Origin of the sequence: Phaeobacter sp. JH204B (assembly GCF_048055755.1) — a bacterium.
Lineage (GTDB): Bacteria > Pseudomonadota > Alphaproteobacteria > Rhodobacterales > Rhodobacteraceae > Phaeobacter > Phaeobacter bryozoorum.
In genome coordinates, this window is record NZ_JAYMXF010000017.1 from 1 (window position 1) to 226985 (window position 226985).

Sequence of the window (226985 nt, forward strand, 5' to 3'; positions counted from 1 at the left end):
GAGATGACGGCCAGCGTGAAATCCGCCGCCGAAGGTGCCCGCAGTGTCGAAAGCATCATGCAGGAAGCCAAACAGGAGGCCGAAACAAGTGGCACCGTGGTGCAGAGCGCCGTCTCCGCAATGACCGAGATCGAGCAGTCCTCGACCCATATTTCGCAGATCATCGGCGTGATTGACGACATCGCCTTCCAGACCAACCTCCTGGCGCTGAACGCCGGTGTCGAGGCCGCGCGGGCCGGCGAGGCGGGCAAGGGCTTTGCCGTGGTCGCCAGCGAGGTGCGCGCCCTGGCGCAGCGGTCCTCGGATGCGGCGATGGAGATCAAGACGCTGATCGGCGACAGCACCAAGCAGGTGGAGCGGGGCGTTGATCTGGTGGGCAAAACCGGCGACGCGCTGCAAAGCATCGTGGAGCGGGTCGGGCATATCTCGAAACTGGTTTCGGGCATCGCAACCGGTGCCAGCGAACAGTCGACCGGTCTGCATGAGATCAACACCGGCGTGACCCAGCTTGACCAGGTCACCCAGCAGAACGCCGCCATGGTCGAAGAGGCCACTGCCGCCGGGCATATGCTCAATGCCGATGCCACCAAGCTGGCCCAGCTGGTCGCCCATTTCCGGGTCGCGGCGGGCGCAGCTCAATCCCGCGGCAATACAGCCCCCATGCCAAAATCGACTGAAGGCCAGACCGGAGCGATGCAGAAGCCGCCAACCATGGCGTTTGACGAAGCTCCTGACGAGGCGCCCTCTGCCCCCAGCGCCCATGGCGACGACTGGGATCTGGAGGCGGTCACACCGCAACCGGCACCGGCAGCTGCCAGCACCAATGGCAACGCGGCCAGGGACATCTGGCAGGATTTCTGATCCTGCGGAAGGCGCCCGGACCGTAGTTGGACCGGGCGCCCCTACATCTGAAACACTTCGGCCCTTGTCCGAACGCAACAAGCGGAATGAGCATTGTCACAGAGCCTATTGATCATCACCACGGACCGGCGTTTTGCGCAGACCATACAACACCACATGGAGGCCACCTATCCTGGCCTCCAAGTGCTCTTGGCCAATAATCTGATGATGGCCTATAATCAGGCGGAAGCCGGGCAACCCACATTCGCCTTTGTCGAAGATGGGTTCACCAAACTGCCCGAATTCGAAATGATGCTGGCCCTGTTCTCTGCGCTGGATATCCGTTGGGTATCTGTGATGGACAGCCAGACATCGACGCCGGCGCGCAGCTCATCCCCCCTGCTCGATGTGGGTGCCGGGATCTTCGAACTCACAAAATCCGACAATCCGCGTGATTTTGCCCGCTACTTCGACATGATGGTCAAGGCCCCGCGACGTGATCAGGCCTCTCCCATGCAAAAGGGCACTGCCGCTGCCGCAGGCCCCGGCAGCGACAAGATCATCCTCATCGGTTCATCCACCGGCGGTGTCGAAGCCCTGCGCAGCGTATTGGTCGGATTTCCGCTAAACTGTCCGCCAACATTGATTGTTCAGCACACCGGCAAGAATTTTGGGCGCGGGCTGGTCTCGCTTCTGGATCGCATCTGTCCGGCAAAGGTGCTGTCTGCGGATGACAATATGAACTTGTCGCCCGGCCATGTATATGTGGCCGCAGGGCAGCCCCGCCACATGGGGCTCACCCCTCGCAAACCCTATCGCACACGCTTCAAGGAAGGCCCGCCGATTTCGGGTCACATGCCGTCCGTTGATGCGCTTTTTATGTCCGCAGTCCCGATGGCAAAGAGCGTTGTTGCGACAATCTTAACCGGTATGGGCCAAGATGGGGCGCAAGGGCTGCTTGAACTGCGCAAAGCTGGGGCGAAAACCTTTGCTCAGGACGAAAAAAGCAGCGTCGTCTACGGGATGCCACGTGTCGCCTGGGAAATGGGCGCCGCGCAGCAACAGGTCTCGCTTGCGCGAATGGCCGGAACATTGATTCAGGCTTGCAAGACCTGACAGATAACTGGGAAGGAAATCACCTTGAGCGTATTTGCTAACTCCACCACGGTGACCGTCCTACAGGGCGAGTATCGCGTATCGACATCACCAACCGTGGTCTTCTCTACCGTGCTTGGGTCCTGTATCGCGGCATGTATCTACGATGACCAAGTGGGCGTCGGCGGCATGAACCATTTCCTGCTGGCCTCCTCGACGGCCAGCGATAGCGTCAATGCCCGCTATGGGATCCACGCGATGGAACTGCTGATCAACGGCATCATGAAAAAGGGCGCTCGCCGCGAAAACCTGAAGGCAAAGGTCTTTGGCGGCGCCAAGATGTCGGCCAACCTCTCCGATATCGGGGCCTCAAATGCGGATTTTGTCCAGCGCTTTCTGAGGGATGAGGGCATCGCTGTTGTCTCCTCCAGCGTCGGTGGAACCTCGGCACGACGGGTCCGCTTCCACGCTGTTTCGGGTGCTGCACAGCAGACACAGGTGAAGGATGATCGGCGTCTGGGCGAACAGGAACGGGTCGCGGCACGTCCGGCACCGGCTGCCAAGCCTGCGGCAGAAGTTGGCGCAGTGACGCTGTTCTAAGGCAGAAAGGGACGGGCAACACGCCTGTGTCCCGTGTCCGCAATCGCCAGAAATTTCAGGAAGGGTCCGCTAGTTTCGGGCCCTTCTTTTTGGTCACGGGTTGAGGCTTTACCAACCCTCTTGCGCCTTGCAGCCTGCCCGGATGAGCCGCTATGATCCAATGTGTCATCCGACGACAGGATCTACCGTGCAACACAACCAGCAGTTCACCCTGCCCAAGGGTCTGGGATCGTGGATAATTCGGTGCGTTGCTTGCCTTGCCCTTGCCCTCACCTTCGTGCTGCCCCGGGCAGCATTGGCCGATCGGTTGACCATCTTTGGCGCAGCCAGTCTCAAAACCGCGTTGGAGCAGATATCGCAGGTCTATGAGGAGCAAACCGGCATCGCCGTTGATCTGTCCCTGGCCGGGTCCTCCCTTCTGGCCCGGCAGCTGCAATATGGTGCACCGGCGGATGTCTTCATTTCTGCCAACGCAGCCTGGATGGACTGGGCCCAGAGCCAAGACCTGATTGCTGCGGATACCCGGTTCGATCTGCTCGGCAACTCTCTGCTCCTGATTGCACCCGCCGCCGCACAACAAAAGAGTGACGCGCTGTCATTGAACGACGGGTCAGGGCTTCTGGAACAGGTCCAGGATCGCCCGCTGGCGATGGCGTTGGTTGATGCGGTGCCAGCAGGCATCTACGGCAAATCCGCGTTGCAGCACCTCGGGCTCTGGGATCAATTGCACCCACATATTGCCCAGACAGACAATGTTCGGGCAGCCCTGGCGCTTGTCCGCCGTGGAGCGGCCGGGCTTGGCATCGTCTACGGCTCCGACATTATCGGAGTGAGCGACGTTACCGTCATTGACCGGTTCCCCGCAGACAGCCACGGGCCGATAGTCTACCCTGCCGCGGCAACCCACAATGGGCAGAAGGCCATGGATTTCCTCACCTTCTTAAGCAGCCCGATTGCGAAAGACATCTTTGTCGGGCAAGGTTTCACCGTTCTAGTGGAGTGATCCTTCGACATGCAGTGGCTTGGTCCCGAGGAATGGCAGGCGGTCGCCCTGTCCTTGAAAGTGTCGTTCTGGGCAACCCTGCTGTCGCTTCCTCTGGGGCTGATGGTGGCGCTGGCGCTGGCGCGCGGGCAGTTTCGGGGCAAGGCCCTGCTGAACGGGGTGGTCCATCTGCCCCTGATCCTGCCACCGGTGGTGACCGGCTACATTCTGTTGATTATGTTCAGTGGCCCCAGCCCGGTCGGCACGGCCTTGAATGCGGTCGGGATCACATTTGCCTTTCGCTGGACCGGCGCTGCGCTCGCCGCCGCGATCATGGGGTTCCCGCTGATGGTGCGCGCCATGCGCCTGTCGCTGGAGGCCGTAGATCCAAGATTGGAACAGGCCGCTGCAACGCTTGGCGCATCGCGGTTCTGGGTTTTCGTGACCATCACTCTGCCCCTGATCCTGCCCGGCGTGCTTGCGGGTGCTGTGCTTGGCTTTGCCAAGGCGATGGGCGAGTTTGGAGCAACAATCACCTTCGTCTCCAACATCCCCGGCCAGACGCGGACCATTCCCTCGGCGATCTACGCCTTCCTGCAGGTTCCTGGCGGTGAAAATGCCGCGCTGCGTCTGGTGATCGTCTCCGTTGTCATCGCCATGGCAGCTTTGCTAGCCTCAGAATGGCTGGCGCGACGGGTGGCAAAACGTGTGCGGGGCGCCACATGCTAGAGGTCAAGCTCACCCATCAACTGGGGCAACTTGCCGTTGATGTCGATTTTGCAGCGCCGGCCGGGGTGACCGTCCTGTTTGGCCGCTCAGGCGCCGGGAAAACCACCGTCACAAACGCGGTCGCAGGTCTTTTGAAACCGGCCACTGGCAAGATCCGCGTAAAGGATCGCATTGTTCTGGACACCGGTGCCGACATCAACATCCCGCCTCATCGGCGCCGCATCGGTTATATCTTTCAGGATGCCCGGCTCTTCCCGCATATGACGGTGGCAAAAAACCTCTCTTACGGTCAACGGTTTATCGGCAAGAACCGTAAGGCAGCGCCATTTGACACCGTGGTCGACATGCTAGGGCTGGGCGGGCTGCTGAAACGCCACCCGACACATCTCTCCGGGGGCGAGAAACAGCGCGTGGCCATTGGCCGTGCATTGCTGGCCGCACCGGACATGATACTGGCGGATGAGCCTCTTGCCGCGTTGGACGAGGCGCGAAAGGCAGAGATCCTGCCCTATCTTGAGCGGCTGCGCGACGAATTCTCGGTGCCGATACTCTATGTGACTCATTCCGTTGCCGAGGTTGCCCGCCTGGCAACGACAGTGGTCGCCCTGCAGGATGGAAAATGCAGTCGCGTTGGTCCTGCCGATGTTGTCCTCGCTGACCCGGCCATCATGCCGACCGGCGTGCGCGGCGCGGGCGCTATCCTTCAGGCCGTCGTTGAGCAGCATCATCCAGATGGGCTGAGCCAACTGAATGCCGGTGGCATTGCGCTGTTCCTGCCGCAGGTGCCACATCCGCCGGGTCAAACCGTGCGTGTGCGAATATCGGCACACGAGGTGATCCTCTCGCGTGAGCGCCCCATCGGCCTGTCTGCGCTGAACATTCTTCCGGGCCGGATCACCGCCCTGCGCAGCGGCGGGGGACCGGGTATTATGATATCATTGCAGACGCCCGCCGGCGCCCTGTTGGCGCGGGTCACCCGACGATCTGCCGCTGCGCTGAACCTCGCGGTTGGGACACAGTGCCATGCTATCGTTAAATCCGTGTCCGTTGCACCCGAGGACGTGGGCGGTGCGCACATGGGCAAACATATGCCGCATGAAATCTCACGGTAAACCGTGTGCGCTCTGCTGATTTCTCTCGGCAGAGGCCAGTCGCTGCGGTATGCCCGAAGGGTGACAGGCCATCAGCAAACGGTGTCCGACACCCGTCACGCCAAGGAGGGAGGCGCAAATGCAACACCAGACAATCGAGACGACGTCTCCCGAGGTTGAAGGCCGTCGGTCATGACGCACGAGCCGGGTCGCAGCCTCTGGCAGGAAACCACCCGCGAGGGGCTCTCGGCCCCCGCTTTGACCGGCGAGGTTTCGGCCGATCTCGTTGTCATCGGCGGCGGCTACACCGGCTGCTCCGCCGCTTTGCGCGCGGCAGAGATGGGTGCTGATGTCTGCCTGCTGGAGGCCGATAGCTTTGGCGCAGGCGGATCCGGGCGGAATGTCGGTCTGGTCAACGCCGGTCTCTGGCTGCCGCCAGAAGAGATCAACGCCGCACTGGGAACTGTGGCTGGCGCGCGGCTTTCGGAGCTGCTGGCAGCAGCGCCCGCAGCTGTCTTTGATCTGATCAAGACCCATCAGATCGACTGTGAACCGGTCCATAATGGAACATTGCATTGCGCCCATGCGCCCTCTGGGTTGAAGGATCTGCACAATCGCCACCGACAGCTGGCTGCGATTGGCGCTCCGGTCAGATTGCTGTCGCGCAGCGAAGCAATTGCTCGGGTCGGCAGCAACGCGGTCCATGGCGCGTTGTTCGACCCCCGTGCCGGCACGATTCAACCGCTGGCCTATGCCATCGGATTGGCCCGCGCCGCGATGGCCCAGGGGGCCCGTCTGCACGCCCAGTCTCCGGTCGTGACTCTTGACCGTCACGCCACTGGCTGGCTCGTCGCGACGCCCGGTGGCACGGTGCGCGCCAGACATCTGATCATGGCGACCAATGCCTATCCGCAACCCATCGCGGGCTACGCAGCACCGGCGTCTATTCCGGTCAGCTATTTTCAGGCGGCAACAGCGCCGCTGCCCGATGATTTGGCCAACGAGATCCTACCGCAGGGCGAAGGCTGCTGGGACACGGGTTTGATCATGTCTTCCTGGCGCCGCGACCGTGCGGGGAGGCTGATCATCGGCGGCATGGGGGAACTCTCACACCCAGCCGGCCGTGTGCACAGCAACTGGTTGCGGCGCAAACTGGCGCGCATGTTCCCTGCTCTTGCAGACTACCCGCTCGAGACGCAATGGGCAGGCAAAATCGCCATGACAACGGAGCACATCCCCAAGATTATAGATCTTGGTCAAGGGTTTGCCTGTTTTGGATATTCGGGCCGGGGCATCGGTCCCGGCACGCTCTTTGGCAGACGCATGGCAGACGCGCTGATTGGTGAAGACCCATCCCAGCTGCCAGTCCCATTGAGCCACCATCACCGGTTGCCCTTCGCAGGTTTGCGTGGCGCCTATTACGAAACAGGGGCCACGCTGATCCATCTGTTGGCCGAACGCTCGGGCTCAAGATCGCCAGCTGCTGATCAATAGCAGCTGGCGATGGCCGCCCCGACAGATGTCAGAAGCTTCGGATAGAAATCCGGGCCAAGATCCAGCGTTACACCCAGTGGATCAACAACAGCTGTGCGCGCCTTCGTACCGTCCAGAACCGTCGCAACCAGGCCCGGGTTAAACTGCGGCTCTGACAGCACACATTGCACTTTCATCTCTTGGACCGTCGCGCGAATCTCCGCGATCCGCGCCGGGCTTGGATCAGAGGCATCGCTGAGCGAGATCGCACCGGCGGCCTGAACACCGAACCCGGTTTCAAAATACTGATAAGCATCGTGAAAAACCACAAACGGCTTGCCCGCAACCGGGGTCAGTTTGGCGGAGATTTCAGCGGTCGCCGCCGCAATTTCAGCCTGCCCCTCTGCGGCGTTCCGCAGGTATAGCGCTTCATTGTCGGGATCGGCGTCAGCCAGGGCCTCGGCGATGACCTGCAACCAGGCGCTGCCGTTCTCCGCCATCAACCAGGCATGCGGATCCAGGCTTCCCGGCTCGTGCCTGTGGCTGTGATCGTCGTGCCCCTCCTCATCGTGATGGGCATCATTGTGGTCATCCCCATGCCCCTCATGATGGTCATCGGAGTGTTCTTCTGCGTGCTCATCGTGATCACCGCGCCCGAACTGAACTGTGTCACGCACCGTCAGCTGCCGCGTTGTGTCAGCCTCAAGCAGGGAAATAACCGTGGCGTCAGAGGCCAGCGTCGCGATAGGCCCCTCCAACCATGGGGTCAGCCTCGGGCCAACCCAGAACACCAGATTCGCCTGATCCAATGCCCGCGCTTCGGAGGGGCGCATCGCGTGGCTATGCGGCGAAGCGCCGGGCGGCACCACAAGCTCAGGGGCACCAACCCCCTGCATCACCCGCGAGACGAGGCCATGGACTGGCGTGATATCAGCCGCGACCGTCGGAACCTCGGCGAGAGCTGTCGTCGCTGTGGTACAGACAGTTGCGGCAATTGCAAGATAGCGGAGATGTCCCATGATGACCTCATGTAATTGTATAACATTACGGCGGTTGATAAACGTCATAACATAACATATCAACCCCGAAAGAGAGACCGCCCAACGGAGCCTCAGATGGACCCCATCGGATTTCATGCGCACGACCACAGCCATTGCATAAACGACGGTATCGCCGTTGCAGATGCCCATTGCCGTGCACATGGCCTGCAATTCACCCCGGTACGCCGCCGCGTGCTGGAAATCCTGCTCCAGGCCCATCGCGCCATGGGCGCCTATGATCTGCTCGACATCCTGCGCGACGAAGGGCTTGGATCACAGCCACCAATCGCCTATCGCGCCTTGGATTTTCTGGTGAAGAACGGCTTTGTGCACAAGATCGAACGACTCAACGCCTTTGTGGCCTGTAGCCATCCCGGCGACGATCACGCGCCGGTCTTCATGATTTGCCGCACCTGCAACGCGGTTGCCGAAGCCCCCTCGCAAACCACCAACGGTCGTCTGGGAACTGCCGCCCGCGAGGCAGGATTCCTGATCGAACGGACGGTGATGGAGGCCGAGGGCCTGTGCCCCAAATGCCAGCAGGACGACGCGCAATGACACTGGTCAATCTGGACGGCGTCACCGTACGCCACAATGCCAACCCCGTGCTGCACAACGTCGACTTTGCCATTAACCCCGGAGAGATTGTCACGATCGTTGGCCCCAATGGTTCCGGCAAATCGACCTTTTTGCGCACCATCATCGGCGCGCTGAGTCCCACCCGCGGCACCGTGTCAAAGGCACCGGGACTTAGGATCGGCTATGTGCCGCAAAAACTGCATATCGACCCGACGCTCCCGCTGACAGTGCGCCGCTTCCTGAGCCTGCCCAGCCCCGTGACCGACGCCGCAGCACGAACAGCGCTGGAGCAAGCGGGCGCCGGGCAGCTGATGAAACGCCAGATGACCGGTCTTTCGGGAGGTCAGTTCCAGCGAGTTCTGCTGGCGCGCGCCCTGCTGTGCGATCCACAGCTGTTGATCCTTGATGAGGCCACGCAGGGGCTGGACCAGCCCGGATCAGCCGCCTTCTACCAGCAGATTGAACAGCTGCGCCGCGATCTGGGCTGCGCCATTCTGATGGTCAGTCACGAATTACACGTGGTTATGGCCGCATCGGACCGGGTGATCTGCCTCAACGGTCATATCTGTTGCGAAGGCGCGCCTGCGCATGTCGCCTCCGCCCCGGAATACCGGGCGCTGTTCGGCACCGGCACACAGGGCGCTCTGGCGCTATACCGGCACGAACACAATCATTCCCATGATCACAGCTGCGGTCATGATCACGCGCATGACCCGCAACCTGCAACGCCCGATCTGGTGAGACAACAGTCATGACAATCTTCGACAGCTTTCTGATCCGCGCCGCTTTTGCAGGCGTCGGTGTTGCCCTTGCGGCGGCCCCTTTGGGCTGTTTCGTGGTCTGGCGACGGATGGCGTATTTTGGTGATGCCACGGCCCACGCGTCCATCCTCGGCATCGCAATTGCGCTCAGCTTCGACACGTCGATTTTTGTCGGCGTCCTTGCCATGGCACTGATCATGGCGACGGTTGTCTCAACCCTCAGCGGTCGGGGCTATGCCGTTGACACGCTGCTCGGGGTGCTCGCTCATTCATCGCTGGCATTTGGTCTTGTGGCCGTCTCTTTCCTGCATGGTGTACGGCTGGATCTGATGGCCTATCTCTTCGGCGATATCCTTGCGGTCAATGGTCAGGATCTCATGATCATCTGGGGCGGCGCAATCCTTGTTGTGGCCCTGTTGTGGTGGCGTTGGTCCGCCTTGCTGACCGCGACCTTGAACCCGGATCTGGCCTACGCCGCAGGCATTGATCCGCGCCGCGAACAACTGGTGCTGACCCTGGCGCTGGCGGTTGTGGTCGCCGTAGCGATCAAGGTTGTCGGCGTTCTGCTGATTGCAGCCATGCTGATCATCCCGGCCGCCACCGCGCGCCCGTTTGCCGCGACACCGGAACGCATGACGGTGATTGCAGCCATCACGGGCGCGATCTCGGCGTTGGGCGGATTGCAACTGGCGTTCATGTTCGACACGCCCACCGGGCCGACAATTGTCTGCCTCGCCGCGAGCCTGTTTGCCCTGTCGAGCCTCAAACAGCTCTTCAGCCGAGCCTGAGGCAACACCGCAGCACCAGGAATATGCGCCAGGAAACCCTCATCAGCAAACACCGCAGGCCGGATCAGCAATCGGTCGCCGTCAACCAGGGGGTTATTGCCTGATCGCGGCGGTTCTGTCGGCTGGCGCCCGGTGCCATCAGGTGGCGTCAGGTTCCGGTCTTCAGCAACGGGCCGCATTCCACCCATTTGCTTACCGCTCCAAGCAGGGCCTTCTTATTGATCGGTTTGCTCAGGAAGTCATCCATGCCTGCGGCAAGGCATTCCTCGCGGTGGGACTGCAGGGCATTTGCCGTCAACGCGACGACCGGACAGCGGCGCATCCCCTGCTCCCGTTCGAGCTGACGGATTTCAGCCGTCGCATCTATCCCGTCTTTGACCGGCATCATCATATCCATCAGCACGATATCCGGCTGGTGTTCCGCAAACATGGTCACCGCCTCCTCACCATTCGCGGCGATCAAGACTTCGATGGGAGCCGCCTTCAACATGCGTGATACGACGAGCTGGTTGGTTCGATTGTCCTCCGCCAGCAGCAGTTTCACCTGCGGTATGGCCTCCATATCATCCGCGACCGGTGGCTGAACCGTGTCCTGAGGCGCATCGGCGGGTATCTCGAGCACCCGGCTCATAACCGACTGGAGCTGCGCCGCGCGCAGTGGCTTCAGCGCAACTTCGCAGCGACCCAGATGTTCCCGTGCTGCCCGGTCCAGCGTATTTTCAACCGAGGACAGGATAACGATCGGCAGATCGCGATATTCCGGGATATCTCGGATCCGCTCTGCCAGCTCTTTCCCATCCATCCCCGGCATCTGGAAATCTTGCAGAATGACGTCGAAACGCACACCGTCGTGGCGTGCATCCAGCAGAATCTCCAGCGCCTGATGGGCCGATCCGGCGGCGATGCTTTTCACCCCCCAGGTCGCCAACCGCTCAGTCAGAATAATCCTGTTGAGTTCCAGATCATCAACAACCAGTGCCCGCAGCCCCTTGAAATCCCGCTCATCCTGAGCAGGCTTCGGCTGGTTGGGCCGGATCCGCAGTGGCAGCTCAATGGTGAACACCGAGCCCTTGCCCAGTTCCGACCGCACAGAGATCCGACCGCCCATCAGCGCAAGCAAGCGCGTGGATATCGCAAGGCCCAGTCCGGTGCCCTCATAATTGCGGGTCGCGGCTCCGTCGGCCTGCTCAAAGGCATTGAAAATCAGGTCCAGCCGGTCCTCCGGTATGCCGGTGCCGGTATCGGTGACCGAAATACGCAGATCCGTGTAGCCATCCTCAGACTCGCCTGAGACCTCGATATACACATAGCCGCTGCCGGTGAACTTCACCGCGTTACCCGCCACATTGGTCAGGATCTGGCGGATACGACCAACGTCGCCGTCGTAACATTCCGGCAGGTTCGGATCATAGCGAAGTGTCACCTCGACATTCTTCTCTGCGGCTTTGGGCGACAACAGTGTCACGACGTCCTCAATTGCGGTCTGCAAGTTGAAGGGCGCGCGGTCCAGCTCCATCTTGCCCGCCTCGATCTTCGAAAAATTCAGAATGTCGTTGATGATCGTCAGCAGCGCCGAGCCAGACTTGGCAATCGTCTCGGCATACATGGTCTGGTCTTCGTCCAGATCCGTCTCCAGGATCAGTTCCGCCATGCCGATGACGCCATTCATCGGAGTGCGGATTTCATGGGACATATTGGCCAGAAATTCGGATTTGGCCCGGTTGGCGATATCAGCCGATTTCCGCGCCTCATCCAATGCGTACTCACGCTCGTCCCGCTCTTCAAAGGTATCCTCAAGCACACCGACGGAGAAATCCAAGGCCCGAAACTCGCGCGAGGCAAACCAGGGCAGCCGGGCCTGCCGGTTCGACAAGCCGGCGATCGCATCCGACATGCGCTGGTGAATGATCTGCAATGGGCGCAATGCCAGCACGCTCACCAGTATCAGCACCAGAATGGACAGCACTGCCACGGCCACCACCGTCCACATGATGGTCTGGCTGACCTTGTGCTGAACCATTGCCTGCCCCTCACGGGTAGACCAGTGAACAACCATATTGCCAAAATCGAACCCGTCGAGCGTGATCGGGCGGTCATACATCACAAAGTCATCCGGCCCCACCTGATCCGTACGGCCCGCCTCCGCGATCGGAGTACCCGCGCTATCCTGGATCTGGATCTTCAGGAGTTTGGGATTGCGGGTAATCGCCTCGGTCAATCCGGTTTCCAGCACCGGCACATCTTCGACGATGATCGATTCAAGCATCAGCCCGCTCAGCAACGAGATGGTCAGCTCAGCCTGCTCTTTCAATTGGTCCTGCAGGTTGCGGGTCTCGTAGCGACGCGCAACATCGCCGATCGCCACCGCCACCAACAGGGCAGCCAGCGACAATGACAAGACGATCTGAAAGAGTATGCCCGTACGTTTCATAGGAGACCTCGGTGACGACGCTAAAATGCCTGGCTCTGCTCCATCGCATCGCGGATCAGGTCGTAGTCGGAGTCGGCCCCCTGAAGAAAGCCGTTTTTGGACACTCGGCGCACGATCTCTTCATTTTCTGACGACAGCATGATCTCCCGCATGGCCAGCAGCACCTCCTCCGAGAGGGTCGAGGATGCAAGCCAGGGTTTTGTCACATTATCAAAGCTCGCCAAGATCCGAATCGGCACCCCTTTGGCGATCAGTTTCTTGTAGGTGCTCTCTTTCAGGGCACCTGCCGTGAATTTTCCGGCGCCAACTGCCTCCCCCACCAGATCGTGGCGGCCGAGGTACTCATAGGTATGCAGATCACCGCTGTCGATCCCGGCCTCAAGCAGCTGGCTTTGGGCGAGGTAGCGCCCGATCGTCGACAACTCATCCCCGAAGGCAAAGCTGAGCCCCGCAAGATCCGACAGTTGAGTGATGGTGCTGTCGCGATGCACGACGATCACACCCTTAAAACGCTTGCGCCCCTTCTTGGATTCCATGGCAACGATCCTGATGTCGGGGTTCTGTTTCATCACATGCACATAAGAGGCCGGACCGAAACGCGCGAAATCCACCTCGCCATTGGCGAGCTGGTCGATACCCTCTTGATATTCCTTGGCAACTGTCATCCGAATGACAACTTTTTCGCCCAGCACCTCGCCCAGACGGTTCGACAGGAACGTCAGGAAGGGGCGGTATTTCTTAACCGTTACCGTCGGTTTATCCGCGGCATAGGTCCCAAACGTCAGGGTAATTTCGGCGCGTGCTGTCATCGGCGCCAGCAGCGCCATCAGACAGACACAGAATACCAACCACAGGCGGCCCATGCCGGCTGGCTTATTATGATGTTTCGAAGCGGTTTGCATCATCGTCTCCAGTCTGAATCCAGGCGCTGCCCGATCGGTGGTCTCGCGCATCTGTTTACCCTGAATAGTGAGAAAATTTGGTTAAGTGGCCCTGAAATAGTATAAATAATTTTACGGCTCGCCTCAGAGCGTGGCATGAATATTAACGTTTCAGTAACGATTTCAGCGCTCTTTTATAAAATTCATCATAAATTTGAAGATCGGGCAGAAGCCCGGCAGGACCTCCCGTGATCAAAAACCACATAATTTCCCGCAGACCCGTTCCCCGCCTATTGCTTGCGGCCGCCCTTCTTTCCGGCTTCGCCCCCGCTGCTGCCTGGGCCATTCCCTCACCGGAACTGGTGATCGGATCGGTATCATCCCTGTCGCAGGTGCTGGCCGTGGCGATCGCGATGATGTCGGGTCTCGGCGCGGTGGTTGCGGCGAAGCTTGGTCTGAAGCCGAAGAGCACTGCGGTGGCAACACGTTATCCGGTCCGATTGATCACCGGTCTGGTGCTGGCGGCGCTGACACTGGCCCTTATGAATTACTGGCAGTTTAGCAGCCAGCGGGCGGCGGAGCAGGCGCGCCTGCAGGCAACCCTCATGCGGCCGGCGCAGTTTGACGGAACCAAGATCAAGGACGCGGCGCTGAAAGAGACAAGTTTTGCGCGCCAGTCAGATCATCCGCTTGCGATGTCGACAGCCGACGCCGCCGCCGCGTTGGAGGATGGCAACACATTGTTCTACGACATCCGCGAAACCGGCGAAAACGCCATGGGCACCCTGCCCGGCGCGACCCATATCCGTTTTCCGGACTTCGTCGAGAGCCAGCCGGTCAAACCCGGCCAGAAGGTCGTGCTGTTCTGCCATAACGGCAACCGCAGCTCGGAAACCTGTGCCAAGCTGGCGGCGATGGGCATCGACTGCAGCTTCATCGCCGGCGGAATCGAGAAATGGATTGTCGAAGGGCGCGCGTTCTCTGACAAGGACGTGAAATCCCTCTCTGACCTGCGTGCCATTCCGGAATATCCCGGTCGTGATGTGCTGCTCAGCACTGCGGATTTCACCGAGTTGATGAACACCGAGGACCTGCAGATCGTCGATACCCGCTACCCCGGGGATTTTGAGGCGGGCCACCTTCCCGGCGCGGTGAACATTCCGATCCGCAAGATGACAACCGCCGATCTGATGCAGCGCATCAGTGAACTTGATCCGACCAAACCAACGCTGGCGGCCTGCTACGACCGTCGCAGCTGTTTCATGAGCCAGGTTTTGGGGCTGGAGCTGTCGCAGAAAGGGTTCAATTTCCGTGGCCGCTACACCCTGCCATGGGAGTATTTTGTAGCCCCCAAGCCGAAGCCTCATGTGCAGGCCTGGCTTGCCGATCAGCAAAGCGGCCTCTGGGACAAGGCGATCTCGGCGCTGGCCGCCGCGCTGCTCTGGGTGCATGAGCGCAGCCATATCCTGCTGGGTCTGCTCGCCCTCTCCCTGATCACCCGGATCATGATCCTGCCAGTGGCGTTGAAATCTGAACGCGACCAGATCACCACCAGTGAGACCGCCGATGAGATGAAGGCGCTGAAGGAAAAACTGGCCCATGACCCGGTGCGCAAGGCGCGCGCGGTGCAGGCATTCTACAAGGACAAGGGCCTGACGCCGATGAAGAACCTCACCGCGCTGCTGTTCCTGCCGGTGATGATGCTGGGCGTCTCCGCCGCGCAAGAGGCCAGCGCCAGCCTTCAGACCCCGTTCCTGTGGATGGCGGATCTCGGAGCGCCCGATCCTCTGTTCATCATGCCGGTGCTGTTCTGCGCCCTCGCCGCCATCTATCTGCTGTGGGCCGTGGCCAAGACCAAGCGCCAGAAAACCCTGTGGATGGTGCTGGGCATGCCCGCGCTCTTTGCCATGGTGTTCAGCCTCTCGGGCGCCGCCAATGCCTATCTCTGCTTCAGCCTGACGCTCTTGCTGATGCAGCGCGCCTATGTCACCGGCATGCACCGCAAACTGGCTGAGGCGCTGTCGCTGCGCGCCCACAAGCGCCGCCTCGCCAAACTGCCGCGCGGTGTGATCCCAATGGGCTACACCGAGGAGCTGGAGCACGCCGGCAATAAGGCGCTGCGCCTGTCCATTCTCAAAAACGCAGGGCTACCGGTGCCGGGCGGCGTGGTCTTGCGCTCCGATGCAATTCACGATTATCGCGAGATGCCCGACGCCCGAAAAGACGCATTTGCCGCATATGTTTATCGGCTGGCTGGCGGCAAGCCGGTCGCCGTGCGCTCCTCGGCCAGCAACGAAGATGGCGCTGACCAGAGTTTTGCTGGAGTGTTCGAATCCGTGCTGGACGTCACCGCGGAGACCATGCGCGCCGCCTTGGATGAAGTTGTGACCAGCTTCTCGTCCGAGCGCGCCGCCAGCTATTCGGGCGAGGGCGACAGCACCGATCAGGGCAACATCGTAGTGCAGGAAATGGTGCAGGCAGACTACGCCGGCGTTCTCTTCACCCAGGATCCGATGGCCCCCGGCATGTGCATGATCGAATGGGTCGAAGGCTGCGGCGAGGATCTGGTCTCTGGCCGCGTCACCCCGACGTCTTTACGCTTTGGCCGCTATTCGGGCTTGCCTGCGGCGGAAGATCAGGACCAGACGCTGGACATGGCGCCGCTGCTGGCGCTTGGCCGCCAGATCGAGGAGACCTTTGGCTGCCCGCAGGATGTGGAATGGGCCTATGCAAACGGCCAGTTCCAGATCGTGCAAAGCCGCGACATCACCACCCTGTCGCTTGGAACCGAAGCTGAGCGGATCCGGCTTCAGGAATGGCGCGATCTGCTGGACCATTACGCCGGGGTGGATCCGGACAAGCCGCTGCTGGAACAGGATGAGATGTCCGAAGTGCTGCCGCGCCCGACCCCGCTGTCTTTCTCGCTGATGGGCAGCCTCTGGGCGCCGGGCGGCAGCGTCGATCTGGCCTGCCGCGCCTTGAGCGTCCCCTATAACCTGCCGGAAGGCCGGGCGGGTCATCTGGTGAACCTCTTTGGCAAGACCTACGTCGATGTCGGCCTAAAAGAGCAGATGACGCTGAAACTGACCGCCGCCAAGGCCAAGCAGCTGCGCAGGCAGGCCCGCCCGATGATCACCCACATGCGCGAGGAGGTGCTGCCCCAGCTCACCGATCAGCTGGCGTTCTGGCAGGCTGTGGACTACACCGCCCTGCCCCGCCAGAAACAGCTTGAGGCGATTGCGACCCTGCGCGATCTCTTTGTCACCGACATCTATGTCGAGGCGGAGAAGGTGAATATTGTCGCTGGCTTTACCATGGGCGAAGCCAGCGCCGCCGCCGCAGGCGATCCGGCCCTGCGCGCCCACCTGATGCACGCCGAACTGCCCCACGCCCCGTCCAGCCTGCTGGCCTCCTGTATCGGTGCCAATGCAGAAACCCATGCGCAGTTGCTGATGGGGCATCGCTCGATCTTTGATTACGAACTGTCGGCACCCCGCTATAGCGAAGCGCCCGGCCTGCTGGCCTCCCTGCTCGACAGTTCGGTTGAGCCGATCAGCGGCACCGTGGCCACTCCGGCAAACCTGCCGGAAGATCTGCGCGACACGCTAGAGCTTGCGATCGCCTATCAGGACCTCAAGGAACAGGCCAAACACGAGGCACTGCGGGTTCTGGCGGAGCTGCGCCGGGCGTTGCTGGCCCTGGGGATCGACACCGAGCTGGAGGATCTGATCTTCTACCTGACCATGGAAGAGATCATGACCGGCGACTGGACCCGACCTGAGCTGCTGAAAGACCGCGCCGCCAGCCGCAAACACGTCGAAGATCTGCGCAAGGCCTCGGCGCCAACCGATGTCAGCCTCACCCTGCGTGACTGCGAGCTGCTCTCGCTCGGCGTGCAGGCGGGGTCCGCTGATGGGCATCTGGGCGGCACCTGTGTCGCCGGCAGCGGCACCGTGGAGGCCCGCGTGTTCTGGGTTGAAGACGAAACCGCCATCGGCCCGGAGGTCTTTGACGGGTTTCAGGACGGCGACATCCTGGCATGTCGCATGATCAACCCGGCCTGGCTTCCTTATGTCCAGCGCTCCGGCGCTGTCCTCAGCGAGGTGGGCGGCTGGCTTAGCCATATGGCGATTGTCGCGCGGGAAAAGAACATCCTGATGCTGGTGGCCTGCAAAGGGCTCGACCAGCTGTCCCATGGTGAGCTGATCATGGTTGGCGAGGACGGCTCGATCACCCCGAGCGAGACGCCGGATCTGCAACAGGTCTCGGCCTGATCCACCATCCGTTTTTGCCCCTGCCTGACCCTTCCGGTCTCAAAGGCAGGGGAAGAACATATGTTCCATCTTGCATCTTTTCGCGCAAACGGTCTGAACTGGGGCCATGGACCCGCATCTTGATCCCCGACAGACCCATCGCCTGCTCGACCAGCTGAAGACCGAAATCGACAGCCTGCCCCCCGCCCTCTCGGCGGCGGCGAAATACATCATCGACACCCCCGGCGACTTTGGTCTTGATCCGATCCGTGTCTCGGCGACCAAGGCAGGGGTCAGCGCGAATTCTCTGGTGCGACTGGCCGCACATCTTGGATTCGACAGTTTCGAGGCGTTGCGCGCCCCCTTTCGGGCCGCGCTGACAACCGAGCGTGAGGGCGGATTGGGCCTTGGCTGGCTCGATCGGCTGGAACAGGCCCCCGAAACCACCCGCCACGGTCGCATCGCCCGCAATGAGGTGAACATCGTCGCCCGCTCGCTGCGCCTGATGACCCCCGGGCGCACTGCGGCCATCGTTGCGGCGCTGACCTCGGCGCGACGATGCTATGTTACTGCAACCCGCGCCAGTTACGCATTGGCCTATTACTTCCACTACGTCGGACGAATGGCCTTGCCGGGGCTTGATCTGGTGCCGCGCCACATGAGCACCGCCGTGGACGAGCTGATGGATATCGGCGCCGGGGACTGTCTGATTGCCATGACCTTCGCGCCATATTCATCGGAGACGCTGCAGGCGCTGAGACAGGCGCGCAACAAAGGCGCGACGCTGATCCTCATCTCAGATAGCGAGGTAATCGCGCCCGGATTGCAGCCCGACCACCTGCTGCTGGTGGCCGACAATACGCTGCATCCTTTTGGTGGCTATGGCGGCGCGATGGCAGTGCTTGATTGTCTGCTGACCCATCTGGTCGATGCCGGAGGAGAGGCGGCGCGGGACAGGTTCCGCACCTACGAGACCCTGCGGGAAGACACCGGCGCCTATTGGCGCGGCGGCAAATTGCCAAAGGTCCCGAAGTAGCCCGCTTCAGAGCCTGATCGGCCGGTCAGAGCCGCAGGTCGGACTGGTCCGGCGTCAGCACATACTTCAGATCGTACAGCAGCGCATGGTCCCGACCCAAGGCCCGGATCTGCGCGGCCCCCATATCGCGGAATTCCTGATGGGCCACCGCCAGAACCAAACCGTCATAGGCCCCTGGCTGCGGAGTTGTCACCAGATTGACGCCGTATTCCTGCCGCGCCTCATCTGGATCGGCATGGGGGTCATGCACATCCACCGTCAGACCGTATTCCTCAAGGCAGCGCACCACGTCGATTACCCGTGTATTGCGCAGATCGGGGCAGTTTTCCTTGAAGGTCAACCCCATCACAAGGACCCGCGCATCGGCAATGGCCATCTTGCGTTTCAGCATGGATTTGACCATCTGGCTCGCCACATAGGCTCCCATGCCGTCATTCAGCCGCCGCCCTGCCAACAGGATCTCGGGGTGATAGCCCAGCTGCTCTGCCTTGTGGGTCAGGTAATAGGGGTCGACCCCGATACAATGGCCCCCGACCAGACCCGGACGAAAGTTAAGGAAGTTCCACTTGGTTCCGGCAGCACGCAGCACTGCTTCGGTATCAATATCCATGCGGTTGAAAATCTTGGCCAGCTCATTGATCAGAGCGATGTTGATATCGCGCTGGCTGTTCTCGATCACCTTGGCCGCTTCGGCGACGCGGATGCTCTCGGCCTGATGGGTGCCCGCCGTCACGATCTCACGGTAGAGCGCATCGACACGCGCCGCAATTTCAGGCGTTGAGCCGGAGGTCACCTTGACGATATCCGGCAGACGCCGCGTCTTATCGCCGGGATTGATCCGCTCGGGGCTGTAGCCTGCAAAGAAATCGCGATTGAATGTCAGCCCGGACACGCGCTCCAGAACCGGGACGCAGTCCTCCTCGGTGGCGCCGGGATAGACCGTGGATTCATAGATCACCAGATCGCCGGGTTTGAGCACGCCACCAACCGTTTCTGACGCCCGCAGCAATGGCGTCAGATCCGGGCGACGGCTGTTGTCGATCGGTGTTGGAACGGTGACGATAAAGATCGTGCAATCGGCAATCTCTGCCGGGTCGCTGGTCAATGTCAGATGCGACGCAGCCGCCAGCGCCTCGGCGCTGATCTCGCGGGTATTGTCCTGCCCTGAGCGCAGCGCCGCAATCCGGTCGTCGCTGATGTCAAAGCCCACTACCGGGCGCGATCGGCCAAATTCCACCGCCAGCGGCAGACCGACATAGCCAAGCCCGATCACGCAAATCCGTTCTGTCCCGCTCATACCGCCGCCTCAATGGTCTCTGTCTGCCCGATTGCCTTTCATAAGGGGCGGCGGCGCCAGGTTTCAACCTCATGTGGCCAGATCCCTCCCGAAACCGGGAGAGATCCACCCTTTGGGCCAGTTCAGAAGCGCAGCGACAGGCAGGACATGCCGCCATCCAGCTTGGCGCACTCGGTATTGCTGATCTGAACAACCTCATAGCCTTCGCGATCCAGCATCTCGGCGGTGCGCGGGAAACCTGCCGCCATGATCACCAGATTGTTGTAGCGGATGGCATTGGCCGCAGCCTCTTCGCCCTCGGCGACATGCAGCACGCGGTAGCCTTCAAAACAGCCCGATGCGTCCAGCCGTTTGGTGGCAAGGATGGTCTCACCGTCCATCAGCGAACAGTCGGTCTTGAAATGCAGCACGCCCTCTGGCGTGAAAACCTCGCGCAGGCTGTGGCCCCAGTCAGACACGATCTCTGCCAGTTCCGCCACGCCGGCCGCATCGGTCCGCGCTGAACGACCGACAAGGATTTCGCGGTCCGTCACAAGAATGTCGCCGCCTTCGATAAAGCCGGGGCCGTTGATTTCGCGCAGCTCGCCGTAGCATTGCCGCAGGGTCGGTGCCATCTCGGCCACCTCCCCCAGACGCGACGGCGCGCCGGGGCGCATCAGAACCGCGCCCTTGGGCAGGCAGAGGGCGGTGTCCTCGACAAACACCGCATCGGGAAAGGCCTCAAGCGGAGGCAGCTCGATCACCTCGGCGCCCGTGCTTTTCAGTGCGGCAACATAATCGGCATGAGCGGCCAGCATCCGGTCCAGATCGGGCGTACCGATATCCTCGGCCCGCAGGCCGTCGGTGATACTGGACGCGGGACGGCGGGTTATGGCGCGGGAGAATTCATATGTTGGGTTTGTCATGTCTCAGTCCTTTGTAGCCTGTGTCGGCACGTATTTGGGCGTGATGATCTCAATGATGCTGGGGCCTGCCTGCGCGGCGCGGTCTTTGATGGCCGCGGCAACCTCTTGCGGATCGGCGGAAACCGCCCGATGCAAGATCCCGAAGGACCGCGCCGCCGCAGCGAAATCCGGCGGTGTCGGATCACAGCCCACCACAGCCACGCCCACCTCCTGCATCGAGCGGGCAATTTCCTGATAGCCGTGGTTGTTCCAGACGACGAACGTGATCGGCAAGGCTTCATCCACGGCTGTCATGATCTCGGGCAGGGAAAACTGCGCGCCACCATCGCCGACGATGCAGATAACCGGCGTCTGCGGTGCCGCAACGGCGGCGCCGATCGCGGCTGGAATGGCATAACCAAGCGCACCATAGCCGGTGGCCGCATTGAACCAGCCCCCTGGGCGGTCATGATCGTAGTAGAGATTGCCCGCATAGATCGGTTGCGCAGAATCGCCAACGATGATTGCCCCCGGAACTGCTGCGCGCAGCGCATTCAGCACCTCAACCTGCGCGCGGTAACCCTCGCCGATTTCCTCCCAGGCTGCCGCGCGGGTCAGACCCGCCTGTGTGAGGCCCCAGTCGCCGGAGGGGCTGGCAACTGACGGCAGATCGGCGAGAACCGCAGAAAGAACATCCGCCACATCCGCATGGATCGCCAGCTTAGCCGGGTGTCGGGCCAGCTGCTCAGCGCAGAGATCAACCCGGATCAACCCCGGCATCTGTGGCATCACTCCGGTGGCATACATATCGTAATCGGTCGGCCCCAGCTCGGTTCCCAGCGCCAGCACCATATCCGCCGTCTCGATCAGCCCCCGCACCGAGGCGAGGCTGGGGCTTGCGGGCACCGACAGCGGATGGTCAAACAGCACCCCACGCGCATTAACGGTCTGGATCACCGGCGCGCCCAGAAGCTGCGCCAGCTGGCGCAACTGATCGGCGCAGAACCGCGCGCCTCCGCCTGCCAGGATCACCGGGCGCTTTGCTGTCGACAGGCGCTGCGTGATTGCGGCCAGATCCGCGGCGGACGGCCCTGCCCTGTTCACATCAGTTGCCGACGACTGGCCGGTTTGGACCGCCGCCGCCCCTGCAACATCCAGCGGAACCTGCAGATGGGTCGGTCCCGGGCGTGACAACGCGCTGCCGTCAACCGGTGCAAAAACCTGATCGAGCGCCCGCGCCAGACCCTCCGGCGCCGCCACATGCTCCGACCACAGCGCAACCAGCTGCGCCAGCGCATGTTGATCCGGCAGCTCGTGCAGATGGCCCAGCCCCTGACCGAGAGAGCCGCTTGCGTTGACCCCGGATATCACCAGCATCGGCACCGAATCCGCCCGCGCCTGCGCCATCGGCGTCAGCGTATTGGTCAGCCCCGGTCCGGTGATCACAAAGGCCACACCCGGTCGGCCGGAAACCCGCGCATAGCCATCGGCCATGAACCCGGCCCCCTGCTCGTGACGCGGTGTGATATGGCGCAGGTCTGAGTGCGCCAGCCCACGGTAAAGCTCTACCGTATGCACACCGGGAATGCCGAAAACATGGCGCACGCCCCGTGTTGCCAGCGCCTCAACCAGCGCTTCGCCGACAGTGTGCGGTGCCGCGTCTTGGGCGGACCTGCTCATGCCACCTCCGCCGATCGCTGGCTGGCATGATCGACGATCCGCGTCAGCGCGCGGTCAAAGGCCTCATCCTCAATCGTCAACGCCACCCGGACCCAGCTCCGCAGACTGTCACCAAATGAGGATCCCGGCATCACCGCAACCCCACCCCGTCTGAGCAGATCCTGCGCATAGGCATCGCCATCCATACCGGTGGCCGAGACGTCAATCATCGCAAACATTCCGGCCTGCGGGCTGTGAACCTGCAATGCCGTGTCGCGGTGCAGCCGCTCTGCCAGTTTCGCCGCACGTATGGCAAATCGCCTGCGCATCCCCGCCGCCACCGGTGATCCGTCGCGCACGGCCTGCTCGGTCATATCCGCGATGAAGGGCTGGTTACCAAACAGCATTGTTTCCGACAGCGGCAGCAAGCCGTCGCAGAAGGCTTTACTGGCAATGCACCAGCCACTGCGGAATCCGGGTGCGGCATGGGATTTGGAAATCGAGGAGACAACAATCACCCGCTCCGAGAAGGCCGCCCGCGCCAGCGGCGAGACAAACTCCGCCGCTTCAAACACCAGCTGTTCGTAGACCTCATCAGAGATGATCCAGAGATCATGCGCCTCGGCCAGTCGTCCAATCGCATCAAGGTCCTCAACAGTCAGAATTGACCCGGTCGGATTATGCGGTGTCGTCAGCAGGATGGCGCGACTGCGCGGCGTGATTTTCTCGGCGATATCATCGGCCTGCATCCGAAAGCCATGCTCGGCCCGAAGCGTTACGGGCACCATATCTGCACCGCTTGCCCGGATTACTCCTTCGTAGGTGGCATACATCGGATCGCCGACCAGAACCTCGTCCCCGTGCTGGGCCACACCCATCAGAACCGCATAAAGCGCGGTCTGCGTGCCGGGAAAACACAGGACGTTATCCGGCCCTATAGGCCGCCCCGTGCTGGCGCTATAACGCGCAGCAAGCGCCTGGCGCAGGTTCGCTTCACCACGACCGTCCGAATAACCGGTCCGGCCAGACACCATCGCAGTGCTGGCGGTACGCATCAGCACATCCGGGGGCGGCACGTCAGGTTCGCCGATGGTCATTTCGATGATATCGGCCCCCGCGGCGATCATCTCCCGCGCGGTCAGATGCACAGCCCATTTGGCCCCGCCAAGCCCCGCAAGCCGCTTGGTCACATCGGTCATTCTCATGGCTCTTCCGCCTTATGCTGCAAATTCAGTCCCAGAATTGCGCTGACGGATTCCAATCCGATGGCAGGCAATTCCCCCTCGTCGAAGGCCTCCGGCAAGGCACCGCCCTCCATCCATAGCCCGTCGATCACCGCGTTGCAGGCCACCGCAAGATGATGCAGCCGCGCCGTATCCACCGGCCGCCCTGCCTCGTTCAGCGCGGCGGCGATCAGCTCGCCCAGCTTGTCGCGGAAATAATCATAGGTGCGCTGGTGGATCTGCCGCATGTCGGGATCCTGCTGCACCTTGTTCAAAAACCCAGCCCAAAGCGCCACGGCGGTCGGCTCTACAACGGGCGGGCGCAGCGATGACTCGACGAACCCCGCCAGACGCGACCGGGCATCGCCTTCGATCCCGGCGATCGGCGCATAGGTGAGATCGCTGATGGTGACCATGTGGTGTTCATAGGCCGCGGTCATCAGCTCTTCCTTGGAGGAGAAATAGTGTCGGATCAGCCCCTGGGTCACATTCGCGCGCTCGGCTATGTCGCGCACGGTGGCACCACGCACGCCTTTTTCGGCCACCAGCTCCAGCGTTGCGGCAATCAGCGCGTCCTTGCGCTCCTCTGCGGTCGCACGCTTAAACTTCCGGCGTTCACCTGACACGGGCTCTCCAATGGCTGAATGGTTGCTGGGATGCAGTAATTATACACTTGCATAATTACGCCAAGTCAGCCTTACTACAAGCCGAAATATGAGGACAATAGAAAATGCCCGATCCGGCTGCCGCTGGCCCTGCCCCGCATTCAACAGCCCCAATCCCCGCGTCGGATGCCGGTGCCGCGAACATCCGGGCCACGGAACGGACCGAGGCGATCCGGGTGAGCGACCTGCACAAATCCTTTGGGTCTCTGGAGGTCTTGAAGGGTGTCTCCCTGACCGCCCGACAGGGCGATGTGGTGGCGATTATCGGTGGCAGCGGGTCCGGCAAATCCACCATGCTGCGCTGTATCAATTTTCTGGAAACACCCAATTCCGGCGAAATCGTCATCGCGGGCGAAACCATCGCCATGCGCCCCGATGGAAGCCCCGCCGACCGCCGCCAGATCGAACGTATCCGCACCCGGCTGGCGATGGTCTTTCAGCAATTCAACCTGTGGACCCATCGCACCCTGCTGGAAAACGTGATCGAAGTGCCGGTTCATGTGCTGAAAGTGCCCCGGTCGCAGGCCATCACCCGCGCCCATGAGCTGCTCGCCCGCGTCGGGCTTGGTGACAAGGCGGATGCCTTTCCCGCTTTTCTGTCCGGCGGCCAGCAGCAGCGCGCCGCCATCGCCCGCGCCCTTGCCGTGGATCCCAGCGTGATGCTGTTTGACGAGCCGACATCCGCATTGGACCCCGAATTGGTGGGCGAAGTGCTGACGGTCATCCGCGATCTGGCGGCCGAAGGGCGCACCATGCTGCTGGTCACCCATGAGATGAAGTTCGCCCGCGAGGTTGCCAGCCATGTTGTCTATCTCTTTGAGGGCCGCATCGAAGAGCAGGGCCCGCCGGCCGAAGTCTTCGGCAATCCAAAGTCGGAGCGGCTCAAACAGTTCCTCAGCTCAGTCGGATGATTTCGCCATTCGAACAAACAAATAACAAAACAGGGAGACAGTCATGTCCATGAAATCAAACCTCAAACGCACAGCTCTTGCTGCGACTCTGCTGGCGGCTACCGGGGCAATCGCCCAGGCCGAACCGGTGAAGATCGGTGTCGCCGCAGAACCCTATCCGCCTTTTGCCTCGCTGGATTCATCCGGCCAGTGGGTGGGCTGGGAAATCGACATTATCAATGCCGTCTGCGCTGCCGCCGAACTGGACTGCGTGATCACGCCGGTTGCCTGGGATGGCATCATACCCTCCCTCACCGGCCAGCAGATCGACGCCATCATGGCCTCCATGTCGATCACCGAAGAGCGGTTGAAAACAATTGATTTCTCCGACCCCTACTACAACACCCCGGCGGTGATTGTCGCCGACAAATCCATGGACATCGAGCCGACCCCGGACTCGCTGGCGGGCAAGGTGATTGGCATTCAGGCCTCTACAATTCACCAGACCTATGCGCAGGAATACTTCAAAGATTCCGAACTGCGCGTCTACCAGACCCAGGACGAGGCCAATCAGGATCTGTTTGCCGGCCGTATCGACGCCACCCAGGCCGATAGCATCGCCATGGCCGATTTTGTCGGCTCGGACGCGGGCAGCTGCTGTGAGATCAAGGGCGCGGTGGCCAATGACGAGGCGATCCTCGGCAAAGGCGTCGGCGCGGGCGTGCGCAAAGGCGACGCCGATGTTCTGGCAGCCCTGAACAAAGGGATCGCCGCTATCCTGGCCGATGGCACCCATGCCGATATCACCTCGAAGTATTTCACGACCAGCATCTACTCCGAGTAAGGACATAACGTGACCGGACTCCTCGACCTGTTTGGTCTGGCCGAGAGCGCGCAGCTGTTGTCGCTCTCGCCGCCGGGATGGGGGGGCAACCTGTTACGGGGCCTCGCCAATTCGCTTCAGATCGCTTTTGGCGCATTTGGCATGGGGCTAATTATCGGGCTTTTCGGGGCCTATGGAAAACTCTATGGCGGGCCGATCCTGCGGGATCTGCTCGCCATTTACACCACCGTGATCCGCGCCGTTCCCGAACTGGTGCTGATCCTGATCCTCTATTATGTCGGCACCGATCTGATCAACAGGCTGGCCGCCGGCCTCGGCTATGGCCGGGTCGAAATCAGCGGCGTTGTGGCAGGCATCTGGGTGCTTGGCATTGTGCAGGGTGCCTATGCGACCGAAGTCCTGCGCGGCGCCATCAAGGCGGTACCGCCGGGCCAGATTGAGGCCGCCCGGTCATATGGCATGCCTGCTTTCATGACCATGCGCCGGGTTACCATCCCGGCCATGATGAGTTTTGCAACGCCAGGGCTGGCCAACCTGTGGCTGATCGCGACCAAGGACACCGCCCTGCTGGCCATCGTTGGCTTTGCCGAGCTGACCTTGGAAACCCGGCAGGCCGCCAGCAGTACGCGGGCTTATTTCACTTTCTTCCTCGCGGCTGGGGCGCTTTACCTGATGGTAACCCTCTGCTCTGGCGTGATTTTCAACTGGATTGAACGTTGGGCCAGACGTGGGCAGCCCTCCCTGCGGGAGACCCGCCAATGAGTGTGCTGAAACCTCTGATGCAGCCTCACCGGCTTGTCCTCATGGCGCTATTCGCAGGCCTGATTGTCTGGTGCGCAGTTTCCCTGCGCTGGGACTGGATTCCAGCCTATGCGCCGCTCGCGCTCCAAGGGCTCTGGACGACGATCTGGATCCTGGTGGTAACCAGTATCCTCGGATTTGCGCTGGCGGTACCGCTTGGCCTCGCCCAGGCGGTTGGCCCCTGGTATCTGTCGGTTCCCGCACGGGCTTTTTGCACCGTCATTCGCGGCACGCCGCTGCTGTTGCAGATATGGCTGCTCTATTATGGGCTGGGATCGCTGTTCCCGCAGTTCCCGTGGATCCGGTCCAGCGAGCTGTGGCCCTATCTGCGGCAAGCCTGGCCATATGCGGTGCTGGCCCTGACCCTGTCTTATGCAGGCTATGAGGGCGAGGTGATGCGCGGGGCCTTCTCAGGCGTTGCCAAGGGCCAGCTGGAGGCCGCCAAGGCCTACGGTATGCCACGCGGCACCATGTTCCGCCGGATCTGGCTGCCCCAGGCGGTGCGCAACGTCCTGCCAACGCTTGGGGGCGAAACCATCCTTCAGCTGAAGGCGACACCGTTGGTGGCCACGATCACGGTTCTGGACATCTACGCGGTTTCCTCGCGGGTGCGGTCTGACACGTTTATCGTCTATGAGCCGCTGCTGCTACTGGCGCTTGTCTACATGGTGATTGCCGGGCTGATCACCCTCGCCTTCAAACGCTTTGAGGACCGGATCCCGCAGCGGCAATAATCACCCGCCCAGCAAGATCAAAGAGCCCCCAGGTGCCGCGCATGGGGGCTTTCCCATGTGCCTGCCGGTCCGGTTCACAGGCATCTAGGACAGGATGGTCAGCTGCTCCACATCCCCGTCGATATCGTGACAGGCCGCCAGCAGCCGCTCCTGCAGATGTGAGGTGACGTAATTTCCGTGAAACCGGCTTGGCGCGCGTAGGATCAGACGGCCCCCTGCCCTGCTCTCCCGCGTCAGCGCCTGGATCCAGGCAGCGTAAATGGCCGGGTCCTCCTGATGCAGGACCGCCTTCGCGAGGCTCCACTCGCTGCCGTCGCTGATATCAGGTGCGGGCGCGGTTGTGCCGGTCATCAGCGGCACCACGTTTTTCTCCGGCTCATCGCTGCCACGCATCCGGTGATCGAAATCTGGTCCGACGGCGGCCCAGCAGCTGCGGGTGTCGTCTAGGATCCGCTCCAGATCAAAACCGTATTCCGTTACCCGCCCCCGCGCGCCCTGCCGTTTCACCACCAACCAGCCGAGTGCGCGCAGCTTGGCCATCTCGCGTTTCACCGTGCGTTCGTCGACGGACCACATGCGGGCAATCTCGCGCTGGCCGACTGCCAGCTCATTGCGTTGCCAGTTGTAGCGCGCGGTCATCAGCGTCATGAACCGCAGAACCAGTCGCTGCGGCCCCTTCTCCAGAGACAGGGCATAGGTCCCCATTGCGGTGAGGATATCGTATTTCAGTGCCGCGGCCTGACGCCCGACGGGTTTGCTGGCAAGCATGGCTGCCCTCTTGTCTCCATCCGATGGTGGATGGCTGCCTCTGTCGTCTCATGTTTTCCACGAGATCCTGTTGGGTTCATTGTCGGACCGGGTGGCCCGTGGGTTGCGCTGCGTCGCAACTCTGGGTCCTTTTGATCCGAACTCAACGTTCTTTGGTTGGTTTATCTGATTTGCGTCCAGCGATACGATTCTGTCAAGAGCGCTGTTGCCCGAGGGGCTGTTCCAATTCCATTTTTGAATCAAAAATAGGTATTCATGGTATTGGGTGACAGGTAGGCTGTCCCCTATTGATCGAAAAATGTCCCCCAATATGCAGGGGCAGCTCTGGGCGCGTCCCCCTATATCAGGGTCGAATATCCAGAAACCCCGTCAGCGGCGCAGGAGCCCGACCGAATCGCAATCGCCCGATAAACAAAGGGTATTGCCGCCTATTCCTGTCGACGTCCCCACGGGGACAGGACGCTTATTCCTACGATAATAGGTTTTGCGTTTTTTGCAAATTCGGCGTAAACGAGTTTCTAGGTAGAAAAAGCGTCCGCTTGGTGAATAAGGCCGCACTACAGAGATCGAGGAGCAGAGATGTTTACCCATCAAGACCTGGCGAATATGCAGGCACAATCCCTGAAAATGCAGAGTTGGATCCGGCAGCAGACCTTCTCTCCCAAGATGGAAAAGACGCTGAGGCGCTTCTCCAGCTGGGAGGTGGCCGAGCTGATCTTCAAGGTGAACCAGTCCACCCTGCGTGGACGGCTGGCGGCCGATCCCAGCCTGCCGCAGGGCCATGTCGAGGAAGACGGGCGTCAGCGTTGGTATTCGCTTGAGGAAATCAATGAGCTGCGCCGTCGGCTGAAGGTGAACCGCAAATCGCTGATGCCGGAGCGACCGGCGGGCAAGCGGGCCTTGCGGGTGGCCATTTCCAACTTCAAAGGGGGTGCCGGCAAATCGACCGTAGCGCTGCATTTTGCCCATGCCGCCGCCTTGGACGGTTATCGTGTGCTCTGTGTTGACTTTGATCCGCAGGCCACCCTGTCCCATTCGATGGGGCTGAGCGATGTGACCGAAGATTATACGGTCTGGGGCATCATGGCGCGGGACCTCGTACGTGAGACCGAACGGATGAACGCCAGTGCGCGCGGCGCCGAGTCCGGGGCCGCCCTGCCCGAGCGGCGCCTGCCAGAAGCGATCACCGGCATGGGCTTGCAGGATCTTCGGATCAGCGATTTTGTAAAGCCGACGAGCTGGCCCACGATTGATGTGATCCCCAGCTGCGCCAATGCCGCCTTTGTCGAATTTGCATCGGCGCAGTATCGCCACCTCAATCCGGAATGGTCCTTCTTTGCAGCGGTGTCGCGTTATCTCGATCAGCTGCCGTCGGACGATTACGACATGATGATCTTCGACTGCCCGCCGGCCATTGGCTATCAGTCTATGAATGCGGTCTTCGCCGCCGATATGCTCTATATCCCGTCAGGTCCCGGATATTGGGAGTATGACTCCACCACCTCGTTCATCGGCCAGCTCTCCGAGGCGCTTGAGGATCTCTCGGCGTTCAACGGGGTTGTCCCTGCGGGGACGTTCAGCCTGCCGAAGGTGTTTCAGGAGGTCCGGTTCCTGCTCACCCGCTATGAATCCGGCAATGACCTGCACCGCGCCATGCGCGATGCCTTCGTCAAGGTCTTTGGCGACCGGATGACGGAACACCCGATTGAGATGACCCGAGCGGTGGAACAATCCGGGCGCTTCCTCAGCTCGATTTACGAAATCGACTACCGGGATATGACGCGCGAGACCTGGCGACGGGCGCGCGCGTCTTTTGACCAGGCCTATATGGAGTTCAAGGGCAACGCCCTGACCGCATGGGCCCAGCTGGAGGATGAGGCATGAGCAAGCGCAGAATGTTCGACATCGATTTTCCGTCGGATCCCACCCCCGCCACGCCCGAGGCAGCCTCCCCTGCCCCGGTTGACCCGCACCCCGGCGCCCCTGAGCTTGAGACGAAGTCGGCGTTCCGTTCAGGCGAGGCGCGCCGTGGCCCGATGGCCACCGCCATCAGCGAAAACGCCGAAGCGCTGCGGACACGGGCGGAGGTCGAGCAGAATATCCGGGCAGAGAACGATCGCCTGGCGCATGAATTTGTCCGGCTGAAGACGCTTGGTCTGGTGGTCGATCGGATCCCGCTGGATCTGATTTCGACCAGCAAGCTGATCCGCGATCGCGCCGTCAACCGGGATCCTGAGCTGGAGGAGTTGAAGGAGTCGATCCGCGATCTTGGTCTGTCCAACCCGATCCGGGTGGAAGAGGACGGCGAGGGGTATCAGCTGGTACAGGGCTTCCGGCGACTGTCGGCCTATCGCGCGCTTTACGAGGAAACGGGAGAGGAACAGTTCCGCCTGATCCCGGCCGGACTGGTGGCGCGGGGCGAGACGCTACAGGGTCTGTACCGGCGAATGGTGGATGAAAACCTGGTGCGCCGGGATATTTCCTTTGCCGAAATGGCGCAGCTCGCGCTCTCCTATTCGCAGGATCCAGAGACGGATTCAGACTCTGTAGAAGACTCTGTTGCGCTGCTTTATGCCTCAGCCGGGCGTCAGAAGCGCAGCTACATTCGCCACTTTGCAGAGCTGCTGGAGCTGATTGGAGAAGAGCTGTCCTATGCCGAGGCGATCCCCCGTGCATTAGGGCTGGATCTGAAGAAGCACCTGCTGGAGAACCCGGCCACGCTTGAGCCGCTGCGGCAACGCCTAAGGGAGCGGAGTTTTTCGAGCGCTGAGGAAGAGCTGGCCGTGTTGCGGCAGGCGCTCAAGGCCCCTGCATCGGATGTTAGGGAGGCCAGCACCAGCCAGCGCGCCGGCATGGCCAAGACCACGCTGCGCTGTTCTGTCCCTGCGGGGACGGTGCGGTGTCTGGCGCGGGACGGGCGGATTGAAATGGCGATGGAGCGTGATTTCTCGGCGGTTGACCAGCGTCGGCTTGAGGCCGCGATCACGGCTTTCTTTGATGCTCTGGACGGGGATCAGACCTAGCGCTGAGCTGGCCGACACGACGGTATCAATGAGGCTGTCCCTGCGGGGGCGGCCTTTTTTTGAGCCAGGCTTCAGATGGGTGGATTGTCATTGATCATGCTCGCCGCGCTGCTGAACGGAGCAGAGCATTATCATTGTCCCTGCGGGGACACCCGCCACGCCGCAAGTGCTGGTGAGATGACGCTCGTTGGCGCATCGGGGGATGTGCTGTCCGGTGACTTCTTGGCTGTCGCTCCGGTGGCTCTTGCGTGCTGCGCAATTCGACTAAAAAGCAACCCTCTAAAACTGGTCTTGAGTTTGCGTTAAACTGTCTGAATGGGGCATTAATGGGCGATAATTAAGGCACAATCCTGCCATCGTTCGCCCCGACAACCAAACCAAAGGCATGGCCGTTTTCCGCGGCACCAAGGTTTGGAGTGATCGACATGGCATCAACAGACAGCGCGCAGGCAGAAAAGACACCGGCGCTGGACCTGCGGGTCCCCGGCGAGATGCGTGACAGCGACGACTGGCTGGTGTCGACATGGAATGCCGGTCAATCGCGCGACACCACGTGGTCACAGGATAATGTCCAGATCAACAGTGACGGCGCGGTTGAGCTGCATCTGACGTCGGATAATGGCGTTGGAGAGCGGCTTTTCACCGGTGGTGAAATCCAGTCCGAAGCGGCCCATGAGACCGGCATCTGGAGTTGGACTGCACAGGCGCCGCAGATGCAGGATGGCACGGTCTTTGGGATGTTCCTCTATCAGGAGGACTATCGGAACGATCGCTGGCTGGAGTTCGATTTTGAATTCGTTGGCGCCAATACCCGTCAGGTTCAATTGAGCATCCATATGGAGGCGGAGGATGGCAACCGCGTGCGGCTGGCCGATGGCCCCGCGGGGCCGCTGGTCGTTGATCTTGGGTTCGATGCCGCCGAGGGGCTGCATACCTATGAAATCGAATTGACCGGCACCAGCGCGATTTTCCGCGTAGATGGAGAGGTGCGCGCCGATCTCAGCGGGGCTGATATGCCGGGTGGGCTTTGGTACTCCGGGGCGGTCAAGAGCTTTGCTGACCTTTGGGCGGTGTCCGACAATCAAACGGCTTGGGCCGGAATACCTGACCCGGATGCGCCGCCGCTGGTCGCGGTGATTGCGGATGTGTCCCTGCCGGGACAGGAAGATCCCGCCGAGCCGGAGTTCGACAGCGAACAGCGTGGCACGGAGCAGGCAGAGGATCTGTTCGGCGGCGCTGGTGCAGATCTGATCCACGGTGGCGATGGTGCGGATCAGCTGGTGGGCAATCGTGGTTCGGATCACCTCTATGGTGAAAAGGGGCGGGACATTCTGCGCGGCAAGGACGGAGATGATTTCCTGTTTGGTGGTCGCGGCCGGGATCGTCTGGCGGGCGGCGGCGGTGACGATCAGCTTGACGGTGGGATCGGTCGTGATCAGCTGCGCGGCGGGGGCGGCGCGGATGTTTTTATCTTCCGCCAGGGCGGGACGCCGGACCGGGTCAATGATTTCTCCCTGTCCCAAGGGGACGTTCTGGATCTGACGCGGTTCAATCTGGATGGTGCGGATCAGCTGCGCTGGCTTGATGGTGAGCGTGGGCGTGGTACGCGCGATCTGTTGCAGGCCGAGGGCGAAGATGGCTGGGTGAATGTTGCGGTGATCGATGACCGGGTGGATGCGCTGACACTGGATCTGCTGATAGCTCAGGATGCGATCCTGCTCTAGACATATGTGTACATTAGTGGGCTACCTTGTTACCGCAGCCCAGCTCTCCCAAGGCAGGCTGTCACGGCCCAGCAGGGCGGGAAGTTGGCGCAGATCCTCCGCGAAACAGCTGCGCAGGTCTGCGATATCGCTGTCGCGCAGGGGCGGCACCACATCACGCATGTTCTGGCTGTTGGCACGCAGCACTGCGGAAACCGGCCCGGTGGATTTTAGCCGGGCCAGGCTATCCTCCAGCCCGGCTTTGCGCAGTTGATCACCACCTGCACGAAGCAGGCTGCGAAGAGCAGGGAGCCGGGCGCGGTCGCTTTCGTTTCGTCGCTCAAGCAGCACCGGAGAGCTGTGGCTATCGTCGAGCCCGGCAAAACGATAGACCGTCTGGGCAGCCGCGACCGGATCGGCGCTGATTTCCTCTGCCAGCAGTACCAGCACGCGATCATGGCCGAGGGTGTCGAGCCAGCGCCCCAGATGGCGGCTGTAGAGCCCCTGTTCCAGATAGGCCGGATTGTTCGCCAGCCCGTCGTGAAAGGGCAGGGGAGGAATATGGCCCTTGATCACCTCATGCAGGTGGTTGGAATAGGCGCGGGTGACCGGATCGCGCAGCAGGCAGATCACCTTGATGTTCGGATCAAAGGCATTCAGCCGGTCGGGGCAGCGCGGGTCATAGAAATATGAGGGCGATGCCTCAAATCTCACCGTCTTGTCCGCGCCATGGCTGAAATGGCTGCGATACCATTGATAGCCGCGATCGAAATAGGCACTGAAGAAATCCAGTTCCTTGGGATCCGATACGGCGGCATCAGGATGGGCACCGAGGGCCGCGTGAATGAAGGTGGAGGCGCATTTCTGTGCGCCAATACCCACCAGCGTTGGACCAGCCTGTGCCGCGCTGTTACCGGATGGCGCAAGGGGGGGCGTGGTCATGGCGGGTCTTTCCTGTCGGCGTGGCGATTGCGGCGGTACTGAGCGCCAGTCTTAGCACCTCGGATCGGCTGTGCCACGGGAAATGACCCCGTGCATTCCGTCAAACGCCGCTGCCCGGCATCTGGCCTCACCCTGCGGGGACATGCTAGATATGCCGGCAGAAGAGTGGGCAGCATCATGCAGGAACCGGCAGGGCAGGGGCGGATGATTTCGATCATCATGGCCAATCATCAGGGCGCGCCATATTTGCCGGACGCGCTGCGGTCGGTGGCGTCGCAGACCCATGCCGACTGGGAGTTGATCGTGGCCGACGACGGGTCCAGTGACGGATCGGTGGATATCCTGCGAGAGGTTGCACGCCAGGACCCCCGCGTGCGGGTGCTGCTGCATGAAACACCCAGCGGTCCTGCTGCCGCCCGCAATCGGGCGCTGGCGGCGGCCCGTGGCGATTGGCTGGCAATCTGCGATTCCGATGACATAATGCACCCGGACCGGTTGCGGCGCCTGCTGGCCGCGGCAGAGGCGCTGGATGCGGATGCGGTTGCGGATGACATGGTGCATTTCGCGACGGAGCCGCTGGCTGGTCCGCGCAGCGTTCTTGGCAGTGATGCGCCGGAGGTGCCGCGACAGATCGGGCCTGCGGATATGCTGCGGGTGCCGGAACCGGGCACGTCTGGTGCGCAGCTGGGCTATCTGAAGCCCCTGATCCGCCGTCAGGCGCTGGCGGCCTTGCGTTATGATGAGGCGCTGACGATCGGCGAGGATCAGGATTTCTATCTGCGATTGCTGTTGCAAGGAACGCGTATGTGGCTGCTGCCGGAGGCGCTTTATCTTTACCGCCGACATCCGCATTCCCTGTCACATCGATCGACCCGACGGCAGATTCTTGCGGCGCTTGCTGCGATGGAGGCGTTGCCGGGTCAATTGAGTGCATCACAACATATTGAATTAAAACATATTATAGAAGAGAGGCGGCAAGTGCTACAAGACCGTCTGGCCTTTGAGACGCTGGCAGAGACGCTGAAACAGCGGCGGTTTGGGGCGGCGCTGCGCCAGATCCTGCGGCATCCTGCGCTGGGGGTTCGACTGGTGCAGATCGCCTGGGCGAAGATGCGCAGTATTGGCAGAGGGCAGGGCGGCGGCCAAGCTGGACAGGCCGGTGAGGCTGCGGCGGAGCGGGTCCATCTGATCGGCCCTGCCGATGGGCTGCCGCCGCAGGGAGAGGGACAACATGTCGTTGTCCCGGACCCCGGCGCCGATGGTGGCCATAGCAGTCTATGGGCGGATCTGTGTTATCGGGCCTCGCGCCGTGTGCTGACTGTGACCTATGGCGACGAGGCCGGGCTATCGGCGGCCTGGCGGATCCCGGCCGCCGCGCATATCAAAGCGCGCGGGGCTGTGGTCTCTGATCTGATGCCGCCGCAAGGCCGCCGGGATGGCTGAGCCGCGCCCGCAGATCTCGGTGATTATGGCCACCCGCAATGCCGCCGCTCATCTGCCGCTGGCGATCCGGGCGGTACTGGCACAGACCATGGCGGATCTGGAGCTGATCATCATTGATGACGCCTCCGACGATGACAGCTGGGCGGTGATCCGTGCGGCTGCGGCCAAGGATCCGCGCATACGGGCGCAACGGCGGCCGCGCTGCGGCGGCCCGGCTCGGGCACGTAATGATGCGCTCGGCCTTGCACGCGGGGACTGGGTGGCGATCTGCGACAGTGACGACAGCCAGCATCCCCGGCGATTGGAGTTGATGCAGGCAGCGGCGCGGGATCTGGGGGCCGATGTGGTCGCTGATGACCTGATCCTGTTTTCAGAGCGCCCGATGGTGCGGGGAGAAACCATTCTGGGTGGTCATGCGCCGCAACACGCCCGCGCGCTGACGTTGAAGGATCTGGTTCTGAGCGGGGTTGACCCGCAGGGCATCAGTCACATCGGATACCTTAAGCCATTGATCAGAAATCAGCTTCTTCGCGATCTGCGTTACGACCCCGCGCTGCGGATCGGCGAGGATCATGACCTTTATCTGCGTCTTCTGCTGGCGGGTGCGACGATGTGGGTGCTGCCGATGGCGGCCTATCTCTATCGTCGGCACCCGGCGTCGGTTTCGTATCGCAACGTGCCCGAGGATCTGGCGGCACAGATCCATGCGCTGGATGGTCTGGTTGCGCAGGACAGGCGCGAGGAGCTGGCGCTCCACGCGGGCATTCGTCGGCAGGCACTTCTGCGGCGTCAGGCACAGCTGGAACTGGCGCGGGAGGTTCGCAGCGGTCAGCTGGGCCGCGCCGCCTGGCGCGCCGCAATGTGCCGCGATCATTGGCCATGGGTGTTATCCGTCCTGCGCAACCGGCTGGAGCTGAAGCTGGTGGCCGGGATCTCGCGCCTGTGGTGTCGTCCGCAGCGCTGGCGACTGGGCCGTGACGGCAGGGCAGGGGGGAGGAGCCTTCCGACAGACAGCGCAGGCGAACTGGACCTCAGCGCCGCGGCGGCGCCGATCTGGGCGCGCCTGTGCTGCGCCGCCTCGCGCAGGCGCATTGATGCGGAGGTGAGTGATGCCCTGGGCAGGTCTGCCCTGTGGATGGTGCCGACGGTTCGACCCCCAGGGGAGCAGAGCTGCGGTGTTGCCGCAGAGACGCGGGCGGGCGCCGCGGCTGGGCGCGCGGCTGGATTGGCGGAGGGGGAGCAGGTAGCGAGGGATAATGGTGGGCGTTTGAGGCGGCATATGGGACGACATGACACTCACGGTTGAACCACCGCAAGACATCGGGCAGCCGAAGCTGTCTGTGCTGCGGCGCGGAGCTGGTCGCTGGTGGTTGACCCGTGGCCATCTGCGCATGGGTTATCTGATCCTAGCGGCCATGTCGGGCACCGGGGTGGTCTATCGGCTTGGGTTCCAGTCGCCCGGCTGGATGGCGCTCTATGTGCTGACGATCCTGTGGTATCTGCGGGACTGGCGCCAGAGCGCTGCCATTCTCTGGCAGGCGTGGCCGGTGCTGATGCCCTGCGTGATTGCAATGGCCTCCACCCTGTGGAGCATCAACCCGCCGGTCACCGCCTATCGTAGTTTCCAGCTGACGATGACAACGCTGATTGCCGTGCGTATCGCCTCTGCCATTCCGGCGCATCATACGATGATTGTTGTCAGCCTGACCTCGGCGGTCGGCGTGGCGCTGTCATATCTGAATTCCGTCGTGACCTTCCTTGCTCCGGCCTTTCATCCAAACGGGGCGCTGAAGGGTATCTATATGCACAAGAACTCCCTCGCCAAGGCGACGGTGAATGCAGCGCATGGGCTGGTGACGCTGGGGTTCTACTGGCGGCTTTCGATCCTGGGTATTCTGGCGGCGGCGCTGATGATCCCGGTGCTGGGCATGGCCCAATCGGCGGGTGCCTATGTGACCTTTGCCATTCTGGCGATCTATGTGCCGGTGCTTTGGATCCGTCGCTGGGGCGGGACAGCGCGGCGGGTGGCGCTGCTGTTTTCGCTGATGGTGCTGTTCCTGGTGCCGCTCGCGATCTATATCTCAGGCATTGACGCTTTGGGGCTGCTGCTGGAGCGGCTGGGCAAGGACAGCACCTTGACCGGGCGCACGGTGATCTGGGCCTTTGGTCTGGAAGAAATCGCCAAAGCGCCGATTGGCGGCGTTGGGTTTGGGGCGTATTGGTCGGTGCCATCTTACGCACGGCTTTATATTGAGGCCTATGTCGATGAGGGACTCTATTGGTTTCATAACAGCTATATCGAACTGATGGTGGGCAATGGGCTCCTTGGGGCGGTGACGTTCTTTGGCCTGCTGATCGCCGTCGTGCTGCGCTGTTTTCGCTGGTATTTGCAGGATGGTAGCGTGACCTCGGGGTATTATCTCTTCTATGTGCTGATCAATCTGGTCGCGGCGCTGTCGGATAACGTGATCTACAACGAGCATTCGATCCGGCACATGCTGATCGCGATGGCCTGGATCTATGCCGGCCGAGCGCTGGGGCGCTGGCGGGATGTGCCACCCCGGATCTGAGTGTACTTTTGGGGTCTAGCCTGCGTTCTGGTTCTCATCCGGCGCCGGATCGAGCGGTAGCCCCATTGCGGCCTCCAGTGCGGGGTCAAGCTGGCTGAGGATCCAGGTGCGGTCTTCCGGCGTGATCAGGTGGCCGGGGGTCTTGGGTTTTACATCACGGTCGGACCATGACCAGCCATAGTGTCCCTGCGGGACCTGCAAGCGCCTGTTCGGGGGCACCGGGCTTTCGTCTGCGATGCGCGCAATGATGTCTTCGGGGCGCCGGCTGATGGCAGCATGGGTGGTGTATATCACCCGTGCACCGCGCCGGGGCAGGGTCAGCAGCGCCTCTGCCTTGGCGCGACGCAACGCCAGCAGATTGGCAAAGGGCGCGCCGGTGATCGGATGCAGATCCTGGTTCAGCGGCTGACCTTTGCATGGGCTGGTCTTTGGCAGGTCAAACCACGCCGGTACGTCGATCTCGCTGCGCCATTCGGCGCGGATAAACTGCGAAAACGGCAGATCACGCAGCGCTGGCAGGCTGTGCCAGGGCTTGCCATACATGCTTTCGAGCCATTGGAACGGATCGCGAAAGATCACGATATAGAGCACATCCGCCGGCAGCGCGATGAGGTTCGGGAAGGCATGTTTCCACATGTCATAGCGCGGGCGTGCAGCGGCGAAGTTCTGCTGGATCAGCTGGTCGAGAAAATTGGTCCCGGAACAGCGCTCACCCAGCACCTGATAATTCAGCACAGGTCGACCGAGGCAGCGGCGACCTGCTATCCTGGCCTTGCGCAAAAGGGGGGACAGCTGCATCGGCTCTCTCAGCTGTGGTAATAGCGGTCGCGCGACCGTCTGGTTGCCCCGTAGAGCGGCTGAGCGGTGCCTTTGACCTTGGTCAGCACAATGCCGTCGGGACTGCGCCCGCCCTGTTCCAGCTGTCGTAGGGCATTGGTAAAGACCGATTGCCGGGTGGTGTTCCATTGCGCCAGCAGGATCAGAAGGTCCGCATGCAGGCCGATGATCCGCGCATCGGGCACAACGGAGATGGGCGGGGTGTCAAAAATGATGATGTCCCAGTGATTGCGCGCCACCGATACAAGCTCGGTCAGCCCGCCCTGGCTGAGCAGATCCGCAGCACTGCCGGTTACGGTGCCGGCAGGCAGGATATCGGCCTGCCCCAGCGCACCGGGCAGCACCGCCGCTGCCAGATCACATTGCCCGGTGAGGACATCAAAGAGCCCCGGCTTGCTGTTGCCACTGGCCAGCGGGTCAGACAGGGAATGGCGGCGCAGGTCGCCGTCGATCAGCAGGACCGATTTACCGATCTGCGCCATATTATGTGCCATGGCCGCCGACAGCGTCGACTTGCCATCGCCGCTTTCGGCGGAGGTAAAGACAACCACCTGCGGCGGGACATCTCCCCGAGCCATCAGCAGCGTGGTGCGCAGATTGCGAACAGCCTCGCCATCGCGGGTCTGCGGGCCAAGCGCGCCGGCCTGTTCGGGCCGGATTTTCTGCGAAAATTGGTCCAGCACCGCAATCACAGGCACGGACGTCAGGCCTGCGATCTGCGCTGGGGAATGCAGGCGCGCCCGGGAGAGCTGCAACACGACAACGAGAACAGTGCCGAGAAACCCTCCAAGGAAGACCGACAGGATAAGGATCCGGCCCTTGTTGGGCAGGGCAGGCTGGTCCGGGGGGAAGGCGCGCGAGATCACCCGGCTGTCGGCGCGTTGCAGGCCGATCTGCATGGAGGTTTCGCGCAGCCGGTTCTGGAAGTTTTCAAACAGCAGACGGCTGGCTTCGGCGTCGCGTTCGGCCTGCACAACTTCGGTCAGCGCATCGCTCTGGGTGGCGATGGTGATCTCCAGATCGGCCATCGAGCGGCGGATTGCCTGTTCCTTGGCTTCGGCTTCGCGCAGATCACGAGCGACTTGCGCCAGAACCGCGCGCCAGCCAGCCAGCGGATCATCAGCGCGCGCCAGAAGCGCGCTATAGCCGTAGCGGCGGGCAGCGGCGCGCTGCTCCTCGGCTGTTTGCAGGCTGCTCAGTTCGGATTGTTTGGCCCGTTGCGCGGCGACATCCTCGGCCCGCTCGGTCAGCGCGCTGCGCAGGGAAATCAGGCGGTTCTCCAGCCCGATCAACTGTGCGGGGCTGGTCACATCGGCCTGCGCCCGGATGTCGGCAACCCGCCGTTCGTTTGCTTCCAGCTGGCCGCGCAGCTCGGTCACCCGGTCCGCCAGCCAGCCGGTGGCCTGTTCGGTGACGTTCAGCTTCACCGCCACCTGATTTTCGATATAGGTGTCGGCGAAGGCATTGGCGATGTCAGCCGCCTTGAAGGGGTTCTCGCTTAGCACCCAGATCGAGAAAATATAGGTGTCCGGTATGTTCACCACCCGCATGTTGGCAAGCAGCGTCTGGATCACCTTTTCGCGGACAAAGGCGGGATCTGGCGGAATGGTCGTGTTATAGACGGGCATCCCGAGGAGTCCCTTGATCAGATCTTTCAGCGTCTGGACAGGATTGAGGCCGGGATCGCGCAGCATCATATTGAATTCCGGGTCGGAAACAAGATTCAGCCGGTCGACGACCTGACCCGCCAGTTCCCGACCGCCAAGGATGTGAACCTCGGTTCGGATCACCTCATCCGTGGCGGAAAGGCTACTGACCACGCTTTCGATATCGACCACTTTTTCGTCGCGGGTATCCAGCACCAGCTGTACCTCGGCACCGTAGAGCGGAGTGGCGGCGAGATAGGCCCGCCAGACGCCCAGAAACAGACCGAGCATGACACAGGCAGCGATGACCCAGCGGCCGCGCCAGATGATTGCAAAAATGGCGCCGAGATCGAGCACCTCCTGGCCGTCATCCGCGGCAAAGGACGTCTTAGGCGTGGACACGTTGGTTGACCCCATCGTTATTGGTTTGCCCACGGCCCGCCCTGCGCTGCGCGACGCCGCAGGGGTGGCAAGTAGGTGGCAGTGCCAAGTTCATCAGACTGCGCGCAAAAATCAATCTGTCGCAACATAATCGGATCCTTTAGACAGGTCCATAACACGGAATGGAACAAAGACCATGGGCATGAGCGGTCAGAGAGGCAGGGAGGGCGCCAGCGCTGCACCCGGGGGCATTGATGTGCGGGTGCTGGTGGTGATCCCGACCCTGAATGAAGCGGCTGCGATCCGTCCCTGTCTCGAAAGCCTGCTGCGCGACCCGCTGCTGCGCGATCCAGATCGGTCTGCGCTGGTGGTGGCGGATGGGGGCAGCGATGATGAAACGGTGGCCATCGTCGAGAGCTTGGCCGAGACAGCGCCGATCAAGATACATGTGCTGCATAATTCGGACCGGATTCAGTCCGCAGGCATCAATCGGGCGGTTGCTGAATTTGGCGGCGGCTTTGATGTGCTGCTGCGCTGTGATGCCCATGCGATCTATCCGGCGGATTATGCAACCGCCCTGTGCGCGGCGCTGCGGGAGAACGATGATCGTGCGGCGGTCGTGGTGGCGATGCAGTCCGAAGGTCGCAGTGAATTCGGCAAGGCGGCGGCCTGGGTCGTGGATACGCCCTTCGGGTCGGGTGGTGCGGCACATCGGGGAGGTCGGACCTCGGGCTATGTGGATCACGGGCATCACGCGCTGATGGATCTGCACTGGTTCCGCCGGGTTGGCGGTTATGATGCGAGTTTCAGCCACAATGAGGATGCTGAGCTGGATTGGCGGTTGCAGGCGGCCGGAGGGCGTATCTGGCTGGCCGGTGATGTGCGGCTTGGCTATGTGATGCGCAGCACGCCTGTCGCGCTATGGCGGCAATATCAGAACTATGGCGCAGGCCGTGCGGCAACATTGATCAAACACCGAATGCGGCCACGGCTGCGGCAGATGGTGCCGGTTGCCAATCTCCTCCTATGTGGACTGGCACTGGTCGCGGCACCCTTCTGGCCCTTGGCTCTGATCTGGCCGCTGGTTTACCTGACTGTGGTGATTGTGGTGACGGGCATCGCCTGTTTGCGACTGGGGGGTGCCGGGATCTGGTCCGGGGTGGCTCTGGTGCTGATGCACATGGGCTGGGCGCTTGGTCTGGTGCGGGCGATGGCGCGGCATTCTGTTCAATCGGTCCTGGCGGGTGCCGCGGGGCGCAGGATGAAGCGATGAGCGAACGGATTTCGATATTACTCTGCACCTATCGGCGCCGCAGCGTGGTCGACACATTGGAGAGCCTGGCAGCTTTGCGCGCACCTCAGGGCTATACGATAGATATCATCGTGGCGGACAATGATACCTCGCCGTCGGCGGACCACTGGGTGCGCGGCTGCGCGACCTCCTGGCCGGTCAGCTATGTCCACGCGCCGTCACGCAATATCTCTCTGGCCCGCAACGCCTGTCTGGCCATGGCGCGCAAGCGGCGGTCGGATTGGGTTGCCTTTGTCGATGATGATGAGGTGGTTCCGCCCGACTGGATCGAACAGCTGATACGCCGCGCCATGGAGACCGGCGCGGATGTGATTTCAGGGCCGGCCATCGCACGTTACCCGCAGCAGGCGCCGCAATGGATGGTTGATCAGGACTGGCACAGCAACTGGCCGGAACTGCGCGCCGACAATGGCGGTGGGGTGCAGTTACAGACCGCCCATAGCTGCAATGCGCTGATGCGGTTTGCCGGTCGCCCCTGGGAGGGGCTGGAGTTTGATCTCTCCCGCGGCACGAGCGGCGGCGAGGATACCGCCTATTTCTTTGCGCTCTCACATCTGGGCGCGCAGTTTGCGATCTCGGCCGATGCGGCCGTCTTTGAGGTGGTTGCGTCGGATCGGTTGCATCTGGGCTGGTTGGCAAAACGGCGGTTCCGCATGGGGCAGAGCTATGCGGCCAGCGCATCGGGGCTGCTGGCACGGACAAAACTGGCTGGGGCGGCGTTGGCCAAGGTTGCCTATTGTGTCGTTGCGACCCTGCCTGTCCTGCCTGTCGAGCCGCGCCGGAATTTCTGGCTGTTGCGGGGGCTGCTGCACCTAGGCGTGCTGGCGGGATGTTTTGCCCTGCCACAGCCGCAGATCTACGGCGGAGCAAAGGATCAAGAGCCGCCGCCGCAGCGGATCCGTGGCTGACATATGGCGCAGTTGCTCTGTTTTGCCTCCGATCTGACTGACGTGGCCCAGCTGAGACGGCTGGAGTCTTTTCAGGCGCTTGGGCATGAGGTGATCTCGGTGTCCTCGCGCAAGGGGCCGTTGCCGCAGGTGAGCTGGCAAAACATTGATCTGGGCGAGATTGGTCAACACGGGCTGTTACGCCGGGGGCGTCTGGCGCTCTTCACTGCGTTGCGTGACCCACGGCTGCGGCCATTGGTGCAGCAGGCTGATCTACTGGTGGCGCGCAATCTCGATATGCTGGCGCTGGCCGCCGCGCTGCGGCGGCGGAGCGGCAGCGCGGCGCCGCTTGCCTATGAGGTGCTGGATATCCATTCGCTGTTCGAGGGCAGCGGCCTGAAACCCCGGATCGCCCGCTGGGTCGAGCGGCGGCTGATCGCGGCGGCGGAGGTGCTGTGGCTGTCCTCGCCCGGTTTCCACGAAGGGTATTTCGTGCCGGTACAGGGTTTTGTTGGCCCCTGGTATCTGGTGGAGAACAAGATGGTCGTGCCGGACCGCATGTCACGACCCGTCGCGGGAGGTTTTCATGGCGCGGCATCCGGGCCGTTGCGGCTGGGTTGGATCGGCGCCATACGCTGCCGACCGAGCTTTGAGCTGCTGCTGAGGGTGGCGCAGCAAATGGGGGCGGCGATCGAGGTGCATGTTCACGGCAAGATCCACGACCATGTCTTGCCTGATTTTCATGACCGGATCGCGGGACACGGCAATGTCACCTTTCACGGGGCCTACGCCTACCCGGAGGGTCTGGCTGCCTGCTACGGCGGCTGCGATGTGGTCTGGGCGCAGGATTTGTGGCAGGCGGGTGAGGCCCGCGCCGGTGGCAATTCGGATCTGCTGCTGCCGAACCGCATTTATGAGGCCGGCTGGCACGGCTGTCCGGTGATCGCCGTGGCGACGACGCAGACCGGCCGCAAGATTGAGGAGACAGGGCAGGGCTGGACCCTGCGCCGTGCTGATGCCGCCGAGCTGGTCGGGCTGTTGCAGCAGCTGACGCCGGACCGGATCGCCGCCTGTCGCAATCGGATCGCGGCGCTGCCCGAGACGATGTTCCGTCAGACCGCCGATGATGTGACGGCGTTGCTGGCTTCAGCCGGGATCGGCGTTCCGGGCCAAAGGCGTGAGACCGGGCCGAAGAGATGAGGCCGCGTCAAAGAGCGGCTCGTAGAGTGACATAAAACGTTCACCGCCGCGCTGGAGAGACAGGTTCTCCAATACGTAATCGCGGGGGCGATAGTTTGGCAGCGCCGTCCAGAAGCGATCAAACTGTTCTTCCATATTGTCGATCTGGAACCGCATCCCGCAGCGGTCATCGAAATAGGGCACCGAACTGGGGATGACGTCACCCTGTGCCAGGATCCGCTGTGAGGGGTCGACCAGCACCCCCTCATCCCAGGCAAAGACTGGCAGGTTCGCCGACATGGCTTCCTGATAGGCCAGCCCTTGGGTTTCATGTTCGGTGCAGAAAAGTACCGCACGGCTGCGGCCCACCAGATCGCGGTACTGCGCGGGCGTATGATGCCCGTAGTCCAGTTCGCGCCAGCTGAGCCCGCGCGCGGTCAGCATGTCACGCAGGGGCTGGAGCAGATCGCATTCGCGGGCGGTTTCGCGATGCCAGCGGACCTTGTTGTAGAAGAGCAGATCAATGCTTTTGCTGTGACCCGACATATCGGGCCAGGCATCGGTGTCGATGCCCACGAACATCGGTGCGAATTGTGCGCGTGTCTCTGCCGGATTGAGCTGGATCGGCCAGGCTGACGGGTAGGTCACGACTTTCAGGTTCACCTGTTCGCGAAGCGCTGCAAGGTCGCTGCTGTCCGGCACGCGTCCGGGACCGTAAATGGCAGGGTTGCGCAGTCCAAAACGGGCCAGCGGCGGCAGATATCCACTCAGGCCGATCGGGTGATCTGGATGTCCGCGGGCAAAGTCGAAGTCATTTATCACCACATCGTGACCGAGACGCCGAAGGCTTTTGGCAAGATTCGTGAAGGCGACGTAGAAGCCGGTTCGCGGTTGTGCACCTTTCATCAGGCGATAGCCATAGCGCAGGCGCTCACGCAGCTGCGACAGGATTTGGCCGTGTGGGACATCGTAGGCTTTCAGATCATAGCCATCAAAGAACAAAGGGATTTTCACGATGGCAGGTCCTGGGCGCTGACCGGAAATAAGGTGCTGTCACCCTAACAGTCGCGCGGGAAGAGGTCGATGGTCTGGGCGCTTTGGTCTGTGGTTTCGACCGATTGATAAAATGCTTTGCATATTTTGCGCAGGGTTATTTTCGCCCGGAGGGCCTTTGTTAACGGGTTCAGGGCAAGCTGCGCCGGTGTTTTGAAAGGTGGAGTATACGATGTCGCTAAGAAAACTAACAACCGCAGCGGTACTGGCCATGGCCCTGCCGACGCTTGGACTTGCTCAGCAGGGCGTGTCAGAGACTGAAGTTCGATTTGCACAGGTCGCCGCACTTGATGGTCCGGCTTCGGCGCTGGGGCAGGGGATGCAGCTTGGCCTGCAAGCCGCGTTTGCCGAGGCGAATGCTGCGGGTGGTGTTCACGGACGCAGCATCGTTCTGGACAGCATGGATGACAGCTATGAACCTGACCGATCGGCCACGCTGGTCAAACAGGTGATTGCTGATGATCAGCATATTGGCCTGATCGGCGCTGTTGGCACCCCGACCGCATCGGCAACGCAGCCGATCGCGACCGAGGCTGGCATGCCGTTTATCGGCCCCTTCACCGGTGCTGGTTTCCTGCGCGATGCAAGCCACGGGAACATCTTCAACGTCCGTGCCACATATGCGGCGGAAACCGAAGCCTGGATTGCCCATCTGGTGGATGAGCTGAACATGAGCTCCATCGCGCTGCTCTATCAGGATGATGGTTTTGGTCGCGTAGGCCTGGCTGGTGTTACCGCGGCACTGGAAAAACGCGGCATGACCCTCGCCGCCGAGGGCACGTATACCCGCAATACCACCGCTGTGAAGAAGGCGCTTCTGACCATCCGCAAGGCCGAACCGGATGCGGTTGTGATGGTTGGCGCTTATAAGCCGGTTGCCGAATTCATCAAGCTGGCGCGCAAGCTGAAGTTCAATCCGACCTTCGTGAATATTTCCTTTGTGGGGTCCGACGCGCTGGCGAAGGAACTGGGCGAGGCCGGTGAAGGTGTGATTATCAGCCAGGTTGTGCCGTTCCCATGGGACACTTCGCTGCCAGTCGTGGCGCAGTACCAATCCGCACTGAAGGCGGTGGATGCCGCAGCCGAGCCGGGTTTCGTGACACTTGAAGGGTATCTGACAGGTCGTCTGGCCATCCGCGCTCTGGAAGAGGCAGGTGCCGAGCTGACCCGTGAAAGCTATCTCGCGGCCTTCGCCGGGCTGAGTGAGGTGGATCTGGGCGGAGTCACCATGCGCTTTGGTCCGGATGACAACCAGGGCATGGATGACGTCTTCCTGACCCATATCGCCAAGGATGGCAGCTTCCAGCCTGTCGTGGCAGGCGGCGAATCCTGAAAAAGCGCCAGATTGAGGCATGTCTGATGCCTCAATCACCCGGCCTCTGCCGGATTTCTGTGCAAAACCGAGTGGTTTTAATGGACTCATGGGGCGAATAATGACGAAGCAGACACGTAAACGCGCGACACGGCGGTGGAATCCGTTGTCCAGTATTCGCGCCAAGATGTTTCTTATCCTACTGGCGATGGCGGGTACTTCGGGGGCCATCGGCTATGCGGTGACGCGGGCGTTTGAACAGGTGGCCGGAGATGTACATGTCCTGTCCGGGGAAAAGCTTCCTGAACTGGAACTGAGCGGTCAGATGACCGCTGCTGCGGCCCGAACCAAGGACGCGATGGTTGCGGTGATGCTGGCTGATACGCTGAATGCGCTCGACTTTGCCAAGAGCGATGTGACAACGGCGGTTCGCGCTCTTGATAGCGCGGTGGAACAGCTGCCCGAAGTGCTCCGTGATGAATTCAAACCAGATCTGGTTATGGTAGAGGAGGCGCTGGATGCCTCCATTGACGCCCGTACCATTGCTTTCAAGAATGCTGCGGCAGTGATCGCGATGACGGCCGAGCTGCAGGAAATGAGCAGCGCCATGCAGGTCACGCTCGCCGAGATGGCAAAGGAGGCCTATTCGAACCTCACCAAAGGCGGTGAGCAGACGATGTCTGCAGTCGATGCGACTTTGACCGATCTGGTCGAGGTGAAATTTGCCACCCTGCAGTCGCTGTTGCAGGCGCGTGCGGAAATCAACCTGATTTCCGGTATCGCCCTTGCCATCGGCGATACCAAGGACCGTGCCATGCAGTCGATCCTGACCGATCTGGCCAAGGCATCGGATGGCCGTCTGAACGAGGTGATCAACACGCTGGAGGTCGAGGCGCCTGGTGTCGTACCGATCTTTGCCATCCGTGATGCTGCTGCGGTGCTGCAGAAGGCGGTTTCGCGCGCGGGTGCTCAGTCCAGCGCCCTGCGTCAGGAGGTGCTGAGTGCGCGCCTGTCCAGCGATACCGAACTGGCCACTGCCGTCGATGACATGGTGTTTGAGGTGACATTGGCGGCTGACGATGCCAGCACCGACAGCAAGAAGGCAATTCAGGGTCTGCTTGCGAATGAGGTCGGTTTTCTCAACACATTGCTTGAGATCAATACCTGGATCAGCAATTTCCAGGTCGCAGCATTGGATGTCGTGACCGCGCAGGGTCTGGTGCAGACCCGCGCTGCTGCCGAACCGATGGAGCGAGCCGCTGCCGCTCTTGCAGACTACAAGACGTTTGACGAAGGACGGCTGGCCGCGCAGCTCGACGAGATCATCACGCTGGCGGCACCCGATCAGGGGCTGGCGGTTTTCCGAATTGCCTCGCTCACGGCGGATGCGGATGCGACCAAAGCGGCCAATGCAACCGCCAATGCGGTGCTTCAGATCGCGAGCCGTGCCTCGCTTCTTGGCTCCGGCAGCCGGGGTGAAATTGCCTATATGGCCACCGACATTGCAGCGACCGTAGACGAGGCTCGCGCCAATATCGAACGGATGCTGATGGTGGCGGGCGGGCTCCTGATGGTGGCGCTGCTGCTGACCCATTTCCTGGTCCAACGACCGCTCAACGCGATCAGCCGGACCACCGAGCGGCTCGCCGATGGTGATCTGAGCCCGATCAAGGGATTTGAGCGCACCAGCGACGAGATCTACCGCATTGCACAGGCATTGACCGTGTTCCGTGACGGGTTGGTGGAGAAAGAGGAACTGTCCAAGGCCACCGAGGAGGAGCGCGCGATCCATCAGGCGCAGCAGACCGCTGCCGTTACGGCGATCGGTCAGGGTTTGGCCCGGCTTGCACAGGGCGACCTTTCGGCGCGGATCAACGAAGAACTGACCGAGGGCTACGCCCAGTTGCAGGCGGATTTCAATCAGACGGTTGAGACCTTGAGCAGAACCGTGATGGATATGGTGGATGTTGCCTCTTCCATTCGCAATGGCGCCGATGAGATCAGCCAGGCCTCCGATGATCTGTCGCGGCGGACCGAAAGCCAGGCGGCGACGCTGGAGGAGACTGCCGCTGCCCTGGATGAGCTGACAGCCAGTGTGAAATCCGCAGCTGAGGGCGCGCGTTCGGTTGAGACCACCACCCAGGCCGCAAAGAGCGAAGCGATCGAGAATGGCAGCGTTGTCAGCAGCGCGGTCTCTGCGATGACGGAAATCGAGGAGAGCTCCAAACATATCGCGCAGATCATCAGCGTGATTGATGACATTGCGTTCCAGACCAATCTTCTGGCTTTGAACGCCGGTGTCGAAGCGGCGCGCGCTGGCGAAGCGGGTCGTGGGTTTGCGGTTGTTGCCTCCGAAGTGCGTGGCCTGTCGCAGCGCACATCCGAGGCGGCGCGGGAAATCAAGACATTGATCAGCGAGAGCTCAAAGAAGGTCGACTACGGTGTCGAACTCGTCGGCAAGGCTGGCACTGCGCTGAGCGGCATCGTGGCACAGGTCGGGCAGATCTCGCAGCAGGTCTCCGATATCGCCGATGGCGCGACGGCTCAGTCTACCGGGCTGCATGAGATCAATATCGGCATGTCGCAGCTGGATCAGGTGACCCAGCAGAATGCGGCGATGGTGGAGCAATCCACCGCCGCCAGCCATATGCTGCGCGGGGATGCGACCAAGCTGGCGGAGCTGGTGGCGATTTTCACCGTAGCAGGAGACGGGTCCGAGACCCCGGAGGCGGTGGTCGATGCCGCTGAGCAACACACCTCCGGTGACGGCTGGGAGGAGCAGGACATGTGGGCTGATGAGCCGGAAGATTGGCAGAACACCGGCTAAGCCTATCCTGATTTAGGTGTCGATTCATCTGTGACCGCAGCCGCCTTTGCGCCGCTGCGGTCGCGGTTTTTGGGGGGACGTTTCTCGGAGCCGCTAAAGACCCGTGTCAGGATCGCGAAGAGAGCGCCGTCGCATCCGGCCTGTATTCTGGCAGCACGCGCTACAGGGCGTAGAGATCGGATCCGCAAAGCCAATAAGACTCATCGCCTAGCGGCGCGGATGGAGATCATCACCAATCGCGGCATGTCGGTGCTGTCGCCCATGGCCATGCTTGGCCAGATGCGGGTGATCGTCGGGCAGTTCAGGGTGATCATGCGCCACCATATCGGCATTTCCGTGCCACAGCTTCGCAGCGAGCAAGAGACCGACGGCGGCAATCAGCCCGAGCACCATAAAGGTCGTGTTGAAACCGGCGCGGGCGCCGATCTGCCCTGCCAGCGGATAGGTCACCAGCCAGCAAGCATGGCTGAGGGCAAACTGTGCGGCGAAGAGCGCCGGGCGATCTTCTGCATTTGCCGAGCGTCGCAGCAACCGCCCCGTTGGCGTCAGGGCCAGGCTGAAGCCAAAGCCAAGTATCATCCAAAGAACAACTAGAAGCAGGAAGCTGTTGGCCAATGGGCCGAGAAAGAGCCCGAAGGTGAGGATGGCGCCGCCTGCTAGCATCGGCGGACGGTCCGGCATATGGTCCAGCATCCGTGGCAGCAGCAGCGCGGCCAGCATCGACCCGCCGCCAAAGGCCGCAAGGGCAATGGCCACCTCGGGTTCCTGCAGGCCGAAGCTGCCTTTCACCAACACAACCGTGTTGACGATGACCATCGAGGAGGCCGCCGCAACGACAAGGTTCAGTGCCAGCAGGCCCCGCAGTCGCGGCGTCGCAAGATAGAGCCGTATGCCACGCGTCGTGCGGGCCCAGATCGTGCGCGGCTTGCCAGGCTGGGGTGATGGGACCGGCACGGAGAGCACCAATAGGGCAGAGGTCAGAAAACCGATGACCGTGCCTGCAAACAACATCGGGAAACTGACCACGGTCAGCAGCGCAGCCGCAAGTGCCGGCGACAGCAGGCTTTCCAAATCATAGGCAAGCCGCGACAGCGAGAGCGCGCGCGTATATTCTGCCTCATCCGGCAGCACATCGGGAATGGTCGCCTGAAACGTCGGCGTGAAGCCCGCAGAGGCGGCCTGCATCAGGAAAATGAGGCAATAGATCTGCCAGATCTCGGTGACAAAGGGCAGCGCGAGCGCCACACCGGCGCGGATCAGGTCGAGCGAGACCAGCATGGTGCGCCGGGGCAGCCTATCGGCAAGGGCGGCCGCGATGGGAGCGAGGCCGACATAGGCCACCATCTTGATCGCGAGGGCCGTGCCGAGAACAACGCCGGCGTCCTCCCCTGCGATCTGCCATGCCAGCAGGCCAAGCGCGACCGTCGCCAGCCCGGTGCCGAGCAGCGCAATGACCTGAGCGGCCAGCAGGTGACGATAGGTCCGATTTGCAAGAACAGTGAGCATTCCGACCTATTCATATATGTTGACTGGAGTTACCGCGCAGCGCAGCCGCCAGATCTCTCGTGATCAGGGCGCGGGATTGCCTGGTTTGGCTGGCCTGTCGGCGTGGTCTGTTTCCCGCTGACCCTAGCCCGCCGCAGGCGGTGTGGCAATCGCGGCGGCGACACGTTCGGCAGTTAGATGCGCCTGGGTTTGCAGCCAGTCGACAAGCGTGCTCACCTCAGGCCGATGGCTGTTTCGATCCGAGGGCAGCACCAGATAATGGCCATGCTGGGTCGACAGGGCAATATCGCTGGCGCGGCGCAATGTGCCGCGCTCAAGATACGGCTGGGCAAAGACATCAGCAACCAAAGCAACGCCCAGACCACGGTTGGCCAGTTCAAGTGCAATCAGCGATTGGTCGACCTTGTAGGCTGGTTCGGGGACTGTAACGCCGGGGGCGTGCAGCGCAAAGAAATGGCGCCAGGTGTCGACAACGCCGGTCATTTCGATCAGTGGCAATCTGTCCAATTCGGGGCAGGGGGAAGTGCCTAGCAGGCTGGGTGTGGCCACTGCAATGACCGTGTTCTGGAGCAGCGGCAAGACGGGGCCATCGCGCCAGCTGCCATCGCCATAGCGAATGTCGACATCTATCGACTCGCCCTGCGACAGCTCACTCCATGATGACGACAACACCCGAAGCCGACTGGCGGGATATTGTTTTCTGTAGTCGCCCAGCAATGGCATCAGCCACAGGAGGTTCAGAGACGTGAGACAGCGCAGGGTCACCTCCTGCTCGGTCCCTTTGCCAAAGAGATTGCAGGTGGTCGCGTCAATATCGGCAAAAGCCTTGGCCACCACGGGCAGATAGGCATGTCCCAGCCGTGTGAGGCTGAGCAGCTTGTGGTCGCGGCGGAACAGCTTGTGGCCCAGCTGCGCCTCAAGCCCGCGAACCTGATAGCTGACCGCAGAAGGTGTGAGGCCCAGCTCCTTCGCCGCCAGTGTGAAGCTGCCGTGCCGCGCACTGGCATCAAAGGCACGGAGCCAATTCATCGGAGGAAGATCGTTGTACATAGGCGCAGAATACCCATGCTGCGAATTTTTTTAAGGTAGCGACGAACTATTTTTCGTTTCCGCTTTGCGATCAGCTTTGTCACGATCTGACGATAAAGACTTTGCGGACGGTCAGGCAGTGACGCGATTTGACTACATTATTATTGGCGCAGGGTCTGCGGGATGTGTGCTGGCGGAGCGGCTGAGCCGCTGCGGCCGCCATAAGGTGCTTGTCCTTGAGGCTGGCGGGCGTGGGCGCTCCCCCTGGATTGCGCTGCCTCTGGGCTACGGCAAGACGTTTTTTGATCCTGCGGTGAACTGGAAATATGAAAGCGAACCCGAGGCGACGCTCGCGGGGCGGCGCGGCTACTGGCCGCGTGGCAAGGGGGTTGGTGGTTCGGGCGCAATCAATGCTCTGGTCTATGCCCGCGGGGTGCCGCAGGATTTTGACGATTGGGAGGCCGCGGGCGCGACGGGCTGGAACTGGGAGACCGTGCATCAGTCCTTTGAGGCGATGGAAACCCAAGTGGCGCCCGATGGGCGGCGGCAGGGAAGCGGTGCGCTGCATGTGCAGGATGTATCGGACCAGATACACCCGGCGAACCGGCATTTCTTTGCCGCGGCGGCTGAACTGGACCTGCCGAGTACCGGCAATATCAACGATCCCGGTGGCGAAGGCGCGGCGGTCTATCGGATCAACACAAGCGGTGGTCGCCGGATGCATTCGGCGCGGGCATTTCTGGCACCCGCGCTAAAGCGGATGAATGTGACCTTGATGACCGGTGCGCTTGTGGAACGGATCATTTTTGACGGTCGTCGTGCCGTTTCGGTACAGCTGCGGCGGCGCGGCAGATTGATGACTATATCGGCCGGGCGTGAGATCATTCTGTCCGCCGGGGCTGTTGCCTCGCCCTGTCTGCTGCAGCAATCGGGGATCGGTCCTGCGGATCTGCTGAGCAGGCACGGGATCGAGGTGGTTCAGGAGCAGGCCCATGTTGGTGGCAATTTGCAGGACCATCTGGGGATCAACTATTATTTTCGCGCCACAGAGCCGACCCTTAACAATGTGTTGTCGCCCTTGACCGGAAAGCTCCACGCCGCCCTGCAGTATGCGATACGCCGCAGGGGCCCGCTGGCGCTGTCGGTGAACCAATGCGGCGGGTTTTTCCGCAGCGCGCCGCATCTGGGCCGCCCTGACCAGCAGCTCTATTTCAATCCGGTGACCTATACCACTACGCCTGACGGCAAGCGTGAGGTGATCCAGCCGGATCCGTTTGCCGGGTTCATTATCGGCTTTCAACCCGCCCGTCCGACCAGCAGGGGCCGGATCGACATTCGCAGCGCCGACCCAACTGCCCCTCCGCTGATTCAGCCCGGCTCTCTCGCGACTGAGGAAGACCGCGCGCAGGTTATCGCAGGGGGGCTGCTCTGCCAGAGGTTGGCAGGCACATCGGCATTGACCCGGCTGATCGAGGCTCCAATGGGGCCTGATCTGCGGCAGATGACAGATGCCGACATCCTGTCGGATTTCCGCGAACGCTGTGGCACGGTGTTTCATCCGGTCGGGACCTGCCGTATGGGGGCGGATGCAAGCACCGCCGTTGTCTGCCCCAAGCTGAAGCTGCACGGGTTTGACGGGCTGCGGGTCGTGGATGCCTCGGTCTTTCCCAATATCACCTCGGGCAATACCAATGCTCCGACTATGATGCTGGCCCATCGGGCGGCTGATCTTATTCTGGAGGCCGGATGAATACGCCCTATTCAGCCTCGGGTGCGGTGCCGCTGCAGGATGATCGCGGACAACAGGACATCGGGCCGCGCATTTGCCGGATCGAGACATTCTGCACGCCCTTGGTGGGGTTTGTCCGGGTTACCTCGGAGGATGGCCAGCAGGGTTGGGGGCAGGTTTCGACCTATAACAGCGATCTGACCTGCGAGATCCTTCATCGGCAGGTGGCGCCCTGGGCCTTGGGCCGGGGTATGGATGCGCTTGAGGCGGTGATCACCGAGATCCCGCTGCGCGAGCATAAATATCCGGGCACCTATCTGCGGCGTGCGATGGCGGGCTTTGATACGGCGGTGTGGGATTGGCGCGGCCGGGTGGCCGAAAAACCAGTGGCGGTGTTGCTGGGCGGCTCGCCGGGTCCGGTTCGGGCCTATGCCTCTTCGATGCGGCGCGATATCACACCACTGGACGAGGCGGACCGGCTCAAAACCCTGCGTGACAGCCACGGGTTTGACGCATTCAAGGTGCGGGTCGGCGCCGAATGCGGCGAAGACCGGGATGAATGGCCGGGGCGGACGGAGACGATCATTCCGACGATCCGGGCAGCATTGGGAGATCAGGTCTCCCTGCTGGTTGATGGCAATTCCGGGTTTTCCCCGAAACGCGCCATTGAGGTAGGCCAGCACCTGCAGGACCATGGGTATGAGCATTTCGAGGAACCCTGCCCCTATTGGATGCTGGAGCAGACGGCGGAGGTGACCCGCACGCTGGATCTGGATGTGGCGGGCGGTGAGCAGGATTGGGATTTGCAGGTCTGGCGTCGTATGATCGAGATGCGCGCGGTTGATATCATCCAGCCGGATATTCTGTATCTGGGCGGGATGACGCGAAGTATGCAGGTTGCGCAGCTGGGTGCGGCGGCGGGGCTGCCCTGCACGCCGCATTGCGCGAACCTGTCTCTGGTCACCCTGTTCACGATGCATATGCTCCGCGCCGTCGATCTGCCCGGGCGCTATCTGGAATTCTCTATCGAGGGCGATGACTATTATCCCTGGCAGCGGGATCTGTTTGTCACTGATCCATTCCGCATCGACAACGGTCAGGCGACGGTCACTGATCAGCCCGGCTGGGGCATCGAGATCAACCCGGAGTGGCTGTCAAAGTCGACATATAACTGTAGCGAGATTTAGATGTGCCCTGTGCGCTTCTGACGGCCGGTTGGTTCGGCGTCAGGGCGCTACCGAGCTGGCGCGCGAGTGGGGGTGTCGAGAAATTGACAAAAATACTCGTCTTTGCGGTTGCAGAGTGACCCGTGTCGCCCCATTTGTGGGCCAAGATGCCCGGTAACGCATAAGGTTCGATATGCCCAAGACTCCCAGCCCCTGCATTGATGTCTGCAAATTCAAGCGTGAGGGACATTGCATCGGCTGTTCGATGACCAAGGCCCAGAAGTCGCTGTTCAAAGCGTTGAAGAAAGACAGCCACAGGCGCGCGTTTGTCAGGATGCTGACCGCGCAGCAGGGCCAGCTGGGAAAATACACGCATTGGGACCTTGCCTACCGCAAGAAACTGGCAAAACGAAAAATCGCGGCAGAGGAGATCCTCTGACCGCGATTATGTGGCTTTGCCAGTCTGGGTTGTTCACCCACGGCCGTTGTCGTGTCAGCCCGCCAGATGCGAGCGCAGGAACCAGGCAAATTTTTCATGGGTCTGGCCGCGCGCAATGCACAGATCCTCGGTCAGCGTATCACCATGGTCGGCGGCTAGCGCACCGCAGCCTGCAAGGGTCGCGGCGAGGGTTTCCTGCGCTTCCATCATGATCCGGATCATTTCCTGATCGGTCGCATGGCCGTCGTGTTCGGCAACTTTGGAGCGTTTCAGCATCCCGGCCAATGTGCCCTCGGCATGGGCATCCAGTGCACGTACGCGCTCGGCAAGGTCGTCCTGCCCCAGAAAGTGATCTTCGTAGATCTTCTGGAACAGATCATGCAGCGGGCCGAATGCCATGCCCTTGACGTTCCAGTGGAAATTCTGGGCCAACATCGTGGTGACAGCGGTTTCTGCCACGGATTGGTTCAGAGCATCGGCGATTGCGGTTTTGGCATCGGTCGAGAGTGCAGCAGCGGTCTGTGTCATCATGTTCCCCATTGTTCCATAAAATAGCTGGCTGGCAGGAAGCTGGCTTGCTGTGACACACAACATAGCCATCCCGGTGCATATGGCAAGAGTTTTTAGAACGATTCTAAAGCTTAGGAAATTGCTCGGAAATACGGCCCAGAAGAAATCCGATGTAGCGCCGCCGCGCCGGGTCGATTTGCGACCGCAGCAAGAAACCGAGGCTGTCATAATCCTTTGCTGATACACAGGACAGGCAGCGCATCACCCAAGCTTCGTCGAAGGAGACCTCTGCCGTGCCGGGCCGAAACCATTTGATTCGACGTGGCATTGCCTCTGGCAGGCATTTCACAAAAGTATCGACATAGGTGCGTCTGGCATCCTCTCCATCGACACAGAGCAGCGCGCAGGCTTCGAACAGATCGGTCCGCGCAGCGGCGCGGCAGCCCATCGCCGCAAGACGCAACGTATTGAGTGCATTATATTCCTGCTCATCGAGCAGGGGGATACTGCGCAACCGGTCAGGGGTCGTCACCTGCGGCAGGGACAAGGTCTGCACTGGCATCATGGGTGATGAATCCGTCTATCTAGAGGGGCACTTGGGCGCCCCGGCTAATTCCTGACTAAATATATTGGTTTTATGGGCGCTCACAAGAGATGAACAGGCGCGCTAGCAAAATTCGCGCTGTATGCCCTGCGGCGTGCGGTATTAGCTGCGGTTCTCCGCAACCAGCGCCAGCAGCTCTTCTTTGGTGCGGGAAATATGTCGGGTCAGGGCGTCGCAGGCGGCCTCGACATTGCGGGCCTGCGCCAGCGCGAGGAGGTCGCGATGCTCGGCCTTGGCGGGTTCGCGCTGTTTCATCACGCTGAGATGCATGCGCACAAACCGGTCGGAATGAAGGCTGAGCCCCTGTAGCATTTCATTGGTCAGCTTACGTCCGGCAGCAGCATAGAGCGCAGAGTGGTAGCGGTGGTTCAATGCGCCCCAGGTTGCCACGTCATCAGCATCATAGGAGGCGTCCATTTCATCCAGGATCTGGCTGCATCTTGCGAAGTCAGTGCTGGTCATCGCAGGGATCGAGCGACGGAACAGATCGACCTCGACCAGGATGCGCAGATCAAAAATCTCCGCGATTTCGCGCAGGGAATGTTTGGTGACTGTTGCCCCGCGGTTATTCGCAAAAAGGACCAGCCCCTCGGCATCGAGCCGCTTCAGAGCTTCGCGCACCGGCATCCGCGAGACATCGTATTCCTCTGCCAGTGCCTCTTGGCGGATCGGTTCACCTTCGGCAAGTTCACCACTTAGGATACGCTCGCGCAAATCGGCGGCGATCACGTCGGGGAGGGTGCTGCGGGAGATGGCGCGCTTGGCTGCCATGGGAGCCTCATGGGTCGGGGTTACGTAGGTGCCAATCTGGCGGTTGTTGTTCGGGTGTGCCCTGCCGGGAAGCGCGGATCAAGGGGCAGGGCATCACGCCCCCCAGGTGTCGCTCAGCCTGTAGCCACCGGGCCAGGGGTCATCGGGGTCCAGCATGTGCTGGTGTATTCCCGTGATCCAGCCACGACCATTGATTTCCGGAATGATGGCGGGCTGGCCTCCGACGGTTGTCTGGTCGGCGATCCGGCCCTTGAAACTGGAGCCAATGATCGACACTGCCTCAAACTCCTCATCTGCGGTCATTTCCCCTTTGGCCAGCATCAGGGCCATTCGGGCCGATACTGCGGTTCCGGTGGGTGAACGATCCACCTTGCCGGGCTGGATGGCCACGGCAGAGCGACTGCGCCACCCGATGTTGGTGCGCTCCAGCGGGCCGCAAAATGCACAGAAGGAAATATGCGACCAGTCGGGATTGTCTGGATGGCTGAAACCCAGCTGCTCATTTGCCGCATCCAGAATGCAGGTTCCGATCTGTGCCAGGGCCTTGGCCTCTGCGTCGCAGATGGTCAGATCCAGATCGGCGGCCTGTACGACCACAAAACTATCGCCGCCATAGGCCGTATCCACACGGAGCGTACCGATCCCCGGGACATCCAAGGCAACGTCAATTGCCCCTGCAAAACTGGGAACATTGCGGACAAATATCCTCTCAGCTTTGCCATTTCTGCATTCGGCGCGCACCTTGACCAGCCCCCCTGGCGCTTCCAGCGTCAGATGCGTTTCCGGTTCCTGCATGGGCAGAATGCCCCCATCCAGCAGCACGGTCGCAACGCAGATCGAATTCGATCCGGACATAGGCGGCGTATATTCCGGTTCCATAATGATAAACCCCATGTCGGCGTCGGGATGTTTGGGAGGCACCAGCAGATTGACGTGCCGGAATACGCCGCCGCGGGGTTCATTGAGGACAAAGTTGCGCAGGGTCTGGTCCTGCGCGATGAATGTGCGCTGATCCCAGAGTGTGGCGCCCGGCGGCGGTGCCACGCCGCCGACGATGACATCACCCACTTCGCCCTCGGCATGGGCGGAAATGACATGTACGGTCCTGGTGCTGCGCATCTCGGTCTCCTACGGTTCCGGCGGGCTTGGGGCGGGCTGAAAGGCGGTCACGGCAATCGATCGCCTGTTTCTGATGTAGCACTACAATAAATTTTAGTATATGTTTTCCTGAAGCCCACATCACAGATCATGACCAAACAGGTTCGGCTGGTTGGATGGGTCACTTTGGTCAGCGCGGTGTCGGGCTGCCGGAATTTCAGGATACGGATATGGACGCCTCAGAGACGCGCAAGACAGAGACCATAAAGGCAGGCGCCAGCAAGAAAACGCGCAAGAAGGACAATTCCGAGCAGCTTGGACACGCGATCCGCCGCCGCCGCAAGGCGATGGGGATGACCATGGTGCAGGTTGCCGAGGACACTGAACTGACGCCCGGGTTCATTTCTCAGGTTGAGCGGGGCATCAGCACGCCCTCGCTGTCCTCGCTGTTGTCCATCGCTGCCGCCCTGCAAACCAGCGTCGAGCAGCTGTTGAGTGTTGAGGAAGAGTTTAGAGAGTATATTCATAAGGATAACCGGCAGACCTACGCTCTGGGAACCAACGGGAGATTGTATGAGAAGCTGGGGCCGGGGTTTTCCGGCGCGCTCTGCTACCCGTCGATCATTCACCGCCCACCTGGTCATGTCTCGGAGAAGATGTGCCACGAGGGCGAGGTGTTCTGCTACCTGATCTCGGGGCAGCTTGAATATCATCTGGGGGATTCGGTGCATATCATGTCGCCGGGGGATACGGTTCACCATGACTGCTCGAAGCCGCATTATTCGATCGTTTTGAGTGACGAAGAGGCGGTTGAACTTTGGGTGAGCACCATGCCGATGAAGAGCTCTGCCCGCTGAAGGATCAGGCGCAAATGCGCATATCTCTACCCTCCGGCCTTGGGGCTGATGCGGCAAGTTCGGCGTCCATCTGCAGTTGAGCTACCGGAGATTTCTACCGCAATCAGAACTTTTGCTAAAAATAATTTTAGTAATTTTAAAACCCACGCTATGCTTCTCCACATGAGACGGAGAATCGATCTGGGAGGATCTCACAAATGACAAGAAAACTGGTGGCGGCCGCAGCTGCCCTGACCACGGCACTGACCGTACCGGCGCTGGCGCAGGATCGCGGCGGCGTGCTGAACTTTGCCCGTTACGACGGATCGACCTTGATCGACCCGATCTATGCGGATCGCAATCCGGATATCTGGATGGTTGGCAGCCTGTTCGACACGTTGCTGCGCCCCAGCGACGATGGAAATTCGGTCGTTCCTGGCCTCGCCGAGACATATAATGTCTCTGAAGATGGCACCACGGTGACCCTGACATTGCGCGACGGGATCAAATTCTCCGATGGCACACCGCTGACCGGAGAGGACGTGGTGTTTTCGCTGGATCGTGCTCGCAATGCTGATCTGAGCCCGTGGGCGGGTCTCCTCGGTACATTGGATACAGTTGCCAATAATGGAAACGAGATCACCCTGACCCTCTCGGCACCGGATCCGACGATCCTGTCGATGCTGGCAACCTTTACCACCGGCATCGTGTCCAAAGCCGCGTTCGAGGCCGCCGAAGGCGCAACGGATCAGGAGAAGTCAGCCGCCATCTTTGCAGCAAAGAGTGCGGGCGTGGGCACTGGCCCCTTCTATCTCTGCGGGTTTGAGCAGGGCACATCGATGGATTTCTGCGCCAATGAGCACTACTGGCGCAGTGGCTCGGACGGCAAACCGCTGCCCTATCTGGACGGTGTGCATTTCGAGATTATCCCCGATGATGCCACCCGTATCCTGAAGCTGCAGGCCGGTGAGATGGATGCGGCGGAATTCATCCCGTTCTCGCGTGTGGCCGAGCTGGAGGCGGATCCGAACATCGATATGAATCTGTTCCCCTCGACCCGGATTATCTATTCACCGATCAATACCCGCCCGACGCGGGCAGATGGATCGCCCAATCCGCTGGCGGACGAGCGGGTGCGTCAGGCGCTTAATTATGCCACCAATAAACAGGCCCTGATCGGGTTGGTGCTGCAGGGGGCCGGCAAGCCCATGACCTCGCCTCTGATGGCGGCGGCGACCCAGCTGGCGACATCAACTGATCCGCTTTATGGCTATGATCTGGACAAGGCAAAGGCCTTGATTGCCGAGGCCGGTCTTGAGCCCGGAACCGAGATCACCTTTACGACGCTGGCCGGATCGGCGGATGACAGCACCATTTTTGCAGCGCTTCAGCAGATGTGGGCGCCTTTGGGCATCGAGCTTAAGGTGGAGCAGGTCGACAATGCCACCCGTGGCGCGAAGAACCGGTCGGGTGAATTTGACATCCATACCTATGGGTGGGTCAATGATGTGAATGACCCAAGTCAGGTCACTGGTTGGCTCGGTTACTTCCCCACTGCGAAGGCCGTTGGCACAGGTTGGGAGAACGAGAAGTTCAACAGCCTGTTTGAGGCCTCGGCAACGGAAATGGATTCGGGTGCGCGTGCTGGTCAATATGCCGAGATGCAGTCGATCTATGCCGAGGCGGCGCCGCTGCTGTTCATGTACGAGACCCCGTTTGCGGTGGCCCTGTCAAAGAAGGTCAGCGGCTACGTGCAGACACCGCTGGGCAACAACCTCTTTGAGGAAGCGTCGATCAGCCGCTGATCAGTTTCGCCCTGCAATGTAAAAGCACCGTCAGCCCTGGGGCTGGCGGTGCAGACGAACGGATGCCGGAATGGCCACTATTCAATATATTCTCAAGCGCCTGTTGCTGATGGCCGTGACCTTTTTTCTGGTCATGATCATCATCTTTCTTCTGGTGCGCCTATTACCCGGAGACCCGGCAATCGCCATCGCGGGGGACCGCGCGTCGGATGCTGATCTGGCCGCTATTCGCGAACGGCTGGGACTGAATCAGCCGCTGGTGGTCCAGTTCTGGCAGTTCCTGTCCAATACCGTGCAGGGGGATCTGGGGCGCTCGATCCTGATGCGAGCGCCGGTGATAGATGTGATCGCCAGCCGCCTGCCGACGACCCTGTTTCTTACGGTTTATGCCGTGGCATTGTCGGTGCTGATCGCGGGGCCGCTGGCCTTTGTTGCGGCACTGAACCGGGGGCGCTGGCCCGATGCGGTGATCCGCACCGTCTTTCAGGTCGGCCTGTCCATGCCGGTGTTTTATATCGGATTGATCTTGCTGACATTTCTAGCCGCGCAGCTGCGCTGGTTCCCGGTGGGGGGCTATGGCGACAGTTTTTCCGAGCGGCTCTACCATCTGTTTTTGCCATCGGTGGCAGTGGCGCTTTATACCTCTGCGATCATCATGCGGAATCTGCGGTCGGCCATCGTTGAGGTGGTGGATGCGGAATATGTTGAATTTGCCCGTGCCAAGGGACTGTCGGCCTGGCAGATCCTGGGGCGGCATGTGTTGCGCAATGCGCTGATTTCCACAGTCACGCTGCTTGGCCTGTCCATCGGCAACCTGATGAGCGGAACCCTGGTCACCGAAACGGTGTTTGCGGTGCCGGGCGTTGGCCGGTTGATGCTGGAGGCAATCTTTGCCCGTGATTATCCGCTGATCCAGGGGCTGACCCTGACATTTGCAGTGCTGGTGTCGATCGTGTTCCTGATGACCGATCTGATCCAGAGCGCCCTAGACCCGAGGATGCGTCTGACATGACCGATGCCACAGTTCTGTCGCCCGAGGCGACGCGACCGCAGCAGAGCCGGTGGAAGATCGCGCTGCGCAAACCGGGGTTCATGATCGGTGTCGCGATTATCGCAGCCTCGACGCTGCTGGCCATCGCGCCGGGCCTCTTCGCCCCATATGATCCCAATTTCATCGATTATAACGCGGTGCGGCAGCCGCCGAGCTGGGCGCATCCTTTCGGCACCGATATGCTGGGGCGCGACAGCCTCAGCCGGGTGATCTCTGCCTATTCTGTGAATATGCAGATGGCCGTTCTGGCCACGGTCTTTGCCATGCTGATCGGGGTCACGGTTGGTGCGTTGGTGGGCTATTATCGCGGCATTGCCGATATGATCTTTGGCCGGGTGGTGGATGCCGTCATCACCTTCCCGTTTCTGGTCCTGGTGATCGCGGTTGTTGCGGTGCTGGGGCCGGGGCTTGTCAATATGTATATCGCCATCACGGCGGTGGGCTGGGTCTACTACGCCCGGCTGATGCGCGCCGAGGTGATCACCCAGATGGGCAATGACTATGCGGCGGCCGGAATTGTCATGGGATATTCTGACCGGCGCGTGATCTTTCGCCACCTGCTGCCCAATGCGATCACCCCGGTGATTGTCTACTGGATGACCGATATGTCGCTGGCCATTCTTCTGGGGTCATCGCTGGGATACCTCGGTCTGGGGGCGCAGCCACCGCAGGCTGAATGGGGTGTCCTGATTGCCGAAGGGCGCAATTTCATCACGACGGCCTGGTGGCTCAGTCTGATGCCGGGCATCGCCATCGTGCTGACCGGGATCGGGTTCTCGCTGATCGGCGACGGGCTGGCCGATCTGTTGCGGCCTCGCGGTTAAGGGGAAAGAGAGTATGAGCATGAAAGAGACCCAGCCGATACTTGAGGTCCGTAACCTCTGTACGACGTTTCGACGCGGCGGTGTGATGCTGCCTGCGGTACGCGATGTCAGCTTTGATGTGCGACAGGGTGAGGTTCTGGGGCTTGTCGGCGAAAGCGGCTCGGGGAAGAGCGTCACGCTCAGGTCGATCCTGGGGCTGACCCGTCGCCATGGAGAGGTCACAGGCGAGGTGCGCTGGCAGGGGCGGGATATTTCCCGCCTGTCGGATCGGCAGCTGCGCCAGGTGCGCGGCGGTGAGGTTGCAATGATCTTTCAGGAGCCGATGACGTCGCTCAACCCGCTATTGACCGTGGGCCTGCAGCTGACCGAGACACTGAAGGCACATACCGATCTGCCGCGTGCGGCGCGTCGGGACCGGGCGGTCGAGATGCTGGATCATGTCGGTATCCCGGCGGCTGCCTCTCGGTTGCAGGATTATCCGCATCAGTTTTCGGGCGGGATGCGGCAGCGGGTGATGATTGCCATTGCGCTGGCGGCGCAGCCGAAGCTTTTGTTGGCGGATGAACCGACCACAGCGCTGGATGTCACCATTCAGGCGCAGATCCTTGATTTGATCCTGCGCCTGTCTGAAGAGATGAACATGGGCGTGATCCTCGTTACTCATGATCTGGGGGTCGTTGCGCAGACCTGCGAGAATGTTGCGGTGATGTATGCTGGGCGGATCGTCGAGCAGGGGGCGGTGCGGCAGGTGCTGCGCACGCCGCGCCATCCCTATACGGCCGGATTGATGCAGTCGGTGCCACAGGATGTGCCGCCACGGACGCCGCTTTACTCTGTGCCGGGTACGCCACCTAGTCTGGAGATGCTGCCCCGAGGCTGCGCCTATGCGCCCCGTTGCGACGCACGGACTGAGGCCTGCCTGAATGCGCGCCCGCAGTTGGAGGCGATCAGTGCCGGGCGTCGCGCGGCCTGTTTCAATCCGGTTCCCGCGGTCCAGGGAGAGGTGGCATGACTGATCCGGTGATGGAGATCGACAATCTCAGCCTGACGTTTCATCTGCCGCGCAGCCTGATTGATGTGATGCGCAAGCAACCCGGTCGCGCCGTACGCGCGCTGAACGGCGTCAGCCTGGCGCTGAGGAAGGGAGAAACCCTAGGTGTTGTCGGAGAATCGGGGTGCGGAAAATCGACATTGGCGCGCTGCATCGTCCGGCTTTACGAGCCGCAGGGTGGCAGCATTCGCCACCATGGGCAGGATATATTCGCCGACGGCGCGCGCAGCGACCGCAGCTATAACCGGCGCGTGCAGATGATGTTCCAGGATCCCTATTCGTCGCTCAACCCGCGTATGACCTGCGGTCAGATCCTGAGCGAAGCCTTGCAGGTCCATAAGATGCGCCCCTCCGACGAGATCCCGACACGAGTCGCGGAGCTGCTGGATTTGGTGCGGCTGCCCGCAGATGCGGCGCAGAAACTGCCGCATGAGTTCTCCGGTGGCCAGCGTCAGCGGATTGCCATTGCCCGTGCGCTGGCGGTGGAGCCTGAGGTGCTGATCGCCGATGAGCTGGTATCGGCGCTGGATGTCTCGGTTCAGGCGCAGGTGGTGAATCTTCTGCTGGAGCTGCAGGAGCAGCTGGATCTGACCATCCTGTTTGTCGCCCATGATTTGCGGCTGGTGCGCCATGTCTCCCACCGTGTCGCAGTGATCTATCTCGGCCGCATCGTGGAAATCGGCGACAGCGAGCGCCTGTTTGCCAATCCGGCGCATCCGTATTCACAGGCGTTGCTGAGTGCGGCCCCGTCGCTTGATCCCGATGACAAAGGGGATGCGATCCGGTTGGAGGGAGAGCTGCCGTCGCCGCTGAACGTGCCGCCAGGGTGCCCGTTCCATGTGCGCTGCGCCCACGCTTCGGAAATTTGCAGGCGGGATGTCCCGCACCTGCGTCCTCTTGGCGACCGTGGCGAGGTCGCCTGCCATCTTGCGGAAGAGATCAATCAAAATGGATGACATGTTGAGCGGCTCCCCTGCCGCCGCCCGCATTGCCGATCTGCGCCGCGAGCTGCGTGCCCGCGATCTGGATGCCTTCATTCTGCCCCGGTTCGACGCGCATCAGGGGGAATATGTGGCTCCCCATGACGAACGCCTTGCCTATGTCACAGGTTTTACCGGATCGGCCGGGATGGCCATCATCACGGCTGAGACCGTCGCCGTGTTTGTGGATGGCCGCTACACCGTGCAGGTCGCAAATGAATGCTCAGGACCGCTGTTTTCGCGGCTTCACATTTTTGAACAGCCACCGGAACACTGGCTGGGCGCGGTTGCGCAGGCAGGCTGGCAGATCGGGTTCGACCCGATGCACCTGCCACCCGGCTGGTTCGATCGGTTTGCCGCATCCGCTGTGCAGGCCAGTGCGACGATGTTGCCGCAAGGCGACAATCCGGTGGATGCGATCTGGTCGGACCAGCCGCCAGCGCCGACCGGGCGGATCAGCGTTTTTCCGATGCAATGGGCCGGGCGGAGCAGTGCCGAGAAATGTGCGGATCTTGCAGCATATCTGAGCGAGCAGGACGCCGCATGTCTGGTTGAGACACAACCTGACAATATTGCCTGGCTGCTGAACGTGCGTGGGGATGACGTGGCCTTCAACCCGATGCCGCAGTCCTTTCTCATTGCCGAGAGAAACGGGACGGTCACTTGGTTCGTTGATCCGGCCAAGCTGGATGATGAGGTCAAGGATCACCTGCCGGACATCGTGACCGCCCAGCCAGTCTCGCAGTTTCTGGGCGCTCTTCAAAACCGATGCAACGCCGGAGAACGGATCCTGTTTGATCCGGATTTTTCGCCGGTTGCGGTGCGTCATACTATTGCCGACGCCGGGGCGACTGCGGCTGCGGTGGCCAGTATATTGACCCGGACCAAATCCGTTAAGAATCCGGTCGAAATCGCCGGTCTGCATGATTGCCATCTGGAAGACGGGGTGGCCTGGGTCGAGTTCTCGGCCTGGTTGGCGCAGACGGTGCCTGCTCGCGCGGCGGCTGGTGAGCCGGTGACCGAGCGTGAGGCGGAAGCACAGATCCTGTCCTGCCGACAGGCGCGTCCGGGTTTTCTGACCGAGAGCTTTCAGACGATCTCAGCCGCGGCAGGCAATGCTGCAATGTGCCACTACGCGGCCACCAACGGGCGTAATGCTCCGATAATGCCACAGAATCCCTATCTGCTGGACAGCGGCGGCCAGTATGACACCGGGACCACCGATGCCACGCGCAGCTATGCCTTCGGGATGCGCCCCGACGGCTATGACCAGGCGTATACGGCGGTGTTTCGCGCGTTCCATGCGCTGGCCACGCTGCGGTTTCCCCGGGGTACGCAGGGCCATCATATAGATGCGATCTGTCGGCGACCGCTCTGGGACCTCGGCTTGGATTACGACCATGGCACCGGTCATGGCATCGGACATCGGCTCTCGGTGCACGAGCACCCGCAACGCATCGGCAAGCCCTATAATCCGGTGGATCTGGTGCCTGGCATGGTTGTGTCGATCGAGCCGGGCTATTACGAGGCCGGGCGTTTTGGCATCCGGATTGAGAACATCTTTGAGGTTATTGAAGAAAGTGATGGGTTCCTCAGCTTTCGCAATATGACGCTTGCACCAATACAAACCGACATGCTGATCCCGGCAGATCTGAGTGAGGACGAACGCTGTTGGCTGAATACGTATCATCAGGATGTGCTGCAGCGGTTATCGCCCTTGGTCAGCGATGCAGCGGGCCGGTGGTTGTCGGCGGCGACGGCCCCGATCTAGAGATCTGTCTCTCGCTTTGCTGCGCGGCGGCCAGTCCTCGTTCGGGGCTGGCCTAAAATATATCTTCAATCTAATTGAAAACTGCCGGGTAAACCGGTTGGGGGACTGCCCCCGGCGCGGTGGGTCAACACTTTGTTCAGGCGAATATGCGAGAGGTTGTGCAAGACGAGCCTTCCAAGTGGAGATATGAATGCCAGCTCTGTTCAACACAATATCAGGCAAGCTACTTGCCGCGACCACGGTTGCAATTACCGGGCTGATGCTCTGCTTCAGCGTATTTACGGCCCTCAATGAATCTGCACAGGTCAGGGAGCGGGTATTGGAGGGCGCGTCGCAGCGTGCCTCGGATATCGCGCAAAGCCTGTCGTCTCAACTGGTCGAAGCGACCTCAGCTGCGGCGGCACTAGGCGGCGCGCTATCCGGATATATCGAAGATGGCGAGGCAACCACCGCCGATCTGATCAAGATCATGGAAGGCGTCCCCGGCCGCTATGATCTTGTATTCTCTTCCTGGATGTCAGCGATTCCGGACGGCGCCACCGAAGATTTCATTACCGGTGAAGAGGGGCGAAATGCCGATGGTATCTTTGCCGCCTACTGGACCAAAGCGGAGTCCGGCGGGCTGAATTTCGAGACGTTCAACGTTGATCCCAATGACACATCCGAGTGGTATCGCCTGCCGATCGACAGTGGCGAGAGTGTCATCACCGAACCTTATCTCTCAAATGAAAACCGCCTGCTGACATCGGTGTCGGTGCCTGTGAATGCACAGGGCCAGATCGTCGGTGTTGCCGGTGTCGATATCGTGCTCGATAATCTCGGTGATTTTGTCCGGGGGCTGTCGGTTTATGAAGGCGGCAGTGTGATGCTGCTGGGCCAGGGCGGCAAATGGTTGTCACATCCTGACCCGGAAATGCTGATTCAGGCCTTTGAAGGGGACGAGGTGGCAGATTTCCAGGCCGCTGTCGAAACCGGAGAGGTGCAGATTGTTTCGGATCGCGCTGATGGGTCGACACGCCTGTTCTTTCCTTTCACCGCTTACGGCATGAACAAGACCTGGGTTGTCGTCTTGGATGTGCCACGCCATGTCTTCGTCAACCCGGTAAAGGCAAGCATCTACGAACAGCTGATCGCCAATGTTCTCTTGCTGGCGCTGACGCTGGCCACCATCTTCTTCTCGGTGCGCTCGCTTGTCCGGCGTCCCCTGGGGCGAATGCTTGGGGTCATGAAGGATCTTACCGCCGGGAAGGTGCATCAACCCGTTGATATTCCAAAGCGTAAGGATGAGATCGGGGCGATGGCCCTGTCCATCGAGACCCTGCGCCAGGGTTTGGCATCCAAGGAGGAGCTGGAAGCAAATCAGCTGCGCGATCAGCAGCAGCAGCAGGCGGTTGTTCAGGCCCTTGCCCAGAATTTGCAACAGCTGGCTTCCGGGCGGCTGGATGTCAAAATCCACGATGAAATGCCCAGCCAGTATGAGGGGCTGCGCCAGGACTTCAACAATACTGTTGAACAGTTGAGCAAGCTGATCACCTCGGTCAATGACTCGGCACGTTCGATCGATACCGGATTGACGGAGATTTCCTCGGCAACCAACGATCTGTCGCAGCGCACAGAACAATCCGCGCTTCAGCTGGAAGAGACTGCGGCGTCGCTGAGCGAACTCACGCAGAACGTCCAGCATGTCGCCAGCGGCGCGCGCGAAACTGAGGCATTGGTCACATCCGTGAATCAGAGTGCAACAAACAGCTCCGCGGTTGCCCGGGAGACGGTTGATGCGATGGATTCGATTGCCGCCACCTCTGAGCAGATCACCCGGATCACCGGCATGATTGACGATATCGCGTTTCAGACAAACCTGCTTGCCCTGAACGCCGGTGTTGAAGCCGCGCGGGCTGGCGAAGCGGGTCGCGGGTTCTCGGTTGTTGCCGCCGAAGTCCGTAGTCTTGCGCTGCGTTCGTCTGAATCGGCGCTAGAAATCAAGAAGCTGATTACCGCCTCCGCAGCGCAGGTGGCCCATGGCGTGGATCTGGTCGGCAGGACCAATTCCTCTCTGGAGACCATTATGAATGCCATTGGCAGCATTTCGGAACATGTTGGCGATATTGCCAAACAGGCCGACGAGCAATCCAGGGGCATTTCGGAGTTGAATGGCGCGATGAGCACACTGGAAGCTGCCCAGCAGCAGAATGCCGCCATGTGCGAGGAGACCGCCGCCGCCTGCAGTTCGCTGGACCATGAGACAACCAATCTGTCGCGGCTGGTCACAGCCTTTCAGACTGGAGATGCTGGCCGCCAGCCCGTGCAGAGCGCGCAGCACCACAGTTATACGGCTGCGGCCTAGGGCGCTGACTTAGACTGCTCTGGAGGCGCGGGCGTCACTGGGTGTCCAAGCGGGGCCGGCGAGTCCGAGAGTAGCTCCACCAAATGCTTGAGAGCCGCCACTCCTTTGAGTGGTGGCTCTCGTCTTTGATGTCTGCTGTTGCTGCCTGTGATGGCCCCGTGTCGGATCTTTGGGTCATTCCTGAGCTGGATGGTTTGCAGTCCGGCAGCGTTTCCGTGATCTGAGTTTCCCGCAATCAGCGAGGTCGCAAGGATGACACGCTAACGCCAACTCTGGTTGATTGAAGTGGTTTGTTGCGGGGCGGCGCAAAGCAGGTTTGACGATCCAGATCCCTATCATGCCGGGTTGTGGTGCAGCACCCGATTGAGATCATTCAGTCTGGAGCATCCATTGTCCGCTGCCCATCAGCGTGCGAACGACCAGCGGATGTTTGATCCTGACGGGGCGACGATCCTGAGCTGGCTCGCGGTCTGTTGGCACCCCTGCGGTGGGAGCGGTGCCAACCGGAAGCCTGTCAAAGCAGATGGGCGGGTGTTGCTTCAATACCGCGCGGCTCTTTCAGCGGTTTCCATGGTTCTGGGCGGCAAGGCAGCCTCTGCTTCCTGAGTGTCCGATGCTGCACCGTATCGCCTTTGACCATGGTACCGGCTTTTGTCCGCTGCGCGCACCGAACGGCCTAGCTCCTCGAAACCTCGACATGGCGTCATGAGATGGCTGGCGTCGGCTGGAAAGGTGCTGCGGATCATAGTTTGGCTGCGAAGGCCGGTAGGCCTGCGACTTGAGATGCGGGTGCAAATCAGAATGCTGACGGCAGCCGCCGGTGGAAACGTCTACTGGTGAGCGCCAGGTTCAACCGGATCGCGATCTCTTCTGTTGCGGATCTTTCCCAGGATTTGCTGCAAGCGGTCGCCGCCCACGAGGAGGATCATGATCAGATAGGTGGGGATTGCGACCGCAAGTTGAGCCATAAGCTGTGGGGTGCCATACATCGGCGGCCCCAACTCACGTAGCGCGAAGAGCCCAATGGACATCATTGAGACAGAAATCAGCGCGGGGCGCAGTGCATCGAAGATATAGGTTGTCGCCGAGATTTCGAGGGTTTTCAGAGTTTTGCGCGTGGCGACCGGCCAGAGCAAGAAGGAAATGCCAACCAATGCGGACATGATCCTGTTCAGACCCTCCGGGGCCAGCAGCAGGATCGCTGCAAATCCAGACAGGCTGACGACACATTCAAATCCGAACCACCAACGTGCATGACCGGAGAACCTGAGCAAAGAGGCCTGCATGACGCCGATACTCATCATCAGGCTGAGCATTGCAAAACACTGGAGCGGGTAGATCGCAGCGAGCCATTTGCTGCCAAAGACGAAGGGTATCGCCGTCGGGGCCACAATGATGAAGCCGATGAACAGCGGCAAGGCGGCGGTTGCAGCGGCGAAGCTGCTGAGGATAAACGCTTCCCGCCGTTGTTCTTTTTCAGTTTGCAGACTGGCAAATAGGACCCTTGTGACAGGCAAGAGTGTGCCAATGGTAAGCTCCTGCAGGATTTCACACATTCTGCGGGCGAAAAAGAAGATGCCGAGCACTGCTGGGCCGGCGACGATCCCGAGCAGGATCTGGTTGATCTTGGTCGGTTCGATCATCCGGCCACCCATCGTCAACAGGGTAAAGCCGCGCAGATCCGTCAAAGCGGCCCTCGAGAGCTGTAGCCCAGGGCGCCAGCCAGCGGCCCAGTAGGAGACGACGCAGCCGACAATCGCGGTAATGACCTGTGCCCAGACCAGTGCCCAGATGGCATACCCCTGCAACACGAGCAGCAGGCAACCTGCCGCGCCCAGCCCATTTGCAAGGGTTGTCCGCAACGCAATATGACGAAACTCCATCCGCCGGTTCACCAGTGCTGCGGGAACATTTCCAAGTGATACAAACAGGATACGGAGCGACAGCACTGGCAATATGATCGCAAGTGCCTCGAGTTTGGTCCAGGACGCGATCATCGGCGCACAGAGAACCAGGATCGCAATAGTGGCAAGTGCGATCACCATCGTCAGCCAGAATGCGCTGTCCAGATGGCTCTGCCTCAGGTTGCTGCGTTGAATGATGGCGTCTCCAAGCGGCAGCGGCACCAATGTCATGACCCAGATGACGATCGAGGTGGCCAGAGCCACGGCGCCAAAATCGGCGGGCTCCAGCAATAGAGAGGTCACCAGGAACACAACCACGGTCAAGCCGTTGCTGACCATGATGTTGACGAAGGACCAGAACACGCCAATCAGCGCCAGGCGGCCGCGGCCCTGCGATATATGGCTGAGTGTCGAAGCATCGGTATTGCTGTCGTGCATTCTGTTGGTCCCGCTTTTGCAGTTAGGGAGCATAATCTGCCGCGGCTGTCACCCTTGGTGCAGACTCTGATCCCTATCGCCGTTGGCTGAACGTTACCGCAGAGGGCTTAATGGCCCGTTTACCGTCCGGTGCGCGCAATGACTGAGCGGCCGGTCAGCAGGATCAGTTTGATATCAAAGCCGAATGTCCGCCGCTTCAGGTAATCAACGTCAAAGGAGACCCGATCTGCATAGCTGACATCGTTGCGACCTGATACCTGCCACAGCCCGGTGATTCCCGGTCTTTGGCTCAGATATGCAGAAGCGGCTGGACCATATCTGTGCAGTTCGCAGCGCACGATCGGGCGCGGCCCGACAAAGCTCATATCACCGCGCAGCACGTTCCAGATCTGTGGCAGCTCATCGAGACTGCTGCGGCGGAGGAACAGGCCAAAGCCCGTGACCCGTGGATCGCGGCTGAGCTTGCGGTCGCGGGCCCATTCGCTGGCCGCTTGGGCGTCCGACTTGAGATGCTCGGCCAGAATATCCTCCGCGCCGTGGATCATGGTACGGATTTTCCAGCAGGTGAAGGGTATTCCGTCCTTGCCGATACGAGTATGACCGAAGAACCCTGGCCCGCCATCGCGTCGGCTGATGAGCCAGAGGAGCGCGATAACCGGGGCGAGGGCGGGCAGAAGAGCCAGCGCAAGTGACATATCAAGAAGGCGCTTTCCGATCCTTGCATAAATATCGAAGCGCGGTTCTGCCGCCTGACCGCCGCCTGATGGCGCGCGCAGGTGGTCAAAATTCGTAATGTCGCTCATGCCTTACCCCGATTTTCAGCCTCGCGGTGTCGACATTTATGTCGACAGGGTCGCTGGCCGATTTTCTGGCTGCGATCTCGTCCGCCTTTCCTAAGATTTGATTCAAATTCGTGGCAAGATTTTGTCGTAAACAAAGTCATGCTGGGGCGTTCTAAAGATGGGGTATGCAGATCGGCAGCCAGGCTGAACAAGCGTTCCCGAGCTGGTGATGCGGCCGAACAGTTGAATTGACAGCCGCCGTTCGGCGTATTAATTTGATCGGTGAAATAAATATCATCACCAGGACTTCCGGGGTTCTGCACCCAAAGGACGCCCCTGTATGCCATCATCCAGCCAGCCTCGCTCCAGAGCCTTACAGCAGCACTCGCATCTGCGGGACGATGCTGACGAGAGATTGCGTTGGCTCGATCTGGAGAATGATCATCTGCGGCTAAGGGTGATGAACCTTGGCGCTATAACGGCCTGGCTGGATCTGCGCGATGGTGAAACCTGGCAACCCATGGTGCTGGGATATGCCGATATGACGGCCTATCTGGGGGATCCGTATTATCTGGGTGCCATTGTTGGCCGGGTGGCCAATCGGATTGGCGGGGCGGGTTTCCACCTCGCGGGTCGCGAGGTTTCTCTTAATGCCAATGAAGGGAGCAACCAGCTTCACGGCGGCGCGCAGGGGCTTGGACGGGTGTTCTGGGATATGCGGCGGCTGGGGGCCGGGGCGGTTGAATTGCGCCACTTCTCCGCGGATGGTGAAAACGGCTATCCGGGCGGTGCCGATATCCGGCTTAGGATTGCCGTGTCCGGCACAACGGTCAGCTATGACATGACAGCTTCGGTGGACCAACTCACCCCGATTAGCTTGGCGCAGCACAACTATTATACGCTTGGTATCAAGGGCGATATCTGGGGGCACCGCCTGCACAGCAGCGCCGAGAGCTATCTGCCGCTGCGCCGGGATGGGGTGCCTACGGGCGAAATTGCACCAACTAGCGGTACCAGATTTGACTATCGCGCTGGCCGGAGCTTTGCCGCGCTGGATCCAGAGCGGCTTGGCACGGATATCCATGTGAATTTCCCCCCGAACGCTTCGGGTGATATGCGCGAGGTGGCCCAGCTTGGCGCCTCCAATGGTGTTGTCATGCGGGTTTTCTCGGATCAACCGGGTGCGCAGATTTACACGGCGAGCCATCTGAACAGTTCCTGCGCCGCGCGGGATGGACAGGGGTTGGCACCATTTTCTGCCGTCTGTATCGAGCCGCAGGGTTTGCCGGATGCGGTAAATCAGCCCCATTTCCCGAGTGTTCTGGTGGACCCCGGTCATCCGTATCGCCAGAAGTTGCTGCTGAAATTTTCCGTAGCGGAGAGGGAGCAAGATGGCTGAATACCGGCGTCGATATCGCCTGTGTGGCGCGATTGCGATCTGCATAACGAACGCGACCTTCGCCTGTGCTGGTAGCGCTGAGGAACAGTCCATGAATTTGGATCTGGGGCCGCGGCCTAGCTTTACCCCGCAGATACAGGCAGAGGTCGAGCTGGGCCAACTGCTGTTTTATGATCCCATTCTATCGGGCAACCGCAACATCAGCTGCGCTAGCTGCCATCATCCACGGTTTGGCACAGGTGACGGCGTCTCCCTGTCGCTGGGCGAGGGCGCAACCACGCTTGGCCCTGAGCGGCGCGCGGATCCGGACAACCGTCCTGAACAGCGTATTCCACGTAACGCGCCCGCGCTCTGGAATCTTGGCGCTGATGATATGGATGTGATGTTCCACGACGGCCGACTGGAGGCTGACCCCGCATATGGGTCGGGTATCCGCACGCCGCTGGAAGGTGACATGGTCGCAGGATTCGATTCCGCGCTGGCCGCACAGGCGATGTTTCCGGTGCTTTCGGCAGATGAGATGGCCGGCCACTACGGCGAAAATGATGTCTCGCGCGCGGTACGTCTGGGTCAGCTGAGCCATCCCGGTGGGGCATGGGATATCATCGCGGGCCGGGTCGCAGAGATCCCCGAATATCGGCAGCGTTTCGATGAGGTCCTGGGAGCGGCAGAACCCATCCGCTTTACCGATATCGGCAATATGCTGGCGGCGTTTATCCGGTTTGAATGGCGGGCTGATGACAGCCCGTTTGATCGTGCTCAGCTGTATGGAGAGGCCTTGCCCACCACAGCAGCAAGGGGGCAGGAGCTTTTCTACGGGGGCGCCGGATGCAGCCAGTGCCATACAGGCTGGTTGCAGACGGACAATAGGTTTCATGCAATCGCGATGCCGCAGCTTGGTCCGGGCAAGGCCGCCCGATTTGAAACCCACGCCCGCGACGAGGGGCGGTTGCGGGTGACAGGAAACCCGGATGACGCTTACCGCTTTCGCACCCCGTCGCTGCGCAATGTCGCGCTGACAGCGCCCTATGGGCATAACGGCGCCTATGCCACTTTGGAGGCTGTTGTGCGTCACCATCTGGATCCCGTCGCGGCGCTGATGTCTTATGATCGCAGCCAGGCGGTCTTGCCCGGTCTTGATGGGGTGTCGGATTGGGCCGTCATGGATGATCCGGTCGAGCTGGAGCGTATCGCGGCGGCGAATGATCTGGATCCGATTGCGCTAAGTGACGGGGATATTGCCGATCTCGTGGCCTTTCTGGAAGCGCTGACCGACAGCGCCGCAGCCAAGGGGCGGCTTGGGGTGCCGGATAGCGTTCCATCGGGCCTGCCGGTGGAACGCTGATCTACCGGTCCAGGAGTTTATTGTGTTCGGGTAAGATGCTGGTTGGGCGTGATTTCTTGCCAGATTGTGGTTTCCCCATCCGGCCAGATAATGCGCAACCGCAGATCATCGCTCTCTCCCAGACCGAAGTGCAGATCCCCGGCCGAGCCGCCCGCATGGCCGCCGCCGACAGTGACCTCGCGGGTGTGTATCCTTATGCCTGTGTCCAGCTCGACGAAGGCACCAATTGCCTGCGTGTTCGGGGCAGTGCCCTTGAGTGACAGGCTCAGCCAGTTTCCGGATGGGCTGGTGGTGTTCTGGTAGAGTTCCATTGGCGCGCGCCGGTTGATCACGGCAAGGTCAAGCTGCCCATCGAGATTGAGATCGCGCAGCACGGCGCCGCGAGAACGTTCCATGCTGGCAATACCCGCAGCGGTGGCCATGTCGGCAAAACGCCCATCTGCCCCTTGGATCAACAGGGTATTCGGGTCGCGCATGGCGGCATCGGGCATCTGTTCGACATTTCCCTTGGTGACAAAGATATCGTCATGCCCATCGTTGTTCACATCGCCAAAATCCGCGTGCCACCCGGTGGATGGTCGCCCGTCACCGCCGCTGGTTGGGCGGTGGGCGGTGGTGCCGTAATCATAAGTCACATCGCGGTAGGCGGGGCCGGTGCCGCTTGGATCAAACAGCTGTAGTTTCTGATCTCCCATCGAGGTGAGGTAGACATCGGAAAACCCGTCACCGTTCAGATCGCGAGACGCTATCCCCATCCCCCAGAGGTGAAAGGGCAGCCAGCCGTCGTCCTGTTGGTAGAGCCTTGGCGGCGTGGTCATTTTCCACATCTGCTCCTGCCCACCCCGGACATAGTAATGTCGGTCGTTGCTGATCCGAAGATCGGCCCGACCGCGGGCGCTTCCCCCAACGCTTCGGTGCCAATTGGTGAACAGCATGGACAGCGCGCAGTACCCTGGCTGGAGCCGGATGGCCGGGCCGTAGCGGTCACCATCGGGCCGATACAGCAGTGTGTCGTCACAGGCCTCAAACGGACCCTCGGGGTCGCTTCGGTCGACATAGGTGCCAAAGGCAAGCGTCGGCAGCTGAGCGCCCGGCTCCCAGGTGGCCGAAAACGCGGTGGTCCAGTGGTCACCACTGGTAAACCCCAGACCATCGAAGGGTTCGAACTGACAGTTTCCGGTTCCACGCAGCAGCTGATCCGCGCCAAGGCGCAGCAGGGCAAGATCGAGAATACCGTCACCATCAATGTCGAGCGGGTAGACGCCGGTGACACCTGTCTGTGCGAGGGCGGCCGGTGTAGCGGTTGCAAACCGCAGCGTGGCGCCTGGTGCCTCGCTCTGGTTGATCATCAGCTGAACCGGGTTGCTGCCGCCCGCCGCCACCAGATCAGGGAATTTATCGTCGTTGCAATCCAGCGAGGCGAGCCCCCCACCCACGAAATGCTCCCAACCGCCATCATAGACATGTGCGGGAACTGGTTGGGAGCGGAACACCGGAGGCTCGGGGATGTCCGCCAGCGCGATCTGCGGCAGGAGCCAGATCGGCGCGAGGATATATGAGAGTTTATCCCGCATGGCTGGCAACTTCGCGGATGGTCAGTGCGGAGACTTCTTCAATCGCATAGGCGGCGGCCCCTTTTGCCCACATCTTGTTGCCCCAGCCATGGACGCGCACTTCGGGCAGGGGGCCGTCCACCTGAACCACCCAGCGGCGCATTTCCTCCACCACTTTGTCGGAGGACAGGTAGCCAAAGGCCAGCTGCGCACCCGCCAAAACGATCATCTGCGGGTCGAATATATTGACGATATTGGCCAGTCCCATGGCAAACATGCGCCCGGCGCGGTCAAGGATGGATTGCGCCATGGTGTCGCCGTCACCGACGGCAGCATAAAGCGAGGCGAGATCCTTGTGCCGTTCGACGCCACTGGTGATATTCGCCTCGCGCAGCAGGGCGTAGTCGCCGACGTAAGCTTCCAGACAGCCGCGCTGGCCGCATTGGCACAGCGCGCCTTCGAGCTGCACCTTGATATGGCCAAATTCTGCGCCGCAGCCCCGCGCGCCGCGATATATCTGATTGTCGATGACGATGCCCATGCCGACACCATGTTCGACGGTCACCACGACAAAGTTGCTGCGGGTGTCACCTTCACCGAAGAGATGCTCAGCCTTGGCGACCAGATTGGCGTCGTTGTCGATAAACACCGGCATGCTCAGATAGCTGCCAAGAAGGCTGCCAAGATCGATATTCCGCACGTTGAGCGACGATGACCAGTAGATGAAATTGCGCTCGGCATCCATAACGCCGGCCATGCCAATGCCAACTCCGGAGATGTGCGCGCGGGTGAACCCGCCCTTGGCGCAGCTCTGGTCCAGGGCTTCGACAATTTTCTCGCACAGGGCCTCTGGCGACATCTGACCGCCACGCAGGGGCATTTCGTGGCTGACCAGCTCTGTGCCTTCGAAATCGGTGATCAGGGTCGTGATGGCGTGATGCGACAATTTCAGCCCGGCGATTCGATGGGCGCTGCCGCAGATTTTGAGGGCGACCCGTGGGCGGCCGCGTTTGGCACCGCGCGCTGTATCCGGGCTGACTTCCTCGATCAGCCCTGCGGCCAGCAGTTCGGCGGTGATCGCCGTGACGGTGGCGGGGCTGATGCGGGTGGCCTGAGCGATATCGATTCGTGCGATTTGCCCTGCGGCCCGGATGGTATCGAATACCTGAAGGCGACTGCTTTCACGCAGTTCGCCGGAATGTGAAAGCCTGTCCGATTTAACCACCGTATTTCCCCCTTATTATCAGGCGACTTATCGCAGGAAAGCGCCGCCCGACAAGATATCTGGCCTCATGATACATTATTTAATTTGAGTTTCAAAAAAAATAATGTTAGGGATATCAGGACGGGCATGTGGCGTGGGGGAACCCGATTGCCGCAGCAGCCCGCAACGACCCGAGGGAGGAAAACAATGAAATTCTTGAGTGGAGTCTCCGCACTTGCCTTTGCCGCCACCGCGAGCATGGCCCTTGCCGAAGATGTGACCGTTGGCGTCAGCTGGTCGAACTTCCAGGAAGAGCGCTGGAAAACCGACGAAGCGGCGATCAAGGCTGCGCTGGAAGCGAAAGGTGCGACCTATGTATCGGCAGATGCACAGTCGTCGTCGGCCAAGCAGCTTGCGGACATTGAAAGCCTGATTGCACAGGGCGTGGATGCGCTGATCGTTCTGGCCCAGGACGCTCAGGCGATTGGCCCGGCTGTTCAGGCGGCGGCGGACGAAGGTATCCCCGTTGTTGCCTATGATCGCCTGATTGAAGACAGCCGTGCCTTCTATCTCACTTTCGACAATGTCGAAGTGGGGCGGATGCAGGCCCGGGCCGTGCTTGAGGCCCAGCCGAGCGGCAACTATGTGATGATCAAGGGCTCGCCCACCGATCCCAACGCGGATTTCCTGCGCGGTGGCCAGCAAGAGGTCATTCAGGCGGCAATCGATAGCGGCGATATCAAGATCGTTGGCGAAGCCTATACCGATGGCTGGCTGCCGGCCAACGCTCAGCGCAATATGGAACAGATCCTGACCGCAAATGACAACAAGGTCGATGCCGTTGTTGCCTCCAATGACGGCACCGCCGGTGGTGTTGTCGCCGCGCTGACCGCGCAGGGCATGGAAGGTATCGCGGTGTCCGGTCAGGATGGCGACCACGCTGCGCTGAACCGTGTTGCCAAAGGCACGCAGACCGTTTCCGTCTGGAAAGACGCTCGTGATCTGGGCAAGGCCGCCGCTGAAATCGCGGTGGAAATGGCCGAAGGCGCTGCCATGGGTGATGTCGCGGGCGGTGCCGCCTGGACGTCCCCAGCGGGCACCGAGCTGACGGCGCGGTTCCTGGAGCCGATCCCGGTGACCGCTGACAACCTGTCGGTTGTTGTCGATGCCGGCTGGATCACCAAGGAGGCGCTGTGCCAGGGTGTGACCAACGGTCCTGCGCCCTGCAACTAAGCAGCTGCTGAGAGTTTCTCGGCTACTTCTTTCTAAACCGGCGCGCGCCCTCAGAGGGTCCCGATTGGATCGGGCGCGCGTCCCCCTTTCACTACCGCTGATCACTGGAGTTCGGATATGACCGAAACCACGTCTCAGCCGATCCCCGAACAAAACAAGCGTGGCCTGTTCCAGCAATTGGAACTGGACGTCCGCCTATTGGGAATGATCGGTGCCTTTGTCATCTTGTGCATTGGATTCAACATCCTGACGGATGGACGTTTCTTGACGCCGCGCAATATTTTCAACCTCACCATCCAGACGGTCTCTGTGGCGATCATGGCCACGGGCATGGTCTTTGTGATCGTGACACGCCACATCGACCTGAGCGTCGGTGCGTTGCTGGCGACCTGCTCGGCCGTGATGGCTGTCGTGCAGACCGATGTGCTACCGGATATGCTGGGGCTTGGACTCAACCACCCGGCAACCTGGATCATAACCGTGGTGGTTGGCCTGACGATCGGCACCCTGATTGGGGCTTTTCAGGGATGGATGGTAGGTTTCCTGACCATTCCCGCCTTTATCGTGACCCTGGGTGGTTTTCTGGTCTGGCGTAACGTTGCCTGGTATCTGACCGACGGGCAGACCATTGGCCCGCTTGACAGCAGGTTCCTAATCTTCGGGGGCACCTCGGGCACGCTGGGCACTACGCTCAGCTGGGCCGTCGGAATCGTAGCCACGGCTCTGGCGTTGGTTGCCCTGTGGAACAGCCGCCGCGGCAAACAGGGCCATGGTTTCCCGGTGAAACCCGCCTGGGCGGAAGCGGTGATCGCAGGTGCGATTGCGGCGTCGATCCTTGGCTTTGTGGCCGTGCTGAATGCCTATCAGATCCCGGCGCGCCGTCTGGCGCGAATGATGGAAGCAGAAGGCGAAACCATGCCTGAGGGGCTGGTTGTCGGTTATGGCTTGCCAATCTCGGTGCTGATCCTGATTGCAACTGCCGTGATTATGACGATTATCGCCCGCCGCACCCGGTTTGGCCGCTATATCTTTGCCACCGGTGGCAACCCGGATGCCGCCGAGCTGTCCGGCATCAACACCCGTCTGCTGACGGTCAAGATCTTTGCCCTGATGGGATTTCTCTGTGCGCTTTCAGCGGTTGTGGCCTCGGCCCGTCTTGCCAATCACTCCAATGATATCGGGACTCTGGATGAGTTGCGCGTTATTGCGGCGGCCGTGATTGGCGGCACTGCACTGTCCGGTGGGTTTGGCACGATTTATGGCGCCATCCTCGGGGCGTTGATTATGCAGAGCCTGCAGTCGGGGATGGCCATGGTCGGTGTCGACGCACCGTTCCAGAACATCGTCGTGGGCACCGTGCTGGTCGCAGCCGTCTGGATCGATATTCTTTACCGCAAACGCGTGGGGGCCCGGATATGAGCACTGCAAAAGAGTTGCGCGCCGCAGGCGCCACGCCGCTGGTCGAGATGAAAGATATTTCGATCTCCTTTGGCGGGATCAAGGCTGTGGATCACGTCAGCGTTGATCTCTATCCCGGCGAAGTTGTTGGATTGCTCGGCCATAATGGTGCCGGGAAATCCACCTTGATCAAAGTGCTGTCGGGTGCCTACCAGATGGATTCCGGCGAAATCCGGGTCAATGGCGATAAGGTTGAGATCACCAATCCGCGTGATGCGCGGTCGCATAACATCGAGACGATCTATCAGACATTGGCGCTGGCGGATAATCTGGATGCGGCCTCCAACCTGTTCCTGGGTCGCGAGCTGGTTACCCCGTTTGGTCTGGTGGACGATTCCGCCATGGAGGCCGAATGTCGCAAGATCATGAACCGGTTGAACCCGAATTTTCAAAAATTCTCGGAACCGGTTTCGGCTCTCTCGGGCGGTCAGCGTCAGTCGGTTGCCATCGCGCGGGCGGTCTATTTCAACGCCAAGATCCTGATCATGGATGAACCGACAGCCGCCCTTGGGCCGCATGAAACGCAGATGGTTGCCGAGTTGATCCAGCAGCTGAAGGCGCAGGGTATCGGTATTTTCCTCATTGATCACGATGTGAATGCGGTGATGGAGCTTTGCGACCGGGCTTCGGTCATGAAGAACGGTCAGCTGGTTGGCACCGTCGATATTGATGATGTCACCGATGATGACCTGCTGAGTATGATCATTCTGGGCAAGCGGCCCGGCGAAGTGGCGGCCTAAGTCGCGACGTCGATAATATCGGTCTGGAAGGGGCTGCCATTGGTGGCCCCTTTTCCATATCAGAATGGTTGCCCAGCCTATCGCAAAAACCTACATAATATGTAGATTTTAGACGGGTGATAGATGCTGACAATTGGGACATTGGGCAAGCGGACAGGCACGAAGGTGCAGACCATTCGCTACTACGAAGAGATTGGCCTTATGCCGGAAGCGGGGCGCACAGCAGGCGGGCAGCGTCGCTATGGCGAGAGTGATCTGGACCGGCTTTCGTTCATCCGTCACGCGCGACAACTTGGCTTTGGTCTGGAGGCAATCCGGGAGTTACTGAACCTCGCGGATCATCCGGGTCAGTCCTGTTCTCATGCAGATTCCATCGCGCAGAGACAGCTGAAAGACGTCGCTGATCGGATTGCCCGGCTGGAGGCCTTGCAGACTGAATTACAGCGCATGATCCGTGAGTGTGCCGGGGGAACCGTTGCCGAGTGCCGGGTGCTGGAGGTTTTGCGGGATCATTCCGAGTGCCTGACAAATCATGATCAGATTGGCGCCTGATCAGGGCATCAGGTTCGTTTGCTCGTGGCGGAGCGCACGGAGCAACATCCGGCGTTGATGATCCTGACCCCCAAAGAACACAGCCAATACGCGTAGCTGCTGTTCGGCTTCGTTCAGGTCGAAATAGAGGATGGCGCGCCCCTTTGTCACGCTGCGCAGTCCCGGAGCGATATCGCTGCGCAGGGTGCCCTGGTGCGGGGCGTTGCCCAGTGCCTCAATGGCCGCGTCAATCTCGTTCAGGCGGGCCGCTGCCCTGCTGAATGCGGTGTCCGGATCCTCGCCAAAGCCGATTGCCGCATCAAAGAGAAAGTCGAATATCGCGTCAAGATCCTGATCAATCGCCTCGGCGCGATCAACCCGAAAGACCATGTTCTGCCCGTTTGCGCGCCAGAAGATCGGCGGTCCTTCGACGCCCCTCAGTACCGCTGACAAAGGAGCCGTCGCGGCGCTCGGCGATCAATGCACGCAGGGCGGATGTCTCGGCGCGGCGGGCTTCCGTTTCTTCGCGCAGCAGTTCCAGACCCTGCTGCAACACCGCGCTGAGGCTTGCATATCGCCCTTCTGCCACCAATGTGCGGGCAAAGTCGTCCTGTGCTTCGGTCAGGGAGATGGAAGCTTTTACACTCATTTGCGCACCTGAGGCTCTTGTGGGTGACTATGGAGATTATACTACTCAGTAGTATTTATCAACCCGGCACCGGACAGGCCGCGCAGTGCAAGAGCGATCCAGCCGAGACCTGCCAAAGCAATAATGAGCCAATTATCGCTTCCCCATTGGTTAATGATAATCCCGCCGATGGCCCAGCAGATTGCGACGGTGTAAGTCCAGGCTGAGGGGCTGTCTGCCTGGACCAAAAGCCCGACCGCCAGCGCCGCCGTCAGACAGATTACGCCCGCCAATTGCGGGTTCACCAACCCATATCCTGGAAGAATGATACTGATGGATACCGCTGATGCTGCGGTCAGCCATCCGGCATAGAGCCCTACAGGACCGCGTTTCCAGACCCGTTTGTTGCGGCCTGCGCGGCGCATAGCCAGAATCGCGGTGACTGTCATCGCGATGATCAGGATTGTGGCAAGGATGGGTGAGCTGTTCGCAACCCAAAGCCAGCACACCCCGATGGCCAGGCTGATAGAGAGGGGTTTTCGCATCTCATGCCATGTTGAGCCCTCCGGCGCGCGAAACGCGCCAAATCCGGCCCCAACGATCAGCCAGATGTAGATCACGATCCAGATTGAAAAGGCCGGACCGATGGGTTGAATGACCGGGTCGGGCTGTGGATAGGGCAGTTGATCAGCTGTATAGCCGGTAAACGGGTCGGTTATCAGCGGCGCGGCGGCAAAGGCTAGGGCAAGGGCCAGTGTAAGATAGGCCATGGACTGCTTGCTCATGATATCGAACTCGCTTTCGTATGTAGGCGCCAACTGAGGGCGGCATCTGTGGCTATTCCGATTTGCTTATCTAGTCTTAAAGAAAGCTCCGAAGCTCCTCCAATGTTCCCGCTTCTAACGCTGGTTTATCGGTCCGAATGCGATTGATACGGGGAAACCGCATGGCCAGACCACTTTTGTGACGGCTGGATTCATTTAGACCTTCAAAGGCCACTTCCAGGACCAATTCGGGCTTCACCGCGCGGACTGGGCCGAACCGGTCCGTCGTGTTGTTGCGCACGAAGCGGTCCAGTTCCTTCAGCTCGGAATCGGTGAACCCGAAATAGGCTTTGCCGACGGGCACCAGCTTATCGCCGTCCCAGACGCCGAAGGTGAAATCGGAATAGTAGCCTGAGCGTTTGCCGTGGCCGCGCTGCGCATAGAGCATGACGGCATCGACCAGCATAGGATCGCGTTTCCATTTGAACCAGTTTCCGCGTTTGCGCCCCGCGATGTAGGCGCTGTCGCGCCGTTTGATCATGACGCCTTCGATTACGCCTTCGGGTGGGTTGGCGCGAAGAACTGCCAGATCCTCCCATGTGCCAAAGGTGAGCGGGTGAGAGATGTCGATACGCGGATCGTTCAGGTCCGCAACACAGCGATGCAGCCGGGCCTGGCGTTCATCCAATGTCCAAGATCGCAGATCTTCACCCTCCCAGAACAGCAGGTCGTAGGCGCGCAGCGCGGCGGGATGGCTTGCCAGCATGGTTTTGCCCACCTTCTTGCGACCAAGCCGTTTCTGTAAATCACCAAAGGGCGCGATGATGGTGTCGCGCTTAACCAGCAATTCGCCATCGAGCGTGCCGTTGAAGTTCAGCGCTTCAATGACGTCGGGAAAAGCGCCTGAGATATCCTCTCCGGTGCGTGAATAGAGCCGCCGGGTGCCGCCGTCATTCACGGCCTGCACGCGGATACCGTCCCATTTCCATTCTGCAATGAAGTCGCGGGGAGAGAGGCTGGAAAGGTCGTTCAGATCTGTACCTGTGGACAGCATAACCGGTCGGAACGGCGCGGCGGCAAGGCTTTTTGGTTTGTCACCCCCTTCGAGCCAGGAAAACAGTGGCAGGTAGGGCGGCGTCAGCCCATGCCAGAGCTCCTCGATTTCCGCGACATCGACCTCGCCATATTGTGCCAGGGCGTTGCGGGCCAGTCGGGCGGACACGCCAACGCGCAGCCCGCCGGTGGCCAGCTTCAGGTAGGCATAGCGCTGCGACGGTGTCATCTGCGACAGGCGGCGGATGATCAGTGCCGGAAGCTGGGCCTTTGCGGTTTCGGACAGCTCCGTTACCGCCTCGGTCAAGGACAGATATGCCTCGCCGTCTGAGCGCGGCCAGATCAGGGCGACGGTCTCCGCCAGATCGCCCACGAAATCATAGGAGAGGCGGAAAAGTTCTGGGTCAGTCTCTTCCGCCACCAGACCGCGCAACAGCGAAGGCGTCACATTGCGGAGTGATAGATCACCCGTAATCGCTGCGAGTGCATATCCGCGTTCAGGGTCCGGCATGGCTTGAAAGGCATGGAGCAGATGCGCCGTCTTACCGTTGCGAGACGGGGTAAAGGCGAGCTGCTCCAGAAGGTCTGCGAAGGCTTGCATCAATCTGCCTCCTCCTCATAGCCGACCAGCCGCAGGGGACGGGCGGCAATCTGGTTCAGCTCACACCAGCGAACCAAAGCATCCTCGCGGCCATGGGTCACCCAGACCTGTTTCGGGGCGAGTTCCCTGATGGTTCGGGTGAGATCTGGCCAGTCGACATGGTCGCTCAGTATCAATGGCAGCTCCACGCCGCGCTGCCGCGCGCGGGCGCGGACCTGCATCCAGCCACTGGCAAAGCAGATCACCGGATCAGGAAACCGCTGCGCCCAGGCCGCGGCAAAGGCCGAAGGAGGGCCGAGGATTATCTGCCCCTTAAAGGCGGCCTTGCCCTCCTTGGTGGTGGCCGGGCGCAATTCGCCGAGATCAATGCCCTGGGCGATGTGGTAGTCGCACAGGCGCTGAAGTGCGCCATGGATATAGATCGGCCGATCCCAGCCTGCCTGGCGCAACAACGCAATGACACGCTGCGCTTTGCCGAGCGCATAGGCACCCACAAGATGGCATCGCTCCGGCTGAGCAGCAACGGAGCGGAGCAGTTTTTCGATCTCGGACCGGGGGTCCGGGTGATTGAACACTGGCAGCCCAAAGGTGGCTTCGGTCACGAAAACATCGCATGGCGCGAGCTGAAACGGTGCACAGGCAGGGTTATCGACCCGCGCGTAGTCGCCGGAGACGGTAATGGCCGTGTTGCCGTCCTCCACGGTAATTTGACAGGAGCCAAGGACATGGCCGGCCGGTGTGAATGTCGCGCCGACACCCGCGATCGTCGTGCGATCATCGACTGGAACCGATGTGTCGCAAAACGCGTCGCCATAGCGGATCGCCATGATGTCCAATGTCTGCGGGCTGGCCCAGACCGTGCCATGCCCCGCGCGGGCATGGTCAGCATGGCCGTGGGTGATCAGCGCGCGGGGCACCGGGCGGACCGGATCAATGTAGAAATCACCAGCAGGACAATAAAGCCCATCGGGGCGCGGATGCAGCAGCTCTTCCGGTAGGCGTGGTGCATTCACGGCGCAGGATCCTTCATATTACTTCTAGGCGGTGTTCCAGGAAAGTTAAGCCAAACAGGGGTTTGGGCAAGGGGAGACCGTGCCGACGCTGGCGAGCCGACGTCTTGCCATCCAGTGTGGAACCATCAAGAGGCTCAGGCGTTTTGCCTGCTATGGCGCAGTTTCCTGCGCTGCCGCTATTACCCAACCCGAGGAGAAGGCCCGTGGCGCAGAAGGATTTAACACAGGGCACTGTTTCGCGCGCTCTTGCTGCGGTCTCCGCTCCAATGTCCTTGGGGATTTTGGGCGTGTTGAGCGTTGGACTGGCAGACGCGTATTTCCTCGGGCAGCTGGGGGAGGCTCCGCTGGCGGCCGCCGGTTCATTTACCCGGTGACCACGGCGGTGACGTCTTTGTCCATCGGCCTGTCCGCTGGAGCCAATGCGGCGATTTCCCAGAGCCTGGGCCGGGGCGACAGCGAGGCAGAGACCAACAGGCTCTCGGTGCATGCGATTGTTCTGGGTATGGTTGTGGCGGTGCTGGTCGCGATCCTGTTTTATCTAGGTGCTGCCTCGCTGTTCTCTCTCATGGGAGCAGGGGGCGCCGTCTTGGACGAGGCGCAATCCTATGTGCCATTCTGGGCCCTGTCGTTTCCTTTTCTGGTCGGCATGGCGCTGTTGAATGCGGTGTTTCGGGCCCATGGCGACGGGGCAACCTCGGCGGTGATCATGCTGGTTGCTGCGGTGCTCAATATCGCGCTGGACCCGATCCTGATCTACGGACTCGGTCCTGTGCCTGAGATGTCCACGGCGGGCGCGGCGCTTGCGACGGCTCTGGCGCGCGTCCTGACCTTGGTGGGAGCCTTCACTTATGCGCTGCGGATTGGCGTTATTCGTCCTCCGCAGGAATTCGCCGATGGCATTGTCAGCTCAATACGCGAAGTCGTCAGGGTCGGACTGCCGGCGGCCTTCTCCAATGCGATCAACCCCGCCGGTATGGCGATGGTCACCGCAGCTGCTGCCACGCTGGGCGATACGGTTGTGGCTGGGCTGGGGGCGGCTCAGCGTGTGCAGTCGGTCGCGCTGGTACCCCTGCTGGCCCTTTCTGCGGGCATCGGACCGGTCGTCGGTCAGAACTGGGGTGCAGATGAACGGGATCGTGCGCGGCTGGCGGTCTGGCGGTCCTGGCAATTCTGTATCGGTTACGGCTTGGCTGTCGCGCTTCTCCTGACGGTTCTGGCGCCTTCAATCGCCGGGCTGATCGCCTCGGACGAGGGAGCGGCGCAGAAGACCGCGCAATATCTCCGCGTCGTCAGCTGGAGTTTTCTGGGCTACGGCGTCCTGGTGACAGCAAATGCCGCGATGAATGCCCGGTCCAAGGCGCTCTGGTCCATGGGGCTGAGCTTGATGCGGATCTTTGCGGTCTATGTGCCGCTGGCCTGGCTGGGGGTCTGGCTGTTCGGCTATGCCGGAATTCTGGGCGCTGCGGTCATTGCGAATCTGGCGGCTGTGGCGGGCGCTTATTATGTCGGCCGCAAGACGGGGCTCGTGGGTCAGTGAGGGCAGCCCGATCAGTTTGTCGTCAGTAGTTCGAGTAGTCTGCCTTCACCCATGCGAAGTCCGTCGATACCATGCCGGGTGAGCGATTTGAGCCGTGCGGTGCGCGTGTCGTCGGGCAGTTCGGCCAATGCGATGACCTTTGGGTGAATGTAGCTGTTGCGCGCCATGGTCGGTGTATTGTGCAGCCGCTCCGCCGCTGCCTCCGCCATGGCTGAAATCGTGAGCTTGGGGGCATGCAGCGCCGTGCGAAAGGCTGCATGGGTCCCGTTCCAAGTGCGCAGCGTTTTGGCGGAGACGCCGTCACCGCAAAGGTTGGTCAGAACCTCCTGTACCTGCTCTGACCGGACGGCGCGTACGCTGCCACCATCATCGAGCCAAGAGATGAGTTCGCGTCCGGGCAGGTCCTGTGAACGCTCCAATATGCGTTGCAGGGCCGCGCCCCGGATCGACTTCTCAACTGTCTTGCCGCCTTTTGCGGTATAGCGCAGATGTATCGACTGACCGGAGAACTCGATGTGCCGTTGGCGCAGGGTCGTGGCGCCGTAACTGCCGTTGTCCTCTGTGTACTGCGGGTTCCCGATCCTGAGCGAGCCGCGATCCATCAGGGCAAGGACAGCAGCGACCGCCGTTTCCTCCTCGCCTATGGTGCCGCTCAGCCTGTCGCTGATCCACCTGCGCAACTGCGGCAGGCTCTCGGCGAAACTGACCAAATTGTCGAATTTCTGTTCTGCCCGCAACAACTGCCACGCGGGATGGTAGCGATATTGCTTGCGATTGCGCGCGTCGCGCCCGGTGGCCTGCAGGTGACCATTTGCCAATGGGCAGAGCCAGACATCCGTATAGGCAGGGGGCACGCCAAGCCCGTTGAGCCGGTCCACTTCGGTACGGTCCCCGATGTGGCTGCCATCAGGCATATGATAGGAAAACCCGCGACCGCGACGTCGGCGCGAGATCCCGGGCTGATCATCCTTGCAATAGACCAGTTTCATCAGGTCGATCCACGTTTGGCGGGGCTGCGGACCCGCAATGTGCGGGCCGCCCGTCGTGCAGGCGGCCCGAGTGGCGTCAGCTCATCACCATGACGGATTTTGCATTCACAAATTCCTTCATGCCAAAGCCTCCATGTTCGCGGCCATAGCCGGAGTCCTTGACGCCGCCGAAAGGCATGTTGGGGATTGCCAGGCCAAATCCGTTGATGAAGATCATGCCGGTGTCGAAATGATCGCGGGCGAGGGCAATCGCCTTGTCCGTATCTTTGGTCATGATGCCACCGCCGAGACCAAATCGGCTGTCGTTGGCAATGCGCATCGCATCCTCTGCGTCCTTGGCGCGGATCAGTGCGGCCACCGGGCCGAAGAGTTCGTCGTCATAGGCAGGCTGGCCCGGGGTCACGTTTTCCAGAACGGTCGCCGGATAGTAGAAACCCTTGCCCTCTGGCATTTCGCCGCCGCAGAGGATCTTGGCACCACCTGCGACACTGTCCTTGACCTGCTGATGGAGGTCATCGCGCAGATCTTTCCGTGCCATCGGTCCAATGTCGGCATCGTCACCCATCGGGTCGCCCGGGGTCACGTCTTTCATGGCGGCAACATAGGCGTCGCGGAATTCGTCGTAAATTGCGTCGACGACGACGAAGCGCTTGGCAGCAATACAGGTTTCGCCATTGTTATAGGTCCGCCCCTGCACGCAGGTCTGGACGGCTGCGTCGATGTCCGCATCTTCCAGGACGATGTAGGCATCGTTGGATCCCAGTTCCAGCACGGTCTTTTTTACCGCTTCGGCCGCCTTTGCGCCCACTTTGCGGCCGGCGCCATCGCTGCCGGTCAGTGTTACGCCGCGCACCAGGTTGTGGCTGATCAGCGCGTCCGACTGATCGTGGGAAATCACCAGAGCCTGGAACAGGTCCTTTGGCAGGCCCGCGCTTTCGTAGATCTCTTGCAGCATCTGGCCCGAGCCGGTCACGTTGGAGGCGTGTTTCAGAAGTACGCCGTTACCGGCGATCAAGCTCGCGATTGAGTAGCGCACCACCTGGTAGGCTGGAAAATTCCAGGGCTGGATGCCGTAGACGACACCAATGGGGGAATAGAAGATATGCCCTGTCTTGCCACCTTGGATATCGCGCTCTTCAGGGGCGAATGCCGAGGGGGCCTCTCCTGCACTGTAGTCGCAGATGGCCGCGCAGAGCTCGACTTCCTGATGGCTCTGTTTCAGCAGCTTGCCCATTTCTTTCGTCATCAGTTCGGCAAGCTCATCCTTGCGCTCACGCAGGGCGGCCCCGATGGCTTTGATGACCTTCGCGCGCTCTTCTACCGGGGTCTGGCGCCAGCTGAGAAAGGCCTCATGGCAGCTTTGTACTGCAGTTTCCATCGCCTCGTCGCTCAGCAGGGAATAGCTGTTGAGGGTTTCTCCAGTGGTTGGGTTCACGGTTTGAATGGTGTCGGACATGGTTGACCTTTCTCTCTGACGGCAGGAGGGGAGTTCTTTGCCTATGGCTTGCAAGATCAACGTGGCTTGGTGGTTTGGGTTCCCGTCAATCGCCAGGACGTGAGGTCGCGGTTGTCTTTTGCTGGTTTGACCTAAGGTGCGCCGCTGGTTGGATTGCCTTCTTTGTGGTGGGAACATATACAGAACATATGACTCGACAAACGCTGGATCAAAAGCTCGCTATCCTCAGCGACGCCGCAAAATATGATGCGTCCTGTGCGTCTTCGGGATCGACAAAACGTGACTCCCGCGATGGGAAGGGCTTGGGCTCGAATGAGGGTACGGGCATCTGCCATGCCTACACGCCGGATGGTCGCTGCATCAGCCTGCTGAAGATCCTGATGACCAACTTTTGCATTTACGACTGCACCTACTGCGTGAACCGGGTGTCGTCCAATGTGCCGCGCGCGCGGTTTTCTGTCGATGAGGTTGTAAAGCTGACGATAGAATTCTACCGACGCAACTATATAGAAGGTCTGTTTCTGTCCTCCGGTATCATCCGGTCCCCGGATGCGACGATGTCAGATATGGTGCAGATCGCGCGAAAGCTGCGGCATGAGGAGAATTTTCGCGGATATATTCATCTCAAGACCATTCCCGATGCTGCCCCTGAATTGATTGCCGAAGCTGGGCTTCTGGCGGATCGGCTGTCGATCAATGTCGAGATGCCAAGCGATGCCGCCGTGCGTGAACATGCGCCGGAGAAAGATCCCGGCCAGATCCGCAAGGCGATGGGAGACGTCCGGATGCGCGCTGATGCAGCCAGGGAGGCGAGCTATACGGGCAGGCGTCCGCCGCGATTTGCGCCCGCAGGTCAGTCGACGCAGATGATCATAGGGGCGGATGGGTCAAATGATGCGACGGTGCTGGGGCAATCGACCCGGCTTTATGCAAGCTACAAATTGAAGCGCGTGTATTATTCCGCGTTTTCGCCCATCCCCGACAGTTCGGCCAAGCTGCCGCTGATCTCGCCACCGTTGCAGCGTGAACACCGGTTGTATCAGGCCGATTGGCTGCTGCGGTTTTATGATTTTCAGCTCGATGAGATCACATCGGTCACGCCGGATGGAAATCTGGATTTGCAGGTCGATCCCAAGCTGGCCTGGGCGCTGGCACATCGCGAGATCTTTCCGGTGGATGTGAACCGGGCCAGCCGGGAACTGCTGCTGCGGGTTCCGGGGTTCGGGGTCAAAACGGTCACGCGGATCCTCAGCACGCGACGGCATCGGATGCTGCGATACGAAGATCTGGTTCGTATCGGGGCCTCGATGAAGAAGGCGCGTGCCTTTGTCGTTGCTGGCGGGTGGACACCGGGCGGTTTGACCGACAGCGCGGATTTGCGGGCCCGGTTTCTGCCGCCGCCGGAACAATTGGCCCTGTTTTGATGTATCATGCCGAGATGCCCCTGATCGGGACGGCAGTGGCCTGGCGTCGGGCGGCGCGAGGGTTTCTGGCGCAGAATATCCCACCTGACGCCATCCTGTGGAACAATGAATGCGCCGCGCCTGATCTATTCGCCTCAGAGGCGCGACCGCCTTCAGGCGGAGAGGTCCAGGTCCCGCGCAGCTTTGTTACCCTCGCCGATAAGGTTGTCTGGCATAGTGATCCGAACCGGTTTGCCCGGCTTTACGAGTTTCTCTGGCGCCTGCGCAGTGAACGCGGGTTGATGAGCGATCGGGCTGACGCGGATCTGGCGCGATTGCGCCAGATGGAAAAATCGGTGTCGCGCTGTCAGCACAAGATGAAGGCCTTTGTGCGGTTTCGGGAGTTGGGTGCCGCTGACGCGCCGCGCCGATCTTTTGCGGCGTGGTTTGAGCCGACACATCACACGGTGGAGCCGACCGCTACATTCTTTGCCCGCCGCTTTGCCGATATGGACTGGCGTATTCTGACACCTGACGTGTCGGCCATATTCGAGGGTGGGCAACTCAGGTTTGAACCGGGGCAGCCAAGGCCCGACCTGCCGGAGGATGCGAGCGAGGCGCTGTGGATCACTTATTTCCGCAATATATTCAATCCGGCACGGTTGAAGGTGCAGGCGATGCAATCGGAAATGCCCAAGAAGTATTGGCAGAACATGCCGGAGGCCGTCGCTATTCCTGACCTGATCGCCTCGGCCCCGGCGCGGGCGCGGGCGATGGCTGAGGCGGCGCCAACTCTGCCACCGTTGCGGGCTGTGCGGGTACAGGCCCGACTACCTGCGGCCAACCCTGTCTGGCAAGGAGCAGCTGGGGGTCTGCCGGAGGCCATCAACAGCTGCACGCGCTGCCCGCTCCACCGGTCGGCCACGCAGGCGGTGCCCGGTGAAGGGCCGACAGATGCCGCGTTGATGATCGTCGGCGAACAGCCCGGTGATCACGAGGATCTGGCGGGGCGTCCATTTGTTGGCCCCGCCGGGCAACTGTTCGACCAATTGGCCGCGGAGGCCGGCCTGCCGCGACAGGCAGCCTACGTCACCAATGCGGTCAAACATTTCAAATTCACGCCAAGAGGGCGCAGGCGGATACATCAGCGGCCCGATGGATCGGAGATCCAGCACTGCAAGATCTGGCTCCGGGCCGAGCTGGAACAGGTCCGGCCGCGGTTGGTCCTCGCGCTTGGTGCCACCGCGACGCAGGCTTTGTTGGGATCAGGTGCGGACATTCTGCGGCGGCGTGGAACCATCGAACATCGCGCCGACGGCATGCCGGTATTGATCACCTTGCATCCATCGTATCTGTTGCGGAGCCCAGATCCTGAGCAGCGCAGCCGTCACACCGAGAGCCTATGCGCGGACCTTCGCCTGGCTGCCGATTGGTTGCGCATAGATACGGTGAAGCATCGGCGCGACTAATCCGTACTGGTCGTGCTGGTCGAGCCGGAGGCCGCAAGTCCCGCCACCAAGGCAAGCCCCAGCAGGCCCATAGCAGGTGCGATCATTGGGGCAAACTGGCCCACGACCGGCTCAACGAGCAGCAGACATTCGTCCTCTTCCGCATCCCGTTCATCCTCGCACTCTAGCTGATCATCGTCCTGCTTAACGGTCTGAGCAGCACCGGGTGCCCCGAGCAAAGACAGGACCATCAAAGTGATGATCATGAGGCGGGTGACCGGTCCTGTCGATGTCAGGCCGGTCAATTGACTGCTGCCGCAACAGGTGTGGTGATCAGCGACGGGGTGATCTGGCGCAGGGTGCGACCCCATTTTGTGACCGGGTTTTCGGCCACAAAGATCACGTCATCCGGGCGCAGCTGAAATTTTGTCGCGAGTGTCAGATTGGCGGCGCTGCTGGCATTCAGATGCCAGGCGGTAACCGCGCCGAACTCGCGCGGATCGCTGGAGGCGCGCAGCACATAGACCTGCGAGACGTCACCGGTTTCGCGGGCTATTCCACCGCCCGCATCATAGAGTGCATCGGCCAGCGTGGCCTGACGCTCATACGGCAGGGGGTATCGTGTCTGATTGTCGACCTCCCCGGTCAGATAGACGTAATCGCGACCATTGGCACCCAGCGCCTCGCGGGCTTCGAAGGTGCTGCGTTGCTCGGCATTATCACTGCGGCGGAGGGTGATCGCGGTGTTCAGCTCGCTCAGCTCCTGTGCGCGGGCAGCCAGAGTTGTCTGCTTCAGGCGAATTTGCTGTTCAAAGAAGCGTTCGGCCCGGTTTAGGTTGAAGTCCGTGTCGACAAATACCGCATCGCCGGAGACAAGACGGATGTTCTGCAGGTCGGGGCTGGCATAGAAATCCGTCAGCGGGATCTGGTAGAGGTCGCCGTCGCGGTAAATCCTCACCGAGCTGACATCAATATCTGGGACGGACACGCTGCCTGCGGCGGCAAGGGCTTCGCTGAGGTAGAGCGGCGTCAATGTGATCGGCAGCACGCCAGGTTTGCCGACGGCACCGCCAACCGAAACGCGGCGTGAATTGAACTCGGCGATCTCAAGGCTGAATGTCGGATCGAATTGCGCTTCGACCAGTTTCTGAAACAGCAGCTCTTCGGCATCTTCGATGGTCAGCCCGCCGATGCGGATGCGGCCGACGTCGGGTATATTGACAGAGCCATCATCCTGCACGGTATAGCCGTTGCGGCTGTTTTGCGCGGCAAGCAGGCCGGTGAGCTGCTCAAGCGTGTTGCGCGTGGACGGTGTCGCCAGCATCACGACATCACCAACCCCGATCTGATAGGGCATCTGCGGTACGGAAGGGGGGGGCTTCAGGGCGAGGCGTTGATTGCGCGCACCTTCCTGAGTTGAGGGTGCCTCAGGCAGGCGGCCCGCCCCGCGGCCAACCAGGCCCGCGCCGGTTCCCGCTGATCGTGCATAGGCATCCGGAAGGGATTGCGGCGCATAAGGCGCGCGGTTGGCCTGGATCACGGTTTCGCCATTCAGCGGAACCACACGCACCTGCGTGCCATCCCCGGCGCCGGGGATAACGTCAGAGCTGCGGTAGATGGTCGAGCATCCTGCCAGCGCAATTGTGGCGCAGCAGATCATAGAAATCAGGCGCAAGGTCTTTCCTCCGGTCGGGGTGGGGTGGTGTTGGTCGGATGCGATAGGGGTGTGCGGATCATGGCGTTCCCCGCAGTCGCGTTGTCAAATTGCCGATAAACGGCCCGGTCCACTGGCGGCTTTGGATCAACCTGTTGTCTGATGACCGCAGCCAATAGAGGTTCAGGAACCGCTGCTCAGGGTTTTGGCAGTTTTCGACCATCAGACGGCTCGCAATCTGCTGGTCGCCAATGGTCAGGGTGCGGGGGCCGCGATCCTTGATTTCGCAGTGATATGTCCGGGTCTCAATCTGGTCGTTTCCGGTCAGATAGCTGTGAAAGCGCAGCGCCGGACCTTCTGCACGTGCAAAAATCCGTCCACGGGATTGATCCTGTTCAACGGCCATAAGGCCGATACCGAAGCCACGGGTTGCGTGCAGCAGACCCCGGTCGGTTTGCAGGCTGGCGCCGTCCGAGGACAGCCAGGTCACCAGACCCGCCCGCTCCGTCTCCCGAAGCATCACGCCGCTTCTTCCTGTCTGGAGAAATCCAACCTGCATCTGTTCTGCGCCAGCCTCGGCCAGCTCCGCGACGTGAGGTATGGCAGAGGAGAGACCGCCCTGCCGCAGCTGCTGAAGGGTCAGGATCTCACGCTCGTCATTTGTGCAGGCTGCGAGGATCAGGCAGCCAATAGCAGCGCTGCTGATGACCAGGTGGTGGAGCTGTCGGGTGATCGTCATCTGGAGTAACGCCCCCATTGTGCGGCAAGCGCGCGCCCACGGCTGTCGCGCACTTTTTCATAGAGACGTGTCTGCAGGTTGAGCCGCGCGCCGCCATCGCGCAGCACGGGGCGGATAACCTGCGTGATACTCTGCCGCGACGGTTTGCCGGTGAGCCAGGCAACGGGCACCTCAACACGGATGCCCTTGTCAAAGGAGCCTTCGCCGAAATCCTCGGAGGATGTATCGGTCAGCGTTGCAAAGGCCCCAACCTTGAAACCGTTGTTGAATTCACGGTCGATGGTGACGGTGGTGCCCCAGTCACCAGCCAGATACCGGCCCATATCGACCTGAACATGATAGTCGGCGCGCGTTTTGTAATAGACCGAGGCATGACCGGTCACGACGTCGTAGTCCTGAAATCCGAACTGGACGTCGAAATCGCGTTGCCGGACATAATTAAGCTCGGCTCCTAACGCCAGGCTGCTGCCAACGGGGAACCACAACACCTCTGCCGATATGCCGCCAAACATCTGCTCGAGATAGCCTGCAGTGACGCGCGCAAACAGATCCTGGTGCGGGCGCCAGACGTAATCGGCTGTCAGATGGCTGAGGCGCAGATCGGATTCCGACGCATAGCGGGCCCAGTCCGAGCGGACCCGCGGCAAGACCGAATTTGACGGGCGGGCGGAGGCGTCGAGATTGCCGATCACCGGTTGGCGCAGCTGTCCGGCAAAGGTCAGGCCGGGCGCAGGTTGATAGGCGGCTCGCAGTTCCGCCCCGACTTCGTAGCGCAGCGGCTCATCTGGATCAAAGAAAGACAGCTGCGTGTAAGGCCCGAAGCGATAGGTGAACCGAGGGAAGGCGTCGATGCCAGCGCTGTTGGGGATCGGCTCTGGGGCGTCTTCGATATCGGCACGGGCAAGGCTGCGCCAGGCGCCATCCAGATCGCCTTCCAGCTCGTAGAGGTCGTTCCGCTGCGTGGTGACGCGGGTCGTGGGCAGGCCGTTCTCGGCGAGCGTGACCTCAAACTGTTGCAGATGCGGAGGCAGGGTATTTGCCATAACGCGATTGGTCCGACCGACAGCCTGCGCGGAGGCGCCGTAGCGCATGTTCTCCACCGTGATCCGCGCTTGGCTGCCCACGCGTTCGAAGCCGAGCAGCCGGATGCCCTCGGACTCAAGCTGGGATTGCAGCACGCCGTAGAGCCGGGCAGGCTCGGCGGATCCGGTTTCGCCCTGGGCGAGGTTCCAGCTGGCCAGGGCGACCTGTTCTTCCGGTTTCAGCGCAGGCGCGGCGGCTCCCTGACCGCCGGGAGCAGCGGCGCGGCGCGGATCAAACGCATAGCTCAGCTGAACGGCGAGGGCCGATCCGTTGAGATAAGAGCCGCCCAAAGTGACTCCGTTGTCGAAGCGGTAGGATGCGCCGATGTTGACAGGTGAACGGATGTCATTCAGCCCACGTTGAGCTTCGGCTGAATAGGTGTCGGAGGAATATTCGGCGGTCAGCGACCAATGCGGAGTTACATCCCAGCGCAGACCGCCAAACAATGCGGCGTCGCCGCGGAACCAATTGCCAAAGTCCAGTTGTCCGGTTGTGGATATGCCGCCGGCGTTTGAGTCTTGTCGTGTATCAAACCGCCCATCGAGTGCCGTCAGTGGATTGCGCTGCCCGCCGCGCCCGGCAAGCCGACCCCAGCCAATCCCGCCGGTGACGGTCAGATCGGGAGTGACATGTTTTGTGGCCACGAGGTATTCGCTGGCGTAGACGCCGGTCCCGCCGAAATCCCGCAGGCCAAGGGCGATAGCCGGTCCCGCCGCTGTTTCATCGCGCAGTTGAAAATGGATATCAAAGCTGCGGTCATACCGGCTAAGGTCGACGCCGGCGTCGAAACCGCGCAGAAAGCTATAGCGAAAACTGCCGTAAATATTCGGCAACATCTGAAACGTCAGGGTGTTGCGGCTGGTGTTCTCGAAGTTTGAGGTGGTCAGCGCGATGGTTCCGTCGGGCAGAACCTCTGCGGTCGGCATATCGACCAATCCGGGCGTTCCATATGTCGATAGTGTCTGGGCCGGAGCCTGAATGGCACCCAGCGGGCCGCTGAGCGTACCCAGGCAGCCAATCATAAGAATTGCGTGTCCCCGCATTCCCACCCAGCCTCGTCGTGCCCACCTTTTTCGGCGGTGCTTCTTCACACTGCTCCCAACCCCGCCTAACACTAGACCAGCAGATTTGCCGGTTATGACAGCATCAGGCCCCCAGGGAGCAGCGATTATGTTCAAAAGGTTAATTACCGGAATTCGGCGAAAACCACAAGATTTTGCAGCTCTCAATCCAGAATTGCGTTTTTATGTTATCGGCGATGTTCACGGATGCGACGATCTGCTGGCCCGCCTTCTGGAGCAGCTTGATCCGGCGCTGCCTCTGGTCTGCCTGGGCGATTACATCGACCGAGGCGAACAGAGCGCCGCAGTTCTGCGCCGTCTCATGAACCGGCCGGATACAACTGCCCTGATGGGAAACCATGAAGCCATGCTGCTGGATTTTCTGATCGACCCGGTTGCACATGCCGCAATCTGGCTGCGCAATGGCGGGCTGCAAACGCTTGCGAGTTTTGGTGTCACCGGCATATCGGAGCATTCATCGGCCGCCAGCTTGGAGCAGGGAGCAGCTGCGCTGCGCGCAGCGATGGGTCCAGAGATGATCGCTTGGGTAGAGGGTCTGCCCACCTGTTGCCAATCCGGTAATATATTCATGGCCCATGCCGGTGCGGATCCGGGCGCTCCTGTGTCAGAACAATTCCGGCAACAGCTGCTATGGGGTTGCCCAGATGCCCGCAAGGGACGCCGCAAGGATGATATTTGGGTTGTTCATGGCCATTGGATCGTCACTGAGCCTACTGTTGCCGACGGTCGGATCGCCTTGGATACTGGTGCCTTCGCAACCGGGCGGCTGACAGCTGCTGAAATCGATCGCTGCACAGTCAGGTTTATCTCCACCTGAGGCGGGCTGTACCGGCCATCGGAACGAAACCGGCTCTTGCGCGTTTCTCATCGAGCGGATCTGGGAGAATGGGTCATGTCATCCAAAAGCAAAGCCGAAATCTGGGACCAGTGGAACACAGCCGTCAATATGACGCCTGCTGAATTGGAGAGCTGGCTGGAGACCGAAGAGAGCAAATCGGTTGGCGACAGTGACAACGGCGAGTCGACGGGACATGCGTCTGGACGTCGGATCGTCAAGATCAAACGCACGAACAAGGATGACCTGAGTCAGGAAGACTATGAACACATGGCTAAGGTTGTTGGCTATGTTAGGCGACATTGCGCCCAGGGCGGACCCGAGGACGACATTGAAAACAGCCGGTGGCGATACTCGCTGATGAACTGAGGGCATGATCCGTTGAAATCCGATGGGTGTTCCTGACATAGGAGAGGCCAATGACCACAGCGAAGAAAAACGACCCTGAACTCTGGGAAGAAGTGAAAGAAGACCTCACCAAAAGCGGCAAGGGCGGCGAACCGGGGGAATGGTCGGCCCGCAAGGCACAGCTGGCCGTCCAGGAATACAAGCGCCGTGGTGGTACCTATGCCGAAGATGGTCCCGATCAGGAAGATACTGACCTCAATCAATGGAGCGAGGAGGACTGGGGGACCAAATCCGGGGCCGATAGCAGCGAGACCGGAGAGCGATATCTGCCAAAAGAGGTGAGGATGATCCTGACCGAAAAAGAATACCGGCGCTCGACCCGAAAGAAGCAGAGCGATACCCGCGATGGCCAGGAACAATTCTCCGACCAACCAGAGGATGTGCAGGAGAAGGTCGCGCGTATCAAGGAAAGTGGCCCAACCTATGACATGCTCTATGAGCGGGCACAGGATCTTGATATCGCAGGTCGCTCGGATATGGACAAGGATGCCTTGATGATGGCGATCCGCGTGGCAACGGATGAGAACGGGCGCGCCAAGGGCAGCAAGGCTGCCTTGAACGCCCATACGAAGGCGGAGCTTTATGAACGGGCGCAGGATCAGGGGATCTCGGGGCGCTCCGACATGTCCAAAGCCGATCTGGTCGATGCGCTTGCCAAATCGTAGGCGCTGCTTCTGGCAGGCGTTGTTGGTGTCGTCGGCTACCCGGCCAATCTGCGCATAGCCATCTCGACCGGGCCATGTTTGGCGTAGCGTGACCAGAGATATGCGTAAACCGTCGCGGCAGCGCAAAAAACAAGGGCTGCTGACACGGCCGTTTCGGGGGATTGGCCGCCCAATAGACCCATCTCTTCCAGGATGCCCATACCGATCAGAATATGAGCCAGATAGAGCGTCAGTGTCTGGCGCCCAGCTGGCGCAAGTGCCTGCATCACGCCAATGCGGGTTAGAATTGGTGCAAGCAGGAGACAGCCACCGATCACCACACATGCGGTGGAAAGACCAGCCACCATATAGAGCGGCATAGGAGGAATTGGCAGTGTCGTCGCCAAATCGGCCAGGTCAGGGTCGACTTGGCGCAGGCTTTGGACGGCGATGGCGCTCGTCTTTTCAACTGCGGCGTAGGTGATGGCTCCGAAGAAGACCAGATAGATCTGGAACCGCCGGTTTTGCAGCGGCATTCTGGACAGAAGAACGCCAGCCAGGAGAAACGCCAGCCACGGCACGACGGGGTGCCAGCCGTTGAAAAACAAATGGCGCAGGAAACCACGGATCGTCCAGAGATCGGCATAGGAGTAGAGCTGCCAGTCCCAGCCGGTGTCGTAGTCCAGGACGAGGATCATTGCCGGAAACATCAGGATCAGCATCACGATGAGCCAGGCGAGGCGCACTGTGGACGCACCGAGTAAGACCGCTCCGAAAAAGAAATATACCGCATAATAGTGCAGGATATCTGCCTCAAAGATCAGCATGTTCACCATCCCCAAGCTAAGCAGAAATGCAGCACGCTTTAACGTCGTCGCAGTGATGCTGGCGGTTGCTCTCCTTGCCGCCAGACCAAGCCCGACACCGGCAAGAACGACAAAGCAGGCCGCCGCGCGCCCTTCAAGCGCCGTACTGAGCAGCGCAACGAGGCCGCTGCCCCCCTCAGCCCCCATGGCAATCTTGAAATTCACGATGACCATTCCGACGAAGGCAAAATAGCGCGCAAGATCTAGGCCTTGCAGACGGGCGGTGGATGAAGGTTGCATTCCAAGTCCGTAATTGAATGAACGTACGTTCACTAACTGGGCCGTGCGAGCCAAGCTTTCAACCCCGGCAGGCAATTCTTCACTGATTAGCTCAGATGAGGTATCAGAATTGCTTCGCCCGGGATCGGTCACCACAGGCGGTAGGCCGGATAGATGCGATGCCCAAAAGGATGTGATGAGCGCGATACGGGTGAAACGCGCGTATATCGATCCTTGACTAAAATTTTCGAGGCATCTTATCATGTGAACCATCGCGAACTTATGCTGAGTTTGCGATATATTGACCGGTTGGGGTCGCGTTTTTTTGCGATACTGGAGTGATGAGTAAAGATGCCGAACGCAGTATTGAATGATATTCTGGAACTGGAAGAGTGGCTCGAGTACGTTGGTGGTACGCTCGCCTATAGTGGTAATGCCGATTTGCTTGCAGCATTCAACGCAAGCAATGTGACGCAGCTGACTGTTGGAGAATTTCTAATTATCATCGACGCGGCCGAGCAGGCGATTTTGTCGATCAACTGGCAGGATCTGATCAATCAGATCGCGGAGCTGCTAAACACGCCATTTATCTCTGACCAGCTTACGGCCGCAGAAAAACAGGCCATTCTTGACGCTGTGGCGATGATTGAACCCTCGGATATTACCGAGGGGTTTGACCTGTTGCGCGCCGAGTTTGCAGGCATCAATAGCGGGACTCTTGTTGTAGATGCTATGAATATCGCGGGCGGTGAAACGCCCGTTGGAACTGAAGCCGATGATATCCTCACCGGTACTATCGGCAGCGATGAGGTCGCTCTGTCGGCTGGCGATGATGTCTTCATCGCGGGGCAGGGAGATATCGGTGACGACACTATCCGTGGCGGGTCCGGTGATGATACGATCAACGGAGGATCCGGCCAGGATGTTCTATTCGGTGGTAGCGGAGCAGATCTGCTGCGCGGTGGTTGGGGGTCGGACCTGCTTAAGGGCGGACGTCAGGCGGATGTTCTGAACGGTGCGCAAGGCCATGATACGATATACGGTGAAGGCGGTGCCGACAGGCTGGATGGTGGATCGGGTAACGATCGGCTGGTAGGCGGTTCTGGCCATGATACCATATTGGGTGGAGCAGGTATCGATCGGTTGTTCGGCGGCAATGGAAACGATCTTTTGATCGGTGGCGCGCAAGCGGATTACTTCATTTTCCGTGGTAATTTTGGCGATGATACGGTCCGTGATTTTGCTGCGGGAAGTGATGCAGAAAAAATTGATCTGCGAGCTGTCGTCGAAATTTCGGATCTCTCGGATCTTCGTGACAACCATCTGACGCAGGACGGCAATAACGCCGTGATTGCGGATGGTCTTGGGAACACGATCACCCTTCTCGGGGTCGATATCGGCGACCTCGATGCCGGTGATTTTATATTCTGACAATATGCGGCTTCGGCGGTGCATCTACGTTCTGCCGCCGAAGCACATCCCGACTGGCTGCGCACATGCCTGCGAGCTGGCGATATCCTAACCCAAATCGCGCAGCAGTGCCTGGGATGGGGTGCCGTCCGCTGGCAGGCCGCGGCTGCGTTGGTAGGCACGAATGGCTTCTTCGCTGTTCGGTCCGATGACACCATCTGCACCGCCTGTGTCAAAGCCCTTTGCCGTGAGGCGCTTCTGCAGCTGGATGCGATCATCCTTGGTTAGACCATTGGCATCGGGCGGAAAGCTGCTGCGCAACGGCCCCGCACCGCCGATACGATCAGCGAGGTGGCCGACGCCAATCGCGTAGGCGTCAGAGTTGTTATAGCGCTTGATCGCGCGGAAGTTGCTGGTGACGGCAAATCTTGGACCGCCTGCCTGCGGCTGGATGATAGTGCCACTGGTTGGCGCAGAACCGACCACCTCCCGGCCCCAACGCTGACCCCGTATCCAGCCGTTGCGGGCCAGATAAGCCGCTGTTGAGGCCAGAGCATCGCTGGGGTCATCCGACCAGATGTCGCGGCGGCCGTCGCCGGTGAAATCGACGGCAAAGGCCTGATAGGATGTGGGAATGAACTGTGTATGCCCCATGGCACCAGCCCAGCTGCCGGTCATGCGGGCTGCCGAGATGTCACCATTCTGCAAGATTCTCAGGGCAGCGATCAGCTGTTTCTCAAAAAACGCTCCGCGCCGACCGTCGAATGCCAGAGTTGATGTTGCTGAGATGACCGGCACGTCGCCCCGGCGCTCTCCGAAGAAGCTCTCCAGACCCCAGATTGCGGCAATGATTTCGGCATCGACGCCATAGGTCTGCTCCAGCGCGTTGAGCGTATTGCGGTGGCGTGCATAGGCCGCGCGTCCTTTGCTCACCCGTTCGTCCGAGGCGGCAATCGAGAGATAGTCTTCGAGGCTGCGCTTGAACTCGGTCTGGTTGCGGTCGCGTTTGATGACACCTGGCAGATAGCCTGCGCTGCGAAAGGCGGTGCTGAGCGTGCTGTTGCTGATCCCTGAAGCCGCAGCGCGTTGGCGGAACTCTGCGACCCAGGCGTCGTAGGCTGCGTTTGGTACCGGGCGAAGATCGGCAGGCAGACCGCTGGCCCTGCCTGACGTCACGCTACTGGTCGTGCCACCGCTGCAAGCCCCGAGGCCAAGCGCCATCAGTCCAATTCCGAAACCGCGTCGTGAAATGCTCATCTGCCTGCCTGCTGGTTATTCATTTGGGACAACACTAGCGGATCATCGACGCCCTGCAAGGTTTCGACGGCGATAATTTGCCAGCCCACCCGCTGGAAAAAGGCATGCCTACCCTTGGCTTTCAGGCTCGCTCGCGAGCCGGTAGGTCGCTCGCTCGGCGGGGGTCAGCAGATAGATTTCATCCCATGGCGTCACCAGGGCATGGCGCATGATCAATGGATCCACCCCCATGTCCTGAAGGTACTCCATGACCTCGCCTTGGCCGCGCTGGATCTGCTCCACCGCGACAAACGCCGGGAGCACCGTGTTCTGCCCAAAATAATGCTGATGTACACCGATCATCGCATCCGGATCAGCATGTCGCGTGACACCTGCGGCCAGAATATAGGGGCAGGCCGAGAGGCATATGTCGCTGGCGGTCATCACGGTGGCGATCTCCCGCGCACGCAATGCGCGACCGATTTCAAGCGCGTCGTAAACTGACCCGCCGGGGCTGTTGAGGTACGTCTCTGTCGGGAGGCGTTCCAGAGCGTCGAGATAGGCAACGACCCGTGCGGCGTCGCCTTCGGCGATCCGCCCTGTAAGTGTCAATACCGGCTCACCCTCCCATTCTGGGGTTGCGATGTCCAATCGGTCCGGCATGTCCCGGGTGTCGGGTAGCGGTCTGCTGCCCGGCGCTGGGGCGCGATCCGGCAGTTGATCGGGCGTATACCGCCGGGTTTGATCGCCCGGACCAATCGGTGCTGTCAGGGCGGGTGCCGATGATGGCCACGCCAGCTGCGGGACGATCTTTGCGAGATCTGTGCCCAGCAATACGGCAGCGAACCCAAATTGCGCCGCCAGCACCCAGCGCAGCACACGCCAGGTTTCCGGCAACCGTCTGCGCCTTGTCGCTGCCAAGTCCTGCTGATGGTCTGCCCGGTCAGTCGGCACGGCGTTTATCGTCCAGATTGGCTATATCCGATGCTGAGCTGCCAGAGGTCACATCTGGGGTCGAAGTGGGGTGGGCAGGGGTGATTGATGCAGCCCGGTCGAGAGAGGTGTCGATATCGCGGATGGCTGCAACGGCGGCCCGCAACTCGGCCAGCGTCATGGTGTCTTCGGTTGCTGCGCCTTCGCGTCCGGCGCGGATAGCAGCCTGTGTGATGGCGATAATCAGAACCAGGACGGCCGGAAGCAGATCAATCGCGATGGCGCCGGCCCAGGAAGGCACAAAGTTCCCCGCATATAGGATAACCGCATCAGCTGCGGAGACCGGAGTATATGTGGTATCGCGCGGGGGCGTCATGCCCAATACGGCGGCAGCAGCCGCGCCCAGCCCGTCGGCGCGCTGCGCCAGCACACGTCGGACGCTGTCGATGGTGGCTTGCTGGCCCTGCCGCGTGGCGGCATCCGATCCGTCCAGCTCGGGGGTGACGACGCTATCGGAGAGATCCCGCGCCGCGCGCTGCACCAGAGGGGCAACCGATAGCTGTCGCAACTGGGTGATCACATTTGCCAGACGAACCGCTTCCTCGGAAAACTGCACCGACCGTTGCGCGACCGGCCCTTGTTCCACCGTCAGGGCGCGCATACGAGACAGGATCGCGTTGCCTTCATCAAAGGCGGATTCGACCAGCGGTTGCTGGCTGGTGATCTGGGTTTCTAGCGCTGCAAGCTCATCTGATTTCTGACGGAGCAACCGGAAGACCGCGCCCTGACCGACAAAACCGGACAATTGACCGGTTGCTTCCTGCTCGGACAGGTCGACGAAGGTCTGGCGCACCCGCGCGACGTCACGGGCAAGACTCTGGCCGCTCTGGGTGATTTCATCCGCACGTTCCAGGGCTGTCTGGTAGTCCTGAACAGTTACTGCCAGATGCTGTTCAACCGCGGCTGCACCGGCGAGCGCTGCGGCGTTGAGCCAGGACGACATGGCGATTATCGCGAGCGAACCGAGCGCCATTGACAGCACAAGGCCAATGCGGGCGGCCGCCGTGCGTACGGTTGGAACAAGCCGCATCATATAGGACCAGAACACGAAAATCCCGACCGAGACCGCAACCGAATAGGCGAGCGCCGCAATCACCGAGAACGCGCCGGTATCATCCAGCAACGAAGAAACCCCAAGATAGGTGTAGATCCCCGAGGCGACAGCCAGCACGCCAAGAGCGGTGCCGGTGATGCTGTCGAGCCAGCTGAGGTGATTTTCGAGATCGCGAGCATTTTGCGCGGCGCGTGCCTCGCTGCGGCTCAACCCGGAGGTATGGCCGCTTGTGCGGTCCGAGGGCTGACCGGGGTGCCGAGTGGTCATTCGCAGTGCTCCCTTTTGCTTGCTTCAAGATATGGTGCAGGGGAGAAGATGCAATTGCCGCTCGCGTCAGATCGGTGATTTGGTGCAGTATTTGCGCCAGCCCGGTCGGCGGCGGTCAGTTGTCGTCCCGCGAGTCATCCTTGGCATTGTCGAGATCTGGCCGGTGCTGTTGCGCCCAATCCACGATCGTCAGGATGAGAAACGACAGCACCGCAACCGCTGTGGCTTCGGCAAGGAAGCCAAAACCAACCGCAATCCCCACGACGCCGACAACCCATATTGCGGCACCGCTCCCTACACCGCGAAGTCTGCCCGCTTCTGTCGTAGACATAACGGCACCAGCACCAAGAAACCCGATGCCGCCGACGATACCCTGAATGGTTCGTGACGGATCAATGGCTGCGGTCCCCTCTTCAGCGGCTGCGGCGAGGTTAAGCGTCAGTATGGTCAAGGCACAGCAGCCCAGGCAGATCAGCATATAGGCTCGCGCGCCCAGAGGTTTGTGCTTTATCTCGCGGTCCAGTCCGACCAGCAGCCCCAGAGCGACGGCAAGACAACAGCGCAGAAGAAAGCTGTCGAAGGCGATCATAGCGGCTGTTTGCGGCGCGGACATGTTTTGCCTTTTTTGTGGAGCGACAGATCATCGGGTGTGTCGGGATATGATCATAGTCTTCTATCCTCACAGAAAAAAAGGAAAATTTCCACTGCCGTCTCAGTTATTGCAAAATATCTATGTTTACAGACCGGGGAAGGGAGCGCTATCAATCGACCAATCCAGCGGAGCTTCCGGGTCGTCAGATACCGGGTCCCCAGCCCAAACGAGGTAGAGATGACCGAAACCGCTACTGAAACTGTACTCACAATCTTGCAGCATGATTTTGAAGAGATTGTCAGCGCCTGGATCACGACCCAGAGCGATGAAGGTGTGCAGCGGACCGATCTATTCAGCCATAAAGAGGGGCGCGAGCAGACCAGTGGCCTGATGCGCGCGTTGATCTCGGGGATCGAAAACGGTGCGACCGGTGATCGATTTGATCTCTCCAGCGACGCCTGGGCAGAGCTGCGCAGCGTGCTGGTCGAAGTCACCCAGGAGCGCAGTTCACGGGGTGTGACGCCCAGTGATATGGCCTCCTTTGTGCTGGCGCTCAAAGCGCCGATTTTTTACCGGTTGAAAGATAAACTCGCCGATTTTCCCAGCCAGCTTGTCGAAGAAATCTGGTTCATCAGCCGGGTGATTGATGCCTTTGCGGTCTATTGCGCCGAAGTGTTCATCGCCGAGCGGGATCGTATCATCGAACAGCAGCGCGACCAGATGCAGGAGCTGTCCACGCCTGTGGTCGAACTATGGGACAAGGTGCTGACGCTGCCTTTGATCGGGACGATGGATTCAGCGCGCGCGCAGGAGGTGATGGAGAACCTGCTGGAAACCATTTTACGTCGTGAGGCGGAAGTGGTGATCGTTGATCTGACCGGCGTGCAGACCGTCGATACCCAGGTGGCTCAGCATATGCTGCGTATGGCAGCGGCTGTGCGGCTGATGGGCGCGCAATGTATTATCAGCGGCATCAGCCCGACCATTGCCCAGACGATGGTGCAGCTGGGCGTTGATGTCGGTGAAGTGACCACCCGCTCGACCATTCGCAACGGGTTGGCAGATGCGTTGGATCGGGTCGGCTACGCGATCGTCAAAAAGAAGGACCACTGACATGTCTGCGGCATCGGCCATCTACTTTGTCGAAGGTGTGCTGCTGGTGGCAATCCAGGAAGATATTTCGGATACCGATATTCTGGATCTGCAGGAAGCGCTCTCCGAACGTGTGGTGGCTGATGCGGCTCGGGCAGTTGTGATGGACATCAGCGCATTGGAGATTGTCGATACATTTGTTGGCCGTATTCTGGCGCAGCTGGCCGGTGTCTCCAAGCTGCTGGATGCGCAGACTTATGTCGTGGGTATGCGCCCGGCGGTCGCGATGACGCTGGTTGAGCTGGGTATGGATCTTTCTGAAAGCAAGACCGCGCTGAGCCTTACACATGCCCTGCGTGATCTGCGGGCGCAGAGCCGGGGATGATGCCCACAGATGGTGTTCTGGTTGGCGTATGTGCGCTGATTAGGGACCGTGACGTTATTCATGTGCGCCGAATGGCTGGCCGAGAGATGGAACGACGCGGTGCACGCGCGGGTCAGAAAACCCGATTTGTCACAGCGGTCAGCGAGATTGCAAGAAATGTTATCATGCACGGTGGCGGCGGCGAAGCGCGTATCTATATGCACAGTGACCCCACCGCAATCAGCGTGGTGTGTATCGACAATGGACCTGGTATCGCTGATCTGGACGCGGCGCTCAGGGACGGGTTCAGCACCGCAGGCAGTATGGGGCGCGGTCTTGGCGGTGCGCAGCGTTTGACTGATGTGTTCGACGTCGTGACCGAATATGGTAAAGGAACACGCGTGACAATGATGGCTCGCATATGACCCACTGGCTGCCCCTTGCCGATCCAAGCGATGTTTCGGTCTGTCGTCGCACGGCACGTCAGCTGGCGCAGACGGCCGGGTTTTCACGCGCCCGGATTGAGGAAATCGCAATTGTTGCCAGCGAGGCGGCGACCAATGTTTTGCGCTATGCCAAGCGCGGTCGCTGCCTGATGCAGGTCATGCCGGGGGTCGAGGGCCCGCGTCTGGCGCTGATCGTTGTCGATCAGGGGCCGGGGATCGACAGTCTGGAAAAGATGATGCGGGACGGTATCAGCAGCGAGGATTCGGCGGGGCTTGGTCTTGGCGCCATGCAGCGCCTGTCGGACCATTTCGATATCTATTCGACCCGCGACGAAGGCACGGTGGTCGCCTGTGAGTTCCGGCAGACACCCTATCGACCTGCCGCGATGGAGGTTGCGGGGCTTTTGGTGACGCATCCGGCGGAAACGCGCTGCGGGGACGGCTGGGATCTGGCCTGTGTACGTCACAATGCGCGGTCGGACGGGCGGCTGGATCTGATCCTCTGTGATGGTCTAGGCCATGGACATCGCGCTGCTGACGCCGCCGATGCCGTGGTGCATGGGTTTGCCCAGAGGCGAGGCCGGACCCCCGCGACAACGCTGACAGATATTTCAGATGAAATCGCCGCCACACGCGGGGCGGTTGCGGCCTGTGTCGCCGTGGCTGCGGACGGTCGGCGCATGTCCTACGCCGCCGTTGGAAATATCGCGACAATCCGCGCCCGACTGGGCGAAACCAAGCGATTTGCGACCCGTGACGGTCGTCTTGGTGCCGGTCCGGTTGCGCCGTTTTCGGACGAGATCGACCTGTTGCCCGGTGATACGGTTATCTTGCACAGTGACGGTCTTCTGACTTTACGAGACCTGCACGAAAAACCCGCTTTGCTGATGCGTTCAGCCTTGCTGATTGCGGGGAAACTTATGGCTGAGAACTTCCGTGGACGCGACGACGCGGGTCTGGCGGTCATCAAAATCGCGAAAGAGAGCTAACCTCGTGTCTACGGCATTGATAACGGTGAAAATCGACACGGAACAGGATGTTCTGAGGCTGCGATTTATTGCGATGGCGATTACCAAAGCGCTGCATTTCGGCACGTTTGCCCAAACGCGGGCGGTAACGGCCCTGCTTGAGGCTGCGCGCAACGCACAGCAGCATGCCAGCGGCGGGCGGGTTCGGCTCGGCCTGAGGGACGAAAGCAACAAGGTGGCGCTACGGGCCACCATCACGGATCAGGGGCCGGGGATAGAGGGACTTGATGATATCATGCGCGGACGGCGCGCCGCAGCAGCGTCAGCCCGGGCGGGTCTGGGGCTGGGGTTGCGCGGTCTGTCACGCCTCGCGGATCATCATTCGGTGCGCAGCAACCCGGAGGGTACGGAGATAGAGCTGCTGTTTCTCAGCCCGTTGAGAAGCAATGAGATGAGCGAGGCGACGCAGGCCGCGACAGAGGCCATCAGCAAGATACGCGGCGCAGATCCGACCGCAGAATTGGCGGAGCAGAACCGTATGTTGCTTGAGGCACTGACGGAGCGTGATCTCCTGATGAAGGAAGTGCATCACCGCACCGGCAACAATCTGGCCTTGATCGGTGCCCTTATCCGAATGAGTCGACGTGGGGCAGAGTCTGAGGAGACGATTTCTGTGCTGTCCGATCTGGAGGCACGTGTTCAATCCGTCATCCGGGTGCATGAGCAGTTGCAGCGCTCCGCGCGGGTCGATCACTTGCAGGCATTGCCTTTCCTGCGGGAGGTTGCGGCCAATGCCGAAGGGGCGTTCAACTCAGAGGTCCTTAAGGTGGCGGTCGCAGTTCGCGGCGATGACATCGAAATCCCGAGCTCGATGGCGATTGACCTGGGCCTTCTGGCGGGCGAGCTGCTGACAAATGCCTACAAGCACGCTTTTGTCGGGCGGGATCATGGGGAAATCCTGATCGAACTGACAGAGCAGGACGAGGCATTGCAGCTGGTGATTGCTGATGATGGGCATGGTTTGGCTGAGGGTGATGCCAGGCCCGAGCGGTCCGGGTCGCTCGGTTGGCGGATGATCCGCAGCATGGTTGGGAAATATGCGGGCACGACGGAGGTGGATGGCTCCAATGGCATGCGGGTTGTGTTTACCTTGCCGTTTGAGCCGAGCAATAGCAGCGGATTATCCTGAGCGGGCCAAGTCGCACCAATAGGAGACGCCCCCGTCGATGGCATCATCGTTGAAATCATACCCGGGATTGTGCAACGGCATGGCGTGAGGGCCCTCCGTGCCATTGCCCATCAGGACAAATGCCCCGGGCCGATGTTGCAGGAACGCGGCGAAATCCTCCGAAAACCCGACACGCCCGTAAGCGGGGTCAACGCTGCCGACCCGTCCAGCCGCAGCCACGGCACGCGCTGTGCCCTCCGGCTCATTGACCAGAGGCTGAAACGACGTGGAGTAGTCCACTTCGCAGACGGCCCCATGTGCCATGGAGATCCCATTGGCAATGGCCCGCATCCTCTCTTCGATCCTGGCAGAGACATCTGCCTCAAAACCACGACAATCCCCTGATATTACGACGTTACTCGCCAGAATATTACGCGCACCATCGGTTTCAAAATCCGTGACGGAGACAACGCAATGATCCCGGGCAGAAACGGAGCGCGAAGTAATGGTCTGAAGCTGGGTCACGATTGCGGCCCCGGTCACAATCGGATCAATCGCTTTTTCAGGCATCGAGGCGTGGCCGCCGCGCCCAGTAATCCTAATTTCAAAGTTATCTTCAAAGGCACAGAAAGGGCCGGCCTGGGTTGCGAACTGGCCGATTGGCAGCCCCGGCATATTGTGCAGTCCGTAGATCCGGCTGATGTCAAAGCGGTCGAACAGACCATCGGCAATCATCGCGGCCGCGCCTGTGCCGTTCTCCTCATCTGGTTGAAACAGAAAATGGACGGTGCGGTCGAATGTTGGGTCAGCTGCAAGGCGAAGGGCAGCGCCCAGGAGCATCGTGCTATGCCCGTCATGACCGCAGCCATGAAATCGCCCGGGCGTTCGCGAGCGATAGGAGAGGTTCGTGGCTTCCTCAATCGGGAGCGCATCCATATCAGCACGCAGAGCAATCCCCGTGTTGTCCCCGCCGCGTCGGAGCGTGGCGACAACCCCCGTCCCGCCGATCCCGCGGGTGACCTGCAATCCTGCCGTTTCCAGCACCTTCGCAATCGCATCGGAGGTGCGGTTCAGGTCAAACCCGGTCTCCGGGTGCATATGGAGATCGCGACGAAAGGCGACAAGATCCAGATCAGGCATCTTCGACCCTGCCTTCTGATAGGATCACCAATGGGCGCATCTCAGGGTATGTGCCAACCTTGATGTCATGCAAAAGGGCGGTTAGGCCTGCTGTTCCCGACGGGGTGCTGGGGATTCCGAGGTCTGCGGCGGCATCAACGCCGCTGAGAGCGGCCCTATCGGAAATAGTGGAATAGCGATCAGCGGTCTTTGACAGAATCTCATAGGCAAGCATTGAGGGTGTCTTGCAGTCGAGCCGCCCCATATTGGAGACCGGACCCTCAACCGTCACCATCTCGCCCGCCCGCGCGCTATGCTGAAGACAGGGCGCGGCATCCGGCTCAACAACGATGATTTCAGGCTGAACTTCCCAGTTTGCACGGATCATATAAGCTATAGCACCGGCCAGACCGCCGACGCCGGCCTGCAAATAGACATGGGTCGGCCATTGACCAGAGCGCGCAAAACTGTCGCGCATTTCCTGTGCAATGACCGTATAGCCCTCCATTACCAGTCGGGGTGGCTCGGTGTAGCCGGGCCAGGAACCATCTGCGAGATGAACTGCGCCACTTTCTGCGGCATCCTTGATAGCCGCTGCAATGCTCTCTTCGTAGGTGGCGCCGGAGCGTATCACCTCAGACCCTTTTGCTCGGAGCCGCTGCACGAAATCCTCAGGTACAGTCTCGGCCAGGTGGATCCGGCATTTAGCGCCAAAAAGACGTGCCCCGGCGGCGACGGCCATGCCATGGTTCCCGGCACTGGCGCAGACGAAGGTGACCCCTGAAGCAGCGGCCCGCCCGAGATCACTGGCCAGATCCGCCGCTGTCAGACCGGTTTCGCGTATCAGCAGCTGGGCTACCGCATAGACACCGCCCATCGCCTTGAAGGCCCCAAGACCCATTCTGTTGGTTTCATCCTTGATCCACACCTGCTGACCGTCGACCTCGTGCTGGACAAGCGGCGAGGCGCGATAGGCCGGGCAGGCGGTCAGCATCTGCTGGGGCTGGGCGGGGTCGAGCGTGACATTGATCTTGTTCATGGGGCCAGTCTAGGAAAGGTTGTTGCTGTATTCCGATCAAATTTGGGTACATTACGAGAAATTCTTGCATCATGAGGGGCAAGTATGGGGGAAAGACTCGACAAGGCTGATGTGACCCTGCTGACACTCCTGCAGCGCAATACACGGCTTGGGCTGGAATCACTTGCGGTTCAGGCAGGGTTGTCTGCGGCCTCGGTTCAGCGGCGGCTGAAATCACTGCGCGAGCGCAGGGTGATCACCGGTGAGATCGCGCTTGTCGATCCAGCCAAGGTTGGTATGCCCATGACATTTGTGGTGATGGTCGAGCTGGAGCGTGAGCGCCTCGATCAGATCGACGCGTTCACCCGCCGGGCCGGATCCGAACCGATGGTCCAGCAGTGCTACTATCTGACCGGCGAAGCGGACTTCTGTTTGATTTGCACCGCATCTGATATGGAGGCCTTTGAAGAACTGACCAAACGATTGTTTTTCGAAGACTCAAATGTGCGACGGTTCCGGACCTCGGTTGTAATGGGGCGCAAGAAAGTCAGCCTTGAAGTTCCGGTCTCCGCCGGATGAAATGACCACTGGCGGCTGCGGGCGTCTGACGAGTTCCGACGGCAATAGGGCAGCCTGTTGCGCGTTCATTTTGCGATTGGCGGGAGGGTTGAGTGTGGTGGCTCGTTTACTGTGTTTTCTGTTTTGTTGCGTGCTCCCCTTGGGGGCCGCATCGGCTCTGGATCGTGCAGAGGTTGAGGGCCAGTTTCAGCGCTGGCTGCTGCAGGAGATATGGCCCGAGGCACAGGCTGCCGACGTTCGACGGACGACCTTCGATACTGCGTTTTCCGGGGTTAAACTAAACTGGGATCTGCCGGATCTGGTCCCGCCGGGCACTAAGGCCAACCCTCCTCGTCGTCAGCGCCAGGCGGAATTTGGCGCGCCGGGGCGCTACTTCAATCGCGGCTCTGTTGACGGTGCGACGTCGGTCGGACGCCGGATGGCGAAGCGACATGCAGCTGCCCTGCAACAGACCGAACGCCGTACCGGAGTACCGGGGCGGATTATTCTGGCGATCTGGGGGCGCGAGAGCGGCTATGGTCAGGTGAAGATCCCTCACAATGTGTTTGAGGTGTTGGGCACCAAGGGCTTCATGAGCCGCCGCGCTCCCTATTTTCGCCAGGAATTGATTGCAGCCCTGCAGATCGCCGAGGCCGGTCATGCGCCGGGCAATGTGATGAAGAGCAGCTGGGCTGGCGCATTGGGCCAGCCTCAGTTCATGCCTTCCAGTTTTCTCAAGTTTGCCGAAGACGGCGACGGCGATGGTCGTGCTGATATTTGGCGTTCCGAGGCAGATACAATTGCGTCTATCGGTGGTTATCTGGCGCGCCATGGCTGGGACAAATCGCGAGACTGGGGGTTTGAGGTTTCCCTGCCGGATGCGGTTTCATGTGCCCTAGAAGGCCCGGATCAGGGGCAAACCATCCGTGACTGGGAAGAGCTGGGTGTCCGGCGCAGTTCTGGACGGCCGTTTCCGCAGCATGAACAAGACGGCGTTGCCTATCTGATGCTGCCCGCTGGGCGGAATGGTCCCGCGTTTCTGGTCACCCCGAACTTTTATGTGCTGAAAGACTACAACAAGAGCGACCTCTATGCGCTTTTTGTGGGGCATGTCGGTGACCGCATTCAGTTTGGCGTCGGAGATTTCCAAGGTCAATGGGGACAGGTCGACAACATGTTGCGATCTGACGTCGCGGCGATGCAGCGCGGGCTGGAGCGACTTGGCCATGACGTCGGCGGCGCCGACGGGCTCGCGGGGTTCAAGACCCGTCGTTCGATCGGCCGCTGGCAAGAGGCGGCTGGGCGGCGGGCCACATGTTTCCCGACCTCAGCGATGCGGTCTGATCTGGCCCGGTGATAGCCGCTACCGGTTGGTAGCCCCTGTCGGATGCGCGCCGGCGGTAACCTTGCCGAAGTCTGGATGGTCATGACGATCCAACCAGTGAAAGAAGCTGGCGATCATAGCTGCCAACCCGTGCCGTGGCACTGCAAGACTGTCGCGTCTGGTGAAGTCAAACTGCGTCGGCGGCACGGGATTTGTCCCCTTGGGGACAGCGGTTGGCAAGGCACCTACTGGAACAAATTTGGCGATTTCGCTGTAGATTTCGGTCCATTGCCAACTTCTGGCGACTGCGAAATAACGTCCCTCGGACCCCGGTTTTTGCAGGGCGGCCAGACAGAGCGCCGCCAGATCGGAGGGATGGATCAGCGACATGGACCCCTTTGGCGTCTGATGATGCCAAGGATGCGCCCCGACCGCCATCTCACGGAGGCGCCCCAGAATATGCCCTTGATCATGGCAGGGCAGAACACCGGGTCCGACGATCATCCCTGACAGCAAGATGATCAGACGCAGATCCCGGTCCTGTGCAAGGCGCGCCGCCGCAACTTCCATTGCCGTTTTCTGTGCGGCGATGAATTTCCGCTGCTGGATTTGAAGCTCGAAATCGGAGTGGTGTCGCAGTTCATTTTTGATCCGGGGCGCGTTCTCTGGCTCGGCGGATGCCGTGCTCGACAGTAGGACGATATCGGAAATACCGCTCAGATGTGCTGCTTCGATCAGATTGTGACAGGCTGATTGTGCGGGTATTACGCAATGCTCCAGGCCCGTTTCCCGATCCAGGTCACCCGCAGCAGTCCCATCAGGCGCCTTGCGGATGGAGGGCAGGCAGGCGATCACCAATGCGTCGGCACCATCAAGCGCGGGGGCAAAACTCTCAGGATCAGCAGAATTTGCTGAGACTAGTCGGAGCCGCTCCTTGGCACCGGGCAGGGCCATCAGGTGAATGGTTTTTGAGCTGTCCGTCGCATCTCGCAGTGTACCGGTCACGCGCCAACCGAGTGCAAGGGCTGCGCGGGTAATATGCGCGCCTGCAAGACCGGAGGCGCCTGCGACACAAATATGCCGGGGACCTGTCGGCCTGCTGGGGATGGTTGTCTCCTGCGTGTATCGAGAGGCTTCGGTTCCGGTCATTGCGTGTTCCCTCGGATGAATAGGTAGATTATGGCGGCGCTTGTTTAAGCCTGCGCAGGCTGGCAGCGGGCGGTCGAAATTGCACATCGAAAATCCTGAGGCTTCCCCTCGGCGCGTTTTGGAACCCCGTTGATCAAGTCGGCTGCCCAGGTCTGCCTCAGAAATCCTGAGGCGCTGTTTTCGAACTTTCGATTGGATGTGGCACCGGCTTTGGCTGAGACCTTAGGACGGAATGACCGGACTTTCCTGATGCAGATCGGATGAGCCATGTGGCGTCCTGCTGTCAGGTAGCCGGAAACTCCCGCGATGCAGCAGCAAGAGGGCTTTGACTTGACAGATCATGTAGAACGACCCCGTTTTCTTCAAAGTCTGGTTGCGGATAATTGGGAGCATCGCCCGGGTGAGACACTGAGCCTTGCCAATGCCGCGACCGATCGACCGAATGCGATCCTGTCCTTCAGTGCTGATGACGGGCGAGAGGCGGTCGACTATGCACGTGCGATTGGCGGGCCGGCGCTGCGCGCCATGGGATTCCACGATCGCGCGCAACGGCTGCGGTCTCTAGCACGGGTTCTGAACGACAGCCGCGCAGGGCTATATCGTGAGAGCCTGACGATCGGCGCGACGCGGCACGATTGCCTGCTGGACGTCGACGCTGGCATTGCGCGTCTTGCGGCGCTGGCAGGTCAGGCGCTGAAATCCCTGCCCAATGCCCCTGTGCTGCATCTTGAAGATGCTATCGGACCGGCCGACGCAACCGGTCGACAACAGATATTGGCCCCGCTTGCTGGCGTTGCCGTGCATATCACCGCGTTGGATAGCCCGGTATCGGGGCTGCTGGAGCAGATCGCGCCCGCGCTGATCGCCGGTGTGCCCTGCATCATCTGCCCTGATCCCGCCACCGCCTGTGTGAGCGAACGTCTGGTAAAACTGATCCATGAGAGCCAAACGCTGCCAACCGGCGCAGTGCAGTTGCTCTATTGTCCGCCCCTCGGGGTGTTGGAGTATCTGGCCGCAGGTGATGCGGTCAGCTTTGCCGGAGGGCGCGACGTCGCCCGGAAGTTGCGACAGCAGCCAGGGATTGCCGCAGGTCTGGTACGCTTTCAATCCTGTGAGACAGGTCTGTCTGCGGCGATTCTAGGCAGTGATGTCGCACCCGGGAGCCCGGAATTTGAGTTCTTCCTCCGCGAGATCCGCAGCGAATTGATCCTGCGGGCGGGTCAACGGCGTCACGCGGTGCGTCGCATTCTGCTGCCGCGCTACCGCGAGGATGAAGTGGTGGAGCGTTTGGTCGAAACCCTATCCGAGATCGTTATTGGACAGCCGGATGACCCCGCTACGCAGATGGGCCCATTGGTGTCGCGGGCGCATCTGGAGACGGCTCAGAACGCGCTTGCCGAGCTGCGCCGCGCCGCCGATGTGGTATCCGGGCCTATCCTCGCGGCGACACCGGAAGGGGGGGCATTTCTCGCACCAGTGCTGCTGCATTGTCGCCAGCCTGCCCAGTCCTCTGTCATCCACGAGACCTTTGTGCAGGGGTCGGTTGCAACCGTGATGGCCTATGACAGCCTATGTGATGCGATTGCTCTGGCCAATCTGGCGCCCTGTTCGCGGTTCTCGACCGTCTTTACCAATGACAGTCCGCTGGCGCAGGAGGCTGCCGCCTGTCTGACCTCCGCAGAAGGCCAGGTCAGAATTTGCGGCAGCGAAATGGCGCGTCAGGCATTGGAGCTGTCAACCGATCCAACCGTTCCGCGTCTCTTTTCCGCTACGCATCACAGTCAGGTCTGCGGTTCCGAGGATATTCGCCGCGCAGTTGCGGCCTATATGATGCGGACAGAAATTCACGCACCGCCGCAGTTGCTGACGGCGTTGACGGGGCGTTGGGTCGAGGGCGCTGAAACCAGACGCAATGGTCACCCGTTCCGCAAGTCACTGGAAACATTGCGCATCGGCGACCAGCTAATCACCGAGACAAGAAAGATCACCGAACAGGATGTTGAGCAGTTTGCCCATTTTACCGGTGATGTCTTCTACGCTCATATGGACCGGGAGGCCGCGCGTGCGCATCCGTTTTTTGACGACCGTGTGGCGCATGGCCAGCTGGTCGTTTCCTTTGCGAATGGGCTGCTTGTCGATCCGGCACCGGGCCCGGTCTTGGCCAATATTGGTTCCGACAACCTGCGCTTTCATGCGCCGGTATATTTTGGCGACTGCCTGCATGTTCGCGTGACCTGCAAGGAGATCACGCCGCGTGCCTCTGCGCCTTTTGGCGATGTGCGATGGGATTGCTGTGTGCTGAATGCCTGCGGTGCGGTCGTGGCGCGCTTTGATCTGCTGACGCTGGTGATGAAGACCTGGCCGCCTGTTCCGCAGGAGAGGACCGGCATTGCGGCTGTGGCTGTTGTCACATCGGATAGGCCAGAGGCGTCTGTCACACAGCCCGCTGAATAGTCAGACATTCAACTGAGATAGGATATTTTCGATGACGAACACCGAGATCGACACCCCGTCACGCCCGCGCATTCTGATTGGCGTTACCGGCTCTCTGGATGCCACAATGCTGCCGCTCTATCTGCGAGCAATCAAAAATGAGATCGACTGTGAACTGACCGCGCTGTTCACTCCGACAGCGACGAAATTTGTAAACATGGACGCGGTTGCACTGTTCCTTGATCGGGTGATCAGTGGCGATAACCCGAAGGACTGGCCGACAGACAAGCCGGGGCGTATTGTAGCGGATCATGACATTCTCGCCATCCTGCCGACTACAGCGAACACGCTTTCGGCGATTGCGCACGGGTCCTCGCAGAACCGGCTGACCACCGTTGTCCTTGCGGCGACTTTCCCGGTTCTGCTCTTTCCTGTGATGGGTGGCCCCATGTGGGAAAAACCCGCGGTCCGCCGGAACGTGATGCAATTGCGCGAGGACGGTTATGAGGTTTTTGAGCCGGTATGGCGCGAGAACTACGATCCCTTGCTAAAGATCCAGCATGGGCATCATTCGCTCCCTGATCCGGAGCAGGTGGTGCAGATTCTGCAAAGCCGTTTGCCTTCGGCGGGTTAGCCCGCAGCATGTAATCTGAGGTGATACGGTGCAGCACCTGCTGCGCCGTTTGGTGCCTGTCAGGGAGCTTTGATCAACAGCGTTTTGACAAACATGCCTCCCCCCGGTCGCCCCAGAACGCGATGGTCCTGCGCCCGCAGCGAGACGGTGATCACATGCGTCCCGCTTGGCAGATGCCCGATTACGATATGAGGCTGGTAGGCGGTTACGATCTTCTCAGCGCCCAGATGGACATGGGCATGGCCGCGGGCCAAAGCCTTGGCCTCGCTGAAGCAAAGATCGGTAAACACGAAATTCTCAACCTCGATTTTCAGATGCCAGCCATCGACTGGCGTGTAGCTCGCTGTAACATCAAGCTCGGGTAGCGGGTGATCGTCTGGCAGGGTGGCGAAGAGTGCTGCCGGCAGCTCGTCGATCATCGCCACAAGAGGCAGACCGGCGCAAATGGCAATCAGCGGGGCCGAGGCGAGCATGCTGACGCTGAAGACGAATTTCAACATCTATTCTCATACCGTCTGAGGTGCACCAAGGCGAGGCGGCCGTCTCAATAGGTCGACAGGCGCCCCACCGTGCAGCAGGAAAAACAGGAAGACGCCGTAAAGATTGCCGTGCAGCAGCGGAGATTCTGCCAGGCTGACGGCAAAGAAGGTGAAGGCGAACAGAAGGAATACTGCGATTGGCCGGATGAGCTGCCCCAGCGCCAACAGCACACCGGCGACCAGCTCGATTGCCATCATGATCAGCGCGACAAACGGCAGCGGCAGTCCAAAGAACCACATGTTGCCGTGCTCGAGTATGGCGATCAGCAGCGTCGGTTGAAGGAATTTCACTAGGATGGCAATGGTTGCAAAAGTTCCGCCCATGGTGACTTGAACCAGACACCAGACCAAACCGGGGGCATTGGGCAGAAGTGCAGGGAAACCTGGCGGCAAGTAATAATCGACGCTAAGTGACCCGCCGCCAAAATGCAGCAGCAACAGCGCGGGGGCGGCGAAATGGAAGCCGTAGTAGGCGATGAAATCGAGCGAGAAGAGGAGACTGCCAAGGGCGACAAGACATAAGATGCCGAAGGCGGCGAACCGTGTGCCGAGACCGAGCACCAGAAAGACCGATGAAATCAGTGCAGGCAGGGCCAGCCAGTCCCAACCTGGGATCAGAGCCAACTGCATATCTGGCACGAAGAGCGTTGGCGTGCTCCACATCTCGGTTCCGTGGCGCGGCAAACCTCCAAGCGCGTTCAGACCGACCGTCGTTCCCAGTCCGATCCGCAGACATAAGGTCCCCCAAGCGGCGCTGCATTTCTGCAGGGGCTTACAGATGCGGTCCTCCCATGGGCGCAGGATTTGTCCGGCAAGGACCATCCCAAAGATGGCGGTTGCGGCAAGACACGCAAAGCCGATCAGCAGGATCGGACTGCGAAACAGGTCCGGTACCGTCGCTTGAGAAAGCGAGAGAACTTCGTCAGGCGTAAGCAGCCAGGGTTCATGGGCGATGGCTGGATCGCCGATCAGGACCAGCCCAAGGCTCAAGAAAGCGGCCATCTGTGCAGAATTAGGCTGCGCCATGGTCTGGCTCCTTGGCTGGATAAGTGCGGTGACCGGATCAAGCACCGCGGCCGTAGCCCCGCAGCAGGCAGATTACTTGCTGCGGGGGAGGGATTATTGCGACAATTTGGTTGAGAGGATACCGGCGCAATCGGCACCGCCCCCGCCGCTCACGGCCTGTGCGGAGGCTACGGGTGACAGAAACTCAGCGCTGATATAGCTGCCGATCTGATAACCCAGCATGTCGCCGACCGTGTTGGAGCGTCGATAATGAACCCCTCCGATGACCCGCGATTCTGCTTCTTCCTCCGCAAATTGGGCAAAGGTTTGATAGCTGCGGCTATAGCCATCCTTGCCTTCAAAGCTAAAGGTGAACTCATCGGCGCCGAATACCGCTTCCATCACCTGCTGCGCAGCGCTGCCACTGGTGCAATGCTGACAGGGGTATTCCGGGTGCATCGGCGCCGCCACCAGCGGCGTCCAGCCGTCCATGGTGTCGAGCTGCGGATGATCGTACCCGTTGCCAACCGCGGCCAGCGCGGTTTCCGGCCGCCAGAACTGGTAGGTGTATTTGGCATCGAACCCGGCAACCAGAGCGTCGGTCAATGCGATATTCAACAGCGCCAGGGTTCGCGCTTCCTCCACCAGTGGCAGGGCGCATGCGCGGCTGCTGTCACGGGCGATCTGGTTCCAGGCGCCTGATCCAGACCCGGCGTGAAGCTTCGCGATTGCGATAAGATCAGGATCGGTTTGCGAGGTGGAGCCGCCGAGTTGCGCGACTTCTGCCAGATCACGCTGGAATTGCATGCTGTCGAGCTGTGGCGGTGGCGGGACATCAAACTGCTTTGCGGAGGTGAGTGCAAAGGGCTGCATATGTCGAATTTTCGGAGCAACCATCGGACGTTCGGAGGTAGGCTGATAGATGCCATTTTCGCCTGGTCCGGGGGTGAAGTCGTTTGCGAAATCAGCGCCGTCGGCGGCGCGTTTGTCCAACACCGCCTGCGCAGCTGCGGTACCGAGCCGGATCCCCGCTGCGCGGGCGGTTGAATCTGTCACCTCGGCGAGGACAGTCTCCGCCGCCATTGCCAGATCTGCTGCGCGCTCGGGCATCAGCTGCTGCATTACGGTCAGGGCCGCTTGCGTTACCGCTGCGCGTCTGTCCGCAGTCGGATCCTGCGCACCGTCGTAGGCATAGGCATGGTATGCGCCATCAACGGCGTTTGCAGCGTCAAACATGGCGGCATGCAGCAGCGCCAGCGTGCGCTGGCGCTGCGCGCCGGGCCATTTTTCCTCAACGACGAAACGCATCGCGGTTTCTTGCCAATCGGCAGCCAGCTCAGCCTGCGCCGGTCCGCTAACAGAGAAAAGAGCGGCTGTTGCCAAACTTGCGATAGAGGCATGAGAGAGCAACTGGTGGCGCCAAGGGGTCAGGGTCAACATCGGAGTACCTCGTCCGTGATAAGTGCAGCTATAGGTAGAAATGCTTTGGCCGCTCGTACAAATCGAAAGTCCCGAAGGCGCCCCTCAGGTTTTCTTCTGGGGGCGCCTTCTACGCGGTCAGGTGGCCAGCAACTCAGAGCATGCCCAATAGGTGCCACCACAGAAGATCCAGCGGGGCAAGCAGCAGAAGGCTGATGAAGAACAGGCTGAGACAAAGACGGATTATTGCTTTGGCTGGAAGGTTTCCGGCCTGAATGGCAGCGACCAGCGGCGGCGCCTGAAAGGGTAGGAAGACATTTGAGAAAGCCACAACCTGCGTCATCAGAACGGTTTCCAACGGCAGGCCGGTTGCTTCTGACAGCTCACCGGCGAGCGGAGTCATTACGGCCGGGACACCGGGCAGATTGGTAATCATCGCGACCAGTGTCGACAGCCCGATCAGGATAGATGTGTTCCAGACCGGCCAATCCGCGGCAAAGGCAACCGTTCCAGTGACCGCACCAACCACGGCTTCGCCCAGACCCGCCGACGAAATGACGGCGCCCAGCCCCATGATGCCGGCGACAAACAGTAAGGCCCCATAGCTCAGATCGGTGTTGATGCACCCCTTGCGTGTGAGATTTGCACCAGGCAGCAGGCAGATCAGTGCAGCTGCCATACCCACCCATGCGGGTGACACCATATGGATCTGGTCCGTGAGCCACAGCAACAGGCAAAGCGCCAGTACCAGGCTCAGCGCCCGCTCCTGCCGGCTGAATGGTTCAGATGTGGTTGTCGGCGCGACGCTATGGGGCGGTATCCGGTCGGGGAACATCATCAGCGCAAGCCCGACCAAGACTGCCGATTTCACAACGCCAAGCACCGGAAAATGCAGCAGGAGATAATCGAAATAGGAGATATTGAGTCCGTAAATGGTTTCCGCCATCCCGACGAGGATCATGTTCGGAGCATTTGCAGGCAGGATGGTGAAGGCCGGAGCAAAGGTGCCGAATGTAGCAACCGCCAGCATCCCGGTCCGGCCATTTGATGCCGGACCAAAACCGACGCGCTCAGCCAAGGCGGAGATTATCGGAAGAAGGATCATGATCCGCCCAATCGAGGATGGCATGACAAAGGCCAGCGCGACCGAGAAGACGACAATGCCACTCAGCAGGCCGCCATAGCTGCGCAGGGGCAACAGGGCCAGCACGCTGGCGGCCCGCTTGTCGAGGGCCGTGTGCTTGATCGCGGCACCGAGGACCAGGCCACTGAAGAGCAACCAGAACGTAGAAGAGTGAAAGCCCGAGAATATCGTCTCAGGTGCAGCAACTCCCAATACGACGGCGACGAGAAAGAACGCCAGAGCGGTCCAATATTCAGGGACGAGGCCAGTCGCCCACAAACCGATTGCGCTCACCGCGAGTGCCGCGACGATGGCCAGGTCCGGGGCGAGGTGGACCCAGGTCGCGAGCGCCGCGAGTCCGGCACAGGCGAAGATCAGCAGCAATGTCCACAGTGATCGCCCCGTACGAAGCAGCTGCGGTAGCGTGTGGCTTGTCGGCGGCATTGGCGGTGTGGATTTCGGGGCTGCGGGGTGGCTTTGATCGGTCATGCGTCTGAGGGTCCTATGGTCGCTTATCAGGACACGATATGCCGCCGGATCAGGGTGCGAAGCCAATCGTTTTATCGGAGACGGGGTCTCATGAATTCCAAAGGCTCCGCTGACCTCAAGGTTCCACAACAACTAGAGCGTGCCCTCAGAAAAATGGAGGTCACGCATCCGGTCTTTCGATTTTACGATGCCCGGACTGCGTCATATCAGAAAGAAACCGTTCGACGGTGGCCCGCCCAGACCTGTGCTTTCAGGTCCGCCAGCCCTTTCCCTCCCCAAGACCGATTGCGAGACGCCATGACTGATGTGATGCAATTACTGACTGTGCCATCCGACACGTTTCAAATCAGACCGATCGGTGTGATCCGCACTGGATTTGCAGAGGTCAAAGAATGCCCGATGTCAGGACGTCGCAACCCGGCAACCAGCCGGATTGAAGTGGCGCCCGAGTATCAGGCTGCATTGCATAACATCGAGCTCGCCTCTCATCTTTGGGTTCTCTACTGGCTGCATAAGTCCGACCGCAGCGCTTTGGTACGCCAGGCGCGAGGCAGTCAGGTCGCAAGGGGGATCTTTGCCAGCCGCGCGCCAAACCGGCCAAATCCCATTGGATTGAGCGCGGTGCAACTGCTGGATCAGTCCGATGGCTTGCTGACGATCAGCGGACTGGACTGCATCGACGGAACCCCGGTTATCGACCTGAAACCTGTTGTTCCCGAAGAAGATGCCCGCCCAGACGCGACCATCGGCTGGTAGCGCGTCTCCTGCGAGTGTTTCGGTAACGAATAAAGTGATGCCATGTTTTCAGTCTACCGAATTGTACGCCATCGTTGCCCTGCTCGTATTGCCGCGATCGGGCTCGCGCTCGCATGTTGGTCTACACTTGTCGCGGGAGAGCTGAAGGCCACGGAGCCGGAGCGGCTTGGGCACCTGGTCATCACTGACAGTAAAGGTGATCGCGGTATGCTGGCGCCTTATGTTCATCGAAAAAATGGCATCGGCTATCTCTATACCAGCTACATCTTCGATACGCTGATCGGGCAAGACACGGACGGAAATCCGGCTCCGGGCCTCGCCAGAGCCTGGAGCCGATCCGAAGATGGATTAAGCTATCATTTCGACCTCCAGCGGGACGCGGCATGGCACGATGGCACCACGGTCACAGCTGAGGATGTTGCGTTTACTTTCCGCTATATGGCTGAACATCCTTATATATTTGGATCGGTCAAATCCGTTGACCGGGTCGACGTTAGCGGACCGCACGACCTGAGGGTGCACGTCAAACGCGCAGAATACGGTCTGATTGAGGGCCTGTTTTCCGCAGTGCCGATCCTGCCCAAGCATATCTATGAAGGCGTCGCGGATCCTTTCCGATTTGCAGCGCCAGAGGCTGCGATCGGAAGCGGCCCCTATCGCCTGACAGGTTATGACAAGGCGCAGGGGCGTTACCTGCTTGAGACGACCGGAGAGCATCCTCTTGGTAAGCCCCGGTTTTCGCAGATCCGGATCGTCCGAATGGGGCCAGATGCCGCGCTGCAGGCGATGGGTGCCGGTGAAGTTGACGTGATCTCATACCTGCCTCCCGAGAGGGTCGCCGAGGCGACAACTGCTGGCTTCCATGTCGCAACAGCCCCCAGCCATCATGTGCTGCGGCTGGGTTTCAATCATCGCGGCCGGTTTGTATCCAAGGACCTGCGTCAGGCGATTGCCTATGCGCTTGACCGTAACGCGCTGCTCGCCATCGCATATCCGGGCGGCGCGGAACTTGCTGATACGGGATACTTCCAATCCGGCTCCAGGTGGCACAGCGATGATACCACCGCTGCCTACACCTATGATCCGGCTCTGGCCCGCAAGATGCTGACGGCGGCGGGATGGATCCGGAACGGTGCAGGCAGGTGGCTGGCTCAGGGGGATGAAATTCGCCTGCGACTGATCACTGATGGGCGCGAGGTGAAACCGGCCAGAGTGATTGCCGAACAGCTGGAAGCTTTTGGGTTTTCAGTCGATTTGCGGGTTATGGAGGTTGCCTCTTTGCACAGCCTCGTTGCTGACGGGGACTATGACCTGACGGTGTTCTCGTCCAGTACGCTGGGAGATCCCGGCAATATCAAGCGCCGCGTCTTTGGTCGGGGCTGGAACAGCGACCGCTTTGCGGCGGATCCTGAAATGGCGGCATTGATCAAGGCGCAAGCCGTAGCACAGAGTCAGGATGAACGCCGCAAAGTGCTGGCCAAGTTCCAGCAACTCTACGCCGATAATCTTCCCTCTTACATGCTGGTGAACCCGCTGATGGCAACTGTTTTTAATGACAAACTGTCTGCGCCATTCATGCCCGGCGGTGTGGCAATCGGGATTCCGTCGGCTTTGCATAAGTCCATATTCCTGGAGTGATCAGGTGGCCAATGTCTTTTCCATGCCGCTGGAGTTGGCACCGGCAGAGTCGTTGGATGCCGGACCGTCGGCCGCCGGAATAATCACGCGGCTTCTGAGCGGGCTTCTGCTGCGATTTCTGATTTTCTGCGTTGTCTTGGTATTATGCGCGATCCTGACGCGGATGTTGCCCGGCGATACGCTGGAGGTCATGCTGTCAACGGATCTGGCACGCGGTCTTGGGTCGGGCGAACTGGACCGATTGCAGGGGCGCATGGGTCTGACCGGAGATATCGCCTCCCAGGTCTGGCGTTATGCAAAGGGCCTTTGGGCTGGTGATCTGGGCTACTCAATTCCCCATGCGGCTCCGGTTCTGCAACTTCTGCTCACGGCACTGCCCTGGACCGGATTGCTGATCCTCGGAGCAACTCCGATCTTCGTTATCGGGGGCGTCCTGACGGGGATCGAAGCGGGTCGGTTGCCGGGTGGTACTGTCGATCGGTGGGTCACACCGGTGGTCACGTTATTGGCGAGCCTGCCGCCGTTCACCGGTGCAGTCCTGCTCCTCCTGGCCTTTGGCATCCTCTGGCCGGTTCTGCCAACCGCCGGGGCAGAGCCGCTGCTTCCTGCTGCCGGACCTGTGGGCCACGCTCTGGACATTATGCGCCACGCCATCCTTCCGACGCTTGCGCTGGCCCTGCATGAACTGGCGCGGTTCTATTTCTTAGCGCGGGCCGAAACGCTGACGCTGGCGCAACGGGATTTCGTGCTGAATGCGCGTGCGCGGGGCATTTCACCATGGAGGCTGAGATGGGCCTATATTGGCCTCAGCCTGATACCTGCGTGTCTCTCACGGTTGGGCGACACGCTGACCGGGTTGATCACAGCTGTGTTTTTTGTGGAAATCGTCTTCTCCTATCCCGGTACAGGTTATCTCATCTACAGTGCGATTCTGGACCGTGACTATGATCTGCTGCAGGGCGCAGTCGTTTTCATGGCGGCTTTCGTGCTTCTGGCGAATTGGATTGTCGATGGTCTGGTGATCCATCTCGCGAGGCGTGGCTGAATGCCGTTGGTCCTTCGGCAATGGTGGTTACCCGCCAGCGTCATGGTGGTTTGCCTTGGCATCTGGTTTGCTGGGCAGGCAGGACTTCTTGATTATCGCAGCAGCCGTGATGTTCTGATTGCTCCCGGATCAGCGCATTGGCTGGGTACGAACGAGCTCGGGCAGGATGTACTGACCGGGCTGATACTCGCCACACCAACGACTCTCGTTCTAGCTGTGGCAACAGCCATGGCTACCTCCACTGTTGCGATTGGTGCAGCAAGCCTTGTGGTGTTTTCCGGGCAGTTTCTGTCTGGAATGGTGCTACGGATCGTTGATGCGGTGCAGGTCGTGCCGACAATGCTGGTTCTTCTGCTCTTCGCAGCCTTGTTAAACCCTGGGTTTTTATCTCTTTTTTTGCTTTTGGTTATAACGGGCTGGAGCGATGACGTGCGTGTCGCCGCTGCGGTCTTGCGCAGGGAGCGACAGCGCGAAAACATTCAATATGCGCGCGCTATGGGGGCAGGGTGGCTCTATTGCTGGCGCTGGCATCTGTTTGCCGCGCTGCGTCCCTTATGCGGGGTATTGATGGTCCAGAACATAAGGCAGGCGGCACTAAAATCGTCCGGGTTGGCGTTCCTCGGTCTCACGGATCCGCGATTGTTAACCTGGGGCAGCATGATGCAATCGGCTATGGACCAACTTTATAGTGGCGCCTGGGTCTGGCTTCTGTTGCCGCCGGCCGCACTCCTGTCGCTGCTGCTGCATGTCACGCTGACCATGGGCGACAGGAGTCTACGCTCCGCTGCTGTGCCGGAGTTTTCCTTGTGATACGGGTCGAAAATCTCTGCCTCTGGCACGATGGTCGGGAAATCCTCAAGGGTGTCTCTTTTGAGGTGCCACGCGGACGTACGCTTGCGCTTCTGGGGGCTTCTGGCAGCGGCAAGACCTGTCTGGCGCGGCTGCTGGTGGGGATCCTTCCCGGGTGTCACGTCGAGCAGGCCGTCCGCAACAGCAACGGATTTCGTTGGTCGGGACGGGCTGAAGTCCTGGGCGTCGATATGCTGCGAGCGACGGTGGCCGAGCGGCGTCGGCTGCGCCAGACAGACATAGGCCTCATTGTGCAGGCGCTGTCTGACGCGCTGAACCCTCATCAGACAGTTTTGCAACATGTTGCGGAGCTGCTGCCGCGTTCTCGCGATCGGAGATCGCTGGCGATAAGGTTTTGTAAGCGATTCAATATTCCTCAGCGTCTCTTGCATCGTTATCCGGCCAATCTCAGCGGCGGAGAGATTCAGCGCGTGCTGACAGTGCTTGCGCTGGCCCGCGATCCATCGGTTCTGATCCTCGATGAGCCTACAGCGGCCTTGGATCATGGCAATCTGGGGTTGGCCGTAGCCTTGCTGGAGCAGGGCAGACCGCGACGAAGCCAATTGCTCATAACCCATGACCTGTATCTGGCCGACAGAATGGCAGACCGGACGGTGACGCTGCAAAATGGCAAATTGCGTGATCAGGACAGGGTGATTATTGGATCCAAGGTCGGCGGAGGGCGGCGTAATCTGGCCTCTGTTCCACGACGGCCTGAGGGTCGAGGAGTTGCTCCGTTGGTCCCACGTCCTCAGGCGCTTCCAGCGGATCCATCGGGCTTGGTCGTGCAGGACCTGTCCTACTGGCGCAACGGAACGCCTCTGTTGCGCGGCATCTCTACTCTGGTCAGACCGGGTCATTGTCTGGCTGTCTCAGGTCCGAGCGGTTGTGGCAAATCCACATTGGCGCGTCTGATTTCTGGCTATGAGCCGCTGCAGGCGGGTCGCGTCATGTGGCGCGAGGCAAACGCCGCGCAGCCCAGAGCGTGCCGGATGTGTGAACTGGCGTTGGTGTCGCAGCATCCCCATCGGGCGCTGGCCCGCCACATGACTGTTGATCAGGTCATGCAAGACGCCGTCCGGCTCTATCTGCGGACCAGACCTGTTGGCGACCGGTACGATGTGCAGGCTCTGCTCGATAAGGTCGGCCTTCCGCACAGCGATCGATTTCTGTTTCAGCGCGCGGCGGATTTGTCCGGAGGTGAGGCACAGCGCCTGGTCATTGCACGCGCGCTTCTGGCGCGGCCGCTCTGTCTGATTGCCGATGAACCCACTGCCTCCTTGGACAGCGGTAGCCGCGACACTATCGTGCGCCTGTTTAGAAGTCTGATGGTGACCGAAAGGCTTGCGTTGATCGTGTTTACGCATGATCCCATGGTGGCGGCAGCCCTGGGTCACGACATTCGGTTTCTATCGGAGGGTCAGCTGCGGCTCAGCCCTATGGGAGCGGTGGCTTAGGGTAGGTGGCTGCCGGCGCCCTGTGCTTGCAGGGTTTTGACCTCGGCTGACAGCCAGTCGAGGTGTTCATCGGCAATACCAAGCGCGCGCAAATGATCGGCAGTGTTCCACAGGTAGTCGCAGTTGGGGCCGCGTTCTCCGGCTGCCTGAGCAATGATTTCGGCCTGGCGGGCCAAGCTGTGATTGTCATATTGCTCGTGGTCACGATTGACGACATAGGTGAGCGCTTCAACCACGCGGCCGTCGACGAGTGTCAGCGGGACCGTAATCTCGCGATACGCGGGGTTGAACAGCTCACGTGCGCGAAGGTCCTTCAGAACCTCGGTTTCCTGGCCGGATTGCACAGCGAGAGCGACGCCGTTGCAGATCGCATCATCCGCGGCGTCCAATGCTAGGACCAGACCCGGTCGTGCAAAAGTCCCGCGATATCTCAGAGAGTTCAGGCAGAACCGTCTTTGATATCCGGCCAGCTGTGCCGGCAGTTGCTCGGCAGGTTCAAATCCGGGGTCCCAGATCAGAGATCCATAGGCAAAGACCCAAAGTGTATCGGACATTTTCTTATTCCTTGAAGCGGTCGCGCTGAAACCCCCGAATTGGAAACGGCGGAAGAGGTCAGGGGCCCCCTCTTCCGCCAGGCAGATCAGTCTGTCAGTTGGCGATACGAGGTCACCAGACTGCTGTAAGGGGGGACAAAGACTGAACGCGTTTCATCGCCGATCTTTACGGTGTCCTTGACGTCAAAATGCAGGTGGATCGGCAGATCCGAAATCCAGGCATTCGACACTTTTCCAAGGCGATCTCCTTTGGAAACTTTGTCCAGCGGGGCCACGGCAAGATCGTCCATATTCATGTGGACATAGCGATAGAGAGTGCCGGATGGGGTTTGCAGGGTCAGGGCAAACCGCCCGACATGGGCGATCACACCATCTTCAACCGCAACAGCCCAATGGGTGTCGGCCTGACAGCTGGCAGGACGAATGTCCTGGCCCTGATGACCGCCTGACGCACAGACCGGCAGATTTGACCGGCGCAGTTCACAGAAATTGTCGCGCCAGGGATAGCTGTAGTTGACAGTGTCGCACTGGCTTCCGCCGTTGCCCTTGAAACCACCGGGTGCGTAGACATGGGAGTTGGCATAGGCCGGGCCATCCTCCAGCGGGAAACGCATCTCTGGATAAAGAACGGCACCAATTGACAGGCCAACCCCGGTATCCTTGATCAGGTCGCCCGGCGCCTTGAACCGATCGTCCGCCTGTGCCTGTGAAACGGCGGCAAGCATTGCAATGGCGAAGGCGGTAGCCGCCAGCCTATTTGCGCGAAGCATCATTGTACCGCCCCCTTCACAACAGTGACGGTCTGCGCCAGTTCGGCGAGATAACCGGGTTCAATACAGCGCACATCTTCGGTTGGGGCATCACAGGTGATCCGCAAGGTATAGAAACCGCCAAATCGGCTGAACATATGATCTGCACCGTCGCCGGTGGACTCATATTTACGGGCCTCATGTTTGAATGACAGGCCCGGAACCTCTGTCAGAAGTGTACGAGCGCCCATCACACTGAGCTGGGCGCCATCCAGCCGATAGTAGGCGCTATAGGCATTTTCCTGGCCGCGAAACGCGGGCAGTTCAACCTTTGCATCGGTACCGAGGATAAGGACGGGCAAGGTCACATCGTCCAGTCCGGCAGGAGCGGTGTCGATAAATGCGGCGATCAATCGCTGGTCGCTCTTGCTTGCATCCGCTTGCGCGGTATTGGCCGCGACCCAATCAATGGTATTGACGACGCGGTTTACGGCCTGCTCCTGCGGTTTATCAACCGCTACGGCTGGTAGAGACATCAGGACCAGGGCAAGGGCGGCAGAAGGGAACACGCGCAGGCCGGTCGCGCAGGTGGATGAGGGCATCATCTCTCTCCAAGTAGTGTGCATTGAATAGTCACCCGCAGCTATGCGGGCTCTAGAGTTTTCGACGTCGCAGCCTCTGCGACTTTCCGGGCTTTTGCATGCAGCCGCGTCATCTGGCCAAATATGTTGCGACGGTGCATTTCCTCGGTGCCGCCAACGCTGCAAAAGGCCAGTGCGTCCCGCAGGAATGTGGTCACCTGGCCCTCGTGGTAGCCTTTGCTGCCATAGAGCTTCATCAACTCCATTGCGCCTTCCACGATCGTATCTGCACCGACCAGTTTCGAGATCGAGCAGGTCATCGCGGCCTCAGGCGCACCGCTCAGCAGCTGGTGCAGGGCGGCGTAGGACACCCATTTTGCACTTTCCGTGCCGATACGGATATCCGTCAGCTTCTTCTGGATGTATTGATGTTCGATAATCGGCACGTCGAAGGTCTTGCGTTTCTTAGAGAAATCAAAGGCTTCGGCAAGCATTGGTTCGATGAGCCAGGCCGCCACCAACCCGTAGTAGAGGCGCCCCATCGAGACGATATTGACCAGATTGCGAAGCCCGGCTCCCGGTTCTCCCAGAAGATGGCCGTAGTGCAGCGGAACATCGTCAAAAGTCATCTGACCGGTCGGCAGGTCCAGATTGCCAAGCTTGCGATCCTGTGCGCCAATTTTGAGGCCGGGGCTGTCGGCATCCAGCAGGACCAATGAGATACCTTCACGGCCGTGATCACTCAGCTTGCAGACCACAAGAATGAAACTTGCGACCGGCGCATGTGCGATATTGTATTTTGCCCCACTCAGACGGAATGTCTCATTCGGGCCGGGGGTCAGCAAGGAGGAAGTCGCACGTACATCGGTGCCAGTATCCGGATCAGCAATCGCGGTAGCGCTCAGCTCTCCATTGAGGATACGGCCCAGATATTCGCGCTTCTGGCTGTCGCTGCCGTAAAGATCGAGCGCCCGCACCATGCCTGCCTGGGCGATCACCGAAAGCAACATGCCAGGGGTGCGCAGAGTGGCGGCAAGTCCCTCCAACGCAGCGGTGAAGCCCCACCAGTCCCGGCCATCGCCACCATATTCGCGTGGTACGATCATCCGCCACAGACCTGCGGCGGTCAGCCGATCCCAGGTCCGCTGGTCAAACGCACGGCGGCCAAGGTACAGTTCGTCCCGGTCGGCCATTTTGCCGATCGCGGCAAAGGCAGTTCGGGTCTGCTGCTGTTCGGCTGTCCATTCCAAATTCATATCATCGTCCTCAATACAGGGGGTCAGGCGCTTTCCTGAAACGTAGCAACAGCTTCTTTGAAAGCATCCGGCACGGGGTAGGTGGCCTGCTTGCCGTAGTCGAACATGACATGAACAGACTTGGCATTTGCGACCACGCGACGATCTGCATCATCAATGTGCATCACATGCTCCATCTCGAAGCTCTTGCCGCCGAAGCTGACCACACGGCTGCAAACCACCAGATTGTCACCGTAGAGCGCCTGCGAGATGTAATCGCAGGATGTCTTGACCATGATATGCGGCAGCTTTTCGGATTTGGGCAGCTCTAGGAGGTCGTGCATGTATTCCAGATATGCCGACTGCATGTAGTCATAATAGACGGGGCTGCTGACGTGACCCATCGAGTCGGTATCGCGGTAACGAATTTCTACGGGTGTTTCGAAGGCTTTGTTGGACATGGGGTCTCTCCTATTGGGGTTCGATGTAGCGAGGGTTCAGGCGTGTTGGGTGCAATCCTGGCAGGCCCGCTTTTCCAGCGGTCCGTGGATTGTGAAGCCCATCGGGACGGGGCCGAATTTCCGCAGGATGGAAAGGCCGAATTTCTCGGCCGCGCAAAGCGTGGTGATGCAGCCGTCGACATTGCCCGCCGCGCAGTCGCGTGCCGCGATGACATTGCTGGAGACAAAGCGTCGCTCGACCGTGGCCGGGAGCAGTTTTTCGGGCGCAGGATGGGTGGCGCAGGTCATTGGCTCAGCCCCGGTGCGGGAGGCCAGAACCATGTTGTCGGTATTCATGATAAATACATCCAGCAATTTCATTTTCTGGATGTGTGCGTAGATGATGGAGTGGAGATGGGGGTAGGCGACAACCCCGACCAATACAGCTCCGTCCTGGCAGGCTACACTCTCAGCGGCCTGTTCCATCGTCCGGTGCAATTTCACCGACGCGCCGTGACACCGACGTAATGCCCAGGAAATAGCTGCTCGCTCACAATTCGTTCCGGTAGGGCCAAGCGTATGGATCTGTTTAACCCAACCAAAGGTTTCAGATTGCGGAATATAATCAGCGTTAACGCTGTTTTCGATTTGGAGATCCATTGCGTATCTTTTCCGCTATGTGTCGATGCTAACTTTGCAATGACCAAATTTCATCCATTTGCTCAAATAAGTATTTGAACATCTACTCGAACTATATTTTATATGTGACTTTGATTTTTGCCTTTTATCGCGGCAACTCTACTTCATATGCGCTCGCCGAATCTCATTTCACTGACATCATCGAAGCGGCAATGGCTTCGCCGAACAATTCGAAAAAACTGATGCTGTTCCTCAGCTATGGTGAGGAACAGTCCATAACTCGAATAATGACATGAAAAGCAGGAAACTGGTCGCTCAGCTCACGCGGTTATAGCTGAGGCTCGATCACCTACAGGCGGAAATCTTCCAGACAGGCCTGACCAGTAAGGTGGTGCATAAAAACCGAAGCAGCCCGCTTCCATCCCACGGTCTGGAAACAGGCTGTAGCTGCGCGCCATATCTCGCACGCCGGGCGAGCTTCCCGACGTGCAGGCGGTATCATAGCGGTGACGGTCGTCGATGAGAGGAAGCCGACAGCCGGTTTCGGTCTCAGCTGGACCGGGTCGGGTCGCGACCAATCCCGTCGAAGAGGTCGAGACAGCGCTCAAACCAGCTGCCAACGATATCATTACGCTCGAGCAACGGGTTAGATGTGCAGACGTTACACCATTGCAGTGTTCCAAAGAGCGTGTAGTCGGCGTAGGCAGGCGTTGTGCCTGACAACCAATCCTGCGTGCCGAGCAAGTCACGGACAGGCGCTAGTTTCTCTGGCAGCGCTGCGCGTTCGCCGTCGGCGCCTTCGGCCATGGCTTCCAGTGGCATGCCAAACCTGCGCTCACGGGCAGCGCGGAAATAGGCTTGGTCATCGGGCGACATCAGGTTGTGCATATCCATGACAGCAATCGTGGCAAGGCTGGGATGAAGGACCGTTTTGCAGTAGCTTTCGACAAAACGGGTCAGGGCGATCGCTCCCTTGCCATCAAAAAGATTGGGAGTATCGGTATAGGTTTCATCCAGATACCGAGCGATATCAAAACTCTCTCCCAGCACCGTTTCTCCATCACGCAAGACGGGCACACTGGTAAAGCGACCATCCTCAATAGCAGTGATGTCGCCAAATGAAACAGGGACAAGATTATATTTCAAATTCTTGTGCTCCAAAGCCATGATGACTTTCCAGACATGTGGCGAATAGTGACGTTTACGATCTTCGCCACAAAGGCTATAGAGTTTGCGGTCCACTGAGGTTCTCCTGTCTGGGAAGTTAGCATCTAACATTTTCGGCTGATATAGAATCGCGCTGCTACATATAATGAAACCTTACGTCTCATTATGGTTTCATCAATATAGTATTTTGATGAAATAACGTGGCTTCTATTTGTGATGCTGGCTCAACGGGTGAAACCATTTGGCTGGCAATAGAGCTGGTCAGGCCGAGATGGCCATCCTATCTGTATCCAGCAGATCGCGAACGGCGCTGATGATGGGGTCTTGAGTGCGGTTGGCGAGATGAGCGAAGAGAACGCGTGTCGATTTGCGGACTTCTCGCAGCAGCGCGATCTCTCCACTCGGGGGTTCGGTTCCTGCGCTGCTGACGTGAACCAGACCGATGCCAGCACCGCTTGCGATCAAGGCGCGTGTAATAGTCTCATCATCGACATTGATGATCCGGGCGGGTTGAATGCGGTTTTCCTTAAACAGGCGCTCCGCGATGCGTCCACAACACGAACTATAAGTGGGGTAGATCCAAGGCATAGCCTCCAGCTTGTCCCAGTCAAGGTCCGGACCCGGCGGGACCAGATCAGGAGCGGCCGCAAGGTAGACGCTGAAACGCGATATTTCGAGGGTTTCAAGGTCATTCTGGGCTTCGTCAGGGTCGATAAAGAAACCTGCATCCAGGCGACCATTGCGGATATCGTCCAACACACTTGAAGATGTGCCATGTTGCAGGGCAACTTCGAGATCTGGAAAGTTCTTTGAAAGATCAGCGAGCAGGCGGCTCACCTCGGTCGACCCCAGGTTGCGCCCGGCGCCGACTCGCAGCTGGCCGGCCAAACGCCCACGCAACCGGGAGGCCTCTTCCAGAAATTTCTGATGATTATCAAGCAGCTGCCTGGCCTCTACCAGAAGCCGCTGTCCGTCGGTGGTGACACTCATCCCGCGCGGTGTACGCTGGAATAGTGTCAGGCCCAGCGTGTCTTCCATCGTTTTGATATGGGCGCTGACGGCCGGTTGACTGCGAAACAACAGCTCGGACGCGCGCGTGATACTGCCTTCCCTTGCCACTGTGACAAAGGTCTTGAGTTGACTGATATCCATGGTTACCCCTTCAAATGCCATAGGGCGCATCGAATGCCTGCGCCTCTATTAGATGGCGCGCCACCACCCCTGGCTGACGCGCGCGAGACAACTTTTATGCCCTCTTTGCGAGAAGTCAAAACGGAAACACCCGCAATAGATGAGTTGGGCTGTATTCCGCCGGTTAGGAGAGAAACGTCATGACGAGCGCCTTTTTGCCTGCCCTGGATTGCGAGGGGTTCAAAACATTCCTAGCATGAGGCCGACCGGTAACAGTCAGATAACAGTCCGCGCGTTGTTGTTGTCAGCCGACGATCGCTGCACTGTTGCCCATCTTGCGCCAAAGGCTATTCAATGTGGGTTTGGTATTCTCGGTCTCGCGGTACAGACGGACCGAAATTGGCGTGACAAACGACTCTCCGCCGGCAAGCGCCAGACGCCCATCGCTCAATTCATCCTCGCACAGCTTGCGCGGCAGCCAGCCAAGGCCGAACCCCTCCAGGATCATCGCCTTGACCGAGTTCGCGAGAGAGTTCTGGTTTACAACCAGCAGATTTGGAGGCGAGATTTGCTGGCGCAAGGTGTGATCCAGAACCGATCTCAGCGCGGATGCGCTGCCATAGGACAGCAGCGGAATCTGTCGTTTGGTATCGCGGCCGAGGTGGAAAAGCGGGTGCCCACCTGCATCCGTTTTTGACACCGGGATGAATTCATCCTCTGATAGCGTCAAGTAATCGCATTTGCTGACCTCCAGCGGCGACAGGAAATCCATTGCGGGATGCCAGTAGGTCAGGATCACGTCGCAATAGCGCTGCTGCAAGGCAGTGACGAATTGATCTGCCGCCCAACTGGTGGAGTTGAGATCGACATCCAACCCGCCGGCCTCCATCAACGGTTCGATATGGTCCCGGAAATGGGTCATGTAAAGCGACTGAGATGACGCAAAGCGGATGACATTTTCCCCTGCAGCATCAATCGTTTGGCAGCGTTCCAGCGTCTCGGAGTAGGTGCGTAGGATGATTTTGGCCTGCGATAGAAACACATCCCCAGCAGGCGTCAGCGACAGCGGGAAGGTCTGTCGATTGATCAGCTTCACACCAACCTCATCCTCCAGGGCGCGGATACGCCTGGAGAATGCGGGTTGGCTGACATTCCGCTCTTCTGCAGCACGCGAAAAATTCTTGTGCGTTGTCAGCGCTTCAAAGTCTCTGAGCCAGATTATATCCAACTTGCCTAGGTCCGTTCTGGGGTCATCCAGTGGGCCGGGGGTCCCGGTGTTTAGCCGTCGAGCCGGTTCTCTTCGACCGCGTGGCAGGCAACGGTGCTGCCATCTGCTTGCCGTAATGGACGCGGACGCGACTCGCGACATCTAGCATTCGCAAATGCGCAGCGCGTTTGAAAGGGGCAACCTTGAGGCAAGTTGATGGGTGTCGGGATTTCGCCCTGCAGCCGGATGTGACTTGGCCCTTCATCCTTGAGCTGTGGCACCGCGGACAACAGCGCCTTGGTATAGGGGTGTTTGGGGTTTTCAAACAATGTCCGGGTATCGGCCAACTCACACAGCGTACCAAGATAGAGCACCGCAACGCGCGTCCCGAAATGCTCCACCACGCTGAGGTCGTGGGTGATGAAGAAATAGGTCAGTCCCCGCTGGTCCTTGGCTTCCAGCATCAGGTTCAGAACCTGTGCCTGGATCGAGACATCCAGTGCCGAAATCGGTTCATCCGCGATGATGAACTCGGGGTCGACAGTCAATGCCCGGGCGATTGCGATCCGCTGGCGCTGGCCACCCGAGAATTCATGCGGATAGCGGCTGGACCAGCTCGGATCCACACCAACAGACCGCATGACCTCCGACACTTTATCACGCACTTCGCCACGCGACAGCGACGGATTGTGGTGGCGAACGGGTTCTTCCAACGCCTGCTGGATGGTCATGCGCGGGTTCAGGGAGGCATAGGGATTCTGAAAGATCATTTGCATCTTCTTGCGCAGGGGCATCATTTCCCCGCGGGAGCGATCGTCGATCCGTTCACCATCATAGTGGATTTCGCCGCCGCTGGGCGTCAGCAGCCCGGCAACCAGCCGCGCTACAGTAGATTTTCCGCAGCCGGATTCACCGACAATACACAGCGCTTCGCCACGGTCGGCGGTGAGCGAGACATTGTTGACCGCATGCACCGCGCGTTTCTCACGGGTGATGCGACCACCGCGCAGCTTGATGGTTTCTAGAAACCCGCGGTCCAATTCAAAGCGTTTCTCAAGATTCTTCAGCTCAAGCAAAGGTTTGCTGTCTTGTGTCTGGATTGTCATACGCTTGCCTCCTCAAGGCTGGTATTCTGCAGGCGGGAGACTTCGTGGCAGGCGACCTCGACCTGGCGATAGCTTACTGTTTCCGGCAACACCTTGCGGCAGTGGTCGACAGCATATTCGCAGCGAGGGCTGAAGGGACAGCCGGGGGGGATGGATGTCAGCCCTGGCATGTTGCCCGGGATCTGTTTCAGTCGTTGGCCGGGCAGGGTCTGTTGCGGCAACGCGTTGATCAGCCCTTGGGTATAGGGGTGTTGCGGGTCGTTGATAATCTCGCGCGTCGGACCTGCCTCGATCAGACGACCGGCGTACATGACGAGGGTGCGCTCGGTCATCTGACTGACCACGCCAAGATCATGAGTGATCAGGATCAGGCCCACCTTGTTGGACTGGCAGAGTTCCAGCAGCAACTCCATGATGTCCGCCTGAATTGTCACATCCAGCGCAGTTGTCGGTTCATCTGCGATGATCAGCTCCGGATCCAGAAGCAGCGCCATCGCGATGATGATCCGTTGCCGCATGCCGCCAGACAGCTCGTGGGGATATTGGTTCAGTCGTTCTTCGGGCGAGGGGATATAGACCTCCCGCAACTTCAGAATAGCGATCTGTTCCGCTTCAGACTGGCTGAGCGAGCGGTGCGCCTTGAGCGTTTCGACCATTTGCTGGCCGATCGTCAGGACCGGGTTCAGAGTGACCATCGGATCCTGAAAGATCATCGCCATGCGATTGCCACGGATCGTACGCATCTCGGCGTCGGACAGTTTGACGATATCCTTGCCACCAAAAAGGATCTCACCACTGTCGATATATCCGGGCCGGCTGAGAAGGTTCATCAGAGAGAAACCGGTGATGGATTTACCGGCCCCGGATTCACCTACGATGCCCAGACGCTCGCCTTTTCCAAGGTCGAAGGAAATCTGGTTCAATGCGGTGACGGTGTGATCACGCATCGCAAATTTGACCGTGAGGTCGCGAACGGAAAGCAACGACATCGCTATTATCCTTTGTAGAGTTTCGGGTTCAGCACGTCACGCATCCAGTCACCCAAGAGGTTGATGACAAGAACGAGGACAACGAGAACCACACCGGGGATGGCGGTGATCCACCAGCTGCCGGAGAAGATATAGTCAAAACCGGAGGAGATCAGCGATCCGAGCGAGGGCTGACTGGGGGGCATCCCAAGACCCAGGAAGCTGAGTGACGCCTCGGAAATAATCGCATTCGCCACCTGCACCGTCGAAATCACAAAGATCGGCGACAGCGAGTTCGGCAGAATATGCCGCACCATAATCCGCATCGGGCCGAAGCCCAGCACGCGGGCGCTGTCGATATATTCCTTCTTTTTCTCAGCAAGAACAGTGGCGCGTACCGTTCGGGCATATTGCGGCCATTCGGCGACGCCGATCACTGCGATCAGGAAGTAGATCGCATATTGGTTGAAGGTCTCACTGCCAAACATCGCCTGTGTCACCGCGAGGAAGATGATAGCGACCATCAACGTCGAGAAAGACAGCTGGATATCGGCAAAGCGCATCAGAAGGCTGTCGAGCCGCCCACCGACATAGCCGGCCACCAACCCGATTGAGATCCCGAGGAAGGCTTGCAAGGCGACGGCGCAAAGACCGATCAGCAGGGACAGGCGGGTGCCGTAGAGGATCGTCGACCACAGATCCCGTCCCTGATCATCGGTGCCAAACACGAACTGGGGGTCGGCTCCGTCAATCCAGGCTGGCGGGTATTCGCTGTTCATAATGTCGATCTGGGCCGGATCATAGGGATCAAACGGTGCCAGCACCGGTGCCAGGATCGAGGCGAGGGTGATGACCATGAACACCGCAAAGGATACCATCGCCACGGGGTTGCGCCGAAAGCTGTAGCCCATGTTGGAGTTCCACAGGCGACTAAACCGCGACGGGGTGGTTTGGTTTGTACTAAGGCTGCTCATGCGCCCATCCTCGCAATATTGACTGTTGGATTGACGAGCCCATAGATCAGGTCGACGATTGTGTTGGTCACCACAAAGATGAAGCCCACAATGATGAGATATGCCACGATCAACGGGGTATCGACGCGGTTCACCGCCTCAAGGAACATGAACCCCATGCCTGGCCACTGGAAGACGGTCTCGGTCAGGATAGTGTAGGCGACCATAGTTCCGATCTGCACGCCACCAACGGTGATCACCGGCAACAAGGTATTCTTCAGCGCATGCACAAAATAGATGCGTCCGGGGCGGATGCCCTTGGCGCGGGCATATTTCACGTATTCGCTTTGCAGCACTTCCATCATCTCAGCCCGGATCAGGCGTACGAACAGCGGCAGCATGATCGATGCCAGCGCGACCGAAGGCAGCAGGATGTGCACCCAGCCATCTGCGGTAGCAAAATTGGTTTCCCAATAGCCAAAGACATGCACCACATCGCCCCGCCCGTAAGATGGGAACCATCCGAGTTCCACCGAGAAGACAAAAATCATCAGGATTGCGGTCAGGAAAACCGGGATCGAGATGCCGACAATCGAGACCCCCATGATCAAGCGGCTGAAGAACGCATTCGGTTTGATCGCTGTATAAACGCCCAAGGGTACGGAAAGGCCGACGATGATCAGGGTTGCACCCATAACCAGTTCCAAAGTGGCGGGCAGCTTCTTCAGGATCACGTCGAGTGCGGGTTCTTTGAAGAAATAGCTGGTGCCGAGGTCGCCCTGAAGGGCATTTCCAAGAAATCGGATGTACTGTGTCACGAAACTGTCGTTCAGACCCAGTTCGTCGCGCAGTTGCTGGCGGACCTCTTCCGAAACGGACTGACCGACCAGTTCGCGCAGGGGGTCGCCGAGATTGTCCTGGATGGCAAAGCCGATCAGCGAGATGGCAAACATCACCGCGATAGCCTGAAACACGCGTTTCACGAGGTAGGCGAGCATGTTGGAGTTACCTTGTATCAGTCACTTGTTGATGGGCACAACGCCATTGACGCCCGGCGGGCGGCAGGGACATGCCCATAAAGAAGTGGTGAAAATCTGGGAATTGGTGGCAAATCGGCCGGGGCAGCGACGCCGCCCCGGCCTAAGAGTTATCAGTCTACTTTCAGATCGCCGAAGTAGGGGAAGTTCAGAGCGTTCACGATCTTCTCAGCGTGGACACCATCACGAGCACCCCAGGCCAGGTTCTGCCAGTGCAGCGGAATGAAGGCCGCGTCTTCATAAAGGATGCCTTCCAGCTTGCGCAGCAGTTCGCCACGTTTCGCCTGATCGGTTGTCGCATTGGCTTCAGCCATCAGAGCATCGGCTTCCGGGTTGCAGTAGTTGCCGGAATTGTACTGACCGTTACCGGTGGCTTCGTCCGGGCAATGCGTCAGGAACTGGTGGAAGTTCGCGGAGTCTTCGGTGTCGGAGTGCCAGCCGATCATCATCATGTCGGCAGCGCGTTCGTCAAATGTCGGCCAGTACTGCGCTTTGGGCATGGTCTGCAGGTCAACTTTGATGTTGATCTTTGCCAGCATCGAAGCAACGGCCTGAGCGATTTTATCGTCGTTCACATAGCGGTTGTTCGGCGCCATCATGGTGACCGAGAAACCATCGGCGTAACCAGCTTCGGCCATCAGAGCCTTGGCTTTTTCAACGTCAAAGCGCGGGGTCAGGCTCTCGTCATAGCCGAGATAGCCGGCCGGGCTTGCCTGGGCGCCAACGGTGCCAAAGCCGCGCATAATGCGATCCACGATGCCGGCGTTGTTCACCGCATAGTCGATCGCCTTGCGAACACGTGCGTCTTTGAACGCTTCAACACGGTTCTGGTTCAGTTGGAACGTGATGATACGGGTGCCGGGTTCGGTGATCAGGGTGGTGCCTTCGTGTTCTTCGACACGCTTCAGATCAGTTGGCGGAACAGGTGCGATAAAATCAACGTCACCAGACAGCAGGGCTGCGACACGTGTCGGGTCTTCCTTGATCGGCGTCAGGATAATCTTGTCGACGTTGCCTTCGGAAGCGGTGTCCCAGTAGCCATCAAAGCGATCAAAGACGACTTTCACGCCCTGTTCACGCTCGGTGACAGTGAAGGGGCCGGTGCCGGACAGGTTGCGCGATGCAAAGCTGTCGCCGTGCTTGACCAGCTCGGCTTTTTCTTTGCCATCCTCGGTGGTGCCGGAGTAAAACTGGCTGTCCATCGGGAAGATGTAGGTCGCCGTGTGCAGGACCAGCGGATACGGCTCGGAGGTCTTCAGGTCGAAAGTCAGCTCGTCGATGACTTCGACGTCAGTGAAAGACGCGAAGATACCCTTGAAATCGGGGCTGGACTTCAGACGATCAAACGTCCAGTCAACATCTGCCGAGGTCAGCGGGTTGCCGCTGTGGAACGTGACACCGTCGCGCAGCTTGAACCGCATGGTGGTTTCATCGATCTGCTCCCAGCTTTCTGCCAGCCGCGGAGCGAACTGCAGATCCTTGGTCCAGCGGACCAGCGGATCAAATACCATGTGCGACAGCTGCAGCGTGCCGCCGGAAAGCTGCTCATGCGGATCCAGCGAAACCGGATCAGCGTCATAAGCGACCTTGATGGTCACCTCGGCCATCGCGGCCGTGCTCAGGGTTGCCGTCAGAGTGGCAACAGCGAGCGTACTCGCAAGATGTTTCATTATTCGTCCTCCCGTTACTGTATTGTTACTTCATCGGTATCGCAGGGGTCGCGAACAATCCAATGCCGATTGCAAAGCGGCTATGCAAAATGCGTATAGCTTGTTTTTCAAAAATATTTCAAAAACTTATGGGGCATTTGCTGGCTCAATCACCTCGGCGGATGCGCATTCTGCATAGCAAGAACCTATCAGAGGGTGGACGGGAATCGGCGGTTCTGACTGCTATACTGAGCACCCCAGCGGCGAAAAACAGCGCATCGAGGTGACGCATTGGCGCAGAAGACCGCCGGCCGAATCGAGATAAGAAAAACGACCTGAACTAAGAGAATCGGAGTTCCCTCTGGAGCGGAGAGCGCGGGTCGTTCCATGGTGGCATTGGAAACAGTCGCACGAAATTTCGTCGTTTGTACGCCGCAGACGCCCATTAACAGTCCGTTAATATGGTTAAGGCGCCAAATATTTGCCCGCAGCGCCGAATAAACCTATCAGCTTTTAGTCAAATCGTTCCAACCAGTGTGAAAGAGAGCCCACAATGGCAAATGTATTCGTTGCGTCGTTTCCAGGCGCATCTTCACTGAGTAACTATCTGGCCTTTGACAGCTTTGAAACCTCGCGCGACTCTTTCGGTACCGTTGTTTCTGCCACCGAGCTTGAACAGACGGGCGCCGATGGATCCGTGCTGCGCCTCGGCGGGGATTTTTCCAGCGAGGACCAGGCGGATTGGCAGATCTACTCAATGGACCACTCCCTGAACGGCGCCCCAATCGTGTCGGTTTCCAATATCTCGATGACCTTTGATCGCTTTGCCTCATTGCCTGCCGACGATTTGGCCCGTGAGCTGCTCTCTGGTGACGACGAGATCACTGCCCTCCTCAACAGCAATGTCACGGCCATCCGTACCTATGGCGGCGGCGATCGCATTTCACTTGGCGCCGGAAACGACACGGTCGCTGCCGGCGGGGGTAATGATTTCGTGACGGGTGGTCTGGGGATCGACAACCTCCGCGGAGGCTCCGGTGCAGATACGCTCCACGGGAACGGCGGCGACGATATCCTGCGCGGCGGAATCGGCCGTGACCGTATCTTTGGCGGTCTTGGTGACGATTTCATCGGGGGCGGACGGGGCAACGATCGTTTGATCGGTGGGGCTGGCAACGACACGATTCGTGGCGGCGCCGGTGTGGACCGACTATTTGGCGGGGCCGGTGATGACGTGATGACCGGCGGAGCGGGGGCGGATATATTTATCTTCAATGAGGGCGATCACACTGATCGCATCACCGATTTTGAGGCGGGGGTGGACCGCATCAAGCTTGGCCGCGGAGCGGAGAGCATGCAGGATGTCGATTTTGGTCAGGTCGGCGATGACGCAGCAATCTATTTTGCCGATGTCACCGTGATCGTCGAAAACATGACATACACAGAGTTGCAGGACGCAGATCACTTCTTGTTCTGATATACTGACGCTCCAAGCTTCGCGCCTGGAGAGCGGTTCAGCAGATCAAGATGACAGATCCCAGGTAGACCCGAGGAGGTAAATGATGACTAGTGTTAAACGTAACCTGATTGCTGCGGCGCTGCTTTGCACTCTACCTGCGGTGACATCCGCAGACCCGTTGCCGCGCAGTGCAAAAATTGCCAATCCGCAGAAAATTGCAAAAATATACTCGGGAAAGACTGAACTCTGGACCAACAACTGCGGCGGAGGCATCTATTTCGCACCGGGCGGTCAGGCGCGCGCCTGGTGTGCCGACCAAAGCGACAACCTGGGCGCAGGAACCTGGGCGGTCGATGCAAACGGGCAGATGTGCCAGGATCTCGTTTGGTACTACCCAAGCGGACGCCGTGCCGGAGCCAGCGCGAACGACAAATCCTGCATCAGCCATGTGGTTGACGCCTGGGGTGTCATCTGGCGAAGCTGGCCGAACGATCCCGAATGGTGGCCGATTGGGAAAGATGCGGGTCTCGTCCGTGGATATAAATTCCAGGCCCAGGTTCAGCAGACCCGGTCCAAACTGGGGTTCTGATTGATCCGGGTAAGAAGCCGTTTCAGGGGTCAGCCAAAAAAAGGGCCGACCCCTCGCTTTTGACTTGCACCCCCGCGCCGCTACGCTTAAACCCCGCCGCAGTGGACCGATAGCTCAGCTGGATAGAGTACTTGACTACGAATCAAGGGGTCGGGGGTTCGAATCCTCCTCGGTCCGCCACTTTCCCCATTTGTATGACGTCAGAGGTGTTTGACTTTTCCGTCACATCATTGACCCAACAGAGTCCCGGCCGAACTCTTCCGCCGCAACATTCACCCAGCATCCGAACACTGCTCGCTGGCGTTCCGTGTTGTCCTAAAACTTGCGCTGCGTCATTGTGCCAACATGCGTCAGCCCACAAAATAACAGTTAGATCGACATGAACGCCTCAGGGCCGATCTTCGCGTCCGGGGAAGCTCTCTCGCAAAGATCGCCCGCGAATTGGGCGTGACTGACTCTGCTGTCACTTTGGTAGGAAAAAGAATGTGTCGATCTGCGAAGATTGAGCAGGCTTTGGCGGACGCTTTGCAAACTAAGCCAGAGCAGCTTTTCCCTGATCTTTGCGAAGAGAGATAGAGCGGCCATTAGATTTGGCCCGAGAAATATGGACAGTTGAGCTAGGTGGATTTTCCGCTCCTGATCCGGCAGCGTGCTGGGACGAAGGAGCCCGAGATCGATGTCAAATCGTTGCACGCGAAGATAGGCCAGTTGACGCTGGAAAACGATTTTTTAGGCGAAGCGCTCGCCAAGGCCAGTCTGCTGAGAACGCTTGCTGTGACACGGCCAAACCAGGTCTGGGCGATGGACATTACCTACATCCCCGTGGCGCGCGGATTTGTTTATCTCGTTGCGGTGCTGGACTGGTTCAGCCGAAAGATTCTGGCCTGGCGGTTGTCGACAACACTGGAAACCGGCCCTGGCATCGAGGCTTTGAAAGATGCCATGCGCCGTCATGGCAAGCCGGAGATCATGAACACGGATCAGGGCAGCCAGTTCACGTCCATCGACTTCATCAAGACGCTGAAGGACGCGGGCATCCAGATCAGCATGGACGGCAAAGGTGCGTGGCGGGACAACGTCTTTGTCGAACGGCTGTGGCGGACGATCAAATACGAGGAGGTCTACCTGCGCGCGTATCAAAGCGTGTCAGCAGCCCGCGAGAGCCTGTGCCGTATAACAGTAGGAGGCCGCACTCATCGCTGGACGGGCAGACGCCCGATCAGGCCTATCTCAAACCGTTGCGACAAATCCCGGTCGCAGCATAATCGAGCGGGAAATCTACCTACGAAACGGCCGGAAACTGTTCAAACCACCTGAACCACCTCTGCTTAGGGTGTCCAGTCGCTTGAAGAACCTTAGAATGCGTTGCAGCTGTGCGGCTCCTTTGACTTAGAACGCTCGCTAAGCTTGCTGCAGCGCATTAAAACGCAAGTGATTACCTACGTTCTGAATGGTCAACAACTGAACAGCACATTGGATGTCGGCTTCAGGCATTTCGCGAACCCTTGGTTCGCAGCCGCAAGCTGTGACCAATTCCATGGTGGATATCCTCCATTATGGACCGTCTCGCTGAATCTACCAGTCTGATGTGCAGACTCCGACCCCGAAGCTGGCGCCCAGGTGTCGGAATATTTGGTATATTGAGACCTGAGCTTATTCGGCTGCTTTAAGCTCGGTGTCGATTTCGATGGTCAGCTGGCCCACCGGGATGCTGCTGCCGACGCCGAAATCTGCCGGGTCGATTGTGCCCGACGCGGAGAAAGCCACCCAGTCGCCTTTGTAGTAATCAAAGAACTGACCGACCGGATGCGCGCCAAGGTGTGTCAGGCGGGCCTCAAGCACCACCGGTTTGGTGACACCGTGCAAGGTCAGATCGCCGGTAATCTCGGCTGTATCCTCACCGGTGAGTTTTACACCGGTGCTGGTAAAGGTGATCTCCGGATAGGTGCCTGCGTCCAGGAAATCCGGACTTTTGGCATGTTGATCAAGCGCTTCGACGCCGGAGAAGAAGCTGTCCGTTGCGATGGCCGCTGTGACGCTGGCGGTCTCCGGGTCTGCAGGATCCAGTTCCAGCGTGCCGCTGACCGCAGTGAATTCGCCGTGCTGCATTGAGACGCCGGCGTGGTTCCAGCCCACGCGAACCTCAGTGTGGCCAGGATCTGTCTTGTAAGTTGCTGCAGCGGCTGCGCCTGTCATGATGGCAAGAGCGGCGAGGGTGCTGAGAAGGTGGATTTTGGTCATTGCGTATCCTTTCCGTTGGACGTGAAGTTAAAGGGGTTGTGAATCAAAACATGCCGTTGCCGTGGGCGAATTCGGCGGGGATTTCCTGCACCGCGTCCCAATGCTCGGCGATCAGCCCGTCCTCGACGCGCCAGAGGTCATAGAAAGCGGTGGGTTTGCCGTCGTAGATGCCTGCAGCTTGGGTCATTACGAAATTGCCTTCAGCCACCACGTTGTGCAGTTCGGTGTAGCCAAAGGAGATTTCGTTCTCGGCCAAATAGGCGATGAACCCCTTCAGCCCGTCGCGGGTGTCTGGCACATAAGGATTGTGCTGCATGTAGTCGGCGCGGATGTAGTCGTCGATCCTGGCAAGGTCGCCGCCCATCAGCACGTCGGTGACGAGGCCGATAACCAGTGCCTTGTTGGCTTCGGTCTTGTCCAGATCTGTGATTTCGGTGGTGCCATCAATCATGGAACGGCCGCTGGCGGTTTCAGTCACTTCATCCTGGATCGCATCCCAATGCTCTACCAGCTTGCCGTCTTCAAAGCGGAACAGGTCGATGATCACCTTGGGGCCGAAGATTTCCGCTGTCTGATGGATCACCACAAAGCTGTCATCACCGAACACCCGGATGGGGTTGACCTGCACGGGCGGATCCAGCGTTTCAAGGAAGTCCACAAAGCCCAACAGCCCTTCGCGCCCATCGGCGGCTTGCGGGTTGTGCTGGATGTAATCCTCGGCGACATGCGCGCGGATAAACTCGCGGTCGCCTTTGGCGAGGCCCTGCTCAAGAAGAGCCCGGGCGGTGACCTTGTTTTCTGCGGGATCAGCGGCTGCAGAGGTTGCTACGGCTGCGGCCAGCACCGCTGTTGTTGCCGCTTTCTCGAAAATGGTCATTCAAGTCTCCTTCGTGGCTGTTGCCTGAGTCGGTCACATAAGTTACTATTAAGAAGTGTGGTTCCTATGTGAAAGAAGGCACTTTTTAGTAACTAAGGAAAATCCATGAAGCGGCGTGAGGAAATCGAACGAGAGCTGGGGCTGGATCTTTGCCCGATCCGAACCGTGCTGGCGCAGATCAGCGGTAAATGGAGCCTGCTGGTGATCCTGTTGCTGCGGGACGGGGAATACCGGTTTTCAGAAATTCAACGGGCAATCCCCGATGTTTCGCAGCGGATGCTGACCCAGACCCTGCGGCAGCTAGAACGCGATGGGCTGGTGGCGCGCAAGGTCACACCGGTGATCCCGCCGCGGGTTGACTATGCCATTACCGAGCTGGGCAGATCCTTGTTTGACCCTATCGGCGCGATGGCCGCCTGGGCGGTAGAGAAGCACCCGGAAATCATGACTGCACGGGAACGCTACGACAACGCAGGATAGGGCCGGGGCTGCGGCCCCGGCCGCCCGTTCAGGTGAACACCACTTGGATATCGGTGTATTCTGCCAGTCCTTCCTCGCCGAATTCCACGCCGAGGCCGGAGGATTTCACCCCGCCGAATGGCGCGTTGGGCTGGATTGCCCCGTGCTTGTTGATCCAGACTGAGCCGCACTCCAGTCGTGCCGCCACTGTTCGCGCCTTGGCAATATCGCTGGACCAGACCGATCCGCCCAGCCCGTTGGGGCTGTCATTGGCGGCTGCAATCGCCTCCTCAACGTCACGGAATTTGATAACCGGCAGGGCTGGACCGAACTGCTCCTCATCCACCAGCGCATCACCATTGGCGAGGCCGGCAATGATGGTCGGCTCAAAAAACAGCCCTTCACCAGGGTTGCCGCCCAGCAGCAACTGGCCTTTATCGCGGGCCGCGGCTACGAGACGGGACACCTTGGCGTGCTGCATCGGATTTTGCAGCGGGCCAAGGATGGAGGACTCGTCGGATCCCGGACCCACAGGAATGGTGCGGGCAAATTCCACCAGCGCGGCACAGACTGCATCGTGAATGTCTTCATGCACATAAAGGCGCTTCAGCGCAGCGCAGGTCTGGCCGTTGTTGATGAAGGCGCCCCAGAACAGCCCCTCGGCGATTGCTTGCGGATCGGCGTCCGGCAGCACGATGCCCGCGTCATTGCCACCCATTTCCAGCGTCAGCCGCTTCATTGTCGGCGCGGCCGAGGCCATGATCTTCTCGCCCGTTGCACAAGAGCCGGTGAAGACAATTTTGCGGATCCCCGGATGGGCAGACATTGCTGCCCCCAGATTGTCAGCCTGGTCGTCGCTGGCGACACAGTTTAGGACTCCCGCAGGCAGCACCTCGTTCAGCAAAGCCACAAGCCGCAGTGTGCTGAGCGGAGTCAGCGGCGAGGGTTTTATCACCACTGTATTGCCGGTCCGCAGCGCGGGCAGAATGTGCCAAATCGCAATCATCACCGGGTAGTTCCAAGGGGTGATCGAGCCGACGACACCAAGCGGTTTGCGATGCAGCTCAATCCGACCTTCGGCGTCTTCCTGCAGAACTTTGACCGGCAGCGACAGCTGAACGGTGTAACCGGCCCAGGCCTGAGCTCCGCCCATCTCAAAACGTGATCCAAGGCCATTGAGCGGCTTGCCCTGTTCGGCGGTGATTAGCTGCGCGAGCTCCTCAGCGTGCTCCGCGATCTTGTCCGTGACGGCTTCGCAATAGCGCCGCAGTTCGGTGTCGGGCAGCTGCGACCAGCTGGCAAAGGCTGCTTGCGCGGCTGCCACCGCACGATCCAGGTCCGCAAGCGTTCCGTTTGGTGCTTGGCCTGCCAGCCCGCCTGCCGGGTTGGCAACGTCGAAACTGGCGGCAGCTGGCGCGGGCGCGCCGCCGATTGTCATCTCAAATGTCATAGGGTGTCCTCCTTGGCTGCAGGTCAGGCGGCGGGCATGAAATAGTCCATATGGACCTTCCAGCCGTCGTCACCGTTCTGCCAGACAACCACATAGGCCAGATGGATATCGCCTGCGCCCTCGGCCCGCGGCGTCAGTACCACGCGGCCTGTCTCAATCGCGCTGCAGCCTTCTTGCTGCACCGATGTTGTTGAGAGCCGGGCCAACTTCATGTCTTGCACCGCGCCCAGGAAGTAGGCTGAGGCACCGTCGCGCCCGGTAAAGGTTCCGATCCCCTGGCCAATCACCACCGGGTCGGCGGTGTAGTAGCCCTCCACCAGCGCGGCGACATCGCCAGCGGCAAAGTCCGCCTCGAACTGGCGCGACTTCTCGGCGATCACGTCTTTCAGGGTTGCAGTCATGGTGTAATCCTCCCTTGGATTTGCGCATGCCCTCGGCAGTCCCGGGGCGCTGACGCCAACGCTAGCCAGGGAAAGGGAGGTGCTGTATAGTGCAGATGCACTATGTGTTTGGCAGCTTGGCGCGGGATACCCGGACCCCATGAACCGCTATGATCTGAGTGAATTTGTACTGAGCCTGATGGACAAGGCCAACACCCACACGCCGCTGCATTTCCAGCAGTACATGATCGGGTTGATGCGCGGCATTACGGTGTTTGATTCCGCCTGGTGGGGCTGGTCGGTGTTCCGGGGCGGCAAGATCGCCATGGTCCATACGATGGTCAGCGGTTTGCCGGAGGGGTTCGAGCCCAAGGTCAAAGCGCATCTGGTGAATGACCCCTTTGTGCGCACCGGCCGTTCCCTGAAACGGTACGCCCGGTCGCTGTCGGTCGAGGATGCTGTGACAGATCCCGGGTTTAAGGTCTTCGCCGAGGAATTCGATCTGACCCAGATGCTGAACGGCCATTGCAAGGTGCCCGAAGGGCCGTTCAACTTTTTCATGTCGCTTTACCGGCATGGCCAGAAGCCAGCCTTTACCGACACAGAGACTGCGGATTTTCTGGCCATCCTACGGCATCTGGAGCAGGCGTTGTCGATGTGCTTACAGCTGGACCTAGGATTGCGGGTGGACCCCTGCAACGAATGGGCGCTGCTGGACCATGAGGGCGAATTGTTCTTGTGCTCTTCCGGCTTCAATGCGGCGGTGAAAGACGGGCTTGAGCCGGGGCAGAAGCCGACGGCCATGATGCGGGAACTGGCGGGTCATACTGTGATCACCGCGCCCTCCGGGACGACCTTCGGCCGCTCCCGTTACTCTGACGACCTTTGGCTGATTTCGGCACAGCCGGTCAGCCCCCTGAGCCGCCTGTCACCGAAGGAACGCCATGTTGCGGAGCTGCTGATTTCCGGCGCGACGATGCGGGCGATTGCCGAAGACGTCGGCGTTTCGGTCAATACCGTGCGGAATCAGGCGGCCTCCATCTATCGGAAAACCGGCGTTCACAGCAAAGTCGAACTGCTGCGACTGGCGGGCAGCCAGCTGCGCTAGAGCTGCACCCGTAGCGTTTCAGGCACCTTCATTCCTTCGCTATGCCGCTGATTTCATGTGGCTCCATCGACGTTCCTGCGAGCGCTGCAAAGCTGTAAACAATCCGGTCGATGATAGTGCATATGCACTATGTCTGAGCCGCGGGCCCTTCCGTACCGTTTTGGAAAAGGGAGGATCACCATGACCAGAAACACATCTTTCAGCCGCCGCAGTTTCCTGGCCGGAACGGCCACCGCAACCGGCGCACTGGCGATGCCATCCATTACAACCGCTGCTTCCAAGAAGGTGCGGATCGGATTCATCTCGCCGCTGAGCGGACCTCGCGCCTCGTTCGGGACGTCGGATCAGTGGATGGTCGACAGCATCCGCAAGCAGCTGGAGGGCGGGCTGAACGCTGGCGGCAGCACCCATGAAGTCGAGATCATCGTGAAGGACAATCAGTCCAACATGAACCGGTCGATCTCTGTGGGCAATGAGCTGATCCTGCGCGATCAGGTCGATATGCTGCTGATCAACGACGGCGATGCGGCGGTGGCATTGGGCGAGATCGCCGATATTCATGGCATCCCGACGATGAGCACGATGCAGCCCTGGCAAGCCTGGATGTTCCCGCGCGGCTCCAACCCGGAACAGGGCTTTCCCTGGACCTTCCATTTCTTCTGGGGGGCTGATGACGCCATGAGCACCTTTGTGCGGCTTTGGGATCAGATCGACACCAACAAGAGCGTTGGCGATTTCTATCTCGACAACCCGGTCGGACAGGCCTTTGCCGATCCGGCGATGGGGTTGCCGGGCTTTATCGAGAGGGGCGGGTATTCGCGTACCGATGGCGGCATGTTCAAGATCGACGCGGATGACTATTCCGCCCAGGTCAGCCGCTTCCGCGACGCAAGCGCCGATATTGTGACTGGCTTCGGCTTCCCGCCGCATTGGATCACCTTCTGGAATCAGGCGGGGCAGGCGGGCTACACCCCAAAGGCCTGCACCTTTGCGGCGGCTTTTCTGTTCCCGCAGGCGATCGAGGCGATGGGCGCGCGCGGCGATGGCATGACGACTGAGGTCTGGTGGACCCCGAATGTGCCCTTCGCCTCTTCCTTCACGGGGCAAAGCGCCCGCGAACTGGCCGGTGCCTGGGAAGCAGACAGCAACGCGCAATGGGTGCAGACGCTGGGCTACAGCCATGCGCTGTTCGAGGTGGGTCTGAATGCGCTGGTACAGTCCGGCGCCCCCAAGGACCGCGCCGCAGTCCGCGACGTATTTGCTGCCACAAAACTGGAGACGGTTGTGGGGCCGGTGGATTTTGCCTCCAGTCCGATCCGAAATGTGGCCAAGACCCAGCTGGCGGGCGGCCAGTGGCGCAAGTCCTCGGGCAAGCATGCGTTTGAACTGGTGATTACCGAAAACACCCTCGCGCCTGACATTCGCGTCGAAAGCGAAACCATCGCTCTGCCCAAGGTCTGAGCCATGTTGGAAGCACGCAATCTCAGCAAGGCGTTTGGCGGCCTGCGGGTGATCGAGGATGTCTCGGTCACCGTCGCACCGGGCAGCTGCCTTGGGATCATGGGGGGCAATGGCGCGGGCAAGAGCACGTTCTTTGACCTCCTGACCGATGTTACACGCGCCGATGGCGGATCGGTCCATGTTGCAGGGCGGGATGTAACCGGGCTGGACACAGCCGGGCGGGTTCGTGCCGGGCTGGCACGTGCCTTTCAGGTGCCGCGCGCATTTGCCTCTCTCAGCGTTCAAGAGACACTCTATCTGGCACAGCACGCAAGCCACGGCATCGCGCCCAAGGCCGCACGGGCGCGGGTGGAGGAGATCCTGGAGATCACCGGTCTGGGACCACACCGCAACAATCCCGGCACCGCGCTGCGGTTGTTGGACCGCAAACGGCTCGAACTGGCAAAGGCACTGGCCTCCGACCCCAAAGTGATCCTGCTGGACGAGGTGTCCGGCGGGCTGACCGATCAGGAAACCGCCGAGATGGTGCTACTGGTCAAGCGGCTGAAGGAAGCGGGGCTGGCGGTCCTGTGGATTGAGCATATCGCCCACGCACTGCAGGAAGCGTCTGACAGGATCATGATGCTGGCGCTGGGGCGCAAGCTGATTGAGGACCGCCCGGAGGTGGTTGCCGCCGACCCGCAGGTGCGCGCGCTGTATCTGGGGGCGGCGGCATGACCCTGTTGCAGATGCAGAACCTGACCGCGCGCTATGGCGATTTCCAGGCCCTGTTCGGGATTGACGCCCATGTGGACGAGGGGGAGACCGTCGCGCTGATCGGTGCCAATGGCGCGGGAAAGACCACGCTGCTGCGGGCGATTGCAGGCTTGGGCACACGCGAGGCGGGGCAGCTGACCTTTGCCGGGCAGGACATTCTGGCGCTGGATCCCGGCGCGCTGGCGCAGCGCGGCATTGCCATGGTGCCGGAAGGCCGTCGGCTGTTTCCCAGCCTGACCGTGGCGGAAAACCTGATGATCGGCGGCGATGTCGGACGGCGCGGCCACTGGACCCTGCCGCGGGTGCTGCAGCTGTTCGACGAAATCGCGCCGATGGCGCAGCGACCTGCAGGTCTGCTGTCGGGCGGCCAGCAGCAAATGGTGGCCATCGGCCGCGCGCTGATGACCAACCCGGAGCTTTTGCTGGTGGATGAGGCCTCCCTCGGGCTGGCGCCGGTGATTGTTGATCGGGTGTATGAGGCTTTGGCCGACCTCAAGGCGCGCGGCACCACAATTGTGCTGGTCGAACAGGATATCCGCAGGGCGCTGGCAGCCTCTGACCGTTTCTACTGCCTGCTGGCAGGGCAAGTGTCGCTGGCAGGCGCTTCGGATGGTGCCTGTTTCGAGCAGGTGAGTCAGGCCTATTTCGGAGAGAACCAATGAGCACAGCCATAGAAATCCTGATGAACGGGCTGTTCCTGGGCGGGCTCTATGCGCTGTTCGGGCTGGGGCTGTCGCTGATCTTCGGTGTCATGCGGATTGCCAATATTGCTCATGGAGAGCTGGCCATTGCCGGCGCGCTGGCGCTGTTCACCCTCGGCGCGGACTGGCCGGTCAGCCCATTTCTGCTGATGCCGCTGGTCTGCCTGGGCGCTTTCGCCTTTGGCTGGCTGCTGCAGACCCAGCTGCTGAACCGGGTGCTGAGCCCCGATCCGATGCCCGCGCTGCTGGTCACCTTCGGCCTGTCGGTGGTGATGCAGAATGCGATGGTCGGCTTATACGGCGCCAACAGCCGCAGCATCGACCTGGGCGCGGTCAAAACCGCAAATCTCACCATTGCTGGCCAGACAATCGGCTGGCTCCCGCTGGGCATCTTCCTTCTGTCGCTGTCGCTGTTCGGCGGGCTGCATCTGATCCTGAGCAAGACCCGGCTGGGGCGCGCGGTGCGCGCAACCTCGGATGATGCGGAAACCGTGGCGCTGTTTGCAATCCGCCGTCGACGCATCTTTGCCATTGCCATGGCAGTCTCCGCAGCCTGCGCGGCACTGGCAGGAATGCTGCTGGCCTCACGCAGTTCGATCACGCCGTTTTCCGGTGCGGAGCGGCTGCTCATCGCCTTTGAGGTGATCGTGATCGGCGGCCTTGGCTCAATCTGGGCCAGCTATCTTGGCGGCATCGCCCTGGCGCTGGTGCATGTGGCGGGCTTCTACTTTGATCCGGCGTCGGGGCTGCTCTACGGGCACCTGCTTCTGCTGGTCTTCCTTCTCATCCGCCCGCAGGGGCTTGCCGGAAAGGTGGTGACACGATGACCCGCTCATTTCTCGCCCTTTTGCTCACTGCACTTGCTGCCGCGCCTTTTGCGCTGAATGCAGGCGGGCTGGCGCTGCTGACCGAAATGCTGGTGCTGCTGGCCATCGCCCAAAGCTGGAACTTGCTGGCGGGTTATGGCGGCCTCCTGTCGCTTGGCCACCACGCTTTTGTCGCCACCGGGGCGTACCTCTTGTTTGCTGTCACACGGGACCTGCCTGTCTCTCCCTACATCATGGTCCCGTTGTCCGGGGCCGGGGCGGCGCTGCTGGCGCTTGCCCTGACCCCGGTTCTGTTCCGCCTGCGCGAGGTCTATTTCGCCATCGGCATGTGGGTGGCGGCAGAGATCATAAAAATCGTTGTCGGCCGGCTGGACTACTTCGGAAGCTCGTCCGGCCTGCCGCTTTATGCGGCTCGGCGGATCGACACCAGCTGGCTGCCCGCGTCGGCGCACTGGTTTGCGCTGGCACTGTCCGCGGGGCTGTGTCTGGGGCTGTGGCTGCTGCAGCAAAGCCCCTATGGCCTGCATGTCCATTCGATGCGCGATGACGAAACCGCCGCCCGCTCGCTGGGGGTGAAAACCCGGCGGATCAAAGGGACCATCTTTGTCCTTTCGGCGGCGGGGTGCGGCATGGCCGGCGCCATCAGTTTTCTTGGCACGCTCTATGTCTCGCCAATCGCCGCCTTCGACATCAACTGGACGGTGAACGCGATCTTTATCTGCGTTATCGGCGGGCTTGGCACCATCCGCGGCCCGGTGCTGGGCGTGCTGCTGTTCGTTCTCCTGCGGGAGGGGCTCGCCGCCTATCCCGGCTGGAGCCAGATTGCCCTCGGCCTCATCGCGGTTGCGGTGATGCTGTTGGCGCCGCGGGGGCTGAGCGGCCTGCTGGACCGCCTGCTCCCCAATATCAGAAGGGCCGTCTGAGGCCTGCAAGACCATACCTTCAGGAGGGGAAAATGAAGAAGAGTTTGACGCTGGCCGCCTGGCTGGCCGGATCACTGCTGCCTGCCGCTACCCGTGCTCAGGATGCGCCGCCACCGGACGCCTACGGCTCCTTGTTCCGCAGCATCGCGGGTGACGGCCTGGAAAAGAACCACCGTATTGGTGTCTTGGGCTGGGTGGATGCAACCGCCATCACGGCGTCCAGCACTGGCGTGGACGGAGCGCTCGGCAATGGCGCGTTCTTCTCCGGCGAGGAGGGGCTGAACCTCAACCAGCTGGGATTGGTGTTCTGCCGCGGCATCAGCTGCCCCGGTCCGCTGGCCGGCCGCCCGCAAGGCGTTATCGCCCGGGTCGGCCCGTTTCCGGGGCCGCGCGGCGAGCAGGTGGAGTTCGGTTTCAATATCACCGCGACCTATGGGAGGGATTCCGACTTCTTCCGTACTGCGGGGTTTGACGACTTCACCTCCGATCTGGACGATGACAACAAGCTGGCCTTCCCGCAGGCCTATGCTGAGGTCTATCTGCCGGTGCTGGGCGGCACCACGGTCTTGGCGGGGAACTTCCTGTCGCCAGTCTCTGGTAAGGAAATCGGCCTGCCGTTCACCCCGCCCAACTGGTTTTCCACCCATACCTACAGCCTGCAGCATGGGCCTGGGACCCATACCGGCGTGCTGATCAGCTCTCGTCTGCCCACGCGGGAGGGAGCCGGACTCTGGGGCTTTGAGCTGGGCGCCGTGACCGGCTGGAGCACGGTGGAAGACAGCCGTCTGACGCTGATCGGCGCGCTGCGCTGGCGCAGTGCGGATTTCCGAACCTGGGTCGACTTCGAGGCGATCTATGGAAACGGCGAGGGCGATGCCTACGGCCCGTCCCGCGGCGGTTCCGCCTATATCGCGCTCAGCAGCACCGGTGAACGGCTCGACCGGGCGGCGGCCTACCTGACGGTTGGCCATCAGGTGAACCCTGATCTGTCCCTGGCTTTTGAGGCCAGCTACGGCTTTCAGGAGGGCGGCGATATTCCGGCCCCCGGCGCGATCACCCAGAAAAGCGAATGGTACGGCCTCAATGCCCAGGCCCGTTACCAGCTTGCGGACAATCTGCACCTGAACGGGCGTGCCGAATGGTTTCGCGACGACAACGCCGCCAACATCCTGTGGGCCGCGAACGGCGCCACCGGCGGCAATGTCTATGCGGTGACGGCGGGGCTGGAGTGGCAGGCAACCCCCGCGCTGCGGATCCGGCCAGAGCTTCGCTACGACACCTATGACGGCGGCGGCACACTGTTTGGCGGCGGCCGCAACGACCAGTTCACCGCGCTGCTGAACGCAACGCTGCGCTTCTGAAACCTGCACATCGAGGAGAGACGACAATGCCGGGTACAGGATTTTACTTTGACGAGCATTGCCTGTGGCACACCACTGGCGAACACGCGCTGATCATGCCGGTCGGGGGCTGGGTGCAGCCGCCCGCTGGCGCCGGTCACGCGGAATCGCCAGAATCCAAGCGGCGGCTGAAGTCGCTGATGGATGTGTCCGGACTGACCGCCCAACTGGGCGTGCAGTCCGCCCGGCCCGTCACCGAATGCGAAATGGCGCGAGTCCACAGCAGTGACTACATTGAGCGTTTCAAGGCGCTCAGCGATGCGGGCGGCGGAAACGCTGGTCTGTTCTCACCTTTCGGAGCTGGCAGCTACGAAATTGCCGCGCTGTCGGCCGGGCTGGCGCGACAGGCGGTTTTCGATGTGCTGGACGGGACCTATCAGAACGCCTATGCCCTGTCGCGCCCGCCGGGCCACCATGCCGGGCGCGACGGCTCCATGGGCTTCTGCCTGCTGGCCAATATCCCGATCGCCATCGAGGCTGCGAAGGCTGAAAAGGGGCTGGGCCGGGTGGCAGTGCTGGATTGGGATGTGCATCACGGCAACGGCACGCAGGACATATTTTATGAGCGCGGTGATGTTCTGACGATTTCGATTCACCAGCAAAGCTGCTTCCCACCTGGCTCCGGCTTGGGGGAGGAGCGCGGCGCGGGAGCAGGAGCCGACTGCAACTTGAACGTGGAGCTGCTGCCGGGCGCAGGCCACCAGTCTTACGCCGATGCGATGGAGCTGCTGGTGTTGCCCGCGCTTTACGAATTCAAACCGGATCTGATCATCATCGCCTGCGGGCTGGATGCCAATAACTTCGATCCGCTCAGCCGAATGACGGCCCACAGCGGCACATTCGCCTATCTCACCCGCGCGGTGATGAAGGCCGCGCGTGACCTGTGCGGTGGCAGACTGGTTGCGGTACATGAAGGCGGCTACGCGGAGGCGGTGGTTCCCTTCTGTGCGCACGAAGTGATCGCCACCATGGCAGGCATCAAGAGCGATGTCGAAGACCCCTTCCGCGGCGTTGCCGAGGCCAACCAGCCCGCAGCCGATTTCGTCGAATTTCAGCGGAACCGGCTGATAAAGTTCGCGGAGCAGATTGCATCAACATAGTCAGGAGCTCTAGCTCACGGCGCCGGCCGGTTTCCTGGTCTTCGCCTCACCGCTCAATTGCAAGACTGCCGCGCGATCACACGCGACAGTTTGTTAAAAAGTAACTGCGACCGATTGGGCTTCAAGCGGGGTATTCTTGCCTCGCTTGGAGCTTTCGAAAAACGTCGAGCTGCTTCATCACCAGACGTAGACCTCCATCTTGTCGGCGGCTATGGAATAGCCCGTTTGGCCAAGCGCGGTAGATTGCAGTTGCGTCCGCAGTGTTCCCGTAACCCAAACCGGATCCCAGAGCTGATCCCCCGGCCATGGTTCTGTCGCGGTGACCATCACAAGCTGGTTTGCCGGGGGCGGGGGCGTATGGATGCAGGCGCCGACATAGGGCACCAGCATGAACTCCGTCACGCCCTTTGCTCCGACGTCGAAGGGGATGATGAAACCTGGCATCTTGATATACACACCGTTCAGCTCTTCGTTCAGCTTCGTCGCATTTGCGTCGTAGATCGGCCGCCAGGTGTCATTCTCAACGTCCATATCGCCTTCGCCGGTGATCTCCGAATAGGGAACTCCCGGCGGGATCAGGTCATCCCACATGATCTCGCGCGGCGTCGCTGCAGAGGCCACCGTTGGAGCAACCACCGACCCAGACAAGAGCATCAACGCCGTTCTGCGGTTCATCATTTGGTCCACCTCGCTTAGTTCACTACGTCCTTACCATCATACCATCGGCAACGGACATTCTGTAGGCTCTCATCGCAGGTATGAGGCTGACAACCATGCCGGCACAGATAACGCTCAGAATGACCCAAAACTCGCGCAGTGTTGGCGCATCAATCGGCAACCACAAGCCAAGCGCGCTGTCGAGAAGGGGTTGGGAGATGATCAACCCTACATATACCAACCCCAATCCAAGTGTTGCCCCGAGAGTGGCCATCATCATCGCCTCCAACACCAGCAGGCTAAGTATTGTTAGCGGACCTGCACCCATCGCGCGAAAGATCGCCATTTCGCGGCGCCGTTCATTCAGACTGGAAAAGATCGTGGCCATCATTCCGATCAGCGCGGTCACAACCACCATAGCCGAGACTGCAACAAGCGCGGTTTCGGCTATGCCAACAATACCCCATAGCTCTTGCAAGGCCACACCCGGCAGGATCGCCAGCAACGGCTCTTCGCGATATTCGTTGATGGAACGTTGCAGAGAAAATGTCTGGAGCGGGCTTTTGACACCGACGAGGGCCGCCGTTATCGCTTTCGGTGTCAGGTCCATCTGACGGATGACATCCACCGGCGTCGCCTGACCGGGGATCTGTGCGCCACTCTGCCAGTCGACATGGATGGCTTCTATCGCCTCCATGCTTATGATGACGGTACGGTCAACCGGCGTACCGGTCTTTCCCAGAATTCCAGAGACCCGGAATGGCTGATCTTTGTGTTCGGTGAAAGACGCAAGGCCATGCGCCACGATGATCGGGTCGCCGACCTTGTAACCCAATGCGGACGCGACGTCGGCCCCAACCACCGCATCAAAAAGATCATCCATGACGGCGCCATTTGCCAGCGTCAACGACCTGCCTTGCCGATATCTATAATGCTCAAAAAACTCTTGGGTGGTGCCCATCACACGGAACTGCCGGTGGCTGTCGCCAAGGGAGATCGGCACAATCCAGTCCACATCAGACCGGCCCGCGATGTCCTGATAGCTTTGCCAGCTGACGTTGTTTGTCGCATTCCCGATACGAAATACTGAGTAGAGCAACAACTGCACAGATCCCGAGCGGGCGCCGACAATCAGATCGGTCCCGGAAATCGTGTCGGCAAAGCTCGCCTTGGCCCCGGTTCGCACCTTTTCGACGCCAAGAAAAAGGGCGACCGACAAAGCGATAGCAAGGATTGTCATGCCCACCGTCAGCGCACGCGCAAACAGCGACGCAATCGCCAGCCGCAAAATCATGATACCCCTTTCTGAACTTCGGCGATGTCCTCAAGGGTGATGACCCGGTCGAACCTTTTGCCCAGACGGGGATCATGACTCACCATCAATAGTGAAGAGCCCGTAGACGCAGTCTGTGTGAACAGCACATCGAGAAAGGCGTTCTGGGCGTTGCTATCGAGGGCAGAGGTCGGCTCATCCGCGATGATAAGGGGGGGCTGGCCAATCAAGGCACGGGCCACCGCGACGCGTTGTTGCTGACCGACGCTGAGCGTCCTGGCCTTTGCGTTGATAAGATGCTCCGGCAGACCCAGGGCAGAACACAAGCGTGCTGCCTCCGCGGCGGGCTGGCTGACCCGCCTTCGGCGTGAGGGCGCAAAGCGGAGGGGCAGCAGGATATTGTCGATCACGGATCCAAATGGGAGCAAGTTGAACTGCTGGAAGATAACGCCGATATGCTCCGCCCTGAAGGTATCTCTCGCGCCTCCGCTCAATCGGGAAATATCTCTGTCGGCAACAGCAATCTCGCCGCGATCCGGCAGGATTGTACCGCAGATCAATGACAGCAGCGTTGATTTTCCCGACCCGCTTTCGCCCAGAAGCAGGACTGTTTCACCCGCTGCAAGAGAGAATTGCGGGACACTCAGCGAGAACCCGGTTCGTCCGCGCCAACGATAGGCCAGTCCAGTGATTTCGAGCGTTGCATCCGTCACCTACGTTCAACGCTCCAGCGTCAGGATCGGGGTGCCACGTTCGACCTGATATGCGTGCGCGCCGGATGCATCGGCCAGTTGCACCTGAACCTTCTGCGCGCTGGGAAAGGCGTCGAAGTAAGCGAAGCTGATATTCGTCAGGGATGCAGGTTCGGCGCAGTTTAGCATGTAATTTGCATGAAACTCGGCGTGATCTGCTTCTTCGGTGTGATGCTCAGCATGGCCTTCTTGCTCATGGTCATCATGCTTGTCGTCCGCGTGGCCTTCGTGGTCGTTATGACCGTGTTGGTTGTTATCATGCCCGGCATCTTCGGCATGATCCTCATGCACATCTTGACCGTGGTCACTGGCAGTCTCCAGCTTTGCGCTCGCCTCGCCAACGCTGCACCGAGCGGCGTCCGGCATAACAAACAGGGCCAACGGATCACTGAGCCGGGCGATTGCAGCATCAACTGCTGAACGATCCGCGGCACTCTTTGCGGCATGTTCAAACCCGACCAGGTCAGCACCGGGCGCCTGGAACTCCATCAATACCGTGCTCCCGTCGATCGCAATGTTCAGCGTGCCAACGCCGTGTTCATGCGCGCCAAGTTGACGGGTGCCCTCGGCCAATGCAGGCAAGGCAGTAACGATTGCGAGAAGAGAGAGAGTTCGTTTCATAACAATGTCCAATGTGGAAAATGATCAGGCAGCACAGGTGCCACATAGGCCGTGGATTTCGACGATATGGCGCAGGGCTTTAAAGGCATTTCTATCGGTCAGTTCTGTAAGCTTCGGAAGCAAGTCACTGCCGTCGTGTTCCTCTACCGATCCGCAGTCTTCGCAGATGGCCAGAACAGGCACGCTTTCAGCATGGTCGCAGCGACAGGGGACAAAGGCGTTGATTGACTCAAGGCGATGCGCACGCCCCTGATCGGTCAGAGCCGACAGCGTACGATAGACTGTCGGCGGCGCTATACTTGGCTCGCTCAGCTGGAGCTGTTCAAGAATTTGATAGGCCGTCATCGGCCTGTCGCAGGCCTTCAACACGGTCAGGACATCTGATTGGCGTGTCGTTGCGCGTTTTCGCATGATGGCCCCCTTTGTTGCTCCAGGTTATTATTTTATAATATAACAAACCGCAAGACTTAAAACACCAGACACCGGGACAGCCATACGCAAATCCCGGATCGCTCCTGTCCTTAATGGTTGGTCTCGCCCCGCTTCACGCTGAAAAAAAAGTCGCTCCCTAAGGGGCGTTCGGCAACCTCGTCAGGTATAGCCTCGGGGCCGCCCAGAAACACGTTGGTGCAGAAATGGGCGTGCATCCTCGAGAGTTTTCGCAACTTTTCACCTGTGATGTCCTGAAACAGCGCAAGCATGTCCTCGCGCGCCTTGAGTTCGCTGATCCTCTCGCGATGCCTTCGGCAGCAGCCCTCATGTGCAGCGGCAATGTCTGGATCTGTCAGCAATCGGGCCAGTTCCTCCTCAAGCGCAGGCATCATGCGCTGGATCGAGCGATCATCTTCGGCGTTGTTGTTCATTCTGAACCAGTAGGACAATCCCTGATCGCGCTCGACGTGATTCACCCGACCACGGTCGCGTTTGACCAGAAAACTCTCTGCACTGCGCACCGCGTAATGGTTGAGCTGGACCAGGTCGTATCCATAGGTCGCGATGGTCGAGCGCCAGCCATTGCGAAATATGTCCCGTGGCATCGGGCGACCCGATCCGTTGACCCATCGAATGTCCTGCCAGTGCTGTGATTGCAGCCCCTTTGGCCGGTGAACGCCGAGACGTTTGAAGACACCGTTATTTCGAAACAGCGTTTTAAAGCCCCAAGCCTGATGCGGCCTGCGCGTGACTTCATGGGCGCAGCGCGTAAACTCTCGTGTGACTAACGCGCCGGAGAACCTGGACACATCATTGTTTCCGAACAAGCGCCAGGTCATAGCGATCATATTCGCGTCACCGATCGCAGCATATAGGTCGCTGAGCCGCCCATTTCCGCATCTGATATTGATGAATTCATCCACATCCATACAGACAAGCCAATCCGCGGTGCGAACGACAGGTTCTTCTTCCGCCGCTTGAAACGCGGCGTGCTGCGGCTTCAGGTCGGTTCCGCGATATGGGTTATCCCTGTGCTGGACGTAGCCCTTGTCCTGTAAAACCCGCAAAAGACTGTCGGTGCCATCGCTGCAGTCATTTGTATAAACAAGGACCTCATCGACGCCGATGGCACGGTGGTAGGCCAGCCACTCCAGCACGAAAGGCCCTTCATTCTTCATCGTTGTGATCACAACCGTCCGCGTTCCACTGCCGCCAGTGGGCAAAAGCTTTGCCTTGGGCATACGAACCGGATCTGCGCCGAAATGCTGCAACGACACATCTAGGAGTTCCGGCACCTCAACGAGGCCAGCCTTTGGGACAATTTGCGATAGCTTCTCAGTTGGATGGCGCAGGAGCATACTGCGGGAGAACTTGGCGATGCGATCCGTGTCGGGCGTCGCCCCTACGATCTGTGACTGATGCCAAATGCTGTCAGCGCGGCAGTCTTGCGGGGCGACGCACCAACGCAGGTGGCGTATGTCGCTATCAAACCGCGTACAGATATGATCGGAAAATGAGGCGTTTCTGCCGCGTCGCACCCGCCAAGGATAGCTCTGCACCCCATGCAGGCACGTGTAGCTACCAGGGACCTGAACCGCGCGATCAAAAATCGTTGGACCTTTGTTACAGGCCAGCAGGTCGCATAAATCAAGATTGGCCACTGCACGGGCGCTGGCCAAAAAACGCGCCCGAATGATCTCATAGATCACGAACTCACCGAGCGGCGCCCTCCAGGGGTCATCCGGCGGCGCCGTCTGCCTGCGTTTCGGTGCACCCAACACATTCAGTGGATGAGCTTCAGCTGGCAGGCCTTTTTTGCCAAGCGGGCAGGCAGAATGAACCACGACCACGCGCACGAGCCCCTCAATCTCTTTAGCAAACCCTTGCAAAGCCGCAATAAACTGCCGACTTTCATCAGGTGGCGCTTGATCTAGGATGACGGCTGCCTGCATCCCATGCTGAGACACATGGTAGGTCAGCCAGTCAAAAGAAGTTTCGGCACTTTCACCATTGCGCGTCGCTATAATCACGTTCAGCCCGGAAAAAAGGTCCGTCTCAGCAGCTTGGGCCTCAACACGGCATTCTTGACCGTTGACGGCGATAACGACCGGGCCCATCGGGCTATTCAATCCGAGATCGAGGGACTGAACGCAATCCGGGCGATGTCTTAGCGTGGTGTTTTCGTCGGAAGCCAAAACATCGTTGCAATGGGTCCCTGATTTGAAGAACAGCCTGGCGGCATGGCTGTTGCCTGCGGGGATCACTACGCAGTCTAGCAGAATGGTTTCACCAAACTGCTGCACACCCAACTGGCGCTCCAGAACTTTGTCCGATCCTGTCCCGAGGTCTGAATGCGTCATAGAAGGCCCGTTGATATTTGTCTTTGGATAGCACGAATTCATTCGTACTGCCCTGAAAAATCCGAACGCCACCAATCATGAACGGCCTCACCGCCCTCGGGTCGATCCTCGATTATGCGTCGCGCCTGTATCCTGAAACCGAGCAGCCCGGTGCCTATGTATCAAGGGCTCGATAGGAGCTGGTTGTGCCGCCTGTCCAGCGCCGGAAAGCACGATGAAAGTTTGCCGCAGAGGAAAATCCAAGATCCTGCGATATCTCTTCAATCGACTTCTGCCCGGCTCGCAAATCGCGGATCGCGATATCGCGGCGCAGTGCATCCTTGATGGACTGGAAGGACGCTCCCTCAGCATCTAATCGCCGCATCAATGTTCGAGGTGTCACATTTAGCATTGCCGCAGCATCGCTCAGTCGGCAGTTTTCCCAGTTGGATTGGTAGAGGAATTCTCGGATCTGAAGCGAAAGCCGGTGCTCCCGAAAGCCGGTGAAGATCCAGTCACGCGGAGCGCGGTCCAGGAATTCCGCCAACTCCGCAGCAGTGCGGGGCTGAGGTGCGCCCAGCTGCTGGGCGTCGAATGAGATGGCCGAGCAGCCTTGAGAAAATGTTACGGCGGCTGGAAAGACGACACCATAATCCTGCGCGAATTCGGGGCGATCGAAGGCAAATTGCACGGCCTTCACCGGCACTTCGTAGCCCGCCAGCCAAGAGAGCAGACCGTGCGCCAGCTTAAGCATAAGCATATGCCCGAACCGTTGGATCTCAGGCGATCCGCGGGGGACGATCTTGAGAATGAGATCTGTATTTTCAGATTTTAAATCAACTTGATAGTCATCAAGTATCAAATTCCAGAATGTGGAGAACCGATATAGGGCCGCCGGGAGGGTTCCAGCTGCACGCACCGTGGTCAACAGGTGTTGCAGCGCGCGAGGCCGGACAGTGCGGTCCCACAAACCGGTCATTTCATCACCAGTTTCAACGGCGGCAACCTGATAGAGCTGCACGATCTGGTCAAGGGTTACCCGCTGCGCGCCCATGTGTTTGACAGTCTCCGGCTTGACCAGCGGGGCAAGACCGCAGCGTTGCAGAATAGCGCTCATCTGATCTCCGTTACAGCAGGTCTGCAAAGCCAGAAGCCAGTCTTCAATGAATGGCAGAGATACGGTCGCCAGCGTGTCTGGATCGGAGTGTGTCATCACTGCGTCAGATTAGGTTGTTTTGTCACTTTCGGAAAGTCGTTTGTCAAATTCTGGAATGGGCAGCAAACTGGCCGTACCGTAGATACGCGACAGCAGGTAGCACAGCAGCGAGGCGCCAATGACTTATCAAGCTCCAATCCGTGACCTGATGTTCAATCTCGAACATCTTTCCCAATGGCCGCAGATCGTGTCCTTGGACAAGTACAGCGAAATTGAACGCGCTGACGCTCAGGCTGCATTGGAAGAATTTGGCAGGTTCTGCGGGGATCTCATCGCGCCGCTGTCACATGAGGCCGACACGGCGGGCGCGCGACTTGAGGGGAACAAAGTGGTTCTCCCAAGAGCCTATGAAAAAGCCTACGCGCAGTTTGTCGACATGGGGTGGCAAAGCCTGGCACACCCTGCGGGCCATGGCGGAATGGGCTTGCCGCGGGCCGTCGGAGCTGCCGCGGCGGAGATCCTGAATGCGTCGGACATGAGCTTTGGCCTGTGCCCACTTCTGACCGATGGTGCCATCGACGCGCTGGAGCTCTCCGGCACGGATGAACAGAAGGAAATTTATCTCCGGCCGCTGGTGTCCGGCAAGTGGAGCGGGACAATGAACCTGACCGAGCCTCAGGCCGGCAGTGATCTTGGTCGCGTGCGTTGCAAAGCTGAGCCGCGCGAGGACGGCAGCTACAGCATCAGTGGCACCAAGATTTTCATCACCTATGGCGAACATGATCTCTCCGAGAACATTATCCATCTGGTTCTCGCGCGCACTCCCGACGCCCCGGAGGGACACAGGGGGCTGAGCCTGTTTCTGGTGCCGAAATACCTCGTTGATGAGAATGGCCACCCCGGCGACCGCAACCGTGTCAACTGTGTGAGCATCGAACACAAGCTGGGGGTGCGGGCAAGTCCGACAGCGGTTCTGGAATATGCAGGTGCCACCGGATATCTGATCGGGGCAGAAAACCGCGGGTTGGAATATATGTTCACCATGATGAATGCCGCGCGCTTTGCCGTCGGCGTTCAGGGGGTCGCCTTGTCCGACCGCGCCTATCAGCAAGCGCTTGCCTACGCCCAGGAGCGGGTTCAGGGACAAGGCATCGGGCTGGACCCTGAACAGGTTCCGACCATCATCGGCCATCCCGATGTGCGCCGGCTGGTGCTGCGGATGCGGGCTCTGGTCGAAGGTGGCCGGTCGCTCAGCATGGCAGCGGCTGGCTGGTTGGACCTGTCTCGGAACGGGACCAACAGCACGCGCGCAGAGGCAACGCCGATCGCCGAATTCTTCGTCCCTCTGGTCAAAGCCTTCTGCACCGAGCGAGCGGTCGAAGTGGCCTCCCTCGGCGTGCAGGTCCATGGCGGAATGGGCTTCATCGAAGAGACCGGCGTCGCACAATTCTACCGGGATGCCAGGATCTTGCCGATTTACGAAGGAACCACGGCAATTCAGGCGAATGACCTATTGGGACGCAAGGTGCTGCGAGACGGCGGACAGACAGCGCGCCGGTTCTCGGCCATGATTGCAGAGACCGAAAGCGCCCTGAAAACTGGGAGCCCGAAAGCGCAGGACATCGCGAAATGTCTTGGCGATGCGCGGGAAGCGTTTGACGCCAGCCTGGACTGGCTGCTGGACATTGGCAGCGATGATCTCAGGTCCGTCTTTGCCGGCAGCGTCCCTTTCCTCAATCTAACCGGGACGCTTGCGGCCGGATGGCAATTGGCACGCGCGGCGCGTGCTGCCGAGATTGAGTTGGAACAGGGCAGCGAGCCTGAATTCATGGCACAAAAAATCACCACCGCCCAGATCTTCGCCCGGCATGTCCTGGTCGAATGCGAAAGCGACCGGGCCCGGATCATCAACGGTGCATCGAGTCTCCTCGACGAGACAAGCCGACTCTGACCTTCCGCAGCCTACCCTCCCAAGGGCACCCATTTAATCCGAAAAGGATCCCCCCATGTTGGCAAAAGACAGCTTCAGCTCCTATCAGAACCTCGCCATCGACGTGCGCGACAACGGTGTCTGTGTCGTAAAACTCAACCGCCCCTCGAAACGAAACGCGCTGGACACCGCAACCATTGAAGAGCTGGTTCAGTTCTTTAGCGGTGCACATCGCAACGGTGTAAAGGCAGTGGTGCTGGCCGGGGCGGGGGACCATTTCTGTGCAGGTCTGGACCTCGTCGAACATTGGAAAGAGGATCGCAGCCCGGACGAATTCATGCATGTCTGCCTGCGCTGGCACGAAGCATTCAACAAGATGGAATATGGCGGGGTTCCCGTCATCGCAGCCCTGCAGGGCGCGGTTGTTGGCGGCGGTCTTGAGCTGGCCAGCGCAGCCCATATCCGGGTGATAGACCAAAGCACATATTTCGCGCTGCCAGAGGGCCAGCGTGGCATTTTCACCGGTGGCGGCGCGACCATCCGTGTCTCTGATTTGATTGGCAAATCACGGATGATCGACATGATCCTGATGGGACGTGTTTATCAGGGGCAGGAAGCCGTTGACCTTGGGCTGGCGCAATACATCACTGAAGGATCCAGCTTTGACAAGGCATTGGAACTTGCCGATCGCGCGGCGGAAAACCTGCCGTTGACCAACTACGCGATCTGTTCCGCAATCAGCCATCTCAACAATATGTCCGGTATGGATGCCGCCTATGCCGAAGCGGTGGTCGCCGGTGTTGTGAACACGCAGCCCGCGGCACGGGCACGGCTTGAAGCCTTTGCGAACAAAACGGCTGCACGCGTTCGTCCGAATGAATAACGCAGCATTCCTCTCGCCCATCCGGATCAGGGTGGGTGGGACCTACCGTTCGGGGGGCAGCGGCCACAAAGACAGTTTTCGCCTTGACTGGTCTGATCGAACTTATCAATAGTTGTGCTATGACTAAGGCCAGATCAGGAGCGGCACTGCTCTCCCTTTCACTGGATCGCGACGGACCAGAAACGTTGCAGGCACAGCTGCTGTCTCAATTGAGACGCCTGATTCTCGAGCATGTGCTTTCGCCAGGGTCAAAGCTCCCGTCAAGCCGGACATTGGCTGATGAACTCTCGGTGTCACGGGTGACGGTCTCCGCCGTGATCGATCAGTTGATCAGCGAGGGCTATCTGGAAGGGCGCGCCAGATCCGGTGTCTACGTCGAAGCAGAATTGCCCGAACAGCTGCCGGGATTGGCAGGAGCACCAGGCCCGCAGGATACAGACGCAGCCATGCCGGACGCTACTCCCGACATGCCCGCACAGTTACGAACCTTTGATATCTCCGCATCTGAGATCGCACTGTTTCCATACCGCCAATGGAGCCGCCACCACGACAAAACCTGGCGTATGCCCGAAGCCGCGTTGCTGGCGCGCGTCGATCCTTTTGGTTGGCCGCCGCTGCGCAGCGCGATTGCCGATCATTTGCGAGAATGGCGTGGCTTGCCCTGCACGCCAGAGCAGATCTTCATCACCTCCGGTGTCGTCGAAGCGATTGGCCTGATCGCGGCTGCCGTGTTGAGGGAAGGCGATGAGGTCCTGACCGAAGATCCCGGGTATATGATCCTCAATCGCGCCTTGCATCACAACCGGCTAATCCCAGTGCCGTCGCTGGTTGATCAGTCGGGCTTCGACATCAAGAGCGCACTGAAAGCCACACCGAGGGCAAAAGCGGCGATTGTGACACCGTCGCGTCAGTACCCGCTGGGCGTGACATTGCCGCTTTCCCGCCGACTGGAACTGATCGAATGGGCCGTCGCGAGACAGGCCTATGTGATCGAGGACGACTTTGACAGTGAGTATCGATTTCAGGGTCGACCGCTCCCGGCGATGATGAGCCTCAACAATCAGGATCGGGTGATCTACGTCGGCAGCTTCTCCAAGGTGGTCTTTTCTGCACTAAGGCTAGGGTTTGTGGTTTTTCCAAAACCACTTTTGTCGCAGGTCAGAGCCGTGCTGGAACAGACCGACCCGCAGGCGTCACTCGTGCTGCAACCCGTGCTGGCCCGTTTCATGCAGAGCGGCGATTTTGCCACCCATATCCGGCGGATGCGACGCCTCTACGCAAAACGACATGCGGCGCTGCTGCGGGCGATCTGCGTCCATGCAGGCGATCTACTGACCGTGGATCCGGTACCTGCCGGAATGCACTTGGTGGCAAGGCTCACATCTTCGCTCGAGAGCCGCATGAGCGATGTCGAGGCTGCAAAGCGCGCCGATTTGGCCGGGGTTTCCGTCAGACCGCTGTCGTCATTTTTTGCACAGACGCCCAACATGCAAGGGCTGGTCATGGGCTTTGCAGGGTTCTCAGAAGACACACTTGACCAAGGCGTTCAGGATCTAGCGGCGGCCTTACGTGCATGAAACCAGACCTGTCTTGTCAACTCAATCAATCCTATTTTTAACATAACTACCATTATCAATCATCTTGTGGGCGCAATTCCTCAGCCCTCGGGCGCTGCATCCGCTGTTGATGGGATAAAATCGCGCCAATGATCCCCGACGGTGGGCAGTTCTGTATAGGTCCGCCGTGCGTCGGCGGCGCGACCGATGAGATCGGCGGCAGACATGCCCATTTTGTCACAATAGGCTTCCAGTTCATCCACCGCGTCCGTGATCACCCTCCAGCCGCGCAGCATCACCTCGGAGGATATCCCTACGGCACTGCTACCAGCCAGCATCATCCGGGCAACGTCCCGACCATTTGTCGCGCCGTTGGTGCCAATCAATGGGCAGCCCGGACCAAGACGTCGTCGGCTTGTTGCCAACCAATGGCAAGTGATCGGCAGGTTCCAATACCCCCCGATACCGCAGCTTGTGTCCAGCACAGGTTTTTGTGTTTCAAGATCAGGCACCAACCCAAGCGACCGGCCTGCCATAACCACGCTTTGGGCGCCTGCGGAAAACGCTGCTTCAGCGAGGTCGCCTACGCGTTCGCTTTGACCTGAGATCTTGATCCAGACCGGAATATCTAATGCTTCAACCATCATTCCGGTGAGCCCTGCCACCCGTTCGGGGACCAGCTCCGTGCTGACAGCACAGCGCGCCGCCTGGCTGGCGTAGGGCGTACCGATGTTCAGTTCCAGCAGCTTCAGCCCGGCGGCCTGGATCGCGCGCGCCATGTCCAGGGCTGCGGCTGGCTGGGCCAGGACCAGTGACGGTACGAACAGACAGTCGTGTTGACCTGCCAGACGGTCCATACTCACAGCTTGCAAGAGCCAAGCGTCAAAGGTCAGTGACGGTAGCCCAGATCGGGTAAACACCGTCAGTCCGCGCGGAGCATCCTCGGACCAATCCACCTTGTTCCAGTCTCGATCCAGCAAAGTGTATTCAGCCTGCTGCAACTGGTGCCTGGCGGCTTGCGACTCGTTGATAGATTTGCCGACCACCGCACCCGCGCCGGCTTCAATCGCAGCACGGACCCCCTCGATATCAATCAGATGTTCTCCCGGCGCCGCGATCACCGGGTTCTTCAGGCAAAGATCTCCAATGCGGGTCTCAAGCTTGGCCATGCGTCACCCGCCGACTTCCAGCCGTTCCCCTGAGCACACAGTCTCCTTGACCTGCGGCCCTGGCGTCGACGCCCGCAATCCCAGAATGCGGCGTGCCTCATCTGTGGTCGCGACAGGACGCTCGTATTTTTCGCAGAGCGCTGTCACACGCTCCACGAGTGCAGCGTTCGACGGCGCCAGCGTATTGCGGTCGAGCCTGACATTATCCTCAAGACCCGTTCGCGTGTGTCCACCTGTCGAGATTGCCCATTCATTGACAACCAACTGGGCAGCGCCAATGCCGGCAGCGCACCACGGCGATGTCGGCGACAGCCGTTGCAGCGTTGCCCGGTAGATATCAAATATGGCTCTGTCTGCGGGCATCGCATTGCGCACCCCCATGACAAACTGCACATAAGGCGGGTCATGCAACTTACCCTCTTGCGCCATCGTGCACGCATTTACGATATGGCTAAGATCAAAGGCTTCAATCTCCGGCATCACACCGTAGGCCGCCATCTCGCTTGCCAGCCAATCAACCAGCTCGGGCGGGTTTTCGTAGACCCGTGTTGGGAAGTTGTTTGATCCGACCGAAAGCGACGCCATATCGGGCCGCAGTGACAGCATACCGCCCCGCGTCCGGCCAGACCCGGACCGGCCACCTGTGGACAGCTGGACGATCATGCCATCACAGTGCTTGCGGATTCCTTCCATCAGGCGCGCGAATTTCTCAGGATCCGAACTGGGTGTTTCGTCCTGGTTCCGAACATGACAATGCGCAATCGCGGCACCGGCCTCAAACGCGGCCTGGGTGCTTTCGATCTGTTCATCAACTGAAATTGGAACCGCCGGATTGTCCGACTTGCGGGGCAGTGACCCGGTAATTGCCACACAGATTATGCAGGGTGCTTGGTCGGTCATGGGCGGGATTCTTCCAGATTGGCCAAGGCCTCTATCGCCGCCCCTGCTCCGCCTGCATCGGCCTGTATGCCGAGCACCTTCAGAGCCAAATCAATGCTTGATATCGCCCCCAGAATGGTCGGTGCATTGATGTGCCCCATATGCCCGATCCGTATCGACTTGTTGGCCCAGTCGCCCAGGCCCCGGCCCAGCGTAACACCGCAATGTTGCTTGCAGAAAGCGATGATCCTATGCGCGTGTGTGTCGGCAAAGTTCAGCACCGATACCGATGGCGCGCGAGCAGACGGGTCCATAATATTCACCATCGCGCCCGCCGCCGCCCATTGGCCAATTGCGGCCACTGTCGCATCTCTAAGCGCTGCGTGACGTGCAAAGACCGCGCCGAGCCCCTCCCGCTCCATCATGTCTAGTGCTGCCGCGAGCCCGAACAAGAGCTGTTCGGGCGGCGTGCCACAGTATTTAGAGTAGTGATCACCCGTCATTCGCGCGGTCCAATCCCAGTAGCGGGACCGCAGACCCGCTGAGGCATGGGCCGCCAATGCACGCGGTCCTGCCACCACGAAACCCAGTCCCGCTGGACACATCAGACCTTTCTGTGACGCTGATACCGCAACATCCAGTTGCCATTCGTCGAAAGCAAATGGCATGGTGCCCAGCGACGCGATGGCATCCACCATCAGCAGAGCAGAATGACCAGTGACGTCTATGGCCTGCCGGATGGCACCGATCTTGTTGCAGACGCCTGAGGCGGTATCGACCTGAACACAGAGGATGGCGGCAATCTCGTTCGCGCTGTCTTCTGTCAATCGCCGTATCAGCGCGTCGGTGTCGATGGGTCGGTGCCAGTCGCCCGGCAGGATCTCGATCTGTAATCCCATCGCCTCTGCCATGTCTCCCCAGCCAAGCGCGAACCGGCCGGATTCCAAGACCAGAATTCGATCTCCGCGCGACAACGTATTGCAAAGCGCCGCATCCCAGACGCCATGACCGTTGGCCGCATAGAGAAAGACCCGCTGCGATGTGCCGAATGCTTTCTGCAAGCCTGCCTCGCACCGGGCCGTCACGTCGAGAAGCGGCCCGGAATAGATGTCGATGGAGGGGCGCTGGATCGCCGTGCGCACGGCATCGGGAAGGATCGACGGCCCCGGGATCAGAATGGTTTCCGGTCCGGCGGCCAGTTTTGGGAAAGCATCAATCATGGCTTAGCTCGATCTTGCCAAGCCGCCGCTCCCGCAGAAAGGCAGAGGCCACCACCGGGATGATCACAAGCCCCGCCAAACCCAGGATTTCATGCTTTTCAAGCGGGATGACCGTGTGCCCGGGGAGCGGCATGATGATCGCACCCGCAATGAGCAGCAGCCGGTCGTGTAGCTTCAGACGACCAACACCCGCCAGATAGCCCTGCATACCGCTGGCAAAGCACATCACACCCAAGACCGCGATGCTAAGTGCGATCACGATTTCACCCGGGCTGCCGACCAGAATTAACGCCGGATCCAGCACGAAGAAGAAGGGGATGAAGTAGATGACGCTGCCAAGTCTCATCGCCTCAACTCCCGTGGCCATTGGCGGTGCCTTTGCGACCGAGGCGGCGGCAAACGCCCCCAGCGCAACAGGCGGCGTGATGAACGACAGCATACCCCAGTAAAAAATGAACATATGGACGGCCATTGCATTCATTCCGGTCGCAACCAGTGCGGGAGCAAGAATAATCGCGAGAAAGATGTAGGCCGCCGTCACCGTCATACCGATACCAAGCACAAAGCTGGTCATCGCCCCGATGATCAAAAGCACCATAGGCGAGCCGCCAGCGATCGACAGCAGGTCATTCACCAACGTTCCGGCAAGCCCGGTCATCGAGAGGGCACCCACAATCAAACCAATCCCCGCCAATACGCTAACGAGTTCGGCAAAAAGCTTCGTCAGCGTGTCAACAAAGGCAAGCAGCTCGTCACGTCCCCAGCGCGTGTTCTTTGAGAACAGCTGATTGATGATCAGCAGCACTGGAGTTGCATAGAACGGCGCCAGCATTTCGCGGCGAAGGAAAAGCAGCAGATAAACAAGGAGAGCGAAGGCAAAGATATAGAACCACCCTTCTTTCAGCGTCTGTCGCACCGATGGCAATTCCGCGGCCTCAAGCCCCTTGATACCTTCGCGCGCCGCGCGCGCGTCGATCTGGATGAAAAGCCCGAAGAAATATAAGAACGACGGGATAATCGCGGCCATTGCAACACTGGCGTAAGAGACCTCGAGAAAATTGGCCATGATGAAGGCTGTGGCGCCCATAACTGGCGGCATCAGCACACCACCCGTTGAAGCGCAGGCCTCGACCCCGGCGGCAAAGGGTGCCTTTAGCTTGATACGTCGCATCGCAGGGATGGTCATCACACCGGTAGTCATGACATTGGTCACAACCGAGCCGCTCATCGAGCCCATCAGGCCGCTTGCTACAATCGCAACCTTCGCTGGCCCGCCACGAATATGTCCCAGCAGAGCAAAGGCAAGATTAATGAAGAATGTGCCGGCCCCGGTATGCTGTAGCGCTGCACCAAAGATCAGAAACCCGATGACCAGATTTGCGAACGCCCGCATCGGGATGCCCACAATGCTCTCGTTGCTCATGGCATGGTAACCCGCCGCAGTCTCCAGCGGGTAGGAAAACCCGCGAATGGGGCCGGGCATGGCATCGGCAAACAATGGATAGAGGGACACGACGCCCACAATAACGGCGAGTGCCGTGCCGCCGGCGCGGCGCGAGGCCTCAAAGATCAGGACCCAGAGTGCCATCGAAATATAGGTGGCGCGCGCGGGTGCCGCGAGCTCCCAGCCATTTTGCATCATGTTGAGCGAGTTTGCGATAAACCAGCACAGCACAGATCCGGTCAGGACCGCCAGGACGATATCGTAAAACGGCACCCTGGTGCCGGTCGCAGCCTTGCCAATGGGCAAGATGATGAAGACGGACGGGATGATCAAAAGCAAAAGCAGATACATATACTGATTTGCAAGAAGTGTATGGCCCACAAAGAAATGCAGATTGAAGGCCTGATTGATCGAAAGAAACACTACGGCGCAGGTGCTTGCCCGCAGCAACCAGAGCCAGGCATTGCCGACAGGTCGGAAACGGCTGACCGACGCTTCTAGGTCGTCCATCTTCGTACTCATGGATCAGTTATCCCAAACTGTCGGCATATTTGCCGCTCGCAGCGCATCTGCACGCGCGGCCATCCAGCGCTTCTGGAAGTCATCGGCGCTTTTGTCTTCCAGGTCTTGCCACGCATTTGCGATCACAGCCTGCCGGCTCCGAAGATACCGGTTGTGCGCTTCATTTTCGTCAGACCACAGGCCAACCGACTTCCAATACGCAACCGCTCCTTCATGATACGGCAAGACCCATTGGAAATTCTGCCGATCCTTGGCCCAGCCACTGGCGGAGGGCTCGGCGGCGACAAATCTCTCGAACTGCTCGTCGATGCCCTTTGCCATGTTCATCACAAGCTCAGCATCGCGATCCGGCGCGGTCACGAGAATTGGATAGGGAAAGCCGCTGCATTGCAACGGGTTAGCATCCGAGATGTTGGTACCGGCCGTTGCGATCCGTTTGGCCATATGAGGGGCCACGGCCTGCATTCTCGCCCAATTTGCGGTTTCATCATGTGGAGTTTCAAGCCAGCGCAAACCCCGCGGAGACGCGTCAACTTCGGTGCCGCCGCCTGTGGTAAATGAAGTCATCGCGTCGGCCTGATCATTCAGGATTGCTTTCCATGCCGCGTCAAACCCGCTTACCTCGACTTTGGTGACATCGTCCCAAGTCAATCCGCCATATGCGAGAAAGGCCGTCACATTGGTCTGTAGCGCGGGTGAACCGACAACCCAAGGCAACCGCTTGCCCTTGAGATCTGCCGCAGTCACGATATTCGCGTCTGCCGCAGTTCCAAGCGCGAGACAGTTGTTGCCGGATGCGCTCATCACCATTTGCAGGGGTTGTGGCCCCAGTTCCGGTTTCGCCCACCCGAGGACGCCCTCAGCTGCATAGAACACGCCAGATCCGGCAGCGGCAAAATCGATCTGACCGCTCACCACTGGCACAACGCGAGAGACGTCATTTTTAGCCGGAACAACGCGCAGCGTAACGCCGTATTCGTCCTGGAGCGCCTTGCCGATAGCAACCGACTGGCTATAGCCCGAGCTTCCGACATTATAGGCTGTCCACGACAACGTATCGGGCAGCTTGGTCTCTTCCGCCGCGGCGGCACCGCCCAGGCACATCGCCAAAAGCGGACCCATTATTCTAAGCGTTTTGGTCATTTCTATTTCTCACACTTCCTAGTCGGTTACGCGGTCCGGTTTCCGCCCTTTGTTCTGGTTAGAACTCAGTCGCCCTGGCCTTTGCCCCATTGAAAACTCTTGGTCGAAAACCTGGACGAGCGTCTGAGTTAACCTGTGATTTACTGTCAGGTCTTGCCTGCGACCTCTCAACGATTGCGCAGGGATGTTCCACTGTGTGGAACAATATGGTAAGCGTTCCGGACATCGCATAAGGGAGCAGGTTGTTGGTACGGTATACTCCGGTCAGATCCGTCGAGCGGGCGATGGCGGTGCTTGAGGAAATGAACCGCGTCAAAAGCTCCACGGTTGCTCAACTGCATCTCCGCACCAAACTCGCAAAGCCGACAATCGTGCGGTTGCTCCAGACGCTGGAACACATCGGTTATGTGAGCAGAGATGAACGCCAGTCGGGCTATGTTCTGACCTCAAAGGTCATGTCGCTTAGTGCCGGGTTTCACAATGACCCGCTGGTTGTCGAAGCCGGGCGAGCCTATGCCATTGCCCTGACAAAGCAGGTTACTTGGCCGGTCTCAATCGCCATTCCAGATCAGGGCGATGTCGTGGTTCGGTTCTCAACCATTCCCGACAGCCCGATTTCACCGTTTCACGCAACGGTGAATATGCGCCTGTCATTGGATCTTCATGGGCTGGGACTTGCCTATCTGGCTTTCTGTCCCGAGGACGAGCAGCGCATTTTGTTGAAATCGATATTCGAACGCGGCAGGAGTGAGACGCCGCAATCAGGCGACACAGAAACCGGGCTGCAAGGGCGACTGGCCCTCATCAAGCAGCAGGGATTTGCGGAGCGGCTGCGCGCCGCCGGCAACGAAAGCTCCAACACGATCGCGGTTCCGATCCTTGGCGAAGGCCGCGTACTGGGGACTTTGGGTATTACCTATTTCCGCTCGGCCGTCCGGCGCGCGGATGCCGTTCGCGACTTTCTGCGCCCGCTACAGGATGCGGCCAAACAGATCGCCAGCAATGTCCGCGATCTGACCTGAGAGCTGTGTCAACGTGCTCGGGTTTCGTTCAACTCTTTCATCAGCGCCTCGAAGCGGGAATCCGCTTGGGCCTGCAACTCGGAATAGAGAGAATTGCCACGCACATCGACACCAACGGTCAAGGGGCCCAATTGCTTCACGCGCAAGCGCGTCAGCCGAAATTGCAGGATGAGATCTGTCCACGCCACGTCGATTACATCTTCGACCGCCTCTGACGTCAATGCGCTGGCCCCACCCACAAATGACAGATAAACACAGCGCATCTCGCGCATTGCCTCTACCGTCTGCGGACCGACACCGCCTTTTCCACCGATCGCCTTTACCCCACTGGCGCGAATGATCGCTGGCAGATGGGGCTCAAATCGCGTGCTGGTTGACGGGTTGATGTAGCGACATGTTTTGTCGGATCCACTCTCTTCGATATAAGCACCGACCTGACACAACATACCGTCTTTGAGGTCTATCGGCAGCTCAACCCCCGATTGCAGATAGTCCTTCATCCGCTTATGCGTCGGCAGACCAACGGTTACAACGATATCCCCTGTGAGATAGACAAGGTCACCGATCCTAAGCCTGTCCAGACAATCCTGTTGCAGCGGCAAGGTCAAATCGTGGCTCTGGGATTGCGTATTGGTCATTCGATCCGCTCGATTTTGCCTGAGTTATAGAGGCGCGCGCGGGTTCTCCGGTTGATCCAGCAGTTGAAGCACACTGCCACTGGCGTAAACCCATGACCGGCGGAATAATCGATATGGATGCCCAGTGCTGTCGTATCGCCGCCCTGCCCCATTGGACCGAAACCCAGCTTGTTGATTGCCTTGAGCAAACGCTTTTCCATATCTGCCAGGATCGGCTCGGGGTTTGTCGTACCCATCGGTCGCAAGGTCGCATTCTTTGCGATTTTTGCAGCCTGATCGAAAGACCCGCCAATACCGACGCCAATCATGACGGGCGGGCAATGCTGCGAGCCGGCCTTAATCACCGTCTTGAGGATGAACTCCTCAATATCGGCCAGTCTAGGATAAACAAAGATCTCCAGCGCCGCCCAACGACCTGAGCCGAGCGCCTTGGGTGAACATGTGATGTCAATGTAATCCGCGCCATCGACGATATCCCAGTTGATGATGGGCATATCCTTGCCCTGATAGGAGCGTTCGTTTGTCAGAGGGTTCTGAACAAATTTCAAAAGCGGCGGATCGATGCGCTCAACAAGATCGCCAAAACCATCGACGAAGGCAGATTTCACATCCCCTTCGAACCGTGCCTGACTGCCGATCTTAACAGAATAGACCGGCACACCCGCATCCGAGCACAAAAACCGGTCGTGTTCTTCGGCCAGCTCCGAACTGCGGATCATGAAGTTCAGCACCTTCTTAGCGTTCTCACCGGTTTCCTCGGCATAGGCTTCGGCAAGCCGTGCTTTCGTGTCCTCGGGGATCTTCTTTAATGACCAATCATAAAGATCGCCGGTCAGCCGCCGCAGCGCATCGTACCTGATCATCTCAATCCTGTTCTTTCTTGACGTAGACCCGAGGCAACTGAAATCGCGGCCCCATTTCGGCGAAATCCAGATAGCCCAGGCGACTGATGTGCCTGACCTTGTTGTAGTCCACCATCCCGTCGGTGAGGCAGGCATCGTCAATATGAACACCAACCACATGGCCAAACACGATCGTATTGGGGTTCTCAGGACGTTCAGTTGGCAAATGCAGCACCTCGATGGTCTTGCACTCAAACTGAATGGGAGAAGCCGCAACCCGCAACGGTTGGACCAGCCTAGACGGGACCGAAGCTAGCCCGACCTCGTCGATCTCGCTAACCTCGCTGCCCCAAGCAGTCGAGGACAGGTTGACCTCCTCGCGCAGATCATAGGTGGCGACATTGTAGACGAATTCACCCGTATTCTCAGCGTTGACCCAACTGTCCTTGGGCGTGCCGTCCGGCTTCAACCCATTGCACGAGAACATGACGGTGGGCGGAAAATTATGCACGAGATTAAAGTAACTGAACGGCGCAAGGTTATGGATGCCATCGGCACTCACAGTCGAAATCCAGCCAATTGGCCGTGGCGCAACGCAGGCAGAGATAGGGTTATGTGGCAAGCCGTGCCCTTTTGACGGTTCAAAGAACATCATTGCCATCCTTCAGAATTGCACCCGGCATGGCCGCGAAATCGCGATCTGCATACCCGGCATCCCGAAACTGGGTGAAGCTTTCAAGCGCAGCCTGCAAGGCTGGCGTCGCGACTCCGCCTTGGGCTGCCACCTCGCAAAACACCCCTAGGTCCTTGGCAATGCCGGCGACTGTAAAGCTCGCCGGGCTCTCCTTGCCCAAAATAATCTCGGACTTCCCGGAAAGAGCACCATTTGCTGCAGGGCCGCTTATCAGAATGTCCAACATCAACTCACCCGGCAGGCCGAGGCTGCGCCCTACACCGAGCGCTTCGCGCAGCGACTGCCAATAGCTGGCCAGCATGATGTTATTGACGATTTTTGTCGCCAACCCCTGGCCCAACGGGCCGACGTGAAAAACCCGGTTTGCAAAGAGTTCGGCTACCGGCACGAAGCGGGCCACATCAACAGGCTCACCGCCGATAAAGACGCCTGCCTGTCCCATCGAGACAACCTTGGGCCAGCCCGAAACAGGCGCGTCAAGAACCCCAGCTCCGGCAGCCGTGATCCTGTCGGCATATCCTTTCAGCGTGGCCGGATTAACCGTGCTGGTGTCGACAACCAGCTTGCCACGCAAATCACAGGTTATCAGCCGGTCCAGCACTGCCGCGACCGCCCCGTCATCAAACAGCGACAATAGGACAATATCGACCTCCGCAACCAGATCGTCCAATATGGCAGGGGCACCAATGCCCCTTGCACCCGCCCAATCCACGTCCACCCCGCTCCGCGTCCAGCCCGAAACTGAACAGCCCTGTTCAGCCAATCTTGCCGCAAGTGCCGCGCCCATCTTGCCAAGCCCAACAACGCCAACTCGTTCGTTCATCGCCATTTCCTTCAAAGACTTTTCCGATCCGGTCAGCCCGCCATCGGATAGTCAGCCGCATTCAACACCCAACCGGGTTTCAGACTGAAATCCTCACGCGGGGGACAGAAGACATCAACCATTGCGTTTCTGTCAGCACCCGTCGCCCGACTGGTATGGATGACGGGCGGAGGAATAACGGTCACCGACGGGGCGCCCACTTTGACCTCCTGATCAGGGCGCCAATCCGCCATATCCGTGGTCCAGGGCCAGCGCAAATGATGCGAATAAGCGCCCTCAAGCACCAGTGAGCATTGTTCGAAATCATCATGATGATGTGGCGACATTTTGGTTGTGTCGCGTGGCCCGTCATAAGGATCAAGCACATTCACCATGAAGGTGGTGCATCGAAAAATCCGGCCAAATCGACCCGGCTCTGGCGGGACATCCAACGAGTAATGCCGGAGTAGCCACCCATCGGTGGGCTTAGGCCAGTCTTGCAAGGGCGGAATATGACTGCGCAGCGATTGATACGCGTCACCATTCGTGCAAAGCGCCACCAGATCCTTTGATCGGCTGGTGAACAGCCGGAAAAAACGCCCCCCTTTTGGAAGGATCACTGCGCTGTCGCCGGGTGGCACGAAGGCAATGGAGTTCCCAGGCACGTCGCAGGAATTGCCGCCGACAGTGATCGTCGCGCCGTTCTCCGGCAGCAGGACAACGTATTCGTCGCACTGATTTTGTCTGGTAAAACTGCCTCCCGGTTCCGCTTCGGTGCGCATGACAACGAGGTTCTGGCCTCTCAGGCACCATGTCAGGCCGTCGCTGCTGCGAACAGCGGGGTCGATCTTGTCGAACTCACCAATCTGCGGAATCGCTACTAGCCCCGTTCTGGGCTTGGCCGCGGCTTTTGTGCGCAGCGCCGACCGCGGGTCTGTCTTGTCATAGGCCATCAGTCACTCCTGTACTGCGGGAAGGGCATTGCGAAGCTCGGCAAGCCGCGCGCGGGCCGCATCACGGATGAACGTCTGATCCGACGCGAGCACGAAGGCGGTCGCTCCCAGTTCGCAGAGCCATCCGGCATCCTTGGCCGAACCCGCCATGGCGCAGATCGCCACCCCGTGCGCCCGCGCCGTTGCGCAGATGGTTTTTGTCGCCCGCAATACAGGCTCTGACCCGGGCTTTGTTTCGCCATAGGCAACGGTCAGATCGCCGCGCCCGATAAACACACCATCCAGCCCATCGGTCGTCACTATCGCGTCAATCTGCTCGACCGCCAAAGGATCCTCGATCATCGCGATGACCAGGCCCCTGTTGTCTTCCTTTTCAACATGCTCGGCGAGCGTGACCTCCCCAAATCGACCCGCACGCGTCGTCGGCGAATAGCCCCGCGATCCGCCGCGATAGCGCGCGGCGGAGACGATCGCCCTGGCTTTCTGTGCTGTGTCAACATGCGGAACAAGAATCCCGTCTGCACCGCAATCCAAAGCCGACAGGATGTCCGCCGGTTCGGCGCTCTTTACCCGAACGAGACAGCCGATATCTGCCGCCTTGCAGGCCAGAACGATCCGATCCGTGGCCTCACGAGAAATCGGAGCGTGCTCCTCGTCGACCACTACAAAGTCATAACCGACCACCCCGAGGATTTCCGCAGGCATGGTATGCGCAATCTTCAGAAAACTCCCGGTCAGATTGGTTTCGTGTAGAAACCTCTGACGAAATCCGCCCTTAACATAGGTCATATCCTGCCCTTTCACACGTCGGAGGCCAGCGGCAGACCAACAAGACGCGACGCGTTATCCCGCACCAGCAGGCGAATTTCATCCTCGCTGAAGCCGCTGACGAGGCACAGCTTGATCGCCTGTCGCATTCCTTCGACCGGAGTTGGATTGTCGATCTGACCCAAATCTGATCCGATCGAAGAATGTTCGACACCGGCAGCGCGGATGTGCTCAGCCAGAAGATGCGGTTCGAACACGTTAAAGCGGCTATCAACATACAGGCAGGCAGATTGCTCAACCAGCGCACCAAATTCGGCGATCTCGCGAATGTCGTCGTAGGTAAAGTGAAGCCCGTACATTGGGTGATTGACGATCAGTTTCTTCACCCCACGCGTTTTGGCTTCCTCGAACAGCTTCCATATCTCCCAGACGTGAAGATGCCCTGAGGACAGAACCGCATCGAACTCGGCAATTGAATCCAATATCTCTTTGACCGGATCAATGATCGCCCCCCGATCGTCCACGACGGTCAAAAGCCGTGGAGGCTTGAGCTTCACATTCATCGCCAATCGCGATTTCCGAAAGGACGAACGGATATGATTGGCCGATTGCGCCGTCGGCATCCAAATCATCGTACCGCCATGTTTCAACTGGGAATCAACCACATGCGGGTCGAATCCCCCGGTCGTGTTGTTCAGAACCAACCCGCCATACATCGCTACGCCCAGATCCCCGACCAGACGCTTCATCATCGGCAGAAAGGGTGCAACCGAGTAATGGTGGTCCTTGAACAGGATGCCACGCATTCCGGCAGCCGCCGCTTGCTCGACCGCCTGAATATGGTCGATCTGGCGTTCCATGATCGAGGGTCCTGAATGCACGTGGAGATCAACGGCACCGACCATTAAGCGGTCCACAACCACATCATCGACATCAGCTATCAACGCGCGGAACTCTTCTCGATTTTGGCTCAGTGTCATCTTGGTACCGTTTTTGTGGGTAATCGGGACCGATGATCGGGTAAATCCAGACCGGCATCCATGACGCCAGAGCCGTATTCCACGTGGTGGAATTCATGCGCCTCGCCCGCCAATACCGACTGGACCCGCTCCGGAATCGTCGCCACTTTCGGCCCTGTAGGATGACCCCTCCAAGCACTCGGGATCGAAGATTGCAAAGACTGGCGAGGGGCCCAGGCCCCGAATGTCGATTCTGACCTGAATCTTGTCCGAAAGCGCATCGGCAAGATCCTCCGAATTCGCGGCAACTGGTGCGGCAAGAAACAGGAGCCCCCATGCGATACTCTGCGTTTGGACTGATCAAGGAAGCTCTGAGCGGGCACAAAGGCTGGCGCCCGCAATGGCGCGATGCAGCGCCACAGCCCGCCTACGATTACGTCATCATCGGGGGCGGCGGCCATGGTCTGGCCACCGCCTATTACCTCGCCAAGGAGTTCGGCGGCGCGCGGATCGCGGTGCTGGAAAAGGGCTGGATTGGTGGCGGCAACGTCGGACGCAATACAACCATCATCCGATCCAACTACCTGCTGGATGGCAATGAGCCTTTTTACGAGTTCTCGCTCAAGCTTTGGGAAAACCTGGAGCAGGATCTGAACTACAATGCGATGGTCAGCCAGCGTGGGATCCTGAACCTGATCCACAGCGATGCGCAGCGCGACGCAGCCCGGCGCCGCGGCAATGCGATGATCCTGAACGGCTCGGACGCGGAACTGCTGGATACCGCCGGTGTGCGCGCCATGTATCCCTTCCTGAACTTCGACGATGCCCGCTTCCCGATCAAGGGCGGGTTGCTGCACCGGCGCGGCGGAACGGTGCGCCACGATGCGGTGGCCTGGGGCTATGCCCGGGGCGCGGATCAGCGCGGCGTCGATATCATTCAAAATTGCGAGGTCACGGGCCTGCGTATCGACGGAGGCAAGGTGCGCGGTGTCGAAACCTCTCGCGGCTACATTGGCGCGCGAAAGGTGGGCGTTTCGGTTGCTGGCAATTCCAGCCGGGTCATGGCCCTCGCCGGGATGCGCCTGCCCATCGAGAGCCATGTTCTGCAGGCCTTCGTCTCCGAGGGGCTGAAGCCCTTCATTCCTGGGGTGATCACCTATGGCGCCGGGCATTTTTATTGCAGCCAGTCAGACAAGGGCGGGCTCGTCTTTGGCGGCGATATCGACATGTATAACTCCTACGCACAACGTGGGAATTTGCCAGTGGTCGAGGATGTGGTGGAAAGCGGCATGTCCCTGATCCCGGCTCTTGGTCGCGCGCGTCTCCTGCGCAGCTGGGGCGGCATCATGGATATGTCGATGGACGGCTCTCCCTTCATCGACAAGACCCATATCGACGGCCTCTATTTCAACGGGGGCTGGTGCTACGGCGGCTTCAAGGCCACGCCAGCTGCGGGCTACTGCTTTGCCCATCTGCTGAAAACAGACCGCCTGCATGAGACGGCAACCGCCTACCGGCTGGATCGCTTCATGACTGGCCGCATGATCGACGAAAAGGGCCAGGGCGCCCAACCGAACCTGCATTGAGGACTTGTCCAGATGATCATCAACCATCCGCTACTCGGCCCACGCGACGCGCAGGAATTCACCTATCTGGGCGATGCTGGCCTTATGAACCGCCCCTATTGGCTTTCGGAGACCGCGCTGCAGCAATTCCACGATTACCTCTATCTGCGTCAGAACCCGGCTGGGGAGCATCGCGAATTGTGGTTTCATGAACAGGGCGATCGTTCCTGGCTGGTCGTCACCCGCAATACGGTCACGCATGAGATACTGAAGGTTGAACTGGCGCGGGATGTTGCCCTTGCGAACAGAGCCGCAAACACGCCGCAGGAGGCGCTGCAATGAGTTCGCACCCCCCACTGAAAAACCGTCTGTCCGGCGGACTGATCGACCACGACACAGGCTTGTCGTTCCAATTCGACGGCAAGAACTACCAAGGCCATCAGGGAGATACGCTGGCGTCAGCACTGCTTGCCAATGGCGTGCGCCTGATGGGCCGCTCCTTCAAGTACCACCGCCCGCGGGGCGTGCTGACCGCGGGCAGCGAGGAGCCGAACGCCCTCGTTGAACTGCGGTCCGGTGGTCGTCAGGAACCGAATACGCGCGCCACGGTTATCGAACTCTACGCAGGATTGGAGGCCCAATCGCAGAACCGCTGGCCATCGCTCGAACATGACGTGATGGCGATCAATGACCGGTTCTCGAACTTCCTGACCGCAGGGTTCTACTACAAGACCTTCATGTGGCCCAAAGCATTCTGGGAAAAGCTCTATGAACCGATCATCCGCAAGGCAGCGGGCCTTGGCAGCCTGACCGGTGAGGCGGATCCCGACGCCTACGACAAGGGATATCTGCACTGTGATCTGTTGATCATAGGCGCCGGACCAGCCGGCCTGGCCGCAGCATTGACCGCAGGGCGCGCTGGCGCTCAGGTCATTCTCGCGGATGAAGATAGTCACCTAGGCGGTCGTCTGCTAAGTGAAACTCAGGCTTTGTCCGATATGTCAGGCCCGGACTGGGTGGCCCAGACACAGGCAGAGCTTGCGACGCTCCCGAATGTGCGGGTGATGCCCCGCACCACAGTCTTTGGCGCCTATGATCACGGTATCTATGGTGCGGTTGAGCGCAATGCCGACCATCTGCCAAAACCCGCAGCTGGCAAACCGCGTCAGACCCTTTGGCGGATCTATTCCAAACGCGCGCTGATCGCCACGGGAGCCATTGAGCGACCGATCGCCTTTGAAAATAATGATCGACCCGGCATTATGCTGGCGGGCGCGGTGCGTGCCTATGCCAATCGCTGGGCGGCGACCCCCGGCCATTCGGTCGTGGTGTTCGCCAATAATGACGATGCACATCAAACCGCTCGTGACCTCATGGCAAAGGGTGTCCAGGTCCCCGCGATCATTGACGTGCGACCGGATGCGCCAGCCCTGCCGGGAACCGAGGTTCTGGCAGGTGCCGAGATTACCGACACCAAGGGGCGGCTTGGCCTGACGTCTGTCACCCTGCGCCTGGCAAATGGGCAAACCCGAACAATCGCCTGCGACGCGCTGGCCATGTCCGGGGGTTGGAATCCCAATCTGGGCCTGACGTGCCACCAGCGTGGTCGCCCCGTCTGGAACGAGGCCATCCAGTCTTTTGTTCCGGCCGCAGGGCTGCCAACCGGTCAGCTGGTCGCCGGGGCTGCTATGGGAGATATGACCAGCGCACAGGCCCTTGCGGGGGGAGTCCAGAAAACGATCGAGGCGCTTGCCGATCTCGGCATCTCGGCCGGTGCAGCCGATCTGCCCCGTGCTGAAGGCGCACCCGTCTCGCTGACCCCGTTCTGGCAGGTCAAAGGCGCAAAGCGCGCTTGGCTAGATTTCCAGAATGATGTGACGGTGAAGGACGTGAAGCTGGCGCATCAGGAAAACTTCACCTCGGTGGAACATCTGAAACGCTACACCACACTTGGCATGGCCACCGACCAGGGCAAAACCTCGAACCTTGGCGCGTTGGCAGTGATGGCCGAGCTCACCGGCAAGTCAATCCCGGAAACCGGCACGACCATCTTTCGTCCGCCCTATACGCCGGTGGCGATGGGCGCTCTGGCGGGGCGAGCGGTGGGTAAGGATTTCCACCCAACCCGCCTGACACCCAGTCACAAATGGGCCGAGGAACAAGGCGCGGTGTTCGTTGAGGTCGGCAACTGGCTGCGCGCACAGTGGTTCCCGCGTGACGGTGAAACCCATTGGCGCCAATCCGTCGACCGCGAAGTGCTGCAAACGCGTAATTCGGTGGGCATTTGCGACGTAACCACTTTGGGGAAGATCGACGTTCAGGGCACGGATGCCGCGACCTTCCTCAACATGATTTATGCAAACGGGTTTGCCAAATTACCGGTTGGCAAGGTGCGCTATGGGCTCATGCTGCGTGAGGATGGTATCGCCTATGATGACGGCACTGCAGCCCGTCTTGCAGAGGATCATTTTGTCGTCACCACAACCACGGCCAATGCGGTTCTGGTCTATCGCAATATGGAATTCGTGCGTCAGTGCCTGTGTCCGGATCTGGATGTTCAACTGATTTCGACAACCGAGGCCTGGGCACAATATGCCGTCGCCGGGCCAAATGCGCGGAGATTGCTACAGAAGATTGTCGACCCAGAATTTGACATCTCAAACGAAGCGTTTCCCTTCATGGGCTGCGGCGAAATCACTGTCTGCGGCGGATGCCGCGCCCGACTGTTCCGGATCTCCTTCTCCGGTGAGCTGGCCTATGAAATCGCGGTGCCGACACGCTATGGCGACGCGCTGCTGCGGGAAATGATGGCCGCCGGTGAGGAATTCGACGTAACCCCCTATGGCACAGAAGCTCTGGGTGTCATGCGGATCGAAAAAGGACACGCCGCCGGCAATGAGCTGAACGGGACAACATCCGCACTAAACCTCGGACTCGGGCGCATGGTCTCAACCAGCAAGGACTGCATTGGCAATGTCCTCAGCCGACGCGAGGGGATGAATACCGAAGCGGCGCTGCATCTGGTAGGGCTTCGCCCCGTCAACAGCAGCGACAGCCTGCCCGCCGGGGGGCATCTGATGGCAGCCGACGGCCCCGTGGAGGCGGCACATGATCAGGGATATGTCACCTCCGCGGCCTATTCACCCATCCTGAAAAGCGCGATTGGCCTGGCTTTTGTCAAAGGTGGGTCGGACCGCACAGGAGAACGGCTGCGCCTTGTGAACCCGTTGGAAAACCAAACAGTCCTGGTTGAGATTGTCAGCCCACATTTTGTTGACCCGGAAGGGGAGAAGCTCCGTGCATAAGCTCAGTCCAATCAGCCCACTTGGCAGCGATACGGCCCGGATTGACCGGGTCGGCGACCTGACCATCTCAGAGGTGACAGACCAGGCCCTGGCCTCGATTACAGCGCGTAAAGATCAGGAAACGGCACTGCGGGCGGCTCTTGGTTCGGCGCATGGCATGACGCTTCCAGATGTCGGCACATCTTCAGACTCGGGGGGTATCTCCGTTTTTTGGACCGGACCCGCTCAATGGATGATCTCGGCCCCGCATGACCGCCATGAATTGCTGGCGCGTGATCTGAAACCAGTGGTGGGTGCGGCTGCCTCGGTGGTCGAACAGACCGATGGCTGGTGCCGTTTCGATGTCGCCGGTCCGACACTCTGCGATCTGTTCGAACGGCTCAGCAATGCACCTGTGCGCAATATGACAACAGGGCGCGTTATTCGGGGCACGTTGGAACATCTCGGCGTATTCCTTTGGCGCCGGGCAGAGGATCACATGGCAGTATTGGGACCGCGCTCCTCCGCGGCCTCCCTTCACCACGCGCTTATCAGCGCAGCTCATTCCATCGCGTAAAACCCGCCTGTCTGCGGTGACCTATCCCGCAGGCAGGGCGTCGCCGCTTTTTACGCGGAGGGAGTTTTTCGCCCGACGATCATTGATCGGCGTGACGCCAAAGCTCTCGCGGTAGATCCGCAGGAACGCGCCCGGCGTGCTGTAACCTACCATATAGGCGATTTCGGTGACCGAGGTGCTGGAATACAGCACCAGTTGACGCGCCTGATTCATCCGCATCATCCGATAGTATTTCAGCGGGCTCTGACCCGTCGCCTCCTTGAAACTGCGTTCGAGGGATCGCGCCGATACACCAATGGCATTCGCTACATCGCTGATTTGAATAGGGTCTTCGATATGCTCGGCAAAATGTTCAATGGCCTGCGTCACCTTCTTGGGCAGCAGATCCTTGCTCTTGGCTGTTGAAAACGCGGGTGTCTTTTGCGACGTCGTGGCGCTGCGCACATATGGATGCTGAAACCAGCAGGCAACTTCGGCCATGATATCGCCGCCCAGATGGTCTTCTATCAAGGTCAACATATAGTCGAAAACCGCCGTCGCCCCGGAAATCGTGGTGAAAGCCCCCTCATCGCAGATCACTGTGCTCAGCCTCTCGATCTCAGGAAATTCCGCTTCAAAAGCAGCCTCATAGCACCAGTGAACCGAGAGCGGGTCGCTCCCGACCAAACCGGTGCGTGCCAGCGGAAACACCCCCCCGCTGAAGGCTCCAAGTCGGGTCTTGTTCCGGGTAAGCCGCTGGAGCGCGGCATTGGCACGCGCCGATTGATCAAAGCGCGCATTAGGACCCGCCGCAAAGAACAGATAATCGTGATCCGTAAGATCGGCCAGCACACGATCCGGGCTGAACGTCACCCCTGCCGAGGACGCGACCGGCTCCGTTGTTTCGGCAACAACAGTCCAGCGAAACGCCTCCTTCCCGGCGATTTCATTGGCGGCCCTCAGCGGCTCGATGCAAGACGTCAGGCAAGCCATAGGGAAACCGGGAAAGATCATAATGCCAAGCGTAAGCGGCGTCTTGGTTAGGGTCACGACAGGCCTCCTTTGGTCAATTCGGCAGCACAGCTCAGGATGTGTTTTTCCAGCAAACGGGCCGCAGGAGACAGCGCCGTATCGGTTTTCCGAAGCAGGTGGATCTGGCGAGTCGCAAGCGAATCAGCCAATGGTCGGAACGCCAGCCCCGTCGCATTCGCGGCTCGCGCGGCCATCTCCGGCAAAATAGTTACCCCGATTTCAGCCTGCACCATAGCCATGATGGAGGTCAGGTTCTGTGCCTTCAACAGCGCCCTGTCGTGCAGCTCTCTGGATTGCTCCGCCTTGATGCTGGCCGACAGGCTATTGGCGATCAGCCTTTCGTTGCGCAGCATCTCCCATTCGATTTTCCCCTGCTCCTGCGCCAGCGGGTGACTGGGTGCGCAGATCACTCCGAACGCATCCGACAGCAAATGCTGGCTGTGCAATCCAGAGCTGTTCTGGCCTAGTGTTGCAATGCCGATGTCGATGCGTTCACGGGACAGCTCATGCAGAACCGAGATCGAGTCCATATCTCGCAACTCAATATCTACATTCTTGAAATCGTTGATGTACCTGGAAAAGACCAAGGGCATGACGGTGCCGGCGACCGATGGAACCGTGGCTATGCGGACATGTCCGTGGGTGGCCTTGGCATAGCCCTCTATGGCTTTGACCATCGTATCGTATTGCTGCAACTCGCGCTCTGCTTGTTCCAGCACAAAGGCCCCAAGGGCGGTCAGCCTGTTCTTACGGTCGGTTTCAAACAGCGGTTCGCCAAGATGGGTTTCCAGCTGCTTGAGCATCATCGATACGGCAGAGGGCGTGCGCCCAAGAATACCGGCAGCATCACTCAGGTTTCCACTTCGAGCGACTGCAGCAAAACCGCGGAGCAATTCAATTTTCAAAGCCATGAGCACTAACTTCAGAGTTTCTGAAATGATGTTCAGTAATTTGAGTTTGATTGAAGTGGCCGCGCATGTCCATACCCATGGAAACTGAATTCTGTGTGAGGCCTCCGACCATGACTGATATCCAAAAGAACCTGATTGCCGGTGAATGGCTGGCTGGTGAGAGCGAAGTTGAGAACCGCAACCCATCGGATTTGAGCGACCTCGTTGGTATCTTCGCGCAGGCCAGCGCCGATCAACTGGATGCGACATTGGACCAGGCGCAGGTGGCCCAGCGTGAATGGGCAGCCTATGGGCTTGAGCGTAAGCAGGCCGTGCTGAACGCAATCGGCAACGAGATGATGGCCCGCGCCGAAGAACTCGGCACGCTCCTGAGCCGTGAAGAAGGCAAGCCGCTGGCCGAGGGTAAAGGCGAAGTTTACCGCGCCGGCCAGTTCTTCACCTATTACGCCGCCGAATGCCTCCGCCAAATCGGGGAAAACGCCGACTCCGTGCGTCCCGACATCGAGGTGGATGTGCGCCGGGAAGCGGTCGGCACCGTGGCGATCATCAGCCCTTGGAACTTCCCGACCGCTACCGCCTCCTGGAAAATCGCGCCGGCGCTTTGCTATGGCAACGCCGTGGTGTGGAAACCGGCCAACATCACCCCGGCATCAGCCGTCGCGCTGGCCGAGATCATCAACCGGCAGGATATCCCCAAGGGCCTGTTCTCGCTGGTCATGGGCTCCGGCCGTTCCATCGGCCAGCGTCTGGTCGAAAGCCCCAAAGTGAACGCGATCTCCTTCACCGGCTCGGTGCCGGTGGGCAAAGGGATTGCTGCCGCCGCCATCCAGAACCTGACCAAGGTGCAGATGGAGATGGGCTCCAAGAACGCTCTGGCGGTGATGGACGACGCAGATCTGGATCTGGCCGTCACGCTGGCCCTCGGTGGCGCCTTTGGCGGCACCGGACAGAAATGCACAGCCTCCTCCCGGCTCGTGGTCCACGCGGCCATTCATGATGCCTTTGTCGACAAACTTGTCGCCGGGGCACAGGCCATGAAAGTGGGCCACGCGCTGGAAGCGGGCGTGCAGATGGGGCCGGTGGTCAGCGAGCAGCAGCTGAACGAGAACCTGGCCTATGTCGATCTGGGCAAATCCGAAGGTGCCGAACTCGCCTGCGGCGGCCAGCGTCTTCAGATGCCGCACGAGGGCTTCTACATGTCCCCTGGCGTTTTCCTCAACACCACCAACGACATGCGCATCAACCGCGAGGAAATGTTCGCGCCGCTGACCAGCGTGATCAAGGTCGGCAGCTATGACGAGGCGCTGTCGGTGGTGAATGACACCAACTTCGGCCTGACCTCGGGCATTGTCACCCAGTCGCTGGCGCGCGCCACCCATTTCCGCCGCAACGCGCGCACCGGTGTGGTCACTGTCAACCTGCCAACCGCAGGCACCGACTACCACGTGCCATTCGGTGGCCGCGGCGACAGTTCCTATGGCCCGCGCGAGCAGGGTAAGGCCGCGGCGGAGTTCTATACCACCGTCAAAACCGCCTACATCAGCGCCGGCAAGCCGGTCTGAGACTGAATTCTTGGCAGCGCCGCATCGCCGGCCTGCCAGTTTGCGGACGCGCCCGCCCTCCTTGTTTCCCCCGAGGCGGGCGCATCCTGCCTGGCATTACAGGCCGGGTAGTGGACTTTGAAAACCGAGGTGCTTGAATGACCGGATATCGTATCGACTGCCTGCAATATGCCAATTGGTCGGAAAAAATCTTCCGCCAGCTGCGCGAGGGCAACGTGGACGCAATCCATGTCACCATTGCCTATCATGAGAACTTCCGCGAGACGGTCCTGAACTTCGAAAAATGGAACCGCTGGTTCGAACAGTTCCCCGACCTGATCATGAAGGGGCAGTGGGCCTCTGATATCGACAAGGCCCGCGAAACCGGCCGCACTGCAGTGTTCTTCGGTTTCCAGAACCCATCGCCGATAGAGGACGACATCGGCCTGGTGGAGATCCTGCACACGCTCGGCGCCCGCTTCATGCAGCTCACCTACAACAACCAGTCGCTGCTGGCGACGGGGTGTTATGAGGCCGAGGACATGGGCATCACCCGCATGGGCAAGCAGGTGATCAAGGAGATGAACCGGGTCGGCCTGGTCGTGGATATGAGCCATTCCGCCGACCGCTCCACCATCGAAGCAGCGGAAATTTCCAGCCGCCCGATCGCCATTACTCATGCCAACCCGCATGAATGGTCGCCGGCCCTGCGCAATAAGAAGGATGATGTCATCCGCGCAGTGACCGGCCACGGCGGGATGCTGGGCTTCTCGGTCTATCCGCATCACCTGAAGGACAAGTCCAACTGCACGCTGCAAAGCTTCTGCGAGATGATTGCCCGAACCGCCGAGAAATTCGGCGTTGAACATCTCGGGATCGGCACTGACCTTTGCCAGGACCAGCCGGACAGCGTCGTCGAATGGATGCGTGTGGGTCGTTGGACCAAGGAGATCGACTACGGCGAAGGCTCCAAATCCGCGCCGGGTTTCCCGCCAATGCCCAGCTGGTTCGAAGACAACCGCGACTTCGGAAATATCGAAGACGGGCTGCGCAAGGTCGGCATGAACAACGACGAGGTATCAGCTGTCATGGGAGGCAACTGGTATCGCTTCTTTGAAGAGAATTTCGGTCCAAAATCGGGGGATTAAAGACCGGGATAGACAGAAATATCGGCCCGACCAGTGCGCGGGCCAACCAATGGGAGGGAAAGATGTCAGAGACATCTATGGAGACAACACCGCAGGAGAGCCGGATCAACAAGCCGCTATTTCTGCTTTCAGGCGGTTTTATCGCGCTATTCTGTGCCGCAGCACTGGTCAATCTTGACGGGCTGTCGGCACTGGTCGACTGGGGGTTCAACATCTCGGCGACCTATTTTGGCCTGTACTGGCAAATTCTACTGCTTGCGACCTTTCTGATCGGTTTGCTGCTCTGCGTCCTGCCCGGTGGGCGCGCTATTCTCGGCGGGCTGGCCGCGCCTGAATTCACCACGTTCCAGTGGGGATCCATGGTCATGTGTACTCTGCTTGCTGGTGGTGGCGTGTTCTGGGCTGCCGGGGAGCCGATTGCGCATTTCCTCTACTCGCCTCCCCTCTACGGGGCCGAAGGCGGTAGCGAAGCCGCCGTTACCCCCGCTATCGCACAAAGCTTCATGCATTGGGGGTTTCTAGCATGGGCGATCCTCGGTTCGCTCTCCACGGTCATGCTGATGCATTATCACTATGAAAAGGGCCTGCCGCTGGCCCCCCGGACGCTGCTCTATCCGGTGTTCAAGGACAAGGCTATCAACGGCCCCATCGGGGTGATCGCCGACGCATCATCGATCATCGCCGTGGTAGCGGGTACCGTCGGTCCGATCGGCTTTCTTGGGCTTCAGGTGAGCTATGGTCTCTCCGATCTCTTCGGCATCCCGGACGTTTTTGCCACTCAGTTCGTGGTGATCGGCGCACTGGTGGCGCTCTATACGATCTCGGCGATGACCGGCCTGTCGCGCGGCATCCAGATGCTGTCCAAGATCAATGTGATCCTGGCCGCCGTGTTGCTGGTCTATGTGCTCATTGCCGGACCTACCGGTTTCATCTTCGGATCGTTCTTCTCAGGTTTTACGACCTATCTGGGCAACTTCTTCCAGATGGCGCTCTATCGCGGTGATGCAGGCATATTCGGCGCTCCCGGCTGGCTGGGATGGTGGACCGTGTTCTTCTGGGGCTGGTTCATGGGCTACGGGCCACTGATGGCAATGTTCATTGCCCGCGTGTCACGCGGACGGTCGATCCGGTCCATCATCATCATGCTGTCGATCATCGCACCCATCGTGACCAACTTCTGGTTCACCATCATCGGGGGCACGGGCATTGCGATGGAACTGGCTGAGCCCGGCACCATCTCCGCAGCTTTCGAAGGCTTCAACCTGCCTGCGGCACTACTGGCAATCACGAACAATCTCCCGATGGGTTTCTTGATCTCAATCCTGTTCTTGATCCTGACCACGATCTTTGTGGCCACGACCGGAGATTCGATGAGCTACGTGATTTCCGCTACAATGACCAACGGCGACACCCCAAGCATCGCCGTACGTGTTTTCTGGGGCATCGCCATGGGTGTGATGGCGGTCATTTTGATCTCCGTCGGTTCCGGTGGCGTATCAAAACTACAGAGCTTCATCGTGGTCACCGCGGTTCCGGTGTCGCTTATTCTTCTGCCATCGCTCTGGGATGCTCTGCGCATCACATTGGCAAAAGGCAAAGAGAACTGAATAGCTGCCGGGCGCTGCTGGCGCCCGGCCCACCCATCCAAACTGCCCGACCTGTTCAGATCATACGGGATACGACTAACGACCTGATTACAAAGGCCAATCCGAATGACCGACATTCTCTGCCGTGAACCGAACACCGTCATGCGTCTGGCACGCCTTGGCTCTATGCACCAGTCGCGCCTGTCATTCATGCGGGTGCTGACCCGTCGTCTGGCGCGCGAAGGCTGGCGATTTGAACAGACCGCATTTGACATAGACGACAGCGGTCAGGGCCATGCAGTCTACACCGCATATGGGCCGGAGCGTGCATATTCCCTGGTCGCCTTTGCCCACGACCTGCCGCCTGAAAAACGCTCCGACCGAGTGATTGCAGAGGCCTGGGACGCCACTTTCACACTATTTGACGGCATTCCTTCTGACGCGGATATCGCGCGGCTGTCACAGAATATCCCCGTGCAGGAAGCCGGACGTGTGTCCGGGTCGGAGCTTTCTGTATCCCGCGCCAACCGGTCGGTGCGCCTCTGGGAACATGTGGTCAGCGCATTGGCCTCTGGCCAGCAGCCCTCCGCAGAGCAGATCGACGCCGTCGGCTATCTAATGCGGACAACGGCGGTCTACGGGTCCGGCAAACTGGGTGCGGCTGACCGCGAGATGATCGCGGAACGTCCCGAATTCCGTGCGCCGTTCCAGGTTGAGATGCTATCGGTCTACCTGACCCGCTGGTTTGTCACCGATCTGGTCCAGCATATGGCCGATTGTCGCGCCAAGGCTGAGGGCACCACCGCCGCAAAACTGGCTCCGGATCTGGCCCGGTCCATGGGGATCGGCAATTCCACCGGCCTTGGAATGGCGCCGTTTCTGCTCAACCACCCGGTGCTATTCAACAACTGGGTCGCGGCGCGCGAAAAGGCGATCCAGGCGGTGCGCAATATCGAGGAAGCGCATCCGGACGATATCGCTGTGTTCCGCTCTCTGGTGGCACGCAGCAAGCTGACAATTGCAGATTGGCAGTCACAGCATCCGATTCAGATCCAGAAACTGAGCGCGCTGCGCGCCGACGCTGATCAGGTGACCAGCTACCTGGAAATCCAGACGCTGGCCGGTCCGAAGCCCTGGGATGCCCTCTACCGCTGGGCCGAAGAGACGCTCTCGCTCGAGGGTCAGGAATGGATCGCGTCGCTGATGCTGGAGCCCTACGGCGGGCTTGTCGATGGCTTCGCCGAAGATATGTCAGCAGATAACACCGCAACCTTTCGCATTGCGGGTGCTATGACCATTGGCGATCTTCGCAAGATCCTGCGGGACGTATACGCTTGGGCCATCGACACAAACTGGCAGGCCCCAGAGAACAAGGCACGCGCCTGGTATGTTTCGGAGGAAAAGCTCGAACCCCGTCTGGGTGAGCGCTTTGAGGAGCCCATCGAAGAATATGAGCAGCCGCTGGCACCGGGTCGAGATGCCGCGATGTTGTACCAGGCTCTGGCCCACTGGCCAGACGAGGCGCAGGTTGCAGATTTCCTGTTGCGCCATTCCGAACACCGCCATGTTCTGCGCCGTGTTCAGATCGTCGGCCGCGCGCCCTACGCGGAAATCCGTGACAACACGATTTCCGATCAGGTCCTGCCGATCGATATGCTGCGCTGCAAGCTGGCATTCTTTGGCGCGACGAAATTTGATCCCCGGTCAGATCGTTGGGTGCGGATTTGCATGTATGGCAATGCTCCGCTGCCCACCGAACTCACCGTTGAGAACGCGGAATTCTGGGTATTCCCCGAACTGGAAGAGGGGCTGGCATGAGCCATTCGTTGAATGAAATCGAGGCCATGAGCAAGCGCGCCGCCCGTGGCGCAGGCCTGTCCTGGGGATTGGCAGAAGAGGCCGCCAAGGGCACGCGCTGGCTTTCGTCTTTTGGGTTTCCCGGCACCGAGATGCTGGCAGATCTGCTGACGATGAATGATCGCATTCCCTCGATTGACGTATCGCCCGTTTCGCTGCGAGCCGAGGTCTGGCACGCCCCTGCCCGCCGGATGAGCCCCTTGATCGCCGGTGCAGCACTCAGCGATTGTGCCGTGCGCCTGCTGGAGCGCGGCAAGATCACGATGGAGAACGTCAATTTTCCCTTGCTGGCGGTGCCCTTCATGGGCGGCGCGGCCTTGCGACTGGGCCGACCGGTTGCCGCCGAATGGCAGGGCGCGCGCCTGGCCACCGATGGCAAGCGGCTCTGCGTGCAGGGCTCCAGCGAGACGCTGCACAGCCGGCTGGCGGAACGGATGGTATTCTCCGCCCCTGCGGAGATGACCGGCCAGCAAGAACCGGTGATGCGCGCAAGCGTCTCCAACGCAAGCTGGGACCAGCTGGGCAAGTTTGCCCATCGCACCTTTGCCCCGGCGACCGAGGAAAGCCGCCTGCGCGGCGCCGGGGCCGGCCTCAGCGACAACGACTGATCCACCCATCGACTGCCGGTCAGCCCGGCATTGACCCGAAGACTGAAAAACAGAAAGCCCGATATGACCGCAACCGAAACCCTGACCCTTGCCGAAATCGAAGACCTGGCCTTCCGCGTGTTGGTCAAGGCCGGCACCTCCGAAGCCAACGCCCGCCCCCTTGCTGTTGCAACCGCCATGACCGAAGCCGATGGCGTCGCCTCGCACGGGCTGGCCTATATCCCGATCTATGCCCAGCATGTCGAATGTGGAAAGGTGGATGGTCAGGCAAAGCCGGTTGTGGATCAGCCCCGCCCGGCGGTTGTCACCGTGGACGCAGCGACCGGTTTTGCCCATAGCGCCATTGATCTCGGCTTTGAAAAACTGATCCCGCTGGCCCGCGAGATGGGGGTTGCGGTTCTGGCGGTGAACAACTCCTACAACTGCGGTGTCCTCGGAGTTCACACGCAACGGCTGGCGCAGGCAGGATTGCTTGGCATCGGTTTCACCAATGCGCCCGCCTCGATCGCGCCCTCCGGCGGTGCGAAGCCGGTTGTCGGCACCAACCCCTTCTCGATCGCGGCCCCGGACGCAGACGGGAATGCCGCTCTGCTGATCGACCAGTCCGCCAGCACAATTGCCAAGAGCGAAGTGATGAAACACGCCCGGGAGGGCAAAGCGGTCCCCGAAGGCTGGGTGCTGGATGCTGACGGGCAACCAACCACCAATCCCGAGGCCGGGCTCAAGGGGTCAATGGTTCCTTCCGGCGGATACAAGGGCGTCGGCATCGCCTTGACTGTTGAACTGATGGCGGCTGCCATGACCGGCGCGACCCTCGGCTCCGTCGCCAGCCCCTTCTCTGGCACCGCGGGTGGGCCACCAAAAACCGGCCAGTTCTTCATTGCGATCGATCCGGCAGCAACCTCGGGCGGCGCATTCCACGACCGGCTGACCGACCTGATCGCATCAATCCATGATCAGGATGGCGCACGGCTGCCGGGCGATGGTCGTCGTGGCTGCCGCACACGCGCCGCGTCTGAAGGCGTCGCCGTGAACGCCGCACTGCTGGAGAAGGTCCGCGACCTTCTCTGATCCGTCGCGAGGAACACAAGACACCACGATAAAGGAGGCCATATGGCCTCCTTTATTCGTTCTCCTGAACGCTAGCCCCGCAGAATGGCACCATCTGGGTCGAACGGCGGTCGCGCCAGAATGACCGCCCGGTGTGGACGCCCCAGGACCATGACCTCCACCGCATCACCGGGCATTGCCTCTCGAACAAAGCCAAGCGCCAGCGACATGCCCACGCTGTATCCATAGGCGCCCGAGGTTACGCGGCCGATCCCCTTACCATCCTTGAAAATAGGCTCTCCGCCGGTCGCATCGGCATTGGAAGCTGCCGTTCCGGCCTCATCCAGATGCAGCAGAACCATCCGTTCACGTGCCGGGTTCTCGAGGACCTTTTCTGCGGCAGCTTTGTTCAGGAAGTCTTTTTGCAACTTGCAAAGCCGGTCCAGCCCGACCTCCTGCGGCCAGTATTCCGGGCTATATTCCCGGCTCCAAGAGCCGTAACCTTTTTCGATCCGCAAGGACATCAACGCCCGACTCCCGACAGGACCTGCGCCGAACTCCTCACCAGCAGCCAGGAGCGCCGAGTAGAGACGCGGCTGATCTTCGCGCCTGAAATGCAGCTCCCATCCCAGATCGCCGGTGAAAGAAACCCGCAGTGCAAGCACCTGAATCCCGGCAAGATCAATCCAGGCCGAACGCATGAACGGAAACTCATCGGTCGAGAGGGAGGTATTTGTCAGGCGTTGCAGCATCTCACGTGATTTCGGCCCCGCGACATTGAAACCGCAGATCTCGTCTGTCAGTGACACGAACATAGTGCCTTCTGGCAGCGGCACCTCCTTGAAGAATCGCTTGTGATAGCGCTCGGCCATGCCGGATCCGATGATCCAGAACTCATCCTCAGAAACACGGGTCACCGTGAAATCCCCGGCAATCCCACCGCGTTTCGAAATCAGCGGCGTCAGGCAGGACCGTCCCACCGCATTTGGCATCGCATTGGCAAAGACCGCGTTCAGCCATTCTTCGGCCCCGGGTCCCGCACACCGGTATTTGGCAAAGTTGGATATGTCGATAATGCCCGCACGGGACCGCAGCATTCTGCACTCATCGCCAACGGGTCCCCACCAGTTCTGACGGGTGAACCCATTGGTATCCTTGGCGCCGGGCGCTTCTGCAAACCAGAGGGGATGTTCCCAACCGGCGTTGAGGCCAAAGACCGCGCCCATTTCCGCCTGTTGCTCATATATCGGCCGCGTCCGTGCCGGGCGACCAGCGCTGCGTTCTTCATTGGGAAAATGGATGGCAAAGCGATGGGCATATTGATCCCGCACCCGCGCCTTGGTGAAATCTTTGGTCGCCCAACTGCCAAATCGCGCCATGTCCCAGGCGAACATATCATATTGGGTCTCACCCTCGATGATCCATTGCGCCGCCATCAGCCCCATACCGCCGGACTGCGAGAAACCCGGAATAATGCCATTGCAGCAGAAATATCCATCAATTTCGGGCACCGGCCCCATCAGGACATTGGCGTCCGGCGACCAGATCATCGGACCATTGATGACACGCTTGATGCCAGCGTCACCAACCGCAGGCAGGCGTTCGATGGCGTTCATCATGTTCTCTTCGATCCGCTCCAGATCATCTGGAAAGAGATCATGTGCAAAGTCGAGCGGCGTGCCCTCCTCGGCCCAGAACTTCATATCCTTTTCATAGGCGCCAACCAGCAGCCCCTGCCCTTCTTGCCGCAGATAATACTCACCGTCCCGGTCACTGACGGATGGCAGGCGGGTCCCATGCGCGGCCACGGCAGCCATGGTCTCGGTAACGAAATACTGATGCTCAGTTGGCTGCAACGGCAGCTCGATCCCCGCCAGCGCCGCGACCTCGCGGCCCCAGAGCCCTGCCGCATTCACCACCCAAGGCGTGCGGATATCTCCTTTGGGCGTCTTAACAATCCAGCTGCCATCGTCTTGCTGCTCGGTCGCCGTCACAGGGGTGAAACGATGGATTTCGGCGCCCCGCTGGCGCGCCCCGACGGCATAGGCATTCGTCACGCCAGAGGGATCGACATTGCCACCATCGGGTTCATACATAACACAGCGGATGCCATCGTAATTGACCAGCGGGTTCAGGCGCCTGGCCTCCTCGATGCTGATCTCGTAAAAATTCATCCCATAGAGCTTGGCCTTTGCGGCCTGCAACCTCAGCTGGTGTTCACGTTCCACTGTCTGCGCCAAATAGAGGGACCCAGGCTGAAACACGCCGCAGCTCTGTCCGGTCTCAGCTTCCAGTTCCTTGTAGAGAGACATCGTATAGTGCTGGATACGGCTGATATTGGTGCTGTCATGCAACCCGTGGATATTTGCCGCCGCGTGCCAGGTGGACCCGGACGTCAACTCGTTCCGTTCCAGCAGCACCACATCTGACCATCCCAGTTTGGTCAGGTGGTAGAGGATTGAACACCCAATAACCCCTCCACCGATGACAACTGCCTGTGCTTCTCTACGCATCTTTGCTCCCTTCAAGAGCCTATCTTAACGGAGCAGCGATCCACACTGCCTCCGCTATCGGTTGAACCGCTTGGTGCCTGTGGCCGGTCGCACAGGTCACCATACCAGCCGGTTTTTCAGCACAAATACCCGTCTGTGACATGTCAGAAGCTGAGGCGCTGCACGCGCCCCCGTGCCGCAAGCCGCGCATTCAGCGGATCGGCTTCGGGCGCGCCGAGTTCCAGAGCAAAGACAAAGGCATGCGTGAGGTAAAAACAGGCCCTGTCGATATCGTCGGCCGCCTCTGCATAATCGGCGGCGAGTGAATAGAGCCGCACGAGAGCCGCGCCATCATCTGCGGCATGCGCCTGCAACAGGGCGCGATCAAGCTCATCGCGTTCCATGGCTCAGGAACCCGCTCATTTTGCACGACCTTTCTGAACCTCGGTCGCCACCCAGTGATGGAAGTTATGAGTTGGCCCATCCATCACCGGAGAGAACCGGCCGCCATCGAACAACACGCCGTGACGCCCCTTCTGCATGCCCTCCACCACAAAGATATCTTCCTCGAAGACGGTCTTCCACAGCTGAGCATTAGAGGCACGCAAACCATCAAGTTCCGGCGTGTCCCGCTCGCTTCTGGCATAGTAAAGCTCGATATGCTCGACCGTATGCCCGCAGTCCTTCGGCTCCAGAACAATCGCGAAACTATGGTCACGCTGCACCCCCAACAGAACGTTGGGATAGACCGCGACATATTCCGCACCCTCATCCCATTGATCACTCAGCCCGTCGAAATCCGGCAGTTTCGCACCGGCTTCGTCGGTCAGTTGGCGATAGACCAGCGTGCCCTGACCCGAGTATTTTCCCCGCTCTTCAATGTTGTAGTGGTCTTCCAACCGCGAATAGCTGTTAAGCCCGGGGTGAACCCACGGCAGATGATAGCTCTCGCAGTAGTTTTCGACCGCCAGCTTCCAGTTGGTTGCCACCTCCAGCTTGAGCGATGACCCTTCGCCACCGTGGTAAATCGGTGTCTCAAATTCGCGCCAGCGGTCCAGCAATGCGGCATGGGCTTCGGCGAACTCGGGCGCCTCTCCATCGACATTCACAAAAATCACGTCTCGCCAGATATGCGCCCGGACGCGGATCAGGCCAAGCTTGCTGATGTCGACATCGACATGGGTACTCTGCCCGGGACCACCGATATGCGGGGTCGCACGCAATGCCCCGTCGAGCCCGTAGCACCAGCTGTGATAGGGGCAACGTATGGCCCCGCGGATTTTCTGTGGCTTGTCCACCAGGATCATACCCCGGTGGCGGCAGGTGTTTTGAAACACGCCGATGTCACCGTTTCGGTCGCGCACCAGCAGCAGCGGCATACCAAGAAAGTCGACCGGTTTGGCATCGCCTGGTTCCGGAATATCCTTGCCAAACCCAATTCCTGACCAATTGGCAAAAAGAACCGAGCGCTTTTCCTCATCGAAAACGCGGGGGTCGACATAGTGTTCATTTGGCAGGCCGTTTGCCGTGTTTACCTCGGTCAGCACGGACGACAGGGGGGTATGCGTGTTCATCGAACTCTCCATGGCGTGAGCTTTTCCCTATTGGAGGATCGGATCAATTCCGCTCAATAGGGGAAAACCTCATTCATGAATGAGCCTGACTAAACCGAACTGCGGCTTGCCTCCGACAGGATCCAGGCTTTCAACTTGCGGGCATTCGGCGACAGTTCATCATCCGGCAGACCCACCAGATAGAACTCTTGCGGTGCCGGAACGCTCTGATTGCCGACAATGGCAAGCTTCTTGCTGTCGAGCATCGGCTGGATAAGCCGCTTCCAGCCAAGCGCTACGCCCGCCCCCTTACGGGCAATTTGCAACGCCACTGAATAGCTGGTCACGCGGGTGCCAACCGAAATGTCGCCCCGATGACCCAACTCGTGGAACCAGTCGACCCAGGTGGTCCAGCTCTGACTGACGTTGTGCAGATGGATCAGCCGCTGCGCTGCCAGATCCTGTAGCGATGAGCCCGCCAGTCCTTCGGCGATATCCGGCCGGGCAACCGGGACAAGTTGATCCCGATAGATCGCCGTATGGGCCAGCGTAGCGTCGGGATCACGCCCATACCTGATAAAGAAATCGAACTCCCGCGTGTCGTGAAATGGTCGATCCTGGGTGATCTGGTGAATGTTCAAATCCGGATGATCACGCCAAAATCGGATGATCACCGGCGACAGCCAAAAGGCTGCGACCGCCGTCGTCGATCCGACGGTCACGGCATCTTCCTCGCCCATCTGACGGGTCTTAGACAATTGCCGCGAGATCTGCCGGAACGATGTGGCCAAAGTCTCAAACAGCGCCTGACCTTCGCGCGTCAGCTCGACACCGCGATGTTTCCGCTGGAACAACGCCACACCCAGCTCGCCTTCGAGAGCCTTGATCTGGTGGCTGACCGCTCCGGGTGTCACAGACAGTTCCTGCGCCGCATTTTTGAAGCTCAGGTGCCGGGCTGCGGTTTCAAAGGCCGCCAATGTGGTTAGCGGCGGCAGGTCGTAGTGTCGTCTGGACATGATGCGCCGCCATTCGTGGGGCCAGGGGTTAAGTCAGCTCACCTGAATATGAGTGGTTTTCGAATTGAATGGCAAATCCAAATGCGTTGGTGAGAGATCGTATTCATCACCTCCGGCCCCTGCCGAGCCAACATCGGCCGGGGCAACCGTTCCGAAATCTATTGAAACGCCTCAAATCACGATCCCAGCACCGATAGTTCATGAGCATGAGGTAGCGCGGCACATGTGCCGCGCCATTTGCGTTCAGTTGATTTTTCCCGGCAGGGTCAGGTCGCCCGATGCAATATCGAAAACATCCACCACGCAGAGCAACGGCGCATGCACATTTGCATTGACGCGCAGGGCCGACGTAACACCATCATACGCCAGATCAGCCAGAGTCACATCGCTGCGAAATCCGACCGTCACAGTCACTTCCGGCCCGTTGAACAGTGGCGTAAATCCCGGGCTATCCAGATAGATCGGAAGCCCCGGCCAGGTGGCCGGCAGCTGCGGGGTGGCGCCTTCTGGAATGTCACGCACCGCCAACGCGCCCGGCCCGCAGGCTTCGGTCGGGGTCAGAACCACCCAATGACTGTGCCACAGGAGACCGTCGTTGCCGGTATCGCCGTCGTTGTTTTCATCCACCAATGGCGTGTCGTCAAAGTCCGGGTGACTGGTTGCAGCCAGCGCGAGTATTCCGCTGCCTGCCTCAAACCCGACGGCAGCCGGGTCAAGCGAGGTCGGCCAAACATAGGAGAAAACCTCAGCCCCGCCGACCGAACCGACTGCTTCGGGCGTATCCGCGCCAGCGCTGCCATTTGTCGTCATGTGGAAGGTGACAGTGTTCCCCTTGCGGTGCGCATGAGCCGCAAGAATATCAAAGGATGCCGTCTTCCCCGCATCGGATGCCGAGATAATAGCGCCCTGCTGATGCACGGCATGATCGCCATCGGCGAACGCGCCGGTCGCGCCCGCCGCACCGAGGCCCAGGATCGCAGCCGTCACTAGAAATCGTGTCATTTTCGTCTCCATCTTATTTCGTAGCGACTCGCTACCAAATAAGAGTTATTGCAGTTTTGATTTCGAGTCGATATCAATTTTTCATGACATCACACCACCGCATCCGCGCGCTCATCAATCGTCTGGCCCGTCTCGACGCCGCCGGGGGATGGTCTGACAGCCTGAATCCGGCCCAAACAGCGGCGCTGGACTACCTCGCGCGCGCCAATCGCTACTCACGGGCGCCCTCGCATGTGGCCGATTATCTGGGCACCACACGCGGCACCATGTCGCAAACGCTCAAGACACTCGCCCGAAAAGGGTTCGTGCGCGAAGAGCCAAAAACTGGCGATCAGCGTTCGATTTCTTACGGGGTGACAGCTGAGGGGCAGGCACTGGCCGAAGCGCCTTCGGTCATCGGCGGCGCATTGACCGCAATGCAGGACGCGGAAACCGCCGCGTTGGAAGAGGCGCTCAGCGCGACCCTGCGTGCGGCTTTGGAAGCCCGTGGCGGGCGCCCCTTTGGCCTGTGCAGGACCTGCGCCTATCACGACGCAGGCCCTGCCGATGGGTATTGCACCCTGTTGCAGCTTCCGCTGCAGCCCGGCGATCGAGATTTAATATGTGTTGAACATAAGGCGCTTTCAGATGACACCACCTGACCTATCCGCCCCGATCGCGGGCATTTTTCATGGCGCTGTCCACAGCCCATGGGCCGACAAACCGCCAACCGCCATTCACAAGTCCCCAGTCGCCGGATCTCAGATGATCGACATCAACGGCTTCACCGGCGACTCGCAGGCCGATCTGACGGTGCATGGTGGAGCGGACAAGGCAATCCACCACTACGCCAGCGAGCACTACCGCCTGTGGCAGGACGAGGCCGAGCTGCCTCCGACAGCGGTTCCGGCAGCTTTTGGCGAAAACATCGCCAGTTACGGGCTGACTGAGGACACCCTCTGCATCGGAGACATCCTGCGACTGGGAAGTGCTGTCGTTCAGATCAGCCAGGGCAGACAGCCCTGCTGGAAACTCGGTCTCTATACTCAGAACAAGCGGATGCCCTACCTGTTCCAGAAGACCGGCCGCACCGGATGGTACTACCGCGTCCTTGAGCCGGGGGCGGCACAGACGCACGACGAGATCAGGCTTATCGAACGGCGCCATCCCGAATGGACCGTACACCGCGTGACCCATGCGAGGCTGACTCGCAAGATCACAGCCGGAGAGGCCGCCAGCCTGGCCGATCTCGCTGATCTCGCCGCAGGCTGGCGCGCCGCCTTTGCGCGAATGGCAGGCGGCGACGCGGGCGAAGACACCAGCGCCCGACTGGGCGGCGTGCAGGCTTAGGCGCTGTGAAACCCGGCGTCCAGGACGCAGCCATGATCGCCCCCTCGACGCCAGCCTATTTCCCGATCTGGCAGCGTTAGCCGGCCTGATACTGCGGGGCCGAGGCCAGAAACTGCCCATAAGCCGCTGCATCCGGGGGCGAGAATTGCTCGACCAGGGGATTCTTGCGCTTGCGCAGTTGTGCTCCCATGTCGGCCAAAAGCTCGTCGAAGTGTTTGAAATGAAACGGTGCTGAGCACAGACCGCCATAGACCTGCGCCGCAGGTCGCTCCCGACGGCGCCAGTCCAGCATCATCTCGATATTCTGCTCCATCTCCGCCCGGCTGGGCTGGTGAGCCAGTTTGCCATCGGCATAGCGAACCAGCCAATTGGCAATCATCTCGGCCGACAGGACCGTGCAAAAGCTGGAGTTGAAACCAACAAACCCCATATCGGGCAGATCCGGGTTCACCGACAGGCGATAAACGCGATACTGCCCATCGTCTTCGATCAACTTGTCACGATACTCCTGCGCCAGATAGGGCACACCCAGCTTCCAGCCAACCGCCAGCACCGCCACATCACATGGCACCACCTCGCCGCTACTCAGCCGCAAACCTTCCTCCTGATAACTCTCAAACGTGCCGATAACGGGCTTGATACTGCCATCGTTCAACGCCTCAAACAGACCTGGAGTCACAATCGGGACCGAGCAGGACACCTCTTTTTCAATCGGCGTGGTGGGGACCATATTGTGCTTCTTCAGACCCAGTTGCAGCTTCAGCAGGGTCTCCAAACCGCGAAAATTGGCCCAGACCAGAGGCTTCAGCAGCGCGGCGATACCGCGTTGAAAAGGCGACTTATCCCATTGATTGAACTGCTGCTCCTGCGCCCGCATATATAGCAGCTTCTTGAAGTTGATGCCGCCGACATAATAGGGCACCCGCCAGACATTCTCCCGATAGACCAGCCGAACAGATCTCGCCCCACTCTTGGCCGCATTGACAGCAATATCGGTGGCCGATTTAGAGCCGCCCAGCACCACCACATGTTTGCCCACAATCATGCCGGGATCCGTATAATCAGATGAATGTATCACCTGTCCGCCACGGGCGATGAATGCGTCCTGACCGGGATGGGTGATGATGTTCTTTTCCGAAAACTGACCCGTACAGATCGCAACAAAATCGAAATCCTGTTGCCAGCTCTTCCCGGCGGCCTCCAGGGTCAGGGTCCAGCCGGGCTGCCCATCCTGACGCCGCTCCATCGCCGTAACGGAAGTGTTGAGCCGGAACAGTCGCGCCAGCCGGTGTTTCTGCGCGTAAGAATGCAGATAGGCATGAACCTGCGGACCTTTCGGCCATTCCGGGTAATCTGCGGGCATCGGATGATCGGTGTAGCAATATAGATCCTTCGGCGACTGTGTCTGCACATCCGGGTATGACCGCGACAGCTCCCAGACACCCCCGAAATCATGGCTGCGTTCATAACCGATCACCCGGTGGCCGCGTTCATCAAAGGCTTTGGCCGCAGCCAGACCACTGACACCGCCGCCGATAACCGCAACTGTTTTGCGTGTTGTCATATCCTGTTCTCCCCTCTCGATCCAATCTGCGATGAACCGTTCTGTCCCTCACCTGCCTCCCCGCAGGCCGGTGTGTTTCCTGCCGGAACGGGGTTGGACGGTGGCACCGCCCTACCCGCGCTCCGGATTGCTCATGCGTCAGCCGGGGGTGGCAGAAAATCGACCTCATGCAGCGCAGAGAGACGCACCAGCTCCCCCGGGTCGGTCACACCGTCCAGCTCAATGAACAGGTCAAACAGTTTGCGCGCGGGCGCGACGCCGAAAATACAATGCGCCTCAGCACCGGAGCGGTTGAATATCGCATGTGCTTCGCCCTTGGGCATACGCACTGTATCCCCCGGCCACGCCTTATGCACATCGCCCGAAAATTCCACCTCAAGCTCCCCCGACAGGACACTGATCCATTCGTCCTGGGTTGGATGGATATGCGGCGGTACAAAGGTGTCGGCCGGCAGAACCGCATCCCATATGAAGGCATCGGTGCTGAGCAACTTGGGCACATAGGTCTGCCCGACAACGGTCCAGGACATGCCGCGAATACCGTCTTTTGCCTTGGTGATCCCTTTTTCCATGACGTCTCCTCCCTGAAATTGATCTAATGCCGCCAGACTGCACCAGCGTCGCACATTCGATTATCCAGAAAACGAACCCAATTGATGGCAGGATGGTTGAGGCTTGAAATATCTCCGGGGCAATCTAAGCTGCAGTCCTCTGATCTGGAGGCAAGATGGCCATCCGAGCCAACCCGGACACAGTTGAGCATTTGAGCAATCATCCGCTGCTGCGCACCGGGGATCTGGACGAGGCACGCCACCGGGTGGGGCAGAAATTCTGCGATCACCGGCTGGATTTCGCCAAACGGCATCAGGATCTCGCGGTCCGCCATAATCACGCAGCCGGGCGTCACTGCTCGATCAATTACCTGCACTACGGCGCCGATGTGACTATTGACCCCGGTATGTTGGACTCGTTCTACCTGTTGCAGATCCCGCTTTGCGGCCAGGCCAGCGTCCGGCATCGCGGCGCCGAGATCCTGGCCGACGTAACCACTGCAACGGTGCTCAATCCCGATCGGGACGCTTTGATGCGGTGGAGCGCCGATTGCCGCAAGCTGCTGCTTCAGATCGACCGGAATTACCTTGAAACGGTTGCGCGGCAGCTGATCGGAGCAGAACTGCCGGGGCCAATCCGTTTTGCCAGCCGCGTCGATCTGCTTGCTCCTGGCGGTCGGCGGCTGCGGCAGATGGTCTGTGCCTGCGTTCAGGCGGCAGAAGTCGGCATTTTGTTCCAGGGGCGTTTGCGTGGTTCGGATATCCGGGTGGAACAGGATCTGGCGCGAGAGCTATTGACGCGGCTGCCCAGCAATATCTCCCACATCATTGAACGGGCTGACCACGGGTCCCTGCCACCCGGCGTTCGCGCGGCGATGGACTTCATCCACGCCAATCTCAGCAACCCAATACAGCTGACCGACATTGCGGAACATGCGGGCATGAATGTCCGCACCCTTCAAAAGGGCTTTCGCCGCGCTTTTGGGCAGAGCCCGATGCGGGTACTGCGCAACGCGCGACTGGATGCGGCCCACTATCAACTGATGGCGCAGCGCGACACACCCGACGTCACCACCGCTGCATTTTCCAACGGGTTTTCCCACCTGGGCCGTTTTGCGCGCGACTACAAGGGACGGTTCGGGCATTCGCCCAGCCAAACCGCGCGGCGGCAATACACCCCTTAGGGCCTCGACCTTGTCAGCCTGTTGCGCGGAGGCTACATCTCTCCGCAGACCCGCACAGCTGCGCGACAGAGCATTCACCTCAGGACACTGATGTCAGACGGCAAGCCCAAACTCACCCGGACCGAGACCACCGCCAAACGACGGCAGCAGATCCTTGAGGCGGCAGTCAGATGTTTTCTTGAAACTGGCTATCACCAGACCGGTGTCCGCGATATCGCGACGCGCGCCCGCGTCAGCCTCGGGAATCTCTATAATCATTTCCCCGGCAAACATGATGTGCTGGTCGAAATTGCTGCGCTGGAACGACAGGAACTCTCGCCGTTTATCGACGCGCTCACCCAAGCGCGCCCGCCGCTTAAACTGCTCGACAGTTTTGTAAAATCCTATGCCAAATATCTCGCAGTGCCTGAAAACGTTATTCTGGGTCTGGAGATCACCAGCGAGGCCATCCGCAAACCCGATATCGCTCGGTTGTTTCTGGACAATCGAAACGCGCTGGTTGCAGCCCTCGCCAAGGTAATCGAACGCGGTATGTCCACAGGTGACATGCGCCGCGATCTCGATCCGGAAGGTACGGCGCAGATGATTGTCGATCTAATCGAAGGCAGCGCCTATCGCAGTGTCCTGGACAGGGTTCCGATCCGGCGTATGCGCGCAAACCTGCAAGGATTCATCACTGCGGCAGTTAGGGCAGAATAACCTCAGATGGGCGTATCACGGACAAGTCTCACGCCCAGATGCGCCGGGGGTGACCCTACTGCACAGCCCCCACGAGCGGGATCGCGGACAAGAAACGGAACTGCCGCCAGATGCTCGCCCGCAACGAAATAAGCCGGACAACGATCGGGGCTGGCCCCGGACTCGCCGGCATAGCAGTCCTGCGTCCATTCCCATACGTTGCCATCCAGATCGACAACACCATCAGGCGAAGTTGCATAACTGCCCTGGGGGCGCAGCGTCCGGCTGCGCTGCTCACCAAGGAGATAGGCCGAAGCCCAGCTAAGATCGGGATCGCTAAAGATCGGTTCAGGCTCGGCTGGGAGTACCGGCTCCGCGAGATAGGCCCATTCCGCAACACTTGGCAGGCGATAGCCGCCATCACTGCCCGCATTGATCCACGCCAGATACTGGCTCACATCAACATGGCTCACTCCCGTTGCAGGCATTGTCTTTGCATCCTGATTGGCGCGAGTGCGCAGCTCTAGGCTGCACATCCCATCTGCGTGACAGCGGTTCCACTCGGCGACGGTGACTTCATGTCTCATGACATAAAGTCCGCGCCCAGCATCTGGCTCCATGGCGGCCAGAACCAGCTCTGGATGGACACTCTCCCCCGCCGACCCGATGGGCCCGCGAGGGAGATATTGTCCAAGCGCCCAGATCAGCGCTGCCGCCACAGCCAGGCCAAGACCCAGCAGGGCTATCCGGTTCCCGATATCGTGCGAAATGGCGGCAGTCATGTGGGCTTTCCTTCTGCAAGCGCTGGTGGCGCAGCCGTTCAGGTTTCAAAGCTGCGGGGAGCAACCACCTGTTCCATCAGCGCATTGTTCCAGGCCCCATCGACCACAAAATGCGCTGTGGCGCCCAGTAGAACCGCCTCGATCAGATTGTGGTTCACATAGGCATAAACGCCGGGTTGTTCGAAGGTATACATCGCCGCCATGGCACTTCCGCCGCGCACGAACCAGCTCTCGATGCCAGTCAGCGGCGCATCTGTGAACGACCCTGTTTCCCACACATAGTTGCCATGCCCACCAATCAGGTGCGGACGCGAGTCGCGATTGGCCTGATTGTGGATCATCAGAACGGTCTCACCGACCTTGGCCCGCAGGGCGTTTTCACCCGTCAGCGCGCCAACCGCACCATTGAACACGGAATGGGTCGGCACCAGAGTGCGCATCGCTTCGATACTGTCGGCGTAGTCGTCACCGGCCAAATCGTAGGTCCGGTAATCGCCGTTTTCATCCATCGGCAGATAGTAATCCTGCTCGCCGATATAGGCGATACTGTCATAGCGCAGCGGGTTACCCTCACCGTCTTTCAGACCATCGCGCGGCAGCACCATAATGGCACCATTCATACCATGCGTGACATGATATGGGATCATCGCGCCGCCCGGCGCACAGTGATAGGTGAAGCAGCCGGCCTTGGTTGCCTTCCAGCGCAAGACGGTTTCTTCGCCGGGGAAGACATGGGTCAGACCGCCTCCGCCCAACGCCCCTGTCGAGGCATGGAAGTCGATATTGTGCTCCATCTGGCTATCGGTCGGATTGCGCAAAGTGAGTTCGACGTAGTCGCCTTCATGCACGATAATCAGCGGACCGGGGACCGACCCGTTGTAGGTCAACGCCCAGATTTCGGCGCCGGTATCCTCATCCACAACCATCAGTCGCTCTTCTGTGATCAACTCGATCTCGACGATCTTCGGACCACCGGTTGCGACCTGCTCGTGCTTGGGGGCAAAGGGAGGTGCAACCAGTTCCTGTTTGACGCGGGTATAGCCGGAGAGATCAACCGGCGCCGCCTCGGCCTGAGCCTGTGCTTCGGCCTGAATGAACCGCGGCGCCGCGCCGCGCAGTGGCGGAACAGCGGCCCGACGGGCTGCACCATTCGCCGCGGATGCCAGTCCGCCGGTCAGGGCCGCAGCACTCGCCAGAACTGTCCCACGCAAAACGTTGCGACGGCTTGTCGGTGCAAGTCCGGGATTGAAGCGTTTGGTCATTGTCACTCTCCTTATCATTCGATCAGCCCAAAATCGGCGGGCGTTGTGAGTGGAATAGGGGTCTCCGGCCGCTCAGGGGCGGAGGCGTCCTTTCCTGCGCCGATGCAGCCGAAAGACAGCGCATCCCGCAGGTCTTGGTGTCGCGATTAATCTAGCTCGTCACACCCGACAGAACTTTGCGGCAGCGCAAAGACGGCGCGGCTTTTTGGCTGCGAGAGCGGCAACAGACTAAAGACATGGGTGACCATCACCGCGATATCGCGATAGGATGAACCAGTTCCTTGTTCGGAGATGCCGTGCGCCACCTACATGAAAGCCTGCTTCGACCGCTGCCGCCCTTCTCGCAGCTGGAGGATATCCAGATCCGCAGAATTCTTGATCAGGCAAGCAGCCGCGGCCTCGGACCCGGAGAGACCATCTTTGAAGAAGGGGCGCCTGCTGATCGCTTCTACCTGCTTCTGGACGGCACCATCCGCGTCGTCAGGATCACCAGCGACGGCGATCAGGTCACCTCTCTCCACATCCCATCCGGGCAGCTCTTCGGTATCGCCAAGGCATTGGGACAGGACCGCTACCCTGCAACGGCTGTGACCGCCAGTGAGGCGCTGATCCTGTCATGGCCGACCTCGCTGTGGAACAGCTTCACCGCTGACTACCCGGGCTTTGCAACTGAGACATATAAAACTGTCGGCGCCCGGGTGGGTGAGATGAACACCCGCATCATGGAAATGTCGACCCAGCATGTCGAACAGCGCATCGCCCGTGCGCTGCTGCGGCTGATCAATCAATCCGGTGTCAAGGTGGCCGAGGGCATCGAGATCGGATTTCCGATCACCCGCCAGGATGTATCTGAACTGACCGGCACCACGCTGCACACGGTCAGCCGCCTGCTGAGTGCCTGGGAAAAAGACGGCATGGTCAGCAGCAAACGCAAGAAGATCACAATCTGTGATCCGCATCGACTGATGCTGCTCAGCGATCCCTGATCGCGCAGCGGGTCGGCTTGCCTGCCTAGCGTCATCGCTGGCCGCAGGAACCGACTTAACCCCGGTCGCCGCGAGCCAAGCGAACTGCCTCAGCCAGTTCGAGGCGAAACATATCCTCGTTAAGGTGATATTCGGCGCAGGCCTCTGCAACCGAATGAAATGGGCTGACCATGCAGCCGACGCACAACATGCCATGATCCATGAAAACCCGCAGTGTTTCCGGCCAGGTGGTCAGCAGCACGTCAAGCGGCAGGTCAGGGTCATCCAGTTTTGGTGGCAATTTCACAAGCCTGTCCTCTCTTCGATATCACGCTAACAGCCGCAATCGCGCCGAACCTTGCGCTTGCGCAACCTTTGCCGCTGCGCCGCGCGCTATCACCGGATGATCAGCAACTGCCGGAAAGGGCCAAGCCATGGCTGAATTTCTGACCAAGTCGCGGGCGCGCAATGTGTTCTACGGAGGGTCAATCTTCTTCGTCGTCGTGTTTATTGGCATGACCGTGCACAGCCACCGCTACGTCGTGACCACCTCGACCGCAGGAATGCCCCTGACCGAAGAGGTCAGCCTCGGCAAACGTGTCTGGGAGCGTCACTCCTGCATCAACTGTCACACGCTGCACGGCGAAGGTGCCTATTTTGCCCCCGAAGTCGGCAATGTCATGACCCGCTGGGGCGTTCAGGACGAACCGGAAGAGGCCTTCGAGACACTGAAGAACTGGATGGAGAGCCAGCCCAGCGGTGTCGAGGGTCGCCGTCAGATGCCGTATTTCCAACTCACCGACGAAGAGATCCGGGGCCTGGCCGAATTTCTGCGATGGGCCGATCAGACCGACACTCAGGGCTGGCCGCCCAATGACGCGGGCTAAGGGAGAGACACAATGAAATATCAATCTCAGAAGGTCGCTCAGGCCTATTTCATCTGCGCTCTGGCGCTGTTCGGAATTCAGGTGATCGGCGGGCTATTGGCAGGCTGGATCTATGTCGCCCCCAATTTCCTGTCCGAGCTTCTGCCGTTCAACATCATTCGCATGATCCACACCAACGCGCTGATCGTCTGGCTGTTGCTTGGGTTCTTTGGCGCTGCCTATTTCCTGATCCCTGAGGAATCCGAACGGGAGATCTTCTCGGTCAAACTTGCCTATCTGCAACTTGCCATCCTGATGATCGGCACACTTGGCGCTGTTGGCTCCTATCTGGTGGGCATCCACGGAGGGCGCGAATTTCTGGAGCAACCGCTCTGGGTGAAATTCGGCATCCTCGTGGCCGCGCTGATCTTCCTGTTCAATGTGTCGATGACCGTGCTCGCGGGCAAGAAAACCGCCATTACCAACGTGCTCCTGATGGGCCTGTGGCTGCTGTCGCTGCTCTGGGTCTTTGCCTTTATCAACCCCGAGAACCTGTCCCTCGACAAAATGTACTGGTGGTTCGTCGTCCATCTCTGGGTCGAAGCGACCTGGGAACTGGTTATGGCGGCGATTCTGGCCTTCCTGCTGCTCAAGCTGACGGGCGTGGATCGTGAAGTGGTCGAAAAATGGCTCTATGTCATCGTTGCCACCGCGCTGTTCTCGGGCATTCTCGGCACCGGACATCACTTCTACTGGATTGGCCTGCCCGGCTACTGGCAGTGGATCGGCTCGATCTTCTCCACCTTTGAGGTGATCCCCTTCTTCCTGATGATGTCCTTTGCCTTTGTGATGGTCTGGAAGGGGCGCAAGAACCACCCCAACAAGGCCGCGCTTCTGTGGTCGCTGGGATCGAGCACCGTGGCGTTCTTTGGCGCCGGTGTCTGGGGGTTCCTTCATACCCTGCATGGTGTCAACTTCTACAGCCACGGTACTCAGATCACTGCTGCACATGGGCATCTGTCCTTCTACGGGGCCTATGTGGCGCTGAATCTCGCGGTCTTCACCTATGCCATGCCGATGCTGCGTGGACGGGCACCCTATAACCAGGTCCTGAACATGGCGAGCTTCTGGCTGATGACCGGCGGCATGGCCTTCATGACCTTCGTCCTCACCTTTGCTGGCACCATCCAGACCCATATGCAGCGCGTCATTGGCGACTACTACATGGATGTTCAGGATAGTTTGGCGATTTTCTACCTGATGCGGTTTGGCGCCGGGGCCGCCGTTGTGATTGGCGCCCTCCTGTTCATCTATGCGCTGCTCGTGGTGCGTCGGGACGAGCTGATCGCACCGGGCCCGGTCCATGAGACCAGCACCATCGCAGGAGAATAGCCATGAATATGCAAACCCCCTGCGCGATCCCGCACTACTCTGAAATTGCAGGCGAATGCACCCTGTTCGAAACCGCATACAGCCAGGGTCTCCCTCTTCTGCTAAAGGGGCCAACCGGCTGCGGCAAAACACGTTTCGTCGAACATATGGCCGCCCGGCTCGGCCGCCCGCTATACACTGTGGCTTGCCACGATGACCTCTCGGCCGCCGACCTGATTGGCCGCTACCTGCTGAAGGGCGGCGACACCCAATGGGTCGACGGACCACTGACCCGGGCTGTCCGAGAAGGCGGGATCTGCTATCTTGATGAGGTCGTCGAGGCGCGCAAGGATGTGACAGTTGTGCTGCACCCTCTGACAGATAACCGCCGCAGGCTGATGATCGACCGCACCGGAGAGGAGCTGGTGGCGCCGCCAGGCTTCATGCTGGTCGCCTCCTACAATCCGGGCTACCAGAACGTGCTAAAGCGTCTCAAACCCTCAACACGTCAGCGCTTTCTCTCAGCCAGCTTCGACTTCCCGCACCCGCAGGCGGAAATCGCCATCGTTGCGCAGGAAAGCGGCCTGGATCCGTCCCGTGTTCAGCCTCTGGTCCGGCTGGCCGGGCACATCCGGTCGCTGTCGGGCATGGATCTTGAGGAAGGTGTCTCGACCCGGCTGCTGATCTACACCGCCAGCCTGATCCAAAGCGGCATGGCGATAGAAGCGGCACTGGACGCCGCGATCATCGAGCCCCTCACCGATGAAGAGGATATCAAACAAGCGCTGCGCGATCTGATCGCCACGATCTACGGGTAGCGCCATGAAATTGCTCGACCTGATGGAGCCGGAGGAAACTGTTGGCAACCTCTGGCACGATATGGCCAGCAATCTCGCCGGTGAGGTCGCAACGGATGGTGAAATGCTATCTGCTGCGGCCTGCCGGTTGCAGGACCTGCGGCGCAGCCTTGCCGTCCTGTTTCGCGCCTTGGGGGGAACTGCCTCTGTGGAATTGGTCGAAACCCCCGCTACCGTCGCGCAGCATCGTCGCTCCTTCGGCCATCGGATCGCCGCTGACCGGCTGCGTGAATATATCCCCTGCTATGACGGCACCCGGCTGGCCCTGCCGCCGGTGATCGCCTGCTTTCCCAGCTACGATCTGAACCGGGCCGCCTATTTCTGGCTTGTTGCGCTGGCGGCGGCAACCGATCCAGCAGAACTGCACCCGCGCGCCGACATGCCTACGCAGGCGCTGGACATGGCCCGGATCCGGGCCAACATTGCCGCCAGCAGGCGGGCTGCCCAACATTGTCCGGGCCTGCGGCCCGCCTATCTCCGGATGGCCGCTCTATGTGTGACACAACGCCAATCACGACCGTTGCATACGGCCGAACGCGCAGTGGCAGAGCAGATCGTCGCCGCCCTGTCGTTGGATCCTTGGGCCATGGCGGCCGACTGGGGCGAATTCACTCCCTCAAGAGACAGCAGCAGGTCCCAAAGATACATGCCCTTCGCTCCGGTGCCGATCTGGCTGCGCTATTCCTCCCCCGAGAGTTCCGCCTCGGCTGCGGCCGATCCTGATGACCAAAGGACGCCACTGGCCGCCGCCACCATGAGCCAACGCAAGCTTGGCGTGCGTGCAGACCAGGAGCAGGCCCGTCGCAAGGACAGCTTCATCCTGCACCGATTTGAATCAATCCTGTCCTGGGTCGAATCCATGAATATCAACCGCAGCGTTGATGACGACGATCCGGACAATGCCCAGAAGGCCGCCGAGGATCAGGATCTGATAACTCTGACCAAACACGACCGTCGCCTTGCCTCGCGGCTTCGACTGCATTTGGACCTGTCGCCCGCAGATGCCGAACACGAACGGTTGAGCGCTGAATTCACCTATCCCGAATGGAACCATCGTAGCCAAAGCGAGATGGCGGATCATTGCCGCGTGCTGGAGGCCGCAGCGCAGCCTGACACCACACGTCCCTTCCGCCCCAATCCGCGCCAGATCCGCAGCGTCCGTCGCCAGTTCGAGGCCCTGCGTCCACGCCGGATCCTGCAACCGCGCCAGATCGACGGCGCCGAGCTGGATCTCGATGCGGTGATCAGCGCCCGCGCCGAGCTGGCCGCAACAGGGCGCGGCAGTGACCGGCTCTGGCAGAACACACGCCAGCAACAGCGGGATTTATCGGTCGCCTTTCTGATCGACACATCGCGTTCCACCGAGGCCGCAATTGCGGACAGCAGCGTGATTGAGATTGCGCGTAATGCCATGGCGGCGCTGGCGTTCGGGATCGACGTGGCCGGCGACCGATTGGCGATCTGGGGGTTCTCCTCGCTCCGCCGCGATCGCGTTTTCCTGACCCGCTGCAAGGGGTTCGACACGCCGATGTCTGAGGACGTCACCGCCAATATCGGCGCGTTGCAACCGGGCCATTATACACGGCTTGGCGCCGCAATCCGCCACGTCAGCAGGCAGTTGGCAAAGGAGTCCTCCAGCCGTAAGCTGCTGATTATCCTCACCGATGGCAAACCCAACGATCTGGACCATTACGAAGGCCAGCATGGCATCGAAGACAGCCGCATGGCCGTTCGGACAGCCCGGCGCGCAGGCCAGCGCCTGCACGGCATCATCATCGACGAAGACGGTCAGGACTGGTTTGCCCGAATTTTCGGACGCGGCGGGTTTTCACTGCTGTCGGATCCCACACGGCTGACCCGCGCGCTGCCCGACATTTACCGAACACTCACACAGGAGAACTGACATGCGCCGTATCTTGCTCATCCTATCCTGCGCCGCGACCGTCGCTTCGCCCGCCATGGCCAAGGGCTTTGACCGGCCTGTTCCGCAGGCGCAATCGGCAACTGCCGAATTCTGGTTTGCACTGGCCTGCATCGCCTTGGTTATGGCGCTTGCGGCGGTGCACATGCTGGTGATGCGGCGATGACTGCGCGAGCCGGTTGGTCGCGCTTGCGCATAGCCGTCACACTCTACCCGTTTGGCGCCGGTGCGATGGCACTGAACGTATATTTCGCTGCTCTGATCACCAGCTGGCTGGGTCTGCCCGTTCTGGGCATATCCCCGTCGATCATCATAGGTGCGGTAATCGCCCTGCCCGCCACCTACGCCTTTGCCGGACATATCCGACGCCTTATGGACAGCGCCGAAGTGCCGCAATCTTGAACCTGTTACCCGATTACCAGCGGAGCTGACCCATGGCCGTGACCACCAAGGCAGATGCCGGAAATACCACAACGACATTGCGCACCCCGCAGATACTCTCCTATGGTTTCCGGCCGTTTTTCCTGCTTGCGACGCTTTGGGCAGGGCTGGCGATGATCGCCTGGATCGGGCTGCTCGGCGGAACGCTGCCCCTACCGCTCAGGCTTGATCCTGTATCCTGGCACGCGAAGTCTTTTCTCTTTGGTTACCTCAGCGCCGTTCTCGCGGGCTTTCTGCTTACCGCCGTGCCAAACTGGACCGGTCGCGCTCCGCTCACCGGAGGACCGCTGCTGGCACTGGTTCTGTTGTGGATGGCGGGACGTCTCGTGACGCTATGTGGTGCATTTCTTCCGGTCTGGACCGTCACTCTGGCCGATGTGAGTTTTCCACTCATGCTTGGCGCCGTGGTCCTGCGCGAGATCATCGCAGGAAAGAACTGGCGCAACCTCGTCATCCTTCTACTGCTGGCAATACACGCATTGGCGCTGCTTCTGCTGCATCTGGAAACGGCTGCGGGCGGCTATCCCGCACAGGGGTTGGGGCTGCGTCTGGGACTGGCCAACGCGATTGGAATGATCTGTCTGATCGGCGGACGTATCATCCCCAGTTTCACCCGGAACTGGTTGGTCAAACAGGGGGCTGATGTGCGCCCTGCGGATCCAATGCAATCTCTGGACAAAATCGCATTGGCACTCAGCCTGCCGACCTTGGCCATATGGGTTGCTGTACCAGATCACATCGCAGCCGCAGCGGCGCTGGCCATCTTTGGTGTTGCGCAGATGCTGCGACTGGTCCGCTGGCAGGGACATCACACAGGAGCGGAGCCACTGCTGGGCATTCTGCACCTGGCTTACGCAATGATCCCCATCGGCGCCCTCCTGATGGCCTCGATCCGGCTGCTGCGGCTGCCGCTGGATCCCGCATCCGCCCAGCATCTGTGGATGGCCGGGGCTATTGGCATAATGACGCTGGCCGTCATGATCCGCGCCACGCTGGGACATACCGGCCGCCCACTGGTCGCAGGAGCAGGCACCCGGCTGCTCCTGTTGGCGATCATCATAGCCACCTTCGCGCGGCTTGTGGCGAACAGCGGGTCTGATATAGCGCATGAGCTCTATCTGATCTCGGCAATCGCGTGGTGCATCGCCTTCTTCGGCTTCGCGTTGCTCTTCGGACGGGCCCTGGTCTCCACCCGACGACCGGCGACGGACACCTAGCGCGACACCATCGTCGGGACTGTACCAACCTAGTGCAATGATTTTGCTCACAAAACCTTAGTAATACAGCAGAATCACTCGCCATCACGCCGCAGTCGAAGTAACACACTACACATGCGATTCGCGGTACATATCCTGCCACGGCTGGCCATGATGCTAGCACTGGTGCTGGCCATGGTCGGCACCGGATTTGCACATCGCCATGACCGCGCCGTTGACTCGCCCGACTATGCCGCCTTTGTCGCCGCAGGCGGCACATTAAGCGATCTCTGTGGTGACAGCACGGACCCAGATCACGGTGCTCTTGCAAAATGTGAGGCCTGCCGACTGACCGCTGCGGCCCTGATGCCGAGCCATCCAGAAACGCCCGGCCTGAGCTTGGTACAGCGTCCGAGAACACGCGCAGCCGTCGTCAAACCGCTGCGCCGAGACCGCCCGCGTGGTCCGGCACATCGCACCCGGGCCCCTCCAGCGCCATTGACCTTCCTTCTCTGACGTCAATTGCAAACTATGCGCTGCCACACCGGCAGCGAAAAAAGGCCTGGAGCCAACCTATGACCCTGCCCCATTCCCCCGTGCAGCCGCAGGGCCGCACGCAGAAACTCTATTTTGCTGCCTGGCGGTGGCATTTCTATTCCGGTCTGTTCGTCATTCCGTTTCTCGCAACACTCGCGCTAACCGGGCTGGCCATGCTGTGGATCGCCTGGGTTGACGGGCGCGATGGCGAACGTACCCCCGTCACTGCCCAAGCCCACGCCCTGCCACTTTCGGCGCAGGCCGATGCCGCGCAGGCAATCCTGCCTGATGGCATCTTGAAAACATATGTGGCCCCCCGAGGGGCCGACCTCGCCGCGCTCTTTCGCATCGATCACGACGGTGACGCAGTGATGGTTGCGGTTAACCCGTATACAGCCACGGTCATCGAAACCTTCCCGCGCCGCAGCGGATGGTATGATTTCGCCGACAGTCTGCATAGCGATCTGATGCTCGGCGTCACTGGCGACCGCATCCTGGAAACCGCTGCCTCTCTGACCATGCTGCTGATCGCGACCGGCCTATACATGTGGTGGCCCCGAAATCTGGGCTGGCGCCACGCATTGCTGCCGAGCCGGGGACGCGGCCGGACGACATGGAGATCTCTGCACGGGGTGGTCGGTTTCTGGATTTCGCTTTTCCTTGCACTGTTTCTGGTTTCAGGCCTTGCCTGGGCCGGTCTCTGGGGTGGGAAAATGGTTCAGGCCTGGAGCCAGTTTCCGGCGGAGAAATGGGACAACGTCCCCCTGTCCGGCGATACCCATGCCAGCATGGACCACACCCGCCGCGAGGTTCCCTGGGCACTTGAGCAGACGCCGATGCCAGCTTCAGGGGGAACTGCGGGCATCAGCGGTGTTATCGGTGCAACTGTCGACATCGACAGCGTTGACGCCCTGGCGCGCCAGATCGGATTTGGCGGACGATATCAGCTCAGCATTGCACGCGGCGATACCGGTGTCTGGACCCTAAGCCGCGATTCCATGAGCACCGACAGTATCAACCCCACCTCTGACCGGACTGTCCATGTCGACCGCTACACCGGCAAGATTCTGGCGGATGTCCGATTTGCCGATTATTCTTGGCCCGGAAAGGCGATGGCCGTCGGGATTGCCCTCCATATGGGCACGTTGGGGCTGTGGAGCGTTCTGGCAAATACGCTGGTTTGCCTCTCCATCCTGTTTCTATGTGCCAGTGCCGTGGTGCTCTGGTGGAAGCGTCGTCCTGCCAAATCAGGCCGTCTCTCCGCCCCGCCGATGCCCAAGGAACTGCCTCTCTGGAAAGGCGCAGGACTGGTCGGGATTGCCGTATGCATTGCCTTTCCGATGGCGGGGCTGGCTCTTCTGTCGCTGCTGATGCTGGACGGGTTGATCCTGACGCGCCTGCCCGCGCTACGCCACCGCCTGACATAACATCAGTCGAAACATGCGACAGATACGCCAGCGACCAGGCATGCGCACGACCCAAGATATGACTGCACCGCCCGATGGGCGGTGCAGAGGGTCTCACTTCTGAGATGCGCTGGCCGGATCGCGGAGCCGGTCACGCAGTTTGTGCAATGTCACCACGGCGCTGCTATCGTTGAGATTGATACCGCCGGTTTCCTTCGCAAGCTTCTGTAGTTCCGCATAGAACTTTCCCAGGGCCGCAAGCGTCTGCACGACAAGATCGAAATCCTGCAGCGATTGCCGCTCTTCGCGGGTTGGAGGCGTCCCACGCTCAAAGATTGTAAGCACCGTATCTTCAAGCGCCTGCACCTGCGTTTGCAACCGCTGCATTTCCGCGCGTGACACATCGCAAAGATCACTCACCGTGTGACCCTTTGGCGGTGGTGTCGACTGCATGTTCATAGGCGGCCAACCACTTGCTCGATTGCCTGCTTCATAGTGGCAACGGTGAACGGCTTGCGAATGATGTTATTCATCGCCAGGCGACGACCGACTTCAACGATCTCCGGTGTCGGTTTGCCCGTGACGAGGATAAAGCCTACACGTTGTGTCACGCGGTGCTCACGCAGCGCTTTCAGCAGGCCAAGCCCATCCATGCCCGGCATGTTGTAGTCGGACAGCACCAGGTGAACCGGATTGGTCACGAGCTTCTGAAACGCAGATTGCCCGTTGTTTTCAACCATGTAGTTACTCACGCCAAGCTCGTCCAGACATTGGGTCAGGATGCCTCGGCTGGTAGACATATCGTCAACGACCATCACACGCAGAGAGTCTTTCAAGCTCATTTTTAGTTCCTCATTTTCTCTTTTTTTGCCGGACTGCTCAGGTGTTCCCACCGGCAGGAGAGTTTAAGTAAGTGGTGATCCCGACGGTCTGCAGCGCCGATGCCGCAGGGCCGGACATACGTTCCGAGTGGCCGATAAACAGATAGCCTCCCGGATTGAGACTGCGCTGAAAGGCGTGCCAGACCTTTTGCTGGGTCGGGGTGTCGAAGTAGATGGCCACGTTTCGACAGAAGATGGCGTCAAACTTTCCTTTGAACGGAAAGGGTTCGATCAGGTTGAGCACACCAAATGTCAGCAGGGCACGCAGATCTTCGCGGATCGCACCATCTTGCCCTTCGATCTTATAGTAGCCGCTGTATTTCTGCGGGATCTGCGACAGCTCTTCAGCGGAGTAGCGTGCCGACGACGCCTTGCGGACAACAACAGGATCGATATCGGTGCCAAGGATTTTGACATCCAGTTTCTCAACATCCGGGCACAGTTCCTTAAGCACCATCGCGATGGTGTAGGGTTCCTGCCCGTTCGAACACCCTGCCGACCAAATTCGCACCCGATCTCCGCGACGCGCCTTTTCCAGGAGCGGCGGCAGCACGTCGTCGCGCAAAGTGTCAAAGTGATGCGGCTCTCGAAAGAACTGCGTCACATTTGTCGTCAGCAGAGACAGCAGCTCGCTGCGCTCCACATCCGCATTTGGTCCGTTCAACTCCTTCAGGTAGGATTTGAAATCGGTATAGTTGAGCTTGCGCAACCGCCGCGCCAAGCGAGAAGAAACCAAGGGTTTCTTGCTGCTGGACATGGCCAGCCCAAAGTGCTTGTGCGCGAAATCGGCGATGGCTTCGAAATCCTGATCAGACAGGGTGAAACCATCCGCACGAGAATCAATGGGATTGGCAATGGTCACGAGATCACCTGTTCCGGTACAGTGATGACCGCATCCAGATTGATGATCCGCACCATGGTTTCATCGTGCGAAATAATCCCTTGGATGTAGTCCATCGTGTTGCGACTATCCACCGGCGGGGTGTCCTGGATATCATCCGGGTTGATCGAGATGATCTCCGATACGGACTCTGCCAGCAGACCAACCGGCTTGCCGTGCACCGAGACAACGATCACGACGTTTCGCTCGCTCGCTTCGGTCTGCTGCAGCCCAAACCGCGCGGACAGATCGTAGATCGGGATCACCGCGCCGCGTAGGTTCATCACGCCCAAGACATCTGCGGGCGCATGAGGCAGGATCGTCACCGGAGACCAGCGACGGATTTCCCGGATCTGCGTGATTTTCAGACAGAACGCCTGACCAGCAACGGTGAAACTGACAAATTCGCTGTGCTGGGCGTGTTTGACTTCTGAATCTTCATATTTGGCTTCAGCTTGCGATTGCATTGCTTATTCTCCGCTCTGTGTCGAAAGCGGCTGCAGAAGGCGAAGCCGCAAGAATACTTTCAGGATCAAGGATCATAGCGATCTTACCGTCACCAAGAATGGTGGCAGCGGCGACGCCGGGAATATTCCCGCAAACGCCATCGAGGCTTTTGATGACCACCTGGCGTTGATCGTGAATATCGTCCACGGCCAAGGCACTGCGCTGACCAGTCTCCGTTTCTACCAGAAGATAGACGCCCGGTGGCTGATCCTGGTCGGCCTTGGACAATCCAAGCGCCCCGCCCACATCGCAAACAGGGACGAAGTTACCCCTGATCGACAGCAGCGTGCCATCGGCCCCCAGATTGTTGACCATGTCATCACTGCCGCGCATTGTTTCGACAATGGACGTGATCGGGACAACCATCGTTTGGTCGGCGACCGAAACAACCATTCCATCCATGACTGCAAGTGTCAGGGGCAGAATGATGGTGAAGACCGACCCCTTGCCCGGGGTAGAGGCAATATTGATCCGCCCGCCCAAAGCTGTGACAGCGTTTTTGACCACATCCATGCCAACACCACGCCCGGAGAGATTGGAAATCTCTTTGGCTGTGGAGAAACCAGGCAAGAACAACAGGTTGTCGATCTCGCTGTCGGTCAGGTCCGCATTCTCTGGAATGAGACCTTTGTCGATCGCGATCTGCTTCACCCGCGGGCGATTAACGCCGGCACCATCGTCCTTGATCTCGATACAGACACTACCGGACCGGTGAGACGCTGACAGACGGATCTCGCCACTGCGGCTTTTACCCGCAGCTTCGCGATCGTCGGGCTTTTCGACACCGTGATCGACCGCGTTCCGCAAGATATGGGTCAACGGATCGGAGAGACGCTCGATGACCGTCTTGTCGACCTCGGTATTCTCACCCTCGGTGATCAGCTTAGCTGTTTTTCCAGTTGCGGCTGAGGCCTCACGAACAATCCGCGCCATACGCTGAAACAGCGGTTTGACGGGTTGCGCGCGAATAGACATGACACCTTCCTGGATATCGCGGGCAAGATTTTTAAAGCCCTCCAGTTCGGTCTCGACGTCCCGCAGATCCGCAACATCAAGGTTGGCAATTTGCTGTGCCAACATCGAATGGTTAATGATCAATTCGCCGACGGCGTTGATCAGACGATCGACGCGTTCCAGGTCGACCCGCAGCGTTGGATTTGGCCCACGCTGCTCGGACTTCGCGGCCTCAGCTTTTGGCGCAGCCGCTTTCGCGGCCACCGGGGCCGCCACAGCCTCCGGTTCTGGAGCTGAGACCGGCGGTTCAAAAGGGGCAGCCACCTGATCACCGCCTTCCTCTGGAGCGGCACCAAATGCAGCCTCCAGTGCAGCCAGAGCATTGGCCTCGTCTTCTTCATCCATGTCGGATTCGATGGACAGCTCGCACAGCCCTTCGACAAATTCAAACACAGATTCGATTGCAGACTTTGGCTCTGTTGTGGTGAGCGTCAAGGCCCAGATAAGATAGCTCTCGTCGGTATCCAGAGCATCGAAACCTGGCAACTCGCTCTCGTCAAGCGCCACCTCCAGCGTGCCCAGATCAGCTAGCGTCTGGAACAGGAAGTAAGGCTCGTTACCGGTCCCGTACATGTCTTTCAATGGATGGAAACGGATCGAGTAAACCCGCTCTTTCTCCACCTCGATTGGCGACATCTCAAAGGCACCGCCCAACCCCATGGGCTGGAAAACCACCTCTTCTTCATCCTCATCGATATATTCCTCGAGAGCCGCGATGAGCACATCGTGATGGGCCTCATCGGTGCTGCCACCATCGCGCGCGGTCGAAACGAGATCAGAGAGATGATCGCTGGAGCGCAGCAACAGCTGGATCAGCTTGGTATCAAGACCAAGCCGGTTGGCCCGCACTTCGTCAAAGACGGTTTCGAATTTATGGGCAAAGGCCACCAGCTCATCCAAGCCAAATGCGCCCGCCCCCCCTTTGATCGAATGAACCGCCCGGAAGACAGCATTGACCACCTCAGGGTCATGATCGCCTCCTTCGATAGCGGTCAAACCCTCATCCATTGCTTCGAGGAGCTCTTCGCACTCCTCGAAGAATGTGTCCTGTATCGACCCGGCCATCTTAGGCTGCGGCCCCGGTGACGCGTTTCAGCGCGAAAATCAGGGATGCGTCGTCGAATGGTTTGGTGATCCATCCGGTCGCGCCGGCACCGCGGGCGCGGGCCTTCAGTTCGGGCGCGCTCTCGGTGGTCAGGACCAGGATTGGAACCTTGGAATTGATGCCTTCCCCGCGCAGCTCTTCGATGACGCCGAACCCGTCGAGGTTTGGCATGTTGATGTCGGTAATCACCACATCCGGAGCCACGTCGGCATACATGTCCACACCTTCGCGGCCATCCACCGCGCAATGGTATTCAAAACCGGCCTCTTCAAGAGCGGCGGCCAGGAGATTCCGGATCGTGCGGGAATCGTCGATTGCCAGAACTTTCGTCTTCATGCTGTTTCCTCGTCTTCAAATCGGTTGGGCTCGAGCCCCAAAAGAGTGAGCGATTTCCGGCACCCTTCAGTGATCTTAGAGACTGAGAACCCCAGCCCCTCCGATCGCCATTGCTGTTCTGCGCTCAGCAGAAGCTGCAGGCAGCGTGACGGCATGACCGCCACACTGCTGCAATCAATCTCCACTGCCTGAGTGCGCGCCCCGCGCAAGAATGAAATCAGCGGATCAAGATCCGAGAAAGCATTGGGCAGGTCCAAGATGTGTTTTTGCGTTTCCGTCGTCATGGTCAGCGATTCGCACCCCCGTATTCGGCGACAGGTTTCAAGTCGATACGGTAGGAGTAGACGCCGGGCCTTAATATTTGATTGCCGGACCGGCGCCCCGGGGCCCGGAATTAGCGAGGATTTGGCGGTAAAAACCAACTGCAATTTCGCAAAATTTTACCGGCTGCAAATCGTCTGAATTTTTCCGCCTGGCGTACCGCCACAAAAACAGCAGCAGCGTAGGGTAATATAATTATACGGACTCCGGCGGTGCCCCGGCTGTGGAGTTTTACCGGGAAATTGCCGTGAAAAACCAACCGCTCGTAAGCTCGAAATTAACTCCTAGCAGGCATCAAGAAGGGAAAGCAGAGGCCACCATCCTCTTCTTGTGCCTGTGAATGGAGTGTCCGATGAAAATTATTCCCACCTTGCGTCTGGCGTATAAGTTGCCCCTCTTCATTGTGGGGTTCGGTGTGCTGATAACGGCGGCTTTCGTCACGATCAGCTCGGTTGCGCTGCAAAATGCGGCGATAAAACACGCCGAACAACAATTCCACGCGATGACAGAGGATCGCCGTGTTGCCCTGCGTGCGCTGATGGAGGGTATCGAGGCGGATGCGTCGACCTTGGCCACCATTCCGTCGACGGCCACCGCGCTGGAGTGGTTCACGATGACCTGGGACGGGATCGAAGGTGACGCACAGAAGGTTCTGCGGAACGCCTATGTTGACGCCAACCCGAACAAAGCCGGCGAAAAACACCTCCTTAACCGGGGGGTCGGCGATTCGCCTTATCACATGCACCATGCCCGTTTTCATCCATCACTGACTGCCGTTCTGCAGAACAAGGGGTATTACGACGTCTTCTTGATCAACCCGGCAGGCGACATCGTTTATTCCGTGACGAAGGAAGCGGACTATGCCTCTAATCTGGTTGATGGCGCCTATGCCGCATCAGGTCTGGGCAAGGCATTCCGCTCGGCCATCAAGGCATCGGCGGGAACCGTGATCTTTGCCGATCTCGAAGGCTATGCGCCCAGCAACGGCGATCCGGCCGCATTTGTTGCGACTCCAGTGTTCGATGGTGCAGGAAAACTTCAGGGTGTCCTGGCGTTGCAAGTGCCCGTCGAGATGCTGACGAATATCGTAAACCCGGCAAGCGAGATGACCGAAACGCTGAATGTGTTCATCGTCGGTCAGGATATGAAAGTCCGCACCAAATCGCGCCATGACGACCATCACAAGGTTCTTGACGAACTGGACACAGCCGAGCACCTGTCTGACGCCCTCGCTGGCAATTCAGGCTTCTATGCCAACACAACTGGTGTGACCGGCAGTGCTGTGGTCGCCTACTCTGAGCCCGTAGGCCTGCCGCAGGCCAACTGGGCGATCGTGGCCGAACAGGACCGCGCAGAGCTGTTTGCCCCCGTAAACCGCGATCGCAATCGTCTGCTGTTGATCTCGCTGGCCTGTGCCGCAGGTATGTCTGTATTCGGCTGGCTGTTTGCGCGCTCGATCACCAAGCCGATCAACCGGATCTGCGGTAGAATCGAAGAGGTTGCGTCCGGGAATCTCGAATCACCGATCCCGGAAGCGAATCAAAACGATGAAATCGGCGATATCGGCAAGCAGTTGATCAGCCTGCAGGATGATCTGAAACAGGCTCGCTCGGCGGAACTGGAGCGCGCGGAACTGCAGCGGCAACAGGAAATCGTCGTCGAACAGCTGAGCTCCGGCCTGGTGCGTCTTGCCGGTGGCGATTTCTCCCAGCCGATCAGCGATCCGTTCCCGGCGCATCACGAGAAGCTGCGGGAGAATTTCAACCGCACCGCGGAAACGCTGAGCGCCACTGTGACCCAGGTGATCGACACCGCCGAAAGCATCCGCAACGGCGCCAATGAGATCAGCCAGGCCTCCGACGACCTGTCCAACCGCACCGAAAGCCAGGCCGCCACGCTGGA

At 59.9% G+C, this 226985-nt stretch carries 207 protein-coding genes, 1 tRNA gene and 2 pseudogenes; 108 read left to right on the plus strand and 102 right to left on the minus strand.

Annotation, left to right across the window (positions count from 1 at the left end; all coding sequences use genetic code 11):
• From VXL81_RS08740 to VXL81_RS08770, 7 genes are all read left to right on the plus strand, one after another.
• The coding region (locus tag VXL81_RS08740; protein WP_416553806.1) for a methyl-accepting chemotaxis protein at window positions 1–861 on the plus strand (861 nt) is incomplete at its 5' end.
• A gap of 156 nt (window positions 862–1017) precedes the next feature.
• On the plus strand, window positions 1018–1956 hold the full coding sequence (locus VXL81_RS08745) for a CheB methylesterase domain-containing protein (RefSeq protein WP_340547745.1): 939 nt from the start codon (window positions 1018–1020) through the stop codon (window positions 1954–1956).
• Window positions 1957–1980: 24 nt separating this feature from the next.
• The gene (locus VXL81_RS08750; RefSeq protein ID WP_416553808.1) at window positions 1981–2535 is read left to right on the plus strand and encodes a chemotaxis protein CheD; all 555 of its coding nucleotides are present in this window, start codon (window positions 1981–1983) and stop codon (window positions 2533–2535) included.
• 187 nt (window positions 2536–2722) lie between these two features.
• Window positions 2723–3538, plus strand: coding sequence for a molybdate ABC transporter substrate-binding protein (modA, locus tag VXL81_RS08755; protein WP_416553810.1), 816 nt, complete (start codon window positions 2723–2725; stop codon window positions 3536–3538).
• A gap of 9 nt (window positions 3539–3547) precedes the next feature.
• Complete coding sequence (modB, locus tag VXL81_RS08760; protein WP_416553812.1) at window positions 3548–4246, plus strand: molybdate ABC transporter permease subunit; 699 nt, start codon at window positions 3548–3550, stop codon at window positions 4244–4246.
• The gene (gene modC, locus VXL81_RS08765) at window positions 4240–5358 is read left to right on the plus strand and encodes a molybdenum ABC transporter ATP-binding protein (protein WP_416553814.1); all 1119 of its coding nucleotides are present in this window, start codon (window positions 4240–4242) and stop codon (window positions 5356–5358) included. The genes modB and modC overlap by 7 nt, the downstream gene beginning before the upstream one ends.
• A 171-nt stretch (window positions 5359–5529) precedes the next feature.
• Complete coding sequence (locus tag VXL81_RS08770) at window positions 5530–6831, plus strand: NAD(P)/FAD-dependent oxidoreductase (RefSeq protein WP_416553816.1); 1302 nt, start codon at window positions 5530–5532, stop codon at window positions 6829–6831.
• On the opposite strand, the gene VXL81_RS08775 is transcribed toward VXL81_RS08770, so the two are convergent.
• A complete protein-coding gene (locus VXL81_RS08775; protein WP_416553818.1) occupies window positions 6825–7829 on the minus strand; it encodes a zinc ABC transporter substrate-binding protein in 1005 nt (334 codons plus the stop codon). The two genes, VXL81_RS08770 and VXL81_RS08775, sit on opposite strands and share 7 nt — an antisense overlap.
• 96 nt (window positions 7830–7925) lie before the next feature.
• Between VXL81_RS08775 and VXL81_RS08780 the strand changes: the two genes are divergently transcribed.
• From VXL81_RS08780 to VXL81_RS08790, 3 genes are read left to right on the plus strand one after another with little or no spacing between them, the layout of a single operon-like run.
• Entirely contained in the window at window positions 7926–8408 is a 483-nt protein-coding gene (locus tag VXL81_RS08780; protein ID WP_340547726.1) for a Fur family transcriptional regulator, read from the plus strand.
• Window positions 8405–9184, plus strand: coding sequence for a metal ABC transporter ATP-binding protein (locus VXL81_RS08785; protein ID WP_340547727.1), 780 nt, complete (start codon window positions 8405–8407; stop codon window positions 9182–9184). The genes VXL81_RS08780 and VXL81_RS08785 overlap by 4 nt, the downstream gene beginning before the upstream one ends.
• Window positions 9181–9978: a metal ABC transporter permease gene (locus VXL81_RS08790; protein WP_340547728.1), complete on the plus strand. Its 798-nt coding sequence runs from the start codon at window positions 9181–9183 to the stop codon at window positions 9976–9978. The genes VXL81_RS08785 and VXL81_RS08790 overlap by 4 nt, the downstream gene beginning before the upstream one ends.
• A 148-nt stretch (window positions 9979–10126) precedes the next feature.
• On the opposite strand, the gene VXL81_RS08795 is transcribed toward VXL81_RS08790, so the two are convergent.
• Window positions 10127–12409, minus strand: coding sequence for a response regulator (locus tag VXL81_RS08795; protein ID WP_340547729.1), 2283 nt, complete (start codon window positions 12407–12409; stop codon window positions 10127–10129).
• A gap of 20 nt (window positions 12410–12429) precedes the next feature.
• On the minus strand, window positions 12430–13272 hold the full coding sequence (locus VXL81_RS08800) for a PhnD/SsuA/transferrin family substrate-binding protein (protein WP_416548366.1): 843 nt from the start codon (window positions 13270–13272) through the stop codon (window positions 12430–12432).
• A gap of 431 nt (window positions 13273–13703) precedes the next feature.
• On the opposite strand from VXL81_RS08800, the gene VXL81_RS08805 reads away from it, so the two are divergent.
• A complete protein-coding gene (locus tag VXL81_RS08805) occupies window positions 13704–17564 on the plus strand; it encodes a PEP/pyruvate-binding domain-containing protein (protein WP_416554041.1) in 3861 nt (1286 codons plus the stop codon).
• A gap of 106 nt (window positions 17565–17670) precedes the next feature.
• On the plus strand, window positions 17671–18579 hold the full coding sequence (locus tag VXL81_RS08810; RefSeq protein WP_416553820.1) for a MurR/RpiR family transcriptional regulator: 909 nt from the start codon (window positions 17671–17673) through the stop codon (window positions 18577–18579).
• A gap of 25 nt (window positions 18580–18604) precedes the next feature.
• Here the strand turns inward: VXL81_RS08810 and tviB are convergent, their stop codons facing one another.
• The 5 genes from tviB to VXL81_RS08835 all read right to left on the minus strand — a co-directional run bounded on the left by tviB (window position 18605) and on the right by VXL81_RS08835 (window position 24268).
• Window positions 18605–19876, minus strand: coding sequence for a Vi polysaccharide biosynthesis UDP-N-acetylglucosamine C-6 dehydrogenase TviB (gene tviB, locus VXL81_RS08815; protein ID WP_416553822.1), 1272 nt, complete (start codon window positions 19874–19876; stop codon window positions 18605–18607).
• Between the two features lie 122 nt (window positions 19877–19998).
• Entirely contained in the window at window positions 19999–20781 is a 783-nt protein-coding gene (locus tag VXL81_RS08820) for a dimethylarginine dimethylaminohydrolase family protein (protein ID WP_416541783.1), read from the minus strand.
• Window positions 20782–20784: 3 nt separating this feature from the next.
• The gene (locus VXL81_RS08825) at window positions 20785–22440 is read right to left on the minus strand and encodes a 5-guanidino-2-oxopentanoate decarboxylase (RefSeq protein WP_416553824.1); all 1656 of its coding nucleotides are present in this window, start codon (window positions 22438–22440) and stop codon (window positions 20785–20787) included.
• Window positions 22437–23624, minus strand: coding sequence for a pyridoxal phosphate-dependent aminotransferase (locus VXL81_RS08830; RefSeq protein ID WP_416553826.1), 1188 nt, complete (start codon window positions 23622–23624; stop codon window positions 22437–22439). Before VXL81_RS08830 ends, VXL81_RS08825 begins: the two co-directional genes overlap by 4 nt.
• Window positions 23621–24268 (minus strand): TetR/AcrR family transcriptional regulator, encoded by a 648-nt coding sequence (locus tag VXL81_RS08835; protein ID WP_416535356.1) that lies wholly within the window; start codon window positions 24266–24268, stop codon window positions 23621–23623. The genes VXL81_RS08830 and VXL81_RS08835 overlap by 4 nt, the downstream gene beginning before the upstream one ends.
• 104 nt (window positions 24269–24372) lie before the next feature.
• On the opposite strand from VXL81_RS08835, the gene VXL81_RS08840 reads away from it, so the two are divergent.
• From VXL81_RS08840 to VXL81_RS08855, 4 genes are read left to right on the plus strand one after another with little or no spacing between them, the layout of a single operon-like run.
• On the plus strand, window positions 24373–25218 hold the full coding sequence (locus VXL81_RS08840; protein WP_416553828.1) for an ABC transporter ATP-binding protein: 846 nt from the start codon (window positions 24373–24375) through the stop codon (window positions 25216–25218).
• Window positions 25219–25261: 43 nt separating this feature from the next.
• On the plus strand, window positions 25262–26041 hold the full coding sequence (locus tag VXL81_RS08845) for a transporter substrate-binding domain-containing protein (protein WP_416541786.1): 780 nt from the start codon (window positions 25262–25264) through the stop codon (window positions 26039–26041).
• A 9-nt stretch (window positions 26042–26050) separates the two neighbouring features.
• Window positions 26051–26803, plus strand: a complete 753-nt coding sequence (locus VXL81_RS08850) for an ABC transporter permease (RefSeq protein WP_340547739.1) — start codon at window positions 26051–26053, stop codon at window positions 26801–26803.
• Window positions 26800–27576, plus strand: coding sequence for an ABC transporter permease (locus VXL81_RS08855; protein ID WP_416535359.1), 777 nt, complete (start codon window positions 26800–26802; stop codon window positions 27574–27576). The genes VXL81_RS08850 and VXL81_RS08855 overlap by 4 nt, the downstream gene beginning before the upstream one ends.
• Before the next feature lie 84 nt (window positions 27577–27660).
• On the opposite strand, the gene VXL81_RS08860 is transcribed toward VXL81_RS08855, so the two are convergent.
• Window positions 27661–28344 (minus strand): DnaA N-terminal domain-containing protein, encoded by a 684-nt coding sequence (locus tag VXL81_RS08860; protein ID WP_416535360.1) that lies wholly within the window; start codon window positions 28342–28344, stop codon window positions 27661–27663.
• A 579-nt stretch (window positions 28345–28923) separates the two neighbouring features.
• Between VXL81_RS08860 and VXL81_RS08865 the strand changes: the two genes are divergently transcribed.
• The 3 genes from VXL81_RS08865 (at window position 28924) to VXL81_RS08875 (ending at window position 33091) form a co-directional block, all read left to right on the plus strand.
• Entirely contained in the window at window positions 28924–30228 is a 1305-nt protein-coding gene (locus tag VXL81_RS08865; RefSeq protein WP_416535361.1) for an AAA family ATPase, read from the plus strand.
• The gene (locus VXL81_RS08870; RefSeq protein ID WP_416553830.1) at window positions 30225–31367 is read left to right on the plus strand and encodes a ParB/RepB/Spo0J family partition protein; all 1143 of its coding nucleotides are present in this window, start codon (window positions 30225–30227) and stop codon (window positions 31365–31367) included. Before VXL81_RS08865 ends, VXL81_RS08870 begins: the two co-directional genes overlap by 4 nt.
• Before the next feature lie 425 nt (window positions 31368–31792).
• Window positions 31793–33091: a family 16 glycosylhydrolase gene (locus VXL81_RS08875; RefSeq protein ID WP_416553832.1), complete on the plus strand. Its 1299-nt coding sequence runs from the start codon at window positions 31793–31795 to the stop codon at window positions 33089–33091.
• Between the two features lie 21 nt (window positions 33092–33112).
• On the opposite strand, the gene VXL81_RS08880 is transcribed toward VXL81_RS08875, so the two are convergent.
• Window positions 33113–34012 (minus strand): sulfotransferase domain-containing protein, encoded by a 900-nt coding sequence (locus VXL81_RS08880; RefSeq protein ID WP_416553834.1) that lies wholly within the window; start codon window positions 34010–34012, stop codon window positions 33113–33115.
• A 177-nt stretch (window positions 34013–34189) separates the two neighbouring features.
• Between VXL81_RS08880 and VXL81_RS08885 the strand changes: the two genes are divergently transcribed.
• Genes VXL81_RS08885 through VXL81_RS08895 form a run of 3 tightly spaced genes read left to right on the plus strand, consistent with a single transcriptional unit; the run spans window position 34190 to window position 38025 of the window.
• The gene (locus tag VXL81_RS08885; RefSeq protein ID WP_416553836.1) at window positions 34190–35455 is read left to right on the plus strand and encodes a glycosyltransferase family 2 protein; all 1266 of its coding nucleotides are present in this window, start codon (window positions 34190–34192) and stop codon (window positions 35453–35455) included.
• Window positions 35448–36761 carry a glycosyltransferase family 2 protein gene (locus tag VXL81_RS08890; protein WP_416553838.1) on the plus strand — a complete coding sequence of 438 codons (1314 nt, stop codon included), beginning with the start codon at window positions 35448–35450 and terminating at the stop codon, window positions 36759–36761. Before VXL81_RS08885 ends, VXL81_RS08890 begins: the two co-directional genes overlap by 8 nt.
• Window positions 36745–38025 (plus strand): O-antigen ligase family protein, encoded by a 1281-nt coding sequence (locus VXL81_RS08895; RefSeq protein ID WP_416535367.1) that lies wholly within the window; start codon window positions 36745–36747, stop codon window positions 38023–38025. Before VXL81_RS08890 ends, VXL81_RS08895 begins: the two co-directional genes overlap by 17 nt.
• Window positions 38026–38040: 15 nt before the next feature.
• On the opposite strand, the gene VXL81_RS08900 is transcribed toward VXL81_RS08895, so the two are convergent.
• Both VXL81_RS08900 and VXL81_RS08905 read right to left on the minus strand, forming a co-directional pair.
• The gene (locus VXL81_RS08900; protein WP_416553840.1) at window positions 38041–38823 is read right to left on the minus strand and encodes a hypothetical protein; all 783 of its coding nucleotides are present in this window, start codon (window positions 38821–38823) and stop codon (window positions 38041–38043) included.
• A gap of 8 nt (window positions 38824–38831) precedes the next feature.
• Window positions 38832–40910 carry a GumC family protein gene (locus tag VXL81_RS08905; RefSeq protein WP_416553842.1) on the minus strand — a complete coding sequence of 693 codons (2079 nt, stop codon included), beginning with the start codon at window positions 40908–40910 and terminating at the stop codon, window positions 38832–38834.
• 181 nt (window positions 40911–41091) lie between these two features.
• Between VXL81_RS08905 and VXL81_RS08910 the strand changes: the two genes are divergently transcribed.
• Genes VXL81_RS08910 through VXL81_RS08920 form a run of 3 tightly spaced genes read left to right on the plus strand, consistent with a single transcriptional unit; the run spans window position 41092 to window position 44288 of the window.
• Entirely contained in the window at window positions 41092–42162 is a 1071-nt protein-coding gene (locus VXL81_RS08910; protein WP_416553844.1) for a glycosyltransferase family 2 protein, read from the plus strand.
• The gene (locus VXL81_RS08915; RefSeq protein WP_416553846.1) at window positions 42159–43109 is read left to right on the plus strand and encodes a glycosyltransferase family 2 protein; all 951 of its coding nucleotides are present in this window, start codon (window positions 42159–42161) and stop codon (window positions 43107–43109) included. The genes VXL81_RS08910 and VXL81_RS08915 overlap by 4 nt, the downstream gene beginning before the upstream one ends.
• 3 nt (window positions 43110–43112) lie before the next feature.
• Window positions 43113–44288, plus strand: coding sequence for a glycosyltransferase family 1 protein (locus VXL81_RS08920; RefSeq protein ID WP_416553848.1), 1176 nt, complete (start codon window positions 43113–43115; stop codon window positions 44286–44288).
• On the opposite strand, the gene VXL81_RS08925 is transcribed toward VXL81_RS08920, so the two are convergent.
• Window positions 44235–45281: a glycosyltransferase gene (locus tag VXL81_RS08925; RefSeq protein WP_416553850.1), complete on the minus strand. Its 1047-nt coding sequence runs from the start codon at window positions 45279–45281 to the stop codon at window positions 44235–44237. The genes VXL81_RS08920 and VXL81_RS08925 overlap by 54 nt on opposite strands.
• A 211-nt stretch (window positions 45282–45492) precedes the next feature.
• Between VXL81_RS08925 and VXL81_RS08930 the strand changes: the two genes are divergently transcribed.
• Together VXL81_RS08930 and VXL81_RS08935 are read left to right on the plus strand one after the other, a co-directional pair.
• Window positions 45493–46653, plus strand: a complete 1161-nt coding sequence (locus VXL81_RS08930; RefSeq protein ID WP_416553852.1) for an ABC transporter substrate-binding protein — start codon at window positions 45493–45495, stop codon at window positions 46651–46653.
• Window positions 46654–46753: 100 nt separating this feature from the next.
• A complete protein-coding gene (locus VXL81_RS08935; RefSeq protein ID WP_416535374.1) occupies window positions 46754–49459 on the plus strand; it encodes a methyl-accepting chemotaxis protein in 2706 nt (901 codons plus the stop codon).
• Between the two features lie 207 nt (window positions 49460–49666).
• On the opposite strand, the gene VXL81_RS08940 is transcribed toward VXL81_RS08935, so the two are convergent.
• Entirely contained in the window at window positions 49667–50965 is a 1299-nt protein-coding gene (locus VXL81_RS08940; protein WP_416553854.1) for an MFS transporter, read from the minus strand.
• A gap of 123 nt (window positions 50966–51088) precedes the next feature.
• Window positions 51089–51994 (minus strand): LysR substrate-binding domain-containing protein, encoded by a 906-nt coding sequence (locus VXL81_RS08945; RefSeq protein WP_416553856.1) that lies wholly within the window; start codon window positions 51992–51994, stop codon window positions 51089–51091.
• A gap of 139 nt (window positions 51995–52133) precedes the next feature.
• On the opposite strand from VXL81_RS08945, the gene VXL81_RS08950 reads away from it, so the two are divergent.
• From VXL81_RS08950 to VXL81_RS08960, 3 genes are all read left to right on the plus strand, one after another.
• Window positions 52134–53744, plus strand: a complete 1611-nt coding sequence (locus tag VXL81_RS08950) for a GMC family oxidoreductase (protein ID WP_416541803.1) — start codon at window positions 52134–52136, stop codon at window positions 53742–53744.
• Complete coding sequence (locus VXL81_RS08955; RefSeq protein ID WP_416537928.1) at window positions 53741–54910, plus strand: mandelate racemase/muconate lactonizing enzyme family protein; 1170 nt, start codon at window positions 53741–53743, stop codon at window positions 54908–54910. The genes VXL81_RS08950 and VXL81_RS08955 overlap by 4 nt, the downstream gene beginning before the upstream one ends.
• 172 nt (window positions 54911–55082) lie before the next feature.
• Window positions 55083–55328 carry a DUF1289 domain-containing protein gene (locus VXL81_RS08960; protein ID WP_340547560.1) on the plus strand — a complete coding sequence of 82 codons (246 nt, stop codon included), beginning with the start codon at window positions 55083–55085 and terminating at the stop codon, window positions 55326–55328.
• 54 nt (window positions 55329–55382) lie between these two features.
• On the opposite strand, the gene VXL81_RS08965 is transcribed toward VXL81_RS08960, so the two are convergent.
• The 4 genes from VXL81_RS08965 to VXL81_RS08980 form a co-directional block, all read right to left on the minus strand.
• Complete coding sequence (locus tag VXL81_RS08965) at window positions 55383–55856, minus strand: Dps family protein (RefSeq protein ID WP_340547561.1); 474 nt, start codon at window positions 55854–55856, stop codon at window positions 55383–55385.
• 106 nt (window positions 55857–55962) lie between these two features.
• Entirely contained in the window at window positions 55963–56403 is a 441-nt protein-coding gene (locus VXL81_RS08970) for a hypothetical protein (protein ID WP_416553858.1), read from the minus strand.
• 141 nt (window positions 56404–56544) lie between these two features.
• Window positions 56545–57213 (minus strand): GntR family transcriptional regulator, encoded by a 669-nt coding sequence (locus tag VXL81_RS08975; RefSeq protein ID WP_416553860.1) that lies wholly within the window; start codon window positions 57211–57213, stop codon window positions 56545–56547.
• A gap of 93 nt (window positions 57214–57306) precedes the next feature.
• Entirely contained in the window at window positions 57307–58332 is a 1026-nt protein-coding gene (locus tag VXL81_RS08980) for a trans-3-hydroxy-L-proline dehydratase (protein WP_416553862.1), read from the minus strand.
• Window positions 58333–58541: 209 nt separating this feature from the next.
• Here VXL81_RS08980 and VXL81_RS08985 point away from each other — a divergent pair, with 209 nt between their 5' ends.
• From VXL81_RS08985 to VXL81_RS09020, 8 genes are all read left to right on the plus strand, one after another.
• Window positions 58542–59168 carry a helix-turn-helix domain-containing protein gene (locus VXL81_RS08985; RefSeq protein WP_340547565.1) on the plus strand — a complete coding sequence of 209 codons (627 nt, stop codon included), beginning with the start codon at window positions 58542–58544 and terminating at the stop codon, window positions 59166–59168.
• Between the two features lie 197 nt (window positions 59169–59365).
• A complete protein-coding gene (locus tag VXL81_RS08990) occupies window positions 59366–60952 on the plus strand; it encodes an ABC transporter substrate-binding protein (RefSeq protein WP_340547566.1) in 1587 nt (528 codons plus the stop codon).
• A 70-nt stretch (window positions 60953–61022) separates the two neighbouring features.
• Window positions 61023–61964, plus strand: coding sequence for an ABC transporter permease (locus VXL81_RS08995; RefSeq protein WP_340547567.1), 942 nt, complete (start codon window positions 61023–61025; stop codon window positions 61962–61964).
• Window positions 61961–62827: an ABC transporter permease gene (locus tag VXL81_RS09000; RefSeq protein WP_340547568.1), complete on the plus strand. Its 867-nt coding sequence runs from the start codon at window positions 61961–61963 to the stop codon at window positions 62825–62827. The genes VXL81_RS08995 and VXL81_RS09000 overlap by 4 nt, the downstream gene beginning before the upstream one ends.
• Window positions 62828–62840: 13 nt before the next feature.
• Window positions 62841–63839: an ABC transporter ATP-binding protein gene (locus tag VXL81_RS09005; RefSeq protein WP_416553864.1), complete on the plus strand. Its 999-nt coding sequence runs from the start codon at window positions 62841–62843 to the stop codon at window positions 63837–63839.
• The gene (locus VXL81_RS09010; protein WP_416535386.1) at window positions 63836–64834 is read left to right on the plus strand and encodes an ABC transporter ATP-binding protein; all 999 of its coding nucleotides are present in this window, start codon (window positions 63836–63838) and stop codon (window positions 64832–64834) included. Before VXL81_RS09005 ends, VXL81_RS09010 begins: the two co-directional genes overlap by 4 nt.
• Window positions 64827–66629 carry an aminopeptidase P family protein gene (locus tag VXL81_RS09015; protein ID WP_416553866.1) on the plus strand — a complete coding sequence of 601 codons (1803 nt, stop codon included), beginning with the start codon at window positions 64827–64829 and terminating at the stop codon, window positions 66627–66629. The genes VXL81_RS09010 and VXL81_RS09015 overlap by 8 nt, the downstream gene beginning before the upstream one ends.
• Before the next feature lie 190 nt (window positions 66630–66819).
• Window positions 66820–68973: a methyl-accepting chemotaxis protein gene (locus tag VXL81_RS09020; protein ID WP_416553868.1), complete on the plus strand. Its 2154-nt coding sequence runs from the start codon at window positions 66820–66822 to the stop codon at window positions 68971–68973.
• Between the two features lie 830 nt (window positions 68974–69803).
• Here VXL81_RS09020 and VXL81_RS09025 read toward each other — a convergent pair.
• Both VXL81_RS09025 and VXL81_RS09030 read right to left on the minus strand, forming a co-directional pair.
• Complete coding sequence (locus VXL81_RS09025; RefSeq protein WP_416553870.1) at window positions 69804–71315, minus strand: oligosaccharide flippase family protein; 1512 nt, start codon at window positions 71313–71315, stop codon at window positions 69804–69806.
• Window positions 71316–71434: 119 nt separating this feature from the next.
• On the minus strand, window positions 71435–72118 hold the full coding sequence (locus VXL81_RS09030; protein ID WP_416553872.1) for a sugar transferase: 684 nt from the start codon (window positions 72116–72118) through the stop codon (window positions 71435–71437).
• A gap of 319 nt (window positions 72119–72437) precedes the next feature.
• On the opposite strand from VXL81_RS09030, the gene VXL81_RS09035 reads away from it, so the two are divergent.
• Together VXL81_RS09035 and VXL81_RS09040 are read left to right on the plus strand one after the other, a co-directional pair.
• Complete coding sequence (locus VXL81_RS09035; protein ID WP_416553874.1) at window positions 72438–73496, plus strand: aldose epimerase family protein; 1059 nt, start codon at window positions 72438–72440, stop codon at window positions 73494–73496.
• Between the two features lie 91 nt (window positions 73497–73587).
• On the plus strand, window positions 73588–74841 hold the full coding sequence (locus VXL81_RS09040; protein WP_416553876.1) for a cytochrome-c peroxidase: 1254 nt from the start codon (window positions 73588–73590) through the stop codon (window positions 74839–74841).
• Between the two features lie 17 nt (window positions 74842–74858).
• Here the strand turns inward: VXL81_RS09040 and VXL81_RS09045 are convergent, their stop codons facing one another.
• Together VXL81_RS09045 and VXL81_RS09050 are read right to left on the minus strand one after the other, a co-directional pair.
• On the minus strand, window positions 74859–76415 hold the full coding sequence (locus VXL81_RS09045) for a CRTAC1 family protein (protein ID WP_416553878.1): 1557 nt from the start codon (window positions 76413–76415) through the stop codon (window positions 74859–74861).
• A complete protein-coding gene (locus VXL81_RS09050) occupies window positions 76405–77619 on the minus strand; it encodes an ROK family transcriptional regulator (protein ID WP_340547578.1) in 1215 nt (404 codons plus the stop codon). The genes VXL81_RS09045 and VXL81_RS09050 overlap by 11 nt, the downstream gene beginning before the upstream one ends.
• Before the next feature lie 186 nt (window positions 77620–77805).
• Here VXL81_RS09050 and xylF point away from each other — a divergent pair, with 186 nt between their 5' ends.
• From xylF to VXL81_RS09070, 4 genes are all read left to right on the plus strand, one after another.
• Window positions 77806–78831 carry a D-xylose ABC transporter substrate-binding protein gene (xylF, locus tag VXL81_RS09055; protein WP_340547579.1) on the plus strand — a complete coding sequence of 342 codons (1026 nt, stop codon included), beginning with the start codon at window positions 77806–77808 and terminating at the stop codon, window positions 78829–78831.
• 117 nt (window positions 78832–78948) lie between these two features.
• The gene (locus VXL81_RS09060) at window positions 78949–80250 is read left to right on the plus strand and encodes a sugar ABC transporter permease (RefSeq protein WP_340547580.1); all 1302 of its coding nucleotides are present in this window, start codon (window positions 78949–78951) and stop codon (window positions 80248–80250) included.
• Complete coding sequence (locus tag VXL81_RS09065; protein WP_416539534.1) at window positions 80247–81029, plus strand: ATP-binding cassette domain-containing protein; 783 nt, start codon at window positions 80247–80249, stop codon at window positions 81027–81029. Before VXL81_RS09060 ends, VXL81_RS09065 begins: the two co-directional genes overlap by 4 nt.
• Before the next feature lie 123 nt (window positions 81030–81152).
• Window positions 81153–81581 (plus strand): MerR family transcriptional regulator, encoded by a 429-nt coding sequence (locus VXL81_RS09070; RefSeq protein ID WP_416535399.1) that lies wholly within the window; start codon window positions 81153–81155, stop codon window positions 81579–81581.
• On the opposite strand, the gene VXL81_RS09075 is transcribed toward VXL81_RS09070, so the two are convergent.
• From VXL81_RS09075 to VXL81_RS09095, 5 genes are all read right to left on the minus strand, one after another.
• A complete protein-coding gene (locus tag VXL81_RS09075) occupies window positions 81582–81950 on the minus strand; it encodes a type II toxin-antitoxin system RelE/ParE family toxin (RefSeq protein WP_416553880.1) in 369 nt (122 codons plus the stop codon).
• Window positions 81934–82209 (minus strand): ribbon-helix-helix domain-containing protein, encoded by a 276-nt coding sequence (locus tag VXL81_RS09080; RefSeq protein ID WP_416548967.1) that lies wholly within the window; start codon window positions 82207–82209, stop codon window positions 81934–81936. Before VXL81_RS09080 ends, VXL81_RS09075 begins: the two co-directional genes overlap by 17 nt.
• Window positions 82210–82250: 41 nt before the next feature.
• The gene (locus tag VXL81_RS09085; protein ID WP_416553882.1) at window positions 82251–82973 is read right to left on the minus strand and encodes a tryptophan-rich sensory protein; all 723 of its coding nucleotides are present in this window, start codon (window positions 82971–82973) and stop codon (window positions 82251–82253) included.
• Between the two features lie 76 nt (window positions 82974–83049).
• Window positions 83050–84606, minus strand: a complete 1557-nt coding sequence (locus tag VXL81_RS09090) for a cisplatin damage response ATP-dependent DNA ligase (protein ID WP_416553884.1) — start codon at window positions 84604–84606, stop codon at window positions 83050–83052.
• Window positions 84606–85619 carry a ligase-associated DNA damage response exonuclease gene (locus tag VXL81_RS09095; RefSeq protein ID WP_416553886.1) on the minus strand — a complete coding sequence of 338 codons (1014 nt, stop codon included), beginning with the start codon at window positions 85617–85619 and terminating at the stop codon, window positions 84606–84608. The genes VXL81_RS09090 and VXL81_RS09095 overlap by 1 nt, the downstream gene beginning before the upstream one ends.
• 382 nt (window positions 85620–86001) lie before the next feature.
• Here VXL81_RS09095 and VXL81_RS09100 point away from each other — a divergent pair, with 382 nt between their 5' ends.
• Entirely contained in the window at window positions 86002–87156 is a 1155-nt protein-coding gene (locus VXL81_RS09100; RefSeq protein WP_416553887.1) for an MATE family efflux transporter, read from the plus strand.
• 11 nt (window positions 87157–87167) lie between these two features.
• Here VXL81_RS09100 and VXL81_RS09105 read toward each other — a convergent pair whose 3' ends face one another.
• Window positions 87168–88145, minus strand: coding sequence for a DNA topoisomerase IB (locus VXL81_RS09105; protein ID WP_416553888.1), 978 nt, complete (start codon window positions 88143–88145; stop codon window positions 87168–87170).
• A 76-nt stretch (window positions 88146–88221) separates the two neighbouring features.
• The gene (locus VXL81_RS09110; protein ID WP_416553889.1) at window positions 88222–89601 is read right to left on the minus strand and encodes an NAD-dependent succinate-semialdehyde dehydrogenase; all 1380 of its coding nucleotides are present in this window, start codon (window positions 89599–89601) and stop codon (window positions 88222–88224) included.
• Between the two features lie 188 nt (window positions 89602–89789).
• Here VXL81_RS09110 and VXL81_RS09115 point away from each other — a divergent pair, with 188 nt between their 5' ends.
• On the plus strand, window positions 89790–91025 hold the full coding sequence (locus VXL81_RS09115; RefSeq protein WP_416535408.1) for a putative DNA modification/repair radical SAM protein: 1236 nt from the start codon (window positions 89790–89792) through the stop codon (window positions 91023–91025).
• Window positions 91025–92473 carry a UdgX family uracil-DNA binding protein gene (locus VXL81_RS09120; RefSeq protein WP_416553891.1) on the plus strand — a complete coding sequence of 483 codons (1449 nt, stop codon included), beginning with the start codon at window positions 91025–91027 and terminating at the stop codon, window positions 92471–92473. Before VXL81_RS09115 ends, VXL81_RS09120 begins: the two co-directional genes overlap by 1 nt.
• On the opposite strand, the gene VXL81_RS09125 is transcribed toward VXL81_RS09120, so the two are convergent.
• Genes VXL81_RS09125 through VXL81_RS09140 form a run of 4 tightly spaced genes read right to left on the minus strand, consistent with a single transcriptional unit; the run spans window position 92470 to window position 96971 of the window.
• Window positions 92470–92703, minus strand: a complete 234-nt coding sequence (locus VXL81_RS09125; protein ID WP_416553893.1) for a hypothetical protein — start codon at window positions 92701–92703, stop codon at window positions 92470–92472. The two genes, VXL81_RS09120 and VXL81_RS09125, sit on opposite strands and share 4 nt — an antisense overlap.
• Window positions 92704–92753: 50 nt before the next feature.
• Window positions 92754–94127: a polysaccharide biosynthesis/export family protein gene (locus tag VXL81_RS09130; protein WP_416553895.1), complete on the minus strand. Its 1374-nt coding sequence runs from the start codon at window positions 94125–94127 to the stop codon at window positions 92754–92756.
• A gap of 58 nt (window positions 94128–94185) precedes the next feature.
• Window positions 94186–94845: a YjbF family lipoprotein gene (locus tag VXL81_RS09135; protein ID WP_416553897.1), complete on the minus strand. Its 660-nt coding sequence runs from the start codon at window positions 94843–94845 to the stop codon at window positions 94186–94188.
• A complete protein-coding gene (locus VXL81_RS09140) occupies window positions 94842–96971 on the minus strand; it encodes a YjbH domain-containing protein (RefSeq protein ID WP_416553899.1) in 2130 nt (709 codons plus the stop codon). The genes VXL81_RS09135 and VXL81_RS09140 overlap by 4 nt, the downstream gene beginning before the upstream one ends.
• Window positions 96972–97065: 94 nt before the next feature.
• Here VXL81_RS09140 and VXL81_RS09145 point away from each other — a divergent pair, with 94 nt between their 5' ends.
• The 3 genes from VXL81_RS09145 (at window position 97066) to VXL81_RS09155 (ending at window position 98918) form a co-directional block, all read left to right on the plus strand.
• Window positions 97066–97827: a metallophosphoesterase gene (locus tag VXL81_RS09145; RefSeq protein ID WP_416553901.1), complete on the plus strand. Its 762-nt coding sequence runs from the start codon at window positions 97066–97068 to the stop codon at window positions 97825–97827.
• Between the two features lie 75 nt (window positions 97828–97902).
• On the plus strand, window positions 97903–98214 hold the full coding sequence (locus tag VXL81_RS09150) for a DUF3140 domain-containing protein (protein WP_416553903.1): 312 nt from the start codon (window positions 97903–97905) through the stop codon (window positions 98212–98214).
• Window positions 98215–98264: 50 nt separating this feature from the next.
• Window positions 98265–98918 carry an aspartate-semialdehyde dehydrogenase gene (locus VXL81_RS09155; RefSeq protein WP_416539548.1) on the plus strand — a complete coding sequence of 218 codons (654 nt, stop codon included), beginning with the start codon at window positions 98265–98267 and terminating at the stop codon, window positions 98916–98918.
• A gap of 35 nt (window positions 98919–98953) precedes the next feature.
• Here the strand turns inward: VXL81_RS09155 and VXL81_RS09160 are convergent, their stop codons facing one another.
• Window positions 98954–100003: a DUF418 domain-containing protein gene (locus tag VXL81_RS09160; RefSeq protein ID WP_416553905.1), complete on the minus strand. Its 1050-nt coding sequence runs from the start codon at window positions 100001–100003 to the stop codon at window positions 98954–98956.
• 330 nt (window positions 100004–100333) lie between these two features.
• Between VXL81_RS09160 and VXL81_RS09165 the strand changes: the two genes are divergently transcribed.
• Window positions 100334–101413, plus strand: coding sequence for a calcium-binding protein (locus tag VXL81_RS09165; RefSeq protein ID WP_340547601.1), 1080 nt, complete (start codon window positions 100334–100336; stop codon window positions 101411–101413).
• Window positions 101414–101500: 87 nt separating this feature from the next.
• Here the strand turns inward: VXL81_RS09165 and VXL81_RS09170 are convergent, their stop codons facing one another.
• The 4 genes from VXL81_RS09170 to VXL81_RS09185 all read right to left on the minus strand — a co-directional run bounded on the left by VXL81_RS09170 (window position 101501) and on the right by VXL81_RS09185 (window position 105555).
• Complete coding sequence (locus tag VXL81_RS09170; protein WP_416553907.1) at window positions 101501–102649, minus strand: lytic murein transglycosylase; 1149 nt, start codon at window positions 102647–102649, stop codon at window positions 101501–101503.
• 108 nt (window positions 102650–102757) lie between these two features.
• Window positions 102758–103525 carry an ATP-dependent Clp protease proteolytic subunit gene (locus VXL81_RS09175; protein WP_416539551.1) on the minus strand — a complete coding sequence of 256 codons (768 nt, stop codon included), beginning with the start codon at window positions 103523–103525 and terminating at the stop codon, window positions 102758–102760.
• A 46-nt stretch (window positions 103526–103571) separates the two neighbouring features.
• On the minus strand, window positions 103572–104942 hold the full coding sequence (locus VXL81_RS09180) for a hypothetical protein (protein ID WP_416553909.1): 1371 nt from the start codon (window positions 104940–104942) through the stop codon (window positions 103572–103574).
• A 115-nt stretch (window positions 104943–105057) separates the two neighbouring features.
• The gene (locus VXL81_RS09185) at window positions 105058–105555 is read right to left on the minus strand and encodes an MgtC/SapB family protein (RefSeq protein WP_416553911.1); all 498 of its coding nucleotides are present in this window, start codon (window positions 105553–105555) and stop codon (window positions 105058–105060) included.
• Window positions 105556–105771: 216 nt separating this feature from the next.
• Between VXL81_RS09185 and VXL81_RS09190 the strand changes: the two genes are divergently transcribed.
• From VXL81_RS09190 to VXL81_RS09210, 5 genes are read left to right on the plus strand one after another with little or no spacing between them, the layout of a single operon-like run.
• Complete coding sequence (locus VXL81_RS09190; RefSeq protein ID WP_340547606.1) at window positions 105772–106647, plus strand: STAS domain-containing protein; 876 nt, start codon at window positions 105772–105774, stop codon at window positions 106645–106647.
• Between the two features lies 1 nt (window position 106648).
• A complete protein-coding gene (locus VXL81_RS09195; RefSeq protein WP_416535420.1) occupies window positions 106649–107011 on the plus strand; it encodes an STAS domain-containing protein in 363 nt (120 codons plus the stop codon).
• On the plus strand, window positions 107008–107415 hold the full coding sequence (locus VXL81_RS09200; RefSeq protein ID WP_416539554.1) for an ATP-binding protein: 408 nt from the start codon (window positions 107008–107010) through the stop codon (window positions 107413–107415). Before VXL81_RS09195 ends, VXL81_RS09200 begins: the two co-directional genes overlap by 4 nt.
• A complete protein-coding gene (locus VXL81_RS09205) occupies window positions 107412–108425 on the plus strand; it encodes an ATP-binding protein (RefSeq protein WP_340547609.1) in 1014 nt (337 codons plus the stop codon). Before VXL81_RS09200 ends, VXL81_RS09205 begins: the two co-directional genes overlap by 4 nt.
• A 4-nt stretch (window positions 108426–108429) precedes the next feature.
• A complete protein-coding gene (locus VXL81_RS09210) occupies window positions 108430–109593 on the plus strand; it encodes a sensor histidine kinase (protein WP_416553913.1) in 1164 nt (387 codons plus the stop codon).
• On the opposite strand, the gene VXL81_RS09215 is transcribed toward VXL81_RS09210, so the two are convergent.
• Entirely contained in the window at window positions 109585–110712 is a 1128-nt protein-coding gene (locus VXL81_RS09215; protein WP_416553915.1) for an amidohydrolase, read from the minus strand. The genes VXL81_RS09210 and VXL81_RS09215 overlap by 9 nt on opposite strands.
• Window positions 110705–111730, minus strand: a complete 1026-nt coding sequence (locus tag VXL81_RS09220; RefSeq protein ID WP_416553917.1) for a pyridoxal-phosphate dependent enzyme — start codon at window positions 111728–111730, stop codon at window positions 110705–110707. Before VXL81_RS09220 ends, VXL81_RS09215 begins: the two co-directional genes overlap by 8 nt.
• 84 nt (window positions 111731–111814) lie before the next feature.
• Between VXL81_RS09220 and VXL81_RS09225 the strand changes: the two genes are divergently transcribed.
• Both VXL81_RS09225 and VXL81_RS09230 read left to right on the plus strand, forming a co-directional pair.
• A complete protein-coding gene (locus tag VXL81_RS09225) occupies window positions 111815–112288 on the plus strand; it encodes an Lrp/AsnC family transcriptional regulator (RefSeq protein ID WP_340547613.1) in 474 nt (157 codons plus the stop codon).
• Between the two features lie 94 nt (window positions 112289–112382).
• Window positions 112383–113624 (plus strand): lytic murein transglycosylase, encoded by a 1242-nt coding sequence (locus VXL81_RS09230; RefSeq protein WP_416535425.1) that lies wholly within the window; start codon window positions 112383–112385, stop codon window positions 113622–113624.
• A 6-nt stretch (window positions 113625–113630) separates the two neighbouring features.
• Here VXL81_RS09230 and VXL81_RS09235 read toward each other — a convergent pair whose 3' ends face one another.
• The gene (locus VXL81_RS09235) at window positions 113631–114740 is read right to left on the minus strand and encodes an NAD-dependent epimerase/dehydratase family protein (RefSeq protein WP_416553919.1); all 1110 of its coding nucleotides are present in this window, start codon (window positions 114738–114740) and stop codon (window positions 113631–113633) included.
• Window positions 114741–115070: 330 nt separating this feature from the next.
• Between VXL81_RS09235 and paaZ the strand changes: the two genes are divergently transcribed.
• Together paaZ and VXL81_RS09245 are read left to right on the plus strand one after the other, a co-directional pair.
• Window positions 115071–117194, plus strand: a complete 2124-nt coding sequence (gene paaZ, locus VXL81_RS09240) for a phenylacetic acid degradation bifunctional protein PaaZ (protein ID WP_416553921.1) — start codon at window positions 115071–115073, stop codon at window positions 117192–117194.
• A gap of 31 nt (window positions 117195–117225) precedes the next feature.
• On the plus strand, window positions 117226–117807 hold the full coding sequence (locus VXL81_RS09245; protein ID WP_340547617.1) for a flavoprotein: 582 nt from the start codon (window positions 117226–117228) through the stop codon (window positions 117805–117807).
• A 59-nt stretch (window positions 117808–117866) separates the two neighbouring features.
• Here the strand turns inward: VXL81_RS09245 and VXL81_RS09250 are convergent, their stop codons facing one another.
• The 4 genes from VXL81_RS09250 to VXL81_RS09265 form a co-directional block, all read right to left on the minus strand.
• Window positions 117867–118307 (minus strand): hypothetical protein, encoded by a 441-nt coding sequence (locus VXL81_RS09250; protein WP_416553923.1) that lies wholly within the window; start codon window positions 118305–118307, stop codon window positions 117867–117869.
• A gap of 6 nt (window positions 118308–118313) precedes the next feature.
• A complete protein-coding gene (locus tag VXL81_RS09255) occupies window positions 118314–119372 on the minus strand; it encodes a hypothetical protein (protein WP_416553925.1) in 1059 nt (352 codons plus the stop codon).
• Between the two features lie 93 nt (window positions 119373–119465).
• Window positions 119466–120659 carry a vanadium-dependent haloperoxidase gene (locus tag VXL81_RS09260; RefSeq protein WP_416553927.1) on the minus strand — a complete coding sequence of 398 codons (1194 nt, stop codon included), beginning with the start codon at window positions 120657–120659 and terminating at the stop codon, window positions 119466–119468.
• A 265-nt stretch (window positions 120660–120924) separates the two neighbouring features.
• Entirely contained in the window at window positions 120925–122382 is a 1458-nt protein-coding gene (locus tag VXL81_RS09265) for an SLC13 family permease (protein ID WP_416544964.1), read from the minus strand.
• Between the two features lie 90 nt (window positions 122383–122472).
• On the opposite strand from VXL81_RS09265, the gene tsaA reads away from it, so the two are divergent.
• From tsaA to VXL81_RS09290, 5 genes are all read left to right on the plus strand, one after another.
• On the plus strand, window positions 122473–123138 hold the full coding sequence (gene tsaA, locus VXL81_RS09270) for a tRNA (N6-threonylcarbamoyladenosine(37)-N6)-methyltransferase TrmO (RefSeq protein ID WP_416553929.1): 666 nt from the start codon (window positions 122473–122475) through the stop codon (window positions 123136–123138).
• 207 nt (window positions 123139–123345) lie between these two features.
• Window positions 123346–124776 carry an ABC transporter substrate-binding protein gene (locus VXL81_RS09275; RefSeq protein WP_416553931.1) on the plus strand — a complete coding sequence of 477 codons (1431 nt, stop codon included), beginning with the start codon at window positions 123346–123348 and terminating at the stop codon, window positions 124774–124776.
• Between the two features lie 4 nt (window positions 124777–124780).
• Window positions 124781–125821, plus strand: a complete 1041-nt coding sequence (locus VXL81_RS09280) for an ABC transporter permease (RefSeq protein WP_416553933.1) — start codon at window positions 124781–124783, stop codon at window positions 125819–125821.
• Complete coding sequence (locus VXL81_RS09285) at window positions 125822–126631, plus strand: ABC transporter permease subunit (RefSeq protein WP_416553935.1); 810 nt, start codon at window positions 125822–125824, stop codon at window positions 126629–126631. It abuts the gene before it with no gap.
• Window positions 126628–128127, plus strand: a complete 1500-nt coding sequence (locus VXL81_RS09290; RefSeq protein WP_416553937.1) for an ABC transporter ATP-binding protein — start codon at window positions 126628–126630, stop codon at window positions 128125–128127. Before VXL81_RS09285 ends, VXL81_RS09290 begins: the two co-directional genes overlap by 4 nt.
• Here the strand turns inward: VXL81_RS09290 and VXL81_RS09295 are convergent.
• The 14 genes from VXL81_RS09295 to VXL81_RS09360 all read right to left on the minus strand — a co-directional run bounded on the left by VXL81_RS09295 (window position 128124) and on the right by VXL81_RS09360 (window position 141564).
• Window positions 128124–128681 (minus strand): gamma-glutamylcyclotransferase, encoded by a 558-nt coding sequence (locus VXL81_RS09295; RefSeq protein ID WP_416553939.1) that lies wholly within the window; start codon window positions 128679–128681, stop codon window positions 128124–128126. The two genes, VXL81_RS09290 and VXL81_RS09295, sit on opposite strands and share 4 nt — an antisense overlap.
• Before the next feature lie 86 nt (window positions 128682–128767).
• Window positions 128768–129454 carry a M23 family metallopeptidase gene (locus VXL81_RS09300; RefSeq protein WP_416553941.1) on the minus strand — a complete coding sequence of 229 codons (687 nt, stop codon included), beginning with the start codon at window positions 129452–129454 and terminating at the stop codon, window positions 128768–128770.
• Entirely contained in the window at window positions 129451–130035 is a 585-nt protein-coding gene (locus VXL81_RS09305; RefSeq protein ID WP_416553943.1) for a hypothetical protein, read from the minus strand. Before VXL81_RS09305 ends, VXL81_RS09300 begins: the two co-directional genes overlap by 4 nt.
• Before the next feature lie 38 nt (window positions 130036–130073).
• Window positions 130074–131267, minus strand: a complete 1194-nt coding sequence (locus tag VXL81_RS09310) for an acyl-CoA dehydrogenase family protein (protein ID WP_416553945.1) — start codon at window positions 131265–131267, stop codon at window positions 130074–130076.
• A 23-nt stretch (window positions 131268–131290) separates the two neighbouring features.
• Entirely contained in the window at window positions 131291–131707 is a 417-nt protein-coding gene (locus VXL81_RS09315) for an acyl-CoA thioesterase (protein WP_416535439.1), read from the minus strand.
• Window positions 131708–131743: 36 nt separating this feature from the next.
• Window positions 131744–132346, minus strand: a complete 603-nt coding sequence (locus tag VXL81_RS09320) for a prephenate dehydratase (protein WP_416535440.1) — start codon at window positions 132344–132346, stop codon at window positions 131744–131746.
• Between the two features lie 528 nt (window positions 132347–132874).
• Window positions 132875–133567, minus strand: a complete 693-nt coding sequence (locus VXL81_RS09325) for a glutathione S-transferase family protein (RefSeq protein WP_416553947.1) — start codon at window positions 133565–133567, stop codon at window positions 132875–132877.
• A gap of 186 nt (window positions 133568–133753) precedes the next feature.
• Entirely contained in the window at window positions 133754–134644 is an 891-nt protein-coding gene (locus tag VXL81_RS09330) for a LysR family transcriptional regulator (RefSeq protein WP_416544980.1), read from the minus strand.
• 283 nt (window positions 134645–134927) lie between these two features.
• A complete protein-coding gene (locus tag VXL81_RS09335; RefSeq protein WP_340547636.1) occupies window positions 134928–135851 on the minus strand; it encodes a LysR family transcriptional regulator in 924 nt (307 codons plus the stop codon).
• A 50-nt stretch (window positions 135852–135901) separates the two neighbouring features.
• The gene (locus tag VXL81_RS09340) at window positions 135902–136936 is read right to left on the minus strand and encodes an ABC transporter ATP-binding protein (protein ID WP_416541726.1); all 1035 of its coding nucleotides are present in this window, start codon (window positions 136934–136936) and stop codon (window positions 135902–135904) included.
• Entirely contained in the window at window positions 136933–137925 is a 993-nt protein-coding gene (locus VXL81_RS09345) for an ABC transporter ATP-binding protein (RefSeq protein WP_260102075.1), read from the minus strand. Before VXL81_RS09345 ends, VXL81_RS09340 begins: the two co-directional genes overlap by 4 nt.
• A 5-nt stretch (window positions 137926–137930) precedes the next feature.
• Window positions 137931–138878 carry an ABC transporter permease gene (locus VXL81_RS09350; protein ID WP_260102074.1) on the minus strand — a complete coding sequence of 316 codons (948 nt, stop codon included), beginning with the start codon at window positions 138876–138878 and terminating at the stop codon, window positions 137931–137933.
• Window positions 138875–139855 (minus strand): ABC transporter permease, encoded by a 981-nt coding sequence (locus VXL81_RS09355; protein WP_340547639.1) that lies wholly within the window; start codon window positions 139853–139855, stop codon window positions 138875–138877. The genes VXL81_RS09350 and VXL81_RS09355 overlap by 4 nt, the downstream gene beginning before the upstream one ends.
• A gap of 152 nt (window positions 139856–140007) precedes the next feature.
• Window positions 140008–141564 carry an ABC transporter substrate-binding protein gene (locus VXL81_RS09360; protein WP_416553949.1) on the minus strand — a complete coding sequence of 519 codons (1557 nt, stop codon included), beginning with the start codon at window positions 141562–141564 and terminating at the stop codon, window positions 140008–140010.
• A 532-nt stretch (window positions 141565–142096) separates the two neighbouring features.
• Here VXL81_RS09360 and VXL81_RS09365 point away from each other — a divergent pair.
• The 5 genes and pseudogenes from VXL81_RS09365 to VXL81_RS09385 form a co-directional block, all read left to right on the plus strand.
• A complete protein-coding gene (locus tag VXL81_RS09365) occupies window positions 142097–143020 on the plus strand; it encodes a calcium-binding protein (RefSeq protein ID WP_416535445.1) in 924 nt (307 codons plus the stop codon).
• Between the two features lie 82 nt (window positions 143021–143102).
• A complete protein-coding gene (locus VXL81_RS09370) occupies window positions 143103–143591 on the plus strand; it encodes a DUF995 domain-containing protein (RefSeq protein WP_416553951.1) in 489 nt (162 codons plus the stop codon).
• 103 nt (window positions 143592–143694) lie between these two features.
• Window positions 143695–143771 (plus strand) — tRNA-Arg (locus VXL81_RS09375).
• A 216-nt stretch (window positions 143772–143987) separates the two neighbouring features.
• Window positions 143988–144167: pseudogene (locus VXL81_RS09380) on the plus strand (helix-turn-helix domain-containing protein); the annotation flags it as partial.
• Between the two features lie 180 nt (window positions 144168–144347).
• A pseudogene (locus VXL81_RS09385) lies at window positions 144348–144856 on the plus strand (IS3 family transposase); the annotation flags it as partial.
• A gap of 388 nt (window positions 144857–145244) precedes the next feature.
• On the opposite strand, the gene VXL81_RS09390 reads toward VXL81_RS09385, so the two are convergent.
• Together VXL81_RS09390 and VXL81_RS09395 are read right to left on the minus strand one after the other, a co-directional pair.
• Window positions 145245–145832: a YceI family protein gene (locus VXL81_RS09390; RefSeq protein ID WP_416553953.1), complete on the minus strand. Its 588-nt coding sequence runs from the start codon at window positions 145830–145832 to the stop codon at window positions 145245–145247.
• 43 nt (window positions 145833–145875) lie between these two features.
• Window positions 145876–146709 carry a nuclear transport factor 2 family protein gene (locus VXL81_RS09395; RefSeq protein WP_416553955.1) on the minus strand — a complete coding sequence of 278 codons (834 nt, stop codon included), beginning with the start codon at window positions 146707–146709 and terminating at the stop codon, window positions 145876–145878.
• A gap of 105 nt (window positions 146710–146814) precedes the next feature.
• Between VXL81_RS09395 and VXL81_RS09400 the strand changes: the two genes are divergently transcribed.
• Window positions 146815–147189, plus strand: a complete 375-nt coding sequence (locus VXL81_RS09400) for a winged helix-turn-helix transcriptional regulator (RefSeq protein WP_340547645.1) — start codon at window positions 146815–146817, stop codon at window positions 147187–147189.
• 28 nt (window positions 147190–147217) lie between these two features.
• Here the strand turns inward: VXL81_RS09400 and VXL81_RS09405 are convergent, their stop codons facing one another.
• Window positions 147218–148618, minus strand: a complete 1401-nt coding sequence (locus VXL81_RS09405; RefSeq protein WP_416553957.1) for an aldehyde dehydrogenase family protein — start codon at window positions 148616–148618, stop codon at window positions 147218–147220.
• A 23-nt stretch (window positions 148619–148641) separates the two neighbouring features.
• A complete protein-coding gene (locus tag VXL81_RS09410; RefSeq protein ID WP_416553959.1) occupies window positions 148642–149019 on the minus strand; it encodes a nuclear transport factor 2 family protein in 378 nt (125 codons plus the stop codon).
• A 139-nt stretch (window positions 149020–149158) separates the two neighbouring features.
• On the opposite strand from VXL81_RS09410, the gene VXL81_RS09415 reads away from it, so the two are divergent.
• The 8 genes from VXL81_RS09415 to VXL81_RS09450 all read left to right on the plus strand — a co-directional run bounded on the left by VXL81_RS09415 (window position 149159) and on the right by VXL81_RS09450 (window position 157274).
• Window positions 149159–150106 (plus strand): helix-turn-helix transcriptional regulator, encoded by a 948-nt coding sequence (locus tag VXL81_RS09415; protein WP_416553961.1) that lies wholly within the window; start codon window positions 149159–149161, stop codon window positions 150104–150106.
• 180 nt (window positions 150107–150286) lie between these two features.
• A complete protein-coding gene (locus VXL81_RS09420; protein ID WP_416553963.1) occupies window positions 150287–151567 on the plus strand; it encodes an ABC transporter substrate-binding protein in 1281 nt (426 codons plus the stop codon).
• A gap of 3 nt (window positions 151568–151570) precedes the next feature.
• Window positions 151571–152284 (plus strand): ABC transporter ATP-binding protein, encoded by a 714-nt coding sequence (locus tag VXL81_RS09425; RefSeq protein WP_416537994.1) that lies wholly within the window; start codon window positions 151571–151573, stop codon window positions 152282–152284.
• The gene (locus tag VXL81_RS09430; protein WP_416553965.1) at window positions 152281–152985 is read left to right on the plus strand and encodes an ABC transporter ATP-binding protein; all 705 of its coding nucleotides are present in this window, start codon (window positions 152281–152283) and stop codon (window positions 152983–152985) included. The genes VXL81_RS09425 and VXL81_RS09430 overlap by 4 nt, the downstream gene beginning before the upstream one ends.
• Entirely contained in the window at window positions 152982–153851 is an 870-nt protein-coding gene (locus VXL81_RS09435) for a branched-chain amino acid ABC transporter permease (RefSeq protein WP_416553967.1), read from the plus strand. Before VXL81_RS09430 ends, VXL81_RS09435 begins: the two co-directional genes overlap by 4 nt.
• A complete protein-coding gene (locus tag VXL81_RS09440) occupies window positions 153848–154774 on the plus strand; it encodes a branched-chain amino acid ABC transporter permease (RefSeq protein ID WP_416553969.1) in 927 nt (308 codons plus the stop codon). The genes VXL81_RS09435 and VXL81_RS09440 overlap by 4 nt, the downstream gene beginning before the upstream one ends.
• A 32-nt stretch (window positions 154775–154806) precedes the next feature.
• Window positions 154807–156135 (plus strand): outer membrane beta-barrel protein, encoded by a 1329-nt coding sequence (locus VXL81_RS09445; protein WP_416537998.1) that lies wholly within the window; start codon window positions 154807–154809, stop codon window positions 156133–156135.
• Window positions 156136–156161: 26 nt separating this feature from the next.
• Complete coding sequence (locus VXL81_RS09450) at window positions 156162–157274, plus strand: class II histone deacetylase (protein ID WP_416553971.1); 1113 nt, start codon at window positions 156162–156164, stop codon at window positions 157272–157274.
• 177 nt (window positions 157275–157451) lie between these two features.
• Here the strand turns inward: VXL81_RS09450 and VXL81_RS09455 are convergent, their stop codons facing one another.
• The 7 genes from VXL81_RS09455 to VXL81_RS09485 form a co-directional block, all read right to left on the minus strand.
• Window positions 157452–157952, minus strand: coding sequence for a DUF3299 domain-containing protein (locus VXL81_RS09455; RefSeq protein WP_340547655.1), 501 nt, complete (start codon window positions 157950–157952; stop codon window positions 157452–157454).
• 22 nt (window positions 157953–157974) lie between these two features.
• A complete protein-coding gene (locus VXL81_RS09460) occupies window positions 157975–159225 on the minus strand; it encodes an ABC transporter permease (protein ID WP_416553973.1) in 1251 nt (416 codons plus the stop codon).
• Window positions 159222–159917 carry an ABC transporter ATP-binding protein gene (locus VXL81_RS09465; RefSeq protein ID WP_416553975.1) on the minus strand — a complete coding sequence of 232 codons (696 nt, stop codon included), beginning with the start codon at window positions 159915–159917 and terminating at the stop codon, window positions 159222–159224. Before VXL81_RS09465 ends, VXL81_RS09460 begins: the two co-directional genes overlap by 4 nt.
• A gap of 6 nt (window positions 159918–159923) precedes the next feature.
• The gene (zrgA, locus tag VXL81_RS09470) at window positions 159924–160577 is read right to left on the minus strand and encodes a zinc uptake protein ZrgA (protein WP_416553977.1); all 654 of its coding nucleotides are present in this window, start codon (window positions 160575–160577) and stop codon (window positions 159924–159926) included.
• Between the two features lie 24 nt (window positions 160578–160601).
• Complete coding sequence (locus VXL81_RS09475) at window positions 160602–160988, minus strand: Fur family transcriptional regulator (protein WP_340547659.1); 387 nt, start codon at window positions 160986–160988, stop codon at window positions 160602–160604.
• 110 nt (window positions 160989–161098) lie between these two features.
• Window positions 161099–163369, minus strand: coding sequence for a glycosyltransferase family 2 protein (locus VXL81_RS09480; protein WP_416553979.1), 2271 nt, complete (start codon window positions 163367–163369; stop codon window positions 161099–161101).
• 154 nt (window positions 163370–163523) lie between these two features.
• Complete coding sequence (locus tag VXL81_RS09485; protein ID WP_416535463.1) at window positions 163524–164561, minus strand: AraC family transcriptional regulator ligand-binding domain-containing protein; 1038 nt, start codon at window positions 164559–164561, stop codon at window positions 163524–163526.
• A 121-nt stretch (window positions 164562–164682) separates the two neighbouring features.
• On the opposite strand from VXL81_RS09485, the gene VXL81_RS09490 reads away from it, so the two are divergent.
• The 3 genes from VXL81_RS09490 to VXL81_RS09500 all read left to right on the plus strand — a co-directional run bounded on the left by VXL81_RS09490 (window position 164683) and on the right by VXL81_RS09500 (window position 168894).
• Entirely contained in the window at window positions 164683–166455 is a 1773-nt protein-coding gene (locus VXL81_RS09490) for an acyl-CoA dehydrogenase (protein WP_416553981.1), read from the plus strand.
• A 55-nt stretch (window positions 166456–166510) separates the two neighbouring features.
• The gene (dmdD, locus tag VXL81_RS09495) at window positions 166511–167317 is read left to right on the plus strand and encodes a methylthioacryloyl-CoA hydratase (protein WP_416535465.1); all 807 of its coding nucleotides are present in this window, start codon (window positions 166511–166513) and stop codon (window positions 167315–167317) included.
• A gap of 83 nt (window positions 167318–167400) precedes the next feature.
• A complete protein-coding gene (locus VXL81_RS09500) occupies window positions 167401–168894 on the plus strand; it encodes a PLP-dependent aminotransferase family protein (RefSeq protein WP_416553983.1) in 1494 nt (497 codons plus the stop codon).
• A gap of 80 nt (window positions 168895–168974) precedes the next feature.
• Here VXL81_RS09500 and VXL81_RS09505 read toward each other — a convergent pair whose 3' ends face one another.
• From VXL81_RS09505 to VXL81_RS09525, 5 genes are read right to left on the minus strand one after another with little or no spacing between them, the layout of a single operon-like run.
• Complete coding sequence (locus VXL81_RS09505) at window positions 168975–170042, minus strand: dihydroorotate dehydrogenase (protein WP_416553985.1); 1068 nt, start codon at window positions 170040–170042, stop codon at window positions 168975–168977.
• 3 nt (window positions 170043–170045) lie between these two features.
• Complete coding sequence (locus VXL81_RS09510; RefSeq protein WP_416535467.1) at window positions 170046–170942, minus strand: 3-keto-5-aminohexanoate cleavage protein; 897 nt, start codon at window positions 170940–170942, stop codon at window positions 170046–170048.
• Window positions 170939–172141 (minus strand): pyridoxal-phosphate-dependent aminotransferase family protein, encoded by a 1203-nt coding sequence (locus VXL81_RS09515; RefSeq protein ID WP_416553987.1) that lies wholly within the window; start codon window positions 172139–172141, stop codon window positions 170939–170941. Before VXL81_RS09515 ends, VXL81_RS09510 begins: the two co-directional genes overlap by 4 nt.
• Entirely contained in the window at window positions 172134–174107 is a 1974-nt protein-coding gene (locus VXL81_RS09520) for a TRAP transporter permease (RefSeq protein WP_416553989.1), read from the minus strand. Before VXL81_RS09520 ends, VXL81_RS09515 begins: the two co-directional genes overlap by 8 nt.
• A 3-nt stretch (window positions 174108–174110) precedes the next feature.
• On the minus strand, window positions 174111–175250 hold the full coding sequence (locus VXL81_RS09525; RefSeq protein WP_416553991.1) for a TAXI family TRAP transporter solute-binding subunit: 1140 nt from the start codon (window positions 175248–175250) through the stop codon (window positions 174111–174113).
• Window positions 175251–175495: 245 nt separating this feature from the next.
• Here VXL81_RS09525 and VXL81_RS09530 point away from each other — a divergent pair, with 245 nt between their 5' ends.
• Window positions 175496–176272 (plus strand): DNA-binding transcriptional regulator, encoded by a 777-nt coding sequence (locus tag VXL81_RS09530; RefSeq protein ID WP_416553993.1) that lies wholly within the window; start codon window positions 175496–175498, stop codon window positions 176270–176272.
• An 8-nt stretch (window positions 176273–176280) separates the two neighbouring features.
• On the opposite strand, the gene VXL81_RS09535 is transcribed toward VXL81_RS09530, so the two are convergent.
• The 7 genes from VXL81_RS09535 to VXL81_RS09565 are packed head-to-tail and all read right to left on the minus strand — an operon-like array spanning window position 176281 to window position 181949.
• Complete coding sequence (locus VXL81_RS09535; protein ID WP_416535472.1) at window positions 176281–176910, minus strand: fumarate hydratase C-terminal domain-containing protein; 630 nt, start codon at window positions 176908–176910, stop codon at window positions 176281–176283.
• Window positions 176907–177773 (minus strand): fumarate hydratase, encoded by an 867-nt coding sequence (locus VXL81_RS09540; RefSeq protein WP_416535473.1) that lies wholly within the window; start codon window positions 177771–177773, stop codon window positions 176907–176909. The genes VXL81_RS09535 and VXL81_RS09540 overlap by 4 nt, the downstream gene beginning before the upstream one ends.
• 1 nt (window position 177774) lies before the next feature.
• Window positions 177775–178407: a flavin reductase family protein gene (locus tag VXL81_RS09545; RefSeq protein ID WP_416538053.1), complete on the minus strand. Its 633-nt coding sequence runs from the start codon at window positions 178405–178407 to the stop codon at window positions 177775–177777.
• Window positions 178394–179275 carry an NAD(P)-dependent oxidoreductase gene (locus VXL81_RS09550; protein ID WP_416553995.1) on the minus strand — a complete coding sequence of 294 codons (882 nt, stop codon included), beginning with the start codon at window positions 179273–179275 and terminating at the stop codon, window positions 178394–178396. Before VXL81_RS09550 ends, VXL81_RS09545 begins: the two co-directional genes overlap by 14 nt.
• A gap of 26 nt (window positions 179276–179301) precedes the next feature.
• Window positions 179302–180201: a hypothetical protein gene (locus tag VXL81_RS09555; protein ID WP_416553997.1), complete on the minus strand. Its 900-nt coding sequence runs from the start codon at window positions 180199–180201 to the stop codon at window positions 179302–179304.
• Between the two features lie 3 nt (window positions 180202–180204).
• Window positions 180205–180990, minus strand: a complete 786-nt coding sequence (locus VXL81_RS09560; protein ID WP_416553999.1) for an HpcH/HpaI aldolase family protein — start codon at window positions 180988–180990, stop codon at window positions 180205–180207.
• 11 nt (window positions 180991–181001) lie between these two features.
• The gene (locus VXL81_RS09565) at window positions 181002–181949 is read right to left on the minus strand and encodes a DUF6282 family protein (RefSeq protein WP_416554001.1); all 948 of its coding nucleotides are present in this window, start codon (window positions 181947–181949) and stop codon (window positions 181002–181004) included.
• Window positions 181950–182263: 314 nt separating this feature from the next.
• Between VXL81_RS09565 and VXL81_RS09570 the strand changes: the two genes are divergently transcribed.
• Genes VXL81_RS09570 through VXL81_RS09585 form a run of 4 tightly spaced genes read left to right on the plus strand, consistent with a single transcriptional unit; the run spans window position 182264 to window position 187354 of the window.
• A complete protein-coding gene (locus VXL81_RS09570) occupies window positions 182264–183514 on the plus strand; it encodes a sarcosine oxidase subunit beta family protein (protein WP_416554003.1) in 1251 nt (416 codons plus the stop codon).
• Window positions 183515–183526: 12 nt separating this feature from the next.
• The gene (locus tag VXL81_RS09575) at window positions 183527–183835 is read left to right on the plus strand and encodes a sarcosine oxidase subunit delta (RefSeq protein WP_340547678.1); all 309 of its coding nucleotides are present in this window, start codon (window positions 183527–183529) and stop codon (window positions 183833–183835) included.
• Window positions 183832–186798, plus strand: a complete 2967-nt coding sequence (locus VXL81_RS09580; RefSeq protein WP_416554005.1) for a sarcosine oxidase subunit alpha family protein — start codon at window positions 183832–183834, stop codon at window positions 186796–186798. Before VXL81_RS09575 ends, VXL81_RS09580 begins: the two co-directional genes overlap by 4 nt.
• A complete protein-coding gene (locus VXL81_RS09585) occupies window positions 186791–187354 on the plus strand; it encodes a sarcosine oxidase subunit gamma (protein ID WP_416554007.1) in 564 nt (187 codons plus the stop codon). Before VXL81_RS09580 ends, VXL81_RS09585 begins: the two co-directional genes overlap by 8 nt.
• Window positions 187355–187375: 21 nt before the next feature.
• Here VXL81_RS09585 and VXL81_RS09590 read toward each other — a convergent pair whose 3' ends face one another.
• On the minus strand, window positions 187376–188383 hold the full coding sequence (locus VXL81_RS09590; protein ID WP_340547681.1) for a GlxA family transcriptional regulator: 1008 nt from the start codon (window positions 188381–188383) through the stop codon (window positions 187376–187378).
• Window positions 188380–189276 (minus strand): LysR family transcriptional regulator, encoded by an 897-nt coding sequence (locus tag VXL81_RS09595; protein ID WP_340547682.1) that lies wholly within the window; start codon window positions 189274–189276, stop codon window positions 188380–188382. The genes VXL81_RS09590 and VXL81_RS09595 overlap by 4 nt, the downstream gene beginning before the upstream one ends.
• Window positions 189277–189386: 110 nt before the next feature.
• Here VXL81_RS09595 and VXL81_RS09600 point away from each other — a divergent pair, with 110 nt between their 5' ends.
• The 6 genes from VXL81_RS09600 (at window position 189387) to VXL81_RS09625 (ending at window position 197087) form a co-directional block, all read left to right on the plus strand.
• Complete coding sequence (locus tag VXL81_RS09600; RefSeq protein ID WP_416539610.1) at window positions 189387–190838, plus strand: aldehyde dehydrogenase family protein; 1452 nt, start codon at window positions 189387–189389, stop codon at window positions 190836–190838.
• Window positions 190839–190975: 137 nt separating this feature from the next.
• Entirely contained in the window at window positions 190976–191965 is a 990-nt protein-coding gene (locus VXL81_RS09605; RefSeq protein ID WP_416535481.1) for a membrane dipeptidase, read from the plus strand.
• Window positions 191966–192027: 62 nt separating this feature from the next.
• Entirely contained in the window at window positions 192028–193572 is a 1545-nt protein-coding gene (locus VXL81_RS09610; protein WP_340547685.1) for a BCCT family transporter, read from the plus strand.
• 105 nt (window positions 193573–193677) lie between these two features.
• On the plus strand, window positions 193678–195369 hold the full coding sequence (locus tag VXL81_RS09615) for a hypothetical protein (protein WP_416554009.1): 1692 nt from the start codon (window positions 193678–193680) through the stop codon (window positions 195367–195369).
• The gene (locus VXL81_RS09620) at window positions 195366–196016 is read left to right on the plus strand and encodes a DUF3726 domain-containing protein (RefSeq protein ID WP_416554011.1); all 651 of its coding nucleotides are present in this window, start codon (window positions 195366–195368) and stop codon (window positions 196014–196016) included. The genes VXL81_RS09615 and VXL81_RS09620 overlap by 4 nt, the downstream gene beginning before the upstream one ends.
• Window positions 196017–196079: 63 nt before the next feature.
• Window positions 196080–197087, plus strand: a complete 1008-nt coding sequence (locus tag VXL81_RS09625) for an Ldh family oxidoreductase (RefSeq protein ID WP_340547688.1) — start codon at window positions 196080–196082, stop codon at window positions 197085–197087.
• Between the two features lie 71 nt (window positions 197088–197158).
• Here the strand turns inward: VXL81_RS09625 and VXL81_RS09630 are convergent, their stop codons facing one another.
• From VXL81_RS09630 to VXL81_RS09650, 5 genes are all read right to left on the minus strand, one after another.
• The gene (locus VXL81_RS09630; protein WP_416554013.1) at window positions 197159–199579 is read right to left on the minus strand and encodes a GcvT family protein; all 2421 of its coding nucleotides are present in this window, start codon (window positions 199577–199579) and stop codon (window positions 197159–197161) included.
• 143 nt (window positions 199580–199722) lie between these two features.
• Window positions 199723–199962, minus strand: coding sequence for a hypothetical protein (locus tag VXL81_RS09635; RefSeq protein WP_416535487.1), 240 nt, complete (start codon window positions 199960–199962; stop codon window positions 199723–199725).
• A gap of 15 nt (window positions 199963–199977) precedes the next feature.
• Window positions 199978–201132 carry an aromatic ring-hydroxylating oxygenase subunit alpha gene (locus VXL81_RS09640; RefSeq protein ID WP_416554015.1) on the minus strand — a complete coding sequence of 385 codons (1155 nt, stop codon included), beginning with the start codon at window positions 201130–201132 and terminating at the stop codon, window positions 199978–199980.
• Between the two features lie 89 nt (window positions 201133–201221).
• On the minus strand, window positions 201222–202127 hold the full coding sequence (locus VXL81_RS09645) for a LysR substrate-binding domain-containing protein (RefSeq protein WP_416554017.1): 906 nt from the start codon (window positions 202125–202127) through the stop codon (window positions 201222–201224).
• Window positions 202128–202370: 243 nt separating this feature from the next.
• Entirely contained in the window at window positions 202371–203129 is a 759-nt protein-coding gene (locus tag VXL81_RS09650; protein WP_416554019.1) for a hypothetical protein, read from the minus strand.
• A gap of 83 nt (window positions 203130–203212) precedes the next feature.
• On the opposite strand from VXL81_RS09650, the gene VXL81_RS09655 reads away from it, so the two are divergent.
• Both VXL81_RS09655 and VXL81_RS09660 read left to right on the plus strand, forming a co-directional pair.
• Window positions 203213–203770 (plus strand): MarR family winged helix-turn-helix transcriptional regulator, encoded by a 558-nt coding sequence (locus tag VXL81_RS09655; RefSeq protein WP_340547694.1) that lies wholly within the window; start codon window positions 203213–203215, stop codon window positions 203768–203770.
• Between the two features lie 103 nt (window positions 203771–203873).
• Entirely contained in the window at window positions 203874–204458 is a 585-nt protein-coding gene (locus VXL81_RS09660; protein ID WP_416538071.1) for an MOSC domain-containing protein, read from the plus strand.
• Between the two features lie 76 nt (window positions 204459–204534).
• Here the strand turns inward: VXL81_RS09660 and VXL81_RS09665 are convergent, their stop codons facing one another.
• Window positions 204535–206022, minus strand: coding sequence for a flavin-containing monooxygenase (locus VXL81_RS09665; RefSeq protein ID WP_416554021.1), 1488 nt, complete (start codon window positions 206020–206022; stop codon window positions 204535–204537).
• Window positions 206023–206153: 131 nt separating this feature from the next.
• Window positions 206154–206594 (minus strand): cupin domain-containing protein, encoded by a 441-nt coding sequence (locus VXL81_RS09670; RefSeq protein WP_416554023.1) that lies wholly within the window; start codon window positions 206592–206594, stop codon window positions 206154–206156.
• 155 nt (window positions 206595–206749) lie between these two features.
• Between VXL81_RS09670 and VXL81_RS09675 the strand changes: the two genes are divergently transcribed.
• Both VXL81_RS09675 and VXL81_RS09680 read left to right on the plus strand, forming a co-directional pair.
• Window positions 206750–207757, plus strand: a complete 1008-nt coding sequence (locus VXL81_RS09675) for an AraC family transcriptional regulator (protein WP_416554025.1) — start codon at window positions 206750–206752, stop codon at window positions 207755–207757.
• Between the two features lie 90 nt (window positions 207758–207847).
• Entirely contained in the window at window positions 207848–208456 is a 609-nt protein-coding gene (locus tag VXL81_RS09680; RefSeq protein WP_416554027.1) for a TetR/AcrR family transcriptional regulator, read from the plus strand.
• Between the two features lie 2 nt (window positions 208457–208458).
• On the opposite strand, the gene VXL81_RS09685 is transcribed toward VXL81_RS09680, so the two are convergent.
• Both VXL81_RS09685 and nirK read right to left on the minus strand, forming a co-directional pair.
• Complete coding sequence (locus VXL81_RS09685) at window positions 208459–209217, minus strand: formylglycine-generating enzyme family protein (RefSeq protein ID WP_416554029.1); 759 nt, start codon at window positions 209215–209217, stop codon at window positions 208459–208461.
• Between the two features lie 38 nt (window positions 209218–209255).
• The gene (gene nirK / locus VXL81_RS09690) at window positions 209256–210479 is read right to left on the minus strand and encodes a copper-containing nitrite reductase (RefSeq protein WP_340547701.1); all 1224 of its coding nucleotides are present in this window, start codon (window positions 210477–210479) and stop codon (window positions 209256–209258) included.
• A gap of 296 nt (window positions 210480–210775) precedes the next feature.
• Here nirK and VXL81_RS09695 point away from each other — a divergent pair, with 296 nt between their 5' ends.
• Window positions 210776–211465 (plus strand): Crp/Fnr family transcriptional regulator, encoded by a 690-nt coding sequence (locus VXL81_RS09695; RefSeq protein WP_416535498.1) that lies wholly within the window; start codon window positions 210776–210778, stop codon window positions 211463–211465.
• Between the two features lie 55 nt (window positions 211466–211520).
• On the opposite strand, the gene VXL81_RS09700 is transcribed toward VXL81_RS09695, so the two are convergent.
• Complete coding sequence (locus VXL81_RS09700) at window positions 211521–211745, minus strand: DUF1858 domain-containing protein (RefSeq protein ID WP_340547744.1); 225 nt, start codon at window positions 211743–211745, stop codon at window positions 211521–211523.
• A 133-nt stretch (window positions 211746–211878) separates the two neighbouring features.
• Between VXL81_RS09700 and VXL81_RS09705 the strand changes: the two genes are divergently transcribed.
• The 9 genes from VXL81_RS09705 to VXL81_RS09745 all read left to right on the plus strand — a co-directional run bounded on the left by VXL81_RS09705 (window position 211879) and on the right by VXL81_RS09745 (window position 220060).
• Window positions 211879–212331, plus strand: a complete 453-nt coding sequence (locus VXL81_RS09705) for a c-type cytochrome (RefSeq protein WP_340547703.1) — start codon at window positions 211879–211881, stop codon at window positions 212329–212331.
• A gap of 12 nt (window positions 212332–212343) precedes the next feature.
• Window positions 212344–213702, plus strand: coding sequence for a cbb3-type cytochrome c oxidase subunit I (locus tag VXL81_RS09710; RefSeq protein WP_340547704.1), 1359 nt, complete (start codon window positions 212344–212346; stop codon window positions 213700–213702).
• A 2-nt stretch (window positions 213703–213704) separates the two neighbouring features.
• Window positions 213705–214499 (plus strand): CbbQ/NirQ/NorQ/GpvN family protein, encoded by a 795-nt coding sequence (locus VXL81_RS09715; protein WP_416539623.1) that lies wholly within the window; start codon window positions 213705–213707, stop codon window positions 214497–214499.
• A 4-nt stretch (window positions 214500–214503) separates the two neighbouring features.
• Window positions 214504–216441 carry a nitric oxide reductase activation protein NorD gene (locus VXL81_RS09720; RefSeq protein ID WP_416554031.1) on the plus strand — a complete coding sequence of 646 codons (1938 nt, stop codon included), beginning with the start codon at window positions 214504–214506 and terminating at the stop codon, window positions 216439–216441.
• Between the two features lies 1 nt (window position 216442).
• Entirely contained in the window at window positions 216443–216625 is a 183-nt protein-coding gene (locus VXL81_RS09725; RefSeq protein WP_416535502.1) for a protein NnrT, read from the plus strand.
• Window positions 216626–216690: 65 nt separating this feature from the next.
• Window positions 216691–216861 (plus strand): NnrT protein, encoded by a 171-nt coding sequence (locus VXL81_RS09730; protein WP_416535503.1) that lies wholly within the window; start codon window positions 216691–216693, stop codon window positions 216859–216861.
• 32 nt (window positions 216862–216893) lie between these two features.
• Window positions 216894–218117, plus strand: coding sequence for an NnrS family protein (locus tag VXL81_RS09735; RefSeq protein WP_416554033.1), 1224 nt, complete (start codon window positions 216894–216896; stop codon window positions 218115–218117).
• A 114-nt stretch (window positions 218118–218231) separates the two neighbouring features.
• Entirely contained in the window at window positions 218232–218612 is a 381-nt protein-coding gene (locus VXL81_RS09740) for a DUF2946 family protein (RefSeq protein ID WP_416554035.1), read from the plus strand.
• Between the two features lie 59 nt (window positions 218613–218671).
• Window positions 218672–220060: a PepSY-associated TM helix domain-containing protein gene (locus tag VXL81_RS09745; protein ID WP_416554037.1), complete on the plus strand. Its 1389-nt coding sequence runs from the start codon at window positions 218672–218674 to the stop codon at window positions 220058–220060.
• A 93-nt stretch (window positions 220061–220153) separates the two neighbouring features.
• On the opposite strand, the gene VXL81_RS09750 is transcribed toward VXL81_RS09745, so the two are convergent.
• From VXL81_RS09750 to VXL81_RS09780, 7 genes are read right to left on the minus strand one after another with little or no spacing between them, the layout of a single operon-like run.
• Window positions 220154–220459 carry a hypothetical protein gene (locus VXL81_RS09750; RefSeq protein WP_340547712.1) on the minus strand — a complete coding sequence of 102 codons (306 nt, stop codon included), beginning with the start codon at window positions 220457–220459 and terminating at the stop codon, window positions 220154–220156.
• A 35-nt stretch (window positions 220460–220494) separates the two neighbouring features.
• Window positions 220495–220881, minus strand: a complete 387-nt coding sequence (locus tag VXL81_RS09755; protein ID WP_340547713.1) for a response regulator — start codon at window positions 220879–220881, stop codon at window positions 220495–220497.
• A 37-nt stretch (window positions 220882–220918) separates the two neighbouring features.
• Window positions 220919–221782 (minus strand): CheR family methyltransferase, encoded by an 864-nt coding sequence (locus tag VXL81_RS09760; RefSeq protein WP_340547714.1) that lies wholly within the window; start codon window positions 221780–221782, stop codon window positions 220919–220921.
• On the minus strand, window positions 221779–222267 hold the full coding sequence (locus VXL81_RS09765) for a chemotaxis protein CheW (RefSeq protein ID WP_340547715.1): 489 nt from the start codon (window positions 222265–222267) through the stop codon (window positions 221779–221781). The genes VXL81_RS09760 and VXL81_RS09765 overlap by 4 nt, the downstream gene beginning before the upstream one ends.
• Window positions 222251–224386 (minus strand): chemotaxis protein CheA, encoded by a 2136-nt coding sequence (locus VXL81_RS09770; protein WP_416535507.1) that lies wholly within the window; start codon window positions 224384–224386, stop codon window positions 222251–222253. The genes VXL81_RS09765 and VXL81_RS09770 overlap by 17 nt, the downstream gene beginning before the upstream one ends.
• A gap of 1 nt (window position 224387) precedes the next feature.
• Window positions 224388–224762, minus strand: a complete 375-nt coding sequence (locus VXL81_RS09775) for a response regulator (RefSeq protein ID WP_340547717.1) — start codon at window positions 224760–224762, stop codon at window positions 224388–224390.
• Window positions 224759–225046 carry an STAS domain-containing protein gene (locus VXL81_RS09780; RefSeq protein ID WP_340547718.1) on the minus strand — a complete coding sequence of 96 codons (288 nt, stop codon included), beginning with the start codon at window positions 225044–225046 and terminating at the stop codon, window positions 224759–224761. Before VXL81_RS09780 ends, VXL81_RS09775 begins: the two co-directional genes overlap by 4 nt.
• Before the next feature lie 389 nt (window positions 225047–225435).
• Between VXL81_RS09780 and VXL81_RS09785 the strand changes: the two genes are divergently transcribed.
• On the plus strand, window positions 225436–226985 hold a 1550-nt coding region (locus VXL81_RS09785), incomplete at its 3' end, for a cache domain-containing protein (protein ID WP_416554039.1).

What these genes read in the sequence shown, in the direction of transcription:
- VXL81_RS08745 (WP_340547745.1), top strand. Translation starts at nt 1,018, where the DNA reads ATGGAGGCCACCTATCCTGGCCTCCAAGTGCTCTTGGCCAATAATCTG.
- modB (WP_416553812.1), top strand. Translation starts at nt 3,548, where the DNA reads ATGCAGTGGCTTGGTCCCGAGGAATGGCAGGCGGTCGCCCTGTCCTTG.
- modC (WP_416553814.1), top strand. Translation starts at nt 4,240, where the DNA reads ATGCTAGAGGTCAAGCTCACCCATCAACTGGGGCAACTTGCCGTTGAT.
- VXL81_RS08770 (WP_416553816.1), top strand. Translation starts at nt 5,530, where the DNA reads ATGACGCACGAGCCGGGTCGCAGCCTCTGGCAGGAAACCACCCGCGAG.
- VXL81_RS08775 (WP_416553818.1), bottom strand. Translation starts at nt 7,829, where the DNA reads ATGGGACATCTCCGCTATCTTGCAATTGCCGCAACTGTCTGTACCACA.
- VXL81_RS08780 (WP_340547726.1), top strand. Translation starts at nt 7,926, where the DNA reads ATGGACCCCATCGGATTTCATGCGCACGACCACAGCCATTGCATAAAC.
- VXL81_RS08785 (WP_340547727.1), top strand. Translation starts at nt 8,405, where the DNA reads ATGACACTGGTCAATCTGGACGGCGTCACCGTACGCCACAATGCCAAC.
- VXL81_RS08790 (WP_340547728.1), top strand. Translation starts at nt 9,181, where the DNA reads ATGACAATCTTCGACAGCTTTCTGATCCGCGCCGCTTTTGCAGGCGTC.
- VXL81_RS08795 (WP_340547729.1), bottom strand. Translation starts at nt 12,409, where the DNA reads ATGAAACGTACGGGCATACTCTTTCAGATCGTCTTGTCATTGTCGCTG.
- VXL81_RS08800 (WP_416548366.1), bottom strand. Translation starts at nt 13,272, where the DNA reads ATGGGCCGCCTGTGGTTGGTATTCTGTGTCTGTCTGATGGCGCTGCTG.
- VXL81_RS08805 (WP_416554041.1), top strand. Translation starts at nt 13,704, where the DNA reads ATGATGTCGGGTCTCGGCGCGGTGGTTGCGGCGAAGCTTGGTCTGAAG.
- VXL81_RS08810 (WP_416553820.1), top strand. Translation starts at nt 17,671, where the DNA reads ATGGACCCGCATCTTGATCCCCGACAGACCCATCGCCTGCTCGACCAG.
- tviB (WP_416553822.1), bottom strand. Translation starts at nt 19,876, where the DNA reads ATGAGCGGGACAGAACGGATTTGCGTGATCGGGCTTGGCTATGTCGGT.
- VXL81_RS08820 (WP_416541783.1), bottom strand. Translation starts at nt 20,781, where the DNA reads ATGACAAACCCAACATATGAATTCTCCCGCGCCATAACCCGCCGTCCC.
- VXL81_RS08825 (WP_416553824.1), bottom strand. Translation starts at nt 22,440, where the DNA reads ATGAGCAGGTCCGCCCAAGACGCGGCACCGCACACTGTCGGCGAAGCG.
- VXL81_RS08830 (WP_416553826.1), bottom strand. Translation starts at nt 23,624, where the DNA reads ATGAGAATGACCGATGTGACCAAGCGGCTTGCGGGGCTTGGCGGGGCC.
- VXL81_RS08840 (WP_416553828.1), top strand. Translation starts at nt 24,373, where the DNA reads ATGCCCGATCCGGCTGCCGCTGGCCCTGCCCCGCATTCAACAGCCCCA.
- VXL81_RS08845 (WP_416541786.1), top strand. Translation starts at nt 25,262, where the DNA reads ATGTCCATGAAATCAAACCTCAAACGCACAGCTCTTGCTGCGACTCTG.
- VXL81_RS08855 (WP_416535359.1), top strand. Translation starts at nt 26,800, where the DNA reads ATGAGTGTGCTGAAACCTCTGATGCAGCCTCACCGGCTTGTCCTCATG.
- VXL81_RS08860 (WP_416535360.1), bottom strand. Translation starts at nt 28,344, where the DNA reads ATGCTTGCCAGCAAACCCGTCGGGCGTCAGGCCGCGGCACTGAAATAC.
- VXL81_RS08865 (WP_416535361.1), top strand. Translation starts at nt 28,924, where the DNA reads ATGTTTACCCATCAAGACCTGGCGAATATGCAGGCACAATCCCTGAAA.
- VXL81_RS08870 (WP_416553830.1), top strand. Translation starts at nt 30,225, where the DNA reads ATGAGCAAGCGCAGAATGTTCGACATCGATTTTCCGTCGGATCCCACC.
- VXL81_RS08875 (WP_416553832.1), top strand. Translation starts at nt 31,793, where the DNA reads ATGGCATCAACAGACAGCGCGCAGGCAGAAAAGACACCGGCGCTGGAC.
- VXL81_RS08880 (WP_416553834.1), bottom strand. Translation starts at nt 34,012, where the DNA reads ATGACCACGCCCCCCCTTGCGCCATCCGGTAACAGCGCGGCACAGGCT.
- VXL81_RS08885 (WP_416553836.1), top strand. Translation starts at nt 34,190, where the DNA reads ATGCAGGAACCGGCAGGGCAGGGGCGGATGATTTCGATCATCATGGCC.
- VXL81_RS08890 (WP_416553838.1), top strand. Translation starts at nt 35,448, where the DNA reads ATGGCTGAGCCGCGCCCGCAGATCTCGGTGATTATGGCCACCCGCAAT.
- VXL81_RS08895 (WP_416535367.1), top strand. Translation starts at nt 36,745, where the DNA reads ATGACACTCACGGTTGAACCACCGCAAGACATCGGGCAGCCGAAGCTG.
- VXL81_RS08900 (WP_416553840.1), bottom strand. Translation starts at nt 38,823, where the DNA reads ATGCAGCTGTCCCCCCTTTTGCGCAAGGCCAGGATAGCAGGTCGCCGC.
- VXL81_RS08910 (WP_416553844.1), top strand. Translation starts at nt 41,092, where the DNA reads ATGAGCGGTCAGAGAGGCAGGGAGGGCGCCAGCGCTGCACCCGGGGGC.
- VXL81_RS08915 (WP_416553846.1), top strand. Translation starts at nt 42,159, where the DNA reads ATGAGCGAACGGATTTCGATATTACTCTGCACCTATCGGCGCCGCAGC.
- VXL81_RS08920 (WP_416553848.1), top strand. Translation starts at nt 43,113, where the DNA reads ATGGCGCAGTTGCTCTGTTTTGCCTCCGATCTGACTGACGTGGCCCAG.
- VXL81_RS08930 (WP_416553852.1), top strand. Translation starts at nt 45,493, where the DNA reads ATGTCGCTAAGAAAACTAACAACCGCAGCGGTACTGGCCATGGCCCTG.
- VXL81_RS08935 (WP_416535374.1), top strand. Translation starts at nt 46,754, where the DNA reads ATGACGAAGCAGACACGTAAACGCGCGACACGGCGGTGGAATCCGTTG.
- VXL81_RS08940 (WP_416553854.1), bottom strand. Translation starts at nt 50,965, where the DNA reads ATGCTCACTGTTCTTGCAAATCGGACCTATCGTCACCTGCTGGCCGCT.
- VXL81_RS08945 (WP_416553856.1), bottom strand. Translation starts at nt 51,994, where the DNA reads ATGAATTGGCTCCGTGCCTTTGATGCCAGTGCGCGGCACGGCAGCTTC.
- VXL81_RS08955 (WP_416537928.1), top strand. Translation starts at nt 53,741, where the DNA reads ATGAATACGCCCTATTCAGCCTCGGGTGCGGTGCCGCTGCAGGATGAT.
- VXL81_RS08960 (WP_340547560.1), top strand. Translation starts at nt 55,083, where the DNA reads ATGCCCAAGACTCCCAGCCCCTGCATTGATGTCTGCAAATTCAAGCGT.
- VXL81_RS08965 (WP_340547561.1), bottom strand. Translation starts at nt 55,856, where the DNA reads ATGACACAGACCGCTGCTGCACTCTCGACCGATGCCAAAACCGCAATC.
- VXL81_RS08970 (WP_416553858.1), bottom strand. Translation starts at nt 56,403, where the DNA reads ATGATGCCAGTGCAGACCTTGTCCCTGCCGCAGGTGACGACCCCTGAC.
- VXL81_RS08975 (WP_416553860.1), bottom strand. Translation starts at nt 57,213, where the DNA reads ATGGCAGCCAAGCGCGCCATCTCCCGCAGCACCCTCCCCGACGTGATC.
- VXL81_RS08980 (WP_416553862.1), bottom strand. Translation starts at nt 58,332, where the DNA reads ATGCGCAGCACCAGGACCGTACATGTCATTTCCGCCCATGCCGAGGGC.
- VXL81_RS08985 (WP_340547565.1), top strand. Translation starts at nt 58,542, where the DNA reads ATGGACGCCTCAGAGACGCGCAAGACAGAGACCATAAAGGCAGGCGCC.
- VXL81_RS08990 (WP_340547566.1), top strand. Translation starts at nt 59,366, where the DNA reads ATGACAAGAAAACTGGTGGCGGCCGCAGCTGCCCTGACCACGGCACTG.
- VXL81_RS08995 (WP_340547567.1), top strand. Translation starts at nt 61,023, where the DNA reads ATGGCCACTATTCAATATATTCTCAAGCGCCTGTTGCTGATGGCCGTG.
- VXL81_RS09000 (WP_340547568.1), top strand. Translation starts at nt 61,961, where the DNA reads ATGACCGATGCCACAGTTCTGTCGCCCGAGGCGACGCGACCGCAGCAG.
- VXL81_RS09005 (WP_416553864.1), top strand. Translation starts at nt 62,841, where the DNA reads ATGAGCATGAAAGAGACCCAGCCGATACTTGAGGTCCGTAACCTCTGT.
- VXL81_RS09010 (WP_416535386.1), top strand. Translation starts at nt 63,836, where the DNA reads ATGACTGATCCGGTGATGGAGATCGACAATCTCAGCCTGACGTTTCAT.
- VXL81_RS09015 (WP_416553866.1), top strand. Translation starts at nt 64,827, where the DNA reads ATGGATGACATGTTGAGCGGCTCCCCTGCCGCCGCCCGCATTGCCGAT.
- VXL81_RS09020 (WP_416553868.1), top strand. Translation starts at nt 66,820, where the DNA reads ATGCCAGCTCTGTTCAACACAATATCAGGCAAGCTACTTGCCGCGACC.
- VXL81_RS09025 (WP_416553870.1), bottom strand. Translation starts at nt 71,315, where the DNA reads ATGCACGACAGCAATACCGATGCTTCGACACTCAGCCATATATCGCAG.
- VXL81_RS09030 (WP_416553872.1), bottom strand. Translation starts at nt 72,118, where the DNA reads ATGAGCGACATTACGAATTTTGACCACCTGCGCGCGCCATCAGGCGGC.
- VXL81_RS09035 (WP_416553874.1), top strand. Translation starts at nt 72,438, where the DNA reads ATGCCATCATCCAGCCAGCCTCGCTCCAGAGCCTTACAGCAGCACTCG.
- VXL81_RS09040 (WP_416553876.1), top strand. Translation starts at nt 73,588, where the DNA reads ATGAATTTGGATCTGGGGCCGCGGCCTAGCTTTACCCCGCAGATACAG.
- VXL81_RS09045 (WP_416553878.1), bottom strand. Translation starts at nt 76,415, where the DNA reads ATGCGGGATAAACTCTCATATATCCTCGCGCCGATCTGGCTCCTGCCG.
- xylF (WP_340547579.1), top strand. Translation starts at nt 77,806, where the DNA reads ATGAAATTCTTGAGTGGAGTCTCCGCACTTGCCTTTGCCGCCACCGCG.
- VXL81_RS09060 (WP_340547580.1), top strand. Translation starts at nt 78,949, where the DNA reads ATGACCGAAACCACGTCTCAGCCGATCCCCGAACAAAACAAGCGTGGC.
- VXL81_RS09065 (WP_416539534.1), top strand. Translation starts at nt 80,247, where the DNA reads ATGAGCACTGCAAAAGAGTTGCGCGCCGCAGGCGCCACGCCGCTGGTC.
- VXL81_RS09070 (WP_416535399.1), top strand. Translation starts at nt 81,153, where the DNA reads ATGCTGACAATTGGGACATTGGGCAAGCGGACAGGCACGAAGGTGCAG.
- VXL81_RS09075 (WP_416553880.1), bottom strand. Translation starts at nt 81,950, where the DNA reads ATGGTCTTTCGGGTTGATCGCGCCGAGGCGATTGATCAGGATCTTGAC.
- VXL81_RS09080 (WP_416548967.1), bottom strand. Translation starts at nt 82,209, where the DNA reads ATGAGTGTAAAAGCTTCCATCTCCCTGACCGAAGCACAGGACGACTTT.
- VXL81_RS09085 (WP_416553882.1), bottom strand. Translation starts at nt 82,973, where the DNA reads ATGAGCAAGCAGTCCATGGCCTATCTTACACTGGCCCTTGCCCTAGCC.
- VXL81_RS09090 (WP_416553884.1), bottom strand. Translation starts at nt 84,606, where the DNA reads ATGCAAGCCTTCGCAGACCTTCTGGAGCAGCTCGCCTTTACCCCGTCT.
- VXL81_RS09105 (WP_416553888.1), bottom strand. Translation starts at nt 88,145, where the DNA reads ATGAAACTGGTCTATTGCAAGGATGATCAGCCCGGGATCTCGCGCCGA.
- VXL81_RS09110 (WP_416553889.1), bottom strand. Translation starts at nt 89,601, where the DNA reads ATGTCCGACACCATTCAAACCGTGAACCCAACCACTGGAGAAACCCTC.
- VXL81_RS09115 (WP_416535408.1), top strand. Translation starts at nt 89,790, where the DNA reads ATGACTCGACAAACGCTGGATCAAAAGCTCGCTATCCTCAGCGACGCC.
- VXL81_RS09120 (WP_416553891.1), top strand. Translation starts at nt 91,025, where the DNA reads ATGTATCATGCCGAGATGCCCCTGATCGGGACGGCAGTGGCCTGGCGT.
- VXL81_RS09125 (WP_416553893.1), bottom strand. Translation starts at nt 92,703, where the DNA reads ATGGTCCTGTCTTTGCTCGGGGCACCCGGTGCTGCTCAGACCGTTAAG.
- VXL81_RS09135 (WP_416553897.1), bottom strand. Translation starts at nt 94,845, where the DNA reads ATGACGATCACCCGACAGCTCCACCACCTGGTCATCAGCAGCGCTGCT.
- VXL81_RS09140 (WP_416553899.1), bottom strand. Translation starts at nt 96,971, where the DNA reads ATGCGGGGACACGCAATTCTTATGATTGGCTGCCTGGGTACGCTCAGC.
- VXL81_RS09145 (WP_416553901.1), top strand. Translation starts at nt 97,066, where the DNA reads ATGACAGCATCAGGCCCCCAGGGAGCAGCGATTATGTTCAAAAGGTTA.
- VXL81_RS09150 (WP_416553903.1), top strand. Translation starts at nt 97,903, where the DNA reads ATGTCATCCAAAAGCAAAGCCGAAATCTGGGACCAGTGGAACACAGCC.
- VXL81_RS09155 (WP_416539548.1), top strand. Translation starts at nt 98,265, where the DNA reads ATGACCACAGCGAAGAAAAACGACCCTGAACTCTGGGAAGAAGTGAAA.
- VXL81_RS09160 (WP_416553905.1), bottom strand. Translation starts at nt 100,003, where the DNA reads ATGCAACCTTCATCCACCGCCCGTCTGCAAGGCCTAGATCTTGCGCGC.
- VXL81_RS09165 (WP_340547601.1), top strand. Translation starts at nt 100,334, where the DNA reads ATGCCGAACGCAGTATTGAATGATATTCTGGAACTGGAAGAGTGGCTC.
- VXL81_RS09170 (WP_416553907.1), bottom strand. Translation starts at nt 102,649, where the DNA reads ATGAGCATTTCACGACGCGGTTTCGGAATTGGACTGATGGCGCTTGGC.
- VXL81_RS09180 (WP_416553909.1), bottom strand. Translation starts at nt 104,942, where the DNA reads ATGACCACTCGGCACCCCGGTCAGCCCTCGGACCGCACAAGCGGCCAT.
- VXL81_RS09185 (WP_416553911.1), bottom strand. Translation starts at nt 105,555, where the DNA reads ATGTCCGCGCCGCAAACAGCCGCTATGATCGCCTTCGACAGCTTTCTT.
- VXL81_RS09190 (WP_340547606.1), top strand. Translation starts at nt 105,772, where the DNA reads ATGACCGAAACCGCTACTGAAACTGTACTCACAATCTTGCAGCATGAT.
- VXL81_RS09195 (WP_416535420.1), top strand. Translation starts at nt 106,649, where the DNA reads ATGTCTGCGGCATCGGCCATCTACTTTGTCGAAGGTGTGCTGCTGGTG.
- VXL81_RS09200 (WP_416539554.1), top strand. Translation starts at nt 107,008, where the DNA reads ATGATGCCCACAGATGGTGTTCTGGTTGGCGTATGTGCGCTGATTAGG.
- VXL81_RS09205 (WP_340547609.1), top strand. Translation starts at nt 107,412, where the DNA reads ATGACCCACTGGCTGCCCCTTGCCGATCCAAGCGATGTTTCGGTCTGT.
- VXL81_RS09215 (WP_416553915.1), bottom strand. Translation starts at nt 110,712, where the DNA reads ATGCCTGATCTGGATCTTGTCGCCTTTCGTCGCGATCTCCATATGCAC.
- VXL81_RS09220 (WP_416553917.1), bottom strand. Translation starts at nt 111,730, where the DNA reads ATGAACAAGATCAATGTCACGCTCGACCCCGCCCAGCCCCAGCAGATG.
- VXL81_RS09225 (WP_340547613.1), top strand. Translation starts at nt 111,815, where the DNA reads ATGGGGGAAAGACTCGACAAGGCTGATGTGACCCTGCTGACACTCCTG.
- VXL81_RS09235 (WP_416553919.1), bottom strand. Translation starts at nt 114,740, where the DNA reads ATGACCGGAACCGAAGCCTCTCGATACACGCAGGAGACAACCATCCCC.
- VXL81_RS09245 (WP_340547617.1), top strand. Translation starts at nt 117,226, where the DNA reads ATGACGAACACCGAGATCGACACCCCGTCACGCCCGCGCATTCTGATT.
- VXL81_RS09250 (WP_416553923.1), bottom strand. Translation starts at nt 118,307, where the DNA reads ATGTTGAAATTCGTCTTCAGCGTCAGCATGCTCGCCTCGGCCCCGCTG.
- VXL81_RS09255 (WP_416553925.1), bottom strand. Translation starts at nt 119,372, where the DNA reads ATGGCGCAGCCTAATTCTGCACAGATGGCCGCTTTCTTGAGCCTTGGG.
- VXL81_RS09260 (WP_416553927.1), bottom strand. Translation starts at nt 120,659, where the DNA reads ATGCGTTTCGTCGTTGAGGAAAAATGGCCCGGCGCGCAGCGCCAGCGC.
- VXL81_RS09265 (WP_416544964.1), bottom strand. Translation starts at nt 122,382, where the DNA reads ATGACCGATCAAAGCCACCCCGCAGCCCCGAAATCCACACCGCCAATG.
- tsaA (WP_416553929.1), top strand. Translation starts at nt 122,473, where the DNA reads ATGAATTCCAAAGGCTCCGCTGACCTCAAGGTTCCACAACAACTAGAG.
- VXL81_RS09275 (WP_416553931.1), top strand. Translation starts at nt 123,346, where the DNA reads ATGCTGGCGCCTTATGTTCATCGAAAAAATGGCATCGGCTATCTCTAT.
- VXL81_RS09285 (WP_416553935.1), top strand. Translation starts at nt 125,822, where the DNA reads ATGCCGTTGGTCCTTCGGCAATGGTGGTTACCCGCCAGCGTCATGGTG.
- VXL81_RS09295 (WP_416553939.1), bottom strand. Translation starts at nt 128,681, where the DNA reads ATGTCCGATACACTTTGGGTCTTTGCCTATGGATCTCTGATCTGGGAC.
- VXL81_RS09300 (WP_416553941.1), bottom strand. Translation starts at nt 129,454, where the DNA reads ATGATGCTTCGCGCAAATAGGCTGGCGGCTACCGCCTTCGCCATTGCA.
- VXL81_RS09305 (WP_416553943.1), bottom strand. Translation starts at nt 130,035, where the DNA reads ATGATGCCCTCATCCACCTGCGCGACCGGCCTGCGCGTGTTCCCTTCT.
- VXL81_RS09310 (WP_416553945.1), bottom strand. Translation starts at nt 131,267, where the DNA reads ATGAATTTGGAATGGACAGCCGAACAGCAGCAGACCCGAACTGCCTTT.
- VXL81_RS09315 (WP_416535439.1), bottom strand. Translation starts at nt 131,707, where the DNA reads ATGTCCAACAAAGCCTTCGAAACACCCGTAGAAATTCGTTACCGCGAT.
- VXL81_RS09320 (WP_416535440.1), bottom strand. Translation starts at nt 132,346, where the DNA reads ATGGATCTCCAAATCGAAAACAGCGTTAACGCTGATTATATTCCGCAA.
- VXL81_RS09330 (WP_416544980.1), bottom strand. Translation starts at nt 134,644, where the DNA reads ATGGATATCAGTCAACTCAAGACCTTTGTCACAGTGGCAAGGGAAGGC.
- VXL81_RS09340 (WP_416541726.1), bottom strand. Translation starts at nt 136,936, where the DNA reads ATGACAATCCAGACACAAGACAGCAAACCTTTGCTTGAGCTGAAGAAT.
- VXL81_RS09345 (WP_260102075.1), bottom strand. Translation starts at nt 137,925, where the DNA reads ATGTCGTTGCTTTCCGTTCGCGACCTCACGGTCAAATTTGCGATGCGT.
- VXL81_RS09350 (WP_260102074.1), bottom strand. Translation starts at nt 138,878, where the DNA reads ATGAGCAGCCTTAGTACAAACCAAACCACCCCGTCGCGGTTTAGTCGC.
- VXL81_RS09355 (WP_340547639.1), bottom strand. Translation starts at nt 139,855, where the DNA reads ATGCTCGCCTACCTCGTGAAACGCGTGTTTCAGGCTATCGCGGTGATG.
- VXL81_RS09360 (WP_416553949.1), bottom strand. Translation starts at nt 141,564, where the DNA reads ATGAAACATCTTGCGAGTACGCTCGCTGTTGCCACTCTGACGGCAACC.
- VXL81_RS09365 (WP_416535445.1), top strand. Translation starts at nt 142,097, where the DNA reads ATGGCAAATGTATTCGTTGCGTCGTTTCCAGGCGCATCTTCACTGAGT.
- VXL81_RS09370 (WP_416553951.1), top strand. Translation starts at nt 143,103, where the DNA reads ATGATGACTAGTGTTAAACGTAACCTGATTGCTGCGGCGCTGCTTTGC.
- VXL81_RS09390 (WP_416553953.1), bottom strand. Translation starts at nt 145,832, where the DNA reads ATGACCAAAATCCACCTTCTCAGCACCCTCGCCGCTCTTGCCATCATG.
- VXL81_RS09395 (WP_416553955.1), bottom strand. Translation starts at nt 146,709, where the DNA reads ATGACCATTTTCGAGAAAGCGGCAACAACAGCGGTGCTGGCCGCAGCC.
- VXL81_RS09400 (WP_340547645.1), top strand. Translation starts at nt 146,815, where the DNA reads ATGAAGCGGCGTGAGGAAATCGAACGAGAGCTGGGGCTGGATCTTTGC.
- VXL81_RS09405 (WP_416553957.1), bottom strand. Translation starts at nt 148,618, where the DNA reads ATGACATTTGAGATGACAATCGGCGGCGCGCCCGCGCCAGCTGCCGCC.
- VXL81_RS09410 (WP_416553959.1), bottom strand. Translation starts at nt 149,019, where the DNA reads ATGACTGCAACCCTGAAAGACGTGATCGCCGAGAAGTCGCGCCAGTTC.
- VXL81_RS09415 (WP_416553961.1), top strand. Translation starts at nt 149,159, where the DNA reads ATGAACCGCTATGATCTGAGTGAATTTGTACTGAGCCTGATGGACAAG.
- VXL81_RS09420 (WP_416553963.1), top strand. Translation starts at nt 150,287, where the DNA reads ATGACCAGAAACACATCTTTCAGCCGCCGCAGTTTCCTGGCCGGAACG.
- VXL81_RS09425 (WP_416537994.1), top strand. Translation starts at nt 151,571, where the DNA reads ATGTTGGAAGCACGCAATCTCAGCAAGGCGTTTGGCGGCCTGCGGGTG.
- VXL81_RS09430 (WP_416553965.1), top strand. Translation starts at nt 152,281, where the DNA reads ATGACCCTGTTGCAGATGCAGAACCTGACCGCGCGCTATGGCGATTTC.
- VXL81_RS09435 (WP_416553967.1), top strand. Translation starts at nt 152,982, where the DNA reads ATGAGCACAGCCATAGAAATCCTGATGAACGGGCTGTTCCTGGGCGGG.
- VXL81_RS09440 (WP_416553969.1), top strand. Translation starts at nt 153,848, where the DNA reads ATGACCCGCTCATTTCTCGCCCTTTTGCTCACTGCACTTGCTGCCGCG.
- VXL81_RS09445 (WP_416537998.1), top strand. Translation starts at nt 154,807, where the DNA reads ATGAAGAAGAGTTTGACGCTGGCCGCCTGGCTGGCCGGATCACTGCTG.
- VXL81_RS09450 (WP_416553971.1), top strand. Translation starts at nt 156,162, where the DNA reads ATGCCGGGTACAGGATTTTACTTTGACGAGCATTGCCTGTGGCACACC.
- VXL81_RS09455 (WP_340547655.1), bottom strand. Translation starts at nt 157,952, where the DNA reads ATGATGAACCGCAGAACGGCGTTGATGCTCTTGTCTGGGTCGGTGGTT.
- VXL81_RS09460 (WP_416553973.1), bottom strand. Translation starts at nt 159,225, where the DNA reads ATGATTTTGCGGCTGGCGATTGCGTCGCTGTTTGCGCGTGCGCTGACG.
- zrgA (WP_416553977.1), bottom strand. Translation starts at nt 160,577, where the DNA reads ATGAAACGAACTCTCTCTCTTCTCGCAATCGTTACTGCCTTGCCTGCA.
- VXL81_RS09475 (WP_340547659.1), bottom strand. Translation starts at nt 160,988, where the DNA reads ATGCGAAAACGCGCAACGACACGCCAATCAGATGTCCTGACCGTGTTG.
- VXL81_RS09480 (WP_416553979.1), bottom strand. Translation starts at nt 163,369, where the DNA reads ATGACGCATTCAGACCTCGGGACAGGATCGGACAAAGTTCTGGAGCGC.
- VXL81_RS09485 (WP_416535463.1), bottom strand. Translation starts at nt 164,561, where the DNA reads ATGACACACTCCGATCCAGACACGCTGGCGACCGTATCTCTGCCATTC.
- VXL81_RS09490 (WP_416553981.1), top strand. Translation starts at nt 164,683, where the DNA reads ATGACTTATCAAGCTCCAATCCGTGACCTGATGTTCAATCTCGAACAT.
- dmdD (WP_416535465.1), top strand. Translation starts at nt 166,511, where the DNA reads ATGTTGGCAAAAGACAGCTTCAGCTCCTATCAGAACCTCGCCATCGAC.
- VXL81_RS09505 (WP_416553985.1), bottom strand. Translation starts at nt 170,042, where the DNA reads ATGGCCAAGCTTGAGACCCGCATTGGAGATCTTTGCCTGAAGAACCCG.
- VXL81_RS09510 (WP_416535467.1), bottom strand. Translation starts at nt 170,942, where the DNA reads ATGACCGACCAAGCACCCTGCATAATCTGTGTGGCAATTACCGGGTCA.
- VXL81_RS09515 (WP_416553987.1), bottom strand. Translation starts at nt 172,141, where the DNA reads ATGATTGATGCTTTCCCAAAACTGGCCGCCGGACCGGAAACCATTCTG.
- VXL81_RS09520 (WP_416553989.1), bottom strand. Translation starts at nt 174,107, where the DNA reads ATGAGTACGAAGATGGACGACCTAGAAGCGTCGGTCAGCCGTTTCCGA.
- VXL81_RS09525 (WP_416553991.1), bottom strand. Translation starts at nt 175,250, where the DNA reads ATGACCAAAACGCTTAGAATAATGGGTCCGCTTTTGGCGATGTGCCTG.
- VXL81_RS09535 (WP_416535472.1), bottom strand. Translation starts at nt 176,910, where the DNA reads ATGACCAATACGCAATCCCAGAGCCACGATTTGACCTTGCCGCTGCAA.
- VXL81_RS09540 (WP_416535473.1), bottom strand. Translation starts at nt 177,773, where the DNA reads ATGATCAGGTACGATGCGCTGCGGCGGCTGACCGGCGATCTTTATGAT.
- VXL81_RS09545 (WP_416538053.1), bottom strand. Translation starts at nt 178,407, where the DNA reads ATGATGTTCTTTGAACCGTCAAAAGGGCACGGCTTGCCACATAACCCT.
- VXL81_RS09550 (WP_416553995.1), bottom strand. Translation starts at nt 179,275, where the DNA reads ATGGCGATGAACGAACGAGTTGGCGTTGTTGGGCTTGGCAAGATGGGC.
- VXL81_RS09555 (WP_416553997.1), bottom strand. Translation starts at nt 180,201, where the DNA reads ATGGCCTATGACAAGACAGACCCGCGGTCGGCGCTGCGCACAAAAGCC.
- VXL81_RS09560 (WP_416553999.1), bottom strand. Translation starts at nt 180,990, where the DNA reads ATGACCTATGTTAAGGGCGGATTTCGTCAGAGGTTTCTACACGAAACC.
- VXL81_RS09565 (WP_416554001.1), bottom strand. Translation starts at nt 181,949, where the DNA reads ATGACACTGAGCCAAAATCGAGAAGAGTTCCGCGCGTTGATAGCTGAT.
- VXL81_RS09570 (WP_416554003.1), top strand. Translation starts at nt 182,264, where the DNA reads ATGCGATACTCTGCGTTTGGACTGATCAAGGAAGCTCTGAGCGGGCAC.
- VXL81_RS09575 (WP_340547678.1), top strand. Translation starts at nt 183,527, where the DNA reads ATGATCATCAACCATCCGCTACTCGGCCCACGCGACGCGCAGGAATTC.
- VXL81_RS09580 (WP_416554005.1), top strand. Translation starts at nt 183,832, where the DNA reads ATGAGTTCGCACCCCCCACTGAAAAACCGTCTGTCCGGCGGACTGATC.
- VXL81_RS09595 (WP_340547682.1), bottom strand. Translation starts at nt 189,276, where the DNA reads ATGGCTTTGAAAATTGAATTGCTCCGCGGTTTTGCTGCAGTCGCTCGA.
- VXL81_RS09600 (WP_416539610.1), top strand. Translation starts at nt 189,387, where the DNA reads ATGACTGATATCCAAAAGAACCTGATTGCCGGTGAATGGCTGGCTGGT.
- VXL81_RS09605 (WP_416535481.1), top strand. Translation starts at nt 190,976, where the DNA reads ATGACCGGATATCGTATCGACTGCCTGCAATATGCCAATTGGTCGGAA.
- VXL81_RS09610 (WP_340547685.1), top strand. Translation starts at nt 192,028, where the DNA reads ATGTCAGAGACATCTATGGAGACAACACCGCAGGAGAGCCGGATCAAC.
- VXL81_RS09615 (WP_416554009.1), top strand. Translation starts at nt 193,678, where the DNA reads ATGACCGACATTCTCTGCCGTGAACCGAACACCGTCATGCGTCTGGCA.
- VXL81_RS09620 (WP_416554011.1), top strand. Translation starts at nt 195,366, where the DNA reads ATGAGCCATTCGTTGAATGAAATCGAGGCCATGAGCAAGCGCGCCGCC.
- VXL81_RS09625 (WP_340547688.1), top strand. Translation starts at nt 196,080, where the DNA reads ATGACCGCAACCGAAACCCTGACCCTTGCCGAAATCGAAGACCTGGCC.
- VXL81_RS09630 (WP_416554013.1), bottom strand. Translation starts at nt 199,579, where the DNA reads ATGCGTAGAGAAGCACAGGCAGTTGTCATCGGTGGAGGGGTTATTGGG.
- VXL81_RS09635 (WP_416535487.1), bottom strand. Translation starts at nt 199,962, where the DNA reads ATGGAACGCGATGAGCTTGATCGCGCCCTGTTGCAGGCGCATGCCGCA.
- VXL81_RS09640 (WP_416554015.1), bottom strand. Translation starts at nt 201,132, where the DNA reads ATGAACACGCATACCCCCCTGTCGTCCGTGCTGACCGAGGTAAACACG.
- VXL81_RS09645 (WP_416554017.1), bottom strand. Translation starts at nt 202,127, where the DNA reads ATGTCCAGACGACACTACGACCTGCCGCCGCTAACCACATTGGCGGCC.
- VXL81_RS09650 (WP_416554019.1), bottom strand. Translation starts at nt 203,129, where the DNA reads ATGACACGATTTCTAGTGACGGCTGCGATCCTGGGCCTCGGTGCGGCG.
- VXL81_RS09655 (WP_340547694.1), top strand. Translation starts at nt 203,213, where the DNA reads ATGACATCACACCACCGCATCCGCGCGCTCATCAATCGTCTGGCCCGT.
- VXL81_RS09660 (WP_416538071.1), top strand. Translation starts at nt 203,874, where the DNA reads ATGATCGACATCAACGGCTTCACCGGCGACTCGCAGGCCGATCTGACG.
- VXL81_RS09665 (WP_416554021.1), bottom strand. Translation starts at nt 206,022, where the DNA reads ATGACAACACGCAAAACAGTTGCGGTTATCGGCGGCGGTGTCAGTGGT.
- VXL81_RS09670 (WP_416554023.1), bottom strand. Translation starts at nt 206,594, where the DNA reads ATGGAAAAAGGGATCACCAAGGCAAAAGACGGTATTCGCGGCATGTCC.
- VXL81_RS09675 (WP_416554025.1), top strand. Translation starts at nt 206,750, where the DNA reads ATGGCCATCCGAGCCAACCCGGACACAGTTGAGCATTTGAGCAATCAT.
- VXL81_RS09680 (WP_416554027.1), top strand. Translation starts at nt 207,848, where the DNA reads ATGTCAGACGGCAAGCCCAAACTCACCCGGACCGAGACCACCGCCAAA.
- VXL81_RS09685 (WP_416554029.1), bottom strand. Translation starts at nt 209,217, where the DNA reads ATGACTGCCGCCATTTCGCACGATATCGGGAACCGGATAGCCCTGCTG.
- nirK (WP_340547701.1), bottom strand. Translation starts at nt 210,479, where the DNA reads ATGACCAAACGCTTCAATCCCGGACTTGCACCGACAAGCCGTCGCAAC.
- VXL81_RS09705 (WP_340547703.1), top strand. Translation starts at nt 211,879, where the DNA reads ATGGCTGAATTTCTGACCAAGTCGCGGGCGCGCAATGTGTTCTACGGA.
- VXL81_RS09710 (WP_340547704.1), top strand. Translation starts at nt 212,344, where the DNA reads ATGAAATATCAATCTCAGAAGGTCGCTCAGGCCTATTTCATCTGCGCT.
- VXL81_RS09715 (WP_416539623.1), top strand. Translation starts at nt 213,705, where the DNA reads ATGAATATGCAAACCCCCTGCGCGATCCCGCACTACTCTGAAATTGCA.
- VXL81_RS09720 (WP_416554031.1), top strand. Translation starts at nt 214,504, where the DNA reads ATGAAATTGCTCGACCTGATGGAGCCGGAGGAAACTGTTGGCAACCTC.
- VXL81_RS09725 (WP_416535502.1), top strand. Translation starts at nt 216,443, where the DNA reads ATGCGCCGTATCTTGCTCATCCTATCCTGCGCCGCGACCGTCGCTTCG.
- VXL81_RS09730 (WP_416535503.1), top strand. Translation starts at nt 216,691, where the DNA reads ATGGCACTGAACGTATATTTCGCTGCTCTGATCACCAGCTGGCTGGGT.
- VXL81_RS09735 (WP_416554033.1), top strand. Translation starts at nt 216,894, where the DNA reads ATGGCCGTGACCACCAAGGCAGATGCCGGAAATACCACAACGACATTG.
- VXL81_RS09740 (WP_416554035.1), top strand. Translation starts at nt 218,232, where the DNA reads ATGCGATTCGCGGTACATATCCTGCCACGGCTGGCCATGATGCTAGCA.
- VXL81_RS09745 (WP_416554037.1), top strand. Translation starts at nt 218,672, where the DNA reads ATGACCCTGCCCCATTCCCCCGTGCAGCCGCAGGGCCGCACGCAGAAA.
- VXL81_RS09755 (WP_340547713.1), bottom strand. Translation starts at nt 220,881, where the DNA reads ATGAGCTTGAAAGACTCTCTGCGTGTGATGGTCGTTGACGATATGTCT.
- VXL81_RS09765 (WP_340547715.1), bottom strand. Translation starts at nt 222,267, where the DNA reads ATGCAATCGCAAGCTGAAGCCAAATATGAAGATTCAGAAGTCAAACAC.
- VXL81_RS09770 (WP_416535507.1), bottom strand. Translation starts at nt 224,386, where the DNA reads ATGGCCGGGTCGATACAGGACACATTCTTCGAGGAGTGCGAAGAGCTC.
- VXL81_RS09775 (WP_340547717.1), bottom strand. Translation starts at nt 224,762, where the DNA reads ATGAAGACGAAAGTTCTGGCAATCGACGATTCCCGCACGATCCGGAAT.
- VXL81_RS09780 (WP_340547718.1), bottom strand. Translation starts at nt 225,046, where the DNA reads ATGACGACGGAAACGCAAAAACACATCTTGGACCTGCCCAATGCTTTC.